Source organism: Actinoallomurus sp. NPDC050550 (assembly GCF_040655075.1).
Taxonomy (GTDB): Bacteria; Actinomycetota; Actinomycetes; order Streptosporangiales; family Streptosporangiaceae; genus Actinoallomurus.
The window spans coordinates 1-223,286 of sequence record NZ_JBFAJC010000012.1; the positions used below are offsets into that span (position 1 = coordinate 1).

Below are 223,286 nucleotides of genomic sequence, written 5' to 3' on the forward strand. Positions count from 1 at the left end.
GGCGCGGTACTCCCCGGGGACCTTCTGCCAGGCCGGCTCGCCCTTGTGCTCACCGAACGCGATCCGCCGGTCCGCCCGCGGCTCGGCCAGGAAGACGCCCCACCGGTAGTCGGCCACGGGCACGTGCCCGAAGTGCGCCCACCCCTCGCGGCCGACGTTCACGGCGGTGCGCAGGTAGACGTCCTCGGTGGGCAGCTCGGGACCCATCTCCGCCCACCACTGCCGGAACCTCGGCTGCCACGACTCCAGCGCCCGCTGCAGCCGCCGATCGTCGGCCAGCCCGACGTTGTTCGGGATCTTCTCCTGGTAGTCGGCGTGCATAAGCCTAGACTCGCTTCCGATCGAAGCTCGCTCGTTTTCCGGTGCCGTACCTGCTGAGGGCCCCGTCGGGGCCGGAGGCGCCCGGCCGGTTGAAGATCCAATTCTGCCAGGCGGAGAGCCGTCCGAAGATCTTGGTCTCGAGGGTCTCCGGTCCGCCGAACCGGAGGTTGGCCTCCAGGCCGGTGAGCGCGTCGGGGCTGAGCGACGCCCGCTCCTCCAGGGTGATGCGGACCTCGTCCTCCCAGTCGATGTCGTCCAGCGCGAGCGTGACCAGGCCGAGATCCTCCGCCTCGCCGGCCTCGACGCGCCGCCCGCGCGCGTCGCGGATCCGCTCCAGCGCGGCCTCGTCCCCGTGGAACCGGGCGGCGAGGCGGCTCAGCCCGTTCGCCATGGGGTAGGCGCCGAGGTTCGCGTCGGTCACCACGATCTCCGCGGGTTCGAGGAGGTACTGCCGGTCGCAGGCGAGGGCCAGTTCGAGCAGGGGACCGGCGAAGCAACTGCCCGGCTCGACCAGCGCGACGAGGCTGCGGCTCGTGACGTCCAGCCGCTTCAGCGTTCGCTTGTAATAGTGCCGGATCTCGCCCGCGAGCCAGTCCTTGTCGCGCGTCATCGACTCCTCGTAGGCGAGGACCGCGTCGGCATCGCCCACGGTCCGGATCGCCCAGGTGCCGCGTTCGGGCTCGTTGACGCGCAGCCACAGAATGAGGTCGTCGAGCTCGCGGGTCATGGCGAGGGGCCAGAAGTCCGCGTCGACGACCGGCGGGACGTCGCCCTCCGGACCGTGCACCGTGATGGTGACCAGGTCGTCCTCGAGTTCGGCGGTGACGTGCCGGTACGCGACGCGGTCGGCGGTGATCTCCGGTTCGAGCATGGGCAGGGTGACGCCGCGCTCGCCGGTGCGCGAGGACAGCGCCGCCGCCTCCCGCGCGCGCTCGCGGACGGTCTCCTCGAACCTACTGCGCGGGATCGCCTCGTCGACCAGGCCCCATTCGACGGCGGTCCGGCCCTTGAGCCCCTCCGCCTTGGCGGCGAACACGTCGGCCCGGTCGCGGCGCACCTTCCGTTTGTCCGTGACCCGGGTCAGCCCGCCCGTACCCGGCAGCACCCCGAGCAGCGGCACCTCGGGCAGGGACACGGCGGCGGACCGGTCGTCGATCAGGAGGATGCGGTCGCACGCGAGCGCGATCTCATACCCTCCGCCGGACGCGGTGCCGTTCACGGCCGCGAGGTAGGTCTGCCCGGAGTTCTCGGTGGCGTCCTCGATGCCGCAGCGCGTCTCGTTGGTGAACTTGCAGAAGTTCACCTTCCACGAGTGGTCGGACGCGGCGAGCATGCGGATGTTGGCGCCGGCGCAGAAGACCCGGTCGTCGGCGCTGGTGATCACGACCGCGCGCACCTCGGGGTGTTCGAACCGCAGCCGCTGGACGGCGTCGTACAGCTCGATGTCGACCCCGAGGTCGTAGGAGTTCAGCTTGAGGTCGTAGCCGGGGCGCAGCCCGCCCCGCTCGTCGACCCACATGACCAGCCGGGCGACCTCGCCGTCGAGCTCGATGCGCCAGTGCCGGTACAGGTCGGGCCGGGTCTGGAACGAGACCGGTCCCTCGGAGTCGGACATGGGCTTCCCCCTCCCAGCCCATCATTCTAAGTTTCCTTGGCGCAGCGTCCAGGTTTTGTAGAAAAACATGCCGCGCGATCCCCGAGGTTGGGCCCTGAAAATGTCAGTGTTCGAACGTATGATCGAATCATGGCCGAGAACGCGACGCTCGCAAGCCGTACCCGTCCCCAGCTTCCCGCCCCCGAGGTGGCCGCCCTCGCCCTCTCGCTCGCCCACCTGGGCGCCGGTCCGCAGTCCGCCACGGCGCGCCGGGCCCTGCGGCGCCTCTTCGACGACCTCGAGCCCGCCGAGGTCGTCGGCACCACCCTCGAGACCCTGGCCCGCCCGCTCGACCCCGCGACGGCGCACCGGGCCCGGACTGCGGCGAGCGCGATCACCGCGCGGCTCGTCGTCCGCCTGCACTACGTCGACGCCAAGGGCAACGTCACGGTCCGCGAGGTCGAGCCGGTCACCTGCCTCGTGCACCGCGACCACTGGTACCTCGTCGGCTGGTGCCGGCTGCGCCGTCACATCCGCGCGTTCCGCTTCGACCGGATGCTGGCGGTCGAGAGCACCGACATCCCGGCGCGCCCGCACCGCGCGGACCGCTTCCTGCCCTTCCAGCCGCGCTCGTCCCGGCCGATCCGGACCCGTCCGGACGGCGGGCCGGAGGGCGTCGGGCCCGGCCGGAGCCGGGTCACTCCGCTCCGGACGCGCTAACGCGCGAGCAGGCGTGGTCGGCGTCTTCGAGAGACGCCGACCGCGTCGGCCCGCGCGGGTTTCTCGCCGGGGGTCAGGCGTGGATGCGGCGCGTCAGCTTCTTGCCCTCCGCGGCGGCGACGCCGAGGCAGGTGACCCCATGGTCGCCGCTTCTCCACAACTCCGCAGTGGGGTAGTAGTACGACATCGCGAGCTTGTCGGCCGCCGGATCCCGGTCGAGCCGCGGCTGGACGCGCTTCTCGCATCCGCTCTTCGCCAGTGCGTGCAGCTTCTCGGTGCTCGGCAGGATCAACCCGTGCAGGGTGAAGACGGCCAGCACCTCGCTGTCGTGCGGTCGGCTGCACGGGACCACCTTGACCTTTGAGGCCTCCGACACGTTGCCGTCGTTGATGCACTCGCCGACGCGCATCTTCTGCACCTTCACGTCGTGCGTCGTGGTCACGGTCGGCGTGGGCTTCGCGCCCAGGCCTCCGGGCGTCTTCGAGGAGCCGGAGCCCTTGTTGAGCGCGAGGCCGATCACCGAGAGCACAACCCAGACGCAGAACAGCACGATGCCGGCGATCGCCAGCCCGCGGCCGCGCTCGCCGCGCTCCTTGATCTGGCGCAGCGCGATCACGCCGAGGATCGCCCCGACGAGGGAGATGCACCCGATGAGACCGGTGATGAGGCTGGCGATGGCCAGACCGTTGATCTTGTCGCTGCCCGGCGGCCGGTGGGACGCCGGGCCGGGGCCAGGGCCGGGGCCCGGTGGGCCGTATGGGGAGTCCGGGCCGGATCCCTGCGGAGGGTACGGGCTGTACGCCGGTCCTCCGAAACCGGAATCCGGTGCGGGGTTGGAATTGGGGGGATAGGACATGAGGCGAGAGCCTTCCAGATCCACAGTCTCGCCGTGATCTTTTTTCCATACGGAACCGTACATTTTTTCAGCTTCACTCGAGAACACCAGCGGCGGGTGAGCGGATCGGTCGTGTGCTCGCCCAGGTGTGGCGCGGGTGGCTCGCCCGGCGTCGGGGGCGACCGTCAGATCGGGCAGGTCACGTGGAAGCCGGAGCGAAGGCCTTGAGGAAGGTGGCCACGGCGGCACGTGCCACGGCGCGCAACTCGCTGTCGGGGACCGTCTGGGTGTCGAGGCGGGAGCGCTTGTCCGCCGGGCCGGCGAGTAGCGCCGAGAACTGCTCGGCGGCCATGAGGGGATCCGTGATGTTCAGCCGACCGGCCAGCGCGAGACGCGCCAGCCGGTCGGCCAGGGCCTCGGTGACCCGGTCCGACACGCCCTGGACGGTGTCGAGCAGGTCCGGGAAATGGGTGATCTCTGCGGACAGGAGCCGCCGCAGCGCCCTGGAACGGTCGTCGCAGTAGCACTGGAGCAGGCGGAAGGCGACGTCCTCCAGCAACGCCCGCAGGTCTCCGCCCTGATCGGCGAGCCGCTCGACCACCGCGAGGTTCTGCTCCAGCGCGCTGCCGGCGAGGGCGGCGAACGTCTCGCGGAGCAGCGTCTCCTTGTCGCCGAAGTGGTTGTACACGGTGGCCTTGGCGACCCTCGCCTCGGCGGCGATCGCGTCCACCCCGGCCTGGGCGTAACCCTCACGGGCGAAGACCCCGAATGCGGCGTCCAGGATCGCCCGCCGCTTGTCGATGCGCCCCCGCCCGCGCGTGAGGCCCTTCCCTGTCAGGGTCACCGCGTCCGTCATGCCGTGCATCCTACCGGGCGGTCGCCCGAACCAGACTGATGAGTCTTCTTTTCAAGACCAGCTTGAATAAGACTTTCTGGTCTTCTAAGTTGGACGCGCTGGTCTACTTTCTGTGCTGTTTGGAGCGACATATGACGGAAACGCCAGGTCACCACCTGGATCCGGGGCTGCGACGGCTGATCGTGGTGATCCTGCTGGGCGGGATGATGGGCATCCTGGACGGCACGATGGTCGCCGTCGGCATCGACACGCTCACTGGGGCGTTCCACGCCTCGCTGAGTGCGGTCGGGTGGGTCTCCACCGGATACCTGCTCGCCCTGACCCTCACCATCCCCGTCACCACGTGGGCGGTCGATCGGTTCGGCGGACGGCGGCTGTGGCTGGCCGGCCTCCTGGTCTTCCTGGGTGGATCGCTGGCGTCCGGGCTGGCCTGGAACGTCGCAAGCCTGATCGTGTTCCGTGTCGTCCAGGGCGTCGGGGCGGGCCTCATCGATCCGCTCGTCCTGATGCTGCTGGCCCGCGCCGCCGGGCCGCACAGGGCGGCGCGGGTGATGGCGCTGATGGCCGGAGTCCTCTCACTCGGCCCCGTGCTCGGTCCGGTCGTGGGCGGGATCGTGCTGCAGGGACTGGGCTGGCGGTGGATGTTCCTCATCAACCTGCCGATCGGACTGGCCGCGTTCCTCGGTGCCCTCCGGTCGGTACCGCGTGACCCGCAGCGGGAGTCGGCGGCGTCCCGGCTCGACGTCATCGGCGTGGCGCTGATCGCGCCCGGGTTCGCGAGCCTGATGCTCGCCCTGTCGCAGGCGGGCGAGCGGGCGGCGTTCACGGTATGGCAGGTTCTCACCCCGCTGACGGCCGGTGCCGTCCTCCTGATCGGTTACGCGGTCCACGCGTTGTCCGCCCGGAGCACGCCTCCTCTGATCGACCTGAGGCTGTTCATCCGCGGTGGCTTCGCGGCGAGCGTGACCGTCATGGGGCTCACCGGCCTCACGATGTTCTCCGCCCTGTTCGCGCTGCCGCTGTACTACCAGCGGGCGCACGGGCACGGCGCGCTGACGGCCGGGCTGCTGGTGGCGCCGCTCGGGGTGAGCGCCGCCGTCGCCGCGCCACTCGCGGGCCGGCTCGCCGACCGGTTCGGCGCACGTGTCGTCGTACGCGTGGGTGCGGCCCTTGCCGTGATCGGCACTCTCGCCTTCGCCGAGATCGGGGCGCGAACGCAGGAGCTCTGGCCGGCGCTCGCCGCCCTCGCGGTCGGCGCCGGACTCGGGTTCGTCGGGGCGGCCACGATGGGATCGCTGTACCGCACTCTGCCCCCGCCGCTGGTTCCCCAGGGCAGCTCGGTTCTCTACATGCTGAACCAGCTCGGCGCCTCGATCGGCATCGCGGTCGTCGCGCTCATCCTCCAGACGGCCGGGAAGGCCGACGCGATCCGTGGTCTCCACTACGTTTACTGGTCGATGACCGCCGCGATCCTGATCATCCTCGCCGGCACCGTCCTGCTTCCCGCACGACCCGGAACACCGGCCACCGCCCCTGCCTCCGAAGCGGAGGCGGCCGAACTCACGCTTCCCAGCGCCTGATCTGGAACCACACCCGACCGGGGATCGCGACGGCGAACCCGGCCCACCTGCGAGGAGATTCATCGTGCGGACCATCGTCATCTCGGGCGGCACGGACGGAATGGGTTATGCGCTCGCCCGCACGTACCTGAGCCGCGGAGACACCGTCGTCATCCTCGGACGCGACCCGGGGAAAGGAGAGGCGTTCCGCGCCGCCGTGGGCGGCGCCGGAGAACGGGCCGTCTTCCTCCAGGCCGACCTGAGCCTGGTCGCCGAGAACAGAAGCGGCGACGTCACTCCAGCACGCCGGCCGCCCGAAGCGCCTCCTGCTCGGTCTCGGCCAGGCCGAGCAGGCCGGTGAGCAACTCGGCGGTCTGCTCGCCCAGGCGCGGTGCCGGCGTGTGCACGCTTCCCGGCGTGCGGGTGAGCCGCGCGGGCAGCCCCTCATGCAGGAAGGTGCCCGCCGCCGGGTGGGCGAGCGGCACGTAGAACTCCCACGCGCGCAACGCGGCGTCGTGCTCGACGAGCGTACGGCCGTCGCGCACCGGGTAGGCGGGGACGCCGTTGCCCTGCAGGATCTCCGCGACCGCCTCGGCGGGCCGGGACCGCGTCCAGGCGGCGACGTGCTCCTCCAGCGCGGACTCGTCCGCCTTGCGTCCGGCCAGAGTCGCCCAGCCCGGTTCGTCGGGCAGGCCGGCGACGGCCGCCAGGCGGGCGAACTCCTCGTCGGTCCGGACCGCGATCGCCACCCAGGTGCCGTCGCCGAGGCAGGGGAACACCCCGTGCGGGGCCATCCGCGGATGCCGGTCGCCGAGCGGCTCGACGGTCTCGCCGTGGTCCGCGCGCAGGATCGCGTCGCCCAGGTGTGCGGCGGCGGTCTCCAGCTGGGCCATGTCGACGTGCTGCCCCGCGCCGGTGCGGTCGCGTACGCCCAGGGCCGCCAGTACGGCCAGCGCGGCATGGTGGCCCGCGATGATGTCGGCCAGGCCGTACACCACCCCGACCGGCCGCTCGCCCGGCTCTCCCGTGAGCGCCGTCCAGCCCGACAGCGCCGAGACCGCGTCGGCATAGGAGACGTAGTCGCGCCACGGGCCGGTGTGACCCATGCCCGACATGCTCACGACGACGATGTCCTCGCGGACCTCCCGCAGCCGGTCGTACCCGAGCCCGAGCCGGTCGAGCACCCCCGCCGCGAAGTTCTCCACCACGACGTCGCAGTGCGCGGCGAGCCGGAGTGCGAGGTCGCGGCCCTCCTGCGTGCGCAGGTTGACGGTGACGCTCTTCTTGTTCCGGTTGACGTTGTTGAAGTAGCCGCTCGTGTCGGGGTCGGTCTCGTCGGACCGGGAGAGGTGGAACCCGGGGGAGAAGCGGGTCGGGTCGGGGCGGTGCCGCGACTCGATCTTGATGACCTCCGCGCCATGGTCGGCGAGGGTCTTGGTGGCGTACGGCCCGGCGAGCACCCAGGTGAGGTCGAGGACCCGGATCCCCTCCAGCGCCCCGCGCCGCGGCTCGACCGGCGCGGCATCACGCGCCCGCCGTTCGGCGGTCACCGGGACGGCGTGCTCGCCCGGCGCCGCGGTCCGCGCCCGCAGTTCGACGGATGCCGAGGCGGCGGATTCGACCGGCGTGGCGGCCTGTGCCGGCTCGGCGGTCACCGAGGCGGCGGGATCGACGGGCGCGGCGGTCGGCGTCGGTTTGACGGTCACGGAGGCGACGGGCGTGGCGTCCCCCGCCCGGCGTTCAGCGGTCGCCGGTGCCGCGGGATCGACCGGCATGGCGGTCCGCGCGGGTTCGGCGGACGTCGGGACGGTGTGCTCGCCCGGCTCGGGGACGCGTAGCCGGGCCGGCGGGGCCGCTCCGTGGACGCGGGCCGCGAAGCCCGCGTCGCGCGCCGGGCCCCAGGGGGTCGTGACGTCGATGAAGAAGCCGCGCTCGACCAGTTGGGCGTTGGCCGTGAGCTCCTCCGGGCGCAGTACCGCCGCCCAGGGGAGCCGCCGCGCCTGGCCCTCGTGGAACAGTTGGTCGCGCTTCAGCTCGCCGACGATGCCGGCGAGCCGGTCGAAGATCTCCTCCCGGTGCCGGACCCGGTACACCGGGTCCTGCCACCGTTCGTCGGTCAGGTCGCCGGCCGTGCCGTTCTCGGTGAGCCAGGCGAGCGTGGCGTCCCACATCCGGGGGCTGCCGCCCAGGCCACCGGCGATGAGGCCGTCCGCCGTCGCGAACAGCGTGTGCGGGGCCATCGGGTGCGTGCTGCCCGTCCGCTCCGGAACCCGGCCCGTGTGGATAAAGGTGATCGCGCCGAACTCCAGGCTGGCGGCGACCGAGGCCTGCCCGGAGACGATCACACGCTGGCCGCCGCCGGCGCGCGTGGCGACCAGGGTCGCGATCGCGGCGTTCAGCCCGGCGAGCTGGTCCGCCTGGTCGCCGTACGGGCGCAGCGGCGGGCGGTCCGGCCGGCCGATCAGCGCGAGCATGCCGCCCGCGGCGGCGACGGTGAGGTCGGTCGCCGCCCATTCGGCGGCCGGGCCGTCGTCCCCGTACGGCGTGAGCACGACGTGGACGACGCCGCGCCCGGCGGCCGTCACCAGGTCGGCGGCGACTCGCGCGAGGGGACCGCCGCACGTGCCGTCGAGGATCACGTCGCACCGGGGCGCGAGCGCGAGGGCGTCCTCCGGCCGGACGGAGGACTTCCCGGCCGCCCGGTGTGCGAAGCCGACGGGGTCCGTACGGCGGGCCGGGACGCCATCGGACGGCTCGACGATCGTGACGTCCGCGCCGAGGCCGACGAGCATGCGCCCGGCGTCCGGCGCGGCGTAGTCGCCTATCTCCAGGACGCGGATCACGCGAGCACCTTTCCGAGCGATTCCATCAGCTCATGGGGGAGGGTGTAGGAGCCGACGTGCTGGAGCAGGACGCCGGTGACCCCGAGCCGTTCCAGGCCGGCCAGCCGGTCGGCGATCTGCTCCGCGGTCCCGTACAGGCAGAACTCCTCGGCGAACCGCACGGCGTCGGCGTCGCTCACCCACGCGGAGCAGACGTCGACGGCGTGCTCCCAGTCTTCCGCGTGCAACAGGTCGGGACGGACATCGGGGACCCGCCGTGGGACGTCCACCTCGATGCCCGCCGCGGCGAGGGCGGCGCCGCCGCCCTTCTGCGCCATCGCCGCGCACACCGGCTTCAATGCGGGCGCGTCCCGTTCGAGGTCGTCAGTGACGTGGCAGAAGGCGGAGACCGTCACCTCCGGTGGCGCGCCGTGGCGGCCGACGATGGTCAGGGCGTCCTCGGCGCGCGCCACCGAGGCCCCCGCGAGCAGGATCACCCCGTCGCCCAGCTCACCGCCGAGCGCGAGGTTGCGCGGGCCGCTGGCCGCGACGTGGACGGGGATCCCCGGGATCGCGTCGCGGAGCCCGGACACGCCCGCGCGCAGCTCCGCGGTGGTGGACGAGCGGAGGCCGACGGGCTCGACGGAGCTGTTGCCGACGCCGATCCCCAGCACGAAGCGGCCCGGCGCGAGCTCGGCGACGGTCCGCGCGGCGGCGGCGACGACGCTCGGATGCCGGGTCACCAGGTTGGTGACCGCCGTCCCGAGGCGGACCCGCTCGGTGCGAAGGGCCGCGCAGGCCAGCGTGGCGTACGCGTCCCGCCACAGGGTCTGGGAGTCGGGCATCCAGACGTCGTCGAAGCCGAGTTCCTCGGCCCGCCGCGCGGCCTCGGCCACCTCGTCGACCGGGCGGCAGGGAGGCAGGCGGATTCCGATGCGCATGTCAGCCCGCCTTGATCATCGCGGTGTCCGCGCCGACCGGGCCGATCTTCGCCGAGCCCCCCGGCGAGCCGACGGGCTCCTCCCGTCCGGGCAGCGGCTCCTCGAAGAACCGCCGGTTGTCCAGCCGGTGGTCCGGATCGGCGGCCCGGTCGGCGGAGATCGCCTCCTCCGGGCAGACCTCCGCGCAGGCGCCGCAGTCGATGCACTCGACCGGGTGGATGTAGAGCTTGCGGACTCCCTCGTAGATGCAGTCGACCGGGCATTCCTCCATGCACGACCGGTCCATGACGTCGACGCACGCCGCGCCGATGACGTAGGCCATCTCATTTCCTCTCTGCGGGGCCGTCCGTGGAGTGCCCTGGGAACAGTTCGGCCTCCGGGTCGATGACGGTGGCGGCGTTGTTGACCGCCGTGGCGACCTCGCCGAAGCCGACCGCGATCAGCCGGACCTTGCCGGGGTAGTCGGTGATGTCGCCTGCGGCGTACACGCGGGGCAGGTTCGTGGCCATGTCGGTGCCGACCGCGATCCGCCGCGACCGGAGTTCGAGGCCCCAGCCGAGCAGCGGCCCGAGATCGGCGGTGAAGCCCAGTGCGGCGATGAGGGTCTGCGCCTTCAGCTCCCGCGTCGTTCCGTCGGGCAGGTTGGTGACCTGCACGGTCTCCAGACCGTCCGGGCCGGCCGCGGCCGTCACCGCGTTGTTGACGAGGATCTCGACGCCCGCCTCGCGGACGCGTTCGACGGTGGCGGCGTGCGCCCGGAACCGGTCGCGGCGGTGGACGATTGTGACCGAGCGGGCCAGGGGCGCCAGGCTGTCGGCCCAGTCGAAGGCGCTGTCCCCGCCGCCCACGATCACGACGTCCTGGTCGGTGTGGTCGGCGAGCCGCCGCACGAAGTAGACGAGCCCCCGCCCGTCGAACTCACGCGCGGCGGGCAGCGGCCGCGGGGTGAACGTCCCGATCCCGCCGGTGACGACGACCGCCCCGGCGCGTACGGTCGCGCCCTGGGCGCTGCGGACGACGGGCCGGCCGTCGTCGTAGCTCAGCTCCACGGCCTGGTGACCGAGCAGGTACTCCGGACCGTACGGCGCCGCCTGGGCCAGCAGGTTGTCGACCAGGTCACGGCCGCGTACCGAGGGCAGGCCCGCGATGTCGTAGATGGGCTTCTCCGGGTACATGGCGGTAATCTGGCCGCCCGGCTGGGGAAGCACGTCCATGACCGCCACCCGCAGCCCGCGGAAACCCGCGTAGTACGCGCCGTACAGACCGGCCGGGCCGGCGCCGACGATCAGGATGTCGACCTCGGTCGGCGGGCTCTCGTCCGTTGGCACCGAGATCTCGGCAAGCGTGCTCATGACGGTGACCGTAAGGACGGCGGCGCGCCTCACCAACGGATCCGGTCCGGTGAGCAGGACGGCCGGCTCACGCGCGGTCCCGCCGCTCACGACGACGTCTGCTCGGCCGACCACAGGTCGATCGGCACCGTACGGACGCATCGGCCGTCGCGGTCCAGCAGCCGCCCCATGTGCTTGGACGTGCGCAGGACGACGCAGCGGTCGTGGACGTCCAGCCGGGAGATCCGCCCGGACAGATGGGCTTCGAACGTGTACACGTCGGCGAGCCCCGCAACCACGCGTCGATGATCAGGTTGTGCGGACCGGCGTAGATGCCGCAGGAGCGGACCTCCGGCATCCGGGCCAGCGCCTCGGTGGCCTCGTGCGCGCGCAATTCCGCTCTTTCAGTGTGGAGAGGATCAGAGCCCTAAAGGTCAGGGTGGGCAAAGAGGAATTGCCGGGATGATTGGCCGTCTGCCTGCGTCTTCCTGCTGATCGCTGTTAGCTTGCGCGACATGCCGACCATCCGTGTGAAGCGGGCGTTCAAGTACCGCTTCTACCCGACGCCCGAGCAGGCCGCCGAGCTTGCTCGGACGTTCGGATGTGTGCGGAAGGTCTACAACATGGCGCTGGCCGCCCGCACCGAGGCATGGAAAGGGCGCGGCGAGCGGATGAACTACAACGCCACCTCTGCGCTGTTGACGGCTTGGAAGAAAACCGAGGAACTGGCCTACCTCAACGAGGTCTCCTCCGTGCCGCTGCAGCAGGCACTGCGCCATCTGCAGACGGCGTTTAGTAACTTTTTCGCCAAACGGGCGAGGTATCCGCGCTTCAAAGCGAAAAGGAAGTCGCGCGCGTCCGCCGAGTACACCCGCAGCGCGTTCCGGTTCCGAGAGGGGGAGTTGACCCTGGCCAAGATGGCCGAGCCGCTGGCCATTGTCTGGTCAAGGCGCTTGCCGGAGGGAGCGGAGCCCTCGACGGTGACCGTTTCTCAAGACGCCGCCGGTCGTTGGTTCGTGTCGTTGCTGGTGGAAGACCCGAGCGTTACGCCGCTGCCGACAGTGGATGCGACGGTGGGAGTGGACGCCGGTCTGGATCATCTTCTCGCCCTGTCAACGGGTGAGAAGATCAACAATCCCCGGCACGAGCGGCGTGACCGCAAGCGCCTAGCCCGGGCGCAGCGAGAACTGTCCCGTAAGGCGAAGGACTCGGCGAATCGGACCAAGGCGCGGCGGAAAGTGGCCCGCATCCACGCTCGGGTCGCCGACCGCAGGCGTGACTTGTTGCACAAGCTGACGACTCGGCTCGTTCGTGAAAACCAAACGATCGTGATCGAGGACCTGTGCGTGCGGAACCTGGTGAAGAATCGTCGGCTGTCCCGGGCGATCTCCGATGCCGCATGGCGGGAGTTCCGGAGCATGCTGGAGTACAAGGCCGCCTGGCACGGTCGGCAGGTGGTTGTAGTGGACCGCTGGTTCCCCTCTTCCAAGCTGTGCTCGGCCTGTGGCACGCTGCAACCGGCGATGCCGCTGCACGTCCGGCAGTGGACATGCGCCTGCGGTATTACCCATGACCGCGATGTGAACGCGGCGAAGAACCTTCTGGCCGCCGGGCTGGCGGTGTCGGCCTGTGGAGCCGGTGTAAGACCTCGGGCGGGATCTCTCCCGGACGGGGCCGTCGGCGCTGAAGCAGGAAGCCCTACGGCGCGAGCCGTAGGAATCCCCCTCGTTAACGAGGGTGCGTGGAAGTCAACATGTGCGCCTGGCAGGTCTCCCGTGTCGGGGGTCGACTGCTCGCCCTCTTCTATGGGCTAGACCTTCCCCTCGGCCCGGGCAGCGGCATCCACCTGCACTGACAACGGCGGTCCGCTGAGCAGGACGATCGGCTGTCCAGGCCGGAACGCGGCTGGAATCCTCGCCGCGTGACAGGAGGGAAACGAACATGACCGTACCTGGTGACGTGCTCGCCGAGGCGGCGCGGGCACTGGCCGCCGCGGAGCGGGACCGTGCGGCGATCACGCCGCCGACCGAGACCTGGCCCGGCCTGGACACGGCCGACGCGTACGAGATCCAGCTGATCAACACGCGGCGGCGGACCGCCGCAGGGGAGACGGTGCGCGGCCACAAGGTCGGGCTCACCTCCGCGGCCATGCAGCAGATGCTCGGCGTCGACCAGCCGGACTACGGCGTGCTGTTCGCATCGATGTTCACCGAGGACGGCGGCAAGGTGACGGCGGCGGACCTCCTCGCCCCGAAGGCCGAGATCGAGATCGCGTTCGTCCTCCGGGACGAACTGCGGGGTCCGGGCGTCACGGTCGACGACGTCCTCGCGGCCACCGACCACCTGCGCGCCGCGATCGAGATCGTCGACAGCCGGGTCGCCGACTGGCGGATCACGCTCGCCGACACCGTCGCCGACAACGCCAGCAGCGCCGGCGTCGTGCTCTCCGGGCACCGGGTACCGGTCGGCGACGTGGACCTGGAACGCGTCGAGGGACGGCTCCTCAAGGCCGGTGAGCTCGTCGACCGCGGACCGGGGTCGGCGGTGCTCGGCAACCCGGCCGCCGCGGTCGCCTGGCTCGCCAACACCCTCGGCGAACGGGGCGTGGCGCTGGAGCCCGGGCACGTGGTGCTCCCCGGTGCCTGCACACGTGCGGTGGACGTGGTGGCGGGCGACGTCGTGACGGCCGACTTCGACGTGCTCGGCCCGGTCACGGTCACGTTCGGCTGAAGCGGTTCGGGGCGTCGACGAGCCGAGAGCGGCTCAGCGGGCCATCGTGGAACGATTGCCCACACCTTGTGGCGTCCCGATGGTCACAGCGCGATGACCGGGCGTGAAGTCGTCGAATGACTGCTCCCAGCTCGCGTCCGGCCAGTGGTAGGTCACCCGGCCCTCGGCCGGACGGTAGTGCGCCGTGTAGACCGTCCCCTGCCCCACCTCATAGGCGGTCTGGTACAACGGCGGCCGGAGCATCGCCGCGACGTCCGGGCCGGCGGCGCGAACGGCGGCGAGCCGCTCCTGGGTTCGGGTGGACGCCTCCTGGTCCTCCGGGATCGGCAGGTGCTGGTGGTTCGCGGCGCAGGCGTCCGTCGCCTCGATCAGCGGGGTGTCGGGTCCCACGTACACGGTCGCCGCCCGGTCACGGTCGGCGAGGGTGACGTTCTGCGGGATGGCGATGGGGAGTTCGCGCAGTCGGCTGATCGCCTGGCCGACGGTCTCGCAGGTCTCCAGCAGGTAGCGCAGCACGATGAGGATGGTGAAACCCGGCCGGTGGACCAAGCGTCCGCCGAAGGTGAGCGAGACCGCGAGTCCGGCGTCGTTCATTCCGTCCAGCAGACCCCACCCTGCCTCCTGCATTCCGATCACCGGCCGCAGGAACCGGGACGAGACGATTGTGCCTTCGCATTCATCGGGCGGGAAATCGTAGTTGCGCAGCAGAACGCCCTTGCCGCCGAGCTGAGTGCAGCCGGAGAAGAACGGCCGGATGGCGGCGTGAGTGAGGTACGTCTCGCCGCCGGGTCGGTCGAGTTGCCCGGCGAGCAGGTCGAGGATCGGCACCAGTTCCGGCATGTGCTTCTCGAACAGCGCGCGTGCCCTGGCAGCGCCTTCCTCGGTCCGGCCGTCGTCGGTCAACCAGCCCTCTGCGGTCGGCCACAGCGCCTGGGTGTGTTCGGCCCATCGTCCGTCGCCGCCGTCACCGATCTCAAGCGCCCGGAAGGTCTTCTGCTGTCCGCCCATGAGACCGTCACTTCCCGTCGTTATAGGTGAGAGACAGCAAGCTAGCAAATTTGTGGATAATTCCACTAGGTTGACAAATGATGGCAATTTCTGATTGTCCGGTGGAGGCGCCAACACGTCCTGCCGACCGTCCTGGACTAGAGCTCGCCGGTGCATTTCTCGGCGTATCTCGGATAGTCGGCCCACAGGCATATCCGCATGACGAGGTCTCTACCGTCGACCACCTTCTTCACGGCCGGCGTACGCGCGTAGTCGCGGGTCGGATTGTGGCCGGTGATGATCGCAGGGCACGAGTGCCAGGTCGCCGTAGGCCACGGTCACGACCCCGGGTGACGCCGTCGTTCCGCTCAGCAGGACGATCGGCTTACACCTGCGCGGACGCGGCTGGAATTCTCGCCCGGTGACAGGAAGGAAGCAACCATGACCGTTCCTGGTGAGGCGCCGGCCACGGCGGCGAGGACACCGGCCGCAGCCGAGTGGGACCGTACCGCGATCCCGCCACTGGTGACCTTCGGCTGACGGGGAGACGCAGATGACGAAGATCTCGGCCGCGATCGTCGGATCCGGCAACATCGGCACCGACCTGCTCTACAAGCTGCTCCGCTCGGACCTGGTCGAGCCACGCTGGATGATCGGGGTGGATCCCGCCAGCGCGGGGCTGGCGAGAGCCGCCACCGAGGGCCTCACCACGTCCGCCGAGGGGGTCGACTGGCTGCTCGCGCAGTCGGAGCTGCCCGGCCTCGTGTTCGAGGCGACCTCGGCGTACGTCCACGTCCGGAACGCGCCGAGGTACGCCTCCGCCGGCATCCGCGCGATCGACCTGACGCCGGCGGCGCGCGGCCCGTACGTCGTGCCGCCTGCCAACCTGCGCGAGCACCTGGACGCGCCCAACGTCAACATGGTCACCTGCGGCGGGCAGGCCACGATCCCGATGGTGTACGCGGTGTCCCGGGTCGCCGAGGTCGCGTACGCCGAGATCGTCGCGTCGATCGCCTCCCTGTCGGCAGGCCCGGGCACCCGGCAGAACATCGACGAGTTCACCCGTACCACGTCGCGGGCGATCGAAGTGCTCGGCGGCGCGAAGCGCGGCAAGGCGATCATCATTCTGAACCCGGCGGATCCGCCCGTGCTGATGCGCGACACGGTCTACTGCTCGATCCCCGACGACGCCGACGAGGCGGCGATCACGGCGTCGGTGAAGGAGATCGCGGCCGAGGTGGCGGGCTACGTGCCGGGCTACCGGCTGCTGTCCGACCCGCAGTTCGACACGGATCATAACGGGAGGTCGGTCGGGGCAGGTTGGTCGGGCGAAGCACGCAGACGGGTGGCGATCTTCCTGGAGGTGGAGGGCGCCGGTGACTTCCTGCCGCCGTACGCGGGGAACCTCGACATCATGACGGCCGCCGCCGCGCGCGTCGGCGATGTCCTCGCGGAGCACCTGCTGACGAAGGGACGTGCGTGATGGCGTACGGCGACGGCCTCGACATCCGGGTCACCGACTCGACCCTGCGGGACGGCAGCCACGCCGTCCGGCATCAGTTCACCGAGGAACAGGTCCGCGGCGTCGTGCGCGAACTCGACGCGGCCGGCGTGCCGGTCATCGAGGTGACCCACGGCGACGGGCTCGGCGGCTCGTCCTACGTGTACGGCATGTCCGGCACCGACGAGCGGGTCCTCATCAAGGCGGCGGTCGCCGAGGCGCGGCAGGCGAAGATCGCCGCGCTGATGTTGCCCGGTGTGGGCACCAAGGACGACATCCGGGCCGTGCACGACCTGGGCGTCTCGGTGATCCGCATCGCCACTCACTGCAGCGAGGCGGACATCTCCGAGCAGCACTTCGGGCTCGCCCGCGAGATGGGCCTGGAGACGGTCGGCTTCCTCATGCTCGCGCACCGCCTCAGCCCGGAGGACCTGGCGAAACAGGCGCGCACCATGGTCGACGCGGGATGCCAGTGCGTGTACGTCACCGACTCGGCGGGCGCGCTCGTCCTCGACGAGGTGACCGAGCGGGTCGAGGCGATGCTCGCCGAGATCGGCGGGGAGGCGCAGATCGGCTTCCATGGGCACCAGAACCTCTCCCTGGCCGTTGCGAACACGATGTTCGCGTTCCGCGCCGGCGCCGTGCAGGTCGACGGCTGCACACGTGGCGTCGGCGCCGGTGCCGGGAACACTCCGACCGAGGCGCTCGTCGCGGTCTGCGATCGGCTCGGCCTGCGCACCGGCATCGACACGTTCGGCATGATGCGAGTCGCGGAGGAGGTGGTCCGGCCCATCATGGACCGCGAGTGCGTCGTCGACCAACTCTCCCTGGCGATGGGATACGGCGGCGTCTACTCCTCCTTCATGGGGCACGCGGCCCGCGCCGCCGAGCGCTACGGCGTCGACCCGGCCCAGATCCTGCTGCGCTGCGGCGAACGCCGGCTGGTCGGCGGTCAGGAGGACCAGATCACCCAGATCGCCCTCGAACTCGCCGAGGAGACGGCATGAAGCCCGTGATGCGGCGCGCCCGCGCCGCCGTCGTCGCCGGTGCCGCACTGGTCCTGGCCGCGTCCTGCACGTCGGGGTCGACGGACGCCGGAGCGGCCAACGCCGGGGCCAAGGGCCCGGTCATCCGCATCGCCGTCGGCGTCGACCCGTCGTACGCGCCGCTCTACCTTGCCGTGGAACGCGGCATGTTCGCCAAGGCCGGGGTGAACGTCCAGCTGATGCAGGTCGAGGGCGGACCGGCCGCCGCCGAGGCCGTGGTCGCCGGCACCGCCCAGATCTCCGCGAACGCCGACTCCACCGCGCTGTCCCTGATGGCCAACAACGCGAACCTGCGCTCGATGGGCGTCTTCCAGTCCTCCGACCGCTACCTCAAGGTCGTCCTGCGCAAGGGCGTCGACTCGCCGAAGCAGATCAAGACCATGGGCTCCATCCAGGGCCTCGGCCTGTACGCCACCCACGCGTACCTGCGGCACAACGGCATCGACCCCAACAGCATCAAGATCGTCAAGGGGTCTCCGCCGGACATGCCCGGCCTGCTGGGACGCGGCTCGATCGACGGCTACATCCTGTTCGAGCCGTGGGCGGCCAACGGCGTCAAGGAGGGCGGCCACCTCGCGGGCCGGATCGGCGACTTCGGCGTCGGGTACGTCCAGTGGCTCCTGGCCGACCAGAAGTGGCTGAGCGGCCACGGCGACACGGCCGGCAAGATCTTCAAGGTCGTCGCGCAGGCCGACCAGATCGTGACGAAGGACCCGAAGGCCGCCGCCGAGGCGACGCAGAAACAGGTCAAGCTGCCCGCCGACACGACGGTCAAGGTTCTCCCCGAGATCAACTTCGCGGGGCGCGGCTTCACCGACGCCGACTACACCTCCGCCGGTAAGGAACTGGACTTCCTCCTCGGACAGAAGCTGATCAAAACACGGCCCGACCTCAAGACGGTGATGCTCCGCGGCTGGTACGAGAAGTACGTCTCATGACCGGCGATCCCCTGGAAGAGGTCAGCGCCCGCGCCGCCCGGCTGCGCGGCCGGACCGAGCGCGTCCGCCTCGGCGAGGTCACGGTCCGGGACCTGTGCCGGTACGCCATCGCGGTCGGCGACGACGAGTACGCCGTCGCCGCCCGCGCGGCGGAGGCGGCGGGCCGTCCGGTCATCGCGCCGCCCATGTTCCTGACCGGCATCCTCAGCTGGGAGGACGGCCCGCCCGAGGACCAACTGCGACCGGACGGGCTGGGCGCGCAGGAGTCACCGTGCACCGAAGGCCTGCCGGTCCGGCAGGTCCACGGCGGGCAGGCCGTACGGCTGCTCGCCCCGGTGCGGGCCGGCATGACGATCCATGCCGAGCGCTCCCTGACCGGCGCGGACCGCAAGCACGGCAAGGCCGGGGACTTCGTGGTCCTCGGGCTGCGCACCGAGTACTTCGACGACTCCGGGACCCCACTGGTGGTGTCGGACGAGTCGGTGATCGTGCTGGGAGACGGCGATGGAGCTTGAACCGGGCACGGTGTGCCCGCCGCTGGAGTTCACGCCGACGCGCGTACGGCTGTTCCGCTTCAGCGCGGTGAGCTGGAACTCCCACCGGATCCACTACGACCAGGAGCACGCCCGTACGGAGGGGTTCCCCGACGTCGTGGTGCAGTCGACGCTGCACGGAGAGATGTTCGCCCGCACGGTGCTGCGCTGGGCGGGTTCCGGCGCGGTGCTGCGCCGCGTCGAGTGGCGCAACCGCGCGACCGCGTACGCGGACGTGCCCCTGACCTGCTCGGCGACGGTGAGCACGGTACGGGAGGAGGGCGACGGCCATCTCGTCGAACTGGCGCTCACCGAGACCGCCGCCGACGGCACCGTCTGCGCCACCGGCATCGTCGAGGTGCACATCCCTGACCGCGCGCCCGGCACAGAATCGGAGTAGGAAATGACGGAGGACAGGACCCGACCTGCTGTGTTCACCGGTGCCCGGCTCATCGACGGCACCGGTGCGGCTCCGGTCGAGTCGGTGGCCGTGGTGGTGGAGGACGGCAGATTCACCTACGTCGGGCCGGAGGCTTCGAGACCGGAGATCGACGGCGCGACGGTCATCGATCTCGGTGGCCGCACGCTGCTGCCGGGATTCTTCGACTGCCATCTGCATTTCCTCATGAACAGCAACACCGACTTCACGGGGAGGCTGCTGACCAACCGTCCGACGGTCACCGTCTTCGAGCGCGCCCAGCAGATGCGAAAGACGCTGCACGGCGGCGTCACGACGGCGCGGGACCTCGGCGGCATCGACGCCGGCTACCGGGACGCGGTGGCGCTCGGCCTGATCGACGGGCCCCGGCTGCACGTCGCACTCCGGCTGATGAGCCACACCGGGGGACACGCGGACTTCGGCCTGCCCACGGGCTTCGACCCGTCTTCTCTTCTCGGCCCGTTCAGCGAACTGGTCGACGATCCGGCGCAGGCCCGCCTGGCCACGCGGCGGCTCCTCCGCGACGGCGCCGACGTCATCAAGGTCTGCGCGACCGGTGGCGTGAACAGCCCGAGCGATCAGCCCGAGGACGAGGGCCTGTCCGTGGAGGAGATCGCGGCGGTCGTGGACGAGACCCGCCGGCATCGCGGCCGGCCGGTCGCCGCACACGCACAGGGTGCCCAGGGCATCAAGAACGCCTTGCGGGGCGGTGTGTCTAGCATCGAACACGGATACCTCATCGACGATGAGGGCATCGACCTCATGCTGGAGAAGGGCGCGTTCCTGGTCCCGACCCTGTCGACGTTCCACGTCGCGCGTGAGCACTTCACGCCCGCGGCGTACGAGAAGAAGATGCGCATGGCCGAGTCCGCGACGGAACGGCTGAGTGAGGCGGTCCGGCGCGGCGTGCGGATCGCGCTGGGTACTGATTCGGGTGTCCTCGCGCACGGCCAGAACCTCCGGGAGCTCGGCCACATGACGAAACTGGGCCTGTCGCCGTTGGAGGCCATCCGTGCCGGCACGCTGAACGCCGCCCGGCTCCTGGGCCTGGACGAGACGCTCGGCACCGTCGAACCGGGAAAGATCGCCGACCTCGTGGTGTGCGACGGCGACCCGGTCGCCGACATCGACCTGCTCGGCGACCCGGCGAACGTCGTCCTGGTGATGCAGGAGGGCCGCCTGGTCAAGCGAACCCTGACCGAGGCCGTGCGATAGTGAACGTTTCAGATCGGCCGCCGGCCATCAATACTGGATCATGTCCGAGTCGGCCGTGGCCAACGGCGGGTACAGCCGCAACGCCTCCCCGGTCGCTTCCGCCGCCTCCTCACGTCGCCCCACGCTGCGGAGCGCGGTACCGAGATTCCACAGGGCGGCCGCGAGGTGGCGCTGCGCGGCTCCCGGATTGGCGTGGGCCACCACCCGGTACAGCCGAACGGCCTCCTCGGCGGCCGTCAGGCATTCCTCGTGTCGTCCCAGAGCGGCCAGGAGGCTGGCGAGATTTCCCAGTGATCCGGCGAGACCGGATGTGAAGACGGCAGGGTTCGACTCCGCGAGCTCGCGGCGGACCTGAACCGCCTCCTGAACGATCCGCAACGCTTCGTCGTGCCGTCCGAGGTTGTTGAGGTGCACCCCGAGGTTGTCCAACGCGGTGCCGAACTCGCCCTGATGAATGGCGCGGTTGTCGGCGGCGAGCCGCCGGTACAGGGACACCGATTCGTCGGTGGCCTCCAGCGCCTTCTCGTGCTCTCCCAAAGCCGCCAGCCGGTTCGCCAGATTGTCCAGCGAACTGGCCAATGCGGCCCGGTAGGCGTCCGGATCGGCCTTGGCGAGTCGTCGCCGGATCTGCACCGACTCCTGGGCGACCCTCAGCGCCTCCACGTGGCGGCTCAGCGCTGAGAGCCGATTGCCCAGGTTGTTCAGCGATGCCGCGAGGTAGGCGCGGCTCGTCCGCGATCCGTCCGCGGCCAGCCGCCGGTCGATCCGCACCGCCTCCCGGGAAGGAGCCAACGCCTCGGCGTGCCGTCCCAGCCGGGACAGCGCAATGCCGAGATTGCCCAACGCCCCCGACAGCTCGACCAGTGCCCTGGGGGTGTACTCGGCCAGCCGCCGGTAGGCGTCGACGGCCTTGCGATCCGCCTCGACGGCGTCGTGATAAAGGCCGGCGTTGGTCAGCCGCGTGCCCAGCTTGGCGAAGGTGCGTGCCTGCTCGGCGGGGTGCCTGGCACGCGTGAGGTGGTGCTCGGCCAGGCGCGTGGTCAAGGCGGCGATGGCGGGATCCAGATCGACATCGCGTTCGTGCGACAGCCGGGCCTCGACGGTCTCGAGAAGCGACAGATCCACGTCGGGCATGGTGGCGAGGGAGGCCAGCGCGGCACCGCCCGCTTGCAGCACCAGCTCGGGATGGGCGCGAAGCAGGGGATACAACTGGCCGTCCGCCACATGCGGCCAGCGGCGCGCGGTCTCGATGAGCACCGTCAGCGCGGGCCGCGTCCACGTCGGGGTGCCGTCGGGCGTGAGGAGGCGGTCCGCGGCGCCCTCGGTCCAGGGGTCGCTGGGGTGGTCGTAGGGATGGCCCGGTGTCGTCAACGCGATGAAGTCCTCACCCAGGCGATCCGGATACAGCGGTTGCAGCACCGCGACGCCGGCTCCGCGCCCTGCCGGGGGCGGATAGCACAGGGCGTGGTCCTTGACGATCTGGCCGGGGTGCTGGGAGGACTCCACCCCGATCCGCTGGAGGGCCGCCACGGCATCGTGGTGCGGGAGGCCGCCGGTGAGGGTGGCCGTGTAGACGGTCTGGCCCATCACGTCGGCATTGGTGGTCAGTGGGCCGTCGACCCGGTCGTGCAAGGCCTGCCAATGGACGCGTTCGCGGTTCAGAAGGAACGTCGAGACCGCCACCGGGCCCTCCGGGACCGGAACGCGTTGGTCGTGGGCCAGTACGGCGGCCAGCGCGGCCATGTGCGCCGCCAGCACCTGACCGTACTCATCATGTGCCGCTGTCCCCTCCGGCACCTCGATGAGGTGACCGTCCGGGATGTTCAGCAATGCGGCGAAGCGGTCTCGTGCGATCTCGACCAGTCTCGTCCGCCCCGCCGGACTGGCTTCGACGGGCCCGAGTGCCTGGGAGTCGCTCTCCCATCCCAGATCCGCCTCGATCCGGTGGGCCAGGGTCTGCCACCAGGTTCCGGCCGGCCGGGCGAGCAGCAGCACCCGTACGGCGGCGTCGGCCGGACGGCCGAGATCGGCGAGCAGTCTCAGCAGATCGGTCGAGTCCCAGCGCTCGGCGTAGTCGGCGATCACCAACAGCCGGTTCGCCGTCCGAAGGCCCTCCGGCTCGAATGCGGCGGGTGCCGCCGGATCGCGGCGGTGATGCGCGGCGAGAACCTGCCAGCCGTCCCCTTTCCATGCCTCGGCGACGTGCCCGGCCAACCGTGACTTGCCCTGACCACCCACGCCGTGCACCAGCCGTACGGCCTGCGGCGCCGACCCGTCGCGCCACGCCCGCAGATCGGCCAGCTCGTCGCCGCGGCCGGTGAACGGCACCACGGCGGTCGACGCGCGCAGCAGGCGGCTGGGCTGCGCACGCGCCTGCTCGGCCGACGGAACGCCCGTCGGCTTCGGCCACCACGACAGGCGATACGGGGCCTCCGCCTCGTACACGACCATGTCGCGGCCCGCTTGGAAAATCGTCCCGAACGGCCCCACCGACGCGTGTTGCACCACGCTCTCGGAGGGTTCGGCTGCGCCCGTCACTGCTCGCCGACGCATGATTCACGACCGGAGCGGTACACCCGGCCACTCTCCGCGAGCCCTAATGACTCCACCTGGCCAGACCCTTCAATGATCGCCGGACACCCATCATGCGACACCGGCGGTCCGCTCACCAGACCAGAGCCGGGGCCCGCCCGCGCGCCGGTCCCTACGATCGGCGCATGTCGGACGTGTTCTCCCTCGTCGGCCGTACGGCGCTCATCACCGGCGGCGCCTCCGGCATCGGGTTCGCGGCGGCGCGTGCCATGACGTCCGCCGGGGCCCGGGTCGCCATCACCTCGCGGGATCCGGACCGCGCCACGGCGTGCGCCGAGCGGATCGGCCCGGGGACCATCGGAATACGTTGCGACGTCTCCGCCGAAGACCAGGTACGCGCCATGGTCGACGAGGTGGCCGAGCGGCTCGGCGGGCCCGACATCGTGGTCACCAGCGCCGGCACGCTGGCTCGGGGCAGCGTCGCCGAACTCGGCACCGACGTGCTCCACGCCTGCATGGCGACCAACTTCTACGGCACCTGGTACACCGTGCGGGAGGCGAGCAAGCGGATGACCGCCGCGGGCTACGGGCGCATCGTGACGGTGGGATCCGTACTCGGCGTGGTCGGAGCCCCGGAACGCGCCGGCTACGCCGCGTCGAAGGGCGCGGTCGTCCAATTGACCAGGTCCCTGGCGCTGGAGCTGGCCGGTACGGGGGTGACCGCCAACTGCCTGCTTCCCGGGCCGGTGCTGACCGAGATGAACGAAGCGTCCCGCGACGACCCGGTCGCCCTCGCCATGGTGCGCCGGGAGGTGCCGATGGGCCGCTGGGGCGAGACCCACGAGCTGACCGCCGCGCTCCTGCTCCTAGCCGGCGAACACGCCGGCTACCTGACCGGCACCGTACTGCCGGTGGACGGCGGCTACCTCGCGCACTGACCCCGCCCCCGGGCGGCCGCGGCCTGAGCCTCCGGTGGGGACGGCGCGTACCCCGCCTACCGGCGCGTGGGCGAGCTGTCCGTGGTGACCGGCGGACCAGCGGTCGCGGCGAGCCGCAGCTTGGTCTCATCCGCGCTGTCGGGCACGGCACTCATGATCACAATCTTGAGCTCGGAGTCACCGTCGGTCAGCACATCGCAGTCCACGGTGACCGGCCCCACCGAGGGGTGCTCGATCGTTTTATGGTTCTCACGGTGAGCGGCCACCGTACCGGTCGCCCACAGCTCGGCGAACCGCTGGTTGCCCGTACTCAACACGCGGATCAGCTCGGCCAGGCGCAGGTCGTGAGGGAACCGGCCGGTGGCGCGACGCAGGTCGGACACGACGGCGGCGTCGATGGCGTCCCTGTCCCGTTCGGTCACCGGCCATAGCGCGAGGCGAGCAGGTCCGGCACCTATCGGGAACCTGTCGCGGGCGAAATTGCGCAGCTGCGGTGACGACGATGATGGATCGCCCAGCAGCGCAGCCCAACTACGGTTCCACCAGACCAGCCGCCAGTCCGCCGCGAACACGGCGACCACGACGTCCCCGAGCCGGGCGAGCACCCGCTGTACGCCGGGCGGGATGTGGTCGGAGACCGCGCCGTCCGCCGGAGGGGCGAGACGGGCCAGGCGGTACAGATGATCCCGCTCGGCGGTCGACAGCTGCAGGGCGCGTGCCAACGACGCCACCACCGATGCCGAGGGCGTCGTGGCCCGCCCCTGCTCCAGGCGCACGATGTAGTCGACGGACACGCCGGCGAGTTCGGCGAGCTCTTCGCGGCGTAGCCCGACCGCGCGGCGTGCCCGGCCCACCGGCAACGCCGCGGCCGACGGGGGCAGCCGATCCCGCCAGACACGGATCATCGCGCCCAGCCCGGCCCCGGGTGTCGTGCGCATGATGCCCATCTTCGTGCATCCTCGGCCATCGAATGTGACGTCGATGGTGGTACAGCTGGTCCTACCGTCGAAGCGTCCCTGGCCGGGGTGTCACGGGCGGACGAACAATGACCACGTGACGATCACCTTCATCACCGGAGCGAACAAGGGACTCGGCCGCGAGACCGCCCGCCGCCTTATCGAACTCGGTCACACCGTGCTCAAACGCGGGGATCCACGGTCCCGCCGGTGATCCCAGCGCCCTGACCGGCCGAACCGGCGAGATCGCCTGGTCCTGAACCCTGGCCGGCTGCGAGCCGTCGACCCGACACGGCCATCACCGCTCCGATCCGCCTGACGGACGACGCCGGCGTGATCACGGCGCGAACCTCGCCGTCGACGGCGGCATGCGCGCGGTCTGTCATCGAGCCCGTACGATGCGGACAGGCTCACGAAGTGTTCAACCGCCCGCCGAACGTCGGCGATGCAGTCGTCGATGCTCACCGCCCCCCGGCCGATCAGCCGATACCCGGCTGAAACCGCGAAGATGCCGCGCGACGCCAACTGTCGGCAGTGTGGTGCCAACCCATCGGCCGATCCTTTGCGCAGAGCGCCACCGTGAAACATGACGATCCCCGCCACGGGCTGTATGCCTTCGGCCGGCTCGAAGACCAACATGGGTAGCTCACTGCCGTCGGCGGCTTCATAGATTGTCGAGGACTCGCGGCTGGCCGCCATGAGCACACATTCGACCATCTACCGCTCATATCGACAACCGAATTGGCGCGGCTACCGTGTGGCGGTTTGCCGCGAAAAGGCCTGCCGGGCGAGCGGGTGTTCTGGAGGCAGGATGACGGCCTTGTGCTCGTGCTGAGCGGTGGCGATCGCGTCGCCTTGGGGTGTGCCGTGGCGAGCGAAGACGAGGCGCACCCTGCCGTCGCCGGAGCCTCGCGGCGCCAGTGGTGTGACGGCGCCATGGGTGCCGTCGGGCAGGGTGACCCATAGCTGAAAGTCGTCGCGGCGGAAGAAGTCGGCGGATTTCACGGGCCACGGATAGTGGTGCTCACCGGCCGCTTTGGGCAGGATGCCTTGGTGGTCGCTCTTGGTGAGCGGGACGCAGCTGTTGAACAGTGAATCGGTGTAGCGGGCGACGCTGTCGGCGTCTTTGATTTCCTCGTTAAGGATCTGCTCCGCCTCGTCGTAACCGAGGTCGGCGAGGGCGGGCAGGGTATTGGGGAAGGCGGTGATCAGCGTCAACGCGTCTCGGCGTAGCCGGTCGACTTTCACCGGGTCGGCGCAGAATTGCGTACTCCATTCGATGCCGGCCCGTGCGAGGTACATCTGCCAGCCGTTCGCCGAGCGGACCCACAGACTCCCTCCGTGATGCATCTCCCACGGTCCGGGACCGTAGGGGAGCCTGTCCTGGCCCGAGTCGGCCAGTATCTTGTGGGCTGTGCGCTTGGCCTCCGTGAACCAGTGCGACTCCGTCCGCTGAGGATGGTCAGCGATATAGACGCTCCACGGATGGTCTTCCGATTCGATATGCGTGCCTGTAGAGCTTGATCCCGATGTCATGGCACACCTCCTGAGGGCAGCGATAACGTAGGTATCGCAGATATTGGAGATAACCGGGTGCTCTGCAGAGACGATCGGACTTCCGATGGATCCAGTTATCTGACCCGCATCGTAGCCTCGCGGCTCTGCGCCTAAGCGTCGGACAATGCCAGTGTCCGGCTCTATCATTTCCTGGATACGGCAACGTTCCTCAAATTAAGGTAAGCCGACCCGTGAAGCGCAGTGCCCTGAAGGGTGAATGAGTGGACTGCCTTGCGACGTCGTGCCGCCGATGAGAACGAGATGCTCAGGAGACGGTGCTGCCCGTGTTCGCCTGCTGCCACAGCGTGTAGATGCTGGAATCCCACTGGGATCCGTAGCTCGTCGCCACCGTCGAGCCGCCTTCTTGGTATCCGCCGACGACCGCGCCGATGGTCGTGGTGTTCCACGGGGCGGGCTGGTAGTGCCGGAAGGGGGTTCCGCTGACGCCATCCGTGTAGGAGGCGCAGTCGATCTTCCAGTAATTGACGCCGCTGAACTTCGCGGAGCTGACGGGGGTCTCGCATCGGTACGGGACGTCCTGGTCGCCCGGGTACCCGAGGAGGTCGACCTGCTCGCCGGCCTTGAACGGGTCGGCCGACATCCGCACGGATCCGGTCTTGTCGCCCAGGTGGTAGTCATGGCCGGTCGTTGACAGCCTCACCAGCGCGTAGTCGTACCGCGGATTATCGGTGATCCCCCAGCGCGAGTCGATGTAGTAGTCGGCCAGCGGCCAGCTGCCCCACGGACTGTTGCCGCCGCTGTACTGCGGCACGAACGCGCCGAGCCTTCCGATCGGCACGCCATATCGCTTGATGCAGTGGGCCGCGGTAAGGATGAGATCCGCCCCTATGACGGTGCCCGTGCAGTTGAACGCGGGAAAGACGATCCGCCCGACGGTGGGCACGGGATCCGCCGGATCCGACGACCTCGGACTCGGGGCCTCCGACTCCGCCGATGACGAGTTCTTCAACAGCCTCGCCCTGGTCCAGTAGCGGATCGTCGCCTCGGCCTCCGCCTTTGTGCTGTTCAACGATCCGGTGTCCACCTTGATGGACGGCCCCATGGGCGCCACGGCGTGTGGCAGAGGAGTCACCGAATCGGCGTGCGCGATACCCGAGGACGCCACGACGCATGCGGCAGCGGCCAGCGCGAGGGGGAGTTTATGCAGCATAGTGTGACCTCTCCGCTACTATGCGCAAGCCTGGCGGCTTAATTAGACACAAAGGACGCCCGTCGATCTTGCTGATCTTAACCAGATCGGTCAGTGGCCGGATGCAGAACCGGCGGATCGTGGTCTACGCGGACGGGATGCCGGTTCGTAGCCTTTGAGGAGCTGCGCCGGCACTGTCATTACTCGTCGAGTCGATGCGGGACACAAGGTCAAAGGGCCGGCCCGGAAGATGTCCGTGCGGTGCGGATGCCGCGTTTCTCGCGCTCGGCGTTCGATGAGCTCGTCGGTGAGTTTCTCCGGGTCCACCGCGTAGTCGTCGTCGTAGAGGGCGTCGTAGTCGCGGGTGCTGAGGGGCAGGCCGAGTGCGGCGAGTTGGTCGGCGAAGAAGGTGATGTCGAGAAGGTATTGGAAGTCCGTACGGCCCTCCCACTGCGCCACCAGCATCGTGCGCAGGTCGTTCGGGATCGGCCGGCCGTCCAGGCGCGCACGGGAGAACTCGGCGAGCCGCTCTTCGTACATGGTCCTGCCTCGCTGATCGGTCCGGAAGATCAGGCGACAGTAGCGGCATCCCACGACAAAGTGATCACGGAGCCGCGTCAGGCCAGGGACTGGAGGGTGCGGGAGATGCCGAGGCTGGCGGTGCGGAGGGCGCCGGTGAAGCGGCCGACGTTCATTCGGCAGGTGGGTGCCGTGATCGACAGTGCCCCCGCGAGCGTGGTGGGGGCGGTGAAGACGGGGACGGCGACGCTCATGTAGCCGAGCCGGGTCTCCTCGACCTCGACCGCCAGCCGATCCTCGCGGACCTTGTCCAGCTGCGCGCGCAGCAGCCCCGGCTGAACGATCGTCTTGCGGGTGAGCGGCCGTATGCCGTTGCGTACGACCTCCTGGAACAGGGAAGGGGACGCGAACGCGAGGATCACCTTGCCCGTCGCGGTGCAGTACAGCGGGAGCCGGCCGGCGATGCGGGACTGCTTGTTCAGCCCACGGTGTACGACGAGCTTCTCGACGTACAGCACGTCGAGGCCGTCGTGGATGGCGAAGTGGACGGTCTCCTGCGTGGCGATCAGCAGGTCCTCCATGTACGGGAGGGCGGCCTCGCGCAGGGTCCGCTGCCGGGGCACCCGCTGGCCGATCTCGAAGAGTCGCAGGCCGAGGCGGTACCGGTTGCCGGCCCGCTCCAGCACCCCCCACTCGAGGAGCTCCTGCGCGAGCCGGTGCACGCTGGCCTTCGCCACCCCCGAGCGCCGTACCAGCTCGGCGAGCGACAGGACGTCGTCCTCCGCGGTGAAGGACTCGATGATCAGGCGCGCCTTGCCGAGAACGGAGTTCATCGCGTCGGCGTCGTTCTGCGGGCTGATCGGAGATTCGGCAGCGGGTCGGACGAACGGAACCACGGTCATGACGCGAACCTCGCGATCAGATCGGCTATCTCGGAGGGATGAAGTTCCATCAAAGGAACCATGCCGCCTTCGATCACCGCAACGGTCGGGCTGGTAAAACGTGACGACAGCGACTTCAGCTCGGGGAAGCTGAACGGATCGGCCGACGCGCCGACGCACAGCACCGGGCAGCGGACGAGACCGATCCGCTCCTCCATCCGGTACGCACTGACCGCCTCGTGCCCCTTCTCCATGTCCGGACCGACGACCAGCGCGTCCCGGACCAGTCTGGTGAACAGGTCCGGCCGGTCCGTGGGGTAGAAGGCCCGCCGGCGCCGCCACAGCTCGGTGAGGTGCGTGCCGTCGGGATCGATCTCGACGTGGTCGATCGCAGGGCGGTGCCGCCGCATCTCGCGGGCGGCGGCGTCGACGTACGGCGTGGATGACAGGACCAGGCGCTCGACGCGGTCCGGAGCCCGCGCCGCCACCTCGATCGCGACGACGCCGCCGGTGTGGTGGCCGGCCAGGGTCGCGCGGTCCAGGCCGAGCGCGTCGAGGAACTCCACGACGGCGGCGGCATAGGTCTCGATGCGGTGCTCGGCGACCGGCGCCGACGCGCCGAAGCCGATCGTGTCCATGGCGATCGCGCGGTGCGTCCGGCCGAGGAGGGGGAGCACCTCGCGGTACTCGTCCCAGGATCGCGGCGTCTGGTGCAGGAGCAGCACGGGCGCGCCGGATCCGCACTCGGCGTAGTGGACCTGCCCGAACGACGTGTCCGCATAGCCCTTCCGGATCCCCGTCATCGCGCCTCCCCGCCCTTCCGGATCCGGGTCATCCGCATTCCAGTCATTACGCCTCCGCGAGGAACGCGAGGCTCAGCGGGTTGTAGCGGCCGGCCTGCTCGTGCTGGGGCCAGTGCCCGCACTCGTTGAAGATCTCCAGCCATGCCCCGGGGATGGCGTCGGTGATCGCCTGCGCCTCGGGGACGTCGCCGAACGGGTTCTTGTTGCCCCAGACGACCAATGTGGGGGCGGTGATCCGGGCCATGCGGTCGGGGCGCAGCAGGTTGCGCTCGCGGATCTCGACCTCCTGCAGGGCCAGCAGGTTCGGCAGGTTCTTCTGGAAGTCCGGCCGGTGGTAGATGGCGTACCGCGCCTCGGTGAGCTCGTCGCCGAACTCCTCGTCCCATTCGGCCCACAGCAGCCGCAGCCGGTTCCGGGTGAGCTCGATGTCGTCCTCGAGGGACGCGGCGGTCGTCGTCTTCTTCAGGCGCTCCATCACCTGCGGGTTGACCTTGGTGCCGCCCATGCACAGCAGCTGCAGCGACGCGACCCGGTCCGGGTGCTCGCTCGCCGCCCACGCCGACACCCAGCCGCCGAGCGACTCGCCGACCAGGTGCGCGCGCTCGGCGCCGACGGCGTCGAGGTAGGCGATCAGGTGGTCGACGTACGCGGGGATCTCCTGCGGGACGTCCGGCTTGCCGGTGTACCCGTGGCCCAGCATGTCGATCGCGTGGCAGCGGTACTTCCGGGCGTGCTCGGGGATGTTGCGGACGAACGCCTCAAGGTGGCCGCTCGTGCCGTGCAGGAAGACGACGTGCTCGCCGTCCTCGGGACCCGCCTGCAGCGCCCGGGTCCGGATCCCGCCCGCGTCGACGTAGGTGTGCCGGTAGTCGACGTCGGCCAGCGCGGTCCAGATGCTCATGAGGAAACCTTTCCGTGGGGATCGATGACGGCGACGCCCATGCCGGTGAGCCATTCGGGGATGACCTCGTACGCGAGGCGATGGCCGGGCGCGTGGCCGAGCGCGGCGGCCATGACGAGCCAGGTGCGCACCTCCTGCGCGCCGTTGCCGGCGACCTCTTCGAGGCGTTCGGTGGTGTACGTGGTGATGCGGTGCAGTTCGCCCTTCTCGACCATGGTCAGGAGCTCGTCGTCGAACTCCGGATTGATCGCCGCCCGGGCGGCCCTGATGATCTGACGGCGGCGTGCGTCGTAGTCCTGCCAGTTGTTCCGCCCGTCGAGCCACGCCCGGACCATGAACTCCTCGTCCTCGCCGTCCGGGCTGCGCCAGTCGGGCCAGGGGAGCCGGTGCGACAGGCCGCCGGAACCGATCACGGCGACGCGGCGGTCCCCGGGGAACGCCTCGACGGCCTCCCGGATCGCGCGTCCCAGCGCGTCGCAGCGGGCGAGGGTGGGCAGCGGGGGCGCGAAGACGTTCACGACGATCGGGACGATCTCCACGTCCAGCCCGGCGAGCAGGTACTGGATCGCGTGCGACTGACCGTGGTCGATCTGCAGCCGGGCCGAGAACGCGACGTCGAAGCCGCCGCCGTCCACGAGCGTGCCCGCGACGTGTCGGGCCAGCTCCTCGTCGACCGGCTGCGGTCCCTTCGGCGTGCCCGACTCGCCGCTCGCGACGCACTCGCCGACCCCGATCGTGAAGCTCGGGATGAGGTCGAGCCAGAACCCGCGGAAGTGGTTGGAACCCACGATGACGACGGTGTCCGGCCGGGCCGCGGCGATCCGGTCGCGCGCCGCGTACAGGGCGTCGCGGAAGCGCCCGGCCTCGTCCTTGTGCACCGTCTCCTCCCAGTGCGTGTTCATCAGCGTGCTGTGCGACGCGCCGACGCCCAGAACGATCTCGGTCACAGTCCCACCTCCGATCGAGAACGGGTGACGGTGTCGACCGCCGTACGGATGAGGTGCCGGGTGAGGCGTTCCATCGCGCGGACGTCGACTGTGTTCATGCCGAGGGCGAAGTCGATCTCGAAGGGCGCCTCGGTGACCTTCGGCATGCCGATCCGTACGGTCGGGATGCCGCGGTTGCGCAGGATGTTGGCGTCGGTGGCGCCGCTGTTGCCGCGGATCACCTCGTGTTCGCGGCCCTCCAGGGCCTCCCAGGCGGCGACCGCGCTGCGGGACACCCACATGCCCGGATCGGACGCGGTGCCCGGGATGGCCAGGACCATCTCCGACGACAGCTCGACGCCGGGCAGCTCGGCGCGGATCCCCTCGATCGCGGCGGCGAACTCCCGCTTGGCCTCCATCGGCGTCGTCCGGGGACTCAGCCGCAGGTCCACCCGCAGGCGGCAGGAGGCCGGGGTGACCGCCGCCATCCGGGGCCGGCCGGCCTCGATCGCGGCGACGATGCCCTGCGGGGCGACCGTGCCCTCGGCGTGCCGTTCGGCGTACTCGGCGAACCAGCGCTCCAGCCGTACGGCGACCTCGCCCGCGTGGGCGATCGCGTTGTCGTACGGCAGCCGGTGCCGCGACCCGACATAGGTGTGGATCCCGCCCGCGGTCACCTCGAACCAGGCCAGCCCGACCTCCTCCCACGAGACCGTCCACCCGGGTTTGGCGATCACCGCGAAGTCCGTCCAGTGCCCCTGTTCCAGAAGGAACGAGCAGCCGGCCCCCTGCCCGGTGTTGCGCCGCACGCTGCCGTCCAGCGCGTTCGTGGGCATGCCGCCGGCGCCGAACGCCACCAGCAGGTCCCCGGTCAGCGGCAGCCCCGCCTGGTGGATCGCCTCGGCGGCCATCAGCACGCACGCGGCGTGGCCCTTCGGGTTGGAGGCCCCGAGCCCGACCACGAGGTCGCCCACGACGCGGGCTGCGGGCCGCATGTCGGGCCGCAGCTCCGGGCCGGTCCACGGCGCGTCCTCGTCGGCGTCGCCGGTGGTCAGCGTGTCGATCGGCGCGTACAGCATCAGGTCGGGGCCGGTGCCGTCGCCGCGCAGCCGCCCCCACGCGTTGGCCTGCCGGTCGTCGAGCGGCTGCGTCGCCGCCGTGATGCCGGCCGCGCCGAGCGTGCCCGCGATGTACTCGGCCAGCGGCCCTTCGCCGCCGGTGGGGCTGGGCTCGTTCACGAGGCCGACGATCAGTTCGCGCAGCCGCGCCGTGGTGACGTGCTTCCAGGCCGCCGCGACCAGCTCCCGGCGCCGCTCGTCCAGCCCCTCCAGTCCACTCACTGGTTCACCCGATGGACCTGGGTGTTGCTCGTACGGGCGATCCAGCGCCACAGCAGCGGTGCCGCCACCGCGAGAGCCGCTCCGATGGTCAGGGTCAGCAGGGTGCGTCGCACGAAAGACTCCTCATAGGTCACTTGGCGCCGGTCTCGGCCCGCTTCTTGGCGAACTCCTCTTCGGCGAGGGTCCGCCAGGCGGTGAGCGACACGTCGGGGCGGTAGAGCTTCTCGGGCGGCGCGTCCGTCACGTCGACCATCCACGCGTCCTGGCCGGAGAACTGGCCGTGGAACAGCCAGCGGATCGCGCCGAGGTACTTGGCGTAGAAGCCGAGGGTCTTCCAGCCCTCGGTGAAGTTGACCATCACGCCGACGTACGTGTGGTTGTCGGCGTCGACCGGGACGTAGAACTCGTAGTGGATGAAGTTCGGGTACGCGATGCGCAGCACGCCCGGCATGGACAGCGAGGCGAAGCCGGGGAATCCTCGGGACTCGATGACCGGGTCGACCTTCTTCGGCTTGCCGGTGTTGCCGAGGTTGAAGGTCTCCTTCGGCGGCTGGATCTTCCACCAGCGCTTGCCGGTCCACCGGCCCACGCCCGGGAAGTCGGCCTCCCAGTGCACCTCGTCCTGCACCCGGTAGATCCAGCGTCCCTCGGGGACGATCCTCGTGATGTTCCAGGTGGGCATCGCCTTGAACAGTCGCCACAGCGACGTCCGGTGCAGGTACTTCGCGTGCCCCTCGTCGAAGCCGTTCTCGCACGCGAACCGCCAGTTCCCGGCCCGCGGCTCGATGCGACCGCCCATCATGAAGGCGTTGTCGACCAGTTCCTCGGGCAGCTGGGAGTCGATCGGGTGCGGCTCCTCGTCGGCGAGCGGCACGTACACCCATACCATGCCGAGGCGTTCGGCCACCGGGTAGGTCTGCACCCGGACCTTGCCGCAGATCCGCGACTGGGGTCCGTCGGTGATGACCGCGCACAGCTCGCCGTCGCCGAGGCGGAACGTCCACCCGTGGTACGGGCAGCTGAGCGTGCCGGGAAACTGCTGGTCGCCGAGCGACAGGGGAACGCCGCGGTGCGGGCAGCGGTCGTGCAGAGCGTGCACCTGTCCGCCGTCGCGGACCAGCGCGATCTTCTCGCCGCACAGGGTGACCGCGATGGGCTTGCCGGTCACGTGGCTCGACCAGGTGGCCGGGTACCAGTACCCGCGGAAGCCCGCGGCGGCCGCGTCGTACTCGGGCCAGGACGACCAGTCCTGTCGTCCGGGCCGCTTGGGCCGTCGTCCCGGCGAGCGGGTGTCCCCGCCCTGGGAGGCGGGCGAGTCGGGCTCGGTCATGGGCCGTCCTCCAGAATGTCCAACTGAGCGATGACGAGATGATCGATCGCCGGGGAGGGCTTGCCTACGGAAACGTCTCGCTGAGCAGACCGGGGCCGTCGGCGCGTCGTCGCGGATGACGATCCGGCGACGTTCCGGTGAGTGGACCTTCGGTCATGCGGCGCGAGCGTCGCCGACCTTACGGTGCGACGAACTTCGGCCAACCTCGAACCCACGCCAGGGTTCCCGGCCCAATGCCAGCGAGGTGCTCTTTGAAAGCACGGCACATCCCCTGGCGCGCTGCCGCCGCCGTCATCACACTGATCACGACCATGTCCGCCTGCGGCGCCGGCACGACCGACTCCGCGGGCGCCGGCGGAAACGCCGCCGGTCCGAAGATCCGCCTCGCGGTCGGCGTCGACCCGTCGTACGCGCCCATCTTTCTCGCCCAGGAGAAAGGGCTGTTCGCGAAGCACGGGGTCAACGTCGACGTCGTGCAGTTCGGCAAAGGCGGCGACGCCGTCGACGCGATCGCCTCCGGCCAGGTGCAGCTGGCCGGCAGCTCGGACACGACGGCGATCGGCACGCTCCAGCAGAATCCCGACCTCCGGGCGCTCCTCGTCTATGAGGCCTCCGGGAAGTACCTGAAGGTCGTCGAGCGCAAGAACATCGGCGACCCGTCACAGATCAAGAAGATGGCGATCGTTCCCGGCCTGTCGGAACTCGCCGCGACGCGGTTCCTCGAGTCCAAGAAGATCGACCCCAAGAAGGTCACGTTCGTCACCGCCGACCCGCCGGAGATCCCCGCACTGCTGCAGAAGGGGAACATCGACGCGTACGTCCTGTGGGAGCCGTGGCCGACCAAGGGCGCGCAGCTCGGCGGGAAGATCGTCGAGAACACGGGAGACTACGGCCTGTCCTACGTCCAGTGGCTCATCACCGGGAACAAGTGGCTGAGCGCCAACCAGAGCGCGGCCGGCAAGGTCGCCCAGGCGATCGACGAGGCCGCCAAGCTGACCGAGAGCGATCCGCAGGCGGCGGCGCAGGCCACGCAGAAGGCCGCGAAGGTGCCGACCGCGCAGACCGTCGCCGCGATCAATGAGATCGACTTCGGGGTCCGCGACATCACCGCCGCCGACCTGAAGGGCTACGAGTCGACCGCCGACTTCTTCCTCCAGACCGGCAAGGTCAAGTCGAAGCCGGACGTGAACGCCGCCGTGATCCAGAACTGGTTCACCCAGCACGCGGGGAAGTGAGGACGCGTTGACCACCGAGATCGATCGAGAGGCCGCCCGCGGCGCGGCCACGCGCATCGACGGCGTGAGCATCAGCTTCGGCGCCTACCACGCCGTCAACGACATCTCCCTCGAGGTCGCCGCGGGGGAGTTCTTGTGCCTGCTCGGTCCGAGCGGGTGCGGCAAGTCGACTCTGCTGTCGGCACTGGCCGGGTTCACCCCGGCCACGGCCGGCACCGTCTCCGTGGACGGACGAGCCGTCACCGGGCCGTCGCCGGAACGCGGCATGGTCTTCCAGAGCAGCGAAGCGCTCTTCGACTGGCTCACCGTGCGGCAGAACGTCGCGTTCGGCCCGCGCATGCGCGGCATGTCCCGGGCGGAGCAGGCCGCCCTGGCCGACGAGCACCTCGGGCTCGTCGGCCTCCGCAAGTTCGCCGGCAAGTTCCCGGGCCAGCTGTCGGGCGGTATGCGGCAGAGAGTGCAGATCGCCCGGGTCCTGGCGAACCGGCCGCGCATCGTGCTCATGGACGAGCCGTTCGGCGCGCTGGACGCCCAGACCCGGCAGGTCATGCAGGAGGAGATGGACCGCATCTGGCGCGAGTCCGGGTGCACCGTCGTGTTCGTCACCCACGACATCGACGAGGCGATCATCCTCGCCGACCGCATCGCGGTGATGACGGCGGGCCCGGCGGCCACGATCAAGAACATCTACCGGGTGGACCTGCCCCGGCCCCGCGACGAGACGTCATCGGAGGCGATCGCGCTGCACCAGAAGCTGCGGCAGGACATCGGCCAGGAGGTCCGCGCGGCCCTGCGCGAGCAGGGGCTCGCCACCGGAGAGGAGGACGGGTGACGACCGTCGACACCGTCGAGCAGGCGGACACCGCCCCCCGGATCCGGGGCCGGCGATCCGGCGTGGCGTCCGGCCGGATCCGTACCGTCGGCATGTATCTGATCTCCATCGCCATCGGCGTCGGGGTCTGGCAGCTCGTGGCGATGAAGTACGGCTCCGCGCTCGTCGCCTCGCCGGCGCAGACCGTCAAGGCGGCCAAGGAGCTCGCGTCCGACGGCACGCTGCTGAACTCCGTCATCGCCTCCGGCCGCCGCATCCTCATCGGCTGGGGCCTCGGGCTGGCCGTCGGCGTGCCCATCGGCCTGCTCATGGGCCGCCTCACGGTGATCCGGCAGCTGCTCGACCCGTACATCGAGTTCTTCCGGTTCATCCCGCCGGTCGCCTTCGTCACCCTGGCGGTGGTGTGGCTCGGCATCGGCGAGTCGTCGAAGGTCGTACTGATCTTCTACACGTCCGTCTTCATCGTCACGCTGAACACCATCGCCGGCGTGCTGTCGGTCAACGAGTCCAAGCTCCGCGCGGCCACCAGCCTGGGTGCGAGCCGCTGGCAGGTCATGCGGAGCGTCGTGCTGCCCGCCACGGTGCCGCACATCGTCACGGGCGCCCGCCTGGCCATGGGCAACAGCTTCCTGACCATCGTCTCGGCCGAGATCGTGGCGGCGCAGGTCGGCCTCGGCGCGCTGATCTGGACGTCCCGGAACTACGGTCGTATCGACTGGGTGTTCGTCGGCATCATCACGCTCGGCATCCTCGGGTTCGTCTTCGACCGGGTGCTGCGTATCGTCTCCTCACGTGTCCTGCGCCGCTATGGGGTGAAACTGTGACCGAAAGCTCCCGAGCGCTGATCCTGGAACGGTTCGGAACGCTGCCGCGGCTGGTGGAGAGGCCCGTGCCGCCGCGCGCGCCGGGCGAGACCCTCGTCCGGGTGCGCGCCGCCCAGGTCGGCCACCTCGACCTCAACGTCGTGGACGGCCGCTTCGGCATCCTGCCCACGCTGCCGTTCGTCCCGGGCACGAACGCCTGCGGCACGGTCGTCGCGTCGGACGTCCACCCGATCGGCTCGCTGGTCCGGCTGAACGGCTCCGGGCTCGGGCTGCGCCGCGACGGTGGCTGGGCCGAGCACGCCGTCGTCCCGGACAAGGCGGCGGTCCCGACCCCTGTCGGCACGGACCCGGCCGTCGCCTGCTCCTTCTTCTCGGCGGCGGGCGCGGCCTGGGCGGCCGTGCACGATGTCGCGGCGGTCCGGGAAGGGGAGCGTGTCATCGTGACCGGCGCGGCAGGCGCGGTCGGGTCCGTGGCGGTGCAGCTCGCCGTACGGGCGGGCGCGGAGGTGATCGGCGTCGTCGGCCGGCCGGCCAAGCTGGCCCACGTCCCCGCCGGGGCCAAGGCGATGCTCGCCGGCGACCTCTCGAAGGAGGCGCTGGGCGGCCCGGCCGACACGCTCGTCGACACCGTCGGAGGCCCGGTGCTGGCCGCCGCCCTCGGGCTGGTCCGGCCCGGAGGCCGGGCCGCCCTGGTCGGCTACTCGGCGGGGCGGGAGTTCACCGTCGACCTGGCGGACTTCCTGCTCGCCGACGTCGCGCTGCTGCCGGTCAACCTGATGACGCGCGGCCGCGACCTCGCCGAGGTGGGCGAGCGTCTCCTGGCCGAGATCACCTCCGGAGACCTGAGCCTGAACGTCGAACGCTACCGCCTCGACCGTGTGGGGGAGGCCGTCGAACGCCTGCGCAGCGGCGCGGCGGTCGGCAAGGTCGCCCTGACGGTGACTCCTCCCTCCGGATGAATCCGGGGGGCTTCTCCTGTCGGTGGCTCAGGCCACTTCGGGAAGGACCAGCCCGGCCCTGATGGCGACGTTGAGTGCGCCGACCTGATCGGCGTTGGCGGTGTACCCGCACCGGGTGCACTCGAATTTCTCTTGTGTGGTGCGGTTCTCGCCGGACACGTGCCCGCAGGCGGGGCAGGTGCGGGAGGTGTTGCGGGGGTCCACCGGGATCAGTACGCGACCGGCGCTTTCAGCCTTGTGCGCGAGGATGCTCAGGAACACCCCCCAACCCGCGTCGTGGATGCTCTTGTTCAGCCCGGCCTTGGCGGCGGCGCCGTTCGGGAGGAACGCCCCCATGTTGTCGGGGTCGGGCTTCGGCTTGGGTGCGCGGATCATGTTCGTGATGTTCAGCCGCTCGTGGGCGATCACGTCGTAGGTGCGGACCAGGGCGAGCGCGGTTTTGTGTGCGTGGTCGGTGCGCTGACGACGCACTGTGCGGTGTAGCGTGGCGACCTTCTCCACAGCCCGGCGGTGCTTCGCGCTGCGGTGCTCCCGCATGCGCCGGGGGAACTCCTTGAGGGCGCGCTGAGCCTCAGCGAGGGCGTCGGCGTTGCGCTTGCCGTGCCGGGGATTGGGCTGGTGCTCGCCCTCGCTGGTGGTGAGGAAGTGGGTTATGCCCATGTCGATACCGGTCACGGCCCGGGTCGCGGGCAGCGGCTCGGCCGGTACCTCATCACAGGCGAGGATCACATACCACTGCTTGCCCTCGCGCTTGACGGACACGGTCTTGACACGGCCCTTCACGGGCCGGTGCTGGTGCACACGAACGTGCCCGACACCTTGGAAGCGGACACGGGTGAGAGGGTCGTGCGGGGTGGAGTCCCAGCGGCAGCCATCGCCGTCCTTGGGGAAGTCCACGGTGTCGAACCAGTTCACGCCTCTGAAGCGGGGATAGCCGGGTTTCTCCCCCGCCTTCACCCGGCGGAAGAACGCCTGGAACGCCTTGTCCAGACGGCGTAAGGTCGCCTGCTGAGAGGAGAAGGACCAGCGGCCCTGCGTTTCGGGGTCGAACGCCCGGATCTCCTTGAGCTGCGCGGACTGCTGCACGTACTTGATACTCGTCTTCGACGGGTGGCGGTAGGCGTCGCGGCGCTCCTGCAACGCCCCGTTGTAGAGGGAGCAGTGATCCCGCAGCATCTCCTCGAGGGCCTGGCGCTGGCGGACAGTGGGGCGCAGGAGGAACTTATACGCGCGGTGCACGCTCGGCCTCCTCCTTCTGCTTCTTCGTCCAGGGCCGTTCCCACTGGGTGTTGATGTACTTCTCGACCGTGTCCGCACTGACCGCGCCGACCGAGGCGACGAAGAACGATGACGACCACAGCGTGGGCATCCGCGACTTCAGGTGCGGGAACTCCTCCCGTAGCACGCGGGAGGTGAAGCCCTTGAACTGGTTCGCCACATACGACGCCGATGCTTTCGGCTCGTGCTTGACGAACAGCTGCACGTGATCGGGCATCACCTCGAGGGCGACGATCTCCCACCCCTTCTCGGCCGCCTTCTGCTCGATCAGCTCACGCAACCGGACTGCGACCCGGCCACCGAGGACCCGACGGCGGTACTTCGGGCACCACACCACGTGGAGCCCGAGGTCGTACACACCGCCGGAGTACCGGCGAACCTTCCTGGCCACAATCACCAGACCCTTATACACGAGGCCTACATCTAGCCAAGGCCAAAAGTGAAGATCCGTGCGCGCAGTTGAGGTCAAAGCAGCCCAAAAAAGCGATTCCCCCACGCCTGAAGGCGCGGGTCCCCTCGCTAACTGATGGACTGACCCACCCTCACCCTTCGCGGTGATGGCGGTCGCCGGGTGGGCTTCCCGCGGGCGGCGCCGTCACTGCTGGGACGACCGATCGCAGGCACGGCTGCTCGCCGAGGCGTGATGTCGGCGGAACGGGGGTTCACCGGATCTCCTGCCGGGTGGCGAACACGCCGCAGAGGCGGTGGTGGCGCGCACGCCGTTCATGCCCGCGGGGCGACGACGGCGTGTCCGCGGCAGCAGACGGTGCCGTCGTCGAGCCGCTCCTCCAGGTCGAGCGTGACCTCGCCGGTCGCGTCGTCGACCGCGCGTACGGTGCCGGTGACGACGAGACGGGCACCGGCACGGGCGGGCGCGCGGTTCTGCCACCCGAGCGCGCGGACGGCGCCGGGGTCGCCGCCGGCGAACGCGGTCGCGGCCCGGTGCAGGAGGCAACCGTGCAACTGCGCCATCACGACAGGTCCGTCCAAGCCCTCGGCACGCGCGAACTCCGCGTCGTAGTGGATACGGTGCGCGTTCCGGGTGACCGCGCCGAACCGCAACAGCCGCACCGCGTCGGGCGCCGCCCGTACGGCAACGATCTCCGCACCAGGCGTCGGTGCCATCTCCGCGCCGGGCGCTGGCGGTCGATCCGGCTCGGGGGCGCCGGCCGGCGGGGAGACGCGATCGACGCGCGTCGGAGCCCCGGGGTTCCGCACTGGAGTCTGGTGATCTGTCAACGGACGATGAACCTCTCGGTGACCTCGGCGAGAGCGCCGCGCTCCGCCGTGCCGTACGTCTTCTCGACGGTCAGCAGCAGGAAGCCGGTGCCGCGTCCCTTGCGTTCGACCGCCGTGAGCGTGCGCCGTACCTCGATCCGGTCGCCGGGCCGTACGCCGGCGAGCCAGCGCACGTCCTGGCCACCGGCCATCAGGCCGACGTCCAGCCCGTCGGTGCCCGGGACCTCGTCGCGGTACATCCCGTCCGGGCGGAGCTCCTCATCGCCGGGGCCCGGCGCGCCGCGCAGCAGGCTCACGACGTACATCGGGTGGACGACGAAGCCGGCGTCATCCGGGTCGACCAGGCGCGGCGAGGTCTCGCCGGCTGCCCGCGCGAACTCCGCGGCCTCGGCCGCCCGTACGACCCCGAGCGATCGGCGCTCGACCCGGCCGATGAGGGCGCGGGCGCGCCGTTCGGCGAGGTCGACGGCGGCGGCCACGGCTTCCAAAGCGATACCTCCCGGCTGGCTCCCTGGGGCCGCACGCTACGCACGGCGCCCGCCGGCGGTAAGGTCCGCGGACCGCTCAGCGGACCGACGGGCTTCGGCGGGCGGCCGTCGCGGCGCGAGGATCCCGCCATGGACATCCAGCCGGCGCCCGAGGGGGCGTACGCCGACGCCGACGGCGTGAAGTACCACTATCTGCGCATGGGCGCGGGCAGCCCGACGATCTTCCTGCACGGCGGTGGGCCGGGGTGTACGGCCTGGTCGGACTTTGCCCCTGTCGCCCCGATGTTCGCCCATGACCGCGACTGCTACCTGGTGGACATCCTGCAGTACGGCAGGTCGGAGAAGTGCGTCATCACCGGGCCGATGTGGGACTTCCACGCCGCGAAGACCGTCGCGCTCATGGACGCGCTCGATGTCGCCAGGGCCGACTTCATCTGCAACTCCTGGGGCGGCACGATCGCGCTCAACCTGGCGGCGAAGTACCCCGAGCGGGTCCGCTCGCTGGTCGTGACCGGCAGCATGCCGACCTTTTACGGCCCGCTCGCGCCGTTGCCGGAGGGCGCCCGCCGCGGCCGCAACGCCCGCGACGCCTACTACGGGGGCACCGGCCCGTCCTGGGAGAAGATGCGCGAGCTCATGGCGCGGCTCGAGTGGTACGACCCCGACGCCATCCCGGACGAGACCGTCAACCTTCGGTACCAGCAGAGCCTCGACCCGGAGGAGATGGCGCTCGCCGCGGCGTCGGACAACCCGCGCGGCGACTGGCAGGACCTCACCGACGAACTGGGGCGCATCACGGCCCCCGTACTGTTCGCCTGGGGGATGTACGACGCGTTCCTCACCCCCGACTATCCGCTGATGCTCGCCCGCATGGTGCCGCGCGGCCACCTGTACGTCATGGACCACGCCTCCCACCACCTGCAGGAGGAGCGGCCGCACGACTTCTACTCCGTCGTCACCGGCTTCCTGAACCAGGACCACGACCGCTGAGGCCGTGCTCGAAGAACTCGCGCAGCGTCCGCGCGGACTCCTCGGTGAGGTCGGACGCCGCGAGGTCGGCCCGGGAGATCCATCGGCAGGCCTCGTGCTCGGCCGAGAGAGTGATCGGGCCGCCGTCGTACGGGAGCGCGAAGGTGTACTGCCGCGCCCGGCGGCCCGAGCCGGACGCGTAGTCGAACGACGCGACGAAGCCGGGGTCGAGCCCGGTCATCGAGGACAGGCCGGTCTCCTCGGCGAGTTCGCGGGCGAGCGCACCGAGCAGGTCCTCGCCGTCCTCGACGCCTCCGGAGGGGAGTTCCTCGATGCCCGGCAGGAAGTCGTCCGCGGCGGACCGGCGGAGGATGAGCACGCGGTCGCCGTCGTGGACGACGGCGCCGACCACGAGCTTGCCGACGCCGTCGCGCCGGGCGTCGTCCACCAGCCGCTCAAGATCGATCATCCTCCGAGGGTAGTGAACCGCTGGAGCCACCACGCCGCCGATCAGCCCGGCGAGGGCGGGCGGTCTTGCGCCGCGCTGGCATCGTCACCGCCCGGGCTCAGTGCAGGCCGCTCTGCATCATGACGACGAGGATGGCGAGGTGAGTGATGATCACAAACCCGATGATGAAGACGAACAGGAATTTCGCGGGCCCGTGCTCGAAGACCTTTCCCTCCTTCAGGGGGCCGAGCTTGGCCTGGCGTTTGGCCATCCGCTCTGCGAACTTCTCGTCGTACGATTTTTTTTGTGACATGAATTCCTTGTCGGTTTCCATTAGAGGTCATTGCCGGCGTAGGAGAGGTTGAAGCTTTTGTTGGTGAGGGGGAAGTCGGGGACGATGGTGTCTTTGAGGGCGACGGGGATCGCGGGCCAGTTGAAGAAGGACGGATCCACGATTTTGACGCGGGTGAGACGCCCTTCGCCGTCGAGTTCGACGCGGTGGGCGATGGTGCCGCGCCAGCCTTCGACGATGCCGGTTCCGGCGGTGGCGTGCCGGGTGGAGGTGATGGGTGGCCAGCTGGTGATGTAGCCGGGGTTGAGCCCGCCGATGAGTTCGGTGATGAGGCCCAGGGAGACGTCGATTTCGTCGGCGCGGATGAGGAAACGGGCCAGTACGTCGCCGCTGGTGCGGGTGGGGACGGTAAGGGTGTCTCCGAGGTCGCTGAAGGGATGACTGACCCTGGCGTCGTCGCTGAGGCCGCTGGCGCGGGCGACGTAGCCGAGCGTGCCGAGGTCGAAGGCTTGTTTGCGGGTGAGGACGGCGGTCCCGGTGAAGCGGTCGCGGATGATGGTGTGGGACAGGGCGAGGGCGACGAGTTCGCGGATGTCGTCGCCGATGGCCTCCAGCCGGGTGGGGTCGGGAAGGCGGCGGATGTTGGCTCCGCCGAGGATGATGCCGCCGCGGAGTAGCCGGTGTCCGGTGGTGTCGAGATTGAGGCGGAGCAGGGTTTCGCGGATGCGCAGTGCGTGCGCGTGCAGGATGGCGTGGCCGACGTCGTTGCACAGCGCGCCGATGTCGGTGATGTGGTTGTGGAGACGTTCGAGTTCGAGCAGGATCGCCCGCATCCGGGCGGCCTCGGGCAATACCTCGACGCCGGCGGCGTCTTCGACGGCGAGGCAGTAGGCGAGGGCGTGGCCGACGGCGGTGTCGCCGCTGATGCGTTCGGCGAGGGCGACGCGACGGGCGGGAGCGTGGCCCTCGAAGAGTTTCTCGGTGCCTTTGTGGGTGAACCACAGGCGGGCTTTGAGTTTGAGGATGGTCTCACCGACGACGGTGAAGCGGAAGTGGCCGGGTTCGATGAGCCCGGCGTGGACGGGCCCGACGGGGATCTCATATGTTCCCGGGCCCTCGACCGGGCGGAACGGGTAGGGCGTTTCGGGGTCGCCGAACGCCGGAGGGGGCCCGGCGTCGGCGCGCATCGGATACCAGCCTCGGGGCCAATGGGGGTGGCGGAGCAGACGGCGCGGCAGCGGGTGGCCCAGTGGTACGACGCCGTACAGGTCCCGCATCTCGCGTTCGAACCGGCCGGCGGGGAAGGACAGGGCGGCGAGGGTGGGCAGGGCGGGGGCGTTCGGATCGAGGTGCAGGTGTAGTTCGACGCGGGTATCGGGCGGGCCGACGACGAACAGGTACACGACGCGGATGGCGGCACCGTTGGCGGCCTCGGGGGTGTCGTGGTGGGCGGCGACCAGAGCGAGCCGGTAGCCCTGCTTGAGCAGTTCGGCGGCGCGTTGATGCAGCTGGGTCGGCTCGATGAGCTCGGTCTGGGTACGGCGGACGACGGGGCGGTCGTTCAGTGAGGGCGGCAGGATGTTCGCTCGTTCGGGGTGCGTGCCGGCGGCGCTGCTGGATGGCCTGTTTCCGGAGCGCTTGTTGTCGGATGGCATGGTCAGGGTGCTCCCACGATCGCGGCGGCGGCACGCAGCAGAGGCTGCAGCGGACCGAGAACGGTGCCGATGACGGCGGCGGCGGTCAGGCCGAGGACGAGCGGCGTCACTGCGCCGCGGCCCCTGGCCGTGGCCATGGAGCGGTCCTGTGCAGGGGCGGGGCCGAGCAGCATGGCGGTGGTGTGGCGGGCGAGCGCCGCGAAGATGACCAGCAGCAGGGCCAGGACGATCGCGAGTACCCAGCCGAGCCCGGCGGAGACGGCCGAGCGGGCGATGCCGAGCTCGGAGGCGAACAGCGGGAACGGTGGTAGCCCCGCGAGCGCGGCGACGGCGAAACCGAAGACGCCGGCGAGGGCGGGTTCGCCGCCGGCCAGCCCCCGTACATCGGCGATGCGACTGGTCTTGGCCTGCTGCAGGATCTGCCCGGCGCTGGTGAAGGCGACGGACTTGGCGAGGCCGTGGCCGAGGATGTGCAGGAGCAGCGCGGCGGCGGCCAGGCGGGTGCCGACGGCGGCGCCGAGCGCGGCCAGGCCCATGTGTTCGATGGAGGAGTAGGCGAGCATGCGCTTGTAGTCGCGCTGGCCGATGAGCAGCAGTGCGGCGACGGTGAGGGAGGCCAGGGCCGCGGTGATGAGCAGGACCCGCATGTAGGTGGGGCCGAGCACGGCGTCGGTGAGGATCTTGTAGCGCAGGATGGCGGTGAAGGCGACCGACAGCAGCACCCCTGACATCAGCGCTGACACCGGGGCGGGGGCCTGGCTGTGAGCATCGGGCAGCCAGGCGTGCATGGGGGCCAGCCCGGCCTTGGTGCCGAACCCGAGCACGGCGAGCCCGGCGGCCAGCCGGATCACCCCGGGATCGAGGCGGTCCGCGTGAGCGAGGAGGAAGGTCCAGTCCAGGGCGCCGGTGCCGTGCCCGCCGGTGTGCAGCGCGGCCGCGTAGACGCACACGGTGCCCAGGAAGGCCATGGCGATTCCGACGGAGCACAGCACCACATACTTCCAAGCGGCCTCCAGCCCCTCGCGGTCCCGGCGGTGCCCGACGAGGAACGCCGTGATGACGGTGGTGGCTTCCAGGGCGACCCACATCAGGCCGAGGTTGTCGGCGAGCACGGTGGCGCCCATGGCGGCGAGGAAGGAGTGGACGAGGATTCCGTAGCGGCGGGCGTCGGCGGAGCTCATGCGTCCGGCGGCCTGTTCGGCGTCGATGTGGTGCACGCTCGTCCAGGTCGCGATCAATGCGACCGCGGCGATGACGATCAGCATGAAGCCGGTGAGCGCGTCGGCGCGCAGCAGCCCGCCCCCGGTGACGCGGGCCACGTGGTGAAGCAGGTGGGGGGCGAGGGCGATGGCGGCGGTGAGCTGTCCGGCGGCGGTGGCCGCACCCGCCCAGGCGGTCCAGGTCCGCCATCCGAAGGCCGCATGCAGCCCGGCGGCTCCGGCGGGGAGGGCCAGCGGCACGTACAGCAGCAGGTCGATGGGCATCAGTCGCGAAGCTCTCTCAGGTCGTCCAGATCGGTTCCGCCGAGGTGGGTGTGCATGCGTGCGGTGAGCACCTGCAGCACGAGGACGGCGAGCAGCACGTCGGCGGTGACGCCGAGGTCGACGATGAGCGGGACACCGGCGGCGATGAGGAATGCGAGCGCGGCGATGCCGTTGTCGATCATCAGCACGGCGACGATCTGTGACAGGGCGCGCCGCCGGGTGACCAGCGTGAAGAACGCGATCAGGACCACGGCCAGTGCGGCGGGGGCGGCCCGGCCGGCGGGAGTGGGGTTCAGATCGACCAGCGGTCGGGCGGCGGCGTACGCGGCCAAGGTGAACATGCCGGCGGCGAGTAGCGAGGCGGCCACGTTCACCAGTGGCGTCGCCTCGCGCGGCTGGTCGTCGCGGGCCAGGACCCGGCGCAGTACCCGTGGCAGCACGACCGCCTTCACCACGGCGACCACGATCGCCACCACGGCCAGCTCCACGCTGCGGCCATGGGCGGCCTGAACGGCGGCGATCAACGCGAGGGCCGCGCCCTGCAATGCGAGCAACCGCAGCAGCGCGGACAACTCACGCCGCCACACCACACCGATACCGGCCAGCACCAGCACACCGCACGCCGCGTACAGCACCTGGGTGTAGGCGGAACTCGTCACGGTCTGCCCGGCTCGGGCCGTACGGTGATGGAGTGGGTCATGACAGCGGCTTCCTTCACAAGTGCGGTCAGGCGAGTACGTAGGAGGCGGTGACGGCCAGCAGGGCGAGCACGAACGACCCTGCGAGCAGCTCGGGTATCCGGAACAGGCGCACCTTGGCCAGCAGCACCTCACCGGCGGCCAGCACACCCCCCAGCGCGGTCAGCTTGACGATCAACGCGGTCGCTCCGATGACGAGGCCGACCCAGCCGATGCCGGTGGCGACCCCCCAGGGTGCGAACAGGTTGGCCAGCAGCCCGAGCAGGAGGCTCAGCCGCATCGCGGCTGCCAGCTCGACCAGGGCCAGGTCACGGCCGGCGTACTCCAGCACCATGGCCTCGTGCACCATGGTCAGCTCCAGGTGCGTGGCGGGGTTGTCCACCGGCATCCGCCCGGTCTCGGCCAGAATCGCGACGGCCAGCGCCGCCGCGGCCAGCAGGCCGGCCGGGGAGACCAGCCGGTCCGGGTGATGGACACCAGCGTTCACGATGGCCGCCAGGCTGGTCGACCCGGCGCGCGCCGACAGCGCGAACACCGCCAGCAGCACGGTGGGTTCCACCAGCGCCGCGATCACCATCTCCCGGCTGGCGCCCATCCCCCCGAACGCCGTGCCGGTGTCGAGCGCGGCCAGCGCGAGCGCGACCGTGCCCAACAGCAACAACCCCACCACGGCGATCAGGTCGACCGAACCGCCGACCACCGACCGGGTGGACACCAGCGGAACGATGGCGGCGATCAGCAGACTGGTCGCGACCAGCACGGGCGGTGCCGCGACGAACAGCCATCCCGCATCGGCCGGACTGATCGGTTCCTTACCGGCGAGTTTCCGCAGGTCCCGCCACGGCTGGCCGATCCCGGCACCGGCCCGGCCCTCCATACGGGCGCGCACCAGCCGCATCCACCCGATCAGCAACGGCGCCACCACCACCGTCAGCAGCGCCTGGCCGACCGCCACCGCCCAGCCGCTCACCGGCTCACCCCGGCCACCAGCACGATCAGCAACGCCACGAGGCCGTAGGCCAGATAACGGTGCACGCTCCCGTTCGCCAGCACGCGCGCCGCCCGGCCCACCCGCCGACCCGCCGCCAGCAGCGGGACGTACAGGTAGGTCTCGATCCGATCGGGCACCCGGGTCTGGAACCGCACCCGCTCCACCAGGTAGGCCGACTCGTCGTAGTGGCTGACCTCGACGTCCTGTTCAGGACGTAGCACATCGTCGAAGACCCGCTGCAACGGTTCGGCGAAGGAGGTGGCGGTGTACTGGGTCCGGGCGGTCTGCGGGCCGTCGCCACAGCCCCACGCGACGGCGCGGCGACGCGGCCTGCCGAGAGTCCGCGCGGCGACCGAGATCCCCGCGACGAGTACGGCCAAGACCACGACGACCAGCAGCGGTGAGTAGAGCGCGCCCACCCCCGGCAGGTGCAGCCGCATGGTCCCGGTCAGCGGCGAACCACCGCGCGTGATCATGGTGACCCGGGTGAGGGCGGGCGCCGTCAACCCCGGCGCGATGGCGAGCAGTCCGCAGCCGAGGCCCGCGGCGGCCATGGCGGCCAGCATCACCGGGCCCGCCTCTCGCGCCGCCTCCGCCGCCGAGCTACGCGGCCGGGCGAGGAACCCGGTCCCGAGCGTCTTGACGTAGGCGGCGACCCCGATCCCGGCGGTGAGCGCGACAACGCCGACGGCGACCGGAGCGGCGATCGCGTTCAGGTCCGATGCGGGCGGCAGCGCATGGATCAAGGACTGCAGCAACAGCCATTCGCTGACGAAGCCGTTGCCAGGAGGCAGCGCGGCCGCGCACAACGCCGCGAGCGCGAACGCCGCCGTGGTGGCGGGCATCCGCCGTCCCAGCCCGCCGAGACGGTCCAGGTCACGGGTGCCGGTCGCGCGCACCACCGCACCGGCGGCGAAGAACAACAAGGTCTTGAAGCCCGCGTGGTTGAGGACGTGCAGCAGAGCCGCGGCCAGCGCCACACCGGCCAGCCCCGGCTGTCCGGCGTCGGCGAACAGCCCGGCCGCCCCGACGCCGAGCAGGATCAACCCGGTGTTCTCCGCGGTGGAGTACGCCAGCATCTTCTTCACATCCACCGCGACGGCGGCCTGCAAGATCCCGTACAGCGCGGACAGCGCGCCGCCGGCCGCCAGCAGGATCCACCACCAGGCCGGCCCGCCGCCGAGCAGGTCGAAACCCAGCCGGACGATCCCGTACACCCCCAGGCTCACCATCGCCGCGCTCATCAGCGCCGAGACGTGACTGGGCGCCTCGGCATGCGCCCGCGGCAACCACGGATGCAGCGGCACCATCCCGGCCTTGGCCGCGAATCCCGCCGCAGCAAGCACGAACACCCCACCCCGCGCCACGCCCGGCAGGCCGGGCGCGGCCTGCCGGATGGCGGTGAAGGACTCCCCACCGCACGCTGCGGCCGCCCACACCAGAGCAAACAGGATCGTCACGAAGCCGGCCTGGGTCATGGCGGCGTACCACCGGCCGGCCGACCGTACTTCGGAGCCGTGGGCGTGCTCGGTCATCACCAGCAGCAGCGAGAACAACGCCATCAACTCCCAGGCGAGCAACAGCGTCGAAACGCTGCCCGCCACGGGCACCACCAGCATCGCCGCGACGAACAACGGCAGGGCGGCCAGCGCGGTACGTGAGGACGCACCGGTCCCGGTCCGGCCGGCGTACCCCGCCGTGTAGACGCCGACCAGTGCCGCCACACCACCGACGACCAGCAAGAACCACCCTGACAGTGCGTCCACCTCGATCCGCACTCCGCCCAGCGGCAGCAGGTTCGGCAGCACCGACCGCCACACCCGCCCGGACAGAGCCGCCGCGCCCGCGACCACGCCCGCGACACCGGCCACGGAGGTACCGATCCCGACCGCCCCGGCACGCCACCGGGCCGGCAGCACGGCCGCCACCCCCGAGGCACCCGACGCCGCCACAGCGGCTCCCAGCCCAGAGGCGATCAGATTCACCGGTTCACCCTCACCCCGCGGCGGGCGACCCCGATCCCCGTGGTCACCGGCCGGACAGCCCGCGCAACGCGGCCACGATCGCCTCCGGCGGCGGCGGGCAACCCGGTACCTCGACATCCACCGGCACGAACTCAGAGACCGGACCGGCCACCCCATGCCCGCCGGCGAACATGCCGCAGTCACGGGCGCAGTCCCCCAGAGCCACCACCAGGCACGGACGCGGCGCCGCCTCGTAGGTCTTGCGCAGCGCATCCACCATGTTCCGAGTGACCGGGCCGGTCACCACCAACGCATCGGCGTGACGCGGGGAGGCCACCAGCCGTACCCCGTACCGCTCGGCGTCATAGACCGGGGAGAACGCCTGTCCGATCTCGATCTCACAGCCGTTGCACGACCCGGCGTCCACGTGCCGGACCTGCACCGACCCCGACACACGCTCGACCGCCTCGCCCTCAGCCCGTTCCGGCACCGGCGGCGCCGGCTCGGCGACTCGTCCCGTGCGGCAGATCTTGTCGATCAGACCCATCCGGCTTCACCCACCCCACTCACCCCTGTACGCCTGCCGGGAAAGACCCACGTGCTGCCTGCGAATTCACCAGGCCACACGGCGATACGACCACGTATCAGTGCATAGTCACATCGGCAGTTGCTAACTTTAGCAACAGTGCAGCCATGGCCAAGGCGTGGGGCGCGGGGTGCGCGGCGCGAGACGATCGTCGCGGCTTAACCGGCTCCGGTCACCGAGGCCGTAGGCCGGATCCGCGCGACCGGTACGGTGATCCGCGCCCAGGCGTCATTGGTCTGTTCGGTCAACGACGCCAAGCCGGCCGCCGTTCAGAAAGGATGATCGCTTCGCGGTCGGCCGTAGCGCCGCGATTTCAGTGGCCACCCGTCGAGGCCCGCAGGTCCTCCAGTAGCTCGGCCTGCCCCGAGAGCACACCGGTGAGGATGCGACGGGCCACGGCCAGCAGTTCGGCCACGTGTGGACTGGTCAACGAGTAGAAAACCGTGGAGCCCTCCTTGCGGGACACCACGAGATTCGCCCGCCGCAACACCGCCAGCTGCTGAGACAGATGCGCCGGCTCGATCCCGACCTCCGGCAGCATCTCCGACACCGAATGCTCGCGTTCGCTCAGCAACTCCAGCACCCGGATCCGGGCGGGATGCCCCAGCGTCTTGAAGAACTCCGCCTTCAACTGGTACAGCGGTCTGCTCACCGCGGCACCCCCTATCGTGGACACCCCAACGCCACCCTGTCAGCCGGCCGGACCTGGCGCCACCACGGTGGGACGACCAGGCATCACGACCTCAGCAATTGCCAACCTTAGCAACCATGTCTGTTTGCGGCGCGCCAGCAGCGAGTGCGGCAACGTCCGGGAACGGTAGCGCGCCTCAGCCGATGAGCTCCGCGCGGAGACGCGTCTTGAGGATCTTGCCGGCGGGGTTGCGCGGCAGCTCGTCCTCGCGGAACCAGACGTGGGCCGGCACCTTGAAGGCCGCGATCCGCTCGCCGAGGAACGCCCGCAGCTCCTCCGCAGTGACGGTCATCCCGGGCTGGAGGCGGACGACCGCGCCGACCTCCTCGCCGAGTACCTCGTGAGGCACCCCGATGACGGCGGCGTCGGCGACGGCCGGGTGCTCGTACATCGCCCCCTCGACCTCGGCGCAGTAGACGTTCTCCCCGCCGCGGATCAGCATGTCCTTGGCCCGGTCGACGATGTAGATGAAGCCCTCCGCGTCGACGCGGGCCAGGTCGCCGGTGTGGAACCAGCCGTCGTGGAACGCCTGGGCGGTGTCGCCCGGACGGTTCCAGTAGCCCTTGATGACGTTCGGGCCCTTCACCAGCAGCTCGCCGACCTCGCCGATGGGCAGCTCCTCGCCCACCGGGTCGACGACCTTGACGTCCACCACCGGCACCGGCAGCCCGACGCTGTCGGGATGGGTCAGGTAATTGATCCCGCTGTTGTACGCGGTCACCGCCGACGTCTCGGTGAGGCCGTACCCGTTGTTCGGAACCCGCTCCGGGAGGAGCTCCTTGATCTTCTCGACGAGCGCGGGCGGCGCGGGCGCGCCACCGTACGAGACGGTCACGAGGCTGGAGGTGTCGTACTTGTCGAACTCCGGTGACGTGAGGACCTCCCACGCCATCGTCGGCACGCCGCCGAACCCCGTGACCTGCTCCCGCTCGATGAGCTGCAGCGCGCGCTCGGCGTCCCACTTGTACATGAGCACGACGGTGCCGCCGAGGATGGCGCTGGCCACGAGGATCGCGTGGCAGCCGGTCGCGTGGAACAGCGGCACGTTCAGCAGGGTGACGCGCCGCTGCGGCGCGGACACCTCCTCGAGCGAGCGGCCCGCCTGCACGCCGGCGGCCATCATCGCGTACCCGAGGCAGAAGGTGTTCCCCGTGATGTTGCGCTGCGTGCCGAGCGCGCCCTTCGGCCGGCCCGTCGTCCCGGACGTGTAGAAGATGGTCGCGTCGTCCTCCGGCTCGATCTCCACCTCGGGAAGCGCCACGTCGGCGGTGACCTCGCCGAGCACCGCCTCGTACGCGTCCGTGCCGGGCGGCGGCGGGCCCTCGGCCCGTACGACGATCGTGGGGATGCCGAGCCCGGGCAGCGCGTCGGCGAGCCGGTCGGCACGCTCCTTGTCGGCGACGAGCAGCGTCGCGCCGCTGTCGCGCAGGCCGTACTCCAGCTCCGACGCCGTCCACCAGGCGTTGAGCGGGACGACGACGGCGCCGACGGCCGCGGCGCCGAAGAAGGCGACGGACCATTCGGGGAAGTTGCGCATGGCGATCGCGACCCGGTCGCCCTTGCGCACGCCGTACCGTTCGACGAGGCGGCGCGCGAACGTCGCGGCGCGCCGGAAGTGCTCCTCGAAGGTCAGACGCTCGTCCTCGTGGACGATGAACGGCGCCTCGCCGTGGAACCGGGTGATCTCCAGGACGGACCGCAGCGACGGGGGAGCGTGCTTCCAGACGCGAGTCCGGACGCCGCGGATCTCGATCTCGTCCAGTTCGAACAGCTGCCCCGGAGCGGTCAGCTCGGCCCTGACGTCGTCCTGACTCTTCATCGGCACCTCCGCCCCCGAACCCTACGATCCGAACGTCGTTCTGGACCAGTCCCCATGCGGCCGACTCACGGCTTGCGGGCGACGCCGGCCCAGCAGACGGAGCGGGCGGGGTCGTCTCGCAGCGGGCTCGACGCCTCGTCCGGGCGCCACAGGGGGGTCCACACCACCCCCGGCTCGATCAGCTCCAGGTCCGCGAAGAACGCCTCGACCTGCGAGCGCGGCCGGACGTGGGCCGAGCTGGAGGTCTTGTAGTTCTCGTCCAGGGCCTGCTGCACCTCGTCGTCCCCGTCGTCGGTGCCGTGGGAGATCGCCAGGTGGCTGCCCGCCGGCAGCGGCTTCATGAGCCGGCGGACCAGATCGTACGGGTCCTCGGAGTCGGCGACGAAGTGCAGGACCGCCACCAGCATGAGGGCGACGGGCCGGTCGAGGTCCAGCAGCCGGCGCAGCTGCGGGTCGCCCAGGATCGCGTCCGGATCGCGCAGGTCGTGCCGCACGATCGTGGTCCCGTCGACGCCGTGCAGCATGTCCCGGCCATGGGCCAGCACGACCGGGTCGTTGTCGATGTACACGATCCGGGACTCCGGCGCGACGCCCTGCACGATCTCGTGGACCTGGCCGTTGGAGGGCAGCCCGGTGCCGATGTCGAGGAACTGGCGCACGCCCGCCTCGGCCGCGAGGTAGCGGGTGGCGCGGCGCAGGAAGCCGCGGTTCTCCACCGCGGCGTCGCGCGCGCTGGGCAGGGCGGCCATGGTGTTCTCCGCGACGACGCGGTCGGCGGGATAGTGGTCCTTGCCGCCAAGGATGTAGTTGTACACCCGCGCCGGGCTCGGAATGTCGGGCCGGAACTCGTCTTGCCGGTCGTCGCTGTCCGTCACGAGATGCCTTTGTCGCCGGTTATGTCGGAGGCGTTGATTTTTCCACGAACGCCCGTACTCGGCGGTCAGATCGGAGAACTCGCCGCCGAGTACGGACGTCGCGCGGGCGGCCTCGCGGCTCGCCCGCATCACCATCACACGCCTGGCCACGGCTGCTAATGGGATTGCATCCAGCTATGGGATAGCATTGCGCCACGACGCTGACGATGCAAGCCCATGGGTGAATGAAATTGCATCGGCGGTTGATCTTTGGGTCCGTGGAAGACTCTGGGGTCAGCCGCAAGGGAGGTCGAGGTCATGGCGAACGCTGGAGCGAGCGGGCCGACGGCGCTGCGCATCCTTCTCGGATCGGAGCTGCGCCGGCTTCGGGAGAAGTCGGGCGTCACCTCGGTCGCGGCGGCCAAGGCGATCGGCGGATCCGAGTCGAAGATCAGCCGGATGGAGCTCGGCCGCAGCGGTTTCAAGGAGGCGGACGTCGCGATCCTCCTGTCGCTGTACGGGATCACCGACGCGGAGGAGCGCGACCAGCTGCTGTCCCTCGCCCGCCGGGCCAACCAGCCCGGCTGGTGGCACAGCTACGGTGACGTCCTGCCGTCGTGGTTCCAGTCCTACATCGGCCTGGAGCAGGCGGCGTCCCGCATCCGGACGTACGAGCCGCAGTTCGTCCCCGGCCTGTTGCAGACCGAGGACTACGCCGGGGCCGTCATCTCCCTGGGCGACTTCCAGCCCGAGGAGATAGAGCGCCGGGTCGCGCTGCGGGCCACGCGACAGCGGAAGTTCCGCGACGGCGCGCTGCGGCTGTGGGCCGTGATCGACGAGATCGCGCTGCGGCGGCCCGTCGGCGGACCCGAGGTGCTCCGCGGCCAGCTGGAGTACCTCATGGCCGCCGCGAAGCAGCCCGGTCTCACGCTCCAGGTCACGCCGTTCGCCGCGAGCGCGAAGCACGCCGCACCCGGTGGGTTCACCATCATGCGGTTCGCCGATCCGCAACTGCCCGACGTGGTCTACGTCGAGCAGCTCGGCAACGCGCTTTACCTCGACAAGCGCGAGGACGTCGACCGCTACACCCTCGCCATGGATCGTCTCAGCGTCATCAGCGCCACCCCCGACGAGTCAATCGACATCATCGGCACGATCCTGGAGGGCATCTGATGCGCACCGACGACCTGTGGCGAAAGAGCTCCAAGAGCACCCCGGAAGGCAACTGCGTCGAGGTCCGCGTCGCGGAGGCGCGCCCGCTCGGCTGACACGCCGCAGCACGGAAGTGGAGCATCCCGCTACGCTCCGTGTACGGTGCGGGCCGTGGAGAACCTGCGGATAGGCGTGGTCGACATCGCCCACGACGACCAGACCACCAACGATCACCTGTCCTGTGCGGTGTGCACGTGGCGGCTGGGGGTGTCGCCCCGCGAGTACGCGCTGCGCCTCGCCCGCCGCCACGACGAGTCACACCAGAGCGGTGCGGGGCACGAGGGCGCCAGGCCCGGTGTCGCGGGCGCCTCCTGATCAGGAGGTCTCATATCGAGCCGCCTTGATCGGAGATCCGCCGGGCGCCCGGCCGGACCGGTCAGCGCGTGGCGGCCCCTTCGGCGAGCCGGGTCAGGTCGTCCGCGCCCAGGCCCGGCCAGCCGTGCACCTTCTCGCGCCAGGTGCCCGGTACGGCGCGCGCGCCGTACCGGGCACCGAGCAGCGCCCCGGCGATCGCCGCGACCGTGTCCGTGTCGTTGCCCGCCCGCACCGCGGCGACCAGCCCGTCCGGCAGACTCCCGGCGCGAATGACGGCGGACCAGGCGGCCTGCAGCGCCGGCACGACGAACCCGTTCGGGCTGAAGTGAGAAGGCGGCGCGGTCTCGGCGTCGCGCAGCCAGGAGGCCCAGCGGTCGCGGCGGTCGGCGGGAAGCAGGTCCAGACCTTCGCGCACGCCGTCGAGGCTCGCGTCCAGCACCGCTCGCCGTACGCCGGAGCACCACAGCACGCAGGCGTCCCCCGCCAGGTCGTCGAAGTGGGTAAGGGAACTGACCAGGCGCGCGGCCTCCGTCAGGCCCGCCGGATCGGCGAGATAGGGGAGTGCGACGACCCCGGTCCGCATGAGCGAGCCGTTCCCGGCGGTACGCCCCGTCTTGCGGTGCAGGTCCGCGGAGGCCTCCCGCATGGCCCGCGACAGCCCGCCGGCCCGTGCAGCGGCCGCCAGCACGCCGGACGTCTGCAGGCCGACGTCGCTCGCGCCCTCGTGGAACCACCGGAGGAAGCGCTCGGCGATCCCGTCGAGGGCCGCATCGGAACGCAGGTCGCCGCCCATCGCGGCGACCTCGGCCACGCAGACCTGCATCTGGGTGTCGTCGCTGTACTCCCCGGGCGCGTACGGGCCCAGTCCGCCGCCGATCATCTCCGGCACGGCCGTGTCCGGCAGCCGCTCGGCGAACTCGTACGGCACGCCGAGCGCGTCTCCGCAGGCCGCGCCGAGCAGTACGCCCGCGGCCCGGTCTCGCTGTTCATTCGTGAGCATCATGAGTACCGACGTTCGCGTCGCCGTGGTGGTTCCCGGAGCGGCGGGGTCCTGCTCGGACCGGTCGCCGCCGCCCGCGACGACGCGGGCGGCGGACGAAGGCCTCTCAGCCCTGCGCTCCGGTCAGCCGCTCAACCTCCCGCGCGTGCGCGTCGGCGTCGGCGCGGGCGGCGCGTGGATTCCACCGGCCGGCCAGCGGCAGCATGAGGACGAGGAAGAGCAGCTCGGCGACGATGCAGATCCACCACCAGGACTGCCACTGGTGCGGCGCGTCGGCCGCCGCCTTCTTGAGCTCGCCCAGTTCGTGCAGCAGCGTGGGCGGCGGAGCCGTGCCGGCCGGCACCTTCTTCGCCGCGGCCAGCACCTCTGGGGCGCGCGTCAGCGTGTCGACGGCGCCGACCACGTACGGGAGGACGAAGTAGGAGACGCACACGACGATCCGCAGGATCCAGCCCCAGATGGCCAGGCCGGTCGCGGTCAGGGCGGGGTTCCGCCGCTCGATCGTCTCCGTGAACGCCGCCATCCATGGCGTGTACGCCACGCCCAGGCCGACGGCGAGCAGGCTGATGATCCAGATGAGGGTGCCCGCGCTCGTGTGCGGATGGGTCGTCCGGGTCATGAACAGGAACGTCATGACCGCCGCGAGGAGCGTGCCCCCCACGATGAAGGGCTTGCGCACCCGAAGGCGGTCCGAGACGACGCCCACGATGACGAGGGCGACCGCGTTCATCGCCCAGTACCAGCTGTTGACCCCGTTGGCCCGTGCGGTCGTGAGTCCGAAGTTCGAGGTCAGGTAGATGGTGAAGAACGCGACGGCGGTGTAGTAGATGAGCAGGAAGACGCTGACGCCGAGCGCCGGCGCGAGGACGTCGAGGCGTGCCATCTGCCTCCACGGGTGGCGCAGATCGGCCTGCTGCTCCGCCGTATCCGCCCGGGCCTCGACCAGCGCGCGGTCCGCGACGCTCACCATCACCTGGTCGCGGAGCCCGGGCCGCAGCTCCCGCAGCCCGAACAGCGCGACGGCGAACGCCACCAGCCCGACGACGCCGACGATGTAGTACTGGCTGGACCAGGAGTCGTCGAACCGCGGCAGGGTGCGGTTGGCCACGAAGCTGACGACCAGGCTTCCGATCACCGGTCCGAGCGTCCAGAAGCCCATCGCGGAGGCGCGGCCGATCTGCGGTGAGAAGTCGCGGACCAGCGCGGGGGTGGCCACCAGGCACATGCCCTCGACGAGGCCGGTCAGGATGGTGACGACCGCGAACGTCGTCTTGTTCGGGGCGAGCGGCGTCAGGAGCGTCAGCAGGCCCGTGCCCAGCAGACCGTACGTCACGAGGTTGGCGCGGCCCCACCGGTCGGCGATGCCGGCGGCCAGCGACCCGAAGGCCCCGACCAGGTTGGCGAACACGAGCACGTTCACGTAGTAGAGGAACGACATCTTGAAGTGCGCCAGCATCAGCGGGGCGACGCCGCCCGCGACGTAGAGCTCGTAGTACAGGACGATCGTGACGAACACCGCCACGGCCAGGTACCGGTAGCGGGCCGCGGTGTCGGGGTAGCGGTCCAGGCCGCGCTCCCACAGCCGGTGCGCGGAGAAGCCGTTGGACGGGGTCGTGGTCGGATCGGCGGGGGCCATGGCCACCTCGTTTCCTACAGGCCGACGTGTCGGAGCGTCATGGCGCTCCGCCCCCGAGGAAGGACGAACCGAATCCAGGTGAATAAGCGTTCATTCACGTTAGGGAAATTAGTACGCTCGGGTCTGTCGGCCGTCAAGACGAGGAGCCGCGCACGTGACCGAATCGGAGCTTCCGCTCGCCGGATCGCGAATCCAGCGGCGGCTCGCGGCGGCCGCGATCGACCTTTTCTACCGTCAGGGCGCGCTGGCGACCTCCGTCCGGCAGATCACCGAGGCGTGCGGCATGACGCCCGGCGCGCTGTACAACCACTTCGGTTCAAAGGACGAACTGCTGTACGTGGTCGTGCGCGACATCCACCTGCGGCTGGAGGACGAGGTGACCGCGGCGCATGAGGCCGTCGCGGGCGATCCCCTGGCCGAGCTGCGAGCGATCGTCGGCGTGTACGTGACGCGGCACGCCGACCATCAGGAGACCGCGCGGGTCGCCAACCGGGAGTATCACCTGCTCTCCGGCGTCTGGTACGACGAGGTCGTCGCGATCCGGCGGCGGCTGCGCGATCGCCTGGCGGACGTCCTGCTGGCGGGCCACAAGTGCGGTGAGTTCCACCTGGTCGGCGGCGACGACCGGTCCGCGGCCGTCCTCACCGCGATTCCCATCCTCGACATGTGCGTGCACCTCAGCGAGTGGTTCCACGAGCACCGCCCGCTGGGCCCCACCGACCTGCGGGACCGTTACGTGGGGCTCGCACTGCGCATGGCCGGTGCCCGGCCCGACTGACCGATCTGGAGGTCTCCATGGCCCGACTTCTCCGCCCGTTCGCCCAGGCCAGGCCGGACGAGCCGGCCCTCATCGACGAGCACGGCGTCACCACCTGGCAGACGTTCGAGGAGCGGGTCGACCGGCTGGCGGGGGCACTGCGCGGGCTCGGCCTGCGGACCGGCGACACGATCGCGATCCACTCCGGCAACCGGCGTGAGTACTTCGAGGTGATGGCGGCCGCGACGCACGTCGGCCTGCGGTACGTGCTGGTCAACTGGCACTGGACCGCGGACGAGCTCGCGTACGTGCTGGGAGACTCCGGAGCGAGGGTCCTGTTCTCCGAGGACCGATTCGCCGAGGTCGCCGAGACGGCGGCGGCAGAGGCCGACCTGGTGGCGCGGGTCGGGTTCGGCGAGGTCCCCGGCTTCCGGCCGTACGAGGACGTGCTCGCCTCCGGGCCGGATGGCGAGCCCGCTGACCAGGTCCTCGGCTGGCCGATGATCTACACCTCCGGTACGACGGGCCGGCCGAAGGGGGTCAGTCGCAAGCTCACCCAGGCGGGCGCGCCGATCGAGATGATGGCCATGGCCGCCCCCGGCTACGCCGACGTCCTCCGCATTCCCGAGGGCGGCCGGTCGCTGCTCGTCGGGCCGGTCTATCACTCGGCGCAGTGGCTGTTCTCGTACGTGTTGCTGTACGCGGGGCGGGCGCTGGTGATGCGGCGCGGGTTCGACGCGGAGGAGACGTTGCGGCTCATCGAGCGGTATCGGATCACCAACGTGCACCTCGTGCCGACCCAGTTCGTCCGGATGCTTCGCCTCGACGAGGCGACGCGCGCGGCGCATGACCTGTCGAGCCTCACCGCCGTGTGGCACGGTGCCGCGCCGTGTTCCCCGGAGGTGAAACGCCGGATGATCGACTGGCTGGGTCCGGTCGTCCACGAGTACTACGGGTCGACCGAGGCGTCGGTGAACACCATCGTGACGGCCGAAGAATGGCTGCGCCGGCCGGGCACGGTCGGGCGGCCGCTGCCCACGGTCGAGACCCACGTCCTACGCGAGGACGGCAGCCCCGCCGAGCCGGGCGAGCCGGGACAGCTGTGGTTCCGCTACGCGAGCGGCGACGACGTCGAGTACTGGGGAGACCCGGACAAGACCGCCTCGATCCACCGGAACGGCCTGTTCACCACCGGGGACATCGGCTACCTCGACGCCGACGGGTACCTGTTCCTCGCCGACCGTGTCATCGACATGATCATCAGTGGCGGCGTCAACATCTACCCGGCCGAGATCGAAGGCGTGCTCATCACCCATCCGGCCGTCGGTGACGTCGCGGTGTTCGGCGTGCCCGACGAGGAGTACGGCGAGCAGGTCAAGGCGGTGGTCCAGCCGGAGGACGGGCACACCGCGTCGCCGGAGCTGGCGGAGGAGCTCATCGCGTTCTGCCGCGCATCGCTGGCCGGCTACAAGGCGCCGCGCTCGGTGGACTTCGTCACCGACCTGCCGCGCACCCCGACCGGGAAGCTCTACAAGCGCCTCATCCGCGAGCCGTACTGGTCCGGCCACGGCACGCGGATCTAGTTCTCTCGGTCCGTCAGCACCAGTTGCGGTACCAGGCGTCCGGGCGGCGACCCGGTCCTACCCGGACGTCAGCACCAGTGGCGGAGCTCGGCGTCCTCCAGGGCCTGGCGCAGCTCCTCCTGGTCGGCCCGCCAGCCGACCAGGTCGTAGTAGCGCTCGGACGGCTCCCGGACGACCGGGACCCCGGGCGCGTGGATCCGCGTGGCCTCCGTCAGCGACGCCGTGCGGTACCGCCATCCGCGGGCCTCCGCGTGGAAGCTGACGGCGAGCTCCAGCCCGGCCTCCGACGGCCCGCGGTCGAGCCGGCGCAGCCGCTCCCACACGTCCAGCGGCAGGTCGTGTCGGGACACCGCCTCCGTGAGCTCGGCGAGATGCCGCTCGGGCGAGCCCGGCGCCATCGGATGCAGCCGGACCCCGACGCACCGCACCGTGCCCTCGACGAACTCCGTCCGCCGGGAGAACAGCACCAGCGCGCTGACCTCGTCCCAGCCGAACCGGCGAGCCCCGTCCGGCGACGCGACGAGGAAGATCCCGTCCGCGTCGACGGCGAAGGCGATCCAGCCGGTGCGCCGGCCCCGGGCGAGCCGCGCGCCGCCCACCGCGGCCAGGACGACGGATGCGGCCGCCAGGCCGAGGCGCGTGGGCACGCGGTTCGGCTGCCCGGCCCGCACCACTCCGGCGATCATCCGGACCGAGATCGCGAGACCCAGGACGCCGACCGCGATCATGAGGACCGGCCGGAGCCGCCGGAACCTCACGACGTACGGCGCCGATGCGGACCCGGCCGGAGTCTCGGTGGTCACCGCGAAATCTCCTCCGCCCACGAGGCAAAGATCCGTCCGGCGCACTGTACTGCGCGCCGTCCGCGTACGGAGATCGCTCGGGCATCCGGCCGGCGGCGTCATCGGTAGCACGCGAGAGCGGGCTCGGGGATCTCGGCACGGCGGTCGTACGGGGAGCGGTCAGGATCCCAGGACCGGGTAGTCGGTGTAGCCGCGGTGGTCACCGCCGTAGAAGGTGGCCGGGTCCGCCTCGTTGTACGGCGCGATGATCAGCCTGGCGCCCGCCTGCTGCGTGTCGTACTCGACGGTCAGCTCTGTGACGAGGCCGCCGTACGTGCGGCTGCGTGTCATCGGCGCCACGACGAGACGATTGGCCAGCTCCAGCGCACTGACGGCAACCAACTCGAACAGTTCGTTCATACCACTCTTCCTCCGTGAATCAGCTGATCAGGGCGTTAGGGTCCGAGGGTGGGCGGCGAATCGGTAACTTTCGGTACTCGACCACGTAGGTTCGTGGGTGGTTAACTGCTGGAGTTTGAATGTGCATAAGTGCACGCGGTGTCTCGATGGTCACGCTATGTTGTTGCTGTGATTTTGGGCGGAGTGGGCACGAGCGCAGGGGACCAGTCCCTTCGCCGCTTACCGCTGGTTCCGTCATGGCACGCTTCCGGTCCCGGCGCAGCGGGTCGGGCTGCGCACGATCTGGGTGAAAATCGACGTCGGTGCTGCCCCAGATGCGATGGTTGGTATCTGGCTGTACGCCCGCGTTTCCTCCCATGACCACAAGCCGGACCTCGAATGTCAGGTTGCCGGGCTGTCGCAGTGGGCAGCCAAGAGGGGGCGCCGCATAGCGCGGCTGGAGTGCGAGATCGCCTCGGGCATCAACGGCTCCGGTTCCAGGGGCCGGCCGCTTCCCGCCGACCTGGACGTAACCACGTCCGTGGCGGAACAGAAAGGTCGCCTCGGTGGCATGAACATGGAACTGGCCGAGGCGGCGTTGGTCGCGAAGGGCCGCCGTCTGGTGGCCAGGGACGACGGAGAGGTCGTCGGCGATCTCGCGCGGGACATGGGGCAGACGTCGGTTTGCTTGTGCGTTCGTCGGTATGGCCATCGTTCGGCGCGGGACCCTGCCCGCACGGCGGTGGAGGCGGCCCGGCATGGCTGACCTGCGCGCCATCGAAGTGCCGTTCGTTGCGGTCGGGTCGTCGGGTGTGGCGATCCGTGACCGCCTCAAGGGCCTGACCCCGCAGGATGTGACGGTGCTGCGGCTGGTGGGTGACCACCTCGGTTCGCTCGCCTCCTCCGACCTGAAGGCACGGTGCGCGGCGGGGCTGGATCACGACACCGGCCAATGGGCGGAGCGGAAACGGGCATTAACCGCCGAGTCGTCCTCGCGCTGGGCCGGGTCGATCACCAAGGCCACGCATGACCAGTGGGCGCTGGCACGGCGCAGCCAGCTCGCCTACATCCGCAGCCTTGAGGCCGGGATCGCCACAATCACGCAACGGCTGTCCCTGCCGGTCGGAGAGAAAGGCACGAAGAAAGCACCGGGCGGTTACCAAGGCGCCCAGGAGTGGTTCGAAAAGACCCGGCGCCTGCGCCTGCTTCAGGACCGGCTCGAACAACAGCGGGCCGACCATGAGGCCGGGCGGGTTCGCGTCGTGCGCGGTGGTAAGAGGTTGCTGCGCACCCGGCACAACCTGGATGCCGTCGAGCTCACCGCACCCGAATGGCGTGAAAAGTGGCAGGCCAAGCGCCGGTTCCTGGCCGCTGATGGCGAGTCCGGCAAGCGGTACGGGAACGAGACGATCCGCGTCACCCCCGACGGCCAGGTCGGCATCAAGCTCCCCTCGCCGTTGGCGCACCTGGCCAACGCTGCACACGGCCGGTACGTCCTCACCTCGAAGGTGTCGTTCCCGCACCGGGGTGAGCAATGGCGCGACCGCGTGTGCGCGAACCGGGCTGTGGCCTACCGCATCTGCGAGGACGTCCAGCGCGGACGCTGGTACCTGACGGCCTCCTGGACCATCCCGCCGGTCAAAACCGTTCCCCTGCAAACCGTCCGTGCTGGTGGCCTGATCGGGGTGGACACCAACGCCGACCACCTGGCCGCCTGGAGACTCGACGCCCACGGCAACCCGGTCGGCGAGCCCCGCCGATTCGACTACGACCTGTCCGGCACCACCCAGCACCGCGACGCCCAGATCCGGCATGCCATCATCAGTCTTCTGCACTGGGCTGAACGGCACAGCATTGCCATCGCGATCGAGGACCTGGATTTCGCCGCGGAGACGACCCGCGAGAAACACGGTCGGCGTAAGCGGTTCCGCAACCTGATCTCCGGGATGCCCGTGGCCAAGCTCCGCGCCAGGCTGGTGGCGATGGCGGCTGAACTCGGCATCACCATCGTCGCCGTCGACCCCGGCTACACCTCAAAGTGGGGAGCCCAGCACTGGCGGCGCCCCCTCACCACCCCTCGGCGCCCCGTCACCCGCCATCAGGCGGCGGCCGTGGCGATCGGACGACGCGCCCTGGGACACCCGATCCGGCGACGGACGGCACCGCCCCCTGCTCACCAGAGCGATGAGCAAGGGCATCGGACCGTCCAGGCCGCACCGGATGCCCCAGGACGTGAGGAACCCCGCCCCCGCACCCCCGGACCACGATCACGAGTCGTGCCGCCCGGCTGCGGAGCGAAAGTGGGGAACCAGGACGCCCAACACCGTTCGGAGCGTCCGGCTGAGCACACAACTCATGCCCAGTCTTTAGGAACGGTGTTGTACGGGCGCGACGCGCCAGGTGATCTTGTTGGTGGCGACACCGTAGTCTCGGCTGGGATCGACGTGATCATGGTTTCGGAGAGGCAGAGATGACCACGGACTTCCAGGCTCGCGCCCACTCGCACGTCAACGAACTTCGCGCCACGCCGGACATCGTCATGACCGCCTGCGAGATCGGGTCAGGGCCGCCCCGGGAACTCTCGGCCGACGACGCCGCGCTGATCGGCTCAGCCTGGGGAGACACGGCCGTCGAGGGCGTTCGCGAGTACCTGCTGAGCACCGACCACATCCATGTCGCCTGGCACATGGACGACTACTCCCTCGACGGGGAGTTCTTCCTGAAGGACGTCCGGAACTGCCTGTCCGGCAGGGTAGTGCCGTACGTGGACGTGAGTCTGTCTCCAGAACAACGAGAGCTGATGGCCGACGGGCTGTTGATGCTCGAGGAGGCCCCGGGATCGGGCCGTCTCACAGCGCTGCGTCACCACGCTCCGAGCCAGGGGCTGTGGTTCTACGACACGAACCACCGAAACCTGGTGCCGCTGGAACTCGACTACCGGTCCTACGTGGACACTCTGCTCGTCATGAAGGGGATCCCGGGCTGGCAATACCTCTTCACCGACGTCGACCTCCGCCACGGGAAGTACCACGCCACCGTCCGCCAGTTGGAGAAGACCCTGGAGGGCTTTCCCGATCTCTTCCCCGATCACGACTACAGCCACCTGCGGGAACGCTTCCAGGCCCGCTGCGACCGACCCACCAGAGGACGGGCACGCAGAGCTCGATGAACCGGGTGGCACGGCGGGGCGACGGTGCGGGCGCCGCCCGTCTCGGGGACGCCCACACCGCCGGGGTCAGGCCAGGGACGCGTCGAGCGTGATCTTCGTGCCGGCCAGCGCCTTGCTCACCGGGCAGTTGGCCTTCGCCTGCTGGGCGGCGTTCTCGAAGTCCTCGGCGGAGATGCCCGGGACCGACGCGCGTACGGTCAGGTGGATGCCGGTGATGCCCTCACCCGGCTGGAAGGTCACGTCGGCGCGGGTGTCCACGGTCTCCGGGGGCGTGCCGGCGCCGGCGAGGCCGTGGGACAGCGCCATCGAGAAGCAGGTGCTGTGCGCGGCGGCGATGAGCTCCTCCGGGCTGGTCTTGCCCTCCGGCTTCTCCGCGCGGGACGGCCAGTTGACCTCGAACTCCCCGACCTTCGAGGAGTCCAGCGACACCTTGCCCTGCCCGCCCATGAGCGGGCCTTCCCAGTGGGCGTTCGCGGTACGGACGGTGGCCATGTGATGCTCCTTCTGGACGTGCGCGGGCCCGCCGACGAGCGGCGGTACGCCCGGTTTTGTGCAAATTCACTGGACGCGGGCCATGGGCGCCCCGATGATCGAGGGCATGTCCGAACCCGTCGTCCCGATCATAGGGGCCGAGCCCGAAGCGCCTGTCGACTACCGCCTCGACACGACCGACACGCTCGGCGGCGTCATCGACGTCCTCGCCCTCCAGCCCTTCACGACGGGCCGGCAGCCGTACGCCCGGGTGAAGCGGCTGGACCGGGTCCGCCCCGACGCGCCCCTGCGCCCGCCGGGCGCGCGGGTGCTGCGCGCCGTCCGCGAGGAGAGCCGCGACGCGCTGCTGGCGGCGGGTGACGGCTGGACGCTCCGGGCGGTCCGCTGGCGCGGCGGGTCCGGAACCGTCGAGGTCACGGCCGTCAGCGACGAACTGGCCGCCGCCGTCGTCGAGCAGTCCGTCCGCGACGCCGTCGAGGCGACATCGGAACCGGACCGCGTCGAGATGGGCTTCTGGCACTCCAGCTCCCACGGGGCGCAGCGCCGCAAGCGGTCCATCGCCACGACGCCCTGGGCGGAGATCCGCGACAACTACCCGGCCACCACCGCGACGGCCGTCGACCGGCTCGCGGCCGTACGCGCGGCCGACGTGACCGGCCGGCTCATCCTCCTGCACGGACCACCCGGCACCGGCAAGACCACGGCCCTGCGCGCTCTCGCCCGCGAGTGGTCGAAGTGGTGCCAGTTCGACTGCGTCCTCGACCCGGACGAGTTGTTCGGCAATCCGGCGTACCTCATGGAGGTCGCCGTGGGGGAGGAGGACGAGGACGAGGAGGACCGGCGCTGGCGGCTGCTCGTCCTCGAGGACTGCGACGACCTGATCCGCGCCGAAGGCGGGGCGAGCACCGGACAGGCGCTCTCCCGCCTGCTCAACCTCACCGACGGCCTCGTCGGCCAGGGCCGCGAGGTCCTCGTCGCCATCACCACCAACCGGCCCCTGTCCGGCCTGCACCCCGCCGTCGTACGCCCCGGCCGCTGCCTGGCCCAGATCGAGATGGGCCCGCTGTCCCACGCCGAGGCCGCCGCCTGGCTGGGCACGACGAACGGCGTCCCGGAGAACGCGACGCTCGCGGAGCTGTACGCCATCCGCGACGGCCGCACCGCGGAAACGCCGCCCCCGACGTCCGGCACCGGCTTCTACCTCTGAGCACCGTATTCGCGCGCGGCCGGGGACGCGGCGCAGGCGTGCGCGGGCGTGCGCCGGCGGCGGTCGAAAATCCGTGGCCGGCGGGGACGAGCGTGGATATCGTCGCGGAGTGCCTGACGCGATCTTTGCCGATTCTCGCCTCGCGCCCATCTACGACGCCTTCGACGGAGACCGCGACGACCTAACGGCCTACCTCGACATCGCGGACGAGTTCGGCGCGGACCGCGTGCTCGATATCGGCTGTGGCACCGGATGCCTGGCGGTCCTCCTCGCGGACAGCGGCCGTACGGTGACGGGCGTCGACCCGGCGGAGGCATCGCTCGGCGTCGCGAGGTCGAAGGATCCGACCGGAAGAATCACCTGGGTGCACGGCGATGCCACGACGGTCCCGGCGCGCGGCGCCGATCTCGCGGTGATGACGGGCAACGTGGCGCAGGTCTTTCTCACCGACGCCGACTGGACACGAACGCTCCAGGGCGTCCACGCTGCACTTCGCCCCGGGGGTCACCTCGTCTTCGAGACGAGACGCCCTGAATATCGGGCGTGGGAACAGTGGGCGACCGACAATGCGCCGGTCACCCTCGATTTTCCGGGAGTCGGCCCCGTGGAGCAGCGTTTCGAGGTCACCGAGGTGAGCCTTCCGCTGGTCTCCTTCCGCTACACCTACACGTTCCTGGCGGACGGCACGGTCGTCACCTCGGACTCGACCCTCCGGTTCCGTCACCGTGACGAGGTGGAGACGAGCCTGAGCGCGAACGGCTATCGCGTGCTGGACGTCCGAGAAGCCCCTGATCGCCCAGGCCGCGAGTTCGTGTTCATCGCCGAGCACGCGACCTGAACCCGCCCCCGCCGTACGGAGGGGTCGTCATCGCTGCTCATGATCGACTGACCCGGTGAACGACTTGTACAGGTGCACGTCCGCGTTCCCGCCGGGAATGCCCAGTGTCCGGCCGGTCTCGACATAGCCATGGCGCTGGTAGAAGCCGGGGGCTTGGAAAGTGAAGGAGGAGACCGCCATGCGATCACAACCGCGTCGCCGGGCCTCCGTCTCGGCGGCGAGCAGGATCTTGCTGCCCCAGCCGTCCTTGCGGCTGTCCTCGCGCACCCACAGCAACTCGATGCCGCACAGACCGCCCCACGTCCAGGCGGCCAACCCACCGACCAGTTCCCCCGCTTCATCGGTGACCTTGACCGAGAACGCGTCGTGGTCGTCCGCACCTGTCGCGGCCGTATTGAAGGCGATCAGTTCGGCGGTCAGTCGTCCGCTGAGCTCGGCGTCGCGTTCACCGACGCTCAGCACCGGGTCGGAGTAGTGCTCAGTCGTCACGGCACGGAGTATCCCAGCCGGCTTCGCCCTCCAGCAGGCGATTTATTTGCCCGCCGGGGCACCGGCAGGGTCACACTGAGAATCATGATCTGCGGTGCCGGGAGTGGCGCCCCCGTCCTCGGGCACCGGCGGGAGCGGCCAGACTGGTGGGGTGCGTTCGTCCGACCTGCCCGTGTCCGCCGCGATTCCCGCGTTGCGTGATGCGCTCGACTCTGCCGGGACCGCCGTGTTGGCCGCGCCGCCGGGGACCGGGAAGACCACGCTCGTGCCGCTCGCCCTCGCCGAGACCGGGCGGCGGGTGATCGTGGCCGAGCCGCGGCGGCTCGCGGCGCGCGCTGCCGCGCGCCGGATGGCGTGGATGCTCGGCGAGCCCGTCGGCGAACGCGTCGGCTATGCGATCCGCGGCGAGCGGCGGCCGGGCGGCGCGGTCGAGGTCGTCACCACCGGCGTGCTGCTGCGGCGTCTGCAGCACGACCCGGACGTGCGCGCGGACGTCGTCATCCTCGACGAGTGCCACGAGCGTCACCTGGACGCCGACACCGCGTTCGCCTTCCTCCTCGACGTCCGTGCGACGCTGCGCCCCGACCTGGGGCTGGTCGCCGCGTCGGCGACCGCCGACACCGGGCCGTGGGCGGAGCTCATGGGCGGCGCGCCGGTCGTCAGCGCGGACGGCGCGGCATACCCGGTCGAGGTGGTCTGGGCGCCGCCGCCCCGTCCCGTACGCCCGCCGCACGGTCTGGCCGTCGACCCGGCGCTGCTCGACCACGTGGCCTCGACGGTCCGCCGGGCGCTGGGCGAGCGGGACGGCGACGTGTTGTGCTTCCTGCCCGGTGTGGCCGAGATCGACCGGGTCGCGCGCGCTCTCGGTGACCTCCACGTGCTGCGGCTGCACGGCCGTGCGCTCGCGGCCGTGCAGGAGGAGGTGCTGCGCGGGCCGGAGGGTGGGCGACGCGTCGTGCTGGCCACGTCGGTCGCCGAGTCGAGCCTCACCGTGCCGGGCGTGCGTGTCGTCGTGGACGCCGGGCTGTCGCGGGAGCCGCGCACCGATCATGCGCGCGGGCTGGGCGCGCTGACGACCGTACGCGCGTCGCGGGCCGCCGCCGACCAGCGCGCCGGGCGCGCCGGGCGCGAGGCGCCGGGAACGGTGTACCGGTGCTGGACCGAGGCCGAGCACCAGCGGCTCCCCGAGCGTCCCCGGCCGGAGATCGCACTGGCCGACCTGACCGGGTTCGCGCTGGAGGCGGCCTGCTGGGGCGATCCGGACGCCACCGGCCTGGCACTCCTGGACGCCCCACCGCCCGCCGCGATGCGCGCCGCCCGCGAGACCCTGCGGGCGGTCGGCGCCGTCGACGACGGCGGTCGCGCGACCGAACGCGGCCGGAGGATGGCCCGCATCGGCGTCCACCCCCGGCTGGCCCGCGCGCTCCTCGACGGCGCCGAGCGCGTCGGGGCGCGTGCGGCCGATGTCGTGGCGGTGCTGGCCGACCAGCAGCGGACCGACGAGGACCTGGTCCGGCAGTGGCGCGGCCTGCGAGGCGACCCGCGGTGGCGCGACGAGGTACGCCGGCTGCGGCGCGCGATCACGGGCGCTCCGGAGGCCGGGCCGGACGACGAGACGACGGCGGGCGTGGTCGTCGCCCTCGCGTTTCCGGAACGGGTCGCCCGGACCCGCGGCGGCGGATACCTGATGGCGTCCGGCACCGCGGCCGAGCCCCTCAGGGGTTCCGCGCTCGGCGGGGCGGAGTGGCTGGCGATCGCCGTCGCCGACCGGCCCGCGGGCGCTCCGGCCGCGCGGATCCGCCAGGCTGTCCCGATCGACGAGGACGTGGCCCGGGCGGCCGTGGGCGTCACGGCGGAGGACGAGGTCGTCTGGCGGGGCGACGTCGTCGCCCGCCGTGTCGAGCGCCTCGGCGCGATCGAGCTGTCGGCCGTGCCGCTGCCGGACCCCGACCCCGAGCTCGTCCGGGCTGCCCTGCGCGAGGGCCTGCGCCGGGAGGGGCTCGGCCTGCTCACCTGGACCCGTGACGCGGAGGCGCTGCGCGCCCGGCTGGCGTTCTGTCATCGCGTCCTCGGCCCGCCGTGGCCGGCGATGGACGACGATGCGCTGCTCGAGTCCCTCGACCTCGCCGCCGGCGGCGCGCGGCGGCGGGCCGACCTCGAACGCGCGGACGTGGCCGCGCTGCTGCGCGGACTGCTGCCGTGGGAGTGCGCCGCCCGGCTCGACGAGGTCGCCCCCGAGCGGATCGCCGTGCCGAGCGGGTCGCGGATCCGGATCGACTACTCCGGCGAGCAGCCGGTGCTCGCCGCGAAGCTGCAGGAACTGTTCGGATGGACCGAGACGCCGCGCGTCGCGGGCGTTCCCCTCGTGGTGCACCTGCTGTCGCCCGCCGGGCGGCCCGCCGCGGTCACCGCGGACCTGGCGTCGTTCTGGCGTGAGGGCTACCGGAACGTCCGTGCGGAGCTGCGCGGACGCTACCCGCGCCACCCCTGGCCGGAGGACCCGGCCACCGCCGAGCCGACCCGCCGTACGAACGCCCGCCGCCGCTGACCGTATCGCCGACGCCGGCCGGATACGGCCAGGGTCACAGTTTGCGGCCGGCGGCTTGCGGCCGAGACCGGAGGCGCTGGTCGGCGGTCACGGCTTGCGGCCGACGCCTCCATACAGCCAACGGGTGGCCTCCGGGGCCGGGTCCGCGGGGTCGGGATGCCAGGCGTCGATGGTGACCAGGCCGGGATCGACGAGTTCGTACCCGTCGAAGAAGCGCGCGATCTGGGCGCGCTCGCGGAAGTAGATGGGCGTCGGCGTGGTCGCGTACACGCTCTCGATCTGGTCGACCGCGGCGGCCGACTGACCGTCCCGGGTGACGTGGGTGAACGTGATGTGGCTGCCGGACGGCAGGGCGTCGCGCAGCGCGCCCATGACGGACGGCCGCTCCTCCTCGGTGAGGAAGTGCACCATGGCGATCAGGAGGACACCGACCGGCTTGCTGAAGTCGATCAGCTTGGTGGTGTTCGGATGCTGCAGCACCGAGGTGGGCTCGCGCATGTCGGCGGTCGCCACGGTGGTGTTGTCGTCGCGAGCGAGCAGGGCGCGGCCGTGCACCAGCACGATCGGGTCGTTGTCGACGTAGACGACCCGGGCGTCGGGCGCGATCTGCTGGGCCACCTCGTGGGTGTTGCCCGCGGTGGGCAGGCCGGAGCCGATGTCGATGAACTGCCGGATCCCCTGCCGGGCCATGTACCGGACCGCGCGCCGCAGGAAGGCGCGGTTCTCCCGGGCGAGCTGCCGGATCTCCGGCATCGCCTGGGCGATCCGGTCCACGGCGTCCCGGTCCACCTGGTAGTTGTCCTTACCGTCCAGGTAGTAGTCATACATCCGGGCGACGCTCGGTTTGCCGGTGTCGATGCCGAGTGACGACGGGTCGACCTGTTCATCCACGAAGGTGGTCTCCATCCCTGCCTGACCGGTATGGCCTACTAAGCGTAGAGCGAGATTGTTACGTCCGTCGCCAATTCGGCATTCGGGCTGACCGTATCGGCGAGTCGCGGCCGCGTCACCGGACGGCCGCAGGGGACGGACGTCTCGGAGCGGAGCTCGCGCGGTAAAGTGGCCGGCGTGTTCCTCTCCTGTGTCTAGACACCGCCGCTGACCGCGCCTCACCGGCCGCGGTCCTTCGGTGTCCCCTGACGCTCACGGCGCGGGTTTTCGCACGCCGTCATCCCGAGAAACGTCTCGTGTCTTCGTCCACTCCCTCATACGCCGCCGTCCTGCGCGCTCCGCACGCTCGCCGCACCTTCGGTGCCGCGCTGCTGGGCCGGCTCTCGTACGGCATCGTCCCCCTGTCCCTGACCCTCGCGTCGGCCGGCGCGACCGGCTCGTACGCCACGGCGGGCACCGCCGTCGCCGGGTTCGCGCTGGCCGTCTCGGTGCTGTCCCCGGTGCGCGCCCGGCTGATCGACCGGTACGGCCCGCGTCGCGCCCTGCCGCCGATGGCGCTCGCGTACGCGCTGGTGCTGGGCGCCCTGGCCCTCCTCACCGCGCGGCACGGCGTGCCCGCCGCCCCGCTCGTGGTCCTGGCGCTCGCGGCCGGTGCGTTCCCGCCTCCGCTCGGCCCGGTCATGCGCACGCTCTGGAGCGACCTGGTGCCCGACCGGCGGCTGCTACAGCGCGCCTACAGTCTGGACACCGTCGCGGAGGAGCTGCTGTTCGTCACCGGTCCGCTGCTGGCGGGCCTGATCGCCGCGCTCGTCGGCCCGGCCGCGGGCGTGGCCGTCGGCGCGGGGCTGGTCCTCGCCGGAACCTTCGCTCTCGTCTCCTCTCCGGTCGCCCGCTCCCAGACAGGGGCGGCCGGCGAGACGGCGGACCCGGTCGAGAACGGCCCCACGCCCCGCCGGTCGCGTGGAGGCTCCTTCGGCGGGCTCGGACGGCCGGTCGTCCTGTCGGCCGGGATCGGTACGTGCCTGGGCGCGCTGGGCCTGCTCCTGGTCGCGTTCGCCGCGCGCCGTCACGAGGCGCCCGCGGCCGCGTGGGCCGAGGCAGCGCTCTCCGCCGGCAGCGCGGTCGGCGGCCTGGTGTACGGCTCGCGCTCCTGGCGGGTGCCGGGACGAGTACGCCTGCCCGTGCTGACCGCCGCGCTCGCGGCGCCGCTGGCGGTCGCCGGGGCGGCGCCGGGCCTGTACGCGCTGGCGGCGGTGGTCGGCGTCGCGGGGCTGTTCGTCGCCCCGGCGATGACCACGGCGTACCTGCTCGCGGAGGAGTCCGCCGCTCCGGGCGCCCGTACGAGGGCCGGCGCGTGGGTCAACACCGCGTTCAACGCGGGCTCCTCGATCGGCATGGCGGCGGCCGGCCGGTTGATCGGCCGGCTGCCGCTCGCGTGGTGCTTCGCGACCGCGGCGGCCCTGCCCCTGATCCTGGCGCTCGTCGCCCTGGCCCGGCGGGCTCGCGGAGAAGAACCGATCCGTCGGGCTCGCTGCGAGGAGCCGACCCGGCGGGCTCGCCCGGAAGAGGGCTGATCTCGGGCGATCACCCCCTTTCGGCGGTGCTCGCGCGGGATCCCGCGTTTTCCAAGCAGGAATTCCTGCGAAGTGGCGAATGCGAACGGCCTCGGTCTGATCTCATTGCGGAATGGGAGGACCACTCAGGGTCACGCCGAGCAGGGAGAGGGGTGTGTGGTGGTCACCGGGTCACGGCCATCGCCACGTCGCAGAACGGATCCGCGCGATCGCGCCCGATATGTCGCGATAAGGCAAGATGAGAGATTTGCTGTACTAAAAGGGAAATCCAGGAGATTAATCGTTCTGATCGTCTCGATGTTCCTCGGGTGGTATTTCCTGTACGTCGTCGCGGCGGCGTTCGCCCGCGACCTCATGGCGTACCGGCTCGTAGGGAACGTCAACGTCGCCCTCGTGTTCGGCGTGCTCCAGTTCGCCTCGGCGTTCGTGCTCGCCTGGCGCTACACCCGGTACGCCCGGCAGGTCCTCGATCCGCTGGCCGCCCAGATCCTCGCCGACGCGGAGGAACGCGTCGGCGAGGCGGTCCGCCGCCGGACGGGAGCCTCGCCCGCGCCGACGCCCGGGTCCTCGCCGACGGCGCCTCCGGCCGAATCGCCCGCGCGGTTCGCCGATGGCGCGCGGCCCTACCTGGGACCGACGCCCCCGGACGGGATGACGCCCCCGGCTGGATCGCCTGCGCCGTTCGCCCGCGGCGGGCGGCCTTACCTCGGGCCGACGCCCCCGGACGGGACGGCGCCGCCGCCGGATCCGGCCGCGCCGCCCGGGGCGGCCTCCCCGCCCCGGCCCGTGCCCTGGCCCGAGACGGCCGGCCGGCCGTGGACGGGAGGCGCGCCGCGATGATCCTCGCCAGTGCGGGCTCCCTCACGGGAGGCGGCCGGACCATCACGTTCGCCCTGTTCATCGGGCTGGTGTGCATCACCCTCGCCATCACGGTCTGGGCGCGGATGCACACCGACGGGGCCGTTGACTTCTACGCCGGCGGGCGCGTCTTCTCCGGCCCGCAGAACGGCCTGGCGCTCGCGGGCGACTACATGTCCGCGGCGTCGTTCCTCGGGATCGCCGGCATCATCTCGCTGTCCGGCTATGACGGTTTCCTGTACTCCATCGGGTTCCTGGTGGCCTGGCTGCCGGCCCTGCTGATCGTCGAGTTGATGCGCAACACAGGCCGCTTCACCATGGCGGACGTCCTGTCCCAGCGGGTGCGCCGGCAGTCCTCCGTGCGGATCGCCGCGTCGGTGTCCACCGTCACGGTCTCGGTGTTCTACCTCCTCGCGCAGATGGTCGGGGCCGGGGCGCTCATCGCCCTGCTGCTCGGGGTGAAGCCGGGGTCGACCTTCCTCGGCATGTCCGCCGGCACCTCCGAGGTCATGACGATCGTCGTCGTCGGCGCGCTGATGATCTGCTACGTGATGTTCGGGGGGATGAAGGGCACCACCTGGGTCCAGATCGTCAAGGCCGCGCTGCTGATGTTCGGCGCGACCCTGATGACGTTCCTGGTCCTCGGCCGCTTCGGCTTCGACCTCAGCCGCCTGCTCGGCGCGGCGGCCCGGTCCAGCGGCAAGGGGCACGCCTTCCTCGAACCCGGCCTGAAGTACGGCAAGGAGGTCGCGGGGCATTCCTCCCAGACGCTGTTCAACAAGCTCGACTTCGTGAGCCTGGCCCTCGCCCTCGTCCTGGGCACCGCCGGCCTCCCGCACATCGTCACCCGCTTCTACACGGTGCCGGACGGGCGCGCCGCGCGCACCTCGGTGAACTGGGCGATCGGCCTGGTCGGGGTGTTCTACCTGATGACGATCGCGCTGGGGTTCGGCGCGACCGCCCTGGTCGGACGCGCGCAGATCCTCGCGCACGACCCGGCGGGCAACACGGCGGCGCCGCTGCTCGCCCGCGAACTCGGCCGGGACGTCGCGGGGCGCATCGGCGGGGACATCATGCTGGCGTTCGTCGCCTCGGTGGCGTTCGCGACGATCCTGGCCGTGGTCGCGGGCCTGGTCATGGCCTCGGCCACGTCGCTCGCCCACGACTACTTCGGCAACGTGCTGATGCTGGGGCGGCCTCGCGAGCAGCAGGAGGTGGCCGTGGCGCGGTTCGCGGCCTTCCTCATCGGCTCGATCGCCATCCTGCTGGCCGTCTTCGCCAAGAACCTCAACGTCGCGTTCCTGGTGGCGCTCGCCTTCGCCATGGCCGCCTCGGCGAACCTCCCCGCGATCGTGTTCGCCCTGTTCTGGCGGCGGTTCAACGCCACCGGGATGGTCGCCGGAATCTACGGCGGGCTGGTCAGCGCGATCGTGCTCGTGATCTTCTCTCCGGTGGTGTCGGGGAAGGTCGACCCGGTGACCGGGCAGAGCCTGTCGCTGTTCCCCAAGGGCACCGATTTCCACTGGTTCCCGCTGGAGAATCCGGGTCTGGTGTCGATCCCGGTCGGGTTCCTGTGCGCCGTCGCGGGGACGTTCCTCAGCCGGGAGAAGACCGACCCGGAGGGCTTCGCGGCGCTGTCCGTGCGTTCCCTGACCGGAGCCGGCGCACACTGAGCGAATCCCGTACGGCGGCGGGCGACCGCCGCCAGGTCCGCGTACGGCGACGGGGTGACCGCCGTCGGCCCCGCGTACGCCGGTCGCCGCCGTCGGCCCCGTCAGGGGAGCAGGCCGCGTTTGTAGGCCTCGCCGACGGCGGCGGCCCGGTCGCGAACGCCGAGCTTGTCGTAGATGTGCAGCAGGTGCGTCTTGACGGTCGCCTCGCTGACGAACAGCCGCCGCGCCACCTCCCGGTTGGTGGTGCCGTCGGCGACGAGGGCGAGCACCTCGCGCTCCCGCTTGCTGAGCGCGCCGGGGGAGGGGGCGCGGACCCGGCCCATCAGGCGGCCCGCCACCGACGGGGACAGCACCGACTCGCCGCGGTACGCCGCGCGGACGGCCCGGACCAGTTCGTCACGCGGCGCGTCCTTCAGGAGGTAGCCGGTGGCGCCCGCCTCGATCGCGGGCAGCACGTCGCTGTCGGTGTCGAAGGTGGTGAGGACGAGGACCCGCACCGCCGGGCGGGTGTCGCGGAGCCGGGAGATCGCCTCCACTCCGCCCATCTCCGGCATGCGCAGGTCCATGAGCACGACGTCCGCGTCGGCGGCCAGCGCGATCGCCTCCGCACCGTTGGACGCCTCGCCGGTCACCTCGAAGTCCGGGTCGCCGGCGAAGACGCCGCGCAGGCCGTCCCGGACGATCGGGTGGTCGTCGACGATCAGCAGACGGATCATGGTTGCGCTCCGGCGGGCAGGGCGGGGACGGTCGCGTTGATCGCGGTGCCCTCGCCGGGACTGCTCTCGATCTCCAGCTTCCCGGCCACTCGGAGCAGCCGCTGCCGCATCGAGGTCAGCCCGAAGCCTCCGTCGTTCACGGCCGGGTCGAAGCCGGCCCCGTCGTCGCGGACGTCCAGCAGCACCACGTCGTCCAGGTAGGTCAGGGTGAGCCCGACCCGGGAGGCGCCGGCGTGCTTGGCGACGTTCGTCAGCGCCTCCTGGGCGACGCGGAACAGCGCGACCTCCACCTCGGGGATCATCGGCTTGGGTTCGCCGGTCGTCTCGACGCCGACGGGGACCCCGGAGGTGCGGGACCAGCGTTCGCTCATCCCGGTGATGGCCTCCGGCAGCCGTGCCTCGTCCAGGTGTGGCGGCTGCAGCGCCTCCACCGATCGGCGCGCCTCCGTGAGGTTCTCGCGGGCCAGGGACTGCGCCTGGTCGGCGTACCGCCGCCACTCGGCGGGGTTCTGCCGCGCGGCCTCCAGTTGGGCGATGATCCCGGTGAAGCCCTGCGCCAGGGTGTCGTGGATCTCGCGGGCCATGCGCTGGCGTTCGTCGTGCACGCCCGCCTCGCGTGCCTGGGCCAGCAGTTGGGCGTGCAGCCCGGCGTTCTCCTCGAGCGCCGCCTCCCGCCGGGTGTTCGCCTCGGCCAGCTGGTCGATGGTCGCCCGCCGTTTCATCTCGAGGGCCAGGAACCCCACGGCGACGGCACCCGTGGCCGCGACGAAGATCAGGTAGATCGGGGCCGTGGACGCGTTGAGGTTGTCGAAGCCGCCGACGTAGGTGACGGAGAGGACCGTCGCCGTCGCCACCATGCCGACCAGCTTCCAGCGGCCCCGCAGGTAGGCCACCTGCGGATAGCCCGTCCAGGCGAAGAGGCCGAACAGCGGACTGCGCAGGATCATCACGGCGAACAGCACGATCAGCCCGGCGTAGTAGACGCCGCTCAGCCACGGTCCCGGCGTGGACGCGCCGGGCAGAGCGACGATCAGCATCCAGGCCGCGGCCGTCACCGTCAGGCCCAGCGTCGTCCAGACCTGAGTCGGCGTCTTCGCGTCGCCGATCAGGACGAGGATCGTGGAGACGACGAGTGCCCCGTACGGTACGACCCTGAGCAGGATCGCGTCTCGTCGTTCGAGGCCGTCGGGGCGCACTCCCATCGTCTCTACTCCCACCGGAAGAGCTTGGCGGCCGCGAGCCCGGCGGCGACCGCGTACGCGGCCATTATGGCGAACTGGGCGAGGCGCGGTTCGGCGCCCATCCAGGCGTCCCGCATCGTCTTCAGCGTCGCGCCGAGCGGGGTGTAGTCGCCGACGGCGCGTAGAGCGGAGGGCATCTGCTCACGTGGGATGTACACCCCTCCCAGGAAGAGGCTCGGGAAGAAGAGCACCATGCCGATCGCGTTGCCGGCCTTGGCGCTCGGCGCGACGGCGGCGACGACGAGCCCGATCCCGAACAGGGCGCCCATGCCGAGGACGACCGCGGCGAGGAACGCGGGGAACCGCTCGGGAACGTGCGTGCCGAAGAGCACGCGGGCGGCGACGATCATCAGGACGACGGTGGCGATCGCCACGGCGACGTAGAGGAGGAGCTGGGCGGCCAGCAGGTACCCGGGGCGGACCGGGGTCGTGGCCATGCGCCGCAGCACGCCCTTCTCCCGGTACGAGGCGAGCGTGGCGGGCAGGATGGACAGGCCGAGGATCGTCAGCGCGATCCCGACACCCAGCGCGGCCATGTACTCCGCGGTGGTCTGGCCGCCCAGGCTGTGCTGGGCCTTGTTCGCGCCCGGCATGTACCCGAACCCGAGCAGCAGCGCGAGCGGCAGCACCAGGACCAGCGCCGGCAGGATGATCTCGCGGGTGAAGAGCTTCAGCTCCATGGACGTGAGCTTGGCGAGCATTGGTGCGTCTCCTCGATGCGAAGGGTGTCAGTTGATGGGGCGGCCGGTCAGGGCGACGAACGCGTCGTCCAGGCTGCTCTGCTCGACCCGCAGGTCGACGGCGATGATCTGGTTGCGGGCCAGGACCGAGGTGACCGCCTGCAGGAGGCCGTCGGTGCCGGTCACGACGAGCTGCCCGCCCGTCTTGGTCACGGTGAGCACCTCGGGCAGGTCCTTGAGCAGCCGGTCGTCGAAGGGCACGGAGGGCCGGAACCGCACGCGCTGCTCGGGTGAGACCTGCGAGACCAGCCCGGCGGGCGTGTCGACGGCGACCACCCGGCCGGCGTCGATGACGGCGAGGCGGTCGCAGAGGTGCTCGGCCTCCTCCATGAAGTGGGTGACGAGCACGATCGTGACGCCCCGGTCCCGTACGCCCTCGATCAGCTGCCAGGTGTCGCGCCGCGCCTGCGGGTCCAGGCCGGTGGTGAGCTCGTCCAGGATCGCGACCTTCGGGTCGCCGACGAGGGCGAGGGCGATCGACACCCGCTGCTTCTGTCCCCCCGAGAGGCGGCGGAAGCGCGTCTCACGCTGGTCGGCGAGCCCGAGCTCCTCGATCAGCCGGTCGGTGTCGGCGGGCCGGGGGTAGAACGAGGCGTACAGCTCGAGGGCCTCGCGGACCTTCATCCGGTCCGGCAGTTCGCTCGCCTGGAGCTGGACGCCGAGCCGCTTGGTGAGCTCGGCGCGGTCGCGGCGGGGGTCCAGCCCGAGCACCGACACGGTGCCCCGGTCGGGGGCGCGCAGCCCCGCCACGCACTCGACGCTGGTGGTCTTGCCCGCGCCGTTCGGGCCCAGGATGCCGAAGATCTCCCCTTCGTCGACCGCGAAGGACACGTCCTCGACCGCGACCTTCGCTCCGTACCGCTTGTGCAGATTCCTGACGTCGATGACCGGCATGGCCTCTTCCTCGATTCGCGTGGTGACGGGTTCGAGGATGGCTCGCGGTGGTGTGCGCGCGGATCGACCGGTCGGGTACGGCCGCGGTGGATCCCGGGCATCAACCGATCGGTCGATGTCCCCGGGTGAGCGTCGCGAAGGCGAGTGACGCCGCCACGGTCAGGGCGGCGATGACCAGGCCCATCGGCACGGCGGTGTGTGAGCCGGCGACCCCGACGAGCGGTGCGGCGGCCCCGCCGATCACGAACTGCGCCAGGCCGAGCAGCGCGGAGGCGCTCCCGGCGACGGCGGGCGGACGGCCGGTGAGGGCGAGCGCGGTGGCGTTGGGCATGATCAGCCCGATCGCGGCCACGACCAGGAACAGCGCGGGCAGCACTCCCGGCAGTCCGAGGCCGGCCCCTATCGCCACCGGCAGCGCCACGCCGCCGGCCAGGGAGATCAACAGGCCGGCGGCAAGAAGCACCCGCAGGCGGACGCGCGCGACGAGCCACCCGCTGACCTGGCCGGCGCCCACGATGCCCAGGGCGTTCACCGCGAAGATCAGGCTGTACGCCTGCGGCGACAGGCCGTAGATGTCCTGGACCACGAACGGCGAGCCGGAGATGTAGGCGAACATCGCCGCGAACGCCAGCCCACCCGCCAGGGCATAGCCGACGAAGACGCGATCCGCGCACAGCCCCGCGAACGTCCGGAGGGTGGATCCGAGTCCGCCGGGCCCCCGCCCGGACCGTGGCAGGGTCTCGCGCAGCCCCGCGTACGCGGCGACGGTCATCAGCGCGCCGATGACCGCGATGAGCACGAACACCCCGCGCCACGAAGTGACGCGCAGCAGCTGGCCGCCGATGACGGGCGCCGCGATCGGAGCGACGCCGTTCACCAGCATGAGCAGGGCGAAGAACCGCGCCGCGGCCCGCCCGTCGTACAGGTCGCGGACGACGGCCCGGGCGATGACGATGCCGGCCGCTCCCGCCGCGCCCTGGACCAGGCGCAGGGCGATCAGCGCCGGCACCGTGGGCGCGACGGCGCACAGCAGGGAGGCGACCGTGTACAGGGCGACGCCGACGAGGAGGGGTCGGCGCCGTCCCCACGTGTCGCTGATCGGCCCGGCGAGCAGCTGTCCGACCGCCAGGCCGACGAGGCAGGCCGTCAGGGTGAGCTGGACGAGCGACGCGCCGGCCGACAGGTCGTGGGTGAGCTTCGGCAGGGCCGGGAGGTACATGTCGATCGACAGGGGCCCGATCGCGGTGAGCGCCCCGAGGATGAAGATCAGCCGGACCCGTCCGGCGCGGGTCGGCGCCGCCTCGATGGTCTCGCTCGCCGTGGCGACCATGTCACCCCTTCTCGTGCCGGCGCCGCGGTCGGCGCGCATCCGTTGGGGGAAACCGGCCCACGGCCAGGGAGAATTCCCGCTAACAGGGCGAAACGGTGCGGAACGCGCATCGGGCCGGACTCGCGAGGTCGGCCGAGTCCGTTCTCGGGGCTCGCGAGGTCAGCCGAACAACCGCGTCAGGAGCGCGGGCGTAGGCCGTCGAGCATGAAGGACAGCAGGAGCTCGGTGTCCTCCGGAGCCCGCTCGCTCGCCACCGACAGCGCGTGGGCGAGCCGGAGCAGGTCGCACGCCCGGAGATCGGGATGGGCGGTGCCGGCCTCTTGTGCGCGGGCGAGGATGGTCGCGGCGGCCGTCTCGATCTGGTCGTGGCACTGGACGAAGGTGTTCGAGTGGAGGTCGATGACGGCCTTGAGGATCTGGGTGAGCCCGCGTTTGGTGCGGGAGTACTCCGTGATGGTCAGCATCCAGGCCGCCAGGCCTTCGTCCGCGGAGGCGGTCGCGGCCAGCTCGTGCGCCTTGTCCGCGAGCTGCTGCATCTCCTCGCGGTAGACGGCCTCCTGCAGGGCCAGGCGGGTGGGGAAGTGGCGGTAGAGCGTGCCGATCCCGACGCCGGCGCGGCGGGCGATCTCCTCCAGTGAAGCGTCGGCGCCGTACTCGAGGAACGCGCTCTTGGCCTCGGTGAGGAGCCGCTCGTAGTTGCGGCGCGCGTCGGCCCGCATCGGACGCTGCCCGGCGGTCGTCGGCATCGCACCTCCAGAAAACACGGTTGCTAATCGGAGGATACCTCCGTATTGTTTTCGGAGGCACCCTCCGGTTAGCCGGCCACTCCCCGACAGCCACTTCGGGGGACGGCCGCAACCCTTCCTGCACGAGGAGTCTACGACTCATGTCCCAGCAGACCGTACAGATGGGCGACCCGCCGCTCGACGCAGAGCGGCGGCGACGACACACGCGTCACCCGGGACTGTCGCTCGCCGTCATCGTCGCGTGCCAGCTCATGGTGGTGCTCGACGCGAGCGTCATGTTCGTCGCCCTCCCCAAGATTCAGCACAGCCTGCACTTCTCCGCGACCGGCCTGTCGTGGGTGACCAACGCCTACTCCCTGGCGTTCGGCGGCCTTCTCCTACTCGGCGGCCGGACCGGCGACATCGTCGGGCGGCGGCGGACGTTCATCGTCGGCATCGCCGTGTTCACGCTCGCCTCGCTGGCCGGCGGATTCTCCGGCTCCGCCGCCTGGCTGCTCACCGCCCGCGCCGTCCAGGGGGTCGGCGCCGCCCTCGCCGCGCCGAGCGCACTAGCCCTCATCGCCACCAACTTCGAGGAGGGGCCGGAGCGCAACCGGGCGCTCGGGGTCTTCTCGGCCACCTCGTCGGCCGGGGCCTCGATCGGCCTCGTCCTCGGCGGCATGCTCACCGACTGGGCGTCGTGGCGCTGGGTCCTGTTCATCAACGTCCCGGTCGGAGCCGTCGTCCTGTTCCTCGCGCCAAGGCTGCTGCGGGAGACCGAACGGCACCGCGGCCGCCTGGACATCGCCGGCGCGGTCGCGGTCGTGACCGGCATGGTCGCGCTGGTGTACGGGTTCATCCGCGCGGCCGACGCGGGCTGGAGCGACGGAGGCACCCTGGCGGCGTTCGCCGGCGGCGTCCTGCTCCTGGCCGCCTTCATCATCGTGGAGACGCGGGTCGAACGGCCCGTCGTGCCGCTGCGGCTGTTCGCCGACCGGGCGCGGTCCGGCTCCTACCTCAACATGCTGCTGCTCGCGGCGGCGATGTTCGGGATGTTCTTCTTCATCGTCCAGTTCCTGCAGAACGTCCTGGGGTTCAGCCCGCTCAAGGCCGGTGTGGCGTTCCTTCCGATGTCGGGACTGCTGTTCGTGATGGCGCGCGTCTCGCCGCGGCTGATCCCGCGCGTCGGGCCGCGGCGGCTCATGCTGATCGGCCTGCCGCTCATCGCGGTCGGCATGCTATGGCTCACCCGCCTGTCCGCGCACAGCGGGTACGCCTCGGGCGTGCTCGGGCCGATGATGCTGTTCGGGCTGGGCGCCGGCCTGGTGTTCCTGCCCATCACCGTCACCATCCTTTCCGGGGTGCGGCGGGAGGACTCCGGCGCCGCCTCCGGCACGCTGCAGACTATGCAGCAGGTCGGCGGCGCGCTCGGGATGGCGGTGCTCGTCTCGGTGTACGGGACGGCGCTCCGGCACGGCGGCCTGACCCACGGGGTGAGCGTCGCGTTCACCGTCGGCACGATCTTCGTGCTGGTCGCCTTGGCGGTCACCGCGGCATTCGTCCGGCAGCGCGCGGCCGCCTGATCGCGCCGCGCGTCGTTGACGACGCCGCCGGGTCCGGGCGACCGGACCCGGCGGCGTCGCGCGCCTGGAACCGGACGATCGGACCGGCGGCTTCGAGCGCCTACAACCGGACGACCATCTTGCCGGTGTTCTGTCCGCGCAGCATGGCCAGGAACGCGTCGACGGCGTGGTCGACGCCGTCGAACACCGTCTCCTCGAACTGGATCTTCCCGTCGGCGAGCCAGCCGCCGACCTCACGGACGAAGTCGCCGAACATCGAGTAGTGGTCGGTGACGATGAAGCCGCGCAGCGTGAGGCGCTTGCCGATCATGAGAGGCAGGTTCCGCGGCCCGGGCTGCGGCTCTTTGACGTTGTACATCGAGATCGCGCCGCAGATCGCGGCCCGGCCGTAGTTGTTGAGCGCCCCGATCGCCGCCTCGAGGTGCTCGCCGCCGACGTTGTCGAAGTACACGTCGATGCCGTCGGGGGCCGCCGCGGCGAGCAGCTTGTGCACCGGACCGGACTTGTAGTTGAAAGCCGTGTCGAAGCCGAGCCGGTCGGTCAGGTACGCGACCTTCTCGTCCGAGCCGGCGCTGCCGATGACGCGGGAGGCTCCGCGCTGGCGGGCGATCTGGCCGACGAGCGAGCCGACGGCCCCGGCCGCTCCGGAGACGAAGACGGCGTCGCCCTCCTTCATGCCGGCGACGTCGAGCAGCCCCGCGTACGCCGTCAGCCCCGGCATGCCGAGCACACCGAGGAAGGCCGACGCCGGAACGCCGTCGACCGGCGTCACCTTGCGGAACTCCTTCGCGGGGGCCACCGCGTGCTCCCGCCAGCCGAGCTCGTGCAGGACGACGTCGCCCGGCTTCAGGTCGGACGAGCGGGACTCCACCACCTCGCCGATCGCGCCGCCGGTCATGACCTCGTTCAGGCCGAACGGGGGGACGTAGGACTTCACGTCGTTCATCCGCCCGCGCATGTACGGGTCGACGGACATGAAGAGGTTGCGGACGAGCGCCTCGCCGTCACCGGGAGGGGGCAGCTCGGTCTCGACGAGCGCGAAGTCGGTCGGCTCCGGCCAGCCCTGCGGGCGCGATACGAGGTGCACCTCACGCGTCTTCATGGCGGTATGTCTCCTCTGTCGATGGGCGTCTGATTCATCCAACGCTACTCGCCAGTAGGTGAGGGTCGGCCGGGGTGGGCCCCGTCCAACCGCCCGCGGCGAGGATGTGGGAGACGAACAGCCGCGTCGTCGCCGTCGGGGCGGTGCCCGCCACGGCGTGCCACGGCCGGTGCAGGGGAGTGCCGGGCGCGTCCACCACGGCCAGCCTCCCGCCGGCGAGCTCGTCACGTACCGCGTCGCGCGAGACCAGGGCGGCGCCGAGCCCCGCCGCGGCGCCGGCGATGACCGCGCCGTTGGAACCGAGGACGAGCTGTGGCGGGTCCACGTCACGCTCGGAGAGGTAGGCCTCGGCCGTACGGCGCGTGCCCGATCCGGGTTCGCGCATCACCCACGGTGTGGTGTCCAGCGCGAACGCGGCGGCGACGCCGGGGGACGCCACGACGACCAGGTCGTTCGGGCGGGTCGCCAGGACGGTCGCGGGGAGGTTCGCCGGCGGCCGTCCGCCGAGCACCAGATCGGCCGCGTGGGCCGCCAGACGATCCCACACCAGGCTGCTCGGGCCGACCTCCAGGGCGAGGTCCACCTCAGGCCACCGGGCGCGGAACGTCGCCAGCAGCGCGGGCAGTACCTGGTCCGCGGCCGTGGTCACGGCCGCGAGTCGCAGCCGTCCGCGTCCGGCGTCGTCGCCGCCGCGGGCCGCCGCGCGGCCCTCCTCGAGGAGTCCGAGGACGCGGCGCGCGTAGTCGGTGTAGATCCGCCCCGCGGGCGTCAGCACCACGCCGCGACCGGCGCGCTCCACCAACGCGACCCCGATGTCGCGCGCGAGCGCGGTGACCGCGGCGGACACCGCCGACTCGGTCACGACGAGCCGCCGCGCGGCCGCGCGCACCGATCCGGTCTCCGCGAGGGCGACGAGCGCCCGCAGGCGTGCCTCGGTCATGTCGAACCCGGCTCCGTGAACACCCGCAGATGTGCCTCGGTCATGTCGGCCCCATTTCCGGCGAACCCCCGCAGACGTACGGCCGTCATTTGAGCGATCGCTTCAGTGTCATGCCGGAATTCTTGATGGACAGTACAAGTGTCGTCCCGCACGCTCAAGGCATGACGAATCGATGGTCGGCGGGTGTCATCCCGTACGCGGAGATGGGCTACTGGCAGCCCGACTACGAGCCGGGCCCGAGCGACGTCCTGGCGGCGTTCCGGATCACCCCGCAGCCCGGCGTCCCGCCGGAGGAGGCGGGCGCGGCGGTGGCGGGGGAGTCGTCGACGGCGACGTGGACCGTCGTGTGGACGGACCGCCTCACCAGCTACGAGGAGTACCAGGCGAAGTGCTACCGCGTCGACGCGGTGCCCGGCGCCGAGAACCAGTACATCGCGCACATCGCGTACAAGCTCGACCTGTTCGAGGAGGGCTCGATCGCGAACCTCACCTCTTCCATCATCGGGAACGTCTTCGGGTTCAAGGCGCTGCGGGCGCTGCGGCTGGAGGACATGCGCATCCCGCCGCACTACGTGAAGACCTTCCAGGGGCCGGCGCACGGCATCGTGATGGAGCGGGAGTATCTGGGCAAGTTCGGCCGCCCGCTGCTCGGTGCGACGGTCAAGCCGAAGCTCGGCCTGTCGGCGCGCAACTACGGGCGAGTCGTGTACGAGGCCCTCTGCGGTGGCCTCGACTTCACCAAGGACGACGAGAACATCAACTCCCAGCCGTTCATGCGCTGGCGCGACCGGTTCCTGTACTGCATGGAGGCGGTCGCCAAGGCTCAGGCCGCGACCGGCGAGGTCCAGGGTCACTACCTGAACGTCACCGCCGCCACGATGGAGGACATGTACGAGCGCGCGGAGTTCGCCCGGGACCTCGGCAGCGTCATCGTCATGATCGATCTGACCGTCGGCTACACCGCGATCCAGTCGATGGCCCGGTGGGCGCGGCGCAACGGGATGCTGCTGCACCTGCACCGGGCCGGGCACTCGACGTACACCCGGCAGAAGACCCATGGCGTGAGCTTCCGCGTCATCGCCAAGTGGATGCGGCTGGCCGGCGTCGACCACATTCACGCCGGTACGGTCGTCGGCAAGCTGGAGGGCGACCCGAACTCCGTGGCCGGCTTCTACGACACCCTGCGCCTCGATCACGTCACCGCCGATCCCGTACGGGGCCTCTACTTCGACCAGGAATGGGCGTCGATGCCGGGCGTGATGCCGGTCGCGTCCGGCGGGATCCACGCCGGGCAGATGCACCAGCTCCTGCACCACCTGGGCGAGGACGTCATCCTGCAGTTCGGCGGCGGCACCATCGGCCACCCGATGGGCATCGCCGCGGGCGCCACCGCGAACCGCGTCGCACTAGAAGCGATGATCAAGGCACGCAACGAGGGCCGGCACTTCCTCGCCGAAGGACCCGACATCCTGCGGGCGGCGGCCAAGCGCAGCCGCGAGCTCGACATCGCCCTGTCGACCTGGGGCGACGTCACGTTCGACTTCGAGTCCACCGACACGCCGGACGTCGCCCCGACGCCCACCCTGACGTGAGGATCACCATGCGCATCACCCAGGGCACCTTCTCCTATCTGCCCGACCTGACCGACGGAGAGATCAGCGCGCAGATCGCGTACGCGCTCGGCAACGGCTGGCCGTGCTCGGTGGAGTTCACCGACGACCCGCATCCCCGCAACGCGTACTGGGAGATGTGGGGACTGCCGATGTTCGACCTGCGCGACGCGGCCGGCGTGCTGCATGAGATCAACGAGTGCCGCCGCGCCTACCCGCACCACTACGTACGGCTGAACGCCTACGACGCCCGCTACGGACGCCAGACGACCGCGCTGTCGTTCATCGTCCAGCGGCCCGCCGTGGAGCCGGGCTTCCGCCTGGACCGTACGGAGACCGCCGACCGGCGAGTGCACTACCGCGTGCACCCGTACGCGCTGGACCGGCCGGCCGGCGAGAGGTACCGGGCGCGATGACCGCGCGTCTCGGCTTCGACATGCGCGCGACGGATTCCGGCGGCACGTACGACGCGGGCGGTTCCGGTGATGTCCCGGGGCCGCCCGAGCCCTTGCCGCATGACGCCCGCGTCGACCTGGCGCGCGCGGAGGAGGAGTCGCGGATCGGCCAGGTGCTCGCCGCCCTCGACGCGGAGCTGGTCGGGCTGCTCCCGGTGAAGACCCGGATCCGGGAGATCGCGGCGCTGCTGCTCATCGACCGGCTGCGCGCGAGGTTCGGGCTCGGCACCGCCCCGCCGAACCTGCACATGTGCTTCACCGGCAGCCCGGGCACCGGCAAGACGACCGTCGCGACACGGCTCGCGGAACTGCTGCACCGGCTCGGCTACCTGCGCCAGGGCCACCTGGTCGCGGTGACGCGCGATGACCTCGTCGGCCAGTACGTCGGACATACCGCCCCGAAGACCAAGGAGGTGCTCAAACGGGCGATGGGCGGCGTGCTGTTCATCGACGAGGCCTATTACCTCTACCGCGCCGAGAACGAGCGCGACTACGGCCAGGAGTCGATCGAGATCCTGCTGCAGATGATGGAGAGTCACCGCGACGACCTCGTCGTCGTCCTCGCCGGATACCGGGACCGGATGGACTCCTTCTTCACGTCCAACCCCGGGATGAGCTCCCGGATCGCGCACCACATCGACTTCCCCGACTACACCGTGGAGGAGTTGGAGGCGATCGGCGCCCTGATGCTGCACCGCGACGGCTTCGTCCTGGCGTCGCAGACGGCGCCGGTGTTCCGCGACTATCTCGAGCGGCGCCGCCGCCGGCCCCGGTTCGCCAACGCGCGCAGCGTCCGCAACGCCCTCGAACGCGCCCGCCTCCGGCACGCCGCCCGGCTGCTCGCCGAAGGCGGCGAGGTCGGCCGGGAGGATCTGAGCACACTGCGCCCCGAGGACTTCCTCGCCAGCAGCGTCTTCACCGACCCGGCGGCCGCCCACCCATGACCTGGCCGGTCTCGGTGCGTGTTAGTGCACTTGCCGGCGTTCAGGCACGCAGTCCTGACACCAGCTGTTGGATGCAGGCCAGTGCGGTACGACGGGCCGCCTGCGGATCGCTGGTGGTGGCCATGCCAAGCGCGGCCTCGGCCACGAGGGCGCAGATGAGTCTGCTGGTCACGGCCGGGTCGGCAGGCGCGATGACGCCGTTTTGGGCGAGCCGCTCCACCATATGGCGCACGACGCCGCCGGTGGTCTGCTCGTCCAGCGCTCTCCATCGCACCCAGCCGAGCACTCCCGGTGCCTCTTCCAGCACGATCCGGCGGAACCGCTCGGAGATAGTGAGGTCGAGGTAGGCGGCCACGGCGGCCATCGCGCCGGGCCAACTCGGTGCGGTGCGTGTGTCATCGAGCGCGATCTGGTCGACGGCCTCGCGCTGCACGCGTTCCACCACGGCGGTGAAGACCGCTTCCTTGTTGGCGAAATGCCGGTACAGCGCGCCCTTGGTGAAACGCGCGGCCTCGGCGATCGCGTCCAGCGAGGTCGCGTGGTAGCCGCCGGCGATGAACAGGTGTTCGGCCGAGTCCAGAAGCGACTGCCGCGTCTGCTCCACGTATTGGAGTCGCTGGGGTGGCGCCTTCATGCTACCGACTGTACCGTAGATACTATGAGTATCACTGATACCGACCGGCAGCGCGTGGTCGAGGAGTTCGCACTCGGCTGGCGAAATCCCGAACCGCACGCCTGGGACGATCTGTTCGCCACGGACGTCTGCCTGGAGCAGCCCCTCCTTAGCAAGGGGCGCGGCCAGGCCGTCTGGCACCGAGGCCTCGCCCAACTGCTCACGCTCGTCCCCGACCTGCGCGGCCGCGTCCATGGCTGGGCCGCCCACGGCGACGTCCTGTACATCGACATCGAACTCACCGGCACACTCGGCGGCCGGTCGCACAGCGTGCGCGCCGTAGACCGGCTGACCCTCAACGAGCGCGGGCTCGTCACGGCACGCCGCTCGTTTCTCGACCCGGTGCCGCTCGCACTGGCCATCGCCGCGCGCCCGGCCGCATGGCCGGCCTGGTGGCGGTCAGGTCTGCCGCCGCTGGCCGGGCGGGCCGCCGAAAAGAACACGGCACGCGTCGTCGCCGCCCTGGGCGCGACACGTCTGATAGTCGGCCTGGCGACGCTCGCCGCACCACAACTGGCGCGCCGCGCCGTGGGGCTGCCCGGCGCACCCACCGACGACCGTGGTCTGTTCGCCCGCTTGTTCGCTGCGCGAGACGCCGCGCTCGGCGCCGCCACCCTGTCCTCGGATCCGGCGATCAGCGGCCTCGGCCTGCGCCTGGGAGCGCTCTGTGATCTGGCCGACGTCGCGGCCGGACTGCTCGCCGGCCGTCACCGGATGGCGCTGGCAGCCGCCGGCTTCGCTGCGGCCGCGGGACTCGCGCTGCTGTCGGATTCATAGCCGAACCAGAAGCAGAAACCGGGCGCCGCAACCTATGGCGTGATCTCGGGTGCCATGTGATCATGACAATCGCCATCCGGCAATTCCGATCTACTCACCCTGGATATGGAGCGTTCCATGAAGAGCCTTGCGCAGCATTCGGATTTAATGATCGCGGCCGTAATGGCCGATATCGCGATTGTCCTGGTCGTAGGGGCGATCCTCGGTCGCCTGGTACGACATCTGCGACAACCACCGGTCATCGGCGAGATCATCGCTGGTATCGCGCTCGGGCCCAGCCTGCTCGGGCTGCTCCCGGGCAACCCCACCGCCCACATTTTTCCGGCTGAGGGCCGGCCGTACCTGTCGGCGATCGCGCAGGTCGGGCTGCTGGTCTTCATGTTCGGCATCGGCTGGGAGTTCGACAGACGGCTGCTGAACGGGCGCCGCGGCGCGGCCGGCGCGGTATCGATCAGCTCGATCGCGCTCGCCTTCGGTCTCGGCATCGCCCTGGCGACGTTGCTGTACTCCCACCACAAGACCGTGAAGGGCCACCACACGTCGTTCACGGCGTTCGCGCTGTTCATGGGTGCGGCGATGTCCATCACCGCGTTCCCGGTGCTCGCCCGGATGCTGACCGAGCACCGCATGATGGGGACCCGAGTGGGCGCTCTCGCGCTGGCCAGCGCGGCCATCGACGATGTGCTCGCGTGGTGCCTCCTCGCGCTGACCGCCGCGATCGTCACCGCCAACGGCGCCACCGGGCACATGGTGCAGATCGGCATCCTGTCGGCGGTCTACGTGGCGATCATGGCGCTGCTCGTACGCCCGGTGCTGGCCTACATGACTCGCAAGTGGGTCACGGACCGCGTGCCGCCGCTGTACGTCATCATGCTCGTGGCCGGGCTCTTCCTGTCCTCCTACGCCACGACATGGATCGGCATCCACGCCATTTTCGGCGCCTTCGCCTTCGGCGTCATCATGCCGCGCGAGCCGTTCGATGTTCTCGCCGAAGGCGTAAAGCGGCCGTTCGATGGAATCAGCATGGTGCTGTTGCCGGTCTTTTTCATCGTGACCGGCCTGAACGTCGATATCAGCGCCCTTTCCGGCCGAAACGTCATCGAACTGGCCGCGATCATCCTTGTCGCCTGCGCCGGAAAGGTGATCGGCGCGACGGCCCCTGGAAAGCTCACCGGAATGTCGTGGCGTGAAGCCGGCACCCTCGGCCTGCTGATGAACACCCGCGGTCTGACCGAGCTGATCATCCTCAATGTCGGCGTCAGCCTCGGTGTCCTTGACGGCCGAATGTTCACAATGATGGTACTGATGGCGCTGGTCACAACGGCTCTGGCCGGCCCACTTCTGCCGAACGCCCCCGCATCACCGGACGAACTCGCCGACCGCCGCTACGCGCGATCAGGAGAGCCGCAAGCGGCATGACCCCGACCCGAGCACGGCGGCCGGCGGAACGCGTTTCCGCCGGCCGCCGTGTGCGTGACCCGCTGTCCAGGTAGGAGGCGCAGCGAACAAGCCGCCATCCGACCGCGACCTGCCTCTAACGCGACGCGGGCAGATCAGCTGGTCGCGGCGGGAAAGAGCCGCTGGACGGCAGCGACGATCGCGGCCCGCCGGGCAGCCAGGAAGGCGTCGCGGTCTTTGCCGTCGGGGCCGAGGCCGGTCTGGCCGGCCCAGGAGGTTGCGATCTGGCTGACGAACATCAGGACGTCTTCGGGCGCCCATGCGAGGTCGAGGATGCCGGCTTCCTGGGCTCCTCTGCGGGTCTACATTGCGATCATGCGAGCCGTGGTGATCGATTCCCAAGGGACCTTCCGGCTGGAGCAGCGTCCAGAGCCGGTCGCGGGGCCGGGCGCCGTGGTGGTCCGGGTGCGGGCCGCTGGACTCAACGCCGCTGACCTGCAGCAGGCACGGGGGGACTACCCGGCGCCGCAGGGATGGCCGGCCGACGTGCCCGGCCTGGAGGTCGCAGGTGAGGTCGAGCAGGTCGGAGCCGGTGTCACGGGGGTTGTGCCCGGGGATCGGGTGATGGCACTGGTCGGCGGCGGGGGCCACGCCGAGCGGATCACGGTGCCCGCCGATCTCTTGCTGCCGGTGCCGGAGGGCCTGCCGTGGGAGGAGGCCGCCGGTTTCCCGGAGGCGTTCAGCACCGCCTGGGACGCCCTTGTCACCCAGGCGGGGGTCCGCGCCGGCGACCGGGTGCTGGTCAACGGCGCGGCGGGCGGGTGGGCACGGCAATGGTGCAGGTCGCCGCGGTCTCCGGGGCGCATGCGATCGCGAGCGTGCGACGGCCCGAACTCCATGCCCGGGTGGAGGCACTCGCCCCGGACGGCCGAGTGGACGTCGTGACTCCCGGCCAGGAAGCCGCGCACGCGCCGTACGACGTGATCGTGGAACTGGTCGGCGGCGAGGACTGCCTGCAGCGGGTCGCCCTGCTCCGCAGCCGGGGCAAGGTGCTCGTCGTCGGGGTCCAGGCCGGCACCACGGCGCCGCTGCGGATGTTCGACCTCATGCTCGCGCGGGCCCAATTGATCGGCACGACCATCCGCGGGCGCTCACACGCCGAAAAAGCGCTGCTCGCCGCCACCGTGCAGACGTCCGTGGTGCCCCTGCTGGCGCAGGGGCGGCTGCGGGTACCCGTCGACGCGGCCTTCCCGCTCGACCTGTTCGCGGACGCCTACGCCCGCCTGTCCGGTCCGGGCAAATTCGGCAAGGTCATCCTGCTGCCCTGACGGTCTCGCATGGCTCCGCGTCGGAGGTAACGCGGAGCGACACCATCACCGCGGTGGCCGAGCCCCGTTTCGGGCAGCGGAACATCGGTCAGGGCACGGGCCGCCTTGCTCGATAAGGGCCCATGGCGACGCACCAGCCTGCTAATCGCCGCCGCGGCCGCCCTGGCCGCCGCAGCCGCGAGCCGGCTGCTCAGGCCCGCCCCCACAACGACGACAGGAGGTACGCACTCGAACTGACCACGACCCACCAGGCCGCTACGGTTGCGGTGCGACGAGGCGACGGAAGAGCGAGGAAGCGGGGTCACCGCCACTCGATCCCCACGTTAGAGCCGTTGGCGGACAAGGGCGTCGAGTCGCTGCCATGCCGGTGACGAGGCGTTGACGGTCCCCTGGATCAGGGCGGGGATGTCGGAGTCGGTGTCCTGCCCTGGCAGGTTGTCGAGGTCATATCGGTCTCGGGTGGCGTCGGCCATGCGACCTGCCAATTCCTCGATGAAGGGGTCGTGGGGGTCGAGGTCGTGGGCGCGGTCGTAGTCGAGGAAGATCTGCCGTAGGGCGGGGTCGGCGACGGATTGTGCCTGGTCGTGGAGCAACTCGGCCGCCGTCTCCGGGTGGGTGGCGAAGACGAGGACCCACAGGTCGGCCTGCAGTTCCACCCAGCGGCGGCTGAACCCGAACTCGCGCAGCCGGTCCAGGTGGGCGCCGACTCCAGGGGGCAGCAGGTCGGTGTCGCCGGCGGCGAGACGTCGCAGGCGTTTCTGGGTTCGGCGAAGGCTGCGGATGCGAGCCGTGAGTTCGGCGTCGGCGTCGTGGAGGGCCTGGCGGAGGTCCGCGTCTGGGGCGGCGCGCAGTTCCCGGATGCGGGCGAGGGGGACTCCCGCGTCGGCGAGAGTGCGGATCTTGATGAGGTCGATGGCGTGCCGGGCGGTGTAGCGCCGGTAGCCGGACGAGTCGCGTTCGGGCTCGGGCAGCAGGCCCTTGGCGTGGTAGACCCGGATCGTCTTGATCGTCACACCGGCGTACCGGGCGAGCCGGCCGATGGTTATCACCTGCTCATACTCCCGCACTTGACCTTGCCCTAAGGGCAGGGTCGCAGCATGGGGCCATGGTGAGCATGACCCCGGATCGGGACACTCTGCGCGCGTTGGCCGACGAGGGCAACGAAGCCGCCTTGGATCGGCTGGCGGACCTGGCCGATGCCCGCGGTGACCTGGACGAACTGAACGAACTGCTGGACGAGGGCTGCGAACGGGCGGGGCAACTGCTCACCCGCCGCGCGGTCTCAGCAGGGGACCTGCGCGAGCTGCAGCGGCTGTGGGACGCCGGTTCAGAGGAGGCCGGCGAGGAACTGCAGCGGATCCTGTCCACCCCGATCGGGCCCGGGGACTGACCGTGATGATGTAGGTGAGAGTCTCATCGAGAGGTCGAGCTCACACCCTGGCCGTAGAGGTGGACGGTCTGGCCGCGGTATTGGATGTCGCGCAGGTGGCGGTGGCCGATCCGTTCCGCGACGGATATGGAACGGGAGTTGCCCGGCAGGATGACGGAGATGACTTCGTGTGCGCCCAACTCGTTGAGGCAGTAGCTCACAGAAGCGCGGGCCGCCTCCGTGGCGTAGCCCTTTCCCCAGTGTTCTCGTGCCAGGCACCAGCCGACCCCCAGCCCCGGAAACCCGTGCGGCTGCCAGGGCCCGGCGCGCCCTACGAACCGGCCTGTGGCCTTCTCCACCAGCGCCCAGTGGGAGTAGCCGCGGATCTCCCGGTGCCCGATGAACATGGCGAGACTTCGCCAAGCATCAGCCGGTGAGGTACCGACACTCTCCGCCAGCCCTCCCGAGACCTGCGGGTCGGCCAGCATCGCGGCGTAATCGGCGAAGTCCTCGCCCGTCAGTGGTCGCATCATGAGCCGATCCGTCTCCAGCACAGTCATGATCGAAGTATCTGGCAGAAGGCAGGTATCCGCATCCGGTCAACGCCGTCGGCGCCCTTGGCCGTCTGTGGGTCGCCCAAGGCCCGGTGGTGGGCGGGAGCACTAGGGGGTGGTGCGAAAGTGCCGACGAAGCGGTTCAGGGAAGTGTCTCGACGACAGCCCGTGGCAGCTCCTGCGAGCCCAGGAAGTCGGTGTTGTCGGCCCATTGATCGACGCTCCCGATCCGTGGAAGGGCGCGCAAGTATGGATCGGTGACCGTCTCCGCCAGCGCGTTCGCGAAACGTTCGGCGAACAGCACCCGATACGGGCGGCCGTGGTACGGCCGGCAGGTCGCGGCCAGGGGTGCCGTCAGGCCGGTCCGTTTGTGCAGCGTGGCCACGGTCTCGTAGGCGTCGCACAGGTGCTTGGCCCGTTGCCGGTACTGTGTCGCCGCCAAGGCTGCCTGGAGGGACGGGGTCAGCCGTTCGGCCACTGGCAGTCGCTGGAACGCGCTGCCGAGCCATTTGCTGTAGGGCGCGTACCGGCGCTCCAGGAGCAGGCACAGTCGCATGAGGTCGCGGACGAGGCGTCCGGCGACGACCGCAGACCCCAGGGGGTCCCCAACCTCCGCGCAGCGTCCCACGAAGGCCTCTTCCTGGGAGACCCGCTGCCACTGACAGGTCAGGAGGTACCGCCACACCTGGTCTGGGTACCAGGCCAGTCGCTTCCGGGCCATCGTGAGTGTGCCCAGGCTGTCGTGGAATACCTCCCCGCCGGTGACTTCGGCGAGGTGCTGCTGCGGCATGGCCAGCCAGTCACCGAGCGTGGGCTCGGTTGATGTCGGATCGACCCCGAGGTGCCCGGTCAACCACGAGCCGGCCTCCAGCGTGAGCACTCGGTGGTTCACCGGGCCGTCGGTGGGCTCCATATGGCCGACCTGATCATTGATCTGCCGAAAGTGCGTGGGGCGTCCGCGCACCTGTTTGGGCAGCCGCTCAGCCAATACGCGGTGGATGCGGGCGCCGTGCGCCGCCGCGTCCTGCGGGGTGAGGAAGAGCAGCAGCCGTGGCCCCCAGTCGTGGTCGGTCGATCGGGGAGTGTCGAACCCCAGGACTTCCGAGCCCGCGCCTACCAGTGCGGCGGCATGCGGCAACTCCGGATACATCTGAGTCAGGATCGGCCGTACCGCCTCCTCGTAGAGGATGCGTGACAGCGCGAGGCCGGAGAGGAATTCTGCGTCGGATGTCGTCACCCGGTCACTCTGGCTCACTCGGCATCCGTTAACCACCGCTTTTGACGGTGCTGGTCACAGCCACTCGTTGATGGCCGCGACCAGCACGGTCGCGTGGTAGCGGACGGCGAGCCTCCGGCACCGATTGGTAAGACGTTCGACCACGGCCGCCTTTTCCTCGACCCGGGTTCATGTGGAGGCCGTATTGTGCCTCGCCTGATGATGGATCCCAAAACCTCATGGGTCCCGCGCGTCCTCTCAATTCTCACGATCACCGGATTCTGCCTCAGCATCGCGTTCATGGCGCTGGTTGGCCTGTACCGGTTCCCCGCGACCGTTCCGCCGCTCGACGGCGACGGCCTCTTCCCGCGGCTCCGCTGGACACCCGACTCGGACCTGTGGGTCACGGGCATCCTGTGGTCCGCGATGATCAGCGGGGTGGCCGGCCTCACCGCCGGGCTGCTGGCCGTACGCCAGGGCTGGCGGCCATGCCCGGGTCGGCTCGTGGCCGTCGGATCGCTCGCGATCGCGGTGCTGGTGATCGCCCCGCCGATGGGGACGACCGACACGATGGACTACGTCGTGTACGGCCGGATGGCGGCACTGGGCTACAACCCGCACGTCATGACGCCCCGGCAGTTCCGTGCGAAGGGGGACCCGGTGGGCGCGCTCGCGCCGGAACCGTGGCAGGACATCCCGTCGGTGTACGGACCGCTGGCGACAGCGACCGAATGGGCGGCATCGGAGATGCCGGGCGGCTCGGCGACCTCGACGGTGTTCTGGCTGAAGATCTGGAACGCCATGGCGTTCCTCGCGGCGGCGCTCGCGCTCGACCGGCTCGCGGGCCCGGACCGGTCGCGGCGGGTCCGCGTGCACCTGCTGTGGACGCTCAACCCGCTCATGCTGTGGGCCCTGATCGGCGGGGCGCACGTCGACGGGCTCGCGGTCGGCTTCGCGGTGGCCGGCCTCGCGGTGGCCGGCCCGGCGATCCTCCGAAGCGGCCTTGCCGGCCTGCTACTCGGCGCCGCCGCTGCGGTGAAGGCGCCCTATCTGCTGCTCGGCGCCGGAGCGGCCTGGGCCGTACGACGCGCGCCGCGCTCCCTGCTCGCTCTCGGCTCGGGCGCGATCACCGTCCTCGTCACCGGGTACGCGGTGATCGGCACCGCGGGGATCACGGCGTCGACCCGGAGGAGCGAGTCGCCGTCGTGGAACACGCCGTGGCAGCTGCTCATCCCGCTCATCGGCCGACTACCGTCATGGCTGTCACTCGCGTCCCTCGTGCTCGCCGTCGCGGTCGCAACGCTTCTCCTGCGCACCCGCCCGTACGGTCTGGGCGAGAGGGCCCCCTGGCTGGGTACCGCGCTGGCGATCTGCACGGCATGGGTCGTCACCACGCCGGTTTACTATCCTTGGTACGAGGCCTTGGTCTTCCCGGTCATCGCGCTGTACCCGGCAACCCGGCTGGACTGGATCCAGCTCGCCCGCGCCCTGGTCGCGACCCTCGGCTGCCTGCCAGGCGTCGCCTTCCGGCTCGGCGACCCTTGGCTGCGCTCCGCGATGATGCACGGGCCCCTGCCGTACCTGGTGCCCGTCGCGCTCCTCATCCTCGTCCTCGTCCTGGTCGGCGAGGCGGCGCTCCGCCGCACTGCTCGCGACGTTCTCTAGTTTTGTTCTGGAGGCTGGCGAGGAACTACAGCGGATCCTGTCCGCACCGATCGAGCGTGAGGAGTGACGGTCCGCCGAGACCGTCTGCGAGCGGCTCCTGGCCCCGGTCGATTGGAAACGCAGAACGCCCCAGCGACAGCACGCTGAGGCGTTCAGTTCTCCCGTAGGTCAGCGCTTGATCTGCTCTTGGCCGGCGACGACGGCCACTTCAACGCAATCTCCGCCGCCCTGGCCCTGGGAGTGGCTGCTCTTGCGCCAAGTAGAGACCTCGTTCGGCTGGGACACGGTGTGTTACCTCATTCACTTTGCTCGGCCAATCGCCTGAGGTAGGTGATTGACTCGTTCGGTCCAAGCGCGGTCGCGCTCAGATGCTGGAAGACCCGCCGACGCTCTTCGACCTCCTTCTGGCCTTCGATGTAGAGGGACTCTGGCCGGAATTCGCGGTACACCAGGCTGGGATCTTCCTCATAGTCCAGGATCACGAACGAGCCGGATAGACCCGGATGCGGGTCGGCGGTCATCGGCATGATCTGGACGGTGATGTGCTCCAGGCGTTCCGTGTCGATCAGCCGCTGGAGTTGCTCCGCCTTGGCGTCTGCGGAGCCGAATGACCGGATCACGGCGCATTCGTCGATGACGGCCCAGAGGAATGGTGGCTGCTCGTGGTCCAGAATCTTTTGTCGCTCCATGCGGAGTTGGATCAGGCGCTCGATCTTCTGCTCATCCGTCATGAGCCAGCCGCGGTGCAGAGCGCGGGCGTAGGCGGGCGTTTGGAGCAGGCCGGGGATGACCAGCGGTTGGAAGCTGAAGATCTTCGTTGCTTCTGCTTCGAACTCGACGTAGTTGTCCTCTAGAGCACCGTATGCCGTCCACCATCCCCGCTGACGTGCCTCGCGGGTGAGGGTGAACAGCGCCTCGCGCCGGGCCTCGTCGGCGACGTCGTAGACATCGAGCAGCGCCTTGATGTCGGAGACGCGTGGCCGGACGGCCAGGGCGCGTTCCAGCCGGTTGACCTTGCCGTCGGCCCACTCCAGTTTGCGTGTCACCCGATCGGCGGTGAGCCCGGCCCCCTCTCGGAGCTTGCGCAACTCGCGAGCGAGACGGCGTCGTCGGACGGTCGGGCTGTGCCGGGCGTCAGCCATCTGTTCGTCGTCCTCTCCCCAGTTTCCGTGGAGTTGGCCGGTCACTGATCGTAGGCCAGTGGTCACGCTGGCCGGACAGTTCTGGAGAAAAACCCCAACAACAAAGACCCAATTGCAATTACACAATGCGTGGAGGATAGTTGAGCGCACCGTATCCAGATGGCTACTACAAGTAGTGGCCCACTCCCACCTCCGGGGAGTCCTCCATGACGCAGTACGTGCCAGGCGCACCGAGGGACATCGAGCGTGTGCACGTTCAGCCCCTCGGCCCAGCCTGGGTCGAGATTCAGCCGGTACCCGAGGCTGTCGCCGATGCTCGGCGGATGGTTCGCGGGCGGCTTGGGCCCGCTGATCCGGACTTCGTGTACAACGTCGAGCTGGTGACGTCCGAGTTGGTCACCAACGCCGTCCGGTGCGTCCGGACGCTGGAGGCGCCGTCGCTCGGTGTCGAGCCGGGAATCTGGCTCGCCGTCGAGGCGCACGCGCGGTGGGCTCGTCTGCGGGTCCGCGATCCCTATCCCGGCGTGCTGCCGACGAAGAAGCAGCCGGATCTCACCGACACGAACGGGCGCGGGATGCTGATCAGCGAGGCCGTGGCCGACCTGGTCTGGGTCGAGGTCGGCGGCGCGGACAAGGTGGTCCATGCCGTCCTCGCCAAGCCCGGGGTGACCCTGACCCCGGCCGAGATCGCGGGGTTCGGCCGATGACCCACCCGGGGCCGATCCCGGTCATTCCGGGGTTCAGCGTGCAGGAGGACCCGCTGACGGGGGAGTGGGTCGCCGTCTCCGCCTCCGGCAAGTACAAGATCCGCGGTCGCACCCAGCGAGAGCTGGAGGAGCACCGCTGGGCACTGTACGGCCAGGTCCTGGCCGAGTTCCGTCAGGCCATCGCCGAGACCTGGCCGCGCCCGACCCCGCCGCAGCGATAAGGCCCCGCACGGCCGCCAGTGCGGATGGACTCCAGAAGGGAGGTGGGTTCTTGACTTCCTCCCCCTTCTGAAGGAGGGGGATTCCCATCGGCCGTGCGGCTGATCCGGCCTAGGCCGGGCGCCTCGCGGCGCGGGTTTCCTGTTTCAGTGCCGACTGCGGAAGGGAGGGCCCTTGCCGTCTTACACCAGCTCCACAGGCATCACCGGGGGTTTGCCCGGTTACGGCTCGACCAGCCGCAAGGATGTTCTTGGCCGCGTTGATGTCCCGGTCGTGGCGGGTGCGGCAGCCCGGGCACGTCCAGTGCCGGGTGGAAAGGCTGAGGTTGGCGAGCAGGTGCCCGCAGGCCGAGCAGGTCTTGGAGGAGGGGTACCAGCGGTCGATGACCACGAGCGTGCGTCCGGCGCGTTCGGCCTTGTACTCCAGTTGCCTGCGGAACTCACCCCATCCCGCGTCGGAGATGGCGCGCGCCAGAGCGCGGTTCTTGACCATGTTGGTGACCGCGAGGTCTTCGATCACGATGGTGTCGGCCCTGCGGATGAGGTTGGTGCTGGTGCGGTGCAGGAAGTCAGCGCGGGCGTTGCGGACCTTGCGGTGAGCGCGGGCGACCTTGGCCTTGGCCTTACGGCGGTTCATGCTCTCGCGCTCGCAGCGGGCCATGCGCCGCTGATATCGGGCCAGGTTGCGGGCCTTGCGCTCCAGATATCGGGGGTTGGCGATCCGCTCCCCGTCAGAGGTCACCGCGAAGTCCTTGATCCCGAGGTCGACGCCGATGGCGTGCCCTTCCTCGTCCATGGGCTCGGGTGTTTCGGTGTCGATGGCGAACGTGACGTACCAGCGGCCGTCGGTGTCGCGGGAGATGACGACCATGGTGGGGTTGAGCGTGGACACCTCGGCGTCGTCGAAGGACCATACGAACCGCAGCGGTGCCTGGGTCTTGGCCATGGACAGCTCGCCGTTGTTCATGCGGAACGCCGAGCGGGTGTAGTGCGCGGTCTGCCGGGAGTTGCGGTTCTTAAAGCGGGGGTATTTGGTGCGGCCGGCGAAGAAGTTCGCGAACGCCGCGTGCTGATGCCGCAGCGTCTGCTGCAGCGGGACGGAGGAGACCTCGGACAAGAACGCCAGGTCCTCGGTCTTCTTCCACGAGGTCAACGCAGCGTCGGTCTGCTTATAGGAGGTCCTTTCGCCCCGCTCGTGATACGCAGCGTGACGTTCGGTGAGGGTCTTGTTCCACACCAGGCGCACACAACCGAACGTGCGGTTGAACACCGCCGCTTGTTCGGGGTCCGGGTAGGCCCGGCACTTGTACGCCGTCCGCATGACCGCGAAATTACAGATGACATGCGTGCACGTAAAGCGCTTTGTCGAATTGCGGTGAATTCCGTTTTTAGGCCGTATCGGCTGGGTCGGGACGGTTTTGGCGGAGTCCGAATCCCTCCCCGGACTGAAGGCCGCAGCATCCTTCGGAGGAACAACTAGACGAACGAAGCGGTGTGGCGCACGGCCACGCGCCGGTGCGGCGGCTATACCGGCGACGACGGAGGTGGTGGAAAATGTGGTAGATCGACTTCGGCGCGGTGATCGCCCCCTCGAAGGCGTCCACGGCGTCGGCCGGTGACAGCCGCGGCACTCCGTGCGGCGTCGTGGCGCTGTGCGTGGCCGCCACCGATGCGGCGAGCCGGTCGTTGCGGCAGCTTCCCGCGACGCTCGGCGGCGTCTCCACGTGCGCGGGGCCGTGCGCCTTCACCCGCGGGAGGATCAGATCGACGAGTAGCTGCGGGCCTGGACGGCGGCGGTCGCCGTCGGTATCGACTGGCTGATCGAGCAGAGCCGGGCGTTGCAGGCCGCCAGGCACATCGAGCGTGAGGCCTGCGTCGAGATCGCCGTCATGCCGTGAGTGAAAGGGCGTCCCCCCGAAAGGGAGTCGGGGGGACGCCCCCCACGAGGATAAGGATGATCACTGGTGCACTTCCACGGATACCTGTATCGCGGCCCCGGCGAGGCGATCAAACCGTTCGACGACGCGCGACGAGCCGGCACCGCCGAGTTCCAGACCGCCACCGTCCCACCCGAGGCCACCTGCGCCTGGCTCGCACGCCCGGCCCGGATGATCCAGGGAACCTGGGACGACCCCGCCGACGCGGTCGCCTGGCTGTCGCAGCAGTACACCGACATCGCCGACTCCCGGATGCACCTCGAACAGCAGCGGGCGGCCCCGACCTTGGAGGCGATGGCCGCGAACGCCCTCGACGCATTAACCCGGGGCAACGACGTCGTCTGGGCCTGGTGGCTGCGCGGCGGCAACTTCATCGACCTGACCGTGGCCTGCTGCCCGAATCGTGACGGCGATGGGCGCTGCTCGATCGGCAGGGCTGATTCACGACCAGAAGCCGTAAGCCGACGCACCCCGTGAGCCATCGGCGGGCTGAGCGGCTCCACGCGCCGAGGCCTCGCCAAAGCTCTCAGCCGAGGCTCAGCCAGCGGATGCCCGCGCGCTCTACCTCGGCGGTCTCCGCGTCGGTCATCGGCTCCCGGCCGGTGGCCTTGCACAGGAACGTCACCTGATCCCAGCCCAGGCGGCGTACTTCTTCGAACCCGCGAGGCCCAAGGAGCATCCGGGTGAGGAGATCGCCGGCGGACTCGGTCAGCCAGGGTCGGCGTCCGACCGCGATGGCGAGGTCCAAGCCGTGCACGGCCACCTCGACCACGCGCGTGACCAGGAAGTCGGTCAGCAGCATGGGGTCACCGTGACGCGTACGGACCACGCGGTCGTCAGGCTCCGTCTCGCACCGGCGGGCCGCCGTTGTCCAGACGTCGTCGAACTCCTGAACGATGTCCTTCCCGCTGGGTGCCTGCGCCGCGCGCTCGCGGGCCAGTTCGATGCGCCGATCGTTGGTCTCAGGTGAGAAACGAGCATCGTGCCGGTAGTAGTCGACGGCGGAGACCGTCGCCTGCGGCGGGGCATCTCCGTCCAGCATGCCCGGCAGCCAGGCCATGGCGACCATCACGTGGCCGAGCAGCTCCCGTACCGTCCACGGTTCGCACGCCGTCGGCCGCGACCACTCATCCTCGCCCAGGATGCGCATCGCCGCCGAAAGCCGCTCCGCCTCCGCGTTGAAGGCCTCCATCACTTGATCACGTTGCATTTGCCGAACGCTACCCGGGTCGGCCTTCGCCGGAGTCACCCGCCATCCGGCGGCGACGGCCCCGGCGCCTGCCAGGGCCGTCGGTACGAACGGTCAGCGGATGTTGTCGTAGCGGTAGGCGGTCCAGCGCACGTGGCCTGCGGCGCCCGCCGTGCCCCGGCCGAGAAACCCGGTGTGGTCGCCGGGCCGCATATCGGTACGGGAGATCTGCGTTCCGACGCTCGGCAGCGACTCACCTTGAGCCAGTTGGCGTTACTTGCTGTAGTTCTTGCCGATGGGCCTACCAGGGATCGGCTTGCCGATGAGAGCGACCGGGGCGAACAAGCAGAAGTGGCCGATCGCCATGGTGAGCGTCCAGAGCGCCTCGTCGTCGTAGAGTGCGGATGCCTTGGCGAACAGCTCGTCGGAGACGCGTTCCCCGAATGGGTTCGGGGTGAGGACGGCCTCCACGAGTTCCAGCGCGACCCGTTCGGCGTCGGTGAAGTAGGGGGCGTCCTGCCATGTCGCCGCGGCGGTGATGCGCTTCTCTGTTTCCCCGGCTTTGCGGAGGTTGTCGGTCAACGAGATGGCGTGGTAGGTGCTGCCGATGATCTGCGCGGCGCGGAGCAGCATCAGGCTGATGGTGGTCTGCGGAACCGGCCCGTTCCGGACGGCGTTACGCACGGCTCCGGAGAGTTTTGCCACCTCGGGGAAGAGCTGGGTGAGGTTGGGCAGACGCGACTGGATGCCGTCCTGCTCCGTCGTCGTGTCGGTCATCGTTGGTGTGGACATGGCGAGTCTTCCTTCCTGCGTGCTGGATGGTGTCTCACCAGTCCGACAACAAAGGCGCTCGGAATGTGAGGCGGGGCGCCAACGTCACGTTTAGGGGCGCTGTCTTGTCGAACCGGTGAGGACAGACGCGACCGAGGGAGCCGGCGACACCATGATCACCCCTTCCGAGCCGGGAGACGGCCGACCCGACCCGAGCCTGAGCGCGCTCATGAGCGAGCGGCGTCAGCTGGTCAACCTCGCCTACCGGCTTCTCGGCTCCCTCGCCGAAGCCGAGGACGCCGTGCAGGAGACCTACGCCCGCTGGTACACCCTGTCCTCACAGCAGCGGCAAGCCATCGAATCCCCCGGCGCCTGGCTGACCAAGGTCGCCGGCCGCATCTGCCTCAACCTGCTCAGCTCGGCACGAGCCCGACGGGAGAACTACGTCGGCGACTGGATCCCCGAGCCCCTGCCCGAACCCGCGGAGTGGTCAGGCGGTCGGGCGGGCGGCGCCACCATCGACCCGGCCGACCGCGTCACCCTCGACGAGTCGATCAACATGGCCTTCCTCGTCGTACTCGAATCAATGACCCCGGCCGAACGCGTCGCCTTCATCCTCCACGACGTCTTCCGCTATCCCTTCGCCGAAGTCGCCGACATCGTCGGCCGTACGCCGGCGGCCTGCCGCCAACTGGCCTCATCGGCCCGCCGCCGCATCCGCACCTCGCGGACACCCGCGCCCCCGACCGCCCGGCAGGCCGCCATCGTCAGGAACTTCAAGCAGGCCTGGGAAGCCAAGGACATCCACGCCCTCATCGGCCTCCTCGACCCGAATGTCACGGCAACCGGCGACAGCGGCGGCCTAGCCACCACCGTGCGCCGCCCGGTCGAAGGCGCCGAGCAGATCGCGCGCGGCCTCGTCGATCTCGTCGGCAGGCTGGCCGACCTGACGATCCTGGAGCGTACCGTCAACGGTCAGCCCGGCCTGGTCGCCCAGCAGGACGGCGTCACCGTGACCGTGTACGCGTTCGACATCGCGGGCGACCGGATCACGCGCATCTGGGCCGTACGCAACCCCGAGAAGCTCCGGCCGTGGACGGCGGGCCACAGCACCCGCCATCACGTCGAAGACCGGCCGCCGGCACGGTCAGATGTCCGTCAGCTGTGACGTCTGAGCCGAGACCGCCCCTACGGACCGAGTTCACCCGGGCGATCCACCGGTCGGGGGAGCCGGACCCACGTCGTACGCGCCTATCGTCCGGAGGGAAGGCGCCGTCATCCGTCCATGGGCTCCCGGCGGAGGCGTCGCCGGCATCCGTGCCCCGGCCGCGCGGGATGTACTCGCGGTCGTCGGGGCCGCGGGCCGTACCCGGGGACGTGCGTCCTCGGTCGGCCGCGGCGCAGTGCTCTCGCCGGCGAGCCGCGAGCGGCCGGGGCACGGTCCCACACCGCGACCGGCTCATCTGGAGGGAGATCCGGCAGATGACGGACCTGGCCCGCCGTCCCAGCCCACGTCGCGCGGCTGCGCCGCCTCGGAGGTTCCTGGGGCTGCCGGTCACGGGACCGGGATACGGGCCTCGACCGTCGTGCCCCGGCCCGGAGGAGAGCGGACCTCCAGGCTGCCGCCGATGAGCTCGGCGCGCTCGGTCATGCTGCTCAGCCCGTAGCCGCCGCTCGGCCCGTCGCCGGGCGGCGGAACGTCCTCGGGGATGCCCCGTCCGTCGTCCGTGATCCGCAGCGTCACCACGTCGTCGGCACGCCGCAGTCGTACCCGGACGCTCGCCGCCCGTGCGTGCTTCACGACGTTCTGCAGGGCCTCCTGGGCGATGCGGTACAGCGCGATCTCGACGTGTTCGGGCAGGCGGCACTCGTCGGCGTCGACGGTGACCTCGACCCCGGTGATGGTCCGCGCCAGGCTCGCCAGCCCGTCGGCGAGGCCGAGGTCGTCCAGCACCGGAGGACGCAGGTCGTTGATGGCCGCCCGCGCCTCGTCGAAGGTGAGGTCGGCCAGTTCACGGGCCCGTACGAGCTGCGCGGCGGCGAACGCGGAGGCGTCGACCAGCGCGTCGGCCGCCGCGTCGAGGTGGAAGCGCAGGCTGCACAGCCGCTGGGTGATGCCGTCGTGGATGTCGGCGGCCAGCCGGCGGCGTTCCGCCTCCTGTGCGGCGACGACCTGCTCGGTGAATCGCTCGTGCGCCCGCTCGCGCGCGGCCAGCCGGCGGTGCAGCCGCGCCTGGTGCACGGCACCGGCGATGAGGCTGCCGATGGAGGTCAGCAGCCGCACGTCCCGGTCGGTGAAGTCGCGGCGCGCGCGGGTGTGCACGTTGAGCACGCCGACCACGCCGCCGGGGCCGCTCGCCATGGGGACCGCCGCCATCGAGGTGAAGTCGTGGCCTCCCAGCTGCGGGAAGTACCGGTAGCGCGGGTCGCGTTCCTTGTCCTCCACGATGACCACCGGCTGGTGTCGGTTTGCCGCCCACCCGGTCACCCCCTCGCCGAGCGGCAGCCGGATCCGGCCCACCTCCTGGTCGAACGGCGGGGTGGCGCCGACGAGCGTGAGCGACCGGTCCGTGTCGTCGAGGACGTGCAGGAAGCACACGTCCGTGGCGGTCGCGGCCACGATGAGGCGGACGACCTTGGCCGCGAGTTGATCCAGCTCCGGCCCGGCCGAGATCGCCTCGACGATGCCGACCAGCAGCGCGTTCTCGCGTTCGAGGTCGGCCAGGCCGAGGCCGTGCCCGGTCATCGGAAGATGCCTTCGCGCAGGGCGACCGCGACGGCGCTGGTCCGGTCGCCGACGTCGAGCTTGCGGAGGATGGCGCGTACGTGGCTCTTCACCGTCTCCTCGCTGAGCACCAGCCGGGCCGCGATCGCGCGGTTGGACAGTCCGGCCACGAGCAGGCCGAGTACCTCGCTCTCCCGCTGGGTGAGGCTCAGGTGCGCTCCGGGCCAGAACTCCCCGGCCTGCAGGCGTGCGGCCGTCGCGACCGCGCGACCGGCCATCGTCGGGTCGACCGTCGTCTGGCCCTCCGCCGCGAGTTCGAGCTGGCGGACCAGGCTCTCCCCGTCGATGGACTTGAGCAGGTACCCGGCCGCGCCGGCGCGCATGGCCTGGAACAGGTACTGCTCGTCGTCGTACGCGCTGAGCAGGACGACCCGCCGCGCCGGATCGGCCTCGACCAGCCGCCGGCACAGGTCGAGTCCGCTGACGGCGCCGCGCAGGCGCACGTCGGAGACGACGACGTCGGGGTCCAGTGCGGCGACCAGTGACTCGGCGCGGTCGGCGCTGACGGCCTGCCCGACGATCCGTACGCGGCCGTGGAAGCGCGCCAGAAGCGCCTTGAGACCTTCGAGCACCATCTCGTGGTCGTCGATCACCACGATCCGAAGCGGCCGGTTCCTCTCGCCCATAGGCGAAGCATAGATAGAAGATGACAAATGGCATATCGAGTCGTAAATCACTCTGTAACCCCCTCGGTCGGGGGAGGATCGGCGTGATATCGCGGCCTACCGTCGGGCCATCACGAGCGAGACGACGGAGGTCGGACCCATGAGGGCACCCGAATCGCGACCGTGCATCGTTCCAGTTCCCGCGGAAATCCGGGAAACGCGATGAACACATCCGCGAGCGAACGCACCGGCCGGTCCGACGCGGATCGGATCGCCGCCGGATTCGACGAGATCGACGCCCAGGCCGTCACGACGATCCGGATGCTCGCCGCCGACGCCGTGCAGGCGGCCGGCAGCGGGCACCCGGGCCTGCCGATGGGCGCCGCCGCACCCGCCTGGGTGCTGTGGTCGAGGTTCCTCCGGCACGACCCGGGCGACCCCGGCTGGCCCGACCGCGACCGCTTCGTGCTGTCCGCCGGGCACGGGTCGATGCTGCTCTACGCGCTGCTACATCTCTTCGGGTACGACCTGCCGCTGGAGGAACTGCGGCGGTTCCGCCGGCGCGGGTCGCGGACGCCGGGGCATCCCGAATACGGGTGCACGCCGGGCGTCGAGGTGACCACCGGCCCGCTCGGCCAGGGACTCGCGAACGCCGTCGGCATGGCCCTCGCCGAGCGCATGCTCGCCGCCCGCCTGAATGTCGACGAGCACACGGTCGTCGGCCACCGTACGTGGGTGCTGGCCGGCGACGGCGACCTGATGGAGGGCATCAGCCACGAGGCGGCCTCCCTCGCGGGCCATCTCGGCCTGGGCCGCCTGATCGTCGTCTACGACGACAACGACGTCACGATCGACGGTCCGGCCCGCAAGACCTGCCGGGACGACGTGCTCGGCCGGTTCGCCGCATACGGCTGGGCGACGTCGCGCGTACGGGACGGCAACGACGTCGCGGCGGTGGCGCGGGCGTTGGCACGTGCGGCGACGGACGACACCCGGCCCAGCCTCGTGGCCGTCCGTACGACGATCGGCGACGGCGCGCCGACGCTGGCCGGGTCGAGCACGGTGCACGGGCGTCCGCTCGGCGAGGCGGAGCTGGCGGCGGCGCGGGAAGCGGCCGGCTGGCCCGCCGAGGCGTTCTTCGTCCCCGAGGCGGTCGCCGCGCGGTGCCGCAGGCTCGCCGCCCGGGGACGAGAGGAGCGCCGGGCGTGGGAGCGGCGGCGCGCGGCATGGATCCAGGCGCATCCCGACGTCGCGGCCGGATGGGACCTGTCGGCTCCTCCGCCGCCGCCCGGGCGCCTCGAACTCCCGGTCTTCGAGCCGGGCACCGCGATGGCGACGCGCACGGCGTCCGGCGCGGTGCTCGCGGCGATCGGCCCCGCGTATCCGGGGCTCGTCGGCGGGTCGGCCGACGTGGCGTCCTCCACCAACAGCACCATTGCCGGCGCGGCGGACGTACGACCCGACGCCTTCGGCGGCCGTACTCTGCACTTCGGCATCCGCGAGCACGCCATGGGCGCCATGCTGAACGGGCTCGCGCTGCACGGCGGGCTGCGCCCGTACGGGAGCGCGTTCCTGGTGTTCTCCGACTACATGCGCCCGGCGATACGGATGGCCGCGCTGATGCGGCTGCCCGTCATCTTCATCTTCAGCCACGACTCGGTCGCGGTCGGCGAGGACGGGCCCACTCACCAGCCCGTCGAACAGCTGGAGTCGCTGCGGCTCATCCCCGGCCTGACCGTGCTGCGCCCCGCCGACGCCAACGAGACCGCGGCCTGCTGGCGGATCGCCCTCCGCAGCACCGGCGGGCCGGTGGCGCTCGTGCTCAGCCGTCAGGACCTGCCCGTGCTGGAGCCGGTGCGGGACGACGCGATCGCGCGGTACGGCGCGCGCGTCCTCCGCGACAGCACGTGGCCGCCCGAGGTCGCCCTCGTCGCCTCCGGGTCGGAGGTCGCGCTGGCACTGGCCGCCGCCGAGGAACTCTCCGAACGCGGTGTCGGCGTACGCGTGCTGTCGGTCCCGTGGCGCGAGCGGTTCGAGGAGGCACTGGAGTCCCACGCCAAACTCCTGCCGGACTGCCCGGCAGTGTGGGTCGAGGCCGGCGTCCCGCAGGGGTGGCGGGCGCTGGCCCGCCCGGGCGACGCGGTCGTGGGCCTGCGCCGCTTCGGCGTCAGCGCGCCCGGCGACGTCGTGTACCGCGAACTCGGATTCAGCGTCCCCGCCGTCGTGGGAGCCGCCCTCGCGAAGGTCCGCGCCCGAGAGGCATCTGAGGAGGAGACGTGCCGCACAAGCTGACCCGGATCAGGCGCCTTCGCGACGAGCTCCCGCCGGCCCGGCGGCCGGTCATGGTCGCCGTCGCGGGCGACAGCGCGGCCGGGAAGACCACGCTGACCCGAGGGCTCGCCGAGATCCTCGGACCCGAGCGGGTCACCACGATCGGCGTGGACGACTACCACCGCTACGACCGCCGGGAGCGCAAGGGACTGCCGTTCACCGCGCTCCACCCAGAGTGCAACCACATCGAGATCATGGAGCAGCACCTCCAACTGGTCGCGACGGGCAACCCCATCCTCAAGCCGGTGTACGACCACGGCACCGGCCTGCTGTGCCGACCCGAACTGGTCGAGCCCCGGGAGTTCGCCATCGTCGAGGGCCTGCTGCCGCTGCACACCCGGCTGACGCGGGCGTGCTTCGACATCGCCATCTACCTCGACCCGCCGGAGCCCGTACGGCACCGCTGGAAGGTCGAGCGGGACACGCAACGCCGCGGCTATACGGCCGAGCAGGTGCGCGCCGAGCTGAAGCGGCGCGAGCCGGAGTCGGCGGAGTTCATCCGCCCGCAGCGCTCCTTCGCGGACCTCATCGTCCGGTTCTCACCGGTCGGCGGGGACCCGCCCGGCACGCCCCTGTCCGCCGACCTGGTCCTGCGGCCTACCATCCCGCACCCGGACCTGAGCGCGGTCCTCGCCGACGACGGGCGCGCGATCCAGCTACGGCTGACCAGGGACGAGGACGGGCGGCCCGTAGATACGCTGCGCATCCACGGGAACGTCCCCGCCGAGGAGAGCCGGATGGTGCGCAAGGCCATCTGGTCGCGGCTCGGCGTGGACGCCGGCGACCCACCGGAGACCCTGGGCGGCCTGGGCGGCGACATGCACAGCGAGCCCCTGGCCATCACCCAGCTCCTCCTGCTCTACCACCTGGTGACCGCGGCCCGGTGACCCGCCGGACGGCGGGCGCGTACCGCGAGTCAGGCCACGACCAAGATCAACCACTGGACCAGCGGGCGGCGGTCGACCGCATGGACGCTCAGCGCCCAGCCCCCCAGCTCAGCGCCCGGCCCCCCAGCTCACCGTCCGGTGCCGCCGCTCGGGCCGGCACCCACCGCGGCCGGTGTTTCCAGGCCGACCACGTCCGCGACCACGCAGGCGATGTTGTCCGGGGCGCCGGCGGCGTACGCCCGCCCGACCAGCTCCTCGAGCACCTGCTGGGGGCCACCCGGCCCGGTCAGCACCTCGCGCAGCGACCCGGCCGGTACGACGGTCGACAGTCCGTCGGAGCACAACAGATACCGGTCACCGGCCATGGCCTCGTGCATCGACAGGTCCGGCCGCGTCTCGCCTGTGCCGGTCAGTGCCCGTACCAGCAGCGAGCGTTGCGGATGAGAGGCCGCCTCCTCCACGGTCAGCCGGCCCTCGTCGATCAGCGATTGCACGTAGGTGTGGTCATGGGTGATCTGGAACAGCTCCCCGTCCCGTACGAGGTACGCCCGGGTGTCGCCGATGTGCACCAGCGCCAGCCGGGAACCGGACCACAGCAGCGCGGTCAACGTGGTGACCGCCTCACCTGTCGGGGCCGACGCGGCGATCTCCCCGATCGCCCGGTCGGCCTCATCGATCGCGTCGGCGAGCGTGCCGAGCAGATCCTCGGCCGGCACGGCCAGGGTCTCCAGCGGTTTCAGCGCCTCGACGGCCGCAGCGCTCGCCAGGTCACCGGCCGCATCGCGGGCGCCGTCGGCCACCGCCAGCAAGCGCGGGCCGGCGTACGCGGTGTCCTCGTTGCTCGTGCGCACCGGTCCCTGCTCCGACCGGGCGGCGTAACGGATCCCGAGCATGGTCGCGTCCTCCACAGGACTGCCCCTTCCCATCAGGTAGTCGACGAGGAAGGTGGCCAGTTGCCCACGGGCGGCGGTCCCGGTCAGCACCTGCTCCCAGTAGCCGGCGACCTCTTCGGCCGCAGCCGGCGCGGGCAGGTCGCACACGCGCCGGATACGCGCCAACGGCATGCCGAGCCGCCGGAGCCAGGCGATCAACCGGGCCTGTTCCAGCTGGGCCGGATCGTAGAACCGGTACCCCGACTCACCGTCGACGGCGGCCGGCGGCAGCAACCCGAGTTCGTCGTACAGCCGCAACGCCTTCGGCGACAGCCGTGCGGCCCGGGCGAACGCCCCGATCGTCAGCAACCGCCTCACCGTTCCTCCTCGTCTCGGCCACTGTGGCCGATGCCGAAGATGCTGCGGCTTCACCCAAGGGCAAGGTCAACAGGGCGGGTTCAGCCGCAGCCCTCGAACTGGGGGACGGTCGTCGTGACGTTGAGGCCCGTCGAGCCGAACCAGCGTTTGAGCAGGGTGGCGGCGGTGCCGTCCTGGTACATCTCGGTGATCGCCTTGTTGACGTCCTCGCACCCGCCGATGTCCCCGGGGCGCAGCCCGACGCCGTACTTCTCGTCGGAGAAGGGGGCGTTGACGAAACGGACCTGGTTCCCCCGCTGCGCCGCGAAGCCGGCCAGGATCAGGTCGTCGGTGGAGATGGCGTCGACCGTCCCGGAGGTCAGATCGTCCAGGCACTGGCCGTACGTGGACGCCGGCACCAGGCGGGCGTCGATCTTGCGCTCCTGCGTGACACGCTGCCAGGAGACCGAGCCGGTGACCTGGCACAGGCGTTTGCCGCGCAGGTCGCGGACGTTCCGCACGGTCGTGTCGGTGCCGCGCACCAGGATGTCCTGGTGGGCGACGTAGTACGGGCCGCCGAAGACGACCTGGGTCTTGCGCTGCTGCGTGATGGAGTAGCTGGCCACGACCATGTCGACGTCGCCGGCGCGCAGCGCCTGCTCCCGCTCGCCGCTCGCCACCGGCTTGAACGTCAGGTGCTTCGCGCCGAGCCGCTTGGCGATGTCGCGGGCGACGTCGATGTCGAAGCCCTTGTAGTCGCCGTACCCGTCGCGGAAGCCGAGACCCGGCTGGTCTTTGTTCACGCCGATGACCAGGTGGTCCTTTCCGCTGACCGTCGGCGTCGAGCCGTCGGCCACCCCGCAGCCGGCCGCCGCCAGCAGCGTCAGCGCGAGGCCGATTCGACGTAGTCGCATGTGCTGCGCTCCCTTACCGGTACTCGGACAGCCGCGGCCGGACCCCGGCGAGGATGAGGATGATGAGGAGGACGGCCGCCCCGGGCAGGATGATGTTCCAGCCGCGCAGCCCGTGGTCGCCGGCACTGATCGCCTTGTCGAAGGCGCGACCGTGCAGGTCCTTGAGGGCGACCAGCGCCGTGTCGTAGTCGCCGAAGTCGCCGGTGCCGGTGTTCAGCTTGAGGGACAGGGCCCCGCGGCGGTCGCCGTTGGTCGCCAGCTGCCGGATGCTCCGGTCGTTCGTCTGGACCTTCTGGTACCGCGACAGCACCTTCCGCAGCGCGTCCTGCTGACCGGGCAGCGTGACGTGGTGGGCCTCGGTGCCGAAGAAGCCGAGGAAGTCGCTCCCGCCGATCTTCTGGTCGAGCTGGGCGTAGTAGGTGTCGAGGTTGCCCGCCGCCGCGAGGAAGACGGTCGCCTGGGACTTGTCCAGGTAGACCTGTTCGTACGTGTCGGCGCGCCCGGGGTCGAGCAGGTACCGGGCCTCGTCCGCGTGGGCGCTGTTGCTGATCGCCCGGGCCCGCGAGAGCGCGAGCACCGAGTCGAAGCCGTCCTCCTTGGCCGTGCGCAGGCGTCCCGCCTCGCTCGACAGGAGCGCCACGCTCACCACGACGAGCACCAGGGTGCCGACCGTGGCCAGGGCGAGGAACGGGTTGACCAGTCGGCGGAACCGCCGGATGAAGTACCACTGCATGCCGACGAGGACGGCGATGAGCAGCAGGCCCGTGAGCACGACCCAGATGCGCCCGTTCAGCACCGCCGACCGCTTCGCCTCGTACGTGCGGCGGACCTTCGTGCCGTTGTCCAGCGTCAGGTTGTACGCCTTCGGCAGCACGTCCAGCTTCATCAGGTCGGTCGCCTGGCGGTACAGCGCCGTGACGGCGGTGGGAGGGGGCCCGGCGGCGTGGTTCGACTGTTCGTCGGTCAGTAGCGCCTGCCCGGCCAGCCGTTCGTAGCGGCCGAGCGCGTCCAGCATCTCCTGCGCGTTGCGCTGTTCCGTCGCGTCCGCGCCCGCGAGCCGCGAGCCCTGCAGCAGCGTGCGGTTCGCCTCGGAGCGGCGCTGATCGTACATCCGGAGCGCTGCCGCCCGCCGGTCGGCCAGGCCGCGGTCACCGCCGATCAGCAGGGCGTCGGCGAGCTGGGCGTCCATGTCGCTGAGCGCGAAGTACAGGTCGCCGGTGGCGACGACCTGCGGGCCCGCGTCGTGGCCGATCACCCGCAGTCCGTCGCGGGCGTTCTGCACGGTCAGCGTCGTGACCAGGAGGACGACGAGCACCGCCAGGGCGGCGACGGCCGCCAGGGCGCGGATGCGTCCCGGAATCGTGCGGATCCGCAGCCGCTTGGGGACCCGCGCCCGCGGTGCCGGGGAGGACGGGGGAGTCGTAGTGATCGTCACCGCAGCCTCCGCAGCGTGATGGTGGTCCAGACGCCGACGTGCACCCGGTCGCCGTCGCGCAGCGGAACCTCCACGTTGACGGGGATGGGCGTGTCGCCCTCGTTGACCGTCGTGCCGTTCGTGGACCCCGGGTCGACCAGCGTCCAGGTGCCGTCCGGTTTGGCGAGAAGCACCGCGTGGGTGTGCGAGACGCCCGGGTCGGCGGGCGGCTCGCTCAGGTCGATCTCCGGCGTGACGCCCCGCGACACGCTCCGCCGCCCGATCCGGACCTGCTCCCCGCTCAGGGGGATGCGCCGCGACGGGCAGTACGGCGGGAAGGTGAAGTCCTCGCCCTCGGTGACGACGCGGTCGTAGTACTCCCGGTCGGCGATGACGACGGCCGCCCAGTCGGTCGCGGGCGGCTCGGGAACGGGGGCCTGCGCCGGCGACCAGTCCCGCGTGACGGGATCCTCCTCGTCCGAGCCCCCGGCTGCCGGCGCGGGGGTCTGCGGATGCGAGGTGGGGACGGACGGCGCCGTCGTCGGCCGCGGCGTGGGCCGGCCGCCGCCGACCGCGTAGTCGTAGCCGCAGTCCTCACAGAAGCGCCCGGTACGGGGCGTGCCGCAGTCGGGGCATCCTTCCCCCGCCGCGGGCGCCGGCGCGGCGGGGGACGCCGCGGGCGGGGCCGGCGCCTCGCCGATGCGGGCGCCGCACACGTCGCAGTAGTCGGTGGCGGTCGAGCCGTGCCCGGCCGGACAGGTCGCCATGCTCAGCCCTCGCCCCGGCGCGTCCGTACGGTCTTGGTCGAGCGGGTGTCCAGCGACATCTCATCCGCCTTGTCGACGTCCTTCTTCAGCCGGACGCGGCCGGTCGCCGGGTCGTCGACGTCGACGACCTTCCCGAGCAGACCGGCGATCGCCTCGTTGCCCGACTCGTGGGCCAGCGCGACGGCCCGGCCGAGCCGCGCGGTCGCGGTGTCCAGGTCGCCGTCCTTGCGGGCCTGCAGGCCGACCTGGATGTTCTCGGCGAGCTCGGCCTGGCCCGTGTAGTGCGCGACCTTCGGGTTGATCCGGGTTGACTGGGCCTCGTCGTCGGTCCACTCGGCCAGGACGTTGCCGCTGGCCACCACCTGGTCGCCGAGCATCAGCTTGACCCACCCGGCCCGCATCTCCCGGCCGACTTCGCCCGCCGGCACCTCGACGCAGATGTGGTAGTCGCGGCTCTCGGCGCCCCACGCGCCGAGCGGGTAGTCACCGGACCGCTCGTCCACGTCGGTACGCCGCCCGGTGAGGTCCTCCACGCTCGGCAGCACCTGCTTGACGAACCGCAGCTTGGCGTTTTGCGGCGTCCACACCCGCAGCGCGACGTCCGCGACGGCCTTGCCCATCGCCGCCTCGGTCATCGCGCGGAAGTCGGCCTCGAGGGCCTCCGGGCTGGCCACCATGTCCAGGCTGCCGAGCAGCGCGGACGCGACCTTCCGCAGCTCGGCGACCTCCCAGTCGGTGCCGACACCCCGGCAGTCGCAGACGAACCGGCCGACGGACGCGGCCACCGCCTGGTCCAACTGCTCCGGCGTCTCATGCTGGTTCTTGCCGTCGGTCAGTAGGATCGCGTGCCGGATGCCCTCCGGACGCCGGGCGAAGAGCCGCCCGGCCAGGCCCAGCCAGGCACCCATCGCGGTGCCGCCCGTCGCCGTCAACCGGCTCAGCGCGGCCTTGGCCTCGGCGCGGGTCTGCGCGTTGGCGGGGACCAGCTCCTCCGCTCGCGGGTACACCATCACGGCGCGGCTCGACCCGGACACGACCGCGAAGTTCACCCCGTCGCGCAGCGTGTCCACCGCGGCCTGCGCGGCCTTGATCGCCGAGATCATCTTGTTCCGCGGATAGTCCATCGACCCGGAGGTGTCGATGATGATGACCTCGGAGGCGGACGTCCCGGTGCCGGCGACGACCGGGCCCCCGGTCGACTCGACCGTGACGATCGCGTGGACCTCCTGGCCGCCCTGCGGCAGGTACCTGTTCTGGTCGATCCGGATGCTGAAGTCCGGCTGTTCACTCATTGCGCGTGCTCCTGTGTGAAAGGGATCACCACGACGGTGATGTTGTCGCGCCCTCCGGCGTCCACCGCGAGGCGTACGAGATGCCGGGCCGCCGTCAGCGGATCCGCGGAAGGCATGACGGAGGCCAGCCGCGTCGCTTCCGGGTAGTAGTTCCACAGGCCGTCGCTGCACAGCAGCAGCGTGCCGGGCCCCTCCGGCACGAATGCCGTGACGTGCTGCTCGACCTCGCCCGCGTCCGCGCCGAGCCAGGCGACGATGGCGTGGGCGTTCGGGTGGGCCTGCGCCTCGGCCTCGGTCAGCGCCCCGTGCGCGACCATCTCGGCGGCCCACGAGTCGTCGGCGGTGAGCTGCCGGGAGGCGTCCCCGGCGAGCCAGTACGCGCGGCTGTCCCCGACCCAGCCGACCGTGACGCCGCCCGGTCCGGCGCACGCGGAGACGTACGTGCAGGCGGGCGCGTCGTGCGGCGACTGCGCGAGCGCCGTGACCGCCTCGACGGCCTTGGTCAGCGCCGTACGCGTCGCGGTCTCGGGGTCATCGCCCGCCGCGAGCCGCTCGGTGAGCGTCTTCAGGCCCGTGTCGGCGGCGGCCTGGGAGGCCGCCTGCGGCAGGGGAGAGGTCGACACGCCGTCGCAGACCACCGCGGCGACACTTTCGCCCGCCACGGCCAGGGCCATCGCGTCCTCGTTGCGGCTGTGCCGCAGGCCCCGGTCGGTGACGCCCGCGGCGCCGCCCGCCTCCATCTCGACGTGGTCGCGGTCACCGGGTCGCAGCACCCCGCACTGCTCGCAGTAGCCGTCCGCGCTGAACGCCGCCGACCCGCACGCCGCACACGCCGCGCCGGTCGGTGTGGGCTCCCCGGTCAGGGACCGGCCGCACGCCTGACAGAACGCCTCGTCGGCGAAGACCTCGCTGCCGCACCCCGGGCAGCTCTCCGGTGCGCCCACGGTCAGACCACCGTCAGCGGGCGCACGGCGTTGGCCTGGTCGATCAGGAGATGCCGCCGGGCCCGGTCGGTGGCCAGCCGGGCGAGCGTCCGGTAGGTCTCCTCGAGCTTGCGGCGCAGCCCGGTCTCGGTGAGCGGCGTGCCGAGCACCGTACCGGTGCCGTCCCCGGATGCCCGCACCCGGCCGAGGGCCGCCTCCAGCACCTCCAGGGCGAGCAGCCCGTGGCGTCCGGGATCGAGGTTCAGCGCGGACAGCCGCGCGCCTGCGCCGGTCAGGTCGGCCTCGGTGATCTCACCCGGGTCCCGGTCGCGTACGGCCGTGGCCACGGCGGAGATCTGCGCGGCGATGTGGTGACTGGAGATCCTGGGGACCGAGTCGAGCGCCCGGAGCGCGCCGGCGCGGTCCACGAGAGCGAGCCGCGCCCGGGCCAGTCCGTAGCACGCGGTGACGTACCCGTGGTCGGTGCGCCACACGGTCTCGTGCAGGACCGCCGCGCCCGCCGGGTCGCCGAGCAGCTCACGGCAGTACGCGAGGCCGAGCTTGGGCGCCGCCTCACCCGGCATCAGCGAGTACAACTCGTCGAACAGGCCCGCCGCCTCCGCGACGTTCCCGGCGGCCAGGACGGCGACCGCGCGGTACCAGCCCACCCGCCAGTCGTCCGGTGGCAGCGCGTCGAGTACCGCGTGCGCCTCCGCCGTGTCGCCCAGCTCGATGCGCACCCGGGCGAGCGTCAGGTCGACCTCCGGCGTACGCGTGGGCGCGCTCGCCAGCGCGTCGGCGAGCCGCTCCGGATCCAGCGCGGTCAGGCCGGCGAGGAAACCGGCGGCGGCGTCGGACGAGTCCACGAGCGGCGCCGGCAGCGTCGCCGCGGCGTCCGCCGGGCGGAGCGGCTCGAACACGTCGCCCGCCGTGAACCGCTCCATCCCGAACAGCGTCGACGCGGCCGGGCGTGCCTCGCCGTCCTCGGCGGACAGCACCTCGCGCAGCACCCCGGTGAGCTGGTCCGCCATGTCGGAGGCGTCCTGGAACCGGAACGCCGGGTCGCGGTCGGTGGCACGGCGCAGCAGCCGGTCGTACGACTCGTGCCGGGCGAGCACCGGCACCTCCTCGCGCGGCGGCAGGCTCGCCTCCCACTTGCCGGTGTAGCCCTTGAACGGGAAGCTCAGCACGGCGAGCGTCCGGCCCACGGTGTACAGGTCGGAACCGATCGAGGGACCCTCGTCGGCGATCTCGGGCGCCTGGTAGCCGACCGTGCCGTAGATCGCGCCGTCGACGTCGTCGATGCGGCGGACCCCACCGAGGTCGATGAGCTTGAGCTGCTCCTCGGACTGGATCGCGTTGTCCGGCTTGAAATCGCAGTACAGGACGCCGAGGCCGTGCAGGTAGTCGAACGCGCGCAGTACCTCGATGCCGTACGCGATCACCTGGGGGAGCGGCAGCGACGCGTCCGGCCCCTCGGCCTCGCGGCGGTCCTTGAGGATGTCCTTCAGCGGCCGGCCGCCGACGTACTCCATGACGATGTAGCCGGAGCCGTCGTGCTGCACGAAGTTGTAGATCTTGACGATGTTGGGGTGCTCGACCTCGGCGAGGAAGGCCCGCTCGGCCGCCGCCGCGGCCAGCGCGTCGGCGTCACCGGCGTCGAGCAGGCCCTTGAGCACCACCCATCGGTGGCTCACGTTCTCGTCGCGGGCCAGGTAGATCCAGCCGAGGCCGCCGTGCGCGAGGCAGCCGAGCACCTCGTACTGGCCGCCGACCAGGTCGCCCGCCTTCAGCTTCGGCGTGAACGAGAACGCGGTGCCGTCTTTCGGACAGAACCCCTCCGTGCGGCCCGGCCGGTCGCCTCGGGACCGCCCCACCGGCTCGCCGCAGCTGCTGCAGTAGCGCTTGTTCTCCGCGACGACGGGGTTGGCCATGATCGCCGACGCGGGATCCCGGTACGGCACGCGCGGCACCTCGACCAGGCCCGCCCCGAGCATGCCGCGCCGCCGCGACGACGACCGCGACGACCCGGTACGTACGCTGCGGCTCGACGTGCGCCCGCTGATGCCCGTCCCACGGCTGCCCGCGGTGACCGGCGCGGACCGGGCCGAGGCCCGGCTCGATGCGGGGCCCGTGGCCGGGCTCGCCGCCGGGCTTGCCGAAGGGCCCCCGGCCGCCGGCGCCAGCCCGCACACGTCGCAGTAGCCGTCCATGATCGTGCCGCCGCACCCTGAGCGCGTGCAGCGGTCATCGGGCGGGGGGGAGGGGGCCGGAACGGCGGCGGACGCCGGTGACGACGCGGCGCCGGATGCCGGGGCCACTGTCGCCGCGGCGGCAATGCCGCAGACGTCGCAGTAGCCGCCCTGGATGGTGCCGGTGCAGCCGGGCTGAACGCACCGGTCGTTCCCCGGAACGGCCGCGGTGGGTGCCATACCGCATACGACGCAGTATCCGTCCTCCACGGTTCCGGAACAGCCGGGCTGAGTGCAGTTCACTTTCGATCTCCGATCGCACGCTGGTACTCCGCCAGCGCGGCGGTGGCGCGCCGCAGGTCGCAGGGGGAGGTCCACAGCAGGTCGTGGGCCCTCTGGTAGAGGTCTGTCAGCACGGGGTCCTCCGAGCCTCCGAGCCGCCCGGCCTTCGCCCGGTACGCGTCGAGCCGGCCGCGCAGCTCGTCCCGCCGCTCCAGGAGCCCGGCGATGGTCCGCACGGTCGTCCGCGTCTGCTCGAGGGCGTTGGCCGCCGCCTCCTCGAGCTGCGTCACGCGCTCGGCGAGGTCGGTCCACCGGCCCTGGACGGTGCCGAGCGCGGCCAGCCGGTCGGCCAGCGCCGCCGACGACTCCGGCAGGTCCGGCAGCATGGGCGAGGCGATCTTCGCGAGGACCTGCTCGCGCACCCGCAGCGCCTCGTCCTCGGCGGTGCGGATCAGCCCGATGGTCTCCTCGATGCGCCGCAGCCGCACGTCGTACTCGGCCCGGAGACGGACCGCCTCCTCCAGTCGCGACCGCAGCGCGCCCAGCGCGGCGTCGATGCCGTCGAAGGCGGCCGGGCGCATCGACAGCGGGTCGGTCCGGACGGTCTCGCGCAGCCCGTCCAACTCGCCCTTGAGCCGGTCGTACTCCGGATCCGGTCCCAGAGAGTCGAGCAGCCCCTCGACCGCACGCGCCGCCTCGGCGACCCGGTCCAGCCGGGTGAGCAGCGCCGACCAGGCCGTGTCCACCTCGGCGATCAACCGGGCCGCCTCCTCGTACAGCGCGGTCATCCGGGTCACCACGTCGTCGAGGGAGAGGCGCTCGGTGGACGGGCCGAGCAGCGTCCGCTTCTCGAGGGGGATCTGCGTCGCCAACTCGATGGACGGCCCGCGCAGCAGACGCTCCAGCTCGGCCAGCTCCGCGTCGTCGGGCTTCTTCCGCCGCGCCCGGATCTCCTCGGCCTGCCCGAGCACGCGCCCGTACGCCTCGAACAACCGCCACAGCGACGCCATCCGGTCGCTCAGCTCGCTCCACCGGCCGGCGGTGAGCCCGGTCAGCGGCGCGCCCTTGAGGAGCTTGTACCCCTGCTGCGCCTCGAGTTCGAGCAGCCCGGACGTGATGCGATCCCGCTCATCGCGCAGGCGACCGAGGACACGGTCCACCTCGTCCCGGTTCAACGGTCCCCCGCCCCATCGTCACCGCACGCGCTGAGCCCCAGAAAGAGCGCCATGCGGGCTAGTTTGTTCGGTTATCGCCCTTTGGTCGGCTGACTAGTTTTCACCAAACCCGGGGGCCGTCACAAGCACTGTCAGGCGGGTCTGTGTCGCTGATAGTGGCGAGCGACCCGGGCGCGGTTGCCGCAGCGGGTCGCCGAGCACCACCGGCGGCGCGGATGGGCGGGCAGGAACAGCATCACGCAGTCCTCGGCCTCGCACTCGCGCACCTTGCTGACCTCGGGGTCGGCGAGGAGGTCCGCGGCGGCCTCGGCCAGCCAGGCCGCCAGGCGCACTCCGGGGGCACCGCTACGGCGGCGGGCGGCGATGATCGACGAACCGTCCCAGGCGAGTTCGCGGATGGCGGGCGCGGCGCGCTGCGCGTCGTTCAGCGCCTCCAGCGCGGACGCGGGCGGACGCTCGCCGCGCCGGGCATGGTCGACCGCGAGGCCGGCGGCGTCCCGTACGGCGTGAACGGCCGCCACATCGGCGGCGGTCAGGCCCGCGGCCTCGTGCGCGGGCGGGTCGGGAAGCCGGTCGGCCTCCAGCTCCAGCCACGTACGCAGGTCGGCGGGGGAGCCGAGCAGGTCCGCGTCGTAGGGTCGGGTGTTGACCAGGTCGAGCGCCAGCGGCTCACCGGTCAAGGGAACGGGATCACTCATGCGCTAATGCTAAAGCAGTGCACAAATGCGTTAGGCGGTGTCTAGCCGGAGTGCCGGGTGCCGTCCTTGCTTGGACATGCCGGTCCTGAGTCTCGGCGAACGTCGATGTCACACTTCGGGGGGCGGCGTCGCTCTCAGGTGGTGATCTGATTGCTCATGGCAGGAGGAACCCACCATGTCCCACAGCCCGCCCGACCCGGTGCCGGACTCACCGGCGGAGACGGCCACGCGCGTCTTCGTCGACCACCGGGAGCTGCTGTTCTCCATCGTCTACACGATGCTGGGCAGCGTCGTGGACACCGAGGACGTGCTCCAGGAGGCCTGGCTCGCCTGGGACGCCCGCTGCCGCGCGGGCGGCGGAGAGCCGATCGGGAACCCGCGCGCCTACCTCGTACGCGTCGTGGTCAACCGGGCCCTGGCCCGGCGGGAGAGCATCAGCCGCCGCCGGGAGGAGTACGTCGGGCCGTGGCTGCCCGAGCCGCTCGCCACCCCGCCGAGCCCGAACGACGTCGCCGATGGCGTCGTGCGCGGGGAGTCGGTGTCGATGGCGCTGCTCGTGGTGCTGGAGACGCTCTCTCCGCTGGAACGCGCGGTGTTCGTGCTGCACGAGGTGTTCGGCTACTCCCACCCTGAGGTCGCCGGCGTTCTGGGCCGCAGCGCCTCGGCGGTACGACAGGTGGCGCACCGGGCCCGCGAGCACGTGCACGCGCGCCGTCCCCGGTACGAGGCCGACCCGCGTGTACGGCGTCAGGTGACCGAACGGTTCGTCGCGGCCGTGGTCGGCGGCGACATCGAGGCCCTCATCCGGGTCCTCGCGCCCGACGTGGCCCTGTGGGCCGACGGCGGGGGCAAGGCGCGCGCGGCGGGCACGCGGTCGATCCAGGGCCGCGACAAGATCGCCCGCCTGCTCATCGGCGACGCCGTCCGGCGGCCCATCCCCGATCTCTCCGTCCGCTACGAGCACATCAACGGCGAACCGTCGGCCCTGCTGCTGTCCGGCGACACGCCCTACGCGGTCGTCGTGCTCGACCTGACCGCCGATGGCACCCAGGTCTGCGGGATCTACACCGTGACCAACCCCGACAAGCTCTCCCACCTCGGCTGAACAGCGGCCTTAGGAGTATTCAGTGTTCACCGCCTATGTCGTCGTCGCCGTCCTCGCGATCGCCGCGAACGGTTTCTCGGGCGTCGCCGCCGTCGCTCATTTCAAGCCGATCCTGCCTCCCATGGAGAGGGCCGGGGTGCCGGTGTCCTGGCTGACGTTCCCGATCGGCACCGCGAAGATCGCGGGTGCCGTGGGGCTGCTGCTCGGCCTCGCCGGCGTGCCGCTGATCGGAACGGCCGCCGCCATCGGTCTGGTCCTGTTCTTCGTCTGCGCCCTCTACACCCACATTCGCGCGAGCGACTATTCGCTCCAGTTCGGCCTGGCCAACGGCTTCCTCGCGCTGGCGGTCGCCGCCCTGGCCCTCGACCTGGCGACCACCTGATGACTCGGTACGGCCGGGTGGTCACGCGCCGGGGCGGCGGTAGACGAAGTCGGCCGTCGCGGGCTCCTCTGTGAGCTCCTGGATCAGGTAGTGGTCGGGGGAGAGGTGGCAGGCCGGGTCCGTACGGGCCGCGTCTCCGGTCAGCGCGAACGCCTGACAGCGGCAGCCGCCGAAGTCGACCTCGCGCTGTGGGCAGGTGCGGCATGGCTCGCGCATCCAGGCCGTGCCCCGGTAGGCGTTGAAGGCGGGGGAGTGCTCCCAGATCCAGGCGAGGGAGTGGTCGCGGGCGTTCGGCGGCGACAGGTCCGGCAGGGCGTACGCGACCGGGCAGGGGAGCACTCGTCCGTCCGGGGCGATGGTGATGGAGCGGTTGCCCCAGCCGCCCATGCACGGCTTGGCGATGCCTTCGTAGTAGTCCGGCACCACCCAGATCAGCTCGATCGAGGACTGCTCGCGCCAGCGCCGTACGGTCTCCTCGGCGGTGGCGAGCAGCTCCCGGCCCGGCAGGAGCGCCGTCCGGTTGCGCAGCGCCCACCCGTAGAACTGGGTGTTGGCCAGCTCGATGCGTTCGGCGCCCCACTCGACGCCCAGCCGGATGATGGCGTCGAGGCCCGCGAGGTTGTGCCGGTGCAGGACGACGTTGAGGCCGAGCGGCAGGCCTGCGGCGCGTACGACCTCGGCGGCGCGTTCCTTCTCGGCGAACGACCGCCGGCCCGCGATGTGGTCGGAGGCGGCGGCGGTCGCGTCCTGGACGGAGAGCTGGACGCTGTGCAGCCCGGCGTCGGTGAGCTCGCCGAGCCGGGCCGCGTCGAGGCCGACGCCGCTGGTGACGAGCTGGGTGTAGATCCCGGCGCGCTCGGCGGCGGCCACGATCTCGGTCAGGTCGGGCCGCAGGAGCGGCTCGCCGCCGGAGATGTGGGCGTGCACGATGCCCAGGTCGCCCGCCTCCTCCATGAGGCGGACCCAGGTGGCCGTGTCCAGTTCGGTGGTGCGCCGGACCAGTTCGACCGGGTTGGAGCAGTACGGGCAGTGCAGCGGGCACGCGTGGGTGACCTCGGCCAGCAGCGCCCACGGCGGATCGACCGTCCCGACCTCGACGGCCTCGGGCGTCCGCTCTTCGAAGCTCATCTCACCCACCCCTCATCGCGCACCCGGCCCAGGAACTCGCCGACGTCGTCGGCGAGGGGCGCGCCGGGGAAGTCCGCCGTCAGCTCCTCGACGATCTGCGTCGTCGTACGGCTGCCGTCGCACAGCCGCAGGATGCGGCCCGCCTCCGGGTTCAGCACCACGACCCGCTCGGGCATCACCAGCAGCTCCTTGTCGCGCACCCGGTCGTGACGCAGCCTGATCGACGCGGCCAGCGTGGGCCGCCACTCGGTGTTCAACCGCGCTCCACGGCGTCGAGAAGGCTCCACAGCACGTCGCACTTGAAGGACAGGGCGGCGACCGCGCGCTCCTGGTCGGCGCGGGTCCGGGCCCGGTCGAGGACGAGGGCGATGGCCTCCTGACTGTCGTTACGGCCCTGGGAGATCCGGCCGCGGAAGTACCGCAGCCCGTCCGCGTCGACCCAGGGATAGTGGCGTTCGAACGCCTCGATGCGGACCCGCATGAGGTCCGGGGCGAACAGCTCGGTCAGCGACGACGCGACGGCCTCCAACGGGGGGCGCAGGCGGCAGAAGTTGACGTAGCCGTCGACGGCGAGGCGTACGCCCGGCAGCACCTCTTCGCCCGACAGCAGCCGGGCCCGCTCCAGGCCGGCCGCCTCACCGAGGCGCAGCCACCGCTCGATCCCGCCCTCGCCGGGCGCGGTGCCGTCGTGGTCGTGGATGCGGTGGATCCACATGCGCCGCAGCTCGGACGTCCCCAGCTTGGCCAGGATGAGCGCGTCCTTGACCGGGATGTGCTGCTGGTAGTGGAAGCGGTTGAGGATCCAGCGCCGCAGCTCGTCGGGCGTGAGCGTGCCCTCGTGCATCCGCAGGTTGAACGGATGGCGGTGGTGGTAGCGGCGCGCGACGACGTCGCGCAGACGGTCCTCCAGCTCCGTGGTCGTCCAGGGGGGCAACTCCGTGTCGGCGATGCTCACAGCTCGATCACCGTCCTGTCGGGCGCGACCTCGATGCCCAGGGCCGCCAGCGACGCGTGCGCCGGCGCGGTCGGGTCGACGAGGGGATTGGTGTTGTTGAGGTGGGTGTACAGCTTCCGGTGGGCCCGCAGCCGCGACAGCGGGCCGGCGGTCCACGTGATCGGCAGGTGCCCCATCTGGGTGGCGGTCCTCTCGGAGACCCCCATCCGGCGGGGCTCGTCGTCGTCCCAGAACGTGCCGTCGACGATGACGCAGTCGGCGGCCGACAGCACCTTGTCGAGGGCCGGCGTCCAGTCGGCCAGACAGGGCGCGTAGACGGCGGTCCGGTCGCCGTCGGCGAGCACGAGGGCCACCGACCACGCCCCGTCCGCGTCGGCGTCGGCGGCGTAGCGGGGCCGTTTGCCCGAGACGCGCACGGCCTGCACCGACACGGTGCCGCCGAGCCGTACGGGCCGGTCCTCCGGGAGTTCGTGCCAGGTGAGGCGGGTGTAGGGGGCCAGGACGTCGTTCAGGCGGAGCCGGTCGCAGAGGGCGCCGGTCACCGCCGGTGTCGCGATGACGTCGACCGACGCGGCCTCGCGGAGCCGGGCCAGTCCCAGGGTGTGGTCGAGTTCGGCGTCGGTGAGGATCACTCCGGCGAGGGGGGTGTCCCGCGAGCCGGGCACCGGCGTGCCGCAGAACTCGACCTGGTCGGCGATGTCCGGCGTGGCGTTGATGACGAACCATCGGTCGCCGACACGGATCGCCGCCGAGGCGTGCCGGCGCCGACGCTCCGGGTGGGAGCGGGCACCGGCACACCCCGGGCACGCGCAGTTCCACTGAGGCACGCCGCCGCCGGCGGCCGTGCCCAGGATCTGCAGGAGCAAGGGTCTTACCGCGTGGACAGGAAGTACGCGGACGCCTCCATCGACGTCTCGACGATCTCGTAGTCGGGCTTCCTCCAGGTCGTCTGCTCGCTTCCCCGGTGCTTGCCCTTGCCGTGGATGTCTGCCATCGTCACCATCCCTTCGATCGCGGCACATCCGTGCCTCCGGCGGACGGCGCCCGCCGGACGTCTCTCATCGAGCGCCTCCGCGGCCGGTGGGGGAGCCCCAGCCCACGTGGATCTCGTCGATGGCGAGCTTCTTGAAGAAGGCCGGCACGCTCTCGGCGGCCCAGGTGCTGTCGACCTCCAACTTGATGTACCGCGCCGTGGTGGCCGTCGGCAGATCGATGAAGCGCACCGCCTTCGCGCTCTCCAGCACCCCGGTCTTGACCGGGTCGCCCCAGGTCACGCCGTCATCACTGACGTAGACCCGGTAATCCTTGATGCGAGCGGAGTCCTCTTTGCGGCCGAACGTCTCCCGGTTGTGGGTCGGGGAGTTCTCCCGCTGGTTGATCGCCAGGAAGCGGACCGGGCCGCGCCGCCGCAGGTCGAGGGTGATCGAGACCGGCACGGTGGCGTTGGCGTCCCAGTAGTTCAGGTAGCTGCCGTCGGTGAGGTTCGCGGCCGGGTGGCCGTCGGCGGACGCGGTCGCGGTGGCGGCGACGTGCCGGTACAGGCCCTCGCGGCCGGCCAGGTCGACGCGGAACGCCGTGTCGTACCGGTCCCAGTTCGTAATGCCGGAGATGGTCACCCGCCCGTTCGCCTGGGTGAAGGCGAACCGGCGCCCGGTCCGTACGTCGGTCACGCGGGCGACGCGGTAGCCGTTGTCGCGGACGGTGAGCGTGTCACCCGACGGCCGGGTCAGGACGTGCAGGTAGTTCCGGAAGGGGTCGGCCTTGGCGACCGTGACCGTGCCGTACGCGCCGTCGTTCCAGGCGCCGGGCTGCAGCCCGCCGTACATGTACCCGCCGCCCTCGGTGCCGTGGATCGACTCCCAGATCGGGTCAAGGTATTTGTCGAGGAAGTCGTTGAAAGCTTCTTGCTTGGCGGGAAATTTCCCGTTCACCATCGCGGTCTCGGCGATCAGGTTCTTGATCGAGGCACCGGCGTTGGTGATGTATCGCCCGACGCTGAGCGGGTAGTCGATGTCGGAGTCGCTGCCGTCGTACCACCAGGCGCCCTTCGTGGGCAGCTTGAAATCGGCCTCGGTCAGGCGCGGCATCGGCGTCCAGGTGGCGGCGGGATAGTCGTACGCCGGGGTCATGCCGGTCTTCTGCTCGTTGCTGACCGTGTCCATGATCGGCGTGTCCTCGTTGTTGTTGGACAGCAGCATGTCCGGGCGTTCCTTGCGGATCAGCTCGTACAGGCCGTTCTGCTCCCAGTACTCGTTGTCGTTGTCGATCCAGAACCCGGACAGGCCCGGGTAGTTGTGCATGACCTCCACGAAGTTGTCCCAGCTGAACTCGCCGAAGCCGGGCCGCGTCGTAAGATCAACACTCTTGCCCTTGTAGGCCGAGTAGGCAGCCGAGTCAAGCCATTCGTGACCACTTTCGTCGTGCCACTTCGGATCATCGGTCATGTAGAGGATGACCCGCAGGCCCTTCGCGCGGGCCGCCGTGATGAGTTCGCCGAGGAAGTCGCGCTTGGTGCTGCAGCTGCCCGGGATCTTCGACGGCCAGGGCCGGGAGTAGCCGAGCCGGCTGTGGAAGCTGGCCAGCACCAGGTACGACGCGTGCAGCTTCCGCGCCTCGCGCACCCAGTAGGCCGGGTCCCAGCCGCCGTCGGTGACCGCCTTCTCCCAGGCGGCGCAGTCGGTGTAGCCGGGGCTGGTGCGCATGCCCCAGTGCAGGAACAGCCCGGCCGTGGAGTTGCGCAGCCAGATCTGGCGGGGGTTGAAGAGCTCGGCCCGTGCCGAGGACGTCACCCCCATGGTGAGGGCGAGGGCCAGGACGGCGAGCAGCGCCGCCGCTTTCGAACGCATCGTCGGTCGCTCCCAGGGATGAGCAGTTTCATGGGTACTCGGTTTCGGACAAGGTGGGGTGGACCGGCCGTCGCGAGGGGCTGGGACGGCCGGTCCACCACGGGCAGATGGACGGTTCAGAGGGGATGGGCGCGGACCAGGCGCGTCTCTCCGGGCCGGAGGGTCGCGCTGTAGGAGTCCGCCACCGTTCCGGTGGTCTTTCCGCTCCACAGGTCGGTGACGGACGCGCTGCCGGAGAAGCCGACCTGCGACCAGGTGACGCTGACGGTGGAGTTGCCGGAGGTCCCGGTGTTGAACAGCGCCACGACGTAGTCGCCGTTCGACTCCTTCTTGCGCCAGACCTGCTTGACGCCGCTGTTCACGATCCGGCTCGCGGCGACGCCGTCCTGGTCGACGCCGATCAGCCGGTCGTTGGTCAGCATCGCCTTGTCAGTGCCGTCCAGGGCCGTCAGGTCGGTGCCGAGCAGCAGCGGCGAGGCCGCCATCGCCCACAGCGTGAACATCGACCGGCGCTGGTCGGCGGTCAGGCCGGCCTGGTCACCGTTGCCGATCTCCAGGGAGTCCAGGTCGTTCCAGCCGCCCGGCCCGGCGTACTGCTGCCAGGACGCGGCCGTCCCGAACCGGCTGGACACGTGCGACCAGTCCGTCAGCGGGTAGCCGCTGCCGTTGGACCCGGACCCGCAGTAGCACTCGACGTCGCCCTGGGTGCGCCAGCTGTTGGCCAGCTTCTTCCACGTCGTCGCGTTGGCGATGGGCAGGTTGTTGGACAGCGCGAAGTTGATCGGACGGCCGGTGGCGCGCAGCGCCTTGTCCCACGCCTGGACGTCGGCGACGTCGGCGCTGCCCACTCCGTCGATCTTGAGGTAGTCGACCCCCCACGCGGCGAATTGCTTCGCCCACGAGTTCACGAACTCCTGGGCGCCCGCCTTGGAGTAGTCGATGTAGTACATGTTTTTGCAGTTGTAGTTCTTCTCCGTCTTGGACGTGTCCGCGATGTCCTTCGCGTGGTACGACGTGCCCTCGATCGGGGTGTTCTTGGTGACGGCGTTCTTGGCGATGCCGGGCGTGACGTAGAAGCCGAACTTCAAACCATCGCCGTGGATGTGGTCGGCGAGCGACTTGATGCCGGACGGGAACTTGGACGTGTCGACGGCCCAGCGGCCGTACGAGTCGACCGTGAAGCCGTTCGAGTCGCACTTCTGCCAGAAGTCGTCGAGGTTGATGTAGACGAAGCCGTGGTCCTTCAGGCCGCTGCTCGCGAGAGCGTCGGCCTGAGCCTTGATCTTCGCCTCGGTCGGCCAGCGGCGGACGAAGCTCCAGCTGCTCCAGCCCATCGCCGGCCGGACCGACAGGCCGTTGTCCGACGCGTGCGCCGCGCCCGGCACGGCCAGCGTGGCCGCCGCCACGGCGAAGGCGGCGAGACGGGCTCTCATCGCCGGCTCCCGCACGTCTGGGTCGAGCCGCCGCTGGTGGCGACGCGCAGCGACCCGCCGGAGGTGTTGACGCTGTTCGTCGCGCAGTAGCCGGTGATGCCCTGGAAGAGCAGGTCGGAGGGGCTGTCGCCGCCGCGCTGCGCGGTGAAGTGGTCGAAGCTGATCGCGCTGCCCGCGTTGGCGATGACCGCGGGCCGGCCGTCGTCCTTGGCGAACCGCACCGAGCTGTTCACGAACTTGATGTTGTTCGCGTTGTGGATGTACCAGCCGTACGCGGGGCGGGTGCCGATGCTCTTCGGGTTGTAGTCACCGCTGTCGCTGGGGACGCCGGTGCCCATCGTGCCGTTCCCGCCGGGCACGGTCAGGTTGACGCCCGTGAACGTCACGTCACTGATCTGGTTGCCGCCGGACTGGCCCCAGATGGTGGGGCTGAAGGACGGGCTGACGCCGGTACCGGTGATGTTGTCGAACGTGATGCCCGAGATGTGACCGACGCCGGGGCTGTTGCCACAGCGCTTCCGGGTGCCGACCTTCAGCATGATCGGCGAGTGCACGCCGGACATCGTGATGTCGCTGTAGTGGACGTCGGAGATGTTCGCGCCGTCCATCGACACCATGCCCAGCCCGGACTTCTCCGCGCCGGTGATGGTGATGTGGGAGAAGTTGTAGTCGGTGAAGTCGCCGCAGGTCTCCGAGCCGAACATCAGCGCGTTGCAGCACTTGGCCGACAGCTTCGAGTCGGTGACGGTGACGTGGCCGCTGGGCAGCTTGGCGCCGAGCGCGTAGTCGCTCTTGAACGGCAGCGCGTCGTCGTTGGCGGAGATGTTCGCGTTGCTGATCGCGACGTTGGTCGTGCTGATGACGTTCCAGCCGTCGCGGTCGCTCGACGTGTCGATCGTCAGGTGGTCGGACGTGACGTGGTCGCAGCCGTTGATGAGCGCCGCGAAGTGGCCACCGCGGCGCAGCGTGATGCCGCTGAGCGTGAGGTTCGTGCAGCGGGTCAGCGAGATGATCTTGTCGGCCTGCCCGCTCTTCGGGTTGCCGGTGATCAGGTTGCCGCCGCCGTCGATCGTCCCGGAGCCGGTGAACCCGATGTTGGTGAGCTTGTCACCGTAGATCATCGCGTCGTGGAAGTGGCTGTGCCCGTAGTCCTGGTACTTGTCGTTGGAGTTCGACTCGGCCTTGTCGTAGCCGGTCCCGCTCGCGCCCTTGATGGTCGAGCCGGAGTCCAGCTGCAGCGTGACGTTGCTCTTCATGTGGATGGTGCCTGCGGACTTGTACGTCCCCGACGGGAAGCGCACGGTGCCGCCACCCGCGTTGTTGGCCGCGGTGATGGCCTTGTCGATCGCCGAGCTGTCGTTGGCGCTGCCGTCGCCCTTCGCGCCGTAGTCCTTGACGTTGAAGGTGCCGGCGGCCGCGCGGGTCGCGGCGAGCACGGGCGGCTGCACGAGCCCGAGGACGGCGACCAGCCCGATGAGGGCCGCGAGTGCCTGGACGAGATGTTTCAGTGGGATCTTCATGGCTCTTTCCGAGAGGAGGCGGGATGGGGGAGCCAGGGCTCAGCGGGCGGCGCCTTCGGTCCGGATGAACTGCTCGTTCATGATCAGGAAGGCGCCGAGGCCGTGGAAGTCGTTGGTCGCGCGGGTCCGGCCGACGTAGTAGGAGTACGAGCCGACGTTCGTGCCGACCGAGATGTCGGTCAGGTTCGTCCGGCCGTCGCTCCCCAGCGAGATCTTCTTCAGCACGCCCTGGTAGGCGCGGTCGGCGACCGCCTTGTAGTGCGCGTCGACGTAGCCCTGCTCCGCCGCCCGCGACAGCGCGAACGCGAACATGCTCGAGCAGGACGTCTCGGTCCAGTTGCCGGACTGCGAGCCCTTGTCGACGACCTGGAACCAGCGCCCCGTGGCCGGGTCCTGGTAGCGCTCGAGACCGGCGGCGAGGTCGCGCAGGATGGTCAGCAGCTGCGGCCTTCGCGCGTTGGACGCCGGGACGGCGTCCAGCACGTTGACCGTGGCCATGGCGTACCAGCCGATCGCCCGGCACCAGTGCTCCGGCGCCAGGCCGGTTTTCGGGTCCGCCCAGCTCGCCTTCTTGGACTCGTCGTAGGCGTGCCGCAGCAGGCCGTTCGAGACCTGCAGGTGGGTGCCGTACGCCACGAGCTGCTTGGTCGCCTCGTCGTCGGTGTAGGCGGTGTCGCCGAACTCCTTGCCGTACTCGACGAGGAACGGGTTGACCATGTACGCCCCGTCGGCCCACAGCTGGTGCGCCCGGCTGCTGGACGTCCCGTGCCAGAACGCGCCGTCGGAGTTCCGCGGGTAGGTCTTGAGCCGGTTCCGGATCTTCGCGGCGGCGGTCTGGTAGCGGGCCTCGCCGGTCTCGTGGTGCAGCAGGACGAGGATCCGGCCCGCCTGCATGCTGTCGAGGTTGTCGAAGCTCTGGCCGATGTTCCCCTTCGCGTCGACGAAGCGGTCCGCCCAGCTCTTGATGTAAGACAGGTACTTCGCGTCGTGGGCGCGCTGGTAGACGAGGTACTGGCCGTACAGGTACAGCCCGACCGGGTACGACCAGCCGCCGATCTTGGCCGGGGTGTTCCGCGCGATGGTCGAGTCGACCACCGCCACCGACCAGTCGGTGGCCGCCTTGGCGGTGCGCCCGGGGCGGGTGGCCGACGCCGGCGCGGTGAGCGCGGTCAGCGCCGCGCAGAGCACTGCCGTGAACGCGACGACGGGCCAGCTCGAGCCCAGAATGCGCTTTCTCGGACTACGCATAGTCGGACCCCAGCCACATCTCGTCGATGAGCAGCTTCTTGTAGAACTTGGTGGCCGAGGACGCGGCCCAGGTGCTGTCGACCTCGAGGCGGACGTAGCGCGCGGAGGAGATGCCGAGGTCGATGAACCGCACGCCGCGGGCGCTGGGCATCGTCCCGGACTTCCCCGTCGACCAGGTCTTGCCGTCGGTGCTGGACAGGACCTTGTACGCCTTGATCCGCGCGGAGTCCTCGGTGCTCGACCGCTTGTAGCTCACCGACCATTCGCGCTGGTTGACGCCGAGGTAGGCGACCTTCTTGGCGGAGCCGAGGTCGAGCGTGATGGTGACCGGCAGGGTGCCGTTGTTGTCCCACCACTTCAGGTAGCTGCCGTCGACGAGGTTGCCCGCCGGGTAGCCGCTCTTGGACGCGCTCGCGGTCGCGGTCACGCCGGAGTAGATGCCGGTGCGGCCGGAGGTCTGGACCTTGAAGACGGTGTCGTAGGGGTCCCAGCCGCTGATACCGGTGATGGTCAGAGAGCCGCCGGACTGGCTGAAGCTCATGGCCGCGCCGGTGCGCAGGTTCGTGACCCCGGTGACCTTGTAGCCGTTGTCGCGGACCTTCAGCGTGCTCGTCGACGGCTTGGTCAGCACGTGGATGTAGTGCAGGTTCGGGTCGGTCTTGCTGATGGTGGTGACGCCGTACGCCCCGTCGTTCCACGAGCCGGGCTGCAGGCCGCCGTACATGTAGCCGCCGCCCTCGGTCCCGTTGATCGAGCTCCAGATCGGGCCGAGGTAGGTGTTGAGGAAGTCGTTGTAGGAGGTCTGGTTCGACGGGAACTTGCCGTTGACCTGTGCCGTCTCGGCCATCAGCGACTTGATGGAGGAGCCGGCGTTGGTGATGAGGCGCCCGACGTTCAGCGCCTTGTCGACCGTGGAGTTGCTGCCGTCGTACCACCAGGCGCCGGTCGAGGGCAGCTTGTAGCAGGCCTCGGTGAGCCGGGGCGCGGGGGACCAGGTGGCGGCGGGGTAGTCGTACGCCGGGGTCATGCCGGTCTTCTGCTCGTTGCTGACCGTGTCCATGATCGGCGTGTCTTCGTTGTTGTTGGACAACAGCATGTCCGGCCGGTCCTGGCGGATCTTCTCGTAGAGGCCGTGGTCGATCCAGTACTGGCTGTCGTTGTCGATCCAGAACCCGGCCAGGTCGGGGTAGTTCTGCATGACCTCGACGAAGTTGTCGTAGGAGAACTGCCCGAAGCCGTCGTTGGTCGTGAGGTCGACGGTCTTGCCCTTGTACTTGGAGTACGCGGAGGAGTCGAGCCACTCGTGGCCGCCCTCGTCGTGCCACTGCGGGTCGTTGGTCATGTAGAGGATGACCTTCAGGCCCTTGGCCTTCGCGGCACTGATCAGCTCGCCCAGGAAGTCGCGTTTGGTGGTGCAGCTGCCGGGGATCTTGGACGGCCAGGCCCGCGCGTACCCGAGCCGGCTGTGGAACGACGCGAGCACGAGGTACTTCGCGTGCAGCTTCTGGGCCTCGCTCACCCAGTAGTCCGCGCTCCAGCCGCCGTTCGTCACGTCGGACTCCCAGGCGCTGCAACTCGTGTGGGCGGGGCTCGTCCGCAGCCCCCAGTGCAGGAACAGCCCGGCCGTGGAGTTGCGGAGCCAGTCCTGGCGCGGGTTGGTCAGGTCGGCCCGGGCGGGGCCGGCCGTGGTGGTGAGGGTGAGGGCGAGCGCCGCCAGACCGGCGGCCGGAAGGCGCAGTGATCGTCGTCGCATGGGCGGGGTTCTTCCTGGGTGTGGGAGGTTGACCGGCAGAGCCGGGGTGACCGCGCCCCCGGGCCCCTGGCGCACCGGGGACGCGGTCACGTATTCGGGGGAAGGGCTACTTCAGGTCGATCCGGAACACCTTGTCCGAGCCGTCGGCCTGGTTCCCGTTGTTGTCGCAGTTGGTGGTGGACAGCCACAGCGCGTTCTTGCCGGGGATGGTCTCCACGGTCCGCAGCCGGCCGTACGTGTTCACGTAGTAGGCCGCCGGCGTGCCGGTGGTCGTGCCGTCGACCGGGATGCGCCACAGCCGCTGGCCGCGCAGCGCCGCGACGTACAGGGCGCCGTCGGCGTACGTGATGTCGCTGGGCGAGGCCTGCGCGACCGGCCACTGCACCTTCGGGTTGGTCATCCCGGCGGTGCTGCACTTCCCCTCACAGGTCGGCCAGCCGTAGTTCTTGCCCGGCTCGATGAGGTTGACCTCGTCGTAGTTGCTGTTGCCGAACTCCGCCTCCCACAGGCGGCCCTGCGGGTCCCAGGTGATGCCCTGCGGGTTGCGGTGCCCGTAGCTGTAGACGAGCGTGCCGAACGGGTTGCCGGGTGCCGGCTTGCCGTCCGTGGTCATTCGCAGGATCTTGCCGTTGAGGGAGGTCTTGTCCTGCGCGAGGTCGGGCGTCTGCGCCTCACCGGTGGTGGCGTACAGGTAGCCGTCCGGGCCGAACTTCAGCCGCCCGCCGTTGTGGTAGCGGTTCTTCTTGATGCCCTGGACGAGGATCTTGTAGCCGCTCAGCGAGCTGCCGTCGTAGGTCATCCGGACGATCCGGTTGCCCTCCGAGGCCGTGTGCATGATGTAGACGTAGTGGTCGCTGCTCCAGTTCGGTGAGACCGCGATGCCCAGCAGGCCGCCCTCGCCGTCGGTCGTCATGGCGTTCGGCACGGTGCCGACCTGGGTCTTCGTGCCGCTCTGGGTGAGCTTGAAGACCTTGAAGGAGTCGCGTTCGGTGATCAGCGCGGAGCCGTCCGGCAGCCAGGACATTCCCCAGGGGATCGTCCAGCCGGACGAGACGGTGGTGATGGTCGAGGGCACGCCGCCGCCGGACGAGGATCCCGTCTTCACCGTCACCGCGTTGCTCGCGTCGGAGACGTTGTTGCCGGCGTCCTTCGCCTTCACGGTGAACGTGTAGGAGGTGTTCGCGGCCAGGCCGTTGATCGTCGTGGAGGTGGTCTTGACTCCGGTGACGATGGCCGTGCCGCCGCTGTAGACGTCGTAGCCGGTGACGCCCACGTTGTCGGTGGACGCGTCCCAGGCCAGGGAGACGCTGCCGCTCGTCACACCGGTGGAGCGCAGGTTCGCCGGTGCGGTCGGCGGCTGCGTGTCGTCGGTCGCCGCGGTGGTCACCGTGACGGAGGTGCTGCTGGGCGACACGTTGCCCGCGGCGTCCCGCGCGAACACCGTCAGCCGGTACTGCGTCTTCGGCGTCAGCCCGGTGATGGTCTTGCTCGTCGCGGTGCCGGCGGCCTCGGAGATCTTGTTGCCGTCGTTGTAGATGTCGTAGGCGGCCACGCCGACGTCGTCGGTCGAGGCGTCCCAGGCGAGCGTGACGCTGTCGCTGGTCACTCCGGTCGAGTGGACGTTGCCCGGGGTGGTCGGCGCCTGCGTGTCGCCGCCGCCCGTCGAGCCGTAGACCTGCAGCTCCTGCAGGGAGTAGCCGTAGCTGCTGGTGTTCCGGCAGCGCTTCGTGCCGTACACCCGGACATAACGGCCGCTCGCCTTCAGGCCGGTCAGGTCGTCCGTGCCGCCGTCGCCGGAGGTCGTCGAGTAGACGTCCGTCCAGGTGGAGTGGTCGCCGGAGGTCTGCACGCGGTACGCCGTGGCGCACGAGGCGTCCCAGACCAGCTTGACCTCGCTGATCTGCGCGGTCGCGCCGAGGTCGACGTAGATCCACTGCGGGTCGGAGTCGCGTACGCTCGCCCACCGCGTGGAGGTGTCGCCGTCGACGGCGTACTTCGCGGCGTACCCCGATCCGCCTTCCGAGGACGCCGTCGTGGATTTGTTCTGGCTCAGCAGCACGGGCGCGGCCGCGTGCGCCGAGGATGTACCGATCAACAGCCCGGCGCCGAGCGCGCCCGTGCCGAGCCAGGCAAAGGTTTTCTTCATGATCCTGCCGCCGCTCTGCGGAAAGATGGGATCTTTGCTGGAAATCTAACAGCGACCTTTCCGCTGTCAATGACTTGTTGGATTTTGGTAGATGCGTGTCTACCGGGTGTTCGATTGGTGGTCAGGTGGCCGGGGCGGGTGTGTCCAGCCATGGAGGTTCAGGCAGATACATTGGATGTATCTGCCCGGCGTGCCTCACGCGGAGGCACGCCGGGCGAGGGCGTCAGCCCGTGTACTGGGCGAAGATCTTGGAGTAGGCGTAGGCTGACTGGGACACGCCGCTGCACGAGTCGCCGGCGCTCTCGCCGGAGCCGCACTTGCGGTCGCGGTTGACGGCCCAGAAGGTGAGCCGCGCGATGTGGTGGGACTTCGCGTACGACAGGATCGTCTGGAAGTCGCCGGTGCTCACGGTCTCGTCGGACTCGTCGGTCTTGCCGTTCATCGACGAGATGCCGATGTGGGAGTAGGCGACCGAGTCGCTGTACCCGTACGCGCTCTTGACGGCGTTCTTCAGTCCGTCCGCGGCGGCGGTCGTGACGCTGCCCATCGAGCCGCTGTGGCTGCCGAAGTCGAACGGCATGATGGTCCAGCCGTCAACGGCGAGCCCGGCCTTGGCGCCCCGGTTGATCAGCGACTTGCCGGTGGAGTCCGGGCCGCTCGGCGTCGTGCCGAACGTGATGTACGTCTTGATCCCGGAGTTCTTCGACTTGACGGTCTTCAGCGCGTCGATGACCCGCTGCTGCACCGTCCCGTTGGAGAACTCGGTCGACTCGATGTCGATGTCGATGGCCTTCAAGCCGTAGGCGTCGATCACCTTCTGGTACGCCCCGGCGAGGGCGGAGGCGCTCGAGCAGTGTTCGCCGAGCTTGTTCCCGCTCCATCCGCCGAACGAGACGACGACGTCGCCACCCGCGGAGCGGATGGAGTTGATGGCCGTCTTGTCGGAGCCGGTGAGCGAGCGGCTGCCGTCCCACTTCGGGTTGCAGCCGCCGTCCGACAGGACGAAGGCGAGGGTGAGCCACTTGACGCCGGTCGCGGACAGTACCGAGGCGGGCGCCTGGGGGTTCCCCCAGCCAAGGTACTCGTAGGGGGCGACGGCCACGCCGGGGGAGGCGGCGGCGCTCGAGGGAGCGTCGGCGGTCGGAGTGGCGTGGCCGGGCGCGGCGAGGGCCACCTGGGCGGCCGTCATGGCGGCGGCCGCGGCGATCAGGGTGCGCGGGGCAATGGGCACGGTCGGTCTCCTTTCGCCGACGCGGTACGCGGCCCCCGACGCGCTCCCGGTCGGCAATGTCCGAGTGCGGTGTTGGTTAGGAAACCTTCCTAACCGACGACTGCCGATGTCACCACCGTCCGGCCTATTCCGTCAACCCCCACCGCGCGTGTGGCCGGTGTGGGCCACATGGCAGGCTCACGGGTTTGCTCAGGGATCCCTAACGTTGCGTAGCGGTGGCCGGCATCGGCCCAGGGCCTGTCGCGAAGTTGGACAGCGGGGCTTCGAGACAGGCCCCAAAAGGAGCGGCACTGGGCGCGGGCTTCCTGCACGCCCACGTCACCCCGCCACGGTGGGCGGATCGCCCAGTCACGACACACAACATGACCACGGATCTCTAAGCTGATCAGAGACGTTGGGAACGCGCAACGGCCCGGTGGCGTTCACCGGGAGGAGCCGGTAGGGGGAGGGGCGACGATGCCGATCACGGATGACGCGATCGAGAAGATCAAGGGAATGATCGTGTCGGGTGAACTGCGGCCGGGCGACCGCCTTCCCAAGGAGGCGGACCTGGCAGCCCAGCTCGGGCTGTCCCGCAACTCCCTGCGGGAGGCCGTACGGGCCTTGTCCCTGGTCAGGATCCTCGACGTCCGGCAGGGCGACGGCACGTACGTCACGAGCCTGGAGCCGAAGGCGCTGCTGGACGGCCTCAGCTTCATCGTCGACCTGCACCACGACAAGACCGTGCTGGAGTTCTTCGAAGTGCGCCGGATCCTCGAGCCGGCGGCCACGGCACTGGCGGCCCAGAAGATCAGCTTGGAGACCATCGACGCCCTGCGCGACCACCTGGCCAAGGTCACCGACGAGTCCGCCGTGGAGGACCTGGTCGAGAACGACCTGGAGTTCCACCGCCGCATCGCCGAGGCCGCCGGCAACTCCGTGCTGTACTCCCTCGTCGACACCATGTGCGGCCCGACCATCCGGGCGCGGGTCTGGCGCGGGCTCACCCAGGAGGGCGCGCTGCGGCGCACCCTCGACGAGCACCACGCCATCCTCGACGCGCTGGCCACCCGGCAGACGGACGTCGCGCGGGCGCTGGCCACGGTGCACGTCGCCGGCGTGGAGCAGTGGCTGCGCAAGGCCCTGTGAGCCGCCGTTCGCGATCCGGCGAAGAAAATCGAGAGGCGTTGAACCACGCACCCGGCCGGGCGCGTACACCCTGTCGTCACCGGGACCGCCGGCACCGGATCACGGGAGGGATGACGATGGGACTGCTCCGGCATGTGCGCGCGGCGGGAGGCTGCTGTCGCTCGAACCACGCCGCACTGGCGACGGGAGCCCACGCGTTCGCCACGGGAGCCCCCGCGCTCACGGACGAGCCGCCGCGCGCGGCGACCTGCCCGCGATCCGGCCGCCGCCGGGTCTATCGTTGACCATCGCGCTCCCGACCGTCCGGAGAACCCCCGCCATGGCATTTCCCGGAGCGCGCGGCAGGACGAAGGCTCGGACCTGGTTGCGCGCGCTGCGACCGGTGACCGACGCCGACGACGAACTGATCATCGCCGGGCTGTACCGCGAGTACCACGATCCCCTGCTCGCCTTCGTCATCCGGCAGACCGGCGGCGACCGGCAGTGGGCCGAGGACATCGTGCAGGAGACGATGATCCGCGCGTGGCGCAGCCTCGACCAGCTCGACGCGGACGCCGGGAGCCTGATGCCTTGGCTGGCGACGGTCGCTCGCCGTATCGTCATCGACGAGAGGCGCCGCCGGGGAGCGCGGCCCCAAGAGGCGGGCGAGGGACCTCTGGAGAATCTCCAGACCCCGGACGGCATGGAGGATCTGCTGCGCGGCGTGGTCGTATCCGAGGCGTTGAAGGCGCTGAGTCCCGCGCACCGTGAGGTGCTCACCGAGACCGTCCTGCGCGACCGCACGGTGAACGAGGCGGCCGAGGTCCTCGGCATCCCGGTCGGCACGGTCAAATCGCGCGTCTACTACGCGCTTCGCGCGCTGCGCGTCGTACTCGAGGAGAGGGGGGTGACACCGTGACCGAGCGTGGCGAAGAGACCGTCCCGCACACCGACGTCGGCGCGTACGCCCTCGGACTGCTCGAGGAGGACGACCGGCGTGCCTTCGAAGCCCACCTGGCCGGATGTCCCGCCTGTTCGGCGGAGGTCGCCGACCTGTCCGGCATGCGGGAGTTGCTGACCGACCTGCGTCCGGAGTCGGAGGACACCGACCCCGGCGCGGCGGCCGATCCCGGCTTGGCGCGGTGGGAGGCCGACCTCGGCGCGGCGGGACAGGAGGTCGCCCCCGGCGGGGTGCGGCTGGACCCGCCCGAGCGGCTGGACCCGCCCGAGCACTCCGCCGACGTCACGAGCCTGCTCCACCGGCGCCGGGTGGCCGCGCGTCGCCGGCGCCGGGGCACCGCGATCCTCAGCGCCGCGGCCGGTGTCGCACTGCTCGCCGGCGGGGTCACCGTCGGCGCCGCCGTCGCCGGACACGGCGACGGGATGGTGATGACGCACGACCACCGGAACATGCCGGCGGACCTCCTCGGGTGGGGCGAGACACACGACGCCACGAGCCCGCGGACGGGCGCGAGCGGGATCGTGGCGATGGAGAAGAAGGCCTGGGGCACGCACGTCGCCCTGGACCTCGGCAACGTCAAGGGCCCGCTCACCTGCCGCCTCGTCGCGGTCACCCGGTCGGGGCAGCGGCACGTCGTGACCGAGTGGGCCGTACCCCCCAAGGGCTACGGCGTTCTCGGCTCACCAGACCACCTGCAGGTCCACGGAGGCACCGCCGTCCAGCGAGAGAACCTGGCGAGGTTCGACGTGGAGGTGGAGGGCGGCGGCACACTCCTGAGCATCCCGGTGTGAGCGGGAGCCGGACGGCCCGGGCCCCGGCGTATACCGGGGCCCTAAACCGTGGCGGTCCGCGGCTGTTTCCGCGTCTTCATCGCGTGCTGGACGAGGGTCACCAGGACGTCTTTGCAGGACTCCTTGTCACGGGCGTCGCACAGCATCACGGGGACGTGCTTCCCGAGGTTGAGCGCCATCTCCACCTCGTCCAGCTCGAACTGCCGGGAGCCCTGGAAGCAGTTCACCGCGACGATGAACGGCGTGCCCCGCCGCTCGAAGTAGTCGACCGCGGGGAAACAGTCGGAGAGCCGCCGGGTGTCGGCGAGCACGACCGCGCCGAGCGCCCCGATCGCGATCTCGTCCCACATGAACCAGAACCTCTCCTGACCGGGGGTGCCGAAGAGGTAAAGGACGAACTCGTCCTTCATGGTGATGCGCCCGAAGTCCATCGCGACCGTCGTGGTGGCCTTAGCCTCGACGCCCGCCACGTCGTCGACGCCCACGCTCTTGTCGGTGAGGAACTCCTCGGTCCGCAGGGGCTTGGTCTCCGAGACACTCCCCACCAGGGTCGTCTTGCCCACGCCGAAGCCGCCCGCGATCACGATCTTGATCGCTTTCGGCAGCCTTCGGCCCCGTCGATCAAAGCGCCTTGAGTCCATCGATCACCGCCAGGTACAGGTCGTCGTCGTCCGCGAGCTCCGCCTCCGTCTGGGGGTCCTCAACGGTGATGAGGCCCTTGGCGAGCAGGTCGCCGAGCAGTACGCGGACGGTGACGGTCGGAAGGTTCAGGTGCCCGGCGATCTCGGCCACCGACATGGGCTCGTCGCATAGCCGGGCGGTGGCCTGATGCTCGGGGTCCAGGCCGAGTTCGGGCGCCGCGGGAAGACCCGTGGCCACCACCATCGTGATGAGATCGAACTTTCCGCGGACCGGCTCCGTGCGGCCGCGGGTCATGACGTACGGACGGACCAGCGGACCCGCCTGCTCATCGAGCCATCGTTCGTGGGCATCGTCCTCGACGGGGGCGCCCGCGGCCTCTACGTCGGGCAGGCCCCCTGTCGGGTCGTCCTGATCGGACGGGTCGTTCGTCATCACGGCACCGGGTCCGCGGTGCGGGACGCGGCCGTCAGGTGATGGCCGAGTCCGGTGACGAGCATCTCCATCTCATAGGCGATGAGCCCGATGTCGGCCTCCTCACTGCTGAGGACCGCGAGGCACGCGCCTTGGCCGGCGACGGTCACGAGGAGGTACGCCGACCGCATCTCGACGATGGTCTGCAGCACGGGGCCGCCCTCGAACCGCTCGCCCACGCCTTTGGCCAGGGACTGGATGCCGGCCGCCACCGCGGACAGGTGTTCGGCGTCGTCCTGGTCGAAGTCCTTCGACGTGGCCATGAGCAGGCCGTCCGCGGACAGGACGATCGCGTGCCTGGCCTCTTTGACTCGCCCGACGAGGTCGTCGAGCAACCAGGCCAGTTCGGCGGGAGGTTCTGTCTTCTGCGCCACTGCTAGTCCTTCTACGCTTCTTCGTCTGCGGTCGGATCGGTGTCAAGGCTGGAGTCCCGCTGGGACTTGGCCGCGTCGGCTCTGCCCTGCCGGGTGGCGGTCTGAAGGCCGCTGAGGGACCTGCGGACGTTCTCGGGTGACCGGTCGCCGCCGGCGTTCCTGTCCTCGGTCTCCGCGACGGCGGGCGGCCCATCCGTTCGCAGCGGAGCGGCGATGCTCGCCTGCGGAACGCGGATCGGCAACCCCGATGGCGTGCGGGACGTGTCGGCGGAGGCGGGAGCGGTCTGGTCGTCCTCGCCGTCCGGCACTGCCTCAGGACTGTCCCGCGTCGGCGGGGTCAGCGCCGTCACCGGTGCCACCGACCGCCCGGCCGAGCGGCGGACGAGGCTCTTCCGCCGCCTCTGGGGCAGGCCGTCGGGGGTCAGTTCCAGACGCTCTTCGCCGGGCGCGGCACTGACTTCGTCGTCGGCCTCACGGGGGGAGAGGGATGCCGCCGAGGCCGTCACCGCTCTGGTGGAGGCGCCGACCGGCACCGGCCGGCTCTCGGCCACGGCCCGGGCCCTCTGCCTCGGAGGCATGTCCTCGGACGTCGTCTCGCTGATCAGCTCGCGAGGGATGAGCACGACCGCGGTGGTCCCGCCGTAGGACGAGTGCTTGAGGGAGACGCGGACGTCGTAGCGCTCGGCCAGGCGGCCGACGACGTACAGCCCGAGATGCACGGAGCTCGACAGGTTGAACTCCGGCGGATCACTGATCCGCTCGTTGAGAGATCCCAGCAGCTCGTCGGTCATGCCGAGGCCGTGATCCTCGATCTCGATCACGTACCCCTTGGCGACCTGACGGCCACTGACCTCCACCTGGGTGTACGGAGGCGAGTAGGCGAGAGCGTTCTCGATCAGCTCGGCGATGAGGTGGACGATGTCGCCGACGGACCGGCCGGCCAGCGAGACGTCGCCGATGGTCGAAGCGACGCTCACCCGGGTGTAGTCCTCGACCTCGGCCACCGCGGACCGTACGACGTCGATCATCGGGACGGGGCGTCGCCAGCCGCGGGCGGGGGTCGCGCCGGACAGGACGATGAGGTTCTCGGCGTTGCGCCGCATCCGGGTCGCCAGGTGGTCGACGCGGAAGAGCTCCTCCAGGTCCTGGGGGTCGTCGTTCCGGCGTTCCATCTCGTCGAGCAGCGTGAGCTGCCGGTGGACGAGGGCCTGGGAACGGCGTGCGAGGCTCAGCAGGATGTCGCGGAAGCCGCGCCTCAGCTCGGCCTGCTCGACGGCGGTGCGGATGGCGGTCTCCTGCACGGAGTTGAACGCGCGGCCGACCTGGCCGATCTCGTCCTCGCCGAACGCCAGCGGCGGTGCCTCGGCCGCGACGTCGACGCTCTCGCCGTGGCCGAGCCGTTCCACGACGGCGGGCAGACGTGTGTCGGCCAGCTCTCGTGCGGCGTTCCGCAGCTTCTCCAGCTGCCGGAAGAGGGCGCGGGACGTGGTGACCGAGACGACCACCGACGCGATGACCGCGATGAGACCGAGGCCGCCCGCGAGGACGAGCCGGACGACGACGCCGATGGCGACCGGTTCCGCGCGCTTGACCAGGCCGTCCCCGGCATCGAGGGTCAGCTTCTCCAGCTGCGTCATGATCGGCTGTACGGTCGACTGCCATTGCGCCGCCGAGACGGGCGGCCGCGCACCTGTCCGTCCCTTCTCGATCAGCCGGTCTTCCATGTTGCGGAAGCGGATGTAGGCGGGATCGCCGGTCAACCGGTCATACCGGGCGCGATCGGCGGCGGGCAGCTCTGCCGCGGCCTGCTCGTGGAAAAGCCGCTGCGCGCCCACGAGCTCGGCGAACTGCGCGTGCTCGGAGCCGGTGAAGCGGCCTGCCGCGAGGGCCCCGGCGAGGAGTGCGTCCTCCCGTGACAGGACCTCCTTCGCCCAGGTCAGGGAGACGAGGGTGCGGCTGTCCGCAGCGACCTTCTCGTCGCTGAGGCCGCCCGCCGCGCGGTAGATCCGGAACGTGGCGTTGATGATGTCGTCGAAGGTCGCGGCCGCCTTGTCGCGCTGGAGCAACTGGGCGTCGATCGCCTGTCGGCCCATCCTCAGCTCGTTGAGCTTCGCGAACGTGTCCTTGATCCGGGCCTTGAGGTCGCCGTCGGCGACGCTGGAGACGTCACCACCGCCCGCCAGAGACCGGAAGTGGGTCTCGGCGGCGTCGGTCCGCGCCCGCTGCGCGCTCAGGGCCTGCCGCTGCGCGGCGGCAGGACGGCCTAGGTAGACCAGTGAGAGACGGCGCTCCTGCTGAAGCGCGGTGACCAAGGTCACGCCCGGTCGGGACACCTGCTGGTCGATCGTGTTGACGCCGAGGAGGTTCAAGCCGTCCCGCAGCGTGACCCAGGCGGCGAACACCCAGAGGGCCGCGAGCGACACGAGAAGTGCGGCGATCTTCGTGCGAAGACGTGAGTTACGAAAGCGCATCCACCAGTCCCAAACGAGATCCTTAGGATCCGCGGCCCGTCACGAAGGTATGAACGGTTGCCGGCACCCGATATCGAACACGCCGTACGGCACGGTGGCACCGCTCAACGCTCGTGGCACTTTAGCAACGCAGAGCTTACAGACCGCAATTGTGGGGACTGGCGAGTAATTAACCACTTTTGTGGTGATTTGTCCATTTATGTTGGGACCTTTCTGACCGCTACCCAGGTGGAGTGGATCCCCCGCATGCTGCGACCTTCGCGCTCGGGAGCGTTGCCACTCCCGGATGGCGCCGGGCGAGATGCACCGCGGCCAGGACGTTCGCCCGTACGATCGCCGTTGGCCGGTAAAGGTCCTTGTCGTGCCACAGAGCTGGGGCGTCCTCCACTTCGGCCGGGCCGCCGGAGCGCGTCAGGTACTCGTAGCCACGCGCGGCGGCGGCGCGGCAGTCGCGGTCGCCCGGTCCGGCCAGGAGGAGCACCTGCATCGCATAGGCGGTCTCCTCCGCCGTCCCCTCCCACCGGCCCCACGAACCGTCGGCGAGCTGGGTCGCGAGCACCCACCGCACGGCACGCCGAAGCGCCGCCCGTGCGCCCACGCCCCCGAACCGGTCGAGGGCGAGCGCGCAGCAGGCGGTCGCGTAGTACGGCGAGGCGTGCCATCGGTCATGCCAGCTCCCGTCTTCCCGCTGGTGGTCCCGCAGCAGCGAGGCGAGGCCGGAGACGACCGCGGTGACCCGCGAGGGCGCGTCCGGGCGGCGGAGCGCGTACTGGCCGAACGCCTCCAGGACATGGGCGTTGGTGCTGACCGAGAAGCCGTCCTCGCCCTGCCATGTGCAGAAGCCCTCGTCCAGCCGATACGGCCACAGCCCGTCGAGCTCGAACGGCAGGCCGAGCAGGCCAAGCGCGTACAGCGCCCCGGCGGTCGTGTCGGCGTCGGCGGGAAGCCCTTCCCCTGCCGGCGTCCCCATCGGACCGAGCGCCTGCCGCAGGCTCTCGAGCAGGGCAGGCGGCACGGTGACCCCGATCCCCGCCCGCAGGAGGCCGGCGATGACCCAGGCCCGCTCGAACACGGTGATGGGAAGACCGCAGGGCACCGGGCCGCCGTGCAGGTCGACCACGGTCTCGAGGAACCGCCGCGCGGGAACGGACGCTCCCGCCGCGCCCAGCCAGGCCGCGGTGGCGGCCGGCGAGGCGCCGACGACGCCGGTCGCGGCAGGCCGCACCGTGCGGGCGCCGCGTGCGGCTTCGCCCACCGCCTCCAGCGCGTGGAGGAGCTTCTCCGGCGGTCTGGCGCCCGCGCCGAACATCGCGCGCACCGCGGACAGCCGCTCCGCCCCGCGTAGTCCCCGCGGTGGGCGCAGGCCGCGCCGGTCGGGGGGAGTCTCCAGGGCCTGGTCGATGGACCCGATCAGCGAGGCCGTGATGAGGTCGGCGGCCGGCATGTCCGGAACGGCCTGGACGTCGAGCTCGTCGACCAGCCGGTACAGCATCGTCAGCCCCCGGTCGGCGGCCCGCGCCAGGTCCGCACGACCACGCCCTCCGTCGGCACGCCGGAGCTCCGCCAGGAGCGCGTCGGTCGCGCTCAGCGTCGGGACCAGCGCGTAGCCGTCCGGCCCGCCCCAGCCTCCGTCCGGCCGCTGGACCGCCAGGAGGAAGTCCAGCCGCCGGGCGTGGCCGGTCAGCCAGGGCGCCAGGGCAACGAGCCGTCCCGTCTCGTACACCGAGGGGGAGACCTGCCCCCACGGCATCGCCTCCAGCCCCGCGATCAGGTCACGGGCGGCCGCCGCGACGTCCGGGTCCACCGCGCCCGCTCGTCCGGACAGGTGCGCGGCGCCTCCCTTCACAGGGCGCCCCAGTAGTCGGTGAGCCCCAGGAAGGCGTCATAGAAGTCGACCTGGCGCTCCATGTACGAGGCCAGCTGCGGATGGTCGGCGCGCAGCGGGTCGAGGAGGGTCCGGAACCGCCCGCCGATCGCGGTGAGGTGCTCCCGCACCTGCTGCTCCGTGACATCGAGCATCAGCGCGTTGAGGTCCCCCCAGGACACGTCCCGCTCGTAGGTGCCGAGGTCGTTGATCAGGCGCATCGTCCGCTGAGCCTCCCGGCTCGCCGCCACGATTCCGGCGATGTCCGCTGCCGGGGGCGGCGGACTCGTGGCGATCCAGTGCGAGACGAACGCGAACGAGAAGCCGAGGTTGTCGGTGTTGCCGAGGTACTCCTCGAAGCTTGGCGGACAGGCGGAGCCGTCCGCCCGCGCCGCGTTCCAGTCCCACTCGCGGGCCATCGCGTCCAGGAACCGTCGCAGTTCCTCTCGCCAGACCTCCCTCAGTGCCGGGAACGCGGCCGACGAGGCGAGTCCGTTACGAATGTCGGCGAGGCCGCGCGTCAGGTCGTCGGCGTCGGGCGGCGCGCCATCGGCGACCGCCAGGCACCGCGCGACCAGGTCACTTACCTCGCCTTGTGACGTCGCGACATAGTCGATGAGCCAGTCGGCGCCGAAGCTCCAGACGGCCACGCGGTTCGTCATGCGCAAGGCGGCGGAGCCGAGCCACGGCGCGCTGAAAGCCGTGCAGAAACAGACCATGTTGAACAGATTGAGATCGAACGGTTTGGCGCCGAACAGACCGTCGTAGCGTGCCGACCATTCTCGGACCTCGCACTGAGCGCGGCTGGCGACGGCGCAGACGCGCCCACTCTCGGCGGCGGGCAGGATTGCGGTGGGGGAGCCGGAAAGTGGCATGAGCGCACCTCAGACGTTCGAGGCGGCGTGGCGGGGACGCAGCAGGAACTGAATCCGTTCCCTGGGTTTCAGCGTCAGCCAGAGTTGGGGCTTAATCGACGGCGAGCCGTGAATGACCGGCTGATATCGGCTGAGCATGGCCGCCATGATGAGCTGCGTCTCGATGGTGAAGAAGAAACTCCCGATGCACTGGTGCGGCCCGCCGCCGAAGGTGAGAAAAGCGAACCGGTCGCGCGACTGCCCGGGCGCGAATCGCTCGGGGTCGAAGACCTCCGGATCGGGCCAGACGTCGGGCAGCCGATTGGTCAGATAGGGACTGACGACGATGATGGATCCCTTCCGGATACGGACGCCGTCGATGACGTCGTCGGCGACGACGGTCCGTGGAAGCATCCAGCCGGGCGAGAACAGCCGCAGCACCTCTTGGGTGACCATTTTCGCGTACCGCAGCTCGGACAGGTGGGAGCGTGCCGGATGGTCCGTCCCGACCACCTGATCGATCTCCTCGTAGAGCCTGGCGGCTATGTCGGGCCGGGCGTCGAGCACCATCCACAGGAACGTCAGGATCGTCACCGAGGTCTCCGTGGCGGCCACGAACAGGGCGACCGCACCGTCCCGGATGGTCTGCTCATCGAGGCCTCGGCCGTTCTCGTCGCGGGCTCGGATGAGCCGCGAGACGATGTCCCCTCCGTCGGCTCCCCCGCGTCGGGATTCGCGGACGATGGGGAAGATGAGGTCATCGACCGCCTGGACGGCGCGGTGGAACGCGCGGTCGCCCGGGAGCGGAAGCCAGAACGGTGTGAAGGGCAGCAGCATCCTGGAGCGGAAGGACGACGTGGTGGCGGTCGCCATCACACGGCCGAGGTCGTCGGCCTCGTCCAGGGTTATCTTGTCGCCGACGAGGAGCTGTGTGATCGCTCGGTAGACGAGCCGTGTCATCTCGTCGGCCGCGTCGACCGGGCGGCCGACCGCTCGCCGGCCGAGGTCGTCGACGGCCTCCACGATGGCTCTCGCCACGTCATCGGTGAACGATGCGATGTTCGGACCCGAGAACAGCGCCTTGTAGGTCCCCTTCTTCAGTGGCCATGCCGGGTCCGCACCCGAGGGCTCGCCGATCAGCCGGCTGAGCGGTTTCCACAGCAGGCCCTCGCGCCGGTAGTTCTCGGCGTTGTTGAGCACGTGCTGCACGTGCTCGGGGCGGGTCACCAGATACGGGCGGAAGGTTCCGATCCCCAACCGAACGATCTCACCGGCGGACAGCCTGCCGATCTCCTCGATCGCTTCCAGCGGGTCCCGCAGCAGTTTCGGAAGAATGCGGTAGGAGGGAATGGTCTTCGCGTCCTGCGGTCGGGGCATGCGAGTGTCGGTCGACGTCACAGTCGTCCCATCTGAAAGGTCGCTAGCGGAATGCGCTGATGGCGAGTGGGTGGTTCCGGAGGCGTTTCGGCCCGGGTGATCGGCGGAGAATTTACGGAGGTCGGATTTCCGCCCGGGCGGATGGAGGTCAATCCACCAATGAGGACGGCGGTCGGGTCGATATCACGGTCAAAGAATCGTTAACACGCCAATCCTCGCCTCTGATCGTCAGCAGCCGAAATGTCACATAAGTACCGAGGGGGGACTACTGACTGTAAGGTAAGGCTTCGGTTACTCAGGATGTCGACCGTGGGCGGCGAGGGTCTGGGTCACGCCTCTGGGTGCCCTTTGGAGCCGCGTACGGTATGGCGCCGCGAGGGGTGTGAGGCCGGAATGACCGTGGGCTGACCGCCGATTGTGCGGCCGGACTGACCAGGGGAAAGGGGCGGCTGAGGGCGCTGCGATGCCGGAGTCGGCCGGGTCACGGAGAAGGAGCGGCGAGGGGCCGGGCGCTCGACGCGATCCCTACCGCCTGCGGCCTCCGTGCTGCGGAGTGTGATTTTTTTCTCCCGGAATGTCGGTTTGGGGCGGATGCTCCACCGGGAAGGCGTACGTTCGTCGATCTTCGTCCCTGGCCGCGGAACGGAGACCCGCATGACCCTGGACCCTTCCCCGACCGCGGAGGCCGGCGACGGCGCTGCCGAGGTCCTGTCCCGCTGGGGCGCGTTGACCGGTCCGGCGCTCCGGGCGGCGGTCGGGACGCTGCATCCGTGGCCCGCGGGGATGGCGGCCTACGCCTTCGGCTGGGCCGACTCTGACGGGCGACCGTTCGGCCGGGACGCGATGGGCGGTGGTAAAGGCGTCCGGCCCGCGCTCGTACTGCTGTGCGCCCGAGTGGCCGGCGCGTCCGCCGAGCCCGCGCTGGCCGGTGCGGTCGCGGTGGAACTGGTGCACGCCTTCTCTCTCGTGCACGACGACATCATGGACGGGGACGAGCGGCGCCGTCACCGGGAGACGGTCTGGAAGGTCTATGGGATCGGTCCCGCGATCCTGACCGGCGACGCGCTCCTCGCCCTCGCCATGGCGACCCTCGCGCGTGCGCCGGGGCAGGGGGTCGCCGCGGCCATGGAGCGGTTGTCGTCCACCCTCGTCGAGCTGGTGCACGGCCAGGCCGAGGACATCGCGTTCGAGGGCCGGCCCTGGATCGGCGCGGACGCCGTCACGGTCGGGGAGTACCTGGCGATGGCGGAGGGCAAGACGGGCTCGCTGCTCGGCTGCGCCGCTGCCGTCGGCGCGCTGCTCGGCGGAGGCTCACCGGAACGAGCGGCGAGGATGGCGGTCATGGGCCGGCAGTTGGGACTGGCCTTTCAGATGACCGACGACCTGCTCGGAATCTGGGGAGATCCCGGCGTCACCGGCAAGCCGGTGTCGAGTGATCTGCGGCGAGGCAAGAAGACCCTGCCGGTGCTGGCCGCGCTACAGGCGGGCGGCCCGGCGTCGCGGAGACTCAATGAGCTTCTCGCGAAGCCGCTCGCCGATGAGGATGATCTCGACCTGGCGCGGGATCTGATCGAGGAGGCCGGCGGCCGGGACCGTACCCGAGAGCAGGCCGAAGCCTGCCTGCGCCGGGCGCTGAGCGTCCTTCAGGCCGAGGGCTTGGGCGGACCGGCCTTCGACGACCTGACGGTGCTCTTCCGCTTCCTGATCCATCGAGCTCGCTAGACGCCAACTTGCTGATCTACAATGTAAAGGCGTCGGGCCGTCCGAACTCCGGCAGCCCAGGTCCGCGAAAAGCTAGATCATTGCCTCGGGTCCGGTCAGACTAGGGCGATGCACGACTTCGATGTACTCGTCCTGGGGACCGGACCCGGCGGTCAGAAGGCCGCCATCGCGGCGGCCAAGCTCGGCCGCCGCGTGGCCGTGGTCGAACGCCGGAACATGGTCGGCGGCGTGTGCATCAACACCGGGACCATCCCGTCGAAGACCCTTCGCGAGGCGGTGCTCTACCTCACGGGCCTCAACCAGCGTGAGCTGTACGGGCAGAGCTACCGCGTCAAAGAGGAGATCACCGTCGCCGATCTCGCGGCGCGGACCCAGCACGTGGTGGGCCGCGAGATCGACGTCGTCCGCAGCCAGCTGTCCCGCAACCACGTGGCCGTGCTCACCGGTACCGGGCGGTTCACCGACCCGAACACCGTCGAGGTCACCGACGAGGCCACGGGACGTCAGGGCCGCGTCAGCGCCGAAAAGATTATCATTGCCACCGGCACCCGCCCGGCGCGCCCCGACACCGTGGAGTTCGACGAGCGCACCATCATCGACTCGGACGGCATCATCAGCCTCGACCGGCTGCCCCAGACGATGGTCGTCGTCGGCGCCGGCGTCATCGGCATCGAGTACGCCTCGATGTTCGCCGCGCTCGGCACCAAGGTGACCGTCGTCGAACGGCGGGAGCGCATGCTGGAGTTCTGTGACCTGGAGATCATCGAAGCGCTGAAGTACCACCTGCGCGACCTCGCGGTGACGTTCCGGTTCGGGGAGAGCGTCGCCGCGGTGGAGCGGCGTAACGGCGGGGCGATGACCATCCTGGAGAGCGGCAAGAAGATCCCGGCGGACACGGTCATGTACTCGGCCGGTCGCCAGGGCGCGACCGACCAACTCGACCTGGACCACGCGGGGCTCAAGGCCGACCCGCGCGGGCGGATCGCCGTCGACGAGTACTTCCGCACCACCGTGCCGCACATCTACGCGGTCGGCGACGTCATCGGCTTCCCCGCCCTGGCCGCGACGTCGATGGAGCAGGGTCGCCTCGCGGGCCACCACGCCTGTGGCGAGCCGGCCCGCGAGATGCAGCGGCTGCAGCCGATCGGCATCTACACCATCCCCGAGATCAGCTTCGTCGGCCGTACCGAGGACCAGTTGACCGCCGAGCGCATCCCGTTCGAGGTGGGCATCTCGCGGTACCGCGAGCTGGCCCGCGGCCAGATCATCGGGGACTCGTACGGCATGCTCAAGCTGCTGGTCTCGCCCGAGGACCGGCGGCTGCTGGGCGTGCACGTCTTCGGCACCGGCGCCACCGAGCTCGTGCACATCGGCCAGACGGTGATGGGCTGCGGCGGCACCATCGACTACCTCGTCGACGCCGTCTTCAACTATCCGACGCTGGCGGAGTCGTACAAGGTCGCCGCCCTCGACACGATGAACAAGATGCGCGAGATCGCCCGCCTGTCCGACTGACCAGGTCCGTCAGCCTCCGGCCCGGCGGGCGGAGAACTCCAGGCGCACGTAGTCCACGACCGGCTCGGCCAGCTCCGCCGCGACCGCGTGCACGAACTCCCGGTGTTCCGAGGGCGGCAGCCGGTCCAGCTGTGCGCCGAGCACCACGGTGGCGAGGTAGGTCTCGAACTGCTCGCCCGGTTCGAGGCGGGCCGGGTCCGGAACGAGGGCGACCCGCACGTCCGTGAAGCCGGCCCGTTCGAGGCGCCGTCGCGTCTCCTCGGCGTCCGCGAAGTGCCACGTCTCAGGCGTCTCCCCGGTCACCTTCTCCAGTGCGGTCCGCACCCGCGCGACATTGCCGTGCCCGCCGCAGTCGGCGACGAACGGCGCGCCGGGCCGCAGCGCCCGTGCGATGTTCGCGAACAGCGCGTTGTGGTCGTGGATCCAGTGGAACGTCGCCACGCTGAACGCCGCGTCGGCGGGCCCGGCGATCGGCAACGGCCGGGTGAGGTCGGCCTGGATGACGTCGACCCGGTCGAGGCGGTCCGTGAGCTTGGCCCGGAGCCGGTCGAGCATCCGCGCCGACCCATCGACCGCGATGACACGCCCCTGGGGGAGCATGTCGAGCAGCTCGGCCGTGTCGCGGCCGGTGCCGCATCCGGCCTCCAGCACCGTCTCATCGCCCGTGAGCGGCAGCCGGCCCAGAGTGCGCCGCCCCCACCGCAGATGCGGCAGTGGCAGCGCGTCGTACACGGCGGCGTCCCATTCCCGGATCATCACGATCACCCCTTCCGGCGGCCAGCTTAGACGGCATCTCATATCGCAAGAGAAATCGTCTCACTATGCGGTCGCGCTGCATGGGGGCCTGCCGGCCGGATGGCCGGCGGGTGCAGTCTCTAGCCCGGCTCCGAATCCCAGGCCACGCGAAGGCGGTGCAGTCCCTCAGCGATCAGGTCGGTGGGGATGGCGCCGTAGCCCAGCGCGATCCCCGGGGCGGTCGACGGGTCGTCGGCGACCTCCGCCAGCGTCCGCGCCTCGACTCCGGTGGACCGGGCGCGTTCGAGCACGGGCGCCGGATCGCCCGTCGTGAAGGCGCTCACGTGCAGACCCGCGGCGGAGGGCACGAGCTCCAGCCGATCCGCGAAGTCGCGGAGGAGCGTCGTCGTGAGGAGTTCGTGCCGCCGCTCGTACTCCTGCCGGGTCCGGCGCACGTGCCGGGCGAGCAGCCCCTCGTCGATGAAGCGGGCGAGCGCGGCCTGGGTCGGAACCGGCGCGTGCCAGTCCGTGACGTACTTGGCCGCGCACAGCGCCGCGTGCAGCGAGGCCGGCGCCACGAGGTACCCCACCCGCAGTCTCGGTACCAGCACCTTGGAGAACGAGCCGACGTAGAGCACGCGTCCCCTGCGGTCGAGGTTCTGCAGCGGTTCGATCGGCCGGCCGCCGAACCGGAACTCGCTGTCGTAGTCGTCCTCGATCACGGCGGCGTCGTGCCGATCCGCCCAGGCCAGCAGCGCGGTACGCCGGGCGAGGGACATCGGCATACCGAGGGGGAACTGGTGCGACGGCGTGACGTACACGGCGCGCGTGTCGTGGGGGAGGGCGTCCACGCGCAGCCCTTCCGCGTCGACCGGAACGCCGGTGACGCGCAGGCCCAGGGACTGGAACAGCATCCGGGCCGGTGGGTAGCCGGGCGCCTCCACGGCGATGCGGTCGCCGGGGTCGAGCAGCACGCGCGCGATGAGGTCGAGTGCCTGCTGGATGCCGCTGGTGACGATGATGTCGCCCGCGGACGCGCGGACGGCGCGGGAGACGCCGATGTACCGGGCGACGGCCGCGCGCAGGTCCGGATGCCCCGCCGGGTCGCCGTACACCGGTTCCGCCGGGCGGCGCAGCTCGCGGGCGGTCAGCCGGCGCCATGCCTCGTACGGGAACAGCCGATGGTCCGGCAGCCCGACCCGGAAGTCGAACAGCGGTCGCCGGTCCAGCCAGCCGGGCCACGGGGAGACCGAACGCCAGACCGGCCGCGGGCGGAGCGGCGACTCGGCCGGGGCGCTGCGTGACGCCGGGCCCGCGTCGTGGACGAAGGTGCCGGCGCCCACCCGGCTCACCAGGAACCCTTCGGCGGTCAGCCGGTCGTAGGCGACGCTCACCGTGTTGCGGGCGACGTCGAGCCGCCGGGCCAGCTCCCGGGTCGGGGGCAGCGTCTCGCCCACCCGTAGCCGGCCGTCGAGGATCGCCTCCCGGAGCTGCCGGTAGATCTGACCGGCCAGGTCCTGCCGTCCGGTGAGGCTGACGTGGAACTCCATATTGGCCCAATGTTATCGGCCGGTTTTGGAACTGGTGCTGAGCCTCTCGTTGTCCCTACGCTCGTTCGCCATGGACATCCGACGCCTCGACCGGCGTGCCCAGGCGTTCGCCGGGGAGATCATCGCTCAGGTCCGCCCGGAGCGGCTCAGCGTGCCGACTCCGTGCCCGGACTGGACGCTGTACGGCCTGCTCCGCCACATCGTCAGCCAGAACGAGGGCTTCGCCGCCGCTGCGGGGGGAGCGGAGACGCGCCTGTCCCAGTGGCGCGACGGGCGGCTGGACGGCGACCCGCGTGCCGCCTACGAGAGGTCCGCGGCGCTCGTCGACGAGGCGTTCGGCGCGGAGGGCGTCCTCGACCGGAAGTTCAGTCTGCCGGAGGTCCGCGACGGCGGCCGGTTCCCGGCGGCCGTCGCCATCGGATTCCACTTCGTCGACACGGTCGTACACGCGTGGGACGTCGCGGCGTCGATCGGTGTGCCGTGGCGGCCCGACGAGGAGCTCGTCGCCGCGTCGCTCGCCATCGCGCTCAAGGTGCCGGACGAGCCGGCCGACCGCGGCCCGGGGCTGGCCTTCGAGCGGGCGATCGACGTCTCCGCGGAGACCCCGGACCGGGACCGCCTGCTCGCGCTGCTCGGCCGCTCGCCCGGATGGCGGCCTGCCTAGGAGGGTGTCCGGATCGGACACGTCAGGTACGGATCGGGATCTGGCTTGCGAATACGAACAGTAGTGTATTGACTACTTTTCGTGTTCACTTTGCTGTTGGACCGCACCGCTCCGGGCGAGTCCGGATGAACGACGACCTCGCCCGCGCACTGCAGGAGTTCCGCAAGGTCCTGGCGCTGCCGACCGTGGGACGCTCCTCCCGGAGCGCGGACCTCGCGGAGCTCCGGCGGCTGATCGAGAGCTACCCCGACGAGGCGCGCACGATCCTGTCGGAGGTCGCGGGCGACCCGTCCGGCCCGTGACCCGGCTCAGGACACGGCGGGCTTGTGACCGGACTCAGGACGCGGCGGGCCTGCGGAACTCCGCGCGCCAGCGGCGCACCGGCGGGTCCTCGTGGTCGTACCGGTCCTCGATCCGTACGGCGGGCGGCCGGCCGCCGCGCGTACGCGCGCTGTTCGTCCACGCTCATCGTGGGAACGGCCTCCTCAGGACCGCGGACAGGCGGGGAAGAGCCCGCGCGTGCCGGCGGGGGCGCCGGTCGGGTCGGTGAACCGGCAGCCGAAGTCCGGGCGCGCGACCTGCGCGGGATCGGTGACCGGGTCGCCGGCCGGGCGGGGGCCGCCGTGCACCCAGCCTGCCAGGTCGTCCCAGGCCCGCCCGGCCTCGGCCGGGGAGAACTCGCAGTGCTGCGCGGTGCGGATCGCGCGCTGCACCACCAGGCCGGACCGGTCGGTGCGGGCGACCTCCGAGCCGTAGATCTCCTCCATGGAGAACGGCACGAACATGTCGCCCAGGCCGTGCAGGGTGACGACCTTGGCGGTCGGCAGCCCGAAGATCCGCGGGATCTCGGTCAGCCGCGCGGAGTGGCGGTCGGCGGGGTCGGCGGGGCGTACCCGCTGCACGGTGGCGTTCACGTCCACCGGAGCGTTCGGGGTGTAGCGCGTACGGGCGTTGGTGGCGACCTGTGAGGGGTTCTGCGCCAGGCCGGTGCCGGTCGCGGGGGCGCCCAGGCTGAACAGGAAGTCCTTCCAGACGGGGAAGGCCGCCTCGGCGCCGGGCCGGGGTCCGCCCGAGCGGTTCACGACGATCGCGCGGAGCTGCTTGCCGAGGTCGTTGGTGGTGTCCGGTCCGCCCGGCTTCAGCCCGCCGAGCCCGAGCGCCTGCTGGATCTTCGGTACGGCGTTCGTCAGGTAGTCGGCCGGCGGGGGATAGGCGCGTACGCCGGCGAGGTCCTGGGCCGTCAGGTTGTAGTCGAGGAAGAGGTCGAAGAGCCGGTTGTCGCCGAGCACGCCGCACATCGGCAGCGCGCCGGAGTAGAAGTGCGGGTACTGCTCGATCGACCGGCCGATGACGTGGCCGCCCATGGACACGCCCGCGATGTAGGTGCGGCTGGGCCGGTGCCCCGAGCGGGCGAACAGGTCCGCCAGGTCGCGCGTGCCGACGACCCCGGCGCGTACGTCGTAGCCGTTGTCGGCGTACGAGGACGCGGCCCAGGCGTAGCCCTCGCCGGCCAGCTTCTCGCGCAGCCCGAAGCTTGGCGGGTCGACGGTCAGCGTCGTGGTCTGGCCGCGGTATCCGTGCGCCCACATGACGAGCTCGCCGTTCCAGTTCGGCGGGACCTCGATGTCGTACGCGGCGTGGTGGAACACGCCCTGGCGTACGGTCGTCGGCCGGCCGCCGACCGTCAGCGGGGCGAGCGCCGGATTGCTGATGGTGTACGGCGGTAGTGGCTGGTCGTCGGGGACCGTCGTCGCGCCCGCGGGCGGCGCGGTGCCGAGCGACAGGGCCACGGCGGCGCCGGTGACGAGGCTGGCGAGCCGACGAAGGCGCATGGGCGATCTCCTCGCAGAGCCGTTGTGACCGGTGGAGTGCGGTCACGGGGACGGCCGGCGCGCCATCGTCGGCAGTCGTTCGCCGGTCGGAATCCGCACCCTAGAGGTGCGGACGTCCGAGGGCAAGATCATTCTGTGCTGCGGCCGTGGCCGGCGTCAGCGCGCGGCGATGTCGCCGGCGACCTCTTGGACGCGGTCCCGGCGGACACCCCTGTTCAAGTGACGGTCGCCGACATCGTCCGGGTCCGTCGTGTCGTCGCCCGCTCCCGTGGACTCCCCGCGTGCCCGTCGGAGCTGGACGGCGAGGCGGTCGCGCATCCGGACCAGGGCCGTGATCTCCTCGTCGAGGGCGGCGAGCTTTCGCGTGATGGCCGGGTCGCTCTCCAGGCAGACACCGTCGCCCGCGCCCGGTTGGTCGAGGCACTCCAGATGCGGCAGCGCCTCCTGGGCGAGGAACAGCGGGCCGAGAAGGTTCGTGGCCAGCTGCCGATCGGCGATCTCACGGATGATCTCGCCCAGTGGGGCGGGCCGGGTGATGGCGGCGTTGTTCACGAGCACGTCGATACGGCCGAACGCCTCCGTCGCCGCCGCCACGATCCGCTCAGGCGCGTCCGGTGCCGCGACGTCGGCCACGACGGTGCGGATGCCCGGCCTCCCGCCGGCGGTCTCCTTCAGCCGATCCTCGGTGCGTCCGACGACCAGGACGTCGGCTCCTTCGTCGGCGAACTTCCAGGCCGTCACCCGGCCGATCCCGGTGCCGCCACCGGTGACGATCACAGCGCGGCCGTGCAGCGTGTCTGTCATCGCGTCCTTCCCTGACCATGTCGATGGAGTGGACGCGACGCTATGCCGTGACCCCGGCGTCAGGGTCAACCCGCGGGGAGCGCGGTCAGCGCATCCCGCTGGCCATCATGACGATGAGGATGACCACGTGGGTGACGATCACGAACCCGATGATGAACATGAACACGAACTTCGCCGGCCCGTGCTCGAAGACCTTGCCCTCCTTGAGGGGACCGCGCTGCGCCTCGCGCTTGGCGATCCGCTCGGCGAACTTCTCCTCGTAGGACTTCTTACGGGGGGCGAGTTCTTCCTCGGTCATCATTGGTACCCCAATCGTTGGTGCACAATATGGTAGCGACAGCGGACGCTGGGAGATTCCATGGATGAACGTGACATAGCTGACATAGCCGACCCGCTCGCGCTGGAGCACCAGGTGTGCTTCGCCCTGTCCGTCGCGGCACGCGGCGTCGTCGCCGTCTACCGGCCGTTGCTCGAGCCCCTCGGCCTCACCCATCCGCAGTACCTCGTGATGCTCGCGCTCTGGCAGCATGCGCCGATGTCGGTCAAGGATCTGAGCCGGCTGCTCCAGCTCGACCCCGGCACCCTGTCGCCGCTGCTCAAGCGACTGGAGACCACGGGGTACATCCGGCGCGGCCGCGACGACCGGGACGAGCGGGTGCTGGCGGTCACCCTGACCGCCGAAGGCCGGGCCCTGCGCGCGGAGGCGGAGAAGATTCCGCCGGCCATCGTCGAGCGTCTCGGCATGGACATCGCCGAGCTGATGGAGCTCCACCAGTCCCTGACCCGGGTCATCGGCGCGGCCCAGACCGCGGTCGCCCGCTCCGCTGCGGAGACGCCCGCCGGCTGAATACTTTTCGCGTTTCGTCCGAAGGTGATAAGGGCGGGACGAACCGGACAGGACTCTGGATAATCGGCGGAACGATCCAACGATTCCGGTCCGCTGAGAAGGGGATCCATGAGCAGCCACGTCGTCATCGCGCCCGACAAGTTCAAAGGGTCGCTGACCGCTCCCGAGGTGGCCGCGCACGTCGCAGCCGGGTTGCGGCGTGTCCATCCGGAGATGCATCTGACGGCCCTGCCGGTCGCGGATGGCGGCGACGGCACGGTGGACGCCGCCGTGGCCGCCGGATTCACCCGGCGGCAGGCCGTCGTCAGCGGGCCGACCGGTGAGCCCGTGACGGCGTCGTACGCCGTGCGCGACGAGACGGCCGTCGTCGAGCTGGCCGAGGCGTCCGGACTGCGGGTGCTCCCCGGCGGTGTCCGCGCGCCGCTCACCGCGTCGAGCCGTGGCACGGGCGAGCTGATCGCCGCGGCCGTGGCGGACGGCGCACGACGCGTCGTCCTCGGTCTCGGGGGCAGTGCCTGCACCGACGGCGGCGTGGGCATGGTCGCCGCCCTCGGCGTCCGCCTCCTCGACTCGCACGGCCGGGACCTGCCTCCGGGCGGTGCGGCACTGCGTGACCTGGACGCCGTCGACACCTCCGCCCTCGCCGACCACCTGCGCGGGGCCACCGTCGTCGTGGCGAGCGACGTGGACAGCCCGCTGCTCGGGCGCGATGGCGCCGCACGGGTGTTCGCGCCCCAGAAGGGCGCCGACCCGGACCAGGTCGAGATCCTCGAGGCGGGGCTGGCCCGCCTCGACTCGATCGTCCGCCGGGACCTCGGCATGGTGGTGGCCGGGTACCTCGGGGCGGGGGCGGCCGGCGGGGTCGGGTTCGGCGCGCTGGCGTTCCTGTCCGCCCGGATCGAGCCGGGCATCGCCTACCTGCTGGACCTGCTCGGGTTCGCCGCGCACCTCGAAGGCGCCCGCCTCGTCGTCACCGGAGAGGGCTCCCTGGACGCCCAGAGCCTGCGCGGCAAGGCGCCGGTCGGCGTGGCGCGGGCGGCCGGGCGGGCCGGGGTGCCGGTCGTCGCCGTGTCCGGGCGGCGGGCACTGACCGACGAGGAGCTCCGCGACGCGGGGTTCGCCGGCTCGTACGCGCTGACGGACCTCGAACCGGATCCGGCCCGGTGCATGGCGGAGGCGGGCCCGCTGCTCGAACGGCTCGCCGAGGAGATCGCCCGGACCCGCCTCGGTGAGCCGCTCAGCCCAGGGGCGACGCCGTGAGCCCGACGAGCCGCTCGGTCGTGCGCCCTCAGGCGTGCCGACTCAGGGGAACAGCTGGGGTGAGCCGCTCAGCTGTTCGTGGGTGACGTGCTGAGCGAGCCGACGCCGGCGAGCAGCCGCCCTCGGGTCTCCGGGCCGTCGGCGCGCCACTTCGCGACGTGCACGAGACCCGGCTCGACCAGGTCGAACCCGGCGAACAGCCGCTCGATCTCGACGCGGGAACGGATCACCGCAGGCGCGCTGGCCTTGGCGTAGGCCTTCTCGATGCGTTCACGCTGCTCCGGGGCGAGCCCCTCGTACGTGCCGGTCGACAGCGCGAGGAAGCTGCCGGGCGGCAGGGCCTCCCGCAGCGTGGCCATCACGGCCTCGCCCTCCGGAACGAAGTGCAGGACGGCGATGGCGAGCAGGCCCACCGGCCGGTCGAAGTCGAGCAGCCGCTTGACGGCCGGGTCGCCGAGGATCTCGCTCGGGCGGCCGACGTCGGCCTGCACGGTGGCGACCCGGTCGTCGGTGGCGCGGAACGCCTGATTGTGCGCGAAGACGATCGGGTCGTTGTCGACGTAGACGACCCGTGCGGCCGGCTGGACCTCCCGCGCGACCTCGTGCACGTTCGGTGAGGTCGGGATGCCGGTTCCGAGGTCGAGGAACTGCTCGATCCCCTGTTCGGCGAGGAAGCGCACCGCGCGGACGAGGAAGTCGCGGTTGGCCCGTACGAGCTCCCGCTGTTCGGGGTGGGCCTCGATGACCTTCTCGGCCGCCTCACGGTCGGCGGCGAAGTGGTCCTTGCCGCCCAGCCAGTAGTCGTACATGCGGGCGGGGGACGGGGTGTGGACGTCGATGACGTCGGGGATCCGTTCCTCCATGATCAGCTAGCCTATGCGCCGCCCGACAGCCAGTCATGAGCCAAGTAAAACATGGCCACCTTGGGACACGGACGTAAGAGCCGCGGCGAACCACGAAATGCCCGGATCGTTACGGTGCTGGGCGGTCCGTCCGGCCTCGCGGGGCGGTGCTATGAATTAGGACATGAGGGCATCTTTCCGGCGACATCGGATGCCGTTCCGTCATCCGTTCACCGGGCGATCGCCTGAACGTCGCGTCTCACTGCTGAACCCGCGCAGTGCCGCCGGGCAGGTGTTCCTTCTCCAGGTGGTGATCGTGGTACTGCTGGTCGCGGCCACGGTGACGATGGAGGTGCGTCAGACGGCGCATGACGCCCTGAAGCAGGCGCGTCGAGTGTCGCTCGCCACGGCCGCGGCGTTCGCGAAATCCCCGGGCGTGGTCCAGGCGCTGCACAGCCCGAACCCCACGGCGGTGCTGCAACCGCTCACCGAAGCGACCCGCAAGGTAGCGGGCGTGGACTTCATCGTCGTCATGAACACCCAAGGAATCCGCTACACGTTCCCCTACACCAGCGCGATCGGCGGGAAGTTCGTCGGCCACATCCAACCGGCGCTGAAGGGCCACATCGTCATTGAGGAGGCAGGCGGGCCGCCCGTACCGGTGGGCTGGAAGACCTACGTCCAGGCGGTGGTCCCGGTGACCGATGACAGGGGCGCGGTCGTCGGCCTGGTGTCCGCCGGGCTCACGGTCCAGGCCGTGACGAGACAGTGGACGCCGCAGCTGCCGATCACCTTCGGGAGCGGCGCGGCCGCGCTGGTCGTGGCTGCCGCCGGGACGGCGCTGGTGTCGCGGCGGCTGCGTCGGCAGACGCACGGCCTGGGTCCGGCGGAGATGACGCGGATGTACGAGCATCACGACGCGGTCCTGCACGCGGTGCGAGAAGGCGTGCTGATCACCGATGCCGATGGGCGACTGGTACTGGCCAACGACGAGGCGAAGCGGCTGTTGGGCCTGCCGGCGGACGCGGATGGGCGGCATGCGCGGGACCTCGGGCTGCCGGAGCGGATATCGCGCTTGCTGCTGTCGGCGGAGCCGGTCACGGACGAGGTGCATCGGGCGGAGGGCCGGCTGCTGGCGGTGAACAAGCGGCCCACGTTCCTGAACGGGGCTCAGGGGGGCAGCGTGGTGACGTTGCGGGACACCACCGAACTGGCTGCGGTGACCGGGCTGGCGGAGTTGGCGCGGGAGCGTCTGAAGCTGCTGTACGAGGCGGGGATACGGATTGGGACCACGCTGGATATGGTCCATGAGGCACAGGAACTGGCTCAGGTGGCCGTACCGCAGTTCGCCGACGTCGTCACGGTGGACCTGCTGGACGCGGTGATGCGAGGCGAGGAGCCGACGGCGGACGGATTGCGGCATCTGCGGCGTACGGCGAAGAGCGGCGATCAGCCGACGTCGCCCCTGTGGCCGGTGGGTGAACAAATGGCGTATACGTCGGCGGCGCCCCAGATACAAGCGTTGGAGCGGGGCCATGGGGTGCTGAGGGCGGAGCTGCGGCAGGCGCGGGGATGGCAGGAGCAGGCCCCGGAGCACACCCGGATGGCGCTGGAATACGGGTTGCACTCGCTGGTGACCGTGCCGCTGCAGGCGCGGGGCATCCCGTTGGGCGTGGCGAGCTTCTACCGGATGGGGGATTCGCCGGCGTTCGAGCAGGAGGACCTGCTGCTGGCGGAGGAGCTGACCGCGCGGGCGGCGGTGGCCATCGACAACGCGCGGCGCTTCACCCGGGAACACGCGATGGCGGCCACGCTGCAGCGGAGTCTGCTGCCGCGGGGCCAGCCGGAGCAGGAAGCCCTGGATGTGGCCTGGCGGTACCTGCCAGCGAAGGCAGGAGTAGGCGGGGACTGGTTCGACCTCATCCCCCTGTCAGGGGCACGAGTGGCGCTGGCGATCGGCGACGTCGTCGGTCACGGACTGCACGCGGCGGTGACGATGGGGCGGCTGCGCACCGCCGCGCGCAACTTCGCCGCGCTGGACCTCCCGGTGGACGAGGTCCTCGGGTACCTGGACGACCTGGTCACACGCATGGACGACGAGGACGGCACCGGCGAGGACACCGAAGGCCACAGAGCGGAGGAGGTGACGGGAGCGACGTGCCTGTACGCGATCTACGACCCGGTGACAGGGACGTGCACGATCGCCCGTGCGGGACACCTCGGCCCGGCGGTGGTGTTCCCGGATGGAACAGTCACCTATCCGGACGTACCGGCATCACCTCCGCTCGGACTCGGCGGCCACCCCTTCGAAACCGCCGAGCTGCGCCTGCCGGCGGGCGCACGACTGGTGCTGTACACCGACGGGCTGGTCGAGGACCGGACCCGCGACATCGACGGCGGGCTGGACGAACTGCGCCGGGCATTGGAGCGGACCGAGGGACACAGCCCGGAGGAGACGTGCCAGGTGGTGATCGACACGGTCGTGCCGACACACCCCACCGACGACATCGCGCTGCTGGTAGCGCGCACCAAGCTGCTCCCGCCCTCGCGCGTGGCCGAATTGGACGTGCCGGCCGACGCCGCAGCGGTCGCCACCGCGCGCGAGTACTTCAGCGAGACGTTGCGGGAGTGGGGTCTGGAGAAGGTCGCCTTCACGACCGAACTGATCGTCAGCGAGCTGGTCACGAACGCGATCCGGTACGGATCACCGCCGATCAGGGTGCGGCTGCTCCACGGACGCGGCCTGACCTGCGAAGTGTCGGACGGTAGCAGCACCTCACCACGCCTGCGCCGCGCCGCGACGACGGATGAAGGCGGGCGGGGACTGTTCCTCGTGGCGCAGCTCTCTCAGCGCTGGGGGACGCGGTACACACCCGAGGGCAAGGTCATCTGGGCCGAACAGGCCCTCGACGACGGCGCCCCCACCACCTCGGGCGGCACGCTGGCCGACGCTCTCCTCGAGCAGTTCGACGACACCGCCCTGTGACCTCCTGCTCGACGCCCGCGTCGCGCCCAGGGCATGTGGGCGCCGTGCGTCAGGGTGCGAGGACACGAGCCGCCCATGTCGCCGGTGGCGGCGTCATCGTGCTCGGGCCACCGTGGGACACAACGGAAAGAGTCGCTGCGAACCCTGAAATGCCGGGATCGTTCAGGACGTCGGCCCTGCCGCGTCGGCGCCGGGCGGCCGGCCGATCGCGACGCCGAACCGGAGGTGGTCGGCGTAGTCCCGGGACTCGACGATGAGGCCGTCGCGGACCCGCAGCACGAAGACGTTCCGGACGGTGAACGGGCGTCCCGTGGTGGTCGCCTCGCCGACGTACGCGAACTCGCCGATGACGACCTCCGGATCCGCGGTCTCGTGCACCACCACGTCGCGCGCGCTCATGCGCACGGGGAGTTCGGCCCCGGCGGCGAAGTGGCGTCGCAGGGCCTCCCGCCCGACCAGCGGTTCGCGCGACGCGGCCATCGGGTGGACGACGACCGCGTCCTCGGCGTACAGGCCGGGCAGCGCGTCCCAGTCGCCGCCCGTGACCCCGGCGATCAGCCGCTCGAACACCTCCCGCGGCGTCATGCGGGCTCCCCGGTGAGGGCGGCGACGAGGGCCGGGAGGGTGCCGGTCGAGCGGGCGAGCGTGAGGTGGTCGTGATAGTCGCGCGATTCGACGACCAGGCCGTCGCGGACCCGCAGCACCTGGATGTTGGCCGCCGTGAGCACCTCGTCGCCCGCCGGGAGGTCGTAGTCGAACTCCGCGATGACGACCTCCGGATCCGCCGTCTCGTGCACGACCACGTTGCGGACGCCGAACCTCAGGCCCATTCGGTCGGCCATGGAGAAGCGCGCCCGGATGGTCTCCCGGCCCCGGAGGACGGGCGGCGCCGAGGGCCCCTCGGAGGGCGCCGGAGGCGCGAACGGCTGGTGGACCACGGCGTCCTCGGCGTACAGGTCGGCCAGGTCGTTCCACCGTCCTTCCGCGATGCCGCGGTTGAGGCGCTCGAAGACGGCACGCGGAGTGAGCTGTTCGGGCATGCGAGACTCCTGCGAGATCGTACGAGAATAAACGGAGTAACGTCTCCGGTAAGGATTATCCGGAGTTTCTACTCCGGTTGTCAATGAGGAGGGATCCGATGACGCCACCGAAGCGGGCGTCCGGCCCGGGCGGCGACCGGCCGCTGCGCGCGGACGCCCTTCGCAACCGCGCCCGGGTCCTGGAGGCCGCCGAGGCCGTCTTCGCCGCCCACGGCACCTCCGTCTCGACGGAGGAGGTGGCCCGGCGGGCGGGCGTCGGCATCGGCACCGTGTTCCGCCACTTCCCGACCAAGGAAGCGCTGCTCGAGGCGGTCTTCGTCACCCGGCTCGCCCGGCTCGCCGCCGAGGCCGACGCGCTCATGGGCGCGGAGGACCCGGGCGAGGCCTTCTTCACCTTCTTCGCCCGTGTCGTCGGCCACGCCGCGACCAAGAACGCCTTCACCGCCGCACTGGCGGAGGCGGGCGTCGACGTCCGCGCGACCACCGCCGAGACGGGGCGGGAGCTCAGACGCGCGCTCGGCGCACTGCTGCGCCGCGCCCAGGACGCCGGTGCCGTACGGCCCGACATCGGCCTCCCCGAGGTCCTGGCCCTCCTCGTCGGCGCGTCACAGGCCGCCGAGCACGTCGCCGGCGACGACGAGGTACGGGCACGCACCCTCACCGTCGTCTTCGACGGCCTCCGCGCGTCCCCCGATCACGCCGGGTAGCGACCGTGCCTCGTCGGAGTCAGGACTTGAGGGCCAGTTCGGCGAGGTGGCGGGCGATGCCGTTGACGTCGGTGTCCTGGACGTTGCTGAGCGCGACGACGGCGATGTCGTCGTCGGGCAGGTAGACGTTGCTGGCGTGGTACCCCTCCAGCAGGCCGGGGTGGTAGAGGTACCGGTGCCCGTTCAGCCGGTCGACGAGCCAGCCGAAGGCGTAGCCGCTGGAGGGCGAGTCGAGGCAGCCGCCGGACGGGCAGTCGACCTGGGAGGTGAAGGCCAGCTTCACCGTCGCCGCCGGGGCGACCAGGTTCGCGCCGAACGACCGGTCCCAACGGGCCATGTCATCGACCGTGGTGTAGACGCCGCCCGCCGCGTTGGCCTGCGACCCGTTGATGTGGCCCGCCGGCTTGCCGACGGTGAGATAGCCCTTGGCCCAGCCGTCGGGCGGGTCGGTTTCGCTGTAGCCGGTGTGCTGGAGCTGCAGCGGGGCCGTGATCTGTTGCTGGAGCACCTCGCCGTACGACCTGCCGGTCACCTTCTCGATGATCGCTCCGGCGAGGATGTATCCCGAGTTGCTGTACTTCCAGCCGGTGCCGGGCTTGAAATCCAGCGGCTTGTTCACGAACCGGGTGATGATCTCTTTGGTCGTGGTCGGCTGGTCGAGCTTCGTAAAGAAATCCGGCATCTCAGATATATCCGGGATGCCGGAGGTGTGGACGAGGATCTGGCGCACCGTGATGGGGCGCCACGCGTCCGGGCAGGCCTTGATATAGGCGGGCACGAGGTACGGGCAGACCTTGTCGTCGAGCTTCACCTTGCCCTGATCCTGCAGCTTCAGCACGAGCATCGCGGTGAACTGCTTGCTCACCGAGGCGATCCGGAAGATCGTGTCCGGGCGGTTCGGGATGTTCTTGGCCTCGTCGGCCTTGCCCGCGGGGAAGCGGGCCAGGACCTGGCCGTGCCGGACGACCACGGCCGCGCCGGTGAACTTGCCCTTCTTCGCGAGGCCCTGAAGGTAGGAGTTCATCGCGGCCGCGGTGGGGTCGCCGGCGGGCGCGGGCGACGTGGCGAGGGGGTCCGGGGTGGGGCTCGTCGCGGTCGCGGTCGGGCCGCCGGCCGCGCTCGGCGGGTGAGCCGCACCTCCGCCGGAGTCGCTGCTGCACGCGGTCGCCGCCGCGAGGACGAGAGCCAGGGCGGCGCCGGATCCGGCCACGTGTAGACGTGCCATCGTCACTCCACGGCCTGTCGGTCGCACTTGTCGAACCTGCCAATGATCACCAGGGGCATGGGACCCCTGAAGGCTATCCGCCGTCGAGGCCAAGATCGCCCAACATGCGCGCCGACGAATGAGCCTTGATTACCCAGGGTAGTGCTCGGTGCAGCGCGGCCGTTTTCGGGGGGACCTTATGCGAGCTGTCACGGTGTCCGATTTCGGGGCCGAACCGGAGCTGACCGACCAGCCGGTGCCCGAGCCCGGCCAGGGCGAGATCCTCGTCCGGATGACCGCGGCCGGGCTGAACCCGTTCGACTGGAAGGTCATCGACGGCGCCGTCCCGGACGCGGTGTTCCCCCTGGTCATCGGCACCGACGGGGCGGGCACCGTCGAACGGGCGGGGCCCGGCGTCACCGCCTTCGGGCCCGGTGCCCCGGTGTTCGGGCAGTTCGGCGATCCACGGCGCGGCCGCGGGTCGTACGCCCAACTGGCCGTCGCCCGCGTCGACGCCGTTGCCGAGCCTCCGCGGACGATCGCGCTGAGTGAGGCTGCGGCCGTACCGACCGCCGGGACGACGGCGCTGAACCTCGTCGACCGGATCGGCGACGCGCACCGGCTCCTGATCACCGGGGCGACGGGAGGCGTCGGCACATTCGCCACGCAACTCGCCGCCGCGCGCGGGATCACGGTCGTCGCCACCGCATCCGCGGACAAGGCCGACCTGATGCGGGCGCTGGGCGCGGCCGAGATCGTCGACTACCCGGCCGGTCCCGTCGCCGACCAGCTCACCTCACAGGTCGACGCCGTGATCGACCTGGTCAGCGACACCGAAGGGCTGCGCCGGCTGCTGCCGGCCGTCCGTCCCGGCGGCACGGTGCTCAGCCCGGTCTTCGCGGTGCCGGAGGAGGGACTCCCCGGGGTGGACGCGGCCAACTTCCTCAACGAGGCGGGCACCGACCGGCTGGAACGCCTCGCCGAGGAGATCGACGCCGGCCACGTCCGCGTGCTCATCGGCGACACCGTGACCCTGCCCCAGGCGCCCGCCGCCCTCGCCCACAGCAGGACCGGCCGCGCCCGCGGCAAGACCGTCATCGTCATCTGAACCCCGCGCCGCTCGGCGGTGCGCGCGCTCGGCCGGAGATTTCCGAGCTCAGCGGTCACGCGCCCGCGGCCCCGTATCGGGCCGGTCGCCGTTCCAGGCACACCGTACGGTCGGGCGAGGCGGTCCGGACCGGCAGACTGGGCGCATGCGTGCGAGCCGCCTGGTCTCCCTCCTCCTGCTGCTGCAGTCGCGGGGCCGTATGACCGCCCAGGAGCTGGCCGACGAGCTGGAGGTGTCCCTGCGCACCATCTACCGCGACGTCGAGTCCCTGTCGGCGGCGGGCGTGCCGGTGTACGCCGACCGCGGCCCGGCGGGCGGATACCGCCTGCTGGACGGCTACCGCACCCGTCTCACGGGGCTGACCACGGAGGAGGCCGAGTCGCTGTTCCTCACGGGCCTGCCCGGGCCCGCCGCCGAGCTCGGCCTCGGCACGGTCCTCGCGGCGGCCGAGCTGAAGCTGATGGCGGCGCTGCCCCCGCAACTGGCCGAGCGTGCGGCACGGATCCGCGAGCGCTTCCACCTCGACGCGCCCGGCTGGTTCCACGGCGCAGAGCCCACGCCGTACCTCAACACGGTCGCCGACGCCGTGTGGAAACAGCGCCGGCTGCACATGCGCTATCGCCGCTGGAAGACGCCCACGGACATCACCCGCACCGTCGACCCGCTCGGCCTGGTGCTGAAGGCGGGCAGCTGGTACCTCATCGGCAGGTCGGACGGCGACGAGCGCACCTACCGCGTCGACCGGATCCTCGGGCTGCAGATGCTCGAGGAAGAGTTCGAGCGGCCCGAGGACTTCGACCTCACCGAGTTCTGGCGGTCCTACCTCGAGCGGTTCCGCAGCGGGATGTTCAACGGCGAGGCGGTGGTCCGGTTCTCCCCGGACGGGATGCGGTCCATTCGCCACCTGCTCACTCCGGAGGTGATCCGCGCCGCCCAGCGCAACGCCGGGCCGCCGGACGAGGACGGCTGGGTGCGCACCGTCATCCCCATCGAGTCCGTACGCCACGCCCACACCGATCTGCTGAAGTTCGGCGCCGACGCCGAGGTCCTGGAGCCCCCGGAGCTGCGCGACCGCATCGTCGGATCGGCACGCGCCATCCTCGCCCGCTACGGCACCTGACGTGCCTGTGCCGACGGCCACCGGCGCGCGGCGCCCACCAGACGTGACACGTCCCGCCGGGGAGGTGCATGCCCTCGATGATCGCAGGGCCGGCCTCGCCCGACGGGACGATCGTTGATCAGACCTCTTCGCCGTGGATCAGATCCCTTCGCCCGGCCGGCGGAAGGTGCGGGTGTCGTCCTCGGTGGGACCGCCGGCGACCCTGCGGTCCGACGGCTCGGCCGGCGGCACGGTGTGCTCGACCGGCCGGGGCGCCGCCTGCTCGGGCGGGGCGACGGGAACCGTGCCCGTACGGCGGGGGAACGGCTGCGTCGCGTGGATCGGGTCGGGCCGGTCCTCGGGCACCGGCCGCGGCTCCTCCACGGTCGGAGCCTCCTCGACGTACACCTCGCGCTCGGCGAGACGGGCGTCCTTGACCCCGACGACCGCGAGGCGGCCCAGCGCCACCGCGGCGAAGAACACGGCCACCACGCCAAGGCCGGACAGCAGCGCGATCTGCTCGGCGGCCTGCCGCGTCGTCCCGCCGACGGGCGGGCCGAGCCGGTCGGCGGCGGACCACAGCACGCTGAGCGGGCCACCGACGACATACCAGGCGCCGCCGAGCGCGGCGATCCACGCCCCGAACGCCGCCGTGGCCCGGTTGGCGCTGACCAGCAGGATCAGACCGCCGATCAGGAGCGCGCAGGCCGGCAGGATCTCCAGCCAGACACGCCCGGACGTGAACGACCACGCCTTGTCCGGCGTGAACGCGAAGTGGAAGTACGGACCGGCCAGCGCGGCCAGGCCGCCCCACAGGCCGAGCAGCACGAGGATCACACCGCTGAGCGCACCCCTACTGCGAGGTACTCGAAGCATCCCGGTCATGGAAAATCAACTCCTGAACTCTCGGGCGCCTACGGGTTACCCGGCAAGAAACCTTTCAAGCGCGTCCGTCGCCTGCGCTTTGCGGGGATGTGGACCGGTATAACGTGCGGAGTCGTCGTCACGATGGGGGGACCGGTGTCAGAGGAAGTCGGGGCCGTTCGACACGACCACGACCTGGAACTGCTGCGGCGGTACGAACCGATTTTGGCCTACACCAGAGGCGAGCGGTTCTTCCCCGTCGACGCCGAGGACTACATCGGCTGCTGCAGCCTGTGGCAGGGCGACCAACGCCTCGTGGAGCCGGGCGAGCTCACGGCGGACCGCCTGGTCGCCGAGGCCGCCGAACGCCCGGACACCGCGCTGTCGCTGCTGCTCGTGCAGCGGCCCTTCGGCCGGCGTGAGGTCCGCGCCCACCGCGCCCGCGCCAAGCTGCCCATCGCCCGCTCCGGCCGCCTGGCCGCCGTCGGGCTGATCGGGCGGGTCTTCGACGTGGTGATGCGCGCCTCGCTGTTCCTTCGCGGCTCGGTGCCCGGCGGGGTCGCGGCGGCAGCCGCGGACCTGGACGAACGCCACCTGAGCCGCGACCAGGCGACCTACTACGGCCGGGTCGTCCGTGAGGGCGGCTACATCGTGCTGCAGTACTGGTTCCTGTACGCGATGAACGACTGGCGGACGACGTTCGCCGGCGTCAACGACCACGAGGGCGACTGGGAGTCGGTCACCGTCTACCTCGCCGAGACGGAGGACGGCGTGCGGCCCGCATGGGTCGCGGTCTCCGCGCACGACGAACGCGGCGACGATCTGCGCCGCCGCTGGGACGACCCCGACCTGCGGAAGGAGGGGGACCACCCGGTGGTCTTCGTCGGGGCCGGCTCGCACTCCGGCGCGTTCCTCCCCGGCCAGTACCTCGTCACCGTGAACCCGGCGCGCCTGAAGCGCTACGTCCGCTGGGTGCAGCGGCTGATGGCGCTCGCGTTCCCCTGGTCACGGGAGAAGCCGCAGCACGGCGTCGGCATCCCCTTCATCGACTACGCGCTCGGCGACGGGGAGCGGATCGGCCCCGGCCGGGCCCGTACGTGGCGGACGGTGCCCATCTCCGACGAGACGCCGTGGGTCCGAGGGTTCCGCGGGCTGTGGGGGCGGGACACCCGGGACTGGGTCGGCGGCGAACGGGCCCCGGCCGGGCCGCGGTACGAGCGCGACGGGCGCGTCCGGGCCCTGTGGGCCGACCCGTTGGGCTGGCCGGGGCTGCAGAAGATCACGCCGAGCCCCGAGGAGGAGCGGCGGGACCTGCGGGCGCGCGTCGCCGCCCTGGACGAGGAGATCAAGGCGGCCGACGCCGAGATCGAGCAGAGCCGCGCGGAACTGCGCCGGCTCCGTACGACGGCGCTGTCCCTGGCCGGGCACCGCAACACCCGGAACCTCGCCCGCCGGCGCGCGGCCGAGGTGGCCAAGGCCGAGGCCGCCCTGGCCCTGCTCGTCCGCGACCGCACCGAGCTGGTGGAGGAGCGCAGCGCCCACGAGGCCACGCTGGCCCGCCCTCCGGCGCCGGAGGCCGCGCAGGCGCACCTGCGCGAACCCCACCTGCCGTACACGCCGTTCCGGGGACCCCGCACGAGATTCCTGCACGCGTGGGCGGCGCTCAGCACCCCGCTGTTCCTGCTGGCGCTCGTCGGCGTCTTCGTCCTTCCGCACGAGCCCCACGCGATCCTCATCTCCGCCGTCGTGCTGGTCTTCGTCACGATGGAGGCGTGGGTGCGGCGCAGGCTGCTCTCCTTCGCCACGGTCCTTCTGGTGCTGGCCGGTGGGCTGGCCGTCGCCGTGGGCCTGGGACTGGCGGTGATCTACGGCGGCCGGTACATCCTGCTGGCTCCCTTGGCCGTCGTCGCGGGGGTGCTGCTCGTCGTCAACCTCCGCGAGCTGTTCCACCGCTGAAGCCTTCGCGAGCCGTTCCACCGCTGAAGAACGCCTCGTCGACCTGCTCCGCCGGCGGCCGGGCCGCCGACCGGTTGTCGACGACGGTGTGCGGCACGACCGGCGGCTCGTCGACCCGAACGCCCGCGAGGAATTGTTCGAACAGCTCCAGCTTTCCGGCGTCCCGCTCCAGGCCCCGGCTCAGCAGCCGCGCGCGGAGCGTGTCGGCGTCGGACCGCACCCACACGAGGTGAACGGGCGGCCCGCCCAGTTCCTCGACCCAGGCCCGCCAGCGCCCGGCGTCGTGGACCTGGCCGGTGAAAGGGGCGCTCAGCAGCACCGGGCAGCCGTGCGAGCGGATCTCCCGGGCCGTCGCGGTCATCCCGGCGTACTCGTGTCCCTTGATGTGCTCGTCGTACCAGTGCCCCTCGCGCTCGCCGTCCGGCCGCCCGGAAGCCCGCAGCGTCGCCGCGACGAACGGCCCGTACATCGTGTCCTTGTCCAGCAGGGCGGGCACCGGCCGCAGCCGGTCGAGCAGCAGCCGCGCCACCGTCGACTTCCCGCTCGCGGGAGGGCCGGCCACGATCCACACCTCCGCCGGATTCACATCGCGCATGGCCCCGATCCTGCCCGGTTTCGGGGATTGACCCGGCGTCGGGACCCTCGTGTACTCTCCGCATTGAATTCAACGCACAGCGTGAGCAAGGCAATTCAGGAGGGTCAATGAAGCGAGCGATCCAGGTTGTGGCCGTGGCCCTCACTCTCGTCCTCGGGCCGGCCGGTGCGGTGTCCGCCGTGGGCGCCGCCGAGAGGAAGGACTGCGGCCATTCCGTTCCCGAGCAGCTGACCCAGCGGTGGCAGCAGCACCGCGCCGCGTTCGGCTGCCCGACCGGTGAGGCGTCCGTCTACGGCAACGGGATGTACCAGTGGTTCGACAACGGAGCGATCGCCTGGTCGCCGAGCCAGGGCAACAACATGGTGGTCTCCGCCTACCGGACCTTGGGCAGCATCGTCCACTTCGACTGGGGCAACAGTGATCCGTTCCGTTACGTGGACTGGCTCGTCAACATCCGCCGAGACGGCCAGGACATCAACGGCGACCAGGAGTGCGGCGGTGACGTGGGAACCCCGCAGATGTGCCCCGAGCAGAGCGGATCGGTCTTCTGGACCGGCCTTCGCCCCGGCCAGTACCGCATCGTCGTCGAAGGCTGCGACATGACCGCCGGATCGCACAAATGCCGCCAGGGCTGGACCCTCCCCGTCTACATCTCCCTGTAGGGACGGCGCCACCGCGCGCCTCGGTGCTACTCGTCGATGACCAGGCCCTTCGCCTCGAGAACGGCGGCGAGGCCGCTGACCTCGATGACGCTCTTCCCTGCACGGTAGGCGGCGATGTACCCGGCCTCGGCGTCGACGCGTTCCTGGGACCGGCGAACGGCCTCGCCGAGGTCTTCGCGCCGCACCACCACGACGCCGTCGGCGTCACCGCGCACCACGTCGCCCGGGCGTACTATCTCGCCGCCGATCATCACGGGCTCCGCCATCGGGCCGACGGTCTCCTTGACCGTGCCCTTGATGGAGACGCTGAGGGAGAACACCGGGAATCCGAGTTCGCGCAGTTCCCGGGTGTCGCGGACGCCGGTGTCGGTGATCAGCCCGCCGAGGCCCTTGGCCACGCAGGCGTTGGCCAGCACGTCGCCGAAGGAACCGGCTTCGGCGTACTCGCCGGCGGACACCACGATGACGTCGCCGGGCCGGGCGTAGGCGATGGCGACCTGGAGCATGATGTTGTCCCGGGGTGCGCAGCGCACGGTGAACGCGGGCCCGCACAGGGACATGGTGTCGTCGACCGGCTTGATCTTGGAGCTCAGCGCGCCGAGCCGGCCCTGTGCCTCATGGATGGTGGCGGACGAGTACGCGCTCAGCCGCTCGACCAGTGCCGGGTCGGGGCGGTCGAATGTCGTGTTGACGTGCAGCATCGGTTCGTCTCCGAAAGATCAGGAAAGGTCGGCGCAGGCGCGGGCGATGCGCTCGCAGCTCTCGGTCAGGGCGGCGTTCGACGTCGCGAAGGAGATGCGGAAGTAGCCGGGTGCCCCGTAGGCCGCTCCGTAGATCACCGCCACCCGCTGCGACTCCAGCAGGTAGCGGGCGAAGTCCTCGTCGGTGCGGATCTCCTCGCCCGCCGGGGTGCGCCGGCCGAGCAGCCCGGAGCACCCCACGAGTACGTAGAAGCCGCCGCTCGGCGTGGTGCACGTCAGGCCGGGGACGTCGGTCAGCATCTTCACCGTCTCGTCCCGCCGGGCCCGGTAGACGGCGACGGTGTCGCGGATGAAGCCCTGGTCGCCGGTGAGCGCGGCGGTGGCGGCCGCCTGGCTGATCGACGAGGGGCACGAGGAGATCTGCGACTGCAGCTTGTTGACCGCCCCGACCAGGTCCGCCGGGCCCGCGCCGTAGCCGATCCGCCAGCCGGTCATGGCGTACGTCTTGGAAACCCCGTTCGTGAGGAAGACCCGGTCGGCCAGCCGCGGTTCGACCGCGACGATGGTTCGGGGGAGTTCCGGCCCGTACCAGATCTCGTCGTAGATCTCGTCCGTCAGTACCCGGACGTGGGGGTGGGCGAGCAGGACGTCGGCGAGGGCGCGGAGATCTTCCGTGGTGTAGGCGGCGCCCGTGGGGTTGTTCGGGGCGTTGAGGATGACCCAGCGTGTCGAGTCGGTGATCGCGGACTCCAGCCGCCGGGCCGTCAGCTTGAATCCGTCGGCCTCCGGGCACGGGACGACGACGGGTGTGCCGTCGTTGGCCAGCACCATGTCCGGGTAGGAGACCCAGTACGGTGCGGGGACGATGACCTCGTCGCCCGCGTTCAGCGTGGCCGTCAGCGCCAGGAAGATGATCTGCTTCGCGCCGCCGCCCACGGTGATCTGCCCGGTGGGGTAGCGCAGTCCGTGCCGCCGGGTGAGCTTGTCGGCGATGGCCGCCCTGAGCTGCGGGGTCCCGTTGACGGGCGTGTATTTGGTCTCGCCGCGCCCGATCGCCTCGATCGCGGCGGCCTTGACGTGGTCGGGGGTGTCGAAGTCGGGCTCGCCCACCGTGAGGTCGAGGATCTTCTGACCCTGCGCCTTGAGTTCGCGTACGCGTTGGGCGGCGGCCGTGCTCGGCGACGGTTTGATGCGGTCGACCCGCTGTGCCAGTGCCATGTCAGTCGGTCCGCCTCTCGAAGTTGAGGCCACCCGGCACCTGGAAGGTCGGCATGATCTCCAGGTGCCCGATGTTGACGTGGCGTGGCGCGGCGATGGCGAAGTCGATCGCGTCGGCGATGTCCTCCGGCTTGAGCGATTCGTACCCGTCGTAGTACTGGCGCTGGGCCGCTTCCATGTCGCCGAGCAGCCGGCCGAAGATCTCCGTCTCCACCCGGCCGGGGCAGATCTCCGTGACGCGGATCCGGTGCCCGTACCCGTCGACGCGAAGCTGCCGGGAGAGGGTGTGCACGGCGGCCTTCGTGGCGTGGTAGATGGTGTTGCCGCCGAAGTTGTAGACGGCGGCGATCGAGCTGATGTTGATGATGTGCCCGAGGTCGCGTTCGACCATCCCCGGCATGATCAGGCGTACGAGATGCAACACCGCCTGGATGTTGACCGCGATCTGCTCGTCGACGGCGAACTCGTCGGCGGTGAGGATGTTCCCCGAACGGGAGACTCCCGCGTTGTTGACGAGCACGTCGACCTCGATGCCCCGCACGAGTTCGGCCAGTGCGGCGGTGTCGGTGATGTCGACGGCGTGCGGCGTGCATCCCGTACGCCGGGCCAGATCGCCGAGCCGCTCGGCGTCGCGGGCCACGGCGTGGACCTCGAGCCCCTGCTTGGCCAGGCGCTCGACGACCACCGCTCCGATCCCGGTGGAGGCACCGGTCACCAGGGCGGTCCTGTAGTCGGAGAAGGGCATGTGAATTGCTCCCGAAAAAGAAGGTGGACGGGTGAGGCGGCCGGTCGTTACGCGTCGCGCAGCGGCTGGTGGGCCCTGTCCTTCACCCGGGATACGGCGATGAGCGTGCCGAGCGCGGTGAGGACCGCGTAGAAGGCGGGCACGTTGACGCTGCCGGTCTTGTCGATCAGGTACGTCATCAGCAGTGGCGCGGTGCCGCCGAAGAGGGCCGAGGAGATGTTGTATCCGAGCCCGTAGGCGGAGTAGCGCAGCCGGGTGGGGAAGAGCTCGACGAGCAGGATGTGGATGACGCCCGTGTGGCCCGCGAAGATGACCGCCATGACGCACGCGCCGAGGATGGCGAGCGGGACGCTGCCGGTGCCGATGAGCAGGTAGCAGGGGATGCCGGCGATCGCCATGGCGATCGCAGCGCCCGCGATGACCTTCTTGCGCCCGACCCGGTCGGACAGCCGGCCCATGTACGGGATGGCGATGGAGATGGCCACCAGGCTGGTCGCGGTGACGAGCAGGCCCTGCACCTTGCTGAAGTGGAGCGAGCCGCTCATGAAGGTCGGCATGAAGGTGAACAGCACGTAGTAGCCGGAGCCGTTCATCAGTGGGATGAACAGGGCGAGCAGCATCGCGCGGCGGTGCTCGGCGGAGGCGAACGCCTCTTTCAGCGGGTTCCTCGACACGCCGCCGCCTTCCCGCAGCCGCAGGAAGTTCGGTGTGTCGCTGATGCGCTTGCGGATGTAGATGCCGGTGATGCCCAGGGGGACGGCCAGCAGGAACGGGATCCGCCAGCCGTACGACTCCATGCGGTCGGCGCCGAGGCCGCTGGTCAGGGCGGCGGCGAGCAGCGTTCCGGTGAGCAGGGAGAGGAAGGAGGCGATCTGGGCGTAGCTGGTGTACAGGCCGCGTTTGCCCTCGGGGGCGTGCTCGGCGAGGAAGCTCATCGCGCCCGATGCCTCGCCGCCCACGGAGAAGCCCTGCAGCACGCGCAGGAGTATCAGCAGGGCAGGTGCGGCGATGCCGATGCTCGCGTACGTGGGCAGGATGCCGATCGCCGCGGTCGCGGCGCTGATCAGCAGGATGACGAAGACGAGCATGCGCTGCCGCCCGATGCGGTCACCGAGGTGACCGCAGATGACGGCGCCGAGGGGGCGGAAGAAGAACGACACCGCGTAGCCCAGGAAGACGAGTTCGACGGCGTTCTTCGAATCGGAGGCGAAGAAGACGGTGCCCAGCGTCCCCGCCATGAAGCCGAAGATGCCGTTGTCGTAGAGCTCGGCGAAGATCCCGACGCAGCCGGCGAGGGTGATCTTCCGGGCCGTTCTCGAGTCGACCGTGTTGGGTACCGATTGTGCTGCCACGGTGGCCATGGGGGCTGCCTCCTTAATGACTGACGGTAACGGGGATACGAAGTGAGTCGAACACCCTGCGTACGCGTATCCGCAGGTCGTCGATGTCGGCGCGCTGTGACCGGTACGCGGCCACGGCCTCGGCGACCGTCCGGCGCCGGAAGCGGACGGACTGGCCGGGGCGGGCCTGCCCCAGCGCGGACAGGCCGGTCGAGGTGACGACCGCGAGGACGGGATAGCCGGCGGTGACGCCACGGCCTCGGTGCAGGACGAGCAGTTCGTCGCCCGCGGGCACCTCGACCGCTCCGACGGGCACTCCCCGGGAGAGCACCTCGCCGGTCGCCGTCCGGCGCGGCACGTCGCCGCGCATCCGCAGGCCGATGTGGTCGCTCTGCGGAGTGATGGTGAACTCCGACCGGAACAGCCGGTCCGCCGAATCACCGAACTCCGCCACGTCGGGACCGTCGGTGGCGTCGATCGTCCACGCTTCGCCGAAGCGGGGTACGGACGCGTGCATTCGGAACAGCGGGATGCCGAAGACCGGATGGCCGATCGGCGGGAAGGGGGTACGTAGGGCGAGCTCGTCGCCGTCGCGCAGCGTGCGCCCGAACCCGAGGATCGTGTCGGGAGCACAGCTGCCCAGCAGGAACGGCGACTCCACCGAGCCGTGCACGGCGAGATAGACGCGGACACCGAGCCTGATGCCGGTGATGCGGATCATCTCGCCCGCCCGGACGATGACGGGCTCCCACCGCGGGCGCGGAACGCCGCCGACGGTGAGGTCGGTGTGGGCGCCGGTCACGGCGATGAGCACGTCGGCCGAGGGCGTGCAGCCGAAGTCGAACGCCGTGATCTCCAGTAGCGGCGCGCCTTCGTCGTTGCCGGCCAGAACGTTGGCGACGCGGGCGGAGTACTGGTCGAGCGCGCCGTTGACCGGCAGACCGTAGCGGGAGTGTCCCAGTCGCCCGAGGTCCTGGACGGCCGAGAGGCCGGCGCGGTGGATCGTGAGGGTGTCAGCCACGGTCCACCGCCTCGGCCGCCGGCATCGCGCCGTCGTGCTCGTGCCACTCCTCGGCGGTGATCGGCACGAACCGGAAGGTGTCACCGGGCCGGTACGGGGCCGGCGGCTCGGCGTCGAGGTCGAGGACGCGCAGCGGGGTACGTCCCAGCAGCGGCCACCCGCCCGGAGAACGCATCGGGCAGATGACGGCCTGCCTGCCCGCCACCGCGACCGACCCGGGCGGGACGCTGGTACGCGGAGAGGCCAGCCTCGGGACCGGTCTCGGGAACGTGGGACCGTCCATCATCGGGGCCCCCACCGGCGCGCCGAGACAGCGCACCGTCAGGTCCTGGGCGGTGTGCAACTCGACGACCTCCCGCTCGGTCAGCCCTAGTTGCCGGGCCACCACGGGCAGGTCGGGGCCGTACTCACCGCCGTAGACCACCGGGACCGTGAACCGCCTGGGCGACGGCGAGGAGACCGGCCTCCCGGCGAGCCGCCCGGCCGCGCCGCGCACGGCGCGCTGCACCGTGCCGTGGTCCGTGGCGGAGCAGTCGAACTCGACGAGCAGCGAGTCGTAGGCGGGGACGATGCCGTACACCCCGTCGGGCCGGGACGCCTCGATCGCGTCGGCCAGGGCGTGCACGACCTGCCAGGCGTGGTCATCGGCGCCGGTGGCCTTGACCACGACGGCCGAGTCGCCACAGTCCGCGATGAGGATGCCGTCGTCCATCTCAGACGCCGTTCTCCGCAGCGCCGGACCTGGCGTCGAGCGCGTCCGTAGGGCCGGGCTTGGCGTTGAGGACGTCGGCCAGCGGGGCGATCGTCACGCCCGCCGCGAGCAGTTCCTTGCGGATGAGGTGTGCGAGCGAGATGGCGCCGGGGGTGTCGCCGTGCAGCAGGACGGTGTCGCACGCGACCGGGATCTCGCGGCCGCCGACGCTGCGGATCACCCCTTCGGTCACCATCCGGACCGTCCGCTCGCTGATCTCCCGCTCGTCGTGGATGACGGCGCCGGGTTCGCTCCTGGGCACGAGGGTGCCGTCGTCACGGTAGGCCCGGTCGGCGATCCCGACGATGCCGACCCGCAGGCCACGGGCTCGGGCGGCGTCGGCGAGCTCTCCGTCCTGCGCCAGGACGATCAGCGACCGGTCGAGGGAGGCGACCGCGTCGGCCACGGCGGACGCGTAGTCCTCCCTCGTCGCGACCAGGTTGCCGAGACGACCGTGCGGCGCCACGTGCCGTACGCGGGTGCCGTGCGCGGCGGCGAACGCCTGCAGGGCTCCCACCTGGTAGAGGACATCGGTGCGGACCTCGTCCGGCGACAGGTCCATCGCGCGGCGGCCGAATCCGACGAGGTCGGGGAAGCTGGGGTGCGCCCCGACCGCGACACCGCGCTCGACGCAGTGGCGGACGGTGGCGTCCATGATCCGCGGATCGCCCGCGTGGAAACCGCAGGCGATGTTGGCCGAGGTGAGGACGTCCAGCAGCGCCTCGTCGTCGCCCATGGTGTAGGCGCCGAACCCCTCGCCGAGGTCGGCCACGAGATCGATCACGTCTGTCATGTCGTCCTCCGCTCGAAAGGCGAAAAGGAGAGAAGCGGCTTCTCGGAAAGCGGCCGGTAATATGATTTACGTGGCCGTCATGATTCTTTCGGGGGTTTGCCGTGAGGCCGGAATTTGCGTTTCGATGACGGTAATGCCGTGGCATCGGCGCATCAAATACGTGTTGCGTGTGACGTGATAAGGCCTCGCTATGACAGCGCGCCGGTCCGGGACGACACGGTCCGTGTCCGACCTCGTACGATGAGCCCTCTGGCCAGGCAGGAGGTCGCCGATGGACACCAGGCGTCTGTACTCATTCGTCAAGATCGTCGACGCCGGGAGCATCACGCGCGCGGCCGACATCCTGCACATCGCGCAGCCGGCGCTGAGCCATCAGGTCTCCATGCTCGAGACCGAGTTCAAGCAGCAGCTGCTGATCCGGAGCAAGCGCGGGGTGGCGCCGACCGAGGCCGGGCGCGCCCTCTACCGGCATGCCCAGCTGATCCTGCGCCAGCTCGAACACGCACAGGCGGCGGTCGACGTGTGCGGGCGGGCCCCCGCCGGGAGCGTCTCGGTCGGCCTGGCTCCGTACAGCACGGGCGCGGCCCTGGCACTGCCGCTGCTGCGGGCCGTGCGGGAGCGCTACCCCGACATCCTGCTGCACATCAACGAGAACTTCGGCGGCGTGATCAGCGAGGCGATCATGACCGGCCGCATGGACATGGCGTTCATCTACGACGCCGGCCCCATCCGCGGCGTCCAGTTCGAGCCGATGCGCACCGAGGACCTGTGCCTGGTCGCCGCGCCGGGCACCCGGCCGGCGTCCGAAGGAGACGACGTCTGCATCACGGAGCTTGCCGACGTGGGCCTGCTGCTGCCGAGCCGCATCCACACCATCCGCCAGGTCGTGGACGCCGCCTTCCGCCGTGCCTCACTCGAGCCGAAGGTCGTCGGCGAGATCGAGTCGGTCCTGACCCTGGTGAGCGCCATCAGCGCGGGGATCGGTGCCACCGTGCTGCCCTGGTCGGCGGCCCAGGCCATCCTCGACGTGCGGAATCTGGTGGTGCGGCGGATCGTCGACCCCGCGATCGAGGTCAAGCTCTCGCTGTGCACGTCCGACCATCAGCCCCTGTCGGAGCCCGCCCTCGCCGTACACGATCTCTTTCACGAGCTGATCCTCGAATTCGGCAGGAATAACGGCGCCCGATGACGTCACACGAATCAGATATTGGTCGGGTCGGCTGAGCACTGACTAACGTTTCCACCCTCCGGCAGCAAAAGGCATCATGGGAGTAGTGGATGAAAAGGCGTGTGCTCAGTACTCGTGACTCCCTCCCCGGAGGCGGACTGGCCCGCCTGACATCCCGTACGGACACGGACGTCGTCTCCTGGGCGGGCACGGGCAGACCGGAGCCGGCCGCACTGGCCGCGCTCGCCGAGCGCACGGGCGGTGTCAGCGCCATCCTGGCCCTCGGCAACGATCGCATCGACGCCGGACTGCTGGACGCTGCCGGCCCGGAGCTGCGGGTGGTCAGCCTGGCCAGCATGGGGTTCGACGGCGTGGACCGGCAGGCCGCCGCCGACCGCGGGGTCGTGGTCACCCACACGCCCGGTGTGCTGGCCGAGACCACCGCCGACCTGACGTTCGCGCTGATCCTGGCCGCCCGCCGCCGGATCGGCGCCGCGCGCGACTCGCTGCACGCCGGAGCATGGGATGTGTTCCGGATGGACGACTACCTCGGTCTCGACGTGTACGGCACCACCCTGGGGCTGGTCGGGTACGGGCAGATCGGCCGGGCGGTGGCCCGGCGCGCCACCGGATTCGGCATGAGAGTGCTGCACCACGATCCGTTCGGCCTGGCCGCCGATGGACCGTCCACCCCGGCCGGGCTGCCACAACTGCTCGCCGAGTCCGACATCGTCTCGCTGCACGTCCCGCTCACCGACTCCACCCGCCACCTGATCGGCCCGGCGGAGCTCCGCGCCATGAAACCGACCGCGACGCTGATCAACACCTCCCGGGGCGGGGTGGTAGACGAGACCGCGCTGCTACGCGCCGTCGACGACGGCACCATTCACTCGGCCGGGCTGGACGTGTACGAACGCGAGCCGCGCGGCGCGGACGTGGCCGATCTGATCGGCCGGCCCGGCCTGTTCGCCCTGCCGCACATCGGCTCGGCCACCGAGACCACCCGCGCCGCGATGGTCGACCTCGCCGTGGACAACGTGCTCGACGTCCTCGGCGGGCGCCCGGCCCGTACCCCGGTGCCGGGTACGAAGGCGGTGCCGGCATGACGGGCAGCCCGCTGTTCGACATCGAGGGGCGCGTCGCGCTGATCACCGGATCCAGCCGGGGCATCGGCCGTGCGCTGGCCCAAGGGCTGCTGGAAGCCGGGTGCACGGTGGTCCTCAACGGCCGTGACGAGGCGGTCCTCGCGCGGACCCATGCCGAACTGGCCGACAGCAGCAGCGTGTTCGCCCGGGCCTTCGATGTGACCGACTCCGCGGCCGTGGCCACGAACGTCGCCGCGATCGAGGCCGAGGTGGGGCCGATCGACATCCTGGTCAACAACGCCGGGATGCAGCACCGCGCGCCGCTGGTGGACTTCACCGACGACGACTGGCACCGGCTGATCAACACCAACCTCACCAGCGCCTTCGTGATGGGCCGGGAGGTCGCCCGCCGGATGACGCCTCGCGGCCACGGAAAGATCATCAACATCTGCTCGGTGCAGAGCGAGACGGTACGGCCCGGCATCGCCCCCTACTCGGCCACCAAGGGCGGGCTGAAGTTGCTGACCAAGGGCATGTGCGCGGACCTCGGCCCGTCGGGCATCCAGGTCAATGGCCTGGGACCGGGCTATTTCGCGACCGAGCTCACCGAGGCGCTCGTCGCGAACGAAGAGTTCAGCGCGTGGGTGCGGGGACGCACCCCGGCCGGCCGATGGGGCAGGGTCTCCGACCTGATCGGCGCCCTGATCTTCCTGGCGTCACCCGCGTCCGACTTCGTCAACGGGCAGATCCTGTACGTCGACGGCGGCATGCTGTCCGTCCTGTGAGGGAGCATCACATGTTCGCGTGCGTCGTCCACAAGGCGGGCGATCTCCGGGTCGAGGAGCTGGACGCGGGCCTTCCGGGCCCCGGGGAGATCCTCGTGGCCGTGACCCTCGGCGGCATCTGCGGCTCGGACCTGCACTACTATCACCGCGGGTCGGTGGGTGACTTCCAGGTCCGCGAGCCCCTGGTGCTCGGCCACGAGGTCGTCGGCCGGGTCGCCGCGCTCGGCGCCGGCACGGACGGCCCGGCGGTCGGCACACCGGTGGCGATCCACCCGGCCACCCCCTGCGGCGTGTGCCCGGAGTGCGAACGCGGTCGGCGGAACGTCTGCGGTCAGGCACGCTACCTCGGCAGCGCCGCACGGATGCCGCACGTGCAGGGCGGTTTCGCCCAGCGCCTGGCCGTACCCGCCGGCCAGGTACGCGCGCTGCCGGCCGGTCTCGACCCACGCCGGGCCGTGCTCGCCGAACCGCTGTCGGTCGCCCTGCACGCGGTCCGCCGCGCCGGGGAGGTCGCCGGGAAACGGGTGCTGGTCACCGGCGCCGGTCCCATCGGTTCCCTGGTGGTCGCCGCACTACGCCACGCGGGAGCCGCCGAGGTGACCGTCAGCGATCTGCTGGACGCTCCTCTCGGCGTCGCCAGGAGCGTCGGCGCCACGGCGACCGTCCGGGCGGACCGCCCCGACGACCCGGCGTGGCCGGAGGACGTCGACGTCGCCATCGAGGCGTCCGGCTCCGGGGCGGGCCTTGGCACCTGCGTACGGCGGGTACGCCGCGGCGGCACGGTCGTCCTCCTCGGACTGCTCCCGCCCGGCGAGACCGGGTTCCTGGGCAACGTCGTGGTCACGCGAGAGATCACCATGCTGGGCGCCTTCCGCTTCGACCATGAATTCGACGACGCGCTGTCACTTCTGGCCGCGGGCCTGGACGTCGATCCGGTCGTCAGCCACACGTTCCCGCTGGCCCGTGCGGTCGAAGCGTTCGACCTGGCCGGGGACCGCGCCGTGGCGTCGAAGGTCCTGCTGGACCTGGGCGGCGAATGACCGGGACGCCGAGTACCGGAAGCTGTTCGCGATGGGTGGCGCGCATCCGAAGCTCCCGGTAGGCGCCGGTCAGAGGTGGCGGCCGTGGGCGGCGGCCTCCTCCTGCAGGGACCGCCGGACGTGGTCGGTGAGCGGCTCGTACCGCAGTTGTCGGCCGGGCCGCCACCAGACCTCGCCGCCGCGCCATCCCGCCCGGCGCAGGGGCCCCTTGTCGACCTTGTTGGTGGCGGTGAGCGGCATGGCGGGTACGACCCGCACGAACCTCGGTGCCCACTTGGTGCCCAGGTCCGCTTGGCCGGCCAGGAACTCCGCGAACGCCTCCGGCGCGAACGGGCCGTCCAGCTCCAGGGCGGCCATCACCTGGTCGCCCGTACGCGGGTCGGGCACCGGATAGACCGCGCACATCACCACGGGCGGCCAGCGGGACAGGATGCGCTCGACCGGCGCGGCCGCGAAGTTCTCGCCGTCCACGCGGAGCCGGTCGCCGCCCCGGCCCGCGAAGTAGAAGAAGCCATCGGCGTCGCGATAGCCGAGATCGCCGCTCCAGTACACGCCGTCGCGCAGCCGTTCGGCGTCGGCGGCGGGGTTGCGGTAGTAGCCCTCGAAGGTGACGCCACGGGCGACGATCTCCCCGATGGCCTCGTCCTTGTTGAGCAGCTCGCCGTCCGGGCCGAAGCGCGCCGGGGGACACTCCTCACCGGTCGCGGGGTCGGCGACGGCGACGTCGGTGCCGCCGGGCGGCAGGCCCAGCGCGTCGGGCGGGCTGTCCGGCGTCTTGCGGATGGAGATCGCGCCCTCGCTCGACCCGTACGACTCGATCAACCGGCAGCCGAACCGCCCGGCGAAGTCCGCCATGTCCCGGGCGGACGCCTCGGTCCCGAACGCCACCTCCAGAGGATTGTCGGCGTCGTCGTCGCGGCGGGGCGTGGCGAGGATGTACGCGAGCGCGCGGCCGACGTAGTTGAAGTAGGTGACGCCGTAGCGCCGGACGTCGGGCAGGAACCCGGACGCGGAGAACCTGCGGCGCAGGGCGACGGCCGCTCCGGCACCGGTTGCCATCGCGAGGTTCGCCATGACCGCGTTGCCGTGGAACAGCGGCATCGCGGCGTACGTGACCGAGCCCGCGGTGATGCCGAAGGCGGGGGCCTGTCGAGCGATCGCGGCGAGGCGGCCCTGACCGCAGACGACCGCCTTGGGAGCGCCGGTCGATCCGGACGTGAAGAGCAGGAGGAGGGGGTCGCGGGGGTCCGGCTCGGCCGCCGGGACGGGCTCCGCCGAGGCGAGCAGGTCGGCGTGGCCGGGCTCGTCGACGCGCAGCACGCGTTCGGGCGGCACGCCGGTGTCGAGCCCGTCGAGCAGCGCGGCGTGCGCGGTGTCGGTGACGATGACCTGGCAGTCGGTATGCCGGATGTCGTGGGCCAGCTCCCGGCCTCGGCGCGTCGGGTTGATGCCCACGATCACCGAGCCGGACAGCGCCGCTCCGCCGATCCAGAACACGTAGTCGGGGACGTTGTCCAGCAGCACGCCGATGTGCGGAGGCCGCCCCGTGGTCAGGATGCGCCGGGCGAGCGCGGCGCGGTGCCGGGACTCCCTTACGACGTCCGCCCACGTATGACGCTCATCCTCGAACAGCAGGCCGGTCCCGCCATCGCCGGCGCGGTCCAGCAGCACACGCGCGAACGTCTCCATCGAGACGTGTCTACCAAGCGATTGCTTTGATCGGCAAGAGTGACCTTCGTCGCGTCCGGAAGCGGTCGTCCCGCGGAATACCGCAGGTCGGCCCGGCATTGAACCGGTAGATCGTCAATTTGACGATATCCCACTGAAATGGGCAGGATTAATGACATGGACAGCTACCTCGTGACGCGCAGGCACATCGACCTGCTCCGTGTCACGTCCATGAGCTGTCGGCCGTGCTTCGGCCGCCCCGTCATCCCGTGACGGGGCGCTTTTACGGGTCTGAACACATCCTGAGGTGACCGTCGGCGTCCTGCGACGCCGACGTCTTTTCGCCGCGCCATGCCGTCGCCATCGGCGCGGGCACTCACATGCTTAACCCCTGGAGGAGAACTCCCATGCGTCCGTTGCGAGCCTTCGCGGCCACCGCCGTCACCGTCATCGCCGCCAGTGCCATGACGGCGTGCGGCGGAAGCAGCCCGAAGGCGTCCGCCGACAACCCGTACAAGCTGCTCCAGCCGGGCGTGCTCCGCACGGCCACCCTGACCGACGCGCCGCCGAACGTCTTCCTGAAGAACGGCAAGTTCACTGGATTCGACAACGACCTGCTGACCGCGGTCGCCGCCAAGGTCGGACTGAAGGTGCAGTTCGCGGGCACCGACTTCTCGGCCCTGCTGTCGCAGGTGGCGAACCACAAGTACGACACCGGCAGCTCGTCGATCACCATCACCGACGCCCGCAGGAAGACCGTGGCCTTCACCAACGGCTACGACTTCGGCTACTTCGGCCTCGACGTGCCGGCCGGCTCGCAGATCAAGAGCTTCGATCAGCTCAAGGGCAAGCGCGTCGTCGTCGTCCAGGGAACGGTCCAGGACGACTACGCCACCAAGCAGGGCCTCAACCCCGTCCGCGTGCCCGACTACAACGGCGCGCTCAACCAGCTGAAGTCCAAGACCGCCGACGCCTGGGTCGCCCCGGCCGAGATCGGTGAGAAGACCGCCAAGGACAGCGGCGGCAAGGTCGTCGTCGCCGCGAAGCAGCTCAGCTCCGAGCCCACCGCGTTCGCCGTCGCCAAGGACAACCCCAAGCTGACCGAGGCGCTGAACAAGGGCCTCGACGAGGTCATCAAGGACGGCACCTGGACCAAGCTCCAGGAGCAGTACTACCCCGGCCGTCCGGTGCCGAAGGAGTTCAAGCCCGGCAGCGGCTCGGTGACCTTCCCGCCGGTCCAGGTCTCGGGGGCGCCGGCCGCGTCCCCGTCGGCCTGACCGGTCGATCGAGACGGACGCGCGCGGGCTGATGGGAGAAGGTAGATGGACCAGCTGACGACATTGTGGGACACCTTCTTCAACTGGCAATCGATGCGGCAGGCCCTGCCCGACATGCTCAAGACGGGCCTGCCGAACACCCTGATCCTGTCGATCATCTCCGCGTTGATCGGCACGGTGCTCGGGATGCTGCTGGCGATGGCCGGCATCTCCCGGCACCGCTGGCTGCGCTGGCCCGCGCGCGTCTACACCGACATCTTCCGCGGCCTGCCGGCCGTGGTCACGATCCTGCTGATCGGCGTCGGCCTGTCGCAGATCGGGATGAAGGTGTGGGGGCCCAACCCGTACCCGCTCGGCATCCTCGCCCTGTCGCTCATCGCGACCGCCTACATCGGGGAGATCTTCCGCTCGGGCATCCAGAGCGTCGACCCGGGGCAGCTCGAGGGGTCCCGGGCGCTCGGATTCTCCTACTCGGCCGCCATGCTGCTGGTGATCATCCCGCAGGGCGTACGGCGGGTGCTGCCCGCCTGGGTGAACCAGCTGATCGCACTGATCAAGGACTCCAGCCTCGTGTACTTCCTCGGCCTCGCGGCCGGCCAGCGCGAGCTGTTCCGGATCGGGCAGGACGCCGCCGCGAACACCGGCAACGAGTCGGCGCTGCTGCTGGCCGGCATCTTCTACCTGATCCTCACCGTGCCGCTGACCCACTTCGTGAACTTCGTCGACCACCGGCTACGCCAGGGTCGCCGTACGAGGACCGGGCCGCCGGACGAGACGTTGATGGTGGCCGGCGAGGCGCCGCTTCCCGCGACCAGCGAGGGAACCAATTGACTTCCTCCCCTTCACGGATGAGGGGGATTCCTGCGGCTTGCGCCGTAGGGCTTCCTGCTTCAGCGCCGACGGCCTCGTCCGGGAGGGATCCCGCCCGAGGTCTTACACCGGCTCCACAGGCCGACACCGCCAGCCCGGCGGCCAGGATGTTCTTCGCCGCGTTCACATCGCGGTCATGGGTGACACCGCACGCGCACGTCCACTCCCGGACATGCAGGGGCATCGCTGGTTGCAGGGTGCCGCAGGCCGAGCACAGTTTGGAGGAGGGCAGCCAGCGGTCCACCACAATCACCTGCCGGCCGTACCAGCGGGCTTTGTATTCCAGCATGCTGCGGAACTCGCGCCATGCGGCGTCGGAGATCGCCCGGGACAGGCTGCGGTTCTTGAGCATGTTCCGGACGGTGAGGTCCTCGATCACGATCGTTTGGTTTTCACGAACGAGCCGAGTGGTCAGCTTGTGCAATAGGTCACGCCTGCGGTCGGTGATCCCGGCGTGAATGCGGGCGACCTTCCGACGTGCATTGTCCCGGTTGGCGCCATCACCGGGGGCCTTGCGGGACAGTTCCCGCTGCGCCCTGGCCAGGCGCTTACGGTCACGCCGTTCGTGCCTGGGGTTGGCGATCTTTTCTCCCGTGGACAGGGTGAGCAAGTGGTCCAAGCCTGCATCCACGCCGACCACCGCGCCAGCTGCCGCCAGCGGCGTAACGGCCGGGTCTTCCACCAACAACGAAACGAACCAGCGACCCGCTGCATCTTGGGAGACGGTCACTGTCGAGGGGGCTGCACCGTCCGGCAGTGGCCTCGACCACACAATGGCCAGCGGCTCGGCCATCTTGGCCAGCGTCAACTCTCCCTCCCGGTACCTGAACGCACTGCGCGTGTATTCGGCAGATGCCCGCGACTTCTTCTTCGCTTTGAAGCGTGGGTAGTTCGCCCGCTTGGCGAAGAAGTTGCTGAAAGCCGTCTGCAGGTGGCGCAGTGCCTGCTGCAGCGGCACGCAGGACACCTCGTTGAGGAAGGCAAGCTCCTCGGTCTTCTTCCAGGCCGTCAGCAATGCAGAAGTGGCGTTGTAGCCCATCCGCTCACAGCGGGCGGACCATGCCTCGGTGCGGGCGGTCAGCGCCATGTTGTAGACCTTTCGCACGCACCCGAACGTCCGCGCAAGCTCGGCGGCCTGCTCGGGCGTCGGGTAGAAGCGGTACTTATACGCCCGCTTCACACGGCTGGTCGACATGACGCGCAAACTAACAGCGATCAGCGAGCAACCGCAGGCCTACGACTAATCGCCCCGGCAATTCGGCTTTGCCCGTCTTGCTCAGTAGGGCTCCGATTCCTCCCCGCCCTGAAGGGGCGGGGTCTCCTCGGAGGTATCCGATGACCGAAGAGCAGCGGCACGGCGTCGAGGAGGAGACGTTCTCCTCGGTCAGCCTGGCCACCCGCGACATCCACCTGGCGTTCGGGCACAACCGGGTGCTGCGCGGCGTCGACCTCGACGTCGGCAAGGGCCAGACCGCCTGCGTCATCGGCCCGTCCGGCTCGGGCAAGTCGACGTTCCTGCGGACCATCAACCGGCTGATCGAACCCGACAAGGGCGACATCCTCCTCGACGGCGAAAGCGTCCTGGACCGCGACCCCGACCGGCTGCGGCAGCAGGTCGGCATGGTGTTCCAGCAGTTCAACCTGTTCCCGCACATGAACGTCCTGCGCAACCTCATGCTGCCGCTGCGCCGGATCCGCAAGCTCTCCGCCGACGAGGCCGAGCAGGTCGCCCGCGACCAGCTGGAGCTCGTCGGGCTGGCCGACAAGGCAGGCTCCCGGCCGGGCCACCTGTCCGGCGGCCAGCAGCAGCGTGTGGCGATCGCCCGCGCCCTCGCCATGCGGCCGCAGGTCATGCTGTTCGACGAGGCCACCTCCGCCCTCGACCCAGAGCTGGTCAAGGGCGTCCTGAGCCTCATGGCCGACCTGTCCAAGCAGGGCATGACCATGGTCGTCGTCACGCACGAGATGGGCTTCGCCCGCGAGGCCTCCGACACCGTGGTCTTCCTCGACCAGGGCGTCGCCGTCGAATCCGGCCCGCCCGAGAAGCTCTTCGACAGTCCGGACAGCCCCCGCCTCCGCCAGTTCCTCAGCGACGTCCTCTGACGGGTCACGGTCCAGACGCATCCGCTGGCGTTCGCTGCCTCTCCGATGACAGCGAACGCCAGTGATCATCGCTTTAGCTGGACGCTTCGCCTTGCACAGCGGCCGTGAGGTTCCCCGTACGGGCCTCGCCGCGTCGGTCTTCGTGGATGATCCATTCCTTTCCCTCTGCGGCGATGCCCTCCAGCACGTGCAGAGTGTGTCGCAGGCCTGCGGCGTCCAGCGTCGCCTTGGATATCGTTCCGGGAGCCTCTCCCTGCTCGAGTTGCTCCATCCCCGGCCCTATGACCTGGACGCGGATCTCCTGGCCGTTGATGAGGGCGAGTTCGAAGGTTCGTTCACCATCGTCCGAGTGATCCACCCATACGGCCGCTACTGCCTCGTAGCGGTAGTTGGTCCTCTTACGATCGTGAAACGTGGCTCGTTTGAAATCGAGCTTGACGGTGAGCTGACGTACTCCGTCCGTGGTCAGGAGGAACACGAGAAGTTTGTACTTCGTGTACCGCCAAGGGCCGCCCAGCACTCGTGCGCGTTTGGTCGATGCCGTGGGCGCTTCGATGAAGGCGTAGGCGATGACGTTGCTCATGGTCAGCTGGTAGTGCTGCAATGCCTCGTTCAGCAGCACCTTTCGATCGCAGTCCAGCCAGGCGGCCATCTCCCCGTCATCCGGTTTGTCGGCGAGCGTAGCCTGCCATCGGACGAATTTCTCCTTGTCGTCATCCCATGTCCGTCTGCTTTCTGCCCTGTCGGCGGCGTGCCGCCGGCGCTCCAGAAGAATGTGCAGCCACGCGCGGGCGGCGAGCCATCCGCATGCCAGGGCGAGGATCGTCGATCGGACGGTGCTCAATGGGCCGACCTGGATTGCGCTGGCCACCGCCCAGATCCCCGCGCCGACGAGCGTGGCGAGGCCGAGGAGCGTCGTCGTCTTTGCGCGCAGAGGAGTTGCGAGTTCGCGCCGGTAATCCCACAACGTGTCGTTATCCCAGCGCTCTCGGACAACGCGCGATCGGTGTCGGATCAGCCAATTGATCCTCTCGACGCCGACCCTCTGCTCTCGGTATTCCTCCACGATCTCGTCGCGTATGGTCCTCCGGACCCCTGCGGTGTCGGCCAGCCAGAACTGGCGTTCCGCACCGCGTGGTGCGAACTTTGCGAAGTAGTACTCGAAGCGTTGGTCTACTTTCTTCGCGAAACCGTCGGGTGATGTGTTGGTCCTCCGATGGTGGGCCGTGCGGTACTTTAAATCCTTCGCGTGGCGCCGTACGGTGCGGAAGCGCCATTCCACCCCGTCGCGCGCGCCGAAGTAGCCACCGGCGATGCTCAGGAGGTAGGCGAGGAGCGCAAAGACCCGGCCTGCCTCCGCCAGCAGGTAGCCGAGGTGGGCTGTCGCCACGACGAAGAGGGCTGTCGCCACTACTGCCTGTACCCGGGTGGTGATCGGGATCGTGATCGGCTCCGGATGATGTTCCCGAGGTTCGAGCGGCTTCGCCTGGAAGAACTTCCAGACCCGGTCCATCCGATCGCCGTCCATCTGCTCCTGCGCGGCCTGCCTTAGGGACTGGGCCCATATCTTGTCTTCGATCGGTCCGTCTAGGAAAGCCTCCATGTGCTTGATGATCATCGTGCGCTGAATGTCGCCGAGCTTGTCCAGCCCCGTTAACGGGATATTGATGTCCGATTCGGGGTCCTGTGCAGTCTCCAGAAGGTCATGAATGACCTTTATGCCGCCCGCCCATTCGTCACAAGTAGTCGGGCGTATCTTCTGCGGCCCCCACAGCATGGCTGCTTCTTCCTTGGACAGCTCGTGCCGGGTTCTGCCGCTCATCACGGCGAGTAGCCGGTAGAAACAGACTCTGTCGTTGACGTATTCGGCCATGGCGGCTTCGTGGATGAGCTCTCGGGCCTGGTCCGGCATGTTGCCGTTGAGGCAACGAACGCCCGTCTCGAACTTCTGCTCCGGCGATGCGTCTGGAGGCAGCATGTACATCTTGACGTCGCCGTGGACGGTTCCGGCCTGCATGCCGACGTACGCGGAACCGCCGGCGGTGTTCGTCGTGGTGGTGGCGTCCGGTCCGGTCACGACAGGCCCTTGGCCAGGGTGATGATGGTGGCCACTTCCGCGGCCAGATCGGCCACGTCGCCGATGAGCCCGCGCAGTTTCTTGAGTGCCAGTACCAGCCTTCCCCTGCTCTGCGGCGTATTCGCCTTCAGCGCATCGTCGGCTTCGGTGAGTTCCGCCTCCGCTGCCGTATAGGTGTCTTCATCCAGGTGGCCGGCCGCCCGTGCCTGCTGGAGCCGGGCGCGAAGGCCGGAGAGCGCTTCTGCGAGATCGGTCGGCGGGATTGGCTCGGGGCTGATCCGGATCCCGCCGTGTACGGTGCCAGCCTGCACCATCACGCGCGCGTTGTCCTGTGCGATGTTCCGGGTCTTGTGCATCGCCGGGCTCCTCTCCGTGTCGGGCACCGCGGGCTGGGTGTCGTCGTGTTCCTCGGCGGCAAGCTCCTCGGCCAGGGCTGCGGCGAACGCGGCTGCGTTTGCCGCTGCCCGTGGCTGCCACTGCTCGCGATCCGTGTCCTCCTTGGTGCCGTCGGCCCGGTCGCTGATCCCTCGGATCACGACCACCGGCAGCTTCCCGTTGAGATGGCCGGCCTGCGCTACACCGGCGCCTTCCATCTCGATCGCCAGCGCGTCGTTGTAGTTCGATTCGAGCCAGCGCGCATGGGGGGAGACCCGGGAGTTCAGGACCACCTCCCCAGCGGCGATCGGACCAAAGTGGAGGGCAGGAGCCCGGCCGTGAGAGGGAAGACCACGCGCCCAGGAGCCGGTTCGTTTGATATGCCGGGCGACCTGGTCAGCGCTGTGCGAGGTCTCCCAGACGCGGGGACGGCTTTTGAGCCCGTCGTCTTTGCTCGTTCCCCCGTGGTACGCGTAGACGTGCGTCGCCACGACCACGTCTCCGAGCGCGAGGTGGGAGCGCAGGGCGCCCGCTACGCCGACGAAGAGCAGGGCGGCCGGCGTGAACTCGTTGATGGCGCGTTCGGCCAGCACCGCCGCGGACTGGTTGCCCTTCCCGACATGGGCCAGAGCCACCTGGCACCGGCCGTCGGCAAGCCGGCCGATCTCAAAAAGGGTGCCCTGCGGGTGCCGGTGCAGACGTGGGTCGACCAGCTTCTCTCGGATGGCCTGGTACTCCACGTCCAGCGCTGTGAGGATCACGATCGGGCGACGGCTCACTGCGGCATTCCTTTCACACTCGACGACTCGGCTGGCCGGACCATCGGTGGATACAGGACCTCACGCGGTCCGGCCTTGAACAGCCGCGCGGGTCGCCCGGTAGCGGATTTCCGTGCCGCCCCAACTGGGACGATGAATCCGTCGGTCTTCTGCACCTTGCGGTAGAAATTCCGGGGATCGAGGGAGAGCCCCCACACCGCCTCGTACACCTCTTGGAGCTCGGTGATCGTGAAGGTCGGCCCGCAGAAGGCCGTTGCGAGCGCGGAGTGCTCGAGCTTGGCGCGTGCGCGGTCGACGCCATCCGTGACGATCCGCCGATGATCGAACGCGAGCTCCAGTTCTCCGGAGAGCGCCTGGTCGGCCCGCTGCCAACTCGCGTCGGCCGCGTCTGTTCCGGCGGTCGGCTCCGGCAGCCGAGGCGCGATCGCCAGGTAGGCCACGGACACCACCCGGCCGCGCGGATCGCGGCCGGGGTCGCCATAGACGCCCAGCTGTTCTAGGCGAAGCGTCTCGACGTCAAGGTCGGCCTCCTCCGACAGTTCCCGGTGAGCGGCGGCGGTGATGTCCTCTTCGGCGTGCCGAAGGAAGCCGCCCGGCAGAGCCAGGGCGCCTTTGTGTGGATGGTGCCCACGCTCAACCAGTAGGACGTGCAGGCGCGACTCGCGCAACGTCAAGATCACCAGGTCGACGGCGAGCATGACGACCGGGTGCACCCGCTGGTCATCGGTCATAGGGGAGAAGCTAGCTTTTTGTCACAATGACAGGAAGTGGCTTCGGGGTATCAATTCCCGAACCTCGGCCGACTGCGGGTTCTATCGGCCATGGCCGGTGGGCGGTTGGTCGATCTCGTTGATCATGTGGTGGGCGTGGTCGGGGTACGTCTGGATGAGCACCTTGAGGCGTGCGAGGTCGGCCAGTTGGCTGATGCCCTGAACTCGTAGGGCGTCCAGCGTCCTGTGGTAGTCGTCCACTGCACGTTGGAGGCCGTAGGGGTCGGTCATGGCTTGAACTCCGCCCATACGGTGCGGCCGGCGGCGTCTCCGTTCACGCCCCAGGTAGCGGTGAGTGCGGCGATGATGCGGAGTCCGCGGCCGCCTTCCTTGTGGATGTTGGTTTCGCCGAACCCGGCCGGTCCGCCGTTGTCGTGGACCTCCATGCGGATCGTGTTGTCGGGGCGTTGTCAGGCCTCGACAGTGAAGGTCCCGGTAGAGCTGCCGGTGCGGGTGTGCTCCCATGCGTTGGTCGTCAGTTCGCTGGCGACGAGGGTCACGTCCGACGCGCTGGGATGTCCGCCGAGGTGTGTGCGGAGGAACTGACGGACCTCGCCGATCTGGTCGGGGTGTCCGTGGAAGACGCGCCGGTAGATGCAGGTGCCTGGTTCTTCCGGAAGCGTAGAGATCGTCATGGCATGTCCCGCCTCTGCTTACGCAGCTCACAGGGATGGTTACGCTGAGCTAGTACTTAAAGTACGGGTACAGTACTTCGAGTACAACCGCTTTGGCGTACGTGTGCCGCACAATTAGTGCGTGCAGCCAGGTGATCTGTCACGGGAGGTACTGAGTGTTCGGTCTCGTCGTCCGCTTCACGTGCAAGGATCAAGCCAGCGCCGAGGCATTCGATCGGCTCGTGGCGGCCACCGTCGACAAGATCCGCAACAACGAACCGGGAACGCTGGTGTACGCGGTGAACCGGGTCGAGGGCGAACCGCTGCAGCGTGTGTTCTACGAGCTCTACCGTGACCGTGCCGCCTTCGAAGCGCACGAAGTGCACGAGCACACGAAGAAGTTCCTCGCCGAGCGCGAACAGTACCTGTCGGCCACCGAGGTCGACTGGCTGACGCTCCAGACGGGCAAGGGAACCACCGGGTGAGCACCAACTACCAAGAGGCGCTAGGCCGCAAGATCGCCGACCACCGCAGGCGACGCGGGCTGTCTCAGCCCGAACTCGCGCGGCTGATCGGCCGCTCGGTGGCCTGGGTCTCCCAGGTCGAGCGTGGGGTGCGCAAGGTCGACCGGATGTCGGTCCTGGAGATCGTCGCCGAGGCGCTGGACATCCCGTTGTCGGAGCTGGCAGCCGAGGCCCCGGTCGTTGCCGCCGTGAGTGACGAACCGCCGGAAGCGACGGACTTTCGGCTGGTGCTGGCCGGTGCGCATGTGCTGCGAGCGATGCTGACCGAGCCGATGACGCCCGATCTCTCGGCCCTTAGTAGCAAGGTCGACAAGGCGTGGGAGCTGACGCACGCCGGGCGCAACACCGAGCTGATCGGCCTTCTCCGGGACCTGGTCCCGCAGCTGGAAACAGCAGCCCGTGCCGTACCGGAGGCGCAACGGGCCGAGCTGTTCGAGCTGCTGGCCACGGCCTACCAGGCCTGTTCGGCGACACTGGCCAAGTTGGGTCAGCCGGAGGTGGCCTGGATAGCGGCCGACCGGGCGATGGCCGCCGCCGAACGCGCGGGTGATCCCCTTCTCGTCGCGGCCGGTGCCTTCCGGCTCGGGTTCGTCTTCCTGGGCGCCAAGCACTACGACCAGGCAGAGGAGATCGCCCGTACGGCGGCCGACGCGCTACGGCCGATGGCCAATGAAGAACGGCCGGAGGCCATGTCGTTGTGGGGCGGGCTGACGTTGCAGCGTGCGGTGACCGCCTCGCGCGTCAACGACGGTGAGGCCGCCTACGCTCATCTGGAGCGCGCACGGGCCATGGCCGAACGGCTTGGCGAGGGACGCAACGACTACAACACCGAGTTCGGACCCGCGAACGTCGCCCTGCACGAGATCGCCGTCGCGGTCGAACTCGGCGACGCCGGCCGCGCCCTGCGGACCGCCGACCAGGTCGACACCTCCGGCCTGTCAGCCGAACGCCGCGGGCGCATGCTCATCGACGTGGCCCGCGCCCACGCCCAACGCCGCCAGATCGACGAAGCCGTCGCCGTGCTTCGCCAAGCCGAGGACATCACCCCCGAACAGATCCGCGCACACCCCCTCGTCCGCCAGCTCGTCTCCGACCTGATGACCATGCAGAACCCACCGAGCCCCGAACTGCGCGAACTGGCTCAATAGCCGTCGCGATACGGACCGACTGGCGGTTGCTGCCTTCGAGGGTCTTCTTTTTCGTCAGTGTTGCCGCCGCAAAAGGTGCGAACAGGGCGACATTCCGTCCACGGCGGCGTCAAGGTGTCCAGGGAGACGCCAAAGTGGCGAGCACGGCGGCAAAGAGGCTCAGTAGGCAGCAGGGGCGGGCCGCCCGAGATGATCTGCGACGCTCCCGACGGCCTGGGCCGCGGACGTTTCCTTCCGACGTGCTCTGACGGTCGCGATCAGGCTGCGGCGGGTCGTCGCGCGTGAAGTCCCGGCCAGGCCGGGACCCGGCGTTGTTCAGGCGGGGATGCGGAGGGTGCGGCGGGACAGGCGGGTCACGAGGGCGTGGTCGATGTCGTGGCCGAGGCCCGGCTGGGTGAGCGGTACGGCGACGACGCCGCCGTTGGCGCGGACGGGTGGGGACACGACGGCGGTCTGGGCCGGTGTCTCGCTGACGTCGCTGGGCAGGTCACAGCCGGGCAGCCCGGCCAGGGCGACGGCCGCCGCCTGGCCGATCCCGAAGCCCGCCGCGCCGCCGCACCAGCTGTCCCAGCCGGATGCGAGGGCGCGGTCGTGTGCGCCGCGCGCGGCCGTGAGGCCGCCCAGGCGGGCGATCCGCAGGCCGAGCATCCGGCCCGCGCCCATCGCGATCGCCGTGTCGACCGTGTCGAGGTCGGCGGGGTCCAGGCACACGGCGGTGTCGATCAAGCGCTGCAGGCGGGCGTGGGCGGCCAGCTCGCCGCCCGCGAACGGCCGCTCGATCGCGATCAGTCCGTACGCGTCGAGGGCCTCGAGCGCGGCCAGGTGCGCGGGCTCCTCCGTGTAGGACTCGGCCGCGTCGGCCTGAAGGGCCAGCGCGGGGAAGGCCTGGCGCACGGCGCGTACGGGCTCGACGTCCAGGCCGGGCCGTACGGCCAGCGTGACGCGGGCGTAGCCGGCGCTGACAAGGCGGTTCACGCGGGTGAGGAGCACGTCCAGCATCGGCTCCGTGTCCAGCCGCGCGCCCGCCACGATCGAGGTGCGGGTGCCGCCGAGGGCGTGGGACAGCGGCGTGCCCTGCTTGCGGCACCACAGATCCCAGCAGGCGATGTCGATGGCGGAGGCGGCCGCGTGGCCGCCGAGCCCGCCGACGCCGACGACCTCCTCCGGCAGCTCCCAGTCGAGGCCGAGCAGCGCCGGGCCGACGCGCTCCTCGATGTCGGCCCAGCAGGCGTCGGAGCCCGCGACCTCGCCCCAGCCGGTGGCGCCGTCCTGGTCGCAGACGCGGACGAGGATGCTCTCCGGCCGCCGGCCGTGGGGCATCGTCATGCGGTGGGCCTCGAACCCCTCGATGCGGGGCATGTCACCGTCCTTGTCTCGACATCATCTCTATGATCCACCCATCCCGGGCGTACGCGGGCGCCGCGGCCCCGCTGAAGCCGCGGGTCGCTCACGCCGCCCGCGGCTCCCCGGAGCCGTGGATCACCAGCTGGCGTGCAGCGGCTTGCCCTCCGCGTAGCCCGAGGGGCTCTGTACCCCGACTACGGCGAGCTCGTGCAGTTCCTCCAGAGTCCGCGCGCCCGCGTACGTGCAGGCGCTGCGCAGGCCCGCGATGATCGAGTCGACCAGGTCCTCCACGCCGGGGGACTGGGGATCGATGTACATCCGCGACGCCGAGATGCCCTCCTCGAACAGCGCCTTGCGGGCGCGCTCGAACGGGGAGTCGTCGGCGGTGCGGAGCCGGACCGCGCGGGCCGAGGCCATGCCGAAGCTCTCCTTGTACAGCCGGCCGTCGGCGGCGCGCTGGACGTCGCCCGGCGACTCGTACGTCCCGGCGAACCAGGAGCCGATCATGACGTTGGCGGCTCCGGCGGCGAGGGCCAGCGCCACGTCGCGGGGGTGGCGTACGCCGCCGTCGGCCCAGATGTGCCGGCCGAGCCGGCGGGCCTCGGCGGCGCACTCCAGCACCGCGGAGAACTGCGGGCGGCCCACGCCGGTCATCATCCGCGTCGTGCACATCGCGCCCGGGCCGACGCCGACCTTGACGATGTCGGCGCCCGCGTCGACGAGGTCGCGTACGCCCTCGGCGGTCACGACGTTGCCCGCCACCAGCGGCACGCCGGGGTTCAGGGCTCGCACGCGCCGGAGCGCACTGAGCATCTTCTCCTGGTGCCCGTGCGCCGTGTCGATGACGAGCAGGTCCGCGCCCGCGTCCAGCAGCGCCTCGGCCTTCTCCTCGATGTCGCCGTTGACGCCGATGGCGACGGCGATGCGCAGCCGGCCGTCCGCGTCGCGGGCGGGCTGGTAGAGCGTGGCGCGCAGCGCGCCCGTACGGGTCAGCACGCCGACGAGCCGGCCGTGCCCGTCGACGACCGGGGCGAGCCGGTGCCCGCGGGCGTGCAGCGTGTCGAACGCCTTCTGCGGGTCGACGTCGTCCGGGAGCGTGAGGACGTCGCGCGACATGACCTCCCGGAGCTGGGTGAACCGGTCGACGCCCATGCAGTCGGCCTCGGTGACGACACCGGTCGGGCGGTCGTCCTCGACGACGATCACCGCACCGTGCGCCCGCTTGTGCAGCAGGCCGAGCGCGGCGCCGATCGTGTCGGTCGGGCCGAGTTTGATCGCCGTGTCGACGATCAGGTGGCGTGTCTTCACCCAGCGGACGACGTCGGCGACGACGTCGACGGGGATGTCCTGGGGGATGACCGCGAGACCGCCACGCCGCGCGATCGTCTCGGCCATGCGCCGGCCTGAGACGGCCGTCATATTGGCGACGACGATGGGGATCGTCGTGCCGCTGCCGTCCGCGGTCGACAGGTCGACGTCGAGGCGGGACCCGACGTCGGAGCGGCGGGGCACCATGAAGACGTCGTTGTAGGTCAGGTCGTGAGCGGGTTGCTCACCGTTCAGCAGGCGCACGTTCGTCTACACCGTCCGGAGTTCTGGGGTGATGGGCACGAGGAAGGCCGCCTTCCATTGTCGGGGATACCCGGATGTGCCCGGTTCAATGAGATGTGACCCGTTCAATGAGCTGCGCGGAGTTCGGGCGGATTCGATGAGGCGCACTCTTCAGGGGCGCGGTCCTCAGGCGCACAGGCAGGGCCGCGGCCGCCCGGCGATCGAGCCGCCCGGGGGGCGTCGCCACGTCGTCGCCCTGAGTCGCGGCGGCCGGGCATCGCAGCCTCCGCCCCTCGACGTGCGGCCGGTGGCCGGGACGAGCAGGACCACGAGAGATCCCCGTCTCATCCGCCGAGTCTGGCGTGTCGGTACGGGTTCCACGACGATCCCGGCAGGAAAGTTTCCTGCCAGGGTCATTGACCTTCCGTGATTTCCCCATGAAACACTTGAGTTCTGAGCTGTCCCACCGCACTTTGCGGACCCGGCACCTCCCCGGGCCGGTGGCCGGGTGCACGGGTCCGCACCCCCTCGCTGAGAGGCATTCATGCAGTTCAGGGTCTTGCCCTCGCCGGCGCCGCCGGATGTTCACCGTTCCGCGGGCGACTTCGCGGTCCGCGCGGACGGGCGGAAAAGGGCGGCCTCGAGCGCTCTTCGAGGGACTGCATGTGACGAGCGTCGCCAAATACTCGTCGAACTGGTACGCGAGTACTGACGTGGTGATCTCGGACGTTGAGATGCCGATGGATCGTGTTCCGCGCCGATTTCGGCAGCGACGTCGCGCTTCACCGACACATTCGTGGTCGTTCAGCGAAGAAACACGAACAACGCTCCGTTTTCGCGGCGAACACGCCACTAATGAAATGATCATGCAAACAACTGCAGGACCATACATACCGAGGAGGAACCCCGTGCTCGATGCGGTCGACGCCGTGCTCGTACGCGAGCTGCAGCGGGATGGGAGGGCCACCTTCCAGGCGCTCGCCGACCGTGTAGGGCTGTCCCGCACGGCCGTGCGCACGCGCGTACAGCACCTCCTCGATTCGGGGATTGTGCGTGTGGTGGGAATCGTGCACGCGTCGGTGGTCGGGACCGGAGCGATCGGTCACCTGGCGATCGACGTCGACGGCCCGGCGAAACAGGTCGCCGACGCCGTCGCGCGCAGGGCCGCCGCCTGGTTCGCGGCGCTCGCCGCCGGTGCGCATCCAGTCGTCGCGGAGCTGCGCGTACGCGACGACGCGGCCCTTGTCGAAGAAGTGGACGCGGTCCGCTCGCTGCCCGGAGTGCGCGGCATCGAGGTGTTCCGCGTGACGACCGTCGTCAAGGACGCGCATTCGGTGGTCACCGAGCTGCCCGACGTGTCCCTGGACGAGATCGACTGGCGGCTGCTCCGTGAGCTGACCCGTGACGGCCGGACCCCGTACACGAGGCTGGCCGAGGTCGTGGGGCTCTCCCAGGCGGCGACGCGGGCGCGTGCCGTGCGCCTGATGCGCTCCGGGATCATCCACGTGACCGGCATCGTCGACTCGCAGGCCCTCGGCTCTGGCGAGCTCGCCGGGCTGGGCGTGCGGGTGTCCTCCGACATCGCCACGGCCGCGTCCCGGATCGCGGCGCTGCCCGGCGTCAACTATGTGGTGACCGGCTTCGGCCGTCACGACCTGCTCGCCGGAATCGACGCGACCTCCCGCGACGTCCTCCTGAGCACTCTGGAGGCGGTACGGGCGGTTCCCGGGGCGTGGGTCGGGGAGACCTGGCAGCATCTCGACGTCGTCAAGCGGGTCTACGGTGCGGAGCTGCCGTGACCGAGCCGAGAATGGCCGGCCGTCTTTTAGTGATCATCTGACTGCCGGGAGAAAACATCGGCAACCCAGGATGTCCAGGCCAATTCCGGCTATGTCAACGACCAATCCAGTGGGTTGTCATACCGTCGTGGCATGAATCTGCGGCAGCTGCGCTATGTCGTCGCGACCGCCGACCACGGGACGATGACCGCGGCGGCGCACGCACTCTTCGTCGCGCAGCCCGCGCTGTCGCGGGCGATCCGGGAACTCGAGCGGGAGCTGGGCGTCGAGCTGTTCGCGCGCGCCGGCCGCGGCGTCGCGCTCACCGACACCGGTGAGGAGATCGTGCGGTACGCCCGCGACGCGCTGCGCGCGGTCGACGCCATCACGGCGGTCTCCGCCAAGCCGCCCGGCGGCCGGCCGGGCGCGAGGGCGGGGGAGCTGCGGGTCGCCTCCACGCTCACCCTGGAGCCGGAGCTGACCGCGCGCCTCCTGCCCGCGTTCGCCCGCGACCAGCAGGCCGTTCGCGTCCGGGTGCTCCGGTGTGACGGCCGCGACGCCGTCGGCGCGGTCGTCCGCGACGGCCGGGCCGACCTCGCCCTGACGGACCTGCCGGTCCCCGGTGACCTCGCCGCGCACCCGCTCGAACAACGGGAGATCGTGCTGATCTCCCCGCCCGCCCTGAACGTCCGGGAGCCCGTCCCGGTCTCCGCACTCGACGGCATGCGCCTGATCATGCCGGCCCGCGGCGGGCCGCGACGGGCCGAGCTCGACGCGCTGCTGGCCCGCCTCGGCGTCCGCCCGGTCGCCGCGGTCGAGTCCGACGACCGCGCGTCGTGGCTCCCCTCGGTCCGCGCGGGCCGTGGCTCGCTCCTCTGGTACCGCAACCAGGTGGAGGCCGCCGAGGGCGTCGTCGTGCGCTCGCTCATGCCGCCGATCATCGCGACGATCGGCCTGGTCCACGCGCGCCGCCCGCTCACCCCTGTCGCCCGGGACTTCCTGGCCTTCGCCAAGTCCCGCTGAGTGCGACGTATTCGCACAAAATCGCGCAGACCTTGACATAGGTCACACGGGACACGACACTCACGGCAGCCACGACAACGTTGTCATCGGTCTTTTCACCCCAGACCACCTGCGGCCCTGGAGGGTTGCATGCCCCGCCCCTCACGCCTTCTCGGCGCGACACCCGTGGCCATCGCCATGGGGATCATCCTCATCCTCGGCACTGGAAGCGCGGCCCATGCGGTCCACGGTCCCGGCCGTTCCCCCGGCGCCTCTCCCACGACCTCCTCTGCCCAGTCCGCTCCCCGGTCGTACGGCCCCGCCGACGCCCTGCACGTCACGGTCGCCGGCGACGCGTCGAGCGGATACCGCGCCGAGATCCACGACGGCGCCCGGCTCATCACGACCCGCGGGATGACCGGAAAGTACGACCTGACCGCCGTGCCCGGCACCAGCCTCAACCAGCCGACCGGCGACGATCTGCTCGGCCACCCGACCGGTGACCTCGACTGGGGCGGCCCCGGCTCCAGCGGAGGCGCGGTCACGAAGGCCACCGCGCCGGACGGTGAATCGGCCGTCCACTGGACGCTGCCGGGAGCGGAGAACAACACCTGGATCGAGGTCCCGATCGCCGACGCCAAGGTCGGCGCCACCTACCGGGGGACGGTGACCCTGCAGGGCACCGGCACCGTGTACCTCAACATCTACGACGGCGCCCGCGACGTCGGCGGGACGCCGGTGACGCTGACGTCGCAGCCGCAGACGCTCACCCTGGACGTGCCGATCCCCGAGCACTCGCGGACGCCGCAGTTCCAGATCCGCACCTCCGCCGCCGGGGACGTCGACCTGCTCGCCTGGAAGACCTCGGTGCGCGCGGTGACCCGGCAGCCCGTCACCGACGCCAATCGCGTCGCCAACCGGTACACCTCGGTGAGCTACGACCCGGCGGCGGCGACGCTGACCCTCTCCGGCGCCACGGACCCGATCGGCTCGACCACCGTGACCCGGTCGGAGACCTACCGGTTCGTCGCCCCCAACGTGATCGACGCGCAGGTCAGCACCGCGGCGAGCGGCGGTCCGGCCGTCTACTGGTACACGCCGTACACCGACTTCAAGGTCGGCAAGCCACTGTGGACCGGCGGGGAGACGACCTCGTACGAGAGCCCGAACCCGTCCAACGCGCTGCTGGACTCGCCGGTGCCCGCCCTCGGCGTGTCCGACGGGACGTACACCTACGGCGTCGCCGGCGCCGCGACGTGGGACGAGCCGCTGCCCGGCTACTCCGCCCCGCACCTGGTCATCGACGGCTCCCGGCTGGCCGCCCCGCAGATCGGCACGGAGGCCGACCCGATCGTGCTCGGCGACGGGCAGACGCGGTCGTTCCACAGCGTGTTCTACCGGTCGGCCGCCGGGCCGTACGGGCTCGCGCTCGGCGCCCAGCTCGCGACCGCCGAGACGCTCGGGCTGAGCGCCCCGGACCGGTCCATGCCCGCCTGGGGGAAGGCGTCCTCCACCGCGACGCTGCGCCGTGCCGCCGCCGACGAGTTCGCCGCCATCGCCAAGACCACGGCCTACTGGGCCCGGATGACGACCGCGAGCGGCGTCAAGGCCCTCGCCCCGAACCAGAAGTACGCCCACTTCGGGGCGACGACCTACATGCGGGACAGCTTCTGGACGACGCTCGGCCTCGACGGCACACCGTACGCGAAGGACACCGAGAAGGAACTGCTCGTGCAGTTCACCCGGGCGATCCCGCGCTCGGGCGGCGAGGCCGGGCACGTGCCCGTGACCGGCGGCGGCCCGTTCTTCGGCGACGAGAGCGGCCTGTACTACCTGATCCGGATGTACCACGACGCGACGACGTGGGGCCTGCCGGTCAAGGACACCGCCACGGCGAACCTCGTCCTGGCCTACATCCGGGCCCATCAGGTGAGCGGCGGGGCGTTCGTGACCGCCGGGCCGGTCGACAACGCCGGCTTCCAGATCACCCCGGACTCCTGGCTGGACGGGTACCTGTTCCCGGCGGGGGCGGTCAACGCGTACAACCAGGGGCTGTACGTCGTGGCGCTGAGCGCCGCCAAGAGCCTCGGTGCGGACGTGAGCGACGCGGAGATCGACGCGGCGACGGGCGTGTACCGCAGGCTCTACGACGATCACCTGGGGTACGTGCGGTGGCTGTCGACCAAGGACTTCAAGTCCCCGGACGTCCTGGTCGGGGACGCACTGTCGCTCTACCTGTTCGGCAAACCGCTGCTGACCGACACGATGGTGCGGCGGACGTTCGCCGCGCAGGAGCGCACGCCGTACGGCATGAAGGTCCTCGCGAAGCAGGACGGCTCGGCCGTGCCACCGAGCGAGTTCCTCACGCTGACCAACGACCCGAAGACCGGCAAGGTGATCGGTCTCGGCGAACCGGCCGGCTGGTACCAGAACGGCGCGAGCTGGCTGCTGTGGGAGTACCTCGCGGAGTACTCGGCGGCGCGGCACGGCGTGACCGCCGCGCGGGGCGCGATGCGGGACTCGATCGCGGCGGAGGTCGCCGTCACCCCGCTCTCCAAGGAGTTCAAGGTCACGCAGCAGAACGCCGACATCGCGGGCGCGGACCCCGCCTGGCCCTACCCCCTCGGCTCCAGCGGCCTCGACCGCCAGGGCTTCGGCTGGAACGCCGCCGTCGCGGCCTTCTCAAGGTGATGATCATGTTGAAACACCGGAGTGGTGTCCTCCTCGCGCTGCTGGCACTCTTCGTCTCCCTCACCTCCGTCGTGGCGCCGGCGGCCTCGGCGCGGGCGGCGGGCACGACCGTCACCGTCGACGGGACGAAAGGCGGCCGGACGTTCGACGGGATCGGTGCGATCAGCGGCGGCGGCGGCAACTCGCGGCTGCTGATGGACTACCCCGAACCGCAGCGGAGCCGGATCCTCGACTACCTGTTCAAGCCCGGCTACGGCGCCTCCCTGCAGATCCTGAAGGTCGAGATCGGCGGGGACATGAACTCCACCGACGGCGCCGAGCCCAGCCACATGCATTCGCCCGACGATCTGAACTGCGACCGTGGCTACGAGTGGTGGCTGATGGAGCAGGCCAAGAAGCGCAACCCGGACATCAAGCTGGCCGCCCTGTCCTGGGGCGCGCCCGGCTGGATCGGCAAGGGCAGCTTCTGGACGCAGGACATGGTCGACTACCTGATGAAGTGGCTCGGCTGTGCCACAACGCACCACCTGCCGATCGACTACCTCGGCGGGTGGAACGAGAACGGCTTCGACAAGGCCTGGTACGAGAACCTGCACGCGGCACTGCGGGCGAACGGATACGCGACGAAGGTCGTGGCCGCCGACTCCGGGTGGGACGTCGCCGACGCGATCGCCGCCGACCCGAAGTTCGGCGCCGCCGTCGACATCGTCGGCGCGCACTACCCGTGCGAGGGCGGCGACGGCGGCAGCGCGAACACCTGCGACACCCCCGACGCCGCCAAGAACGTCGGCAAGCCGATCTGGGCCAGCGAGAACGGCTCGCAGGACTACGACAACGGCGCGCCGGCGATGGCGCGGGCGATCAACCTCGGCTACGTCGACGGCCGGATGACCTCGTTCATCAACTGGCCGCTCGTCGCCGCGCTGCCGCCCGGCCTGCCGTTCCAGACCACCGCGCTGACCGTGGACGACCAGCCGTGGTCGGGCAGCTTCGCGATCGGCAAGCAGGCGTGGGTGACCGCCCACACCACCCAGTTCACCCGGCCCGGCTGGACGTACGTCGACAGCGCGAGCGGCCTGCTCGGCGGCGACCGCACCAACGGGAGCTACGTGACGCTGAAGTCGCCGAAGGGACACGACTACAGCACCGTGATCGAGACGACCCGCGCCACCGCCGACCAGACCGTCACGTTCAATGTCACGGGCGGGCTGTCCACCGGTGCGGTGCACGTCTGGTCCACCGATCTGGCGTCCAAGAACGCGGCGGACGACTTCGCCCACGTCACCGACGTCACCCCTGCGAGCGGGACGTACACGGTGACGCTGAAGCCCGGACGCGTCTACACGCTGACCACCACGACCGGCCAGGGCAAGGGCACCGCGACGTCGGGTCCTTCGGCGGCGTTCGGGCTGCCGTATTCCGACACGTTCGACGGCTCGCGGACCGGCGCGATCCCCGACTACCTCGCTCCGCAGCACGGCTCGTTCGAGATCGTCCCCTGCGGCGCCGGGCGGCCCGGCAAGTGCGCCCGCCAGATGTCGCAGGTCAAGCCGATCGTCTGGCACGACAACGCGGCGACGCCGTACAGCCTGATCGGCGACGGCACGTGGACGAACTACACGGTCAGCGCCGACGTCATGCTCGAGCAGACCGGCTCTGTGGAACTGCTGGGCCGGTACGGCGGGCGCGACTACTGGGAGGTCGGCCACATCGACGCCTACTATCTGCGGGTCACCGACGCGGGTGACTGGTCGATCGTGCGCGGCGACACCGGCGGCGGGCTGACGACGCTCACCTCCGGAAAGGTCGCCGCCCTCGGGCCCGTCAGCTGGCACCGTCTGGCGCTCACCTTCCAGGGTGACGCGATCACGGCGGCGATCGACGGGAAGCAGCTCGGCACCGCGCACGACTCCGCCTACGCCGCCGGACCGGCCGGCCTGGCGGTCGGTGTCGGCGACGGCGGGAACATCGGCGGCAACCTCATCACCGACCCGACCGGCGACCTGGACTGGAACGGCCCGTACTCCCTCGACGGCGACGTGAGCGGCACGGTGGAGAAGGCGACCACGCCGGACGGCAAGAGCGCCGTCCACTGGAAGATGGACGACGCCAAGCAGAACACCTGGATCCAGTACACGCCGAGCGGGCTCGCCCAGGGCACGTCCTACAAGGCGAGCGTCACCCTGCGCGGCAAGGGCAACGTCTACCTCAACTTCTACAACGGCCAGAGCGACGTGGGCGGCCAGGCCGTCCAGCTGAGCGACACGCCGCAGACGGTGGAGGTCAAGACGACGATCCCCGGCGGTGACATCCGGCCGCTGCAGTTCCAGGTGCGCACGGCCGGCGACGGTCCGGTCGACCTGCTGGCCTCCGACGCGGCGATCTACAAGCAGATCCCGGGCGCGGGCTGGCTGAACGCCCAGTTCGACGACCTCAAGGTCACCCCGGGTCAGAACGCCACCGCCGGCACGGCCTACAAGCTGGTGAACGCCGGCAGCGGCAAGGCCCTGTCCGTCGCCGCCGACGGTACGAAGATCGTGCAGGCCGCCGACACCGGTGCCGCCGCCCAGCAGTGGCGGCTGGAGGGCCACGGCACCGGATACCTGGAGATCGTGGGAGCGGGCGGCAAGGTCCTCGCCGCGCCGTCCGGGGCGGCCGGAGCCCAGCTGGAACAGCGCGCCGACACGCGCGCGGACCGCGAGCAGTGGCGCTTCGTCCCGACCGGCGACGGCCACTACACGATCACGAACCGGGACAGCGGCAAGACCGCCGACGTACGGTCCAAGGACGACACGGTCGTGCAGAACCCCGCGTCGGATGCGGCGGGCCAGCGCTGGGAACTGGTGCCCGTGCCGACCGCGGGTGCGACGTACAGGCTGCAGAACGTCGGCAGCGGCCTGGTGATGGACGTCGCCGGGCAGTCGCGCGACGACGGCGGCAAGGTCGTGCAGTGGACCGACAACGGCGGTTCCAACCAGCAGTGGCGGCTCAAGCCGGCCGGATCCCGCTACGCCCTCGTCAACGTCAACAGCGGCAAGGTGCTCGACGTCCCCGGGGCGTCCACCGACCCGGCGACCGACCTGGACCAGTGGACCGACAACGGCGGCTCGAACCAGCAGTGGCAGCTCACCCCGGCCCCGGGCGGCGCGTACACGCTGACCAACGGCCACAGCGGCCTCGCCGTCGACATCTGGCAGCAGCGCAAGGATCCGGGCGCGGGCGTCCAGCAGAACACCTCGAGCGGCGGGCCCAGTCAGCAGTGGCGGCTGATCCCGGTGTCCTGAGGACCATGAGAGGGTCGTGCCTCGTCGGTGAGGCACGACCCCTCACGCGTGCCGCGCCGACCTTCGGCAACTGCTGAAGGGTGCCCGGTGGATGGCTGCCCGCGAGATCCACCGGACACCCCCTAAGCCGGTTCTCGAGCGGTGCCGGGGTCCAGCGTCGGGGCGCCGACGGGGCAGCTGAACGGGCACTCCGGGCGGGTGGTGCACTGTTCGGGACTGAGGGCGTCGTCGCGGACCGTGAGGAACGTCAGCACCGCGCCGACGGCCAGCAGGGCCGCCGCGAACAGCATGGCCGAGTGGAAGCCGTCGTCGAAGACGTGCGGGTTCGCGTAGGCGTTCCCGGTGAGGCCGACGGCGGGCGGGACGCCCGCGACCGCGAGGAGACTCGCGGCGCGGGCGACCGCGTTGTTGACGCCGCTCGCGACGCCGGCGTGCCGGACGTCGGCGGTGGCCAGCACAGTCGCGGTGAGCGGCGCGACGGTCGCCGACAGGCCCAGCCCGAAGACCACCGCGGCGGGCAGCACGTCCCGGACGTACGACGCGTGCGGGCCGATGCGCAGGGTCAGCAGCATCCCGGCGGTGGCGAGGACCAGCCCGACGGTCATGGGAAGGCGGGGGCCGATGCGCTGGGCCAGGGCGCCCGCCCGGGAGGACAGGAGCAGCATCAGCACGGTCACGGGGAGCAGGGCCGTGCCCGCGAGGATGGGGGAGTAGCCGGCCACGACCTGCAGTTCTACGACGAGCAGGAAGAACTGCACGCCCATCCCGCCGTACACGAGGAACGTCACGATGTTGACGGCCGTGAACTGGCCGGACCGGAAGATCCCGACCGGCATCATGGCGCTCGGGCCGTGCCCGTTGGACCTGCGCCGCTCGACCACGACGAACGCCGCGCCCGCCGCGATGCCGATCATGGCCGTGACGACGACGGCCGCCGTCGACGTGCCCTTCGCGGGTGCCTCGGTGAGGGCGTACGTGATCCCGGCGAGCGCGAGGGCGGCGAGCGCCGCGCCCAGCACGTCGAAGCCCCGGTGTTCGCCCTCGTCCCGGCTCTCCGGGACATGCCGGGCGGCGACGAAGATGACGACGGCGGCGAGCGGGAGGTTCAGCAGGAACGCCCAGCGCCACCCGGCCGCCGCGATGATCCAGCCGCCGAGGAACGGCCCGATCGCGCCCGCGACGCCGCCGAGCCCGGACCAGGCGCCGACGGCACGCGGTCGGTCGTCCGGCGCGAACGACGCCTGAATGATGGCCAGCGATCCGGGTGTCAGCAGCGCGCCGCCCACGCCCTGCAGGCCACGGGAGATCACCAGGACCTCCATGTTCGGGGCGAGCCCGCACAGGGCGGACGCGATCGCGAACCACGCGACGCCGATCGTGAACAGCTTTCGGCGGCCGTACCGGTCGCCGAGCGAGCCGCCGAGCAGGATCAGCCCGGCCAGCGTGAGGGTGTAGGCGTTGATGGTCCACTGCAGGCCGGCGACGGAGGCGCCGAAGTCCTTGCCGATGCGCGGCAGCGCCACGTTGACGATCGTGGCGTCGAGGAACGCCAGGCTGGAGCCGAGGACGGTGGCGGCCAGCACCCAGCGCCCACGGGCCTCGGACAGTCGGAGGTTCAAACGATCACTTCATCGGCATAGCACCAGCGCCAGTCCTCACCGGGCTCGAAGGACCGCACGATCGGATGAGAGGTCTCATGGTGGTGCGCCGTCGCGTGCTTGGCCGGGGAGGAGTCGCAACAGCCGACGTGCCCGCAGGTCAGGCAAAGTCGCAGATGGACCCACCGGCCGCCCACACGCAGGCAGTCCTCACACCCCTCCGGAGTGCGCGCCTCGGGTGTGGGCGCCGGCAGCGTCGAAACGTGCTCACAGGTGATTGTCGTCATACACGGCATACTCGCACGCGGGGGTCTGCCGCGCCGTCACCAGTGGTCGAAACTCAGCGGTTCGTCCTCCGGCCGGTCCGAGCGTGACAGCAGCGCCAGGTCGGACTCCACCATCCTCGCGACCAGTTCCTCGAACGACACGGTGGGCTCCCAGCCGAGCTGGTCGCGGGCCTTCTTCGGGTCTCCGCACAGCAGGTCGACCTCGGCGGGGCGGGTGAGCCCCGGGTCGGCGATCACGTGGTCCCGCCAGTCCAGACCGGCGGTGCTGAAGGCGAGTTCGACGAGATCGCGCACCGACTGGGTGCGGCCGGTGCCGATGACGTAGTCCTCCGGGGTCTCCTGCGCGAGCATCAGGCGCATCGCCCGGACGTAGTCGCCGGCGTACCCCCAGTCGCGCCGAGCCTCCAGGTTCCCGAGCCGGAGCTCCGTGGCCAGGCCGAGCTTGATGCGCGCCACGCCGAGGGAGATCTTGCGGGTGACGAACTCCGCTCCCCGGCGCGGTGACTCGTGGTTGAACAGGATGCCGCTGACGGCGAACATCCCGTACGACTCCCGGTAGTTCTGGGTGATGAAGTGCCCGTAGGTCTTGGCGACGCCGTACGGGCTGCGCGGGTGGAAGGGCGTCCGCTCGTTCTGCGGCGTCTCACGCACCTGGCCGAACATCTCCGACGACGACGCCTGGTAGAAGCGGATCTGACCGCCGCCGGGCGTGCGGGAGCCGCTGATCCCGCTGACCACCCGGATCGCCTCCAGCACCCGCAGCACGCCCATCCCGGTGACCTCGGCGGTGATCTCCGCCTGCTGCCAGGACATGGGCACGAAGGAGATGGCGCCGAGGTTGTACACCTCGTCGGGCCGCACCTTCTCCACGGCGGAGATGAGACTGCCCTGGTCCAGGAGGTCGCCGTAGACCAGGCCCACGTCGCCGATGTGCTTGCGCAGCCTCGACACGTGCGGGTTCGCCTGGCCGCGGACCAGGCCCCACACCTCGTACCCCTGCTCGAGCAGATGCTCGGCGAGGTATGAGCCGTCCTGCCCGGTGATCCCGGTGATGAGCGCTCTCGTGGTCAGCGGAACCTCCATGCTTACGGGGCTTTGCCCGCTTCGTGTGACCCCAGAGGTTAGCCGTCCCCGCCGGGCGATGGCGATAGCGGCTCACCGTGACCCGAATCAGATTCGTGTCGTGGGCCGGGACTAGGATGTCGTGGTGCGCGATGGGGGAGCTGAGCCGGGCCTGGAGGCGGCGAAGGATCGCGCCGATGCGAGGCCAAGCCGAGGCCCCGCTCGGCTGCGGCTCGGCGGGCGGGCCCTCGACGACTTCGCGGTCATGGCCGTGGTCAACCGGACCCCCGACTCGTTCTTCGACAAAGGCGCGACGTACGCCTTCGCCGCGGCGCTCGCGGCCGTCGACACGGCGGTGGAGGCCGGCGCCGACATCGTCGACATCGGCGGCGTCAAGGCCGGGCCGGGCGAGGAGGTCGGGGTCGCCGAGGAGCTCCGGCGGGTCGTCGACCTGGTCGCGGCGGTGCGCGAACGCCATCCGGGCGTGGTCGTCAGCGTCGACACCTGGCGCGCGGAGGTCGGAGAGGCGGTCGCGGAGGCCGGGGCCGACCTGCTCAACGACACGTGGGGCGGTCCGGACCCACGGCTGGCCGAGGTGGCGGCGGCGTACGATATCGGCCTGGTGTGCTCGCACGCCGGCGGTCTGCGCCCGAGGACCCGCCCGCATCGGGTGGCCTACGACGACGTGGTGGCCGACGTCGTCCGGCACGTGACCGCCGAGGCCGAGCGCGCCGTGTCGCTGGGGGTGCGCCGCGACGCGATCCTCATCGACCCGGCACACGACTTCGGCAAGAACACCCGCCAGTCGCTGGAGATCACGCGTCGCCTCGGCGAGCTGACCCGCACCGGGTGGCCCGTCCTCGTGGCCGTGTCGAACAAGGACTTCATCGGGGAGACCCTCGGCCGGCCGGTGGACAAGCGCGGCGTCGGGACGATGGCGGTGCTGGGGGTCTCGGCCTGGCTCGGCGCCCGGGTCTTCCGGGTGCACGACGTCGCGGGCGCCCGGCGGGCGCTGGACGCGATCGCCACCCTGCGGCACGGTCCCGCCGCCACGCCTGAAGGGGCGCGTTCCGGCGTCGCCGCCCCGCCGTGACGCACCCGCCACGTCTGGAGAGACGCGTTCCGAGCCGATGACCCCGGCCGCCGTCGGACCGGCGGGTCAGTGCGTCGCCGACTCGCGCTGACGGGCGCGGTAGGCGGCGACGTGCATGCGGTTGCCGCACGTGCGGCTGTCGCAGTACCGCCGGCACCGGTTGCGAGACAGGTCGACGAGCACCCGCGAGCAGTCGGGGGCCTCGCAGACGCGCAGCCGGTCCAGCTCGTCGGCGGCGATGACGTACGCGAGGGCGATGCCGCCCTCGGCCGCGAGGTGCTCGGCCAGCCGCGAGCCCGGCGCGAAGAAGTGCACGTGCCAGTCGTACTCGTCGTGGTCGGTCAGGTGCGGTGAGGTGCGCGCCTCGGCGATGACCGCGTTGACCCGGCGTACGGCGGTCTCCTTGTCCTCGGCCGCGCGGAAGACCTCGTGGAGCCGATCGCGCAGGCCGTGGGTGGCGGTAAGGTCGCCGGCGTCGAGGTCGTGCGCGTCGCTCAGCTGGTTGCGGTCGACGAACTCCTGCAGGGCGGCCAGGTCGGGAAGGTGCTCGGTCGCGGTGGCCGGTGGCCCGGTGTTCACCAGATCGACGATGATCTGGAGGGCGTGCTCGGTGTCATGGCTGAAAAGCACTTCGACTCCCGTCCGGCCGACACGGTTTCAAAGTAAGTAGCGTACGCGCATACGCTGCTTACTTCGAATCGCGGACCTCTCGCTTCCCATTGTGACCTGCCCCACGACTCCCTGGTGCGAGGCGCAGGCGATTTGGGGAGGAGTGGGCGGCATGAGTCCGATGTCGCTTTTGGTGATCGGCGCGGACGCGTTGCGGGCCGTGCGCCGGCGGCTCGACCCAGACCTGCGTCGCGACGTCGGCTAATCAGGGGACCTCACCGGGCGTAGAACGGGTCGGCGACGACGGGATAGAGGGCGTCGGCCTCCCGGTGCCCGACGGTCATCACGAGGACCGGGCCGTCGAGATCGTACGCCGCCGTGATCGGGCGGTAGAGCGCGTCGCACGCCCACGGCCGGTGGAACCGGCCCACGGTCGCGCCGTACCGGTCGTGGACGACGTCGTAGCCTCCGGACGGCGCCGCGTCGAGGGAGAGGCCTTCGTCGAGTCCCAGGGCGAAGCGGAACTCCGTGGGCGCGTCCGGCCCGTGCAGCACCGTGATGAGGCGCACGCCCGTGGTGGTGGTCTGGGCGATCAGGTCGGTGTCGGTGTCGACACCGGGGAAGACCCGGAGACTCGGGCGGACGGCGGTGACCGCTCGGTCGTCGGCGGGGCCGGGCAGCCCGATCTGGATGTGCTGTCCGTTCCGGGTCGGCACGGAGACGCCGTCGAGGGCCCGCGGGCCCCAGATGACGTCCTGATTGACCGCTTCGGGTGGCTCCGTCCAGCCGCGGAGCAGGAGAATCTGGTTCGCGGTATCCGCCACCGTTACCGCGCCATCGCGCGCGTGTCTCATCCGAGTCCCTTTCTTTCGGGCTATTCGCGGTACGTCATAAGACGCCTATCTTCCCGGTCCGGTGGCCTTCTCTTATGGCGAAGTTCGGATTCCATCGGGCGGGTCGGCCAAGGTACCAGTCGATTTATGTAGTCATAGGGCGCTTTAAGGGGAATCCGACGGTCTGGGTCGGACATCCCCCACCGGGAGATTATCCAGGTGGGGGCCTGGTGGGACGCGCGGACCCCCGGTGCCGGCTTAATTGATCTTCTGGTATCCGTCTTTTTGGATGATTCGCCCTATTGCCCATAAAGTCGGCGGGCGGGGCGGCGATCACGGCGGAAGCGAGGTGCTGTCCGTAAACTGTGATACGGCGGATCAGGTGCGAGCCGAAGGAGTCACATGTCCGAGCAAGTGGAGATGTCGCAGGATCGGGCCACGACGGATGAACCCCAGAAGATCGGCCGAGCCGACCCGGCCGGGCCTTCGATGACGAATGGACCGGCGCCGGGCCGCCCGCAGGGACCGGGTGCCACCGTACGCATCGTCGACCTGCCGGAGTCGGACCAGAAGTCGCTGCGTAGCGCCCTGCGTCACGACACGCCACTGCACGACCTGCTCGGTCTGGAGATGGTCGAGATCGGTGAGGATCACGCGGTGCTGTCCATGCCGATCCGGCCGCAGGCGTTCAACAGCACCGGCAACCTGCACGGCGGCGCCATCGCCACGCTCATCGACGTGGCGGCCGGCACGGCCGCGGCCCGGGGGAGCGGGTTCGAGCCGGGCCGGCAGAGCCTCGTCACCGCCGACCTGCACGTCCGGTACCTCGGCCGCCCGCACGGCGACGTGGTCTACGCGCGGGCCCAGGTGCTGAAGGCCGGCCGCCAGCTCATCGTCGTGGAGTGCCGGGTCACCGACGTGGAGGACCGCGTCATCGCCGCGGCCGACTTCAGCATGATGATCGTGCCGCTGCGCAAGCCGCTGCGACCGGTCGCGTCCGCCAAGGACACCGACCCGGACCTGTAACCGCCGGAGACCCGGCGCGCATCGCATCGCAGCGCGCCGGGCCGGGCGGTGGCGTCCGGTCAGCCCGGGTTGGCTGCCAGCGTGTTGAAGAACGCCGGCAGGTTCGGGCTGCCCAGACCCGTCGACAGGTCGAAGCCGGCCGTCGCCGGGTAGTACAGGTTGTTGCCCGCGACCACGTCGGTGTACGGCTTGTTGGCACCCCCCGCGCTCAGCGCGTGGTAGAAGGTGTCCGGGCCGAAGCAGAAGATGTGGGATTTCGCGAGCAGACCCTGGTTCACCAGCGCCATTCCGGCCGCCCAGATGGGCGCCGCCGCGCTCGTGCCGCCGGACGACACCCAACGGCCCCGGAAGTAGATCGGCAGGTTGATCGCGGCCGCGGAGATGTCCGGCACCTGCCGGCCGCCACTGCCGGCGTACCGGTTGTCCGTGCCCGGCGCCTGCTGGTACGGCGGCCGCTGGAACACCTTGCTCACTCCGCCGCCGCTGCCCCACTGGTTCTCGCACTTGGACAGGTTCGACCGGTCGGACCACACGACCTCCCCGGTACGGGCCCCGTTCGGCGCCAGGTCGAGGCGGGTGCCGCCCACCGAGACGGCGTTGGGCGAGCTCGCGGGGAAGGAGACGTCGAGCGAGCCGTACTGCCGGTCGGCGTACGCGCCGCAGTCACCGCTCGAGATGAACACCGTCATCTGCTCGGTGGCGGTGAGGATGTGGAGGCTCTGGTCGATCGCCTGCATGATGGGCTGCGACAGGAAGCCCTCCGGGCCGCCCATGCTGATGCTGACGATGCTGCCCGGCCGCGACTTGCTGGCGTTGTCGTCGATGATCCGCTGCAGCGCGTTGTTGAGCGCGGCCCAGGAGTCAGAGCCGTTGCCGCTGTTCAGCAGCTCGGGATCCTCCTGGTAGTCGACGATGCGCAGGTTCGGGGCCAGGCCCGCCAGCATCTGGATGTCGAGGGTGGCCTCCGCGCCGACCGCGGGCTCGGTCGCCCCCATGTTGACGTTGCCGAGCTGGATGTGGGCGCCGGTGCACGCGACGTAGTTGGCGACGTCGTTCCGGTCGTACCCGTCCATCTCGACGAGGTTGACCGTCATGTTCTCCCCGCGCCAGCCCTGCCCCCACAGCTGGTTGAACCCGTACGCGGCGGCGACCCGCTGACTCGACGCGAACTTCTGGGGGAACCGCTGGATGCAGCGTCCCGCGCGAGTCGGGAGCGCGCGTCCGGGCGCCGATGCGCCCAGCGCACGGGCCTTGGGGGCGAGGCTGTAGCTCTCCAGGCCCGTGACGGCCAGGATGTACGGCTTGATCTGCTCGGGGATCTGCGGCGGGTGGTTCGGGTCGGGCGTGAAGTAGGTGCGGCCGTTCAGCCGGTGCGTGACGAAGGAGGTGCGCAGCAGCTTGGCGGCCTGGCCGGCCTTGACGTCGAAGGTCACGCTGGTGCGCGTCTTGCTGGTCTTGGCCTGGATGTGGGCCTGGTTGAGGTAGGCCTGGACCTTCTGGAGCTGCTCGTCGGTGATGCCGAGGTCCTTGCCGACGTCCCCGGCCCGCTGGGCCGGGCTCTTGCCGTGCCCGAACTTCTTCCAGGCCTGGTCGCTGACCTTCAGGGTGACGCCGACGTGCAGCGTCTTGGTGTCCGGGACCTTGCCGGTGACCGGTGCCTTGAGCACCTTGTCCGGGATCCCGAGATCAAGGGTCGTGAACTTCCACGACACGGCGGTGGTCGGCGTGGCCGACGGCTTGCTGGAGTGCCCCGAACTCCCGCAGCCGCTCAGCACAGTCAGTGCGAGCAGCATGCTGAGACATGCGGTCCGGCGCTTGCGCACGGATCTACCCCGTTTCGTCGTCTATGAAATTTCTCGAGCACGCACGGGCGGACCGTGCGTGAGCGCTCAGACGAGCGCGGCGAATCGCCGGTTCCACTCGTTCGGTTAGGTTTCCGGCTTCCAGGACGGCGGAGGCAGTATGGGACTGATGTGACATCAGTAGCCGGATGACCACTCATGGTACGTGTGCTCGCATACCGTGACAGACCAGTGATGGTCCTGGCAACAACTTCAAAGAAGCTCGAAGAGACGCGTCCGGCCGCGTGCCCACAGGGCACGCGGCCGGTTCCGGACAGCCTTTAAATCAGGGATGAAGCGCGGGCGTATGCAGGGCGGCGTGTGCCTGTCGGATCTGCGGCCACGACTTCGGCTGAGCCGTCGCGGCGACCGGCTGCGGCGGCGCGGCCGGACGTCCCGGCGTGAGCAGCCAGGTCTGGAACAGATCCCCGAGCCGCTGACCGGACACCCGCTCGGCGTGCGCGACGAACTCCGGGATCGTCGCGTTGCCGTACCGCTTCTGCGTCGCCCACGTGCGCAGGATCGTGAAGAAGGCCCGGTCGCCGACCTTCGCCCGCAGCGCCTGCAGGGCCATCGCGCCACGGTCGTAGACGGCGTCGGCGAACTGGTTCTCACCCGGCCCCGGGTCGCCCGGCTTCACCTGCCAGAACGCATCGTTCACCGGGTAGGCGTCGTAGGTCTTCTTGGCCAGTTCGGCGGCCGTGCCCTCGCCGTGCTGCTCCGACCACAGCCACTCGGCGTACGTCGCGAACCCCTCGTTCAGCCAGATGTCGCTCCACCGGGCGAGCGACACGCTGTCACCGAACCACTGATGGGCGTTCTCGTGCACGACGAGGTACGGCCGGGGCCCGTTGCGGAAGCCGTACGGGCTGTAGAACGGCCGGGTCTGGGTCTCCAGCGCGAAGTGGGAGGTCACGTTCGGCACGTACCCGCCGACCGAGGTGAACGGGTAGGGGCCGAAGATCCGGCTCTCCCAGTCGACGACCTCGGCGGTCTTCTCGACACTCGCCTTGGCCGCCGCCGCGCGGTCGGCGGGCAGGTCGGGGCTGTAGGCGGTGATGACCGGGAGACCGTTCTTCGTCCGGGAACGATGGACGTCGAACTTGCCGATCGCGAGCGTCGCGAGGTACGTCGCCTGCTGGCGGGTCTCGCGCCAGCCGTACCGCGTCCAGCCGCCCGCGGTGCGCGTGCCGGTCGGCTCGCCGTTACTGATCGTCTGCAGGCCCTCCGGCACGGTGATCTGGATGTCGTACGTCGCCTTGTCGAGCGGATGGTCGTTGCTGGGGAACCACCACCAGGCGCTCTCCGGCTCCTGCGCGGCGATCGCGCCGTCCGGGGTCCGGGCCCAGCCGACGTAGTCGTTGTACTTCTTTGTCGACGGGACGCCGGAGTAGCGGACGACGACGGTGAGCGGCCGCCCCCTGTGGAGGACGGCGGCCGGGGTGATCACCAGCTCGTGGGCGCCGGACGTCGTGAACCGTGCCGGCCGCCCGTTCACCGTCACCGAGGAGACGTCGAGCAGGAAGTCCAGGTCGAAGCGGGTGAGGTCCTGCGTCGCCCGGGCGGTGATGGTCGCCGTGCCGTCGAGACGGTCGTCGGACGGCCGGTACCTCAGGTCGAGGCCGTAGTGGGCGACGTCGTAACCGCCATTGCCGTAGTCGGGATAGTACGGGTCGCCGATCCCCGGCGCGCCCGGCCCGGCGTCGGCATGGGCGGCCGTGGCCGCCAGGAGGACTCCGGCGGCGGCCGCGACCGCGGCGGTCAGTCGTCTGCTGCGCATTTACTCTCCCGCTTTCTCCATGTTTACCCGCTGGGATAATAGGGAGTTTCCGTGGTGCCTGGTCAATGGGTGACGGGCTCCAGCGTCGCGTTGAAGTGACGGAGGATGGGAGGGACGGTGACGAGGCGGTAGCCGGGGACGCTCTCGGCCCGCTTGGCCACGGCGGCGACCACCTCGGCGACGTACTCCAGGTGGCTCTGGGTGTAGACCCGGCGCGGCAGGGCGAGGCGGAGCAGTTCGTACGGGGCCGGCGTCCGGAGCCGCCCGTCCTCGTCGACCTCGCCGAGGAAGAGCGAGCCCAGCTCCACCGAGCGGATGCCGCCCTCGAGGTACAGCGCGCACGCCAGTGCGTGGCCCGGGAACCGCTCCGGCGGAATGTGCGGCAGCAGGCGGCCGGCGTTCAGGTAGACCCCGTGGACCCCCGGCGGCCGTACGGTGCCGACGCCGGCCGTGTTGACGAGTTCGGCGAGGTGCGCGGTCGCGTCGGCCCGGGCGCGCAGGTAGTGCGGATCCGTGACCTCGGTCATCCCCTGGGCGAGCATCTCCAGATCCCGGCCCGCCAGGCCGCCGTACGTGCGGAAGCCCTCCGTGGCGGTCAGGACGAGCTCGCAGCGCTTGGCCAGGTCGTCGTCGCGGAGCGCGAGCAGGCCCCCGATGTTGGCGATCCCGTCCTTCTTCAGGCTCGCCAGGCAGCCGTCGGCCAGCCGGAACGCCGCTTTCGCCACCTCGCGGGGAGAGGAGTCCTGATAGCCGGGCTCGCGCTGGGTCACCAGCCACGCGTTCTCGGCGAACCGTCCCGCGTCCAGGAAGAACGGCACGGCGTGCCGGCGGCAGAGCCGCGACGCGGCCTCGAGGTTGGCCATGGAGACCGGTTGCCCGCCGCCTCCGTTGTTGGTGATCGTCATGATCACGATGCCGATGCGGTCGGCGTCCGGGCCGGTCAGAGCGGCTTCCAGCGCGGCCAGATCGATGTTCCCCTTGAACGGCTCGTCGCTGTCGAGGTCTTTCATCTCGGGGCAGGGCAGATCGCGCGCCTCGCAACCGGCCAGCTCGGAGTTGGCGCGCGTGGTGTCGAAATGCGTGTTGCTGATGGTGATCTGGCCCGGCTCGAGCAGCGCGGAGAACAGAATGCGTTCCGCGGCCCGCCCTTGGTGGACGGGGAAGATGTGCGGATAAGACGTCAGTTCGTCGACGACCTCACGGAAGCGGTGGAACGAGCGCGCGCCCGCGTAGGTCTCGTCGCCGAGCGCGGCGGCCGCCTGCTGGGCGGCGGACAGGGCCCCGGTGCCGGAGTCGGTGAGCAGATCGATCGTGACCTCGTCCGCGCTCAGGTTGAACAGGTTGTGTCCCGCGCGTTCCAGTGCCTTCTCGCGGACCGCGCGGGTGGTCACCGGAATCGGTTCGACGACCTTGATGCGGTACGGCTCCATGAGGGGCATGCCTTAGCTCCTTGCTGACCCGACCTAATTTCGGGCAACCGGTAATGAGGGTTAGGAGCCTATCGGTCATCTAGCCCGTTTCTCGGAGCCTTAACTCTTACGTAACTGAACTGCCCCAATTCCGTCAGTGCGTGTCCTTCCGGTCAGCGGGGGAGTGTGATGTGTTCGTGGGTCACCGCCTCGATGTCGGAGGCGGCGAGGTCGAGCAGCCGGTGCGCCAGGTCGGACAGCGCCCGCGACGCCGCGAGCTCCGCACCGATCTCCGGAACGTCCCAGTCGGCCGGGTTGCACCGCGCCTTTCCACGGCCGCGCGCCTTCTCGGTGTCACGGGCGAGGAGCCGCGCCTCGGCGTGTGTCTGGCCTTCCTGTTCGTCGAGGTAGATCTCGACGGACCAGCGATCCTGCATTTTCATCTCCACCCTCCTTGGACGCCGGGCCTCACTACTACGAGGCTTCCGCCGGCGGGCAGGCGAAGGCAGGGGCGAAGGTCCCTCATCGCGGTGCGGCCACGCGTACCGGACGAAATGCCGCGAAGCGGGCCTATGCAACGGGGATCTTCGCGTACCGTGGTCCGGGTCCTCCTGAAGTCGATCGATCCGGAGTCGCCCGGCCCATGGAGTCCCCCCATCGGTTCGAGATTCCCCGCCTGACCGCTCTTCTCCTGCACGCGCTGCCCCGGGTCGTCGAAGGCATGATCGCCCCCGTGGTGGTGTTCTACGCGGGACTCATCCTGCTCGGGCTGAACGGCGCGCTGGTGACCGCCGTCGCCTGGGTCTACGGCGGGATCCTCGTCCGCGTCGTACGGCGCCGCCCCGTGCCCGGCACCCTCCTGCTCGCGGCACTCGGCGTGACCGCCCGCGCCGCTCTCGCCGCGGTCACGGGAAGCGCCGTCGTCTACTTCCTCCAGCCCACCCTGGGCACGATGCTGGTCGCCCTGTCGTTCCTCGCCTCGGTGCCGCTCGGCCGTCCTCTCGCCGCGAAGGTCGCCACCGACCTGGTGCGGCTGCCGGAGGCGTTCCTCGCGCACCACCGCGTCCGCCGGTTCTTCCTGCGGATCTCGCTGCTGTGGTCCCTCACCTTCATGCTCAACACCGCCCTCAGCCTCTGGCTGCTGTTCCACCAGTCGATCGGCACGTACCTGTGGGTCCGGACCACGGCGGTCGCGGTCCTGGGCGCGACCGCCGTGCTGATCTCGGTCTGGGGGTTCAAGCGCTGCGTGAACCGCGTCACGGCGGTCCCCGCGCTGCCCGCTCCGGCCCGGTCCGCCGAGGTCCCCGCGCTGCCCGGCCCGGCCCGGTCCGCCGACCTGGCCCTGCGGTGACGGCGAGCTGACCTCGCCCATTGCGGCGAACCAACGCGCCGTAGGTGACATCTCTCCTTATGAGGGCATCTGGCCCCCGAGACCTGATCGCCATCGCACGTCGAGGGAGAGATCCGCGTGAAGCGTCGAGCGATGCTCACGGTCACCGGAACGACGCTGCCGCTGTCCACGCCCTCATGGGCAACTAGAGTCCGGTCACGATGACGTCCGGCCTGGATGGCAAGGTCACCGGCACTGACCGCGAGCTGGAGCCGGACAACGGCTACGGCTACTGGCAGCTGCCGTGGTCCGACTGGCAGAAGGGCAGCGTCCTCCACTGACAGCGGGCCGGATCCCGGTGCGCGGGCCGACCGGCTGGTCGCCCAGAACCGAGGGGTGACCTGCGGCTCCGGCCCGCGTCTGACGCGCGACGGACACGGGCCTGGCAGGATGGGCCCGTGCTGGACGTCGTGGGATGGGTTCACGTGTCGGAGGGGCGGCTGCTGGCCGTACGCGCGCGGGCGCGTGACCGGCTCTACCTGCCCGGCGGCAAGCGCGAGCCGGGAGAGGACGACTGGACGGCGCTGTCCCGCGAGGTGCGCGAGGAGCTCGGGGTCCGGCTCGACCGGAGCACGTTCCGGGCGATCGGCGTCGTCGAGGCGCCGGCGCACGACCAGCCGCCGGGCACCCGGGTGCGGATGGCCTGCTACACCGCCGGCTACGAGGGAGAGCTGTCGGCGACCGGTGAGGTCGACGAGTGGCTCTTCGTCGACCCCGCGGACCACCACCTGCTCGCCCCCGCGGTACGGGCCGCGCTGGAGCTGAGACGGTGAAGGTCAGCGTGGTCGTGCCGGTGTTCAACACCGGCGAACACCTGACCAAGTGCGTCGAGTCCGTCCTCGGCCAGACGCTCGACGACTATGAGGTGATCTTCGCCGACGACGGGTCGGACGACGGCACCGAGAAGCTCCTCGACGCACTGGCCGCCGAGCACGACCGCGTCCGGGTCGTCCACCTGCCGCCCAGCGGCGGCCCCGGCGGGCCGCGCAACACCGGGATCGACGAGGCCCACGGCGATTACGTCTACTTCCTCGACGATGACGACTGGCTCGGTCCCGAAGCACTCGAGCGCATGCACGCCATGGCGGTGCGCAACGACGCCGACATCGTGATCGGCAAGATGGTGGGGCACGGCCGTGCGGTGCCCCGAGCCATGTTCCGGAAGTCCCGCGACCGCGCCGACGTGCTGAAGGACGCGCTGTACGGCATCCTCACGCCGCACAAGCTGTTCCGCCGATCCTTCCTCGACGAGCACCGGATCCGATTCCCCGAAGGGCCGGTGCGGCTGGAGGACCACCGCTTCGTCCTCACGGCGTACTTCCGGGCCCGCACCATCTCGGTGCTCGCCGACTACCCGTGCTGCCACTGGGTGCGGCGCCCCGATAGCTACTCCCGAAGCCGGCCGGACCCCGCGCACTACTACGGCGCGCTGCGGGAGGTCCTCGACATCGTCGACGAGCACGTCGAGCCCGGTCCCGACCGGGAGCGCTACTACGTGCACTGGTACCGCGGGAAGATCCTCAAACGGCTGGGGGAGAAGAGCTTCCTGGAGGCCCCGCCGGAGTACCGCCGCGCCGTGTACGACGAGGCCCGCCGGGTGGTGGTCGAGCGGTTCGGCGAGAGCGTCGACCGGCGGCTGCCGTTCCGGATGCGCGTGCGTGCCGCGCTTCTGCGCGCCGACGCGTACGACGACCTGTTCCGGCTGGTCGAGGCCGAGCGCGACGTGGCGATCGAGACGGCGCTGGACGGGATGCGCTGGGACGACGCCCGGCTCGTCCTGCGGTTCACCGCGCGTCTCGTCGACGCGGACGGCACGCCCTTCGTCGTCCGGGACGGCCGATGGGAGCCGCCCGTGCCGCTGCCGATCTCCGGCGGCCTGCTCGACGCGACCGGTGAGCGCCGCCGGCTCGACCTGTACATCCGGCGCCGGGAGGACGCGGCCGACCATCTCCTTCCGGTGACGGTCATCTCGTCCGAGGTGTTCGCCATGTCCGGCGAGGCCGTGCTCGACCCCGCCGCCGATCCGGCGCTGACGCCCGGCGTCTGGGACTTCGTCGCCCGGATGGACACCGGCGGCTGGATCTGCGAGCGCCGGCTGGAGGGCGGCGAGAGGATCACGCGCCGGGGCCGCCTGATGCCGTACCGCACCGAGAACGGGAGACTCAGCGTCCGCGTCCTCGCCTCCGAGGACGAACGGGCCTGGGCGGAGGGACCGCTGCTGCGGCGGGCGCTCAAGAAGATCCCCGGCGCCCGCCGCGCCGTACGCCGACTGCGCGCGTGATCTGCCGCGATTCCGACGCTCCGCGTACACGGCACGGCGCGCTGTTGTATCGTCTCCGGGCCGGAGGTGATCATGACGAGATCGGTGCATTTGTTCGGAGTGGCCGGGGCGATGGCCGCCCTGCTGCTGAGCGGTGCCTGCAGTGGCGGCAAGTCCAAGACCGCCGCGGCCGAATCGGGGAAGGTCAGCACGACGCAGGTCGTCGTGCTGAAGACGTACGACGCCGCGTCGGGTGCCCTGCAGTACCAGGGCACCAAGAAGGTCCAGGAGCCCGATGACGCCATCGAGCCGACCGGGCCCGTGCAGAACGCCACCGTCGCCAAGGACGCCACCGTGCTCAGCGCGGTGAACATCTGCTCCGGCGAGGACGCGACCGTGGACGAGAAGACCGGCATCGGGACGAAGTCCTGCACGCTGCAGCAGCTCGAGGCCGCCGTCAAGGGCGGCGACCAGGTCGACGCCTACCTGACCATGAAGGGCCGCACCGTCACCAAGGTCGCCGAGGTCTACCACCCCTGAGCGGACGCCCGCCGCCGCTCGACCGGCAGCGGGCGTCACCGAGCTCGTGAGGTCGTCCGGTCAGACGGTGACGGGCTGCAGCTTCAGGCCGAGAGAGGCGAACTGCTCGGCCGGGTGGTGGTAGCCCCGCTCGATGTGGTGCACGCCGCGCAGTGTCGACGGGCCGTCCGCCACCGACGCGGCCAGGACGGCCGAGAACCCGGCCCGTACGTCGGGCATGGTGACGTCGGCGCCGGTCAGCTTCGAGACGCCGCGGACCACCGCCGAGTGCACCGAGTTGCTGTCGTGGAAGCGGCAGGCCGGACCGCCGAGGCACGCGCTGAACACCTCGATCTCGCAGCCCATCTTCTTCAGCGCCGGGACGTACACCAGGCGGTTCTCGAACACCGTCTCGTGCAGCACCGACATGCCCTCGGCTTGGGTGAACAGCACCATGAGCGGCTGCTGCCAGTCGGTCATATAGCCCGGGTGCGTGTCGGTGTGCACGGCGGCCGGGCGCAGCCCGTCCGGCGCCGACGCGGTGATCCACTCGTCCGTGATCTCGAAGCGGGCGCCCATCCGGGCCAGCGTCGTGATCGCGGTGACGAGGCGGTCCTGCGTGCAGCCGTGCACACGGACCTCGCCGCGGGTGATGAGCCCGGCGACGAGGTAGGAGAAGGCCTCGAGGCGGTCCCCGGAGAGCCGCGTCGACGCGCCCTTCAGCCGGTCGACGCCCTCGATGACGATGCGGCGGTCGGGGCTGAGCTCGATGTGCGCGCCCATCCGCTGCAGGAACAGCGCGAGCTCGACCACCTCGGGCTCCATGGCGGCGCCGCGCAGCACCGTCTTGCCCTCGGCGAGCACCGCGGTCATCAGCACCGTCTCGGTGGCGCCGACGCTGGGGTAGGGCAGGTCGATGCGGGCGCCGTACAGACGGCTCGCGCGGGCGGAGATGCCGGTGTCGCCGACCTCCACCTCCGCACCCATGGCACGCAGCGCGTCGACGTGGAAGTCGACGGGGCGACGGCCGATGGGGTCACCGCCCACGAGGGGGACGAACGCCTCGCCGGCGAGGTGGAGCAGCGGGCCGACCATGAGGATCGGAATGCGGTTCAGCCCGGTGAACGCCCTGGGGACGCGGGGCTCGGTCACCGCCCCCGGGGAGACCGTGATGTCGGGCCCGTTGCGTTCGACCGTGTGCCCCAGGGCCTCCAGCATCGCGCCGGTGATCTCCACGTCGCCCACCTCGGGGGCGTTGCGGATCGTGCTCTCGCCCTGGCCGAGCATGGCCGCGACCATATGCTTCGTGACACCGTTCTTCGAGCCGCGCACGTGGATGTCACCACGGAGCGGACCGGACGGTTCTACCTTCCATACCTCTTCAGCCACGCGGACCACTGTACGGGTGGAACGCGCCACCATCGACGGCGCACGCCGTGGCCCGGCGAGGTGACCCATCCGCCGGAGCTCGAGGGACGCCCGCCCATCCGGCGCCGGACAGGCCCGCGACAGGTCACAGCCAGCCGCGGCGCACGGCCTGCGTGCCCGCCTGGAAACGGTTGTCCGCGCCCAGCAGGTCCAGCAGATTCTTCATGCGGCGGCGCATGGTCCGGGTGCTCAGCCCGAGCTGGCGGGCGATCGCGTCGTCCTTCATCCCGGCGAGCAGCAGGTCGAGGAGCCGGCGATCGTCCTCCGTCAGCGGCGACGTCCGCGTCGTCGCGGCGAGGGGCGCGGCAGCCGCCACAGATGAACTCGAACAGCTGGACCAGGGCGTCCAGCAGCGCGGACGGGTGGACGAGCGCGGCCTCGGTGGTCGCCTGCTCCAGCTGTACGGACACCAGGGCGGCGTCGGCGTCGGCGATGGCCAGCTTGACGGGGATGCCGCTCGCCACCCGCGCCTGCTCGCCCTGCGCGACGAGCGCGTGGATCTCCTCGAGCGCTCCGGGCTGTTCGAGCGCCTCCGGGGCGTACACGGCCCGCCAGCGCACGCCGCGCTGCAGCGCGCCCGGCTCGACCGGGTTGGTAGCGGCGAGAGCGTACGGCCGCCGGTCGAGCATGCGCATGTCCCGCCGGACCGTGTGCTGCAACCGCAGGAACCGGCGGGCCACCTCGTCCCGCCGGGTGACGAGCTCGACGGCGCCGCCCTGCCCGACGCGCTCGCGGCGGTACAGCACGGCCATCTCGGCCGCCGCCGTACGGAGCCGGGTCAGGTCCTGCTCGCGCTCGCGGATGAGGGCGTCGAGCGCGATGTCCGGCTCGGCCGCGGCGTAGCGCCGGGGGCGGCCGGACAGTCGGCTGACGAGGCCGCGGGCGCGTAGCCGGTCGAGCGCGCGAACCAGCCGGTCAGGCCCGCAGCGAGAGTGAGGCGGTCGGGTCTGCTTCGATGACGGTATGGATTTCAGCGTCGTCATTGGAAACTGGCCCGACCGCCCGCCGGAGGAGGCCCTGCACACCGCGGCGATCGCGGACCGGCTGCGGTTCCGGGAGCTGTGGATCGGCGAGACCGACACCTGGGACGCCTTCGCCCTGGCGTCGGCGATCGGCCTGGCCACCGACCAGATCGCGATGACGGTCGGCCCGCTCCCCGTCGCGGTCCGGGACCCGGTCATGATCGCGATGGGGGCCTCTTCGGTCGCCGCGCTCACCCGCAGGCGGATCGGGGTGGCGCTCGGTACGTCGAGCCCTCGCGTGGTCGAGCAGTGGCACGGCCGGTCGCGCGAGCGGTCCGCCACCGTCCTCGACGAGAGCGCCCAGGCGCTCCGCGGGCTGCTGGCGGGC

General features: G+C 70.6%; 212 protein-coding genes and 4 pseudogenes (1 of these 216 running past the window's edge). 85 read left to right on the forward strand and 131 right to left on the reverse strand.

Annotation, left to right across the window (positions count from 1 at the left end):
• Together AB0I04_RS18325 and boxC are read right to left on the reverse strand one after the other, a co-directional pair.
• A pseudogene (locus tag AB0I04_RS18325) lies at positions 1–321 on the reverse strand (benzoyl-CoA 2,3-epoxidase subunit BoxB); the annotation flags it as partial.
• Positions 322–325: 4 nt separating this feature from the next.
• Positions 326–1,936 carry a 2,3-epoxybenzoyl-CoA dihydrolase gene (gene boxC / locus AB0I04_RS18330; protein WP_360885779.1) on the reverse strand — a complete coding sequence of 537 codons (1,611 nt, stop codon included), beginning with the start codon at positions 1,934–1,936 and terminating at the stop codon, positions 326–328.
• Between the two features lie 129 nt (positions 1,937–2,065).
• On the opposite strand from boxC, the gene AB0I04_RS18335 reads away from it, so the two are divergent.
• Positions 2,066–2,635 carry a WYL domain-containing protein gene (locus AB0I04_RS18335; protein ID WP_360885780.1) on the forward strand — a complete coding sequence of 190 codons (570 nt, stop codon included), beginning with the start codon at positions 2,066–2,068 and terminating at the stop codon, positions 2,633–2,635.
• Between the two features lie 73 nt (positions 2,636–2,708).
• Here the strand turns inward: AB0I04_RS18335 and AB0I04_RS18340 are convergent, their stop codons facing one another.
• Entirely contained in the window at positions 2,709–3,491 is a 783-nt protein-coding gene (locus AB0I04_RS18340) for a DUF4190 domain-containing protein (protein ID WP_360885782.1), read from the reverse strand.
• A gap of 178 nt (positions 3,492–3,669) precedes the next feature.
• Positions 3,670–4,326, reverse strand: coding sequence for a TetR/AcrR family transcriptional regulator (locus AB0I04_RS18345; protein ID WP_360885784.1), 657 nt, complete (start codon positions 4,324–4,326; stop codon positions 3,670–3,672).
• 131 nt (positions 4,327–4,457) lie between these two features.
• On the opposite strand from AB0I04_RS18345, the gene AB0I04_RS18350 reads away from it, so the two are divergent.
• Both AB0I04_RS18350 and AB0I04_RS18355 read left to right on the forward strand, forming a co-directional pair.
• The gene (locus tag AB0I04_RS18350; protein ID WP_360885786.1) at positions 4,458–5,906 is read left to right on the forward strand and encodes a DHA2 family efflux MFS transporter permease subunit; all 1,449 of its coding nucleotides are present in this window, start codon (positions 4,458–4,460) and stop codon (positions 5,904–5,906) included.
• A 64-nt stretch (positions 5,907–5,970) separates the two neighbouring features.
• Entirely contained in the window at positions 5,971–6,246 is a 276-nt protein-coding gene (locus AB0I04_RS18355) for an SDR family NAD(P)-dependent oxidoreductase (RefSeq protein WP_360885788.1), read from the forward strand.
• On the opposite strand, the gene AB0I04_RS18360 is transcribed toward AB0I04_RS18355, so the two are convergent.
• From AB0I04_RS18360 to AB0I04_RS18380, 5 genes are all read right to left on the reverse strand, one after another.
• Positions 6,179–8,728: a CoA transferase gene (locus AB0I04_RS18360; RefSeq protein WP_360885790.1), complete on the reverse strand. Its 2,550-nt coding sequence runs from the start codon at positions 8,726–8,728 to the stop codon at positions 6,179–6,181. The two genes, AB0I04_RS18355 and AB0I04_RS18360, sit on opposite strands and share 68 nt — an antisense overlap.
• Positions 8,725–9,648, reverse strand: a complete 924-nt coding sequence (locus AB0I04_RS18365) for an LLM class flavin-dependent oxidoreductase (protein ID WP_360885792.1) — start codon at positions 9,646–9,648, stop codon at positions 8,725–8,727. The genes AB0I04_RS18360 and AB0I04_RS18365 overlap by 4 nt, the downstream gene beginning before the upstream one ends.
• Before the next feature lies 1 nt (position 9,649).
• Positions 9,650–9,970, reverse strand: a complete 321-nt coding sequence (locus AB0I04_RS18370; RefSeq protein ID WP_360885793.1) for a ferredoxin family protein — start codon at positions 9,968–9,970, stop codon at positions 9,650–9,652.
• Position 9,971: 1 nt separating this feature from the next.
• Positions 9,972–11,000: an NAD(P)/FAD-dependent oxidoreductase gene (locus AB0I04_RS18375; protein ID WP_360885795.1), complete on the reverse strand. Its 1,029-nt coding sequence runs from the start codon at positions 10,998–11,000 to the stop codon at positions 9,972–9,974.
• Between the two features lie 86 nt (positions 11,001–11,086).
• The gene (locus AB0I04_RS18380; RefSeq protein ID WP_360885797.1) at positions 11,087–11,278 is read right to left on the reverse strand and encodes a hypothetical protein; all 192 of its coding nucleotides are present in this window, start codon (positions 11,276–11,278) and stop codon (positions 11,087–11,089) included.
• Positions 11,279–11,494: 216 nt separating this feature from the next.
• Between AB0I04_RS18380 and AB0I04_RS18385 the strand changes: the two are divergent.
• Together AB0I04_RS18385 and AB0I04_RS18390 are read left to right on the forward strand one after the other, a co-directional pair.
• Positions 11,495–12,695, forward strand: a pseudogene (locus AB0I04_RS18385) (RNA-guided endonuclease TnpB family protein).
• A 225-nt stretch (positions 12,696–12,920) separates the two neighbouring features.
• Entirely contained in the window at positions 12,921–13,709 is a 789-nt protein-coding gene (locus tag AB0I04_RS18390; RefSeq protein ID WP_360885798.1) for a fumarylacetoacetate hydrolase family protein, read from the forward strand.
• A 33-nt stretch (positions 13,710–13,742) separates the two neighbouring features.
• Here AB0I04_RS18390 and AB0I04_RS18395 read toward each other — a convergent pair whose 3' ends face one another.
• On the reverse strand, positions 13,743–14,717 hold the full coding sequence (locus AB0I04_RS18395; protein WP_360885800.1) for a C45 family peptidase: 975 nt from the start codon (positions 14,715–14,717) through the stop codon (positions 13,743–13,745).
• A gap of 532 nt (positions 14,718–15,249) precedes the next feature.
• Between AB0I04_RS18395 and AB0I04_RS18400 the strand changes: the two genes are divergently transcribed.
• The 6 genes from AB0I04_RS18400 to AB0I04_RS18425 are packed head-to-tail and all read left to right on the forward strand — an operon-like array spanning position 15,250 to position 20,368.
• A complete protein-coding gene (locus AB0I04_RS18400; RefSeq protein WP_360885802.1) occupies positions 15,250–16,179 on the forward strand; it encodes an acetaldehyde dehydrogenase (acetylating) in 930 nt (309 codons plus the stop codon).
• Positions 16,179–17,204, forward strand: coding sequence for a 4-hydroxy-2-oxovalerate aldolase (gene dmpG / locus AB0I04_RS18405; protein ID WP_360885804.1), 1,026 nt, complete (start codon positions 16,179–16,181; stop codon positions 17,202–17,204). The genes AB0I04_RS18400 and dmpG overlap by 1 nt, the downstream gene beginning before the upstream one ends.
• A complete protein-coding gene (locus tag AB0I04_RS18410) occupies positions 17,201–18,181 on the forward strand; it encodes an ABC transporter substrate-binding protein (RefSeq protein ID WP_360885806.1) in 981 nt (326 codons plus the stop codon). The genes dmpG and AB0I04_RS18410 overlap by 4 nt, the downstream gene beginning before the upstream one ends.
• Entirely contained in the window at positions 18,178–18,696 is a 519-nt protein-coding gene (locus tag AB0I04_RS18415; protein ID WP_360885808.1) for a MaoC family dehydratase N-terminal domain-containing protein, read from the forward strand. Before AB0I04_RS18410 ends, AB0I04_RS18415 begins: the two co-directional genes overlap by 4 nt.
• Positions 18,686–19,114 (forward strand): acyl dehydratase, encoded by a 429-nt coding sequence (locus AB0I04_RS18420; protein ID WP_360885810.1) that lies wholly within the window; start codon positions 18,686–18,688, stop codon positions 19,112–19,114. Before AB0I04_RS18415 ends, AB0I04_RS18420 begins: the two co-directional genes overlap by 11 nt.
• 3 nt (positions 19,115–19,117) lie before the next feature.
• Positions 19,118–20,368, forward strand: a complete 1,251-nt coding sequence (locus AB0I04_RS18425; RefSeq protein ID WP_360885812.1) for an amidohydrolase family protein — start codon at positions 19,118–19,120, stop codon at positions 20,366–20,368.
• Between the two features lie 27 nt (positions 20,369–20,395).
• Here the strand turns inward: AB0I04_RS18425 and AB0I04_RS18430 are convergent, their stop codons facing one another.
• A complete protein-coding gene (locus tag AB0I04_RS18430) occupies positions 20,396–22,876 on the reverse strand; it encodes a tetratricopeptide repeat protein (RefSeq protein WP_360885813.1) in 2,481 nt (826 codons plus the stop codon).
• 209 nt (positions 22,877–23,085) lie between these two features.
• Between AB0I04_RS18430 and AB0I04_RS18435 the strand changes: the two genes are divergently transcribed.
• Positions 23,086–23,838: an SDR family NAD(P)-dependent oxidoreductase gene (locus tag AB0I04_RS18435; protein ID WP_360885815.1), complete on the forward strand. Its 753-nt coding sequence runs from the start codon at positions 23,086–23,088 to the stop codon at positions 23,836–23,838.
• 56 nt (positions 23,839–23,894) lie between these two features.
• On the opposite strand, the gene AB0I04_RS18440 is transcribed toward AB0I04_RS18435, so the two are convergent.
• From AB0I04_RS18440 to AB0I04_RS18485, 10 genes are all read right to left on the reverse strand, one after another.
• On the reverse strand, positions 23,895–24,776 hold the full coding sequence (locus AB0I04_RS18440; protein ID WP_360885817.1) for a helix-turn-helix transcriptional regulator: 882 nt from the start codon (positions 24,774–24,776) through the stop codon (positions 23,895–23,897).
• A gap of 768 nt (positions 24,777–25,544) precedes the next feature.
• Complete coding sequence (locus AB0I04_RS18445; RefSeq protein ID WP_360885819.1) at positions 25,545–26,330, reverse strand: DUF6424 family protein; 786 nt, start codon at positions 26,328–26,330, stop codon at positions 25,545–25,547.
• A gap of 286 nt (positions 26,331–26,616) precedes the next feature.
• Positions 26,617–27,522 carry a trypsin-like serine protease gene (locus AB0I04_RS18450; protein ID WP_360885820.1) on the reverse strand — a complete coding sequence of 302 codons (906 nt, stop codon included), beginning with the start codon at positions 27,520–27,522 and terminating at the stop codon, positions 26,617–26,619.
• 90 nt (positions 27,523–27,612) lie between these two features.
• Positions 27,613–28,041 carry a hypothetical protein gene (locus AB0I04_RS18455; RefSeq protein ID WP_360885821.1) on the reverse strand — a complete coding sequence of 143 codons (429 nt, stop codon included), beginning with the start codon at positions 28,039–28,041 and terminating at the stop codon, positions 27,613–27,615.
• Between the two features lie 77 nt (positions 28,042–28,118).
• Entirely contained in the window at positions 28,119–28,922 is an 804-nt protein-coding gene (locus AB0I04_RS18460) for an IclR family transcriptional regulator (protein WP_360885823.1), read from the reverse strand.
• Positions 28,919–29,704, reverse strand: coding sequence for an alpha/beta hydrolase (locus AB0I04_RS18465; protein ID WP_360885825.1), 786 nt, complete (start codon positions 29,702–29,704; stop codon positions 28,919–28,921). The genes AB0I04_RS18460 and AB0I04_RS18465 overlap by 4 nt, the downstream gene beginning before the upstream one ends.
• Before the next feature lie 46 nt (positions 29,705–29,750).
• Positions 29,751–30,605: an alpha/beta fold hydrolase gene (locus AB0I04_RS18470; protein ID WP_360885827.1), complete on the reverse strand. Its 855-nt coding sequence runs from the start codon at positions 30,603–30,605 to the stop codon at positions 29,751–29,753.
• Positions 30,602–31,552 (reverse strand): hypothetical protein, encoded by a 951-nt coding sequence (locus AB0I04_RS18475; RefSeq protein WP_360885829.1) that lies wholly within the window; start codon positions 31,550–31,552, stop codon positions 30,602–30,604. Before AB0I04_RS18475 ends, AB0I04_RS18470 begins: the two co-directional genes overlap by 4 nt.
• On the reverse strand, positions 31,549–32,871 hold the full coding sequence (locus AB0I04_RS18480) for a hypothetical protein (protein ID WP_360885831.1): 1,323 nt from the start codon (positions 32,869–32,871) through the stop codon (positions 31,549–31,551). Before AB0I04_RS18480 ends, AB0I04_RS18475 begins: the two co-directional genes overlap by 4 nt.
• 130 nt (positions 32,872–33,001) lie before the next feature.
• Positions 33,002–34,201, reverse strand: a complete 1,200-nt coding sequence (locus tag AB0I04_RS18485; RefSeq protein WP_360885833.1) for an aromatic ring-hydroxylating dioxygenase subunit alpha — start codon at positions 34,199–34,201, stop codon at positions 33,002–33,004.
• A 251-nt stretch (positions 34,202–34,452) separates the two neighbouring features.
• Between AB0I04_RS18485 and AB0I04_RS18490 the strand changes: the two genes are divergently transcribed.
• The 4 genes from AB0I04_RS18490 to AB0I04_RS18505 are packed head-to-tail and all read left to right on the forward strand — an operon-like array spanning position 34,453 to position 38,051.
• On the forward strand, positions 34,453–35,436 hold the full coding sequence (locus AB0I04_RS18490) for an ABC transporter substrate-binding protein (RefSeq protein WP_360885835.1): 984 nt from the start codon (positions 34,453–34,455) through the stop codon (positions 35,434–35,436).
• Positions 35,437–35,443: 7 nt separating this feature from the next.
• The gene (locus AB0I04_RS18495; RefSeq protein WP_360885837.1) at positions 35,444–36,268 is read left to right on the forward strand and encodes an ABC transporter ATP-binding protein; all 825 of its coding nucleotides are present in this window, start codon (positions 35,444–35,446) and stop codon (positions 36,266–36,268) included.
• Positions 36,265–37,092, forward strand: coding sequence for an ABC transporter permease (locus AB0I04_RS18500; RefSeq protein WP_360885839.1), 828 nt, complete (start codon positions 36,265–36,267; stop codon positions 37,090–37,092). Before AB0I04_RS18495 ends, AB0I04_RS18500 begins: the two co-directional genes overlap by 4 nt.
• A complete protein-coding gene (locus tag AB0I04_RS18505) occupies positions 37,089–38,051 on the forward strand; it encodes a zinc-binding dehydrogenase (protein ID WP_360885841.1) in 963 nt (320 codons plus the stop codon). The genes AB0I04_RS18500 and AB0I04_RS18505 overlap by 4 nt, the downstream gene beginning before the upstream one ends.
• A 27-nt stretch (positions 38,052–38,078) precedes the next feature.
• Here the strand turns inward: AB0I04_RS18505 and AB0I04_RS18510 are convergent, their stop codons facing one another.
• The 4 genes from AB0I04_RS18510 to AB0I04_RS18525 form a co-directional block, all read right to left on the reverse strand.
• Positions 38,079–39,290, reverse strand: a complete 1,212-nt coding sequence (locus tag AB0I04_RS18510) for a transposase (protein WP_360885843.1) — start codon at positions 39,288–39,290, stop codon at positions 38,079–38,081.
• Complete coding sequence (gene tnpA, locus AB0I04_RS18515) at positions 39,274–39,720, reverse strand: IS200/IS605 family transposase (RefSeq protein WP_360885844.1); 447 nt, start codon at positions 39,718–39,720, stop codon at positions 39,274–39,276. Before tnpA ends, AB0I04_RS18510 begins: the two co-directional genes overlap by 17 nt.
• Before the next feature lie 332 nt (positions 39,721–40,052).
• Positions 40,053–40,454, reverse strand: a complete 402-nt coding sequence (locus AB0I04_RS18520) for an acyl dehydratase (protein WP_360885846.1) — start codon at positions 40,452–40,454, stop codon at positions 40,053–40,055.
• Positions 40,455–40,564: 110 nt separating this feature from the next.
• Positions 40,565–41,047, reverse strand: a complete 483-nt coding sequence (locus tag AB0I04_RS18525; RefSeq protein ID WP_360886166.1) for a MaoC family dehydratase N-terminal domain-containing protein — start codon at positions 41,045–41,047, stop codon at positions 40,565–40,567.
• Between the two features lie 138 nt (positions 41,048–41,185).
• Between AB0I04_RS18525 and AB0I04_RS18530 the strand changes: the two genes are divergently transcribed.
• The gene (locus tag AB0I04_RS18530; protein ID WP_360885848.1) at positions 41,186–42,046 is read left to right on the forward strand and encodes an alpha/beta hydrolase; all 861 of its coding nucleotides are present in this window, start codon (positions 41,186–41,188) and stop codon (positions 42,044–42,046) included.
• Here the strand turns inward: AB0I04_RS18530 and AB0I04_RS18535 are convergent.
• The 11 genes from AB0I04_RS18535 to AB0I04_RS18585 form a co-directional block, all read right to left on the reverse strand.
• A complete protein-coding gene (locus tag AB0I04_RS18535; RefSeq protein ID WP_360885850.1) occupies positions 42,012–42,494 on the reverse strand; it encodes an NUDIX domain-containing protein in 483 nt (160 codons plus the stop codon). The two genes, AB0I04_RS18530 and AB0I04_RS18535, sit on opposite strands and share 35 nt — an antisense overlap.
• Positions 42,495–42,591: 97 nt before the next feature.
• Complete coding sequence (locus tag AB0I04_RS18540) at positions 42,592–42,786, reverse strand: hypothetical protein (RefSeq protein ID WP_360885852.1); 195 nt, start codon at positions 42,784–42,786, stop codon at positions 42,592–42,594.
• Positions 42,787–42,806: 20 nt separating this feature from the next.
• Positions 42,807–44,420, reverse strand: a complete 1,614-nt coding sequence (locus AB0I04_RS18545; RefSeq protein WP_360885854.1) for an NADH-quinone oxidoreductase subunit C — start codon at positions 44,418–44,420, stop codon at positions 42,807–42,809.
• 2 nt (positions 44,421–44,422) lie between these two features.
• Positions 44,423–45,904 (reverse strand): proton-conducting transporter membrane subunit, encoded by a 1,482-nt coding sequence (locus tag AB0I04_RS18550; RefSeq protein WP_360885856.1) that lies wholly within the window; start codon positions 45,902–45,904, stop codon positions 44,423–44,425.
• Positions 45,904–46,563 (reverse strand): hypothetical protein, encoded by a 660-nt coding sequence (locus AB0I04_RS18555; RefSeq protein ID WP_360885858.1) that lies wholly within the window; start codon positions 46,561–46,563, stop codon positions 45,904–45,906. The genes AB0I04_RS18550 and AB0I04_RS18555 overlap by 1 nt, the downstream gene beginning before the upstream one ends.
• Before the next feature lie 67 nt (positions 46,564–46,630).
• Positions 46,631–47,572 (reverse strand): NADH-quinone oxidoreductase subunit H, encoded by a 942-nt coding sequence (locus tag AB0I04_RS18560; RefSeq protein ID WP_360885860.1) that lies wholly within the window; start codon positions 47,570–47,572, stop codon positions 46,631–46,633.
• Entirely contained in the window at positions 47,569–49,578 is a 2,010-nt protein-coding gene (locus AB0I04_RS18565; RefSeq protein ID WP_360885862.1) for a proton-conducting transporter membrane subunit, read from the reverse strand. Before AB0I04_RS18565 ends, AB0I04_RS18560 begins: the two co-directional genes overlap by 4 nt.
• A gap of 43 nt (positions 49,579–49,621) precedes the next feature.
• Complete coding sequence (locus AB0I04_RS18570) at positions 49,622–50,104, reverse strand: oxidoreductase (RefSeq protein ID WP_360885864.1); 483 nt, start codon at positions 50,102–50,104, stop codon at positions 49,622–49,624.
• 352 nt (positions 50,105–50,456) lie between these two features.
• Positions 50,457–50,795 carry a metalloregulator ArsR/SmtB family transcription factor gene (locus AB0I04_RS18575; protein ID WP_360885866.1) on the reverse strand — a complete coding sequence of 113 codons (339 nt, stop codon included), beginning with the start codon at positions 50,793–50,795 and terminating at the stop codon, positions 50,457–50,459.
• Positions 50,796–50,970: 175 nt separating this feature from the next.
• The gene (locus tag AB0I04_RS18580; protein WP_360885868.1) at positions 50,971–52,653 is read right to left on the reverse strand and encodes a class I adenylate-forming enzyme family protein; all 1,683 of its coding nucleotides are present in this window, start codon (positions 52,651–52,653) and stop codon (positions 50,971–50,973) included.
• A 65-nt stretch (positions 52,654–52,718) separates the two neighbouring features.
• On the reverse strand, positions 52,719–53,528 hold the full coding sequence (locus AB0I04_RS18585) for an SAM-dependent methyltransferase (protein WP_360885870.1): 810 nt from the start codon (positions 53,526–53,528) through the stop codon (positions 52,719–52,721).
• Positions 53,529–53,825: 297 nt separating this feature from the next.
• On the opposite strand from AB0I04_RS18585, the gene AB0I04_RS18590 reads away from it, so the two are divergent.
• From AB0I04_RS18590 to AB0I04_RS18600, 3 genes are read left to right on the forward strand one after another with little or no spacing between them, the layout of a single operon-like run.
• Positions 53,826–54,680: a helix-turn-helix transcriptional regulator gene (locus AB0I04_RS18590; RefSeq protein ID WP_360885872.1), complete on the forward strand. Its 855-nt coding sequence runs from the start codon at positions 53,826–53,828 to the stop codon at positions 54,678–54,680.
• A complete protein-coding gene (locus AB0I04_RS18595; protein WP_360885874.1) occupies positions 54,680–54,775 on the forward strand; it encodes a DUF397 domain-containing protein in 96 nt (31 codons plus the stop codon). Before AB0I04_RS18590 ends, AB0I04_RS18595 begins: the two co-directional genes overlap by 1 nt.
• A 55-nt stretch (positions 54,776–54,830) precedes the next feature.
• The gene (locus AB0I04_RS18600) at positions 54,831–55,034 is read left to right on the forward strand and encodes a hypothetical protein (RefSeq protein ID WP_360885875.1); all 204 of its coding nucleotides are present in this window, start codon (positions 54,831–54,833) and stop codon (positions 55,032–55,034) included.
• 61 nt (positions 55,035–55,095) lie between these two features.
• Here the strand turns inward: AB0I04_RS18600 and AB0I04_RS18605 are convergent, their stop codons facing one another.
• Complete coding sequence (locus tag AB0I04_RS18605) at positions 55,096–56,037, reverse strand: ADP-ribosylglycohydrolase family protein (protein ID WP_360885877.1); 942 nt, start codon at positions 56,035–56,037, stop codon at positions 55,096–55,098.
• Positions 56,038–56,140: 103 nt separating this feature from the next.
• Positions 56,141–57,670: an MFS transporter gene (locus AB0I04_RS18610; RefSeq protein ID WP_360886168.1), complete on the reverse strand. Its 1,530-nt coding sequence runs from the start codon at positions 57,668–57,670 to the stop codon at positions 56,141–56,143.
• Between the two features lie 154 nt (positions 57,671–57,824).
• Here AB0I04_RS18610 and AB0I04_RS18615 point away from each other — a divergent pair, with 154 nt between their 5' ends.
• Positions 57,825–58,448, forward strand: a complete 624-nt coding sequence (locus AB0I04_RS18615) for a TetR family transcriptional regulator (protein WP_360885879.1) — start codon at positions 57,825–57,827, stop codon at positions 58,446–58,448.
• Positions 58,449–58,465: 17 nt separating this feature from the next.
• Complete coding sequence (locus AB0I04_RS18620; RefSeq protein WP_360885881.1) at positions 58,466–60,010, forward strand: AMP-binding protein; 1,545 nt, start codon at positions 58,466–58,468, stop codon at positions 60,008–60,010.
• Between the two features lie 68 nt (positions 60,011–60,078).
• Here the strand turns inward: AB0I04_RS18620 and AB0I04_RS18625 are convergent, their stop codons facing one another.
• Together AB0I04_RS18625 and AB0I04_RS18630 are read right to left on the reverse strand one after the other, a co-directional pair.
• Positions 60,079–60,813, reverse strand: coding sequence for a hypothetical protein (locus AB0I04_RS18625; RefSeq protein WP_360885882.1), 735 nt, complete (start codon positions 60,811–60,813; stop codon positions 60,079–60,081).
• Positions 60,814–60,972: 159 nt separating this feature from the next.
• On the reverse strand, positions 60,973–61,212 hold the full coding sequence (locus AB0I04_RS18630; protein ID WP_360885884.1) for a hypothetical protein: 240 nt from the start codon (positions 61,210–61,212) through the stop codon (positions 60,973–60,975).
• Positions 61,213–61,498: 286 nt separating this feature from the next.
• Here AB0I04_RS18630 and AB0I04_RS18635 point away from each other — a divergent pair, with 286 nt between their 5' ends.
• The 3 genes from AB0I04_RS18635 to AB0I04_RS18645 are packed head-to-tail and all read left to right on the forward strand — an operon-like array spanning position 61,499 to position 64,360.
• Positions 61,499–61,957, forward strand: a complete 459-nt coding sequence (locus AB0I04_RS18635) for an IS607 family transposase (RefSeq protein ID WP_360885885.1) — start codon at positions 61,499–61,501, stop codon at positions 61,955–61,957.
• A complete protein-coding gene (locus AB0I04_RS18640) occupies positions 61,950–63,665 on the forward strand; it encodes an IS200/IS605 family accessory protein TnpB-related protein (RefSeq protein WP_360885887.1) in 1,716 nt (571 codons plus the stop codon). The genes AB0I04_RS18635 and AB0I04_RS18640 overlap by 8 nt, the downstream gene beginning before the upstream one ends.
• A complete protein-coding gene (locus AB0I04_RS18645) occupies positions 63,662–64,360 on the forward strand; it encodes a hypothetical protein (protein ID WP_360885889.1) in 699 nt (232 codons plus the stop codon). The genes AB0I04_RS18640 and AB0I04_RS18645 overlap by 4 nt, the downstream gene beginning before the upstream one ends.
• Positions 64,361–64,426: 66 nt before the next feature.
• On the opposite strand, the gene AB0I04_RS18650 is transcribed toward AB0I04_RS18645, so the two are convergent.
• Entirely contained in the window at positions 64,427–64,852 is a 426-nt protein-coding gene (locus AB0I04_RS18650; RefSeq protein WP_360885892.1) for an OsmC family protein, read from the reverse strand.
• A gap of 106 nt (positions 64,853–64,958) precedes the next feature.
• On the opposite strand from AB0I04_RS18650, the gene AB0I04_RS18655 reads away from it, so the two are divergent.
• Together AB0I04_RS18655 and AB0I04_RS18660 are read left to right on the forward strand one after the other, a co-directional pair.
• A complete protein-coding gene (locus AB0I04_RS18655; protein ID WP_360885893.1) occupies positions 64,959–66,059 on the forward strand; it encodes a DUF5925 domain-containing protein in 1,101 nt (366 codons plus the stop codon).
• A gap of 109 nt (positions 66,060–66,168) precedes the next feature.
• Positions 66,169–66,897: a class I SAM-dependent methyltransferase gene (locus tag AB0I04_RS18660; protein WP_360885895.1), complete on the forward strand. Its 729-nt coding sequence runs from the start codon at positions 66,169–66,171 to the stop codon at positions 66,895–66,897.
• A gap of 27 nt (positions 66,898–66,924) precedes the next feature.
• On the opposite strand, the gene AB0I04_RS18665 is transcribed toward AB0I04_RS18660, so the two are convergent.
• Positions 66,925–67,386 (reverse strand): GNAT family N-acetyltransferase, encoded by a 462-nt coding sequence (locus AB0I04_RS18665; protein WP_360885897.1) that lies wholly within the window; start codon positions 67,384–67,386, stop codon positions 66,925–66,927.
• Between the two features lie 151 nt (positions 67,387–67,537).
• Here AB0I04_RS18665 and hrpB point away from each other — a divergent pair, with 151 nt between their 5' ends.
• Positions 67,538–69,934, forward strand: coding sequence for an ATP-dependent helicase HrpB (hrpB, locus tag AB0I04_RS18670; protein WP_360885899.1), 2,397 nt, complete (start codon positions 67,538–67,540; stop codon positions 69,932–69,934).
• 87 nt (positions 69,935–70,021) lie between these two features.
• On the opposite strand, the gene AB0I04_RS18675 is transcribed toward hrpB, so the two are convergent.
• Entirely contained in the window at positions 70,022–70,825 is an 804-nt protein-coding gene (locus AB0I04_RS18675) for an SAM-dependent methyltransferase (RefSeq protein ID WP_360885901.1), read from the reverse strand.
• 296 nt (positions 70,826–71,121) lie between these two features.
• On the opposite strand from AB0I04_RS18675, the gene AB0I04_RS18680 reads away from it, so the two are divergent.
• The 3 genes from AB0I04_RS18680 (at position 71,122) to AB0I04_RS18690 (ending at position 74,930) form a co-directional block, all read left to right on the forward strand.
• Positions 71,122–72,399 (forward strand): MFS transporter, encoded by a 1,278-nt coding sequence (locus AB0I04_RS18680; RefSeq protein WP_360885903.1) that lies wholly within the window; start codon positions 71,122–71,124, stop codon positions 72,397–72,399.
• 159 nt (positions 72,400–72,558) lie between these two features.
• Positions 72,559–73,239: a DUF485 domain-containing protein gene (locus AB0I04_RS18685; protein WP_360886169.1), complete on the forward strand. Its 681-nt coding sequence runs from the start codon at positions 72,559–72,561 to the stop codon at positions 73,237–73,239.
• Entirely contained in the window at positions 73,236–74,930 is a 1,695-nt protein-coding gene (locus AB0I04_RS18690) for a cation acetate symporter (RefSeq protein WP_360885905.1), read from the forward strand. Before AB0I04_RS18685 ends, AB0I04_RS18690 begins: the two co-directional genes overlap by 4 nt.
• A 101-nt stretch (positions 74,931–75,031) precedes the next feature.
• Here AB0I04_RS18690 and AB0I04_RS18695 read toward each other — a convergent pair whose 3' ends face one another.
• The 6 genes from AB0I04_RS18695 to AB0I04_RS18720 all read right to left on the reverse strand — a co-directional run bounded on the left by AB0I04_RS18695 (position 75,032) and on the right by AB0I04_RS18720 (position 80,597).
• On the reverse strand, positions 75,032–75,646 hold the full coding sequence (locus AB0I04_RS18695; RefSeq protein WP_360885907.1) for a response regulator transcription factor: 615 nt from the start codon (positions 75,644–75,646) through the stop codon (positions 75,032–75,034).
• The gene (locus tag AB0I04_RS18700; RefSeq protein ID WP_360885909.1) at positions 75,643–76,848 is read right to left on the reverse strand and encodes a sensor histidine kinase; all 1,206 of its coding nucleotides are present in this window, start codon (positions 76,846–76,848) and stop codon (positions 75,643–75,645) included. Before AB0I04_RS18700 ends, AB0I04_RS18695 begins: the two co-directional genes overlap by 4 nt.
• Before the next feature lie 5 nt (positions 76,849–76,853).
• Positions 76,854–77,588 carry an ABC transporter permease gene (locus tag AB0I04_RS18705; protein ID WP_360885911.1) on the reverse strand — a complete coding sequence of 245 codons (735 nt, stop codon included), beginning with the start codon at positions 77,586–77,588 and terminating at the stop codon, positions 76,854–76,856.
• Positions 77,589–77,615: 27 nt separating this feature from the next.
• Positions 77,616–78,521, reverse strand: coding sequence for an ABC transporter ATP-binding protein (locus AB0I04_RS18710; protein ID WP_360885912.1), 906 nt, complete (start codon positions 78,519–78,521; stop codon positions 77,616–77,618).
• Positions 78,522–78,621: 100 nt separating this feature from the next.
• Entirely contained in the window at positions 78,622–79,851 is a 1,230-nt protein-coding gene (locus AB0I04_RS18715; RefSeq protein WP_360885914.1) for a multidrug effflux MFS transporter, read from the reverse strand.
• A gap of 176 nt (positions 79,852–80,027) precedes the next feature.
• Positions 80,028–80,597, reverse strand: coding sequence for a TetR/AcrR family transcriptional regulator (locus AB0I04_RS18720; RefSeq protein ID WP_360885916.1), 570 nt, complete (start codon positions 80,595–80,597; stop codon positions 80,028–80,030).
• 140 nt (positions 80,598–80,737) lie between these two features.
• Here AB0I04_RS18720 and AB0I04_RS18725 point away from each other — a divergent pair, with 140 nt between their 5' ends.
• Positions 80,738–82,159: an MFS transporter gene (locus AB0I04_RS18725; protein ID WP_360885918.1), complete on the forward strand. Its 1,422-nt coding sequence runs from the start codon at positions 80,738–80,740 to the stop codon at positions 82,157–82,159.
• A 100-nt stretch (positions 82,160–82,259) separates the two neighbouring features.
• Here AB0I04_RS18725 and AB0I04_RS18730 read toward each other — a convergent pair whose 3' ends face one another.
• Together AB0I04_RS18730 and AB0I04_RS18735 are read right to left on the reverse strand one after the other, a co-directional pair.
• Positions 82,260–83,261, reverse strand: a complete 1,002-nt coding sequence (locus AB0I04_RS18730; protein ID WP_360885920.1) for an NADP-dependent oxidoreductase — start codon at positions 83,259–83,261, stop codon at positions 82,260–82,262.
• Positions 83,262–83,295: 34 nt separating this feature from the next.
• The gene (locus AB0I04_RS18735) at positions 83,296–84,201 is read right to left on the reverse strand and encodes a LysR substrate-binding domain-containing protein (RefSeq protein ID WP_360885922.1); all 906 of its coding nucleotides are present in this window, start codon (positions 84,199–84,201) and stop codon (positions 83,296–83,298) included.
• Positions 84,202–84,362: 161 nt separating this feature from the next.
• Between AB0I04_RS18735 and AB0I04_RS18740 the strand changes: the two genes are divergently transcribed.
• The 3 genes from AB0I04_RS18740 to cbbX are packed head-to-tail and all read left to right on the forward strand — an operon-like array spanning position 84,363 to position 87,210.
• Positions 84,363–85,793: a form I ribulose bisphosphate carboxylase large subunit gene (locus AB0I04_RS18740; RefSeq protein WP_360885924.1), complete on the forward strand. Its 1,431-nt coding sequence runs from the start codon at positions 84,363–84,365 to the stop codon at positions 85,791–85,793.
• A gap of 8 nt (positions 85,794–85,801) precedes the next feature.
• Positions 85,802–86,227, forward strand: a complete 426-nt coding sequence (locus AB0I04_RS18745) for a ribulose bisphosphate carboxylase small subunit (protein ID WP_360885926.1) — start codon at positions 85,802–85,804, stop codon at positions 86,225–86,227.
• A complete protein-coding gene (gene cbbX / locus AB0I04_RS18750; RefSeq protein ID WP_360885927.1) occupies positions 86,224–87,210 on the forward strand; it encodes a CbbX protein in 987 nt (328 codons plus the stop codon). Before AB0I04_RS18745 ends, cbbX begins: the two co-directional genes overlap by 4 nt.
• Before the next feature lie 40 nt (positions 87,211–87,250).
• Here the strand turns inward: cbbX and AB0I04_RS18755 are convergent, their stop codons facing one another.
• A complete protein-coding gene (locus AB0I04_RS18755; RefSeq protein WP_360885929.1) occupies positions 87,251–87,844 on the reverse strand; it encodes a TetR/AcrR family transcriptional regulator in 594 nt (197 codons plus the stop codon).
• Positions 87,845–87,868: 24 nt separating this feature from the next.
• Between AB0I04_RS18755 and AB0I04_RS18760 the strand changes: the two genes are divergently transcribed.
• On the forward strand, positions 87,869–88,660 hold the full coding sequence (locus AB0I04_RS18760) for a nuclear transport factor 2 family protein (RefSeq protein WP_360885930.1): 792 nt from the start codon (positions 87,869–87,871) through the stop codon (positions 88,658–88,660).
• Positions 88,661–88,777: 117 nt separating this feature from the next.
• Positions 88,778–90,079, forward strand: a complete 1,302-nt coding sequence (locus tag AB0I04_RS18765) for a cation:proton antiporter (protein ID WP_360885932.1) — start codon at positions 88,778–88,780, stop codon at positions 90,077–90,079.
• 134 nt (positions 90,080–90,213) lie between these two features.
• Here AB0I04_RS18765 and AB0I04_RS18770 read toward each other — a convergent pair.
• Positions 90,214–90,399: pseudogene (locus AB0I04_RS18770) on the reverse strand (hypothetical protein); the annotation flags it as partial.
• A gap of 34 nt (positions 90,400–90,433) precedes the next feature.
• Here AB0I04_RS18770 and AB0I04_RS18775 point away from each other — a divergent pair.
• Positions 90,434–91,003, forward strand: coding sequence for an alcohol dehydrogenase catalytic domain-containing protein (locus tag AB0I04_RS18775; protein WP_360885933.1), 570 nt, complete (start codon positions 90,434–90,436; stop codon positions 91,001–91,003).
• The gene (locus AB0I04_RS18780; RefSeq protein ID WP_360885935.1) at positions 90,892–91,386 is read left to right on the forward strand and encodes a zinc-binding dehydrogenase; all 495 of its coding nucleotides are present in this window, start codon (positions 90,892–90,894) and stop codon (positions 91,384–91,386) included. Before AB0I04_RS18775 ends, AB0I04_RS18780 begins: the two co-directional genes overlap by 112 nt.
• Before the next feature lie 323 nt (positions 91,387–91,709).
• Here the strand turns inward: AB0I04_RS18780 and AB0I04_RS18785 are convergent, their stop codons facing one another.
• Positions 91,710–92,453, reverse strand: coding sequence for a MerR family transcriptional regulator (locus AB0I04_RS18785; protein WP_360885937.1), 744 nt, complete (start codon positions 92,451–92,453; stop codon positions 91,710–91,712).
• A 38-nt stretch (positions 92,454–92,491) separates the two neighbouring features.
• On the opposite strand from AB0I04_RS18785, the gene AB0I04_RS18790 reads away from it, so the two are divergent.
• Complete coding sequence (locus AB0I04_RS18790; RefSeq protein ID WP_360885940.1) at positions 92,492–92,776, forward strand: hypothetical protein; 285 nt, start codon at positions 92,492–92,494, stop codon at positions 92,774–92,776.
• 23 nt (positions 92,777–92,799) lie between these two features.
• Here the strand turns inward: AB0I04_RS18790 and AB0I04_RS18795 are convergent, their stop codons facing one another.
• Together AB0I04_RS18795 and AB0I04_RS18800 are read right to left on the reverse strand one after the other, a co-directional pair.
• Entirely contained in the window at positions 92,800–93,315 is a 516-nt protein-coding gene (locus AB0I04_RS18795) for a GNAT family N-acetyltransferase (protein ID WP_360885942.1), read from the reverse strand.
• Positions 93,316–93,451: 136 nt separating this feature from the next.
• A complete protein-coding gene (locus AB0I04_RS18800) occupies positions 93,452–94,546 on the reverse strand; it encodes a DUF4037 domain-containing protein (RefSeq protein ID WP_360885944.1) in 1,095 nt (364 codons plus the stop codon).
• Between the two features lie 279 nt (positions 94,547–94,825).
• Between AB0I04_RS18800 and mptB the strand changes: the two genes are divergently transcribed.
• Positions 94,826–96,190, forward strand: a complete 1,365-nt coding sequence (gene mptB, locus AB0I04_RS18805; RefSeq protein WP_360885945.1) for a polyprenol phosphomannose-dependent alpha 1,6 mannosyltransferase MptB — start codon at positions 94,826–94,828, stop codon at positions 96,188–96,190.
• Positions 96,191–96,358: 168 nt separating this feature from the next.
• Here mptB and AB0I04_RS18810 read toward each other — a convergent pair whose 3' ends face one another.
• Positions 96,359–96,475 (reverse strand): DUF397 domain-containing protein, encoded by a 117-nt coding sequence (locus AB0I04_RS18810; RefSeq protein WP_360885947.1) that lies wholly within the window; start codon positions 96,473–96,475, stop codon positions 96,359–96,361.
• Between the two features lie 11 nt (positions 96,476–96,486).
• Positions 96,487–97,482 (reverse strand): helix-turn-helix transcriptional regulator, encoded by a 996-nt coding sequence (locus AB0I04_RS18815; RefSeq protein ID WP_360885949.1) that lies wholly within the window; start codon positions 97,480–97,482, stop codon positions 96,487–96,489.
• A gap of 56 nt (positions 97,483–97,538) precedes the next feature.
• Between AB0I04_RS18815 and AB0I04_RS18820 the strand changes: the two genes are divergently transcribed.
• Together AB0I04_RS18820 and AB0I04_RS18825 are read left to right on the forward strand one after the other, a co-directional pair.
• A complete protein-coding gene (locus AB0I04_RS18820; protein WP_360885951.1) occupies positions 97,539–98,039 on the forward strand; it encodes an ATP-binding protein in 501 nt (166 codons plus the stop codon).
• Positions 98,036–98,260, forward strand: coding sequence for a hypothetical protein (locus AB0I04_RS18825; RefSeq protein WP_360885953.1), 225 nt, complete (start codon positions 98,036–98,038; stop codon positions 98,258–98,260). Before AB0I04_RS18820 ends, AB0I04_RS18825 begins: the two co-directional genes overlap by 4 nt.
• Before the next feature lie 109 nt (positions 98,261–98,369).
• On the opposite strand, the gene AB0I04_RS18830 is transcribed toward AB0I04_RS18825, so the two are convergent.
• Both AB0I04_RS18830 and AB0I04_RS18835 read right to left on the reverse strand, forming a co-directional pair.
• Entirely contained in the window at positions 98,370–99,578 is a 1,209-nt protein-coding gene (locus AB0I04_RS18830) for an RNA-guided endonuclease TnpB family protein (RefSeq protein ID WP_360885954.1), read from the reverse strand.
• Between the two features lie 438 nt (positions 99,579–100,016).
• On the reverse strand, positions 100,017–100,148 hold the full coding sequence (locus tag AB0I04_RS18835) for a hypothetical protein (RefSeq protein ID WP_360885956.1): 132 nt from the start codon (positions 100,146–100,148) through the stop codon (positions 100,017–100,019).
• A 73-nt stretch (positions 100,149–100,221) separates the two neighbouring features.
• Between AB0I04_RS18835 and AB0I04_RS18840 the strand changes: the two genes are divergently transcribed.
• Positions 100,222–100,671: a hypothetical protein gene (locus tag AB0I04_RS18840; protein ID WP_360885958.1), complete on the forward strand. Its 450-nt coding sequence runs from the start codon at positions 100,222–100,224 to the stop codon at positions 100,669–100,671.
• 49 nt (positions 100,672–100,720) lie between these two features.
• Here the strand turns inward: AB0I04_RS18840 and AB0I04_RS18845 are convergent, their stop codons facing one another.
• Both AB0I04_RS18845 and AB0I04_RS18850 read right to left on the reverse strand, forming a co-directional pair.
• Positions 100,721–101,404 (reverse strand): maleylpyruvate isomerase family mycothiol-dependent enzyme, encoded by a 684-nt coding sequence (locus AB0I04_RS18845; protein WP_360885960.1) that lies wholly within the window; start codon positions 101,402–101,404, stop codon positions 100,721–100,723.
• Positions 101,405–101,656: 252 nt separating this feature from the next.
• Positions 101,657–102,175 (reverse strand): carboxymuconolactone decarboxylase family protein, encoded by a 519-nt coding sequence (locus AB0I04_RS18850; RefSeq protein ID WP_360885962.1) that lies wholly within the window; start codon positions 102,173–102,175, stop codon positions 101,657–101,659.
• A 115-nt stretch (positions 102,176–102,290) separates the two neighbouring features.
• On the opposite strand from AB0I04_RS18850, the gene sigJ (AB0I04_RS18855) reads away from it, so the two are divergent.
• Positions 102,291–103,322, forward strand: a complete 1,032-nt coding sequence (gene sigJ, locus AB0I04_RS18855; protein ID WP_360885964.1) for an RNA polymerase sigma factor SigJ — start codon at positions 102,291–102,293, stop codon at positions 103,320–103,322.
• 387 nt (positions 103,323–103,709) lie between these two features.
• On the opposite strand, the gene AB0I04_RS18860 is transcribed toward sigJ (AB0I04_RS18855), so the two are convergent.
• Together AB0I04_RS18860 and AB0I04_RS18865 are read right to left on the reverse strand one after the other, a co-directional pair.
• On the reverse strand, positions 103,710–104,900 hold the full coding sequence (locus AB0I04_RS18860; RefSeq protein WP_360885966.1) for a GAF domain-containing sensor histidine kinase: 1,191 nt from the start codon (positions 104,898–104,900) through the stop codon (positions 103,710–103,712).
• The gene (locus AB0I04_RS18865; RefSeq protein WP_360885968.1) at positions 104,897–105,565 is read right to left on the reverse strand and encodes a response regulator transcription factor; all 669 of its coding nucleotides are present in this window, start codon (positions 105,563–105,565) and stop codon (positions 104,897–104,899) included. Before AB0I04_RS18865 ends, AB0I04_RS18860 begins: the two co-directional genes overlap by 4 nt.
• Positions 105,566–105,766: 201 nt before the next feature.
• On the opposite strand from AB0I04_RS18865, the gene tkt reads away from it, so the two are divergent.
• Together tkt and AB0I04_RS18875 are read left to right on the forward strand one after the other, a co-directional pair.
• Entirely contained in the window at positions 105,767–107,836 is a 2,070-nt protein-coding gene (gene tkt, locus AB0I04_RS18870; RefSeq protein WP_360885970.1) for a transketolase, read from the forward strand.
• A complete protein-coding gene (locus AB0I04_RS18875) occupies positions 107,821–108,762 on the forward strand; it encodes a phosphoribulokinase (RefSeq protein ID WP_360885972.1) in 942 nt (313 codons plus the stop codon). Before tkt ends, AB0I04_RS18875 begins: the two co-directional genes overlap by 16 nt.
• 128 nt (positions 108,763–108,890) lie before the next feature.
• Here the strand turns inward: AB0I04_RS18875 and AB0I04_RS18880 are convergent, their stop codons facing one another.
• The 9 genes from AB0I04_RS18880 to AB0I04_RS18920 all read right to left on the reverse strand — a co-directional run bounded on the left by AB0I04_RS18880 (position 108,891) and on the right by AB0I04_RS18920 (position 119,648).
• The gene (locus tag AB0I04_RS18880; RefSeq protein WP_360885974.1) at positions 108,891–110,012 is read right to left on the reverse strand and encodes a MerR family transcriptional regulator; all 1,122 of its coding nucleotides are present in this window, start codon (positions 110,010–110,012) and stop codon (positions 108,891–108,893) included.
• 80 nt (positions 110,013–110,092) lie between these two features.
• On the reverse strand, positions 110,093–110,905 hold the full coding sequence (locus AB0I04_RS18885; RefSeq protein WP_360885976.1) for a glutamate ABC transporter substrate-binding protein: 813 nt from the start codon (positions 110,903–110,905) through the stop codon (positions 110,093–110,095).
• A 13-nt stretch (positions 110,906–110,918) separates the two neighbouring features.
• Complete coding sequence (locus tag AB0I04_RS18890) at positions 110,919–112,340, reverse strand: hypothetical protein (protein ID WP_360885977.1); 1,422 nt, start codon at positions 112,338–112,340, stop codon at positions 110,919–110,921.
• Positions 112,337–113,086: an FHA domain-containing protein gene (locus AB0I04_RS18895; RefSeq protein WP_360885979.1), complete on the reverse strand. Its 750-nt coding sequence runs from the start codon at positions 113,084–113,086 to the stop codon at positions 112,337–112,339. The genes AB0I04_RS18890 and AB0I04_RS18895 overlap by 4 nt, the downstream gene beginning before the upstream one ends.
• Positions 113,087–113,088: 2 nt before the next feature.
• Positions 113,089–114,378, reverse strand: a complete 1,290-nt coding sequence (locus AB0I04_RS18900) for a VWA domain-containing protein (RefSeq protein WP_360885981.1) — start codon at positions 114,376–114,378, stop codon at positions 113,089–113,091.
• On the reverse strand, positions 114,375–115,322 hold the full coding sequence (locus AB0I04_RS18905) for a PP2C family serine/threonine-protein phosphatase (RefSeq protein WP_360885983.1): 948 nt from the start codon (positions 115,320–115,322) through the stop codon (positions 114,375–114,377). Before AB0I04_RS18905 ends, AB0I04_RS18900 begins: the two co-directional genes overlap by 4 nt.
• A gap of 2 nt (positions 115,323–115,324) precedes the next feature.
• Positions 115,325–117,514 (reverse strand): tetratricopeptide repeat protein, encoded by a 2,190-nt coding sequence (locus tag AB0I04_RS18910; RefSeq protein WP_360886171.1) that lies wholly within the window; start codon positions 117,512–117,514, stop codon positions 115,325–115,327.
• A gap of 278 nt (positions 117,515–117,792) precedes the next feature.
• On the reverse strand, positions 117,793–118,950 hold the full coding sequence (locus AB0I04_RS18915) for a hypothetical protein (RefSeq protein WP_360885985.1): 1,158 nt from the start codon (positions 118,948–118,950) through the stop codon (positions 117,793–117,795).
• A 131-nt stretch (positions 118,951–119,081) separates the two neighbouring features.
• Entirely contained in the window at positions 119,082–119,648 is a 567-nt protein-coding gene (locus tag AB0I04_RS18920; protein ID WP_360885987.1) for a CGNR zinc finger domain-containing protein, read from the reverse strand.
• A gap of 175 nt (positions 119,649–119,823) precedes the next feature.
• Here AB0I04_RS18920 and sigJ (AB0I04_RS18925) point away from each other — a divergent pair, with 175 nt between their 5' ends.
• Complete coding sequence (sigJ, locus tag AB0I04_RS18925; protein WP_360885988.1) at positions 119,824–120,753, forward strand: RNA polymerase sigma factor SigJ; 930 nt, start codon at positions 119,824–119,826, stop codon at positions 120,751–120,753.
• Between the two features lie 22 nt (positions 120,754–120,775).
• The gene (locus tag AB0I04_RS18930) at positions 120,776–121,135 is read left to right on the forward strand and encodes a DoxX family protein (protein ID WP_360885990.1); all 360 of its coding nucleotides are present in this window, start codon (positions 120,776–120,778) and stop codon (positions 121,133–121,135) included.
• 21 nt (positions 121,136–121,156) lie between these two features.
• Here AB0I04_RS18930 and pqqE read toward each other — a convergent pair whose 3' ends face one another.
• The 12 genes from pqqE to AB0I04_RS18990 all read right to left on the reverse strand — a co-directional run bounded on the left by pqqE (position 121,157) and on the right by AB0I04_RS18990 (position 135,395).
• Positions 121,157–122,263, reverse strand: a complete 1,107-nt coding sequence (pqqE, locus tag AB0I04_RS18935; RefSeq protein ID WP_360885991.1) for a pyrroloquinoline quinone biosynthesis protein PqqE — start codon at positions 122,261–122,263, stop codon at positions 121,157–121,159.
• Positions 122,260–122,520: a pyrroloquinoline quinone biosynthesis peptide chaperone PqqD gene (pqqD, locus tag AB0I04_RS18940; RefSeq protein WP_360885993.1), complete on the reverse strand. Its 261-nt coding sequence runs from the start codon at positions 122,518–122,520 to the stop codon at positions 122,260–122,262. The genes pqqE and pqqD overlap by 4 nt, the downstream gene beginning before the upstream one ends.
• Positions 122,517–123,218 carry a pyrroloquinoline-quinone synthase PqqC gene (gene pqqC, locus AB0I04_RS18945; protein WP_360885995.1) on the reverse strand — a complete coding sequence of 234 codons (702 nt, stop codon included), beginning with the start codon at positions 123,216–123,218 and terminating at the stop codon, positions 122,517–122,519. The genes pqqD and pqqC overlap by 4 nt, the downstream gene beginning before the upstream one ends.
• The gene (locus AB0I04_RS18950) at positions 123,215–124,084 is read right to left on the reverse strand and encodes an MBL fold metallo-hydrolase (RefSeq protein WP_360885997.1); all 870 of its coding nucleotides are present in this window, start codon (positions 124,082–124,084) and stop codon (positions 123,215–123,217) included. Before AB0I04_RS18950 ends, pqqC begins: the two co-directional genes overlap by 4 nt.
• A 5-nt stretch (positions 124,085–124,089) precedes the next feature.
• The gene (pqqA, locus tag AB0I04_RS18955; RefSeq protein ID WP_360885999.1) at positions 124,090–124,212 is read right to left on the reverse strand and encodes a pyrroloquinoline quinone precursor peptide PqqA; all 123 of its coding nucleotides are present in this window, start codon (positions 124,210–124,212) and stop codon (positions 124,090–124,092) included.
• Between the two features lie 64 nt (positions 124,213–124,276).
• Positions 124,277–126,064 carry a discoidin domain-containing protein gene (locus AB0I04_RS18960; RefSeq protein WP_360886001.1) on the reverse strand — a complete coding sequence of 596 codons (1,788 nt, stop codon included), beginning with the start codon at positions 126,062–126,064 and terminating at the stop codon, positions 124,277–124,279.
• 116 nt (positions 126,065–126,180) lie between these two features.
• Positions 126,181–127,497, reverse strand: coding sequence for a glycoside hydrolase family 27 protein (locus AB0I04_RS18965; protein WP_360886003.1), 1,317 nt, complete (start codon positions 127,495–127,497; stop codon positions 126,181–126,183).
• Positions 127,494–129,017, reverse strand: a complete 1,524-nt coding sequence (locus AB0I04_RS18970) for a glycosyl hydrolase family 28 protein (RefSeq protein WP_360886005.1) — start codon at positions 129,015–129,017, stop codon at positions 127,494–127,496. Before AB0I04_RS18970 ends, AB0I04_RS18965 begins: the two co-directional genes overlap by 4 nt.
• Before the next feature lie 39 nt (positions 129,018–129,056).
• Positions 129,057–130,265 (reverse strand): glycoside hydrolase family 88 protein, encoded by a 1,209-nt coding sequence (locus tag AB0I04_RS18975; protein ID WP_360886007.1) that lies wholly within the window; start codon positions 130,263–130,265, stop codon positions 129,057–129,059.
• A complete protein-coding gene (locus tag AB0I04_RS18980) occupies positions 130,258–132,018 on the reverse strand; it encodes an alpha-L-fucosidase (RefSeq protein WP_360886008.1) in 1,761 nt (586 codons plus the stop codon). Before AB0I04_RS18980 ends, AB0I04_RS18975 begins: the two co-directional genes overlap by 8 nt.
• Before the next feature lie 106 nt (positions 132,019–132,124).
• Positions 132,125–134,164: a PQQ-dependent sugar dehydrogenase gene (locus AB0I04_RS18985; protein WP_360886010.1), complete on the reverse strand. Its 2,040-nt coding sequence runs from the start codon at positions 134,162–134,164 to the stop codon at positions 132,125–132,127.
• Between the two features lie 223 nt (positions 134,165–134,387).
• Positions 134,388–135,395: a chitinase gene (locus tag AB0I04_RS18990; protein WP_360886011.1), complete on the reverse strand. Its 1,008-nt coding sequence runs from the start codon at positions 135,393–135,395 to the stop codon at positions 134,388–134,390.
• Between the two features lie 456 nt (positions 135,396–135,851).
• On the opposite strand from AB0I04_RS18990, the gene AB0I04_RS18995 reads away from it, so the two are divergent.
• The 3 genes from AB0I04_RS18995 to AB0I04_RS19005 all read left to right on the forward strand — a co-directional run bounded on the left by AB0I04_RS18995 (position 135,852) and on the right by AB0I04_RS19005 (position 138,254).
• Positions 135,852–136,523, forward strand: coding sequence for a FadR/GntR family transcriptional regulator (locus tag AB0I04_RS18995; protein WP_360886013.1), 672 nt, complete (start codon positions 135,852–135,854; stop codon positions 136,521–136,523).
• 409 nt (positions 136,524–136,932) lie between these two features.
• Positions 136,933–137,421, forward strand: coding sequence for a sigma-70 family RNA polymerase sigma factor (locus tag AB0I04_RS19000; protein ID WP_360886172.1), 489 nt, complete (start codon positions 136,933–136,935; stop codon positions 137,419–137,421).
• Positions 137,418–138,254 carry a zf-HC2 domain-containing protein gene (locus tag AB0I04_RS19005; RefSeq protein ID WP_360886015.1) on the forward strand — a complete coding sequence of 279 codons (837 nt, stop codon included), beginning with the start codon at positions 137,418–137,420 and terminating at the stop codon, positions 138,252–138,254. Before AB0I04_RS19000 ends, AB0I04_RS19005 begins: the two co-directional genes overlap by 4 nt.
• A 41-nt stretch (positions 138,255–138,295) precedes the next feature.
• On the opposite strand, the gene AB0I04_RS19010 is transcribed toward AB0I04_RS19005, so the two are convergent.
• The 7 genes from AB0I04_RS19010 to AB0I04_RS19040 form a co-directional block, all read right to left on the reverse strand.
• Positions 138,296–138,895 (reverse strand): ATP/GTP-binding protein, encoded by a 600-nt coding sequence (locus AB0I04_RS19010; RefSeq protein WP_360886017.1) that lies wholly within the window; start codon positions 138,893–138,895, stop codon positions 138,296–138,298.
• The gene (locus AB0I04_RS19015) at positions 138,876–139,328 is read right to left on the reverse strand and encodes a DUF742 domain-containing protein (protein WP_360886018.1); all 453 of its coding nucleotides are present in this window, start codon (positions 139,326–139,328) and stop codon (positions 138,876–138,878) included. Before AB0I04_RS19015 ends, AB0I04_RS19010 begins: the two co-directional genes overlap by 20 nt.
• Complete coding sequence (locus tag AB0I04_RS19020) at positions 139,328–139,741, reverse strand: roadblock/LC7 domain-containing protein (protein WP_360886020.1); 414 nt, start codon at positions 139,739–139,741, stop codon at positions 139,328–139,330. The genes AB0I04_RS19015 and AB0I04_RS19020 overlap by 1 nt, the downstream gene beginning before the upstream one ends.
• An 11-nt stretch (positions 139,742–139,752) precedes the next feature.
• Positions 139,753–142,212 carry a nitrate- and nitrite sensing domain-containing protein gene (locus AB0I04_RS19025; RefSeq protein WP_360886022.1) on the reverse strand — a complete coding sequence of 820 codons (2,460 nt, stop codon included), beginning with the start codon at positions 142,210–142,212 and terminating at the stop codon, positions 139,753–139,755.
• A gap of 220 nt (positions 142,213–142,432) precedes the next feature.
• Positions 142,433–144,058 (reverse strand): prenyltransferase/squalene oxidase repeat-containing protein, encoded by a 1,626-nt coding sequence (locus AB0I04_RS19030; protein ID WP_360886024.1) that lies wholly within the window; start codon positions 144,056–144,058, stop codon positions 142,433–142,435.
• Positions 144,055–144,951 (reverse strand): terpene synthase family protein, encoded by an 897-nt coding sequence (locus tag AB0I04_RS19035; protein ID WP_360886026.1) that lies wholly within the window; start codon positions 144,949–144,951, stop codon positions 144,055–144,057. Before AB0I04_RS19035 ends, AB0I04_RS19030 begins: the two co-directional genes overlap by 4 nt.
• A gap of 9 nt (positions 144,952–144,960) precedes the next feature.
• On the reverse strand, positions 144,961–146,307 hold the full coding sequence (locus tag AB0I04_RS19040; RefSeq protein ID WP_360886028.1) for a cytochrome P450: 1,347 nt from the start codon (positions 146,305–146,307) through the stop codon (positions 144,961–144,963).
• Positions 146,308–146,961: 654 nt separating this feature from the next.
• Between AB0I04_RS19040 and AB0I04_RS19045 the strand changes: the two genes are divergently transcribed.
• Together AB0I04_RS19045 and sthA are read left to right on the forward strand one after the other, a co-directional pair.
• Complete coding sequence (locus tag AB0I04_RS19045) at positions 146,962–148,029, forward strand: polyprenyl synthetase family protein (RefSeq protein ID WP_360886029.1); 1,068 nt, start codon at positions 146,962–146,964, stop codon at positions 148,027–148,029.
• Positions 148,030–148,137: 108 nt separating this feature from the next.
• A complete protein-coding gene (sthA, locus tag AB0I04_RS19050) occupies positions 148,138–149,544 on the forward strand; it encodes a Si-specific NAD(P)(+) transhydrogenase (RefSeq protein WP_360886031.1) in 1,407 nt (468 codons plus the stop codon).
• 9 nt (positions 149,545–149,553) lie between these two features.
• Here sthA and AB0I04_RS19055 read toward each other — a convergent pair whose 3' ends face one another.
• Both AB0I04_RS19055 and AB0I04_RS19060 read right to left on the reverse strand, forming a co-directional pair.
• Positions 149,554–150,300, reverse strand: a complete 747-nt coding sequence (locus tag AB0I04_RS19055) for a class I SAM-dependent methyltransferase (protein ID WP_360886174.1) — start codon at positions 150,298–150,300, stop codon at positions 149,554–149,556.
• Between the two features lie 119 nt (positions 150,301–150,419).
• Complete coding sequence (locus AB0I04_RS19060) at positions 150,420–151,829, reverse strand: PLP-dependent aminotransferase family protein (protein ID WP_360886032.1); 1,410 nt, start codon at positions 151,827–151,829, stop codon at positions 150,420–150,422.
• A 70-nt stretch (positions 151,830–151,899) separates the two neighbouring features.
• Between AB0I04_RS19060 and AB0I04_RS19065 the strand changes: the two genes are divergently transcribed.
• Both AB0I04_RS19065 and AB0I04_RS19070 read left to right on the forward strand, forming a co-directional pair.
• Positions 151,900–152,493 (forward strand): TIGR03086 family metal-binding protein, encoded by a 594-nt coding sequence (locus tag AB0I04_RS19065; RefSeq protein ID WP_360886034.1) that lies wholly within the window; start codon positions 151,900–151,902, stop codon positions 152,491–152,493.
• A gap of 125 nt (positions 152,494–152,618) precedes the next feature.
• Positions 152,619–152,795 (forward strand): hypothetical protein, encoded by a 177-nt coding sequence (locus AB0I04_RS19070; RefSeq protein WP_360886036.1) that lies wholly within the window; start codon positions 152,619–152,621, stop codon positions 152,793–152,795.
• 183 nt (positions 152,796–152,978) lie between these two features.
• Here AB0I04_RS19070 and AB0I04_RS19075 read toward each other — a convergent pair whose 3' ends face one another.
• The 3 genes from AB0I04_RS19075 to AB0I04_RS19085 all read right to left on the reverse strand — a co-directional run bounded on the left by AB0I04_RS19075 (position 152,979) and on the right by AB0I04_RS19085 (position 155,427).
• Entirely contained in the window at positions 152,979–154,325 is a 1,347-nt protein-coding gene (locus tag AB0I04_RS19075; protein ID WP_360886037.1) for a hypothetical protein, read from the reverse strand.
• A 156-nt stretch (positions 154,326–154,481) separates the two neighbouring features.
• The gene (locus AB0I04_RS19080) at positions 154,482–155,129 is read right to left on the reverse strand and encodes an SDR family NAD(P)-dependent oxidoreductase (RefSeq protein WP_360886040.1); all 648 of its coding nucleotides are present in this window, start codon (positions 155,127–155,129) and stop codon (positions 154,482–154,484) included.
• Between the two features lie 85 nt (positions 155,130–155,214).
• On the reverse strand, positions 155,215–155,427 hold the full coding sequence (locus tag AB0I04_RS19085; RefSeq protein ID WP_360886042.1) for a hypothetical protein: 213 nt from the start codon (positions 155,425–155,427) through the stop codon (positions 155,215–155,217).
• Between the two features lie 60 nt (positions 155,428–155,487).
• Between AB0I04_RS19085 and AB0I04_RS19090 the strand changes: the two genes are divergently transcribed.
• Positions 155,488–155,976, forward strand: a complete 489-nt coding sequence (locus AB0I04_RS19090) for a MarR family transcriptional regulator (RefSeq protein ID WP_360886044.1) — start codon at positions 155,488–155,490, stop codon at positions 155,974–155,976.
• Between the two features lie 108 nt (positions 155,977–156,084).
• The gene (locus AB0I04_RS19095) at positions 156,085–157,236 is read left to right on the forward strand and encodes a glycerate kinase (RefSeq protein ID WP_360886045.1); all 1,152 of its coding nucleotides are present in this window, start codon (positions 156,085–156,087) and stop codon (positions 157,234–157,236) included.
• A gap of 68 nt (positions 157,237–157,304) precedes the next feature.
• Here AB0I04_RS19095 and AB0I04_RS19100 read toward each other — a convergent pair whose 3' ends face one another.
• Positions 157,305–158,099, reverse strand: coding sequence for an SAM-dependent methyltransferase (locus AB0I04_RS19100; protein WP_360886047.1), 795 nt, complete (start codon positions 158,097–158,099; stop codon positions 157,305–157,307).
• Between the two features lie 163 nt (positions 158,100–158,262).
• Between AB0I04_RS19100 and AB0I04_RS19105 the strand changes: the two genes are divergently transcribed.
• Positions 158,263–161,064, forward strand: coding sequence for a SpoIIE family protein phosphatase (locus tag AB0I04_RS19105; protein WP_360886049.1), 2,802 nt, complete (start codon positions 158,263–158,265; stop codon positions 161,062–161,064).
• Between the two features lie 162 nt (positions 161,065–161,226).
• Here the strand turns inward: AB0I04_RS19105 and AB0I04_RS19110 are convergent, their stop codons facing one another.
• Both AB0I04_RS19110 and AB0I04_RS19115 read right to left on the reverse strand, forming a co-directional pair.
• Positions 161,227–161,649, reverse strand: coding sequence for a nuclear transport factor 2 family protein (locus tag AB0I04_RS19110; protein ID WP_360886050.1), 423 nt, complete (start codon positions 161,647–161,649; stop codon positions 161,227–161,229).
• The gene (locus AB0I04_RS19115) at positions 161,646–162,104 is read right to left on the reverse strand and encodes a nuclear transport factor 2 family protein (RefSeq protein ID WP_360886052.1); all 459 of its coding nucleotides are present in this window, start codon (positions 162,102–162,104) and stop codon (positions 161,646–161,648) included. The genes AB0I04_RS19110 and AB0I04_RS19115 overlap by 4 nt, the downstream gene beginning before the upstream one ends.
• A gap of 98 nt (positions 162,105–162,202) precedes the next feature.
• On the opposite strand from AB0I04_RS19115, the gene AB0I04_RS19120 reads away from it, so the two are divergent.
• On the forward strand, positions 162,203–162,811 hold the full coding sequence (locus tag AB0I04_RS19120) for a helix-turn-helix domain-containing protein (RefSeq protein WP_360886054.1): 609 nt from the start codon (positions 162,203–162,205) through the stop codon (positions 162,809–162,811).
• A gap of 19 nt (positions 162,812–162,830) precedes the next feature.
• Here AB0I04_RS19120 and AB0I04_RS19125 read toward each other — a convergent pair whose 3' ends face one another.
• Positions 162,831–164,036: a serine hydrolase gene (locus AB0I04_RS19125; RefSeq protein WP_360886056.1), complete on the reverse strand. Its 1,206-nt coding sequence runs from the start codon at positions 164,034–164,036 to the stop codon at positions 162,831–162,833.
• Between the two features lie 193 nt (positions 164,037–164,229).
• On the opposite strand from AB0I04_RS19125, the gene AB0I04_RS19130 reads away from it, so the two are divergent.
• Together AB0I04_RS19130 and AB0I04_RS19135 are read left to right on the forward strand one after the other, a co-directional pair.
• A complete protein-coding gene (locus tag AB0I04_RS19130; protein WP_360886057.1) occupies positions 164,230–165,123 on the forward strand; it encodes an NADP-dependent oxidoreductase in 894 nt (297 codons plus the stop codon).
• Between the two features lie 145 nt (positions 165,124–165,268).
• Positions 165,269–166,243, forward strand: a complete 975-nt coding sequence (locus AB0I04_RS19135) for a YafY family protein (RefSeq protein WP_360886059.1) — start codon at positions 165,269–165,271, stop codon at positions 166,241–166,243.
• A 138-nt stretch (positions 166,244–166,381) separates the two neighbouring features.
• On the opposite strand, the gene AB0I04_RS19140 is transcribed toward AB0I04_RS19135, so the two are convergent.
• Positions 166,382–167,098, reverse strand: coding sequence for a hypothetical protein (locus tag AB0I04_RS19140; protein WP_360886061.1), 717 nt, complete (start codon positions 167,096–167,098; stop codon positions 166,382–166,384).
• Between the two features lie 144 nt (positions 167,099–167,242).
• Here AB0I04_RS19140 and AB0I04_RS19145 point away from each other — a divergent pair, with 144 nt between their 5' ends.
• On the forward strand, positions 167,243–169,042 hold the full coding sequence (locus AB0I04_RS19145; protein WP_360886062.1) for a hypothetical protein: 1,800 nt from the start codon (positions 167,243–167,245) through the stop codon (positions 169,040–169,042).
• Here AB0I04_RS19145 and AB0I04_RS19150 read toward each other — a convergent pair.
• The gene (locus tag AB0I04_RS19150) at positions 169,014–169,637 is read right to left on the reverse strand and encodes an AAA family ATPase (RefSeq protein WP_360886064.1); all 624 of its coding nucleotides are present in this window, start codon (positions 169,635–169,637) and stop codon (positions 169,014–169,016) included. The two genes, AB0I04_RS19145 and AB0I04_RS19150, sit on opposite strands and share 29 nt — an antisense overlap.
• A gap of 107 nt (positions 169,638–169,744) precedes the next feature.
• On the opposite strand from AB0I04_RS19150, the gene AB0I04_RS19155 reads away from it, so the two are divergent.
• Positions 169,745–170,299, forward strand: a complete 555-nt coding sequence (locus AB0I04_RS19155) for a hypothetical protein (RefSeq protein WP_360886066.1) — start codon at positions 169,745–169,747, stop codon at positions 170,297–170,299.
• 26 nt (positions 170,300–170,325) lie between these two features.
• Here the strand turns inward: AB0I04_RS19155 and AB0I04_RS19160 are convergent, their stop codons facing one another.
• From AB0I04_RS19160 to AB0I04_RS19190, 7 genes are read right to left on the reverse strand one after another with little or no spacing between them, the layout of a single operon-like run.
• Positions 170,326–171,000, reverse strand: coding sequence for a 4-carboxy-4-hydroxy-2-oxoadipate aldolase/oxaloacetate decarboxylase (locus tag AB0I04_RS19160; protein WP_360886068.1), 675 nt, complete (start codon positions 170,998–171,000; stop codon positions 170,326–170,328).
• Positions 171,001–171,018: 18 nt separating this feature from the next.
• Entirely contained in the window at positions 171,019–172,218 is a 1,200-nt protein-coding gene (locus AB0I04_RS19165) for an aspartate transaminase (protein ID WP_360886069.1), read from the reverse strand.
• A gap of 1 nt (position 172,219) precedes the next feature.
• Positions 172,220–172,963 (reverse strand): SDR family oxidoreductase, encoded by a 744-nt coding sequence (locus AB0I04_RS19170; RefSeq protein ID WP_360886071.1) that lies wholly within the window; start codon positions 172,961–172,963, stop codon positions 172,220–172,222.
• A 47-nt stretch (positions 172,964–173,010) separates the two neighbouring features.
• Positions 173,011–174,324, reverse strand: a complete 1,314-nt coding sequence (locus AB0I04_RS19175; protein WP_360886073.1) for an MFS transporter — start codon at positions 174,322–174,324, stop codon at positions 173,011–173,013.
• Positions 174,325–174,337: 13 nt separating this feature from the next.
• Positions 174,338–175,324, reverse strand: coding sequence for a hypothetical protein (locus AB0I04_RS19180; RefSeq protein WP_360886075.1), 987 nt, complete (start codon positions 175,322–175,324; stop codon positions 174,338–174,340).
• On the reverse strand, positions 175,317–176,036 hold the full coding sequence (locus AB0I04_RS19185; RefSeq protein ID WP_360886077.1) for an allophanate hydrolase subunit 1: 720 nt from the start codon (positions 176,034–176,036) through the stop codon (positions 175,317–175,319). The genes AB0I04_RS19180 and AB0I04_RS19185 overlap by 8 nt, the downstream gene beginning before the upstream one ends.
• 1 nt (position 176,037) lies before the next feature.
• On the reverse strand, positions 176,038–176,868 hold the full coding sequence (locus tag AB0I04_RS19190) for a 5-oxoprolinase subunit PxpA (RefSeq protein ID WP_360886079.1): 831 nt from the start codon (positions 176,866–176,868) through the stop codon (positions 176,038–176,040).
• A gap of 271 nt (positions 176,869–177,139) precedes the next feature.
• Here AB0I04_RS19190 and nac point away from each other — a divergent pair, with 271 nt between their 5' ends.
• The 4 genes from nac (at position 177,140) to AB0I04_RS19210 (ending at position 180,946) form a co-directional block, all read left to right on the forward strand.
• Positions 177,140–178,057 (forward strand): nitrogen assimilation transcriptional regulator NAC, encoded by a 918-nt coding sequence (gene nac, locus AB0I04_RS19195; protein WP_360886081.1) that lies wholly within the window; start codon positions 177,140–177,142, stop codon positions 178,055–178,057.
• An 89-nt stretch (positions 178,058–178,146) separates the two neighbouring features.
• Complete coding sequence (locus tag AB0I04_RS19200; RefSeq protein ID WP_360886083.1) at positions 178,147–179,142, forward strand: NAD(P)-dependent oxidoreductase; 996 nt, start codon at positions 178,147–178,149, stop codon at positions 179,140–179,142.
• Positions 179,139–179,906: a glucose 1-dehydrogenase gene (locus tag AB0I04_RS19205; protein ID WP_360886085.1), complete on the forward strand. Its 768-nt coding sequence runs from the start codon at positions 179,139–179,141 to the stop codon at positions 179,904–179,906. Before AB0I04_RS19200 ends, AB0I04_RS19205 begins: the two co-directional genes overlap by 4 nt.
• An 11-nt stretch (positions 179,907–179,917) precedes the next feature.
• Complete coding sequence (locus AB0I04_RS19210) at positions 179,918–180,946, forward strand: L-idonate 5-dehydrogenase (protein ID WP_360886087.1); 1,029 nt, start codon at positions 179,918–179,920, stop codon at positions 180,944–180,946.
• A gap of 69 nt (positions 180,947–181,015) precedes the next feature.
• Here AB0I04_RS19210 and AB0I04_RS19215 read toward each other — a convergent pair whose 3' ends face one another.
• Positions 181,016–182,635 carry an AMP-binding protein gene (locus AB0I04_RS19215; protein WP_360886089.1) on the reverse strand — a complete coding sequence of 540 codons (1,620 nt, stop codon included), beginning with the start codon at positions 182,633–182,635 and terminating at the stop codon, positions 181,016–181,018.
• Between the two features lie 386 nt (positions 182,636–183,021).
• Between AB0I04_RS19215 and AB0I04_RS19220 the strand changes: the two genes are divergently transcribed.
• Together AB0I04_RS19220 and AB0I04_RS19225 are read left to right on the forward strand one after the other, a co-directional pair.
• Positions 183,022–183,891 carry an ABC transporter substrate-binding protein gene (locus AB0I04_RS19220; protein WP_360886091.1) on the forward strand — a complete coding sequence of 290 codons (870 nt, stop codon included), beginning with the start codon at positions 183,022–183,024 and terminating at the stop codon, positions 183,889–183,891.
• 45 nt (positions 183,892–183,936) lie between these two features.
• On the forward strand, positions 183,937–184,722 hold the full coding sequence (locus AB0I04_RS19225) for an amino acid ABC transporter permease (protein WP_360886093.1): 786 nt from the start codon (positions 183,937–183,939) through the stop codon (positions 184,720–184,722).
• Positions 184,723–184,773: 51 nt separating this feature from the next.
• On the opposite strand, the pseudogene AB0I04_RS19230 reads toward AB0I04_RS19225, so the two are convergent.
• Positions 184,774–185,956, reverse strand: a pseudogene (locus AB0I04_RS19230) (RNA-guided endonuclease TnpB family protein); the annotation flags it as partial.
• Between the two features lie 140 nt (positions 185,957–186,096).
• Between AB0I04_RS19230 and AB0I04_RS19235 the strand changes: the two are divergent.
• Positions 186,097–186,864, forward strand: a complete 768-nt coding sequence (locus tag AB0I04_RS19235) for an amino acid ABC transporter ATP-binding protein (protein ID WP_360886095.1) — start codon at positions 186,097–186,099, stop codon at positions 186,862–186,864.
• Positions 186,865–186,937: 73 nt separating this feature from the next.
• Here the strand turns inward: AB0I04_RS19235 and AB0I04_RS19240 are convergent, their stop codons facing one another.
• The 6 genes from AB0I04_RS19240 to AB0I04_RS19265 all read right to left on the reverse strand — a co-directional run bounded on the left by AB0I04_RS19240 (position 186,938) and on the right by AB0I04_RS19265 (position 191,500).
• On the reverse strand, positions 186,938–188,941 hold the full coding sequence (locus tag AB0I04_RS19240; protein WP_360886097.1) for a hypothetical protein: 2,004 nt from the start codon (positions 188,939–188,941) through the stop codon (positions 186,938–186,940).
• Entirely contained in the window at positions 188,938–190,095 is a 1,158-nt protein-coding gene (locus tag AB0I04_RS19245; RefSeq protein ID WP_360886099.1) for a 5'-methylthioadenosine/S-adenosylhomocysteine nucleosidase, read from the reverse strand. The genes AB0I04_RS19240 and AB0I04_RS19245 overlap by 4 nt, the downstream gene beginning before the upstream one ends.
• Positions 190,092–190,826, reverse strand: coding sequence for an NUDIX domain-containing protein (locus tag AB0I04_RS19250; RefSeq protein ID WP_360886101.1), 735 nt, complete (start codon positions 190,824–190,826; stop codon positions 190,092–190,094). The genes AB0I04_RS19245 and AB0I04_RS19250 overlap by 4 nt, the downstream gene beginning before the upstream one ends.
• 81 nt (positions 190,827–190,907) lie before the next feature.
• Positions 190,908–191,096, reverse strand: a complete 189-nt coding sequence (locus AB0I04_RS19255) for a hypothetical protein (protein WP_360886103.1) — start codon at positions 191,094–191,096, stop codon at positions 190,908–190,910.
• A complete protein-coding gene (locus AB0I04_RS19260) occupies positions 191,093–191,251 on the reverse strand; it encodes an ATP-binding protein (RefSeq protein WP_360886105.1) in 159 nt (52 codons plus the stop codon). The genes AB0I04_RS19255 and AB0I04_RS19260 overlap by 4 nt, the downstream gene beginning before the upstream one ends.
• 24 nt (positions 191,252–191,275) lie before the next feature.
• Entirely contained in the window at positions 191,276–191,500 is a 225-nt protein-coding gene (locus AB0I04_RS19265; protein ID WP_360886107.1) for a hypothetical protein, read from the reverse strand.
• A 155-nt stretch (positions 191,501–191,655) separates the two neighbouring features.
• On the opposite strand from AB0I04_RS19265, the gene AB0I04_RS19270 reads away from it, so the two are divergent.
• Positions 191,656–191,964 (forward strand): antibiotic biosynthesis monooxygenase, encoded by a 309-nt coding sequence (locus AB0I04_RS19270; RefSeq protein ID WP_360886108.1) that lies wholly within the window; start codon positions 191,656–191,658, stop codon positions 191,962–191,964.
• On the forward strand, positions 191,961–193,151 hold the full coding sequence (locus AB0I04_RS19275; RefSeq protein WP_360886110.1) for a helix-turn-helix transcriptional regulator: 1,191 nt from the start codon (positions 191,961–191,963) through the stop codon (positions 193,149–193,151). The genes AB0I04_RS19270 and AB0I04_RS19275 overlap by 4 nt, the downstream gene beginning before the upstream one ends.
• A gap of 315 nt (positions 193,152–193,466) precedes the next feature.
• On the opposite strand, the gene AB0I04_RS19280 is transcribed toward AB0I04_RS19275, so the two are convergent.
• Positions 193,467–194,510, reverse strand: a complete 1,044-nt coding sequence (locus tag AB0I04_RS19280; RefSeq protein WP_360886111.1) for an enolase C-terminal domain-like protein — start codon at positions 194,508–194,510, stop codon at positions 193,467–193,469.
• Positions 194,511–194,630: 120 nt separating this feature from the next.
• Complete coding sequence (locus tag AB0I04_RS19285) at positions 194,631–196,067, reverse strand: GuaB1 family IMP dehydrogenase-related protein (protein WP_360886113.1); 1,437 nt, start codon at positions 196,065–196,067, stop codon at positions 194,631–194,633.
• Between the two features lie 887 nt (positions 196,068–196,954).
• Here AB0I04_RS19285 and AB0I04_RS19290 point away from each other — a divergent pair.
• The 4 genes from AB0I04_RS19290 to AB0I04_RS19305 all read left to right on the forward strand — a co-directional run bounded on the left by AB0I04_RS19290 (position 196,955) and on the right by AB0I04_RS19305 (position 204,801).
• Entirely contained in the window at positions 196,955–197,845 is an 891-nt protein-coding gene (locus AB0I04_RS19290) for an Lrp/AsnC family transcriptional regulator (RefSeq protein WP_345443377.1), read from the forward strand.
• 132 nt (positions 197,846–197,977) lie between these two features.
• Positions 197,978–198,847, forward strand: a complete 870-nt coding sequence (locus AB0I04_RS19295) for a LysR family transcriptional regulator (protein WP_360886114.1) — start codon at positions 197,978–197,980, stop codon at positions 198,845–198,847.
• Between the two features lie 129 nt (positions 198,848–198,976).
• Positions 198,977–201,517, forward strand: coding sequence for a hypothetical protein (locus tag AB0I04_RS19300; protein WP_360886116.1), 2,541 nt, complete (start codon positions 198,977–198,979; stop codon positions 201,515–201,517).
• Positions 201,518–201,522: 5 nt separating this feature from the next.
• Positions 201,523–204,801: an RICIN domain-containing protein gene (locus AB0I04_RS19305; RefSeq protein WP_360886118.1), complete on the forward strand. Its 3,279-nt coding sequence runs from the start codon at positions 201,523–201,525 to the stop codon at positions 204,799–204,801.
• A 122-nt stretch (positions 204,802–204,923) separates the two neighbouring features.
• Here AB0I04_RS19305 and AB0I04_RS19310 read toward each other — a convergent pair whose 3' ends face one another.
• From AB0I04_RS19310 to AB0I04_RS19320, 3 genes are read right to left on the reverse strand one after another with little or no spacing between them, the layout of a single operon-like run.
• Entirely contained in the window at positions 204,924–206,420 is a 1,497-nt protein-coding gene (locus tag AB0I04_RS19310) for an MFS transporter (RefSeq protein ID WP_360886120.1), read from the reverse strand.
• Complete coding sequence (locus AB0I04_RS19315) at positions 206,417–206,686, reverse strand: UBP-type zinc finger domain-containing protein (protein ID WP_360886122.1); 270 nt, start codon at positions 206,684–206,686, stop codon at positions 206,417–206,419. Before AB0I04_RS19315 ends, AB0I04_RS19310 begins: the two co-directional genes overlap by 4 nt.
• A gap of 36 nt (positions 206,687–206,722) precedes the next feature.
• The gene (locus AB0I04_RS19320; protein WP_360886176.1) at positions 206,723–207,757 is read right to left on the reverse strand and encodes a GDP-mannose 4,6-dehydratase; all 1,035 of its coding nucleotides are present in this window, start codon (positions 207,755–207,757) and stop codon (positions 206,723–206,725) included.
• A gap of 256 nt (positions 207,758–208,013) precedes the next feature.
• On the opposite strand from AB0I04_RS19320, the gene folP reads away from it, so the two are divergent.
• Positions 208,014–208,841 carry a dihydropteroate synthase gene (folP, locus tag AB0I04_RS19325; protein ID WP_360886177.1) on the forward strand — a complete coding sequence of 276 codons (828 nt, stop codon included), beginning with the start codon at positions 208,014–208,016 and terminating at the stop codon, positions 208,839–208,841.
• Between the two features lie 66 nt (positions 208,842–208,907).
• On the opposite strand, the gene AB0I04_RS19330 is transcribed toward folP, so the two are convergent.
• Entirely contained in the window at positions 208,908–209,471 is a 564-nt protein-coding gene (locus AB0I04_RS19330) for a CGNR zinc finger domain-containing protein (protein WP_360886124.1), read from the reverse strand.
• 254 nt (positions 209,472–209,725) lie between these two features.
• Positions 209,726–210,274, reverse strand: a complete 549-nt coding sequence (locus AB0I04_RS19335; RefSeq protein WP_360886125.1) for a hypothetical protein — start codon at positions 210,272–210,274, stop codon at positions 209,726–209,728.
• Positions 210,275–210,685: 411 nt separating this feature from the next.
• Between AB0I04_RS19335 and AB0I04_RS19340 the strand changes: the two genes are divergently transcribed.
• Positions 210,686–211,309, forward strand: coding sequence for a PaaI family thioesterase (locus AB0I04_RS19340; protein WP_360886127.1), 624 nt, complete (start codon positions 210,686–210,688; stop codon positions 211,307–211,309).
• A gap of 59 nt (positions 211,310–211,368) precedes the next feature.
• Here the strand turns inward: AB0I04_RS19340 and AB0I04_RS19345 are convergent, their stop codons facing one another.
• The 4 genes from AB0I04_RS19345 to AB0I04_RS19360 all read right to left on the reverse strand — a co-directional run bounded on the left by AB0I04_RS19345 (position 211,369) and on the right by AB0I04_RS19360 (position 216,782).
• Positions 211,369–213,102, reverse strand: coding sequence for a S53 family peptidase (locus AB0I04_RS19345; protein ID WP_360886128.1), 1,734 nt, complete (start codon positions 213,100–213,102; stop codon positions 211,369–211,371).
• A 334-nt stretch (positions 213,103–213,436) separates the two neighbouring features.
• Complete coding sequence (locus AB0I04_RS19350) at positions 213,437–214,930, reverse strand: M1 family metallopeptidase (RefSeq protein WP_360886130.1); 1,494 nt, start codon at positions 214,928–214,930, stop codon at positions 213,437–213,439.
• A gap of 62 nt (positions 214,931–214,992) precedes the next feature.
• Positions 214,993–216,369 carry a tryptophanase gene (locus tag AB0I04_RS19355; protein ID WP_360886131.1) on the reverse strand — a complete coding sequence of 459 codons (1,377 nt, stop codon included), beginning with the start codon at positions 216,367–216,369 and terminating at the stop codon, positions 214,993–214,995.
• A gap of 143 nt (positions 216,370–216,512) precedes the next feature.
• Positions 216,513–216,782 carry a DUF1876 domain-containing protein gene (locus AB0I04_RS19360; RefSeq protein ID WP_360886133.1) on the reverse strand — a complete coding sequence of 90 codons (270 nt, stop codon included), beginning with the start codon at positions 216,780–216,782 and terminating at the stop codon, positions 216,513–216,515.
• A gap of 200 nt (positions 216,783–216,982) precedes the next feature.
• On the opposite strand from AB0I04_RS19360, the gene AB0I04_RS19365 reads away from it, so the two are divergent.
• The 4 genes from AB0I04_RS19365 (at position 216,983) to AB0I04_RS19380 (ending at position 220,529) form a co-directional block, all read left to right on the forward strand.
• Positions 216,983–217,690 (forward strand): VC0807 family protein, encoded by a 708-nt coding sequence (locus AB0I04_RS19365; RefSeq protein WP_360886135.1) that lies wholly within the window; start codon positions 216,983–216,985, stop codon positions 217,688–217,690.
• Between the two features lie 437 nt (positions 217,691–218,127).
• A complete protein-coding gene (locus tag AB0I04_RS19370; protein ID WP_360886137.1) occupies positions 218,128–218,502 on the forward strand; it encodes an NUDIX domain-containing protein in 375 nt (124 codons plus the stop codon).
• Positions 218,499–220,010, forward strand: coding sequence for a glycosyltransferase family 2 protein (locus AB0I04_RS19375; RefSeq protein ID WP_360886139.1), 1,512 nt, complete (start codon positions 218,499–218,501; stop codon positions 220,008–220,010). Before AB0I04_RS19370 ends, AB0I04_RS19375 begins: the two co-directional genes overlap by 4 nt.
• A 72-nt stretch (positions 220,011–220,082) precedes the next feature.
• The gene (locus tag AB0I04_RS19380; RefSeq protein WP_360886140.1) at positions 220,083–220,529 is read left to right on the forward strand and encodes a hypothetical protein; all 447 of its coding nucleotides are present in this window, start codon (positions 220,083–220,085) and stop codon (positions 220,527–220,529) included.
• Positions 220,530–220,589: 60 nt separating this feature from the next.
• On the opposite strand, the gene murA is transcribed toward AB0I04_RS19380, so the two are convergent.
• Positions 220,590–221,897 (reverse strand): UDP-N-acetylglucosamine 1-carboxyvinyltransferase, encoded by a 1,308-nt coding sequence (gene murA, locus AB0I04_RS19385; protein WP_360886142.1) that lies wholly within the window; start codon positions 221,895–221,897, stop codon positions 220,590–220,592.
• Between the two features lie 124 nt (positions 221,898–222,021).
• On the reverse strand, positions 222,022–222,252 hold the full coding sequence (locus AB0I04_RS19390; protein WP_360886144.1) for a LuxR C-terminal-related transcriptional regulator: 231 nt from the start codon (positions 222,250–222,252) through the stop codon (positions 222,022–222,024).
• Positions 222,253–222,298: 46 nt separating this feature from the next.
• Here AB0I04_RS19390 and AB0I04_RS19395 point away from each other — a divergent pair, with 46 nt between their 5' ends.
• Together AB0I04_RS19395 and AB0I04_RS19400 are read left to right on the forward strand one after the other, a co-directional pair.
• Positions 222,299–222,826 carry a hypothetical protein gene (locus AB0I04_RS19395; RefSeq protein ID WP_360886146.1) on the forward strand — a complete coding sequence of 176 codons (528 nt, stop codon included), beginning with the start codon at positions 222,299–222,301 and terminating at the stop codon, positions 222,824–222,826.
• A gap of 73 nt (positions 222,827–222,899) precedes the next feature.
• A protein-coding gene (locus AB0I04_RS19400; RefSeq protein WP_360886148.1) for an LLM class F420-dependent oxidoreductase crosses the window boundary here: on the forward strand, positions 222,900–223,286 show its 5' portion. It continues 582 nt past the right edge of the window; only the first 387 of its 969 coding nucleotides appear in the window; its start codon is at positions 222,900–222,902; its stop codon lies beyond the right edge, outside the window.

What these genes read in the sequence shown, in the direction of transcription:
- boxC (WP_360885779.1), bottom strand. Translation starts at nt 1,936, where the DNA reads ATGTCCGACTCCGAGGGACCGGTCTCGTTCCAGACCCGGCCCGACCTG.
- AB0I04_RS18335 (WP_360885780.1), top strand. Translation starts at nt 2,066, where the DNA reads ATGGCCGAGAACGCGACGCTCGCAAGCCGTACCCGTCCCCAGCTTCCC.
- AB0I04_RS18340 (WP_360885782.1), bottom strand. Translation starts at nt 3,491, where the DNA reads ATGTCCTATCCCCCCAATTCCAACCCCGCACCGGATTCCGGTTTCGGA.
- AB0I04_RS18345 (WP_360885784.1), bottom strand. Translation starts at nt 4,326, where the DNA reads ATGACGGACGCGGTGACCCTGACAGGGAAGGGCCTCACGCGCGGGCGG.
- AB0I04_RS18350 (WP_360885786.1), top strand. Translation starts at nt 4,458, where the DNA reads ATGACGGAAACGCCAGGTCACCACCTGGATCCGGGGCTGCGACGGCTG.
- AB0I04_RS18365 (WP_360885792.1), bottom strand. Translation starts at nt 9,648, where the DNA reads ATGCGCATCGGAATCCGCCTGCCTCCCTGCCGCCCGGTCGACGAGGTG.
- AB0I04_RS18370 (WP_360885793.1), bottom strand. Translation starts at nt 9,970, where the DNA reads ATGGCCTACGTCATCGGCGCGGCGTGCGTCGACGTCATGGACCGGTCG.
- AB0I04_RS18375 (WP_360885795.1), bottom strand. Translation starts at nt 11,000, where the DNA reads ATGAGCACGCTTGCCGAGATCTCGGTGCCAACGGACGAGAGCCCGCCG.
- AB0I04_RS18390 (WP_360885798.1), top strand. Translation starts at nt 12,921, where the DNA reads ATGACCGTACCTGGTGACGTGCTCGCCGAGGCGGCGCGGGCACTGGCC.
- AB0I04_RS18395 (WP_360885800.1), bottom strand. Translation starts at nt 14,717, where the DNA reads ATGGGCGGACAGCAGAAGACCTTCCGGGCGCTTGAGATCGGTGACGGC.
- AB0I04_RS18400 (WP_360885802.1), top strand. Translation starts at nt 15,250, where the DNA reads ATGACGAAGATCTCGGCCGCGATCGTCGGATCCGGCAACATCGGCACC.
- dmpG (WP_360885804.1), top strand. Translation starts at nt 16,179, where the DNA reads ATGGCGTACGGCGACGGCCTCGACATCCGGGTCACCGACTCGACCCTG.
- AB0I04_RS18410 (WP_360885806.1), top strand. Translation starts at nt 17,201, where the DNA reads ATGAAGCCCGTGATGCGGCGCGCCCGCGCCGCCGTCGTCGCCGGTGCC.
- AB0I04_RS18415 (WP_360885808.1), top strand. Translation starts at nt 18,178, where the DNA reads ATGACCGGCGATCCCCTGGAAGAGGTCAGCGCCCGCGCCGCCCGGCTG.
- AB0I04_RS18420 (WP_360885810.1), top strand. Translation starts at nt 18,686, where the DNA reads ATGGAGCTTGAACCGGGCACGGTGTGCCCGCCGCTGGAGTTCACGCCG.
- AB0I04_RS18425 (WP_360885812.1), top strand. Translation starts at nt 19,118, where the DNA reads ATGACGGAGGACAGGACCCGACCTGCTGTGTTCACCGGTGCCCGGCTC.
- AB0I04_RS18435 (WP_360885815.1), top strand. Translation starts at nt 23,086, where the DNA reads ATGTCGGACGTGTTCTCCCTCGTCGGCCGTACGGCGCTCATCACCGGC.
- AB0I04_RS18440 (WP_360885817.1), bottom strand. Translation starts at nt 24,776, where the DNA reads ATGCGCACGACACCCGGGGCCGGGCTGGGCGCGATGATCCGTGTCTGG.
- AB0I04_RS18445 (WP_360885819.1), bottom strand. Translation starts at nt 26,330, where the DNA reads ATGACATCGGGATCAAGCTCTACAGGCACGCATATCGAATCGGAAGAC.
- AB0I04_RS18450 (WP_360885820.1), bottom strand. Translation starts at nt 27,522, where the DNA reads ATGCTGCATAAACTCCCCCTCGCGCTGGCCGCTGCCGCATGCGTCGTG.
- AB0I04_RS18455 (WP_360885821.1), bottom strand. Translation starts at nt 28,041, where the DNA reads ATGTACGAAGAGCGGCTCGCCGAGTTCTCCCGTGCGCGCCTGGACGGC.
- AB0I04_RS18460 (WP_360885823.1), bottom strand. Translation starts at nt 28,922, where the DNA reads ATGACCGTGGTTCCGTTCGTCCGACCCGCTGCCGAATCTCCGATCAGC.
- AB0I04_RS18465 (WP_360885825.1), bottom strand. Translation starts at nt 29,704, where the DNA reads ATGACGGGGATCCGGAAGGGCTATGCGGACACGTCGTTCGGGCAGGTC.
- AB0I04_RS18470 (WP_360885827.1), bottom strand. Translation starts at nt 30,605, where the DNA reads ATGAGCATCTGGACCGCGCTGGCCGACGTCGACTACCGGCACACCTAC.
- AB0I04_RS18485 (WP_360885833.1), bottom strand. Translation starts at nt 34,201, where the DNA reads ATGACCGAGCCCGACTCGCCCGCCTCCCAGGGCGGGGACACCCGCTCG.
- AB0I04_RS18520 (WP_360885846.1), bottom strand. Translation starts at nt 40,454, where the DNA reads ATGGCACCGACGCCTGGTGCGGAGATCGTTGCCGTACGGGCGGCGCCC.
- AB0I04_RS18530 (WP_360885848.1), top strand. Translation starts at nt 41,186, where the DNA reads ATGGACATCCAGCCGGCGCCCGAGGGGGCGTACGCCGACGCCGACGGC.
- AB0I04_RS18535 (WP_360885850.1), bottom strand. Translation starts at nt 42,494, where the DNA reads ATGATCGATCTTGAGCGGCTGGTGGACGACGCCCGGCGCGACGGCGTC.
- AB0I04_RS18540 (WP_360885852.1), bottom strand. Translation starts at nt 42,786, where the DNA reads ATGTCACAAAAAAAATCGTACGACGAGAAGTTCGCAGAGCGGATGGCC.
- AB0I04_RS18545 (WP_360885854.1), bottom strand. Translation starts at nt 44,420, where the DNA reads ATGCCATCCGACAACAAGCGCTCCGGAAACAGGCCATCCAGCAGCGCC.
- AB0I04_RS18550 (WP_360885856.1), bottom strand. Translation starts at nt 45,904, where the DNA reads ATGCCCATCGACCTGCTGCTGTACGTGCCGCTGGCCCTCCCCGCCGGA.
- AB0I04_RS18570 (WP_360885864.1), bottom strand. Translation starts at nt 50,104, where the DNA reads ATGGGTCTGATCGACAAGATCTGCCGCACGGGACGAGTCGCCGAGCCG.
- AB0I04_RS18580 (WP_360885868.1), bottom strand. Translation starts at nt 52,653, where the DNA reads ATGAAGAGTCAGGACGACGTCAGGGCCGAGCTGACCGCTCCGGGGCAG.
- AB0I04_RS18590 (WP_360885872.1), top strand. Translation starts at nt 53,826, where the DNA reads ATGGCGAACGCTGGAGCGAGCGGGCCGACGGCGCTGCGCATCCTTCTC.
- AB0I04_RS18595 (WP_360885874.1), top strand. Translation starts at nt 54,680, where the DNA reads ATGCGCACCGACGACCTGTGGCGAAAGAGCTCCAAGAGCACCCCGGAA.
- AB0I04_RS18605 (WP_360885877.1), bottom strand. Translation starts at nt 56,037, where the DNA reads ATGATGCTCACGAATGAACAGCGAGACCGGGCCGCGGGCGTACTGCTC.
- AB0I04_RS18610 (WP_360886168.1), bottom strand. Translation starts at nt 57,670, where the DNA reads ATGGCCCCCGCCGATCCGACCACGACCCCGTCCAACGGCTTCTCCGCG.
- AB0I04_RS18620 (WP_360885881.1), top strand. Translation starts at nt 58,466, where the DNA reads ATGGCCCGACTTCTCCGCCCGTTCGCCCAGGCCAGGCCGGACGAGCCG.
- AB0I04_RS18630 (WP_360885884.1), bottom strand. Translation starts at nt 61,212, where the DNA reads ATGAACGAACTGTTCGAGTTGGTTGCCGTCAGTGCGCTGGAGCTGGCC.
- AB0I04_RS18640 (WP_360885887.1), top strand. Translation starts at nt 61,950, where the DNA reads ATGGCTGACCTGCGCGCCATCGAAGTGCCGTTCGTTGCGGTCGGGTCG.
- AB0I04_RS18645 (WP_360885889.1), top strand. Translation starts at nt 63,662, where the DNA reads ATGACCACGGACTTCCAGGCTCGCGCCCACTCGCACGTCAACGAACTT.
- AB0I04_RS18650 (WP_360885892.1), bottom strand. Translation starts at nt 64,852, where the DNA reads ATGGCCACCGTCCGTACCGCGAACGCCCACTGGGAAGGCCCGCTCATG.
- AB0I04_RS18655 (WP_360885893.1), top strand. Translation starts at nt 64,959, where the DNA reads ATGTCCGAACCCGTCGTCCCGATCATAGGGGCCGAGCCCGAAGCGCCT.
- AB0I04_RS18690 (WP_360885905.1), top strand. Translation starts at nt 73,236, where the DNA reads ATGATCCTCGCCAGTGCGGGCTCCCTCACGGGAGGCGGCCGGACCATC.
- AB0I04_RS18695 (WP_360885907.1), bottom strand. Translation starts at nt 75,646, where the DNA reads ATGATCCGTCTGCTGATCGTCGACGACCACCCGATCGTCCGGGACGGC.
- AB0I04_RS18700 (WP_360885909.1), bottom strand. Translation starts at nt 76,848, where the DNA reads ATGGGAGTGCGCCCCGACGGCCTCGAACGACGAGACGCGATCCTGCTC.
- AB0I04_RS18705 (WP_360885911.1), bottom strand. Translation starts at nt 77,588, where the DNA reads ATGCTCGCCAAGCTCACGTCCATGGAGCTGAAGCTCTTCACCCGCGAG.
- AB0I04_RS18710 (WP_360885912.1), bottom strand. Translation starts at nt 78,521, where the DNA reads ATGCCGGTCATCGACGTCAGGAATCTGCACAAGCGGTACGGAGCGAAG.
- AB0I04_RS18715 (WP_360885914.1), bottom strand. Translation starts at nt 79,851, where the DNA reads ATGGTCGCCACGGCGAGCGAGACCATCGAGGCGGCGCCGACCCGCGCC.
- AB0I04_RS18720 (WP_360885916.1), bottom strand. Translation starts at nt 80,597, where the DNA reads ATGCCGACGACCGCCGGGCAGCGTCCGATGCGGGCCGACGCGCGCCGC.
- AB0I04_RS18725 (WP_360885918.1), top strand. Translation starts at nt 80,738, where the DNA reads ATGTCCCAGCAGACCGTACAGATGGGCGACCCGCCGCTCGACGCAGAG.
- AB0I04_RS18730 (WP_360885920.1), bottom strand. Translation starts at nt 83,261, where the DNA reads ATGAAGACGCGTGAGGTGCACCTCGTATCGCGCCCGCAGGGCTGGCCG.
- AB0I04_RS18735 (WP_360885922.1), bottom strand. Translation starts at nt 84,201, where the DNA reads ATGACCGAGGCACGCCTGCGGGCGCTCGTCGCCCTCGCGGAGACCGGA.
- AB0I04_RS18740 (WP_360885924.1), top strand. Translation starts at nt 84,363, where the DNA reads ATGACGAATCGATGGTCGGCGGGTGTCATCCCGTACGCGGAGATGGGC.
- AB0I04_RS18745 (WP_360885926.1), top strand. Translation starts at nt 85,802, where the DNA reads ATGCGCATCACCCAGGGCACCTTCTCCTATCTGCCCGACCTGACCGAC.
- cbbX (WP_360885927.1), top strand. Translation starts at nt 86,224, where the DNA reads ATGACCGCGCGTCTCGGCTTCGACATGCGCGCGACGGATTCCGGCGGC.
- AB0I04_RS18755 (WP_360885929.1), bottom strand. Translation starts at nt 87,844, where the DNA reads ATGAAGGCGCCACCCCAGCGACTCCAATACGTGGAGCAGACGCGGCAG.
- AB0I04_RS18760 (WP_360885930.1), top strand. Translation starts at nt 87,869, where the DNA reads ATGAGTATCACTGATACCGACCGGCAGCGCGTGGTCGAGGAGTTCGCA.
- AB0I04_RS18765 (WP_360885932.1), top strand. Translation starts at nt 88,778, where the DNA reads ATGAAGAGCCTTGCGCAGCATTCGGATTTAATGATCGCGGCCGTAATG.
- AB0I04_RS18775 (WP_360885933.1), top strand. Translation starts at nt 90,434, where the DNA reads ATGCGAGCCGTGGTGATCGATTCCCAAGGGACCTTCCGGCTGGAGCAG.
- AB0I04_RS18780 (WP_360885935.1), top strand. Translation starts at nt 90,892, where the DNA reads ATGGTGCAGGTCGCCGCGGTCTCCGGGGCGCATGCGATCGCGAGCGTG.
- AB0I04_RS18790 (WP_360885940.1), top strand. Translation starts at nt 92,492, where the DNA reads ATGGTGAGCATGACCCCGGATCGGGACACTCTGCGCGCGTTGGCCGAC.
- AB0I04_RS18795 (WP_360885942.1), bottom strand. Translation starts at nt 93,315, where the DNA reads ATGACTGTGCTGGAGACGGATCGGCTCATGATGCGACCACTGACGGGC.
- mptB (WP_360885945.1), top strand. Translation starts at nt 94,826, where the DNA reads ATGGCGCTGGTTGGCCTGTACCGGTTCCCCGCGACCGTTCCGCCGCTC.
- AB0I04_RS18820 (WP_360885951.1), top strand. Translation starts at nt 97,539, where the DNA reads ATGACGCAGTACGTGCCAGGCGCACCGAGGGACATCGAGCGTGTGCAC.
- AB0I04_RS18825 (WP_360885953.1), top strand. Translation starts at nt 98,036, where the DNA reads ATGACCCACCCGGGGCCGATCCCGGTCATTCCGGGGTTCAGCGTGCAG.
- AB0I04_RS18830 (WP_360885954.1), bottom strand. Translation starts at nt 99,578, where the DNA reads ATGCGGACGGCGTACAAGTGCCGGGCCTACCCGGACCCCGAACAAGCG.
- AB0I04_RS18835 (WP_360885956.1), bottom strand. Translation starts at nt 100,148, where the DNA reads ATGACGGCGATCTCGACGCAGGCCTCACGCTCGATGTGCCTGGCGGCC.
- AB0I04_RS18845 (WP_360885960.1), bottom strand. Translation starts at nt 101,404, where the DNA reads ATGCAACGTGATCAAGTGATGGAGGCCTTCAACGCGGAGGCGGAGCGG.
- AB0I04_RS18850 (WP_360885962.1), bottom strand. Translation starts at nt 102,175, where the DNA reads ATGTCCACACCAACGATGACCGACACGACGACGGAGCAGGACGGCATC.
- AB0I04_RS18860 (WP_360885966.1), bottom strand. Translation starts at nt 104,900, where the DNA reads ATGACCGGGCACGGCCTCGGCCTGGCCGACCTCGAACGCGAGAACGCG.
- AB0I04_RS18865 (WP_360885968.1), bottom strand. Translation starts at nt 105,565, where the DNA reads ATGGGCGAGAGGAACCGGCCGCTTCGGATCGTGGTGATCGACGACCAC.
- tkt (WP_360885970.1), top strand. Translation starts at nt 105,767, where the DNA reads ATGAACACATCCGCGAGCGAACGCACCGGCCGGTCCGACGCGGATCGG.
- AB0I04_RS18885 (WP_360885976.1), bottom strand. Translation starts at nt 110,905, where the DNA reads ATGCGACTACGTCGAATCGGCCTCGCGCTGACGCTGCTGGCGGCGGCC.
- AB0I04_RS18895 (WP_360885979.1), bottom strand. Translation starts at nt 113,086, where the DNA reads ATGGCGACCTGTCCGGCCGGGCACGGCTCGACCGCCACCGACTACTGC.
- AB0I04_RS18900 (WP_360885981.1), bottom strand. Translation starts at nt 114,378, where the DNA reads ATGAGTGAACAGCCGGACTTCAGCATCCGGATCGACCAGAACAGGTAC.
- AB0I04_RS18910 (WP_360886171.1), bottom strand. Translation starts at nt 117,514, where the DNA reads ATGGACGGCTACTGCGACGTGTGCGGGCTGGCGCCGGCGGCCGGGGGC.
- AB0I04_RS18920 (WP_360885987.1), bottom strand. Translation starts at nt 119,648, where the DNA reads ATGAGTGATCCCGTTCCCTTGACCGGTGAGCCGCTGGCGCTCGACCTG.
- sigJ (WP_360885988.1), top strand. Translation starts at nt 119,824, where the DNA reads ATGTCCCACAGCCCGCCCGACCCGGTGCCGGACTCACCGGCGGAGACG.
- pqqE (WP_360885991.1), bottom strand. Translation starts at nt 122,263, where the DNA reads ATGAGCTTCGAAGAGCGGACGCCCGAGGCCGTCGAGGTCGGGACGGTC.
- pqqA (WP_360885999.1), bottom strand. Translation starts at nt 124,212, where the DNA reads ATGGCAGACATCCACGGCAAGGGCAAGCACCGGGGAAGCGAGCAGACG.
- AB0I04_RS18960 (WP_360886001.1), bottom strand. Translation starts at nt 126,064, where the DNA reads ATGCGTTCGAAAGCGGCGGCGCTGCTCGCCGTCCTGGCCCTCGCCCTC.
- AB0I04_RS18965 (WP_360886003.1), bottom strand. Translation starts at nt 127,497, where the DNA reads ATGAGAGCCCGTCTCGCCGCCTTCGCCGTGGCGGCGGCCACGCTGGCC.
- AB0I04_RS18970 (WP_360886005.1), bottom strand. Translation starts at nt 129,017, where the DNA reads ATGAAGATCCCACTGAAACATCTCGTCCAGGCACTCGCGGCCCTCATC.
- AB0I04_RS18975 (WP_360886007.1), bottom strand. Translation starts at nt 130,265, where the DNA reads ATGCGTAGTCCGAGAAAGCGCATTCTGGGCTCGAGCTGGCCCGTCGTC.
- AB0I04_RS18980 (WP_360886008.1), bottom strand. Translation starts at nt 132,018, where the DNA reads ATGCGACGACGATCACTGCGCCTTCCGGCCGCCGGTCTGGCGGCGCTC.
- AB0I04_RS18985 (WP_360886010.1), bottom strand. Translation starts at nt 134,164, where the DNA reads ATGAAGAAAACCTTTGCCTGGCTCGGCACGGGCGCGCTCGGCGCCGGG.
- AB0I04_RS18995 (WP_360886013.1), top strand. Translation starts at nt 135,852, where the DNA reads ATGCCGATCACGGATGACGCGATCGAGAAGATCAAGGGAATGATCGTG.
- AB0I04_RS19010 (WP_360886017.1), bottom strand. Translation starts at nt 138,895, where the DNA reads ATGGACTCAAGGCGCTTTGATCGACGGGGCCGAAGGCTGCCGAAAGCG.
- AB0I04_RS19015 (WP_360886018.1), bottom strand. Translation starts at nt 139,328, where the DNA reads ATGACGAACGACCCGTCCGATCAGGACGACCCGACAGGGGGCCTGCCC.
- AB0I04_RS19025 (WP_360886022.1), bottom strand. Translation starts at nt 142,212, where the DNA reads ATGCGCTTTCGTAACTCACGTCTTCGCACGAAGATCGCCGCACTTCTC.
- AB0I04_RS19035 (WP_360886026.1), bottom strand. Translation starts at nt 144,951, where the DNA reads ATGCCACTTTCCGGCTCCCCCACCGCAATCCTGCCCGCCGCCGAGAGT.
- AB0I04_RS19040 (WP_360886028.1), bottom strand. Translation starts at nt 146,307, where the DNA reads ATGCCCCGACCGCAGGACGCGAAGACCATTCCCTCCTACCGCATTCTT.
- AB0I04_RS19045 (WP_360886029.1), top strand. Translation starts at nt 146,962, where the DNA reads ATGACCCTGGACCCTTCCCCGACCGCGGAGGCCGGCGACGGCGCTGCC.
- sthA (WP_360886031.1), top strand. Translation starts at nt 148,138, where the DNA reads ATGCACGACTTCGATGTACTCGTCCTGGGGACCGGACCCGGCGGTCAG.
- AB0I04_RS19055 (WP_360886174.1), bottom strand. Translation starts at nt 150,300, where the DNA reads ATGATCCGGGAATGGGACGCCGCCGTGTACGACGCGCTGCCACTGCCG.
- AB0I04_RS19060 (WP_360886032.1), bottom strand. Translation starts at nt 151,829, where the DNA reads ATGGAGTTCCACGTCAGCCTCACCGGACGGCAGGACCTGGCCGGTCAG.
- AB0I04_RS19065 (WP_360886034.1), top strand. Translation starts at nt 151,900, where the DNA reads ATGGACATCCGACGCCTCGACCGGCGTGCCCAGGCGTTCGCCGGGGAG.
- AB0I04_RS19070 (WP_360886036.1), top strand. Translation starts at nt 152,619, where the DNA reads ATGAACGACGACCTCGCCCGCGCACTGCAGGAGTTCCGCAAGGTCCTG.
- AB0I04_RS19075 (WP_360886037.1), bottom strand. Translation starts at nt 154,325, where the DNA reads ATGCGCCTTCGTCGGCTCGCCAGCCTCGTCACCGGCGCCGCCGTGGCC.
- AB0I04_RS19080 (WP_360886040.1), bottom strand. Translation starts at nt 155,129, where the DNA reads ATGACAGACACGCTGCACGGCCGCGCTGTGATCGTCACCGGTGGCGGC.
- AB0I04_RS19085 (WP_360886042.1), bottom strand. Translation starts at nt 155,427, where the DNA reads ATGACCGAGGAAGAACTCGCCCCCCGTAAGAAGTCCTACGAGGAGAAG.
- AB0I04_RS19090 (WP_360886044.1), top strand. Translation starts at nt 155,488, where the DNA reads ATGGATGAACGTGACATAGCTGACATAGCCGACCCGCTCGCGCTGGAG.
- AB0I04_RS19095 (WP_360886045.1), top strand. Translation starts at nt 156,085, where the DNA reads ATGAGCAGCCACGTCGTCATCGCGCCCGACAAGTTCAAAGGGTCGCTG.
- AB0I04_RS19100 (WP_360886047.1), bottom strand. Translation starts at nt 158,099, where the DNA reads ATGGAGGAACGGATCCCCGACGTCATCGACGTCCACACCCCGTCCCCC.
- AB0I04_RS19105 (WP_360886049.1), top strand. Translation starts at nt 158,263, where the DNA reads ATGAGGGCATCTTTCCGGCGACATCGGATGCCGTTCCGTCATCCGTTC.
- AB0I04_RS19110 (WP_360886050.1), bottom strand. Translation starts at nt 161,649, where the DNA reads ATGACGCCGCGGGAGGTGTTCGAGCGGCTGATCGCCGGGGTCACGGGC.
- AB0I04_RS19115 (WP_360886052.1), bottom strand. Translation starts at nt 162,104, where the DNA reads ATGCCCGAACAGCTCACTCCGCGTGCCGTCTTCGAGCGCCTCAACCGC.
- AB0I04_RS19120 (WP_360886054.1), top strand. Translation starts at nt 162,203, where the DNA reads ATGACGCCACCGAAGCGGGCGTCCGGCCCGGGCGGCGACCGGCCGCTG.
- AB0I04_RS19125 (WP_360886056.1), bottom strand. Translation starts at nt 164,036, where the DNA reads ATGGCACGTCTACACGTGGCCGGATCCGGCGCCGCCCTGGCTCTCGTC.
- AB0I04_RS19135 (WP_360886059.1), top strand. Translation starts at nt 165,269, where the DNA reads ATGCGTGCGAGCCGCCTGGTCTCCCTCCTCCTGCTGCTGCAGTCGCGG.
- AB0I04_RS19140 (WP_360886061.1), bottom strand. Translation starts at nt 167,098, where the DNA reads ATGCTTCGAGTACCTCGCAGTAGGGGTGCGCTCAGCGGTGTGATCCTC.
- AB0I04_RS19150 (WP_360886064.1), bottom strand. Translation starts at nt 169,637, where the DNA reads ATGCGCGATGTGAATCCGGCGGAGGTGTGGATCGTGGCCGGCCCTCCC.
- AB0I04_RS19155 (WP_360886066.1), top strand. Translation starts at nt 169,745, where the DNA reads ATGAAGCGAGCGATCCAGGTTGTGGCCGTGGCCCTCACTCTCGTCCTC.
- AB0I04_RS19160 (WP_360886068.1), bottom strand. Translation starts at nt 171,000, where the DNA reads ATGCTGCACGTCAACACGACATTCGACCGCCCCGACCCGGCACTGGTC.
- AB0I04_RS19165 (WP_360886069.1), bottom strand. Translation starts at nt 172,218, where the DNA reads ATGGCACTGGCACAGCGGGTCGACCGCATCAAACCGTCGCCGAGCACG.
- AB0I04_RS19170 (WP_360886071.1), bottom strand. Translation starts at nt 172,963, where the DNA reads ATGCCCTTCTCCGACTACAGGACCGCCCTGGTGACCGGTGCCTCCACC.
- AB0I04_RS19175 (WP_360886073.1), bottom strand. Translation starts at nt 174,324, where the DNA reads ATGGCCACCGTGGCAGCACAATCGGTACCCAACACGGTCGACTCGAGA.
- AB0I04_RS19185 (WP_360886077.1), bottom strand. Translation starts at nt 176,036, where the DNA reads ATGGACGACGGCATCCTCATCGCGGACTGTGGCGACTCGGCCGTCGTG.
- AB0I04_RS19190 (WP_360886079.1), bottom strand. Translation starts at nt 176,868, where the DNA reads ATGACAGACGTGATCGATCTCGTGGCCGACCTCGGCGAGGGGTTCGGC.
- nac (WP_360886081.1), top strand. Translation starts at nt 177,140, where the DNA reads ATGGACACCAGGCGTCTGTACTCATTCGTCAAGATCGTCGACGCCGGG.
- AB0I04_RS19200 (WP_360886083.1), top strand. Translation starts at nt 178,147, where the DNA reads ATGAAAAGGCGTGTGCTCAGTACTCGTGACTCCCTCCCCGGAGGCGGA.
- AB0I04_RS19205 (WP_360886085.1), top strand. Translation starts at nt 179,139, where the DNA reads ATGACGGGCAGCCCGCTGTTCGACATCGAGGGGCGCGTCGCGCTGATC.
- AB0I04_RS19210 (WP_360886087.1), top strand. Translation starts at nt 179,918, where the DNA reads ATGTTCGCGTGCGTCGTCCACAAGGCGGGCGATCTCCGGGTCGAGGAG.
- AB0I04_RS19215 (WP_360886089.1), bottom strand. Translation starts at nt 182,635, where the DNA reads ATGGAGACGTTCGCGCGTGTGCTGCTGGACCGCGCCGGCGATGGCGGG.
- AB0I04_RS19220 (WP_360886091.1), top strand. Translation starts at nt 183,022, where the DNA reads ATGCGTCCGTTGCGAGCCTTCGCGGCCACCGCCGTCACCGTCATCGCC.
- AB0I04_RS19225 (WP_360886093.1), top strand. Translation starts at nt 183,937, where the DNA reads ATGGACCAGCTGACGACATTGTGGGACACCTTCTTCAACTGGCAATCG.
- AB0I04_RS19235 (WP_360886095.1), top strand. Translation starts at nt 186,097, where the DNA reads ATGACCGAAGAGCAGCGGCACGGCGTCGAGGAGGAGACGTTCTCCTCG.
- AB0I04_RS19250 (WP_360886101.1), bottom strand. Translation starts at nt 190,826, where the DNA reads ATGACCGATGACCAGCGGGTGCACCCGGTCGTCATGCTCGCCGTCGAC.
- AB0I04_RS19255 (WP_360886103.1), bottom strand. Translation starts at nt 191,096, where the DNA reads ATGACCGACCCCTACGGCCTCCAACGTGCAGTGGACGACTACCACAGG.
- AB0I04_RS19260 (WP_360886105.1), bottom strand. Translation starts at nt 191,251, where the DNA reads ATGGAGGTCCACGACAACGGCGGACCGGCCGGGTTCGGCGAAACCAAC.
- AB0I04_RS19265 (WP_360886107.1), bottom strand. Translation starts at nt 191,500, where the DNA reads ATGACGATCTCTACGCTTCCGGAAGAACCAGGCACCTGCATCTACCGG.
- AB0I04_RS19280 (WP_360886111.1), bottom strand. Translation starts at nt 194,510, where the DNA reads ATGCCCCGCATCGAGGGGTTCGAGGCCCACCGCATGACGATGCCCCAC.
- AB0I04_RS19295 (WP_360886114.1), top strand. Translation starts at nt 197,978, where the DNA reads ATGAATCTGCGGCAGCTGCGCTATGTCGTCGCGACCGCCGACCACGGG.
- AB0I04_RS19300 (WP_360886116.1), top strand. Translation starts at nt 198,977, where the DNA reads ATGCCCCGCCCCTCACGCCTTCTCGGCGCGACACCCGTGGCCATCGCC.
- AB0I04_RS19305 (WP_360886118.1), top strand. Translation starts at nt 201,523, where the DNA reads ATGTTGAAACACCGGAGTGGTGTCCTCCTCGCGCTGCTGGCACTCTTC.
- AB0I04_RS19315 (WP_360886122.1), bottom strand. Translation starts at nt 206,686, where the DNA reads ATGACGACAATCACCTGTGAGCACGTTTCGACGCTGCCGGCGCCCACA.
- folP (WP_360886177.1), top strand. Translation starts at nt 208,014, where the DNA reads ATGGCCGTGGTCAACCGGACCCCCGACTCGTTCTTCGACAAAGGCGCG.
- AB0I04_RS19340 (WP_360886127.1), top strand. Translation starts at nt 210,686, where the DNA reads ATGTCCGAGCAAGTGGAGATGTCGCAGGATCGGGCCACGACGGATGAA.
- AB0I04_RS19345 (WP_360886128.1), bottom strand. Translation starts at nt 213,102, where the DNA reads ATGCTGCTCGCACTGACTGTGCTGAGCGGCTGCGGGAGTTCGGGGCAC.
- AB0I04_RS19350 (WP_360886130.1), bottom strand. Translation starts at nt 214,930, where the DNA reads ATGCGCAGCAGACGACTGACCGCCGCGGTCGCGGCCGCCGCCGGAGTC.
- AB0I04_RS19355 (WP_360886131.1), bottom strand. Translation starts at nt 216,369, where the DNA reads ATGCCCCTCATGGAGCCGTACCGCATCAAGGTCGTCGAACCGATTCCG.
- AB0I04_RS19360 (WP_360886133.1), bottom strand. Translation starts at nt 216,782, where the DNA reads ATGAAAATGCAGGATCGCTGGTCCGTCGAGATCTACCTCGACGAACAG.
- AB0I04_RS19365 (WP_360886135.1), top strand. Translation starts at nt 216,983, where the DNA reads ATGGAGTCCCCCCATCGGTTCGAGATTCCCCGCCTGACCGCTCTTCTC.
- AB0I04_RS19380 (WP_360886140.1), top strand. Translation starts at nt 220,083, where the DNA reads ATGACGAGATCGGTGCATTTGTTCGGAGTGGCCGGGGCGATGGCCGCC.